We start from the raw sequence: 229057 nt of genomic DNA on the forward strand, positions 1-229057 counted from the left end.
CGGGTCGTCCGCCCAGCACAGTGAGTCCGCATGACCGACACCGCCCGCATTCCCGAAGCCTGTGACCTGTTGATCGAAGCCGGTTACGTGGTCCCGATCGAACCGCATGCGGTGGTGCTGGAAGACCATGCCGTGGCGGTGCGGGGGAGCGAGATCATCGCGATCCTGCCGCGTGCCGAAGCACGCGAGCGCTTTGCGCCGAAGCAGACCGTCTCGCGCCCGGAGGCGGCGCTGATGCCGGGCCTGGTCAACGCGCATACCCACAATCCCATGACCCTGCTGCGGGGCGTCGCCGACGACCTGCCGCTGATGGTCTGGCTGCAGCAGCACATCTGGCCGGTGGAAGCGGCGGTGATCGGGCCGGAGTTCGTGGCCGATGGCACCACGCTGGCGATCGCCGAGATGCTGCGCGGCGGTACCACCTGCGCCAACGAAAACTATTTCTTCTCCGACGTCCAGGCCGCCGTCTACAAGCAGCACGGATTCCGCGCGCTGGTCGGCGCGGTGATCATCGATTTCCCGACGGCCTGGGCCAAGACCGATGACGAGTACTTCGCCAAGGCCGGCGAACTGCACGACCAGTGGCGCAACGACCCGCTGATCGGCACCTCGTTCGCGCCGCACGCGCCGTACACCGTCAACGACGCCAATTTCGAACGCGTACGCATGCTGTCCGACCAGCTGGACATGCAGGTGCACCTGCACACGCATGAAACCGCGCAGGAAATCAGCGATTCGATCAAGCTGCACGGCCAGCGCCCGCTGGCGCGGCTGGACCGCCTGGGCCTGGTCAACGACCGCCTGATCGCGGTGCACATGACCCAGCTGACCGAGGCGGAAATCCACCTGTGCGCCGAGCGCGGCGTCAGCGTGGTGCACTGCCCGGAATCCAACCTCAAGCTCGCCTCCGGGTTCTGCCCGGCCTGCGCCCTGCAGCGTGCCGGCGTGAACCTGGCGATCGGCACCGACGGCTGCGCCAGCAACAACGACCTGGACATGTTCAGCGAGAACCGCACCGCGGCGATCCTGGCCAAGGCCGTGGCCAACGATGCCACCGCGCTGGACGCGGCCACCACGCTGCGCGCGGCCACCCTGGGCGGGGCCCGCGCGCTCGGCTTCGGCGACCGCATCGGCTCGATCGAAGTCGGCAAGCAGGCCGATCTGGTCTGCGTGGACCTGTCCGCGCTGGAAACCCAGCCGCTGCACCATGTGCTCTCGCAGCTTGTCTACGCCGCCGGTCGCCATCAGGTCAGCGATGTCTGGATCGCCGGCCAGCCCAAGCTGGTCCAGCGCGAACTGGTCGGCATGGACACCGCCGCGATCGTCGCCAACGCCCGCCAGTGGCGCGAGCGTATCCGACACATCCGTGCTTGATGCACCAAGGATCCCCATGAATACCCCCCATGCGTCCACCAATTTCGATCAGGCCGAACTGGACAAGTTCGCCGCGCTCGCCAACCGCTGGTGGGACGTCGATGGCCCGCAGAAACCGCTGCATGCGTTGAACCCGGTGCGCCTGCAGTACGTCGCCCAGCGCGTCACCCTGCGCGGCGCCCGCGTGCTCGATATCGGCTGCGGTGGCGGCCTGCTCAGCGAAGCACTGGCCAAGGAAGGCGCGGATGTCACCGCGATCGACCTGGCCCCGGAGCTGGTCAAGGTCGCGCGCCTGCACGGGCTGGAGTCCGGCGTCACCGTCGACTACCGCGTGCAGGCTGCTGAAGACCTGGCCGCCGAACAGCCGGGCAGCTTCGACGTGGTCACCTGCATGGAAATGCTCGAGCACGTACCGGACCCCGGCGCGATCATCGCTGCCTGCCACCGCCTGCTCAAGCCCGGCGGCCAGCTGTTCCTGTCCACCGTCAACCGCACCCCGGCCGCCTTCGCCGTGGCGATCGTCGGTGCCGAGTACGTGGCGCGGCTGCTGCCCAAGGGCACGCACCACTACCAGGATTTCATCAAGCCGGCCGAGCTGGGCAAGTGGCTGCGCGAGGCCGATTTCAACCTGCGCGATGTCAGTGGCATGGCCTATGAGCCGTGGCGCAACCGTGCCCGCCTGAGCTCGCGCACCGACATCAATTACCTGGCCCACGCGGTCAAGCCGGGCGACGCCGCACGTGGCTGAGTCCGGTTTCCCGCCGGCGGTGCTGTTCGATCTGGACGGCACTTTGCTGGACAGCGCACCGGACATGCTGGCCACCGCCAATGCGATGCTGGCCGCCCGTGGGCGTGCGCCGATCACCCTCGGTGCGCTGCGTCCCGTAGTCTCGAAAGGCTCGCGCGCGATGGTCTCGGTGGCGTTTCCCGAACTGGGGCAGGTCGAGCGCGATGCGTTGGTGCCGGAATTCCTGGAACGCTACGAAGGCCTGATCGGCCAGGATGCGGTGCTGTTCGACGGTATCGCCGGCATGCTCGATGCGCTCGACGCCGCTGGTTGTGCCTGGGGCATCGTCACCAACAAGCCCGAATACCTGGCCCGGCTGATCGTGCCGCAGCTGGGCTGGGAACAGCGTTGCCAGGTGCTGATCGGTGGCGACACCCTGGCCCAGCGCAAGCCGCATCCGCTGCCGCTGCTGGCCGCCGCCGAACGCATGGGCATCGCACCGGGTACCTGTGTCTACGTCGGCGATGACGAGCGCGACATCGTCGCCGCCAACGCCGCCGGGATGGCCTCGGTCGGCGCGCTGTGGGGCTACCGGCTGGACGCCGACGATCCGCTGGCGTGGGGTGCCGACACCCTCGTCGCAGTGCCCGAACATCTGCAACATGCCAAGGCGTGGCCGCTTCCGCGCACGCTCTAGCCTTTCAAGGAATACACCGTGAGTACTTCCAGCGCCCTGGACAGTTTCCTGGACAAGTGGCGGACCCGCTGGCCCGAGTGGCAGGTGGCCGAACGCTTCGTTCCCGAGCGCCAGCGCACCCTGGTGGTGGCGTGGTTCTCGCTGCTGCAGGAGTTCGACGACATGCTCAACACCGCCGGCGACCCGATGCCGTCCGACGCCAAGCTGGCGTGGTGGGGCGAGGAGCTGCGCAGCTGGTCCGTGCAGCGTTCGCGGCATCCGCTGGGGCGGGTGCTCGAGCCGGTGCGCGCACCGTGGGCGCAGCTGGCCGAGACGCTGCCGGATCTGATCGAAGCGCGTGCGGTGCCGGTCGATCCGGCGCAGGCGCTACGCTCGTTGCAGGCCTATGCGACGGCCGTGGCTGCGGTGGAGGCCGTGATGTTCGACACCCCGACGCGTGGCGATGTCGCGACCCCGGTGCTGGTCCAGACCTTGGCCCAGCGCCTGCACGAGAGTGGCGTCGCGGCCATTCCGCGTTCGCTGCTGGCCGAGGATGACACCACCGCGCCGCGCAAGTGGGCGCAGCAGTTGCTGGCGAAGTGGCCGGCGCGGGTCGTCGGTCCGCGCCCGCGTCGCCTGTACGCCGCACTGGCCCGTGCCCGTCAGCAGACCTGGGTGCAGGACCGCCAGTACCAGGCCACGCCGATGCGTACGCTGTGGCTGACCTGGTGGGCCGCGCGCGGTTGATCACCGGTGCCGGCCAGTGGCCGGCATGGGCCTATTTCCCGCGTTCCAGCACCAGCAGCGGGTCGATGCGGGTATCGAACCAGTTCATGCCCCAATGCAGGTGCGGGCCGGTCGCGCGACCGGTGGCGCCGACCGCCGCGATCACCTGACCCTGCTCGACGCGATCACCGACCTTCACATCGATACGCGACAGGTGCAGGAAGTTCGAGCTGATCCCGAAGCCGTGATCCAGCAGCAGCGTGCCGCCGGTCAAGTACAGGTCCGGGCCGGCGAAGGTCACCACGCCCGCCGCCGGTGCCTTGACCGGCGTGCCGGTGGGTACCGCGATGTCCATGCCGGAGTGACCGGAACCGGGTTGGCCGTTGTAGACGCGCGCGTTGCCGAAGCGCCCGCTGATGCGGCCCTGCACCGGCCAGATGAAGGCCTGCGCGAAGTCGGCGCGGTTGTCATCGCGGGCACGCGCGGCGGTGACCTGGGCCTGCTCACGCTTGATCCGCTCGGCGATCGCCGGGGGCGGATTGACCGTCTTCGGCGGCACGCCGTTGACGCGCTCGGTCGGCCAGTCACGCGGGGTCACCGCGATGCTGACCGTTTCGCTGCCGCCGTCCGGTCGTTTCACCTGGACCTGCAGCGGACCCTTCTCATCCCGGCCGATGCCGAACACCACGCTGCCGTACCCGCTCACGCGCAGGGTGCGGTCGCCGTACTGCACGACACTGCCGGCCGGCACCTTGCCGATCACCATCGCGCCCTGCGAGGCGCTGGCCGGAAACACCACGCGTGCATCGGCCTGCGCCGCAGCGGGCGAGGGCAGCAGGCTGCCCATCGCCGCGACGCCGGCGGCCGCCAGGGCCGCACTCAACAACCGTGCCCGCATCAGCGGTCGAAGCTCATGCGCTGGCCGTTCGGCGAACCCACCAGCTTCTCGCCATCCCACGCCAGCTGCCCGTTGACCCAGGTCGAGGCGATGCGCGAGCGGAAGGTGGTGCCTTCAAACGGCGACCAGCCACACTTGGAGAGCACGTCTTCGCGCTTGACGGTGAAGGGCACGTCTTCGACCAGCACCAGATCGGCGAAATAGCCTTCGCGCAGGTAGCCGCGCTGGCTGACGTCGAACAGCTGCGCCGGCGCATGCGCGAACTTCTGCACGACCTGGGTGATCTCCAGCTTGCCTTCGTGCACCAGCTCCAGTGCGGCGACCAGTGCGTACTGCACCAGTGGCAGGCCGGACGGCGCCTGCGCATAGGGCTTCTGCTTCTCTTCCCAGGTGTGCGGCGCATGATCGGTGGCGAGCACGTCGATCACGTCATCGGCCACGGCGCGGGTCAGCGCTTCGCGGTCGCTGGCTTCCTTGATCGCCGGGTTGCACTTGATCAGGTTGCCCAGCCGCGCGTAATCGCTGCGGTCGAAACGCAGGAAGTGGATGCAGGTTTCGGCGGTGATCTGCTTGCGGCTGCCATCGGCGCGGATCAACGGGCCACGTTCGAACAGGGCCAGTTCATCGGCGGTGGAGATGTGCAGCACATGCAGGCGGGTGCCATGCTTTCTGGCCAGCGACACCGCCAGCTCGGAGGATTTCAGGCAGGCCTCGCGCGAGCGGATGTCCGGGTGCTGCTCGGCACTCAGTGCATCGCCGTACTTCTCGGCGTACTCCTTGGCCTTGGCGTCGATCATCGGGGTGTCTTCGCAGTGCGTGATGATCGGCGTGGGTGCATCGCGGAAGATCGCGTCGAGGGTTTCCGGGTTGTCCACCAGCATGTTGCCGGTGGAGGCACCCATGAACACCTTGATGCCCGGCGCGGTCTTGGGGTCCAGCGACTGGATGTGGGCCAGGTTGTCGTTGCTGGCGCCCATGTAGAAGCCGTAGTTGGCGCGCGCACGGCCGGCGGCGGCATCGTACTTGGCCTGCAGGATCTCGGCGTTGAGCGTGGGCGGATTGGTGTTGGGCATGTCCATGAAGCTGGTCAGCCCCCCGGCGACGGCGGCGGCCGATTCGGTCGCGATGTCGCCCTTGTGGGTCAGGCCGGGCTCACGGAAATGGACCTGGTCGTCGATCATGCCCGGCAGCAGCCAGCGGCCGCCGGCATCGATCACGGTTTCGCCCGGACGGGCATCCAGGCCGGGACCGATCTGCGCGATGCGGCCATCTTCGATGCGCAGGTCGCCCTGGGTGATGGTGCCTTCATTGACCAGGCGGGCGTTGACGATGAGCGTGGAGGACATTCAGTGTTTTCCTGTGCAGCGGCAGGGGGCGTCGTGCGTGGCGCGCGGTGGCACCTCGTCGATGCCACCGGGATGGAAGGGATGGCAGCGGCCCAGCCGGCGCGCGGCCAGCCAGCTGCCGCGCGCGGGGCCATGGGTGGCGATGGCTTGCATGGCGTATTCAGAACAGCTGGGCATGAAGCGGCAACGCGGCCCCAGCAGCGGGCTGATGAAGCGCTTGTAGAAGCGCAGCAGGGCGATGAGCAGGCGTGAGATCACCCCCCAATCTTATTCCAGTTGGCATGAAGGCCGCATTTGTCGCAGGATGGGGCGTTGGACCCGTCCGCACCCACGCGCGTGACGGGCCGCCCCGGCGGTGTCGCCGGGTCAGGTGCCGAACTGCGCACGTCGGCCCGCCTGCCAGGCGGACCGGTCGCACGCCTTGCGACTCCGGGGCTGAACGGAGTAGGCGGTGTGGTTGCTGCTGCTGGTCGGGTAGGCTATAAAGGCCCGCTTTCCCGGGCCCCGGGGAATCCAAGGAAGAGCGTTTCGTGGCTGCTAAAAAAACTGCAAAGAAGGCCGTCAAGGCCGCCAAGAAAACCGCCAAGCCTGTTGTAAAGAAGTTGGCGGCCAAGTCCGTTGCCAAGAAGCCGGTCGCCAAGCCGGCCGGCAAGCCTGCATCCAAACAACCGGCGGCCAGGACGGCACCCGTTAAGAAGGCGGCCACCAAGTCGCCGGCCAAGGCCGTCAAGAAGGCGGTCGCCAAGAAGCCGGCTGCCAAGCCGGTGGTGGCCAAGAAGACCGTCGCCAAGAAGGTCGTTGCCAAGAAGGTCGTTGCCAAGAAGTCGACGGTCGCCAAGCCGGTTGCCACGCCCGCCAAGCGCGCGGCCGGCAAGCCTGTGAGCAAGGCGCCCGCCAAGAAAGCCGCCGCCAGCAAGACGGTGGCGAAGAAGACCGTGACGCCTGCTGCCGCCAAACCGGCCTCCAAGCCGGCACCGGCGAAGAAGACCGCGGTCAAGCCGGTACCGGCCAAGCCGGTGAAGGCGAGCAAGACCGCCAGCAAGTCCGTGGCACCCAAGCCGGCCGCCAAGCCGGTTGCAGCACCCGTAGTGAAGTCCGCACCGAAGCCGGCATCGCCGGCGCCGGCCAAGTCTGTCCCGGCCAAGAGTGCGGCCAAACCTGTTACCCCTCCGGCCTCCGCGCCGGCGCCGGTCGCAGCCGCCCCCGCCTCCAAGGCCCCGCAAAACAAGAATCCCGTGCCCGTTTCGAAATCGCCTGCAAAAACCCCCGCCAAGTCCGAGTCCGCCCCCAAGCCCGTGTCGCGTCCGGTCGGCAAGGTCGCCGTTGCCGTGGCAGCGCGCTCGTCCGCCCCGGCACCGCGCACCAAGGTCAAGGTGGTGGAGTACAAGACTGACGAAGCCACCGGTCGTCCGATCCTGCCCGACGGTTACAAGCCGAGCGCGGAAGAGGAATACATGAGCCCGCTGCAGCTGGAGTATTTCCGCCAGCGCCTGCAGCACTGGCGCAATGATCTGGTCGAGGAATCCAAGCAGACCATCGCGAATCTGCAGGAAGAAGTGCGTGATATCGGCGATGAGGCCGAGCGCGCTACCCGCGAGACCGAGAATTCGCTGGAACTGCGTACCCGTGATCGTTACCGGAAGCTGATCGGCAAGATCAACAGCACGCTGAAGCGTCTGGAAGACGGTGACTACGGTTTCTGCGTGGATACCGGCGAAGAGATCGGTCTGGATCGTCTGGAAGCCCGCTTGACCGCCGAGCGCACGATCGATGCGCAGGAGCGTTGGGAGCATCTGCAGAAGCAGCAGGGCGACTGATCGCGCTGTCGGCTTTGGTGCTCTACGAAAAACCCGGCTTCGGCCGGGTTTTTTTTGGCTGATTGCCTTAGGTTTGGTTTTGGGTTTGGATTGGTCGCCTGGTGTGTCGGCGCCTTGGTTGATCCGTGTTTGGAGTGGGTCGGGTAGCCCTGGCCGGGACCCGCCGTGAACCCATCCATGGGGGCTCGTAGTGCGCCATCCATGGCGCCCTACGGTCCCGCCCAGGGCTACCCGACCCACTCCCGACAGGTTCATGGGCGGGCGGTTGGAAGGGCTGGCACTCCGGCTTCTGACATTGTTCCGGCAGGCTGCCAGTGCTGGCTAGACCGTCGGGAAGTGGCGGGTGCTGGTCCGGAGGTTTGTCCCGCGCTTCGCGCGGCATCCACGCATGGCGTGGATCTACAGGCGTGGCGGGCACGCCACAAATTGTGCGGACCGCAGTCCGCGCTCCACTTTCAGCCGAAGCCGTAAGCCGACACTGACGCCGTAGCAGTGCCGAAGTCATAAACGGCAAGCGGTACGCCGTAAGCCACCGGCCAGAAGCCAACAGCCGTCAACCGGCGCCGTAGGCCCTGAGTGATAAGCCGTGAGACGTCAGCTATCTGCTGTTCGCCGTTCGCTTTTTTGCCCTTTGCTCTTCGCCGTTAATCCCGCGCAAGCAACCCACTGTCCATGGGCGGCGGGCAGCGCAGTGCAGGACCGTGTGCGGCATGGATGCCGCACTACGAGCCCCCATGGGTGAGGGCGCTCTGCTTGCGAAGCACTGCTTCGCGATCGGCCGAACGCACAGCCGCCAGCGGCTGGGCCGGACCGCGGAGCGGGGTTCACGGCGGGTTCTGCACTGCGCTGCCCGGCCGCGCAACCCCAGACATAAGCAGGCGCCGACTCACAGCCCTGGCAACCCAACCGCGCTGCGCCAGCCAATCGCCCAACCGACCAAGCGGCCAAACGGCCAAACGGCCAACCAACCGGGCAGCCGATCAGCCGATCAGCCAGGCAGGAAATTCATCAATGCAGATCGCGCAGATTCAACCGCCGCAGCGTCGGATTCTTCCAGGCCGTAATGCCCGCCACACTCAACACCGCAAAGCCACCCAGCACCACCGCCGGGACCAGCCCCAACAGCTTCGCCATCGTGCCCGCATAGAACGCGCCCAGCTCATTGGACGAACTGATGAAAATGCCATTGATTGACGACACCCGACCGCGCATCTCCTCCGGTGTCGCCAACTGCAGAATCGTCGAACGCACCACCACGGAGACACCATCGAACGCACCGTAGAACAGCAGGATCGCCGCCGACAGCCAGAAACTGGACGACAGTCCGAACCCGATCACGCACAGCCCGAAACCGGCCACCGCGAACAACAGCACCCGCCCTGCATTGCGCTGCAGCGGTCGGCGCGCCAGCCACAGGCCCACGCAGACCGAGCCCAGCGCCGGCGCCGCACGCAGCACGCCCAGCCCCTCCGGGCCGTGGTGCAGGATCTCGTGCAGGAAGGCCGGCAGCATCGCCACCACCCCGCCGAGCAGGACCGAGAACATGTCCAGCGCCATCGCGCCGACCATGATCCTGTTGCCGAGCACGAAGCGACCGCCTTCGGCGATGCTCTTGAAGATCGGGGCCGCCGGACCTGTGTGCACCGGCTCGGAGACGCGCAGCGCCGCCAGGCAGCCCAGCGCGAGCAGCGACACGCCGACCGCCACACCATAGGCCACGCCCTTGCCGCCCCAGGCCACCAGCACGCCGCCCAGCGCCGGGCCGGCCACCATGCCTGCCTGGAAGACCACCGCGCCCAGGCCGGCGCCGCGGGCATACTGCGTACGCTCCAGCACGCGGGCGAACAGTGCGTTGTAGATCGGCGAGAGGAACGCGCGGACCATGCCGGTCAGTGCGATCGCCGCGTAGATCGGCCACACCCCGTGGAACGGCAGCCAACCCTGGGCCACCGCGGTGAGCACCAGCGCGGTCATCACCAGCCCGCTGCAGGCGACCATGCCCAGCCGGCGGCGGGGCAGGTGATCGACCAGGTAGCCGGCAAATGGCGCCACGCAGAAGAAGGGCAGCACCTCGGCCAGGCCGATCAGGCCCAGCGAGAACGGATTGCGGGTGACTTCGTAGATATGCCAACCGACCGTCACCGCGACGATCTGGTAGGACAGCATCGCGAAGATGCGATACGCCAGCACCAGCGAGAATCCCGGGCGGGCCAGCAGTTGCAGGGCGCTGTCGGGCTCCTGCGGATCGGCGGAGAGCGTCACGACTGCGCTTGCGCGGTGTCGCGGATGAAGGCCAGCATCGCCGCCACGCCGTTGCTGCGGGTCGGCGAGAGGTGACGCGACAGCCCGATGTCCTGGATGTAGCTTGGCTCGGTGGCCAGGATCTCGGCAGCGGAGCGGCCCGAGTACACGCGCAGGGCCAGGTAGATCAGCCCGGAGACGATCGCCGAATCACTGATCGCGTGGAAGCGCAGCGCCTCGGCGTTGCCCTCCGGCACGATCCAGACCATGGACTGGCAACCGAGCAGGCGGTGCTCTTCGGTTTTCCATTCTTCCGGGAAGGTGGGCAGCTTGCGACCCAGGTCGATCAGGTACTGGTAGCGCTCGGACCAGTCACCGAAGAAGGCGAACTCCTCGGCGATGGCAGCCTGGGCTTCGGCGGCGGTGGGTTCTAGCGGGAACGGGGAGGTGGGGGTCATGGGGGCTCCGGGTCGGTGTTCGCCGTCCGTGGGTGACCGTGCGTTTGCGGGGGAAGCAGCCTGGCCGTCCGTGGCCGGGCCTGTGTCGTGGCAACGCCCAGCGGATCGGGCAGTGTCTGGTAGCGCCCGACGGTCACGCCGGGCGGTCGTTCAGCGTTTGCGCGACCAACGCACACCCTGGGCGGTGTCTTCCAGCACGATGCCCTCGGCGGCCAGCTGGTCACGGATCGCATCGGCACGGGCGAAGTCGCGCGCCTGCTTGGCGGCGGCGCGTTCGTCGATCAGGGCCTGGATGGCGGCATCGTCATCGGTGCCGCCTGCAGTGCCGAACCAGGCGGCCGGCGCCTGCTGCAGCAGGCCCAGCGCCAGACCGGCGCCGAGCAGGGCGGATTTCCAGTGGGCCTTGTCGGCGTCGGCGGCCCTGCGCGCCTCGCCGGCGATGCGGGCCAGCTCGGCCAGTGCCTGCGGCGTATTGAGGTCGTCATCCAGCGCGGCCTCGATTTCGGCCGGAATCACCGCAGCGGCGTCCACCTCGACCAGGTCGCGCAGGGTGCCGTACAGGCGGTCCAGGGTGCGCACGGACTGCTCGATCAGCGCGTCGGACCAGTCCAGCGGCTGGCGGTAGTGGGCCGACAGCAGCGCATAGCGCAGCGCCTCGGGAGCATGCTGGCGGACCAGATCGTGCACGCGCTCGATGTTGCCGATCGACTTGCTCATCTTGGCGCCGCCGAAGTTGAGCATGCCGTTGTGCAGCCAGAACCGGGCGAACGTCTGCCCGCCGTGCGCGCACTCGCTCTGTGCGATCTCGTTCTCGTGATGCGGGAACTGCAGGTCCACGCCGCCGGCATGGATGTCGATGGTCGGCCCCAGGTGCGCGGCGGCCATCGCCGAGCACTCGATGTGCCAGCCCGGGCGGCCACGGCCCCAGGGCGATGCCCAGCCCGGCAGGTCGTCGCTGGAGGGCTTCCACAGCACGAAGTCGCCCGGGTCGCGCTTGTACGGCGCCACGTCGACGCGGGCGCCGGCCAGCATCTCGTCCGGGTCGCGGCGCGAAAGCTTGCCGTAGTCGGCATAGGAGCCCACCGAGAACAGCACGTGGCCCTCCGCGGCGTACGCGTGGCCGTTGGCGATCAGCTGCTCGATCATCGTGACGATCTGCGGGATGTGCGCGGTGGCTTCCGGCTCGATGTCCGGCGGGACCACGCCCAGCGCCGCCATGTCCTCGCGGTAGGCGGCGGCGAAGCGGTCGGTGATCGTGCTGATCGGGACCTGCTGCTCGCGCGCGGCCGTGTTGATCTTGTCATCCACGTCGGTGATGTTGCGGGCATAGCGCAGGCCGCCGAAACGGCGCCGCAGCAGGTCGGCCAGCACCCCGAACACCACCGGGCCGCGGGCGTTGCCGATGTGGACGTAGTTGTAGACCGTGGGGCCACACACATACAGGGTCGGACAGGTCGGATCGAGCGGGGTGAACGGTTCGAGCTGGCGTGTCAGGTTGTTGTGCAGGCGCAGGGTCATGAGGGTCGGGAGCGGGGGTAAGCGGTCGATTTTAGAACGTGTCGGGCTCTTTGGGGGGATGCGGGGCAGGGCCGGCAGGCGACCCGGGTCGGCTGAAGGCTTCAGCCGATCGGCCCTGTGGCGGCGGGTTCGGGCACCACCGGTGGCCCTGGCTATGGGCAGGAGCGTCACGGAAGGGTAATGTTCAGCCCCTTGTGCCTGGCACTGCCTAAACTATCCCCCTTGTCCTTTTCCTTGTTGCCAATGAAATCCGCTTCGTTGTTGACGCTGGTCTGCCTGCTCGGAAGTGCCGCCTTCGGGGCGCGCGCCCAGGAGGGTGAGGTGCGCAACCGGGTGGTGATCGTGGAGAACGTCAAGTTCGACTACGCCCAGGTGCTCAACGTCGAGCCGGTCTTCCAGACCCTGCGCGCCACCCGTACCGAGGAGCACTGCGAGCCGGTGTCGACCCGCACGCTGGCCCCGGTCAACGTGACCGGCGAGGAGCCGCAGGAAGACAAGGGCCGCTTCGGCCGCTTCATGGATTCGGTGCGCTCGATCTTCCGCCGCGAAGATGGCAGCACCGACGAAAACGGCTATTCGGAAACCGTGGTGGTGGAGACCGCGCCGGCCAATACCGGCCCGCTGCTGACCCGGGACTGCAAGATCATTCCGGTCGGTCGTGAGTTCCGCCGCCCGATCGCCTATGACGTGGACTATGTCTACAAGGGCACCAAGTACCGCTCCCGCCTGCCGGAAGATCCCGGCAACCGGCTCAAGATCCGGGTCTCGATCACCCCCTGGGTGGGCAACGAGCAGGCTGGCGGCGCCAACCCCTGACCCGCGTGCCCGCCGAGGTGGACATCTGCCAGCTGAATTTCCATTCAGGCCTTGCACCCACCCCGGGTGCATGCAAAGATGGGCGGCCATGAAACTCACCGACTTCCAGCACGACACCAGCGCCGCCCGTATGGCCACGGGCATGACGTCGCGTGCCCGCCGACCGGAACCCCACATTTTCGCTGGGTAACCGGAGCTTCGTGCTGTCTGTTCGGAAAACCCAGCCCCCGCGCTGGGTTTTTTCGTTTCTACGATCTGAAAAGTTTCATCTGTATACGTTTTGTTGAGCCCTGAACGCGCCCCGGCGCCCCCAACCTCCGCCGGAAACGGTGGAAAACCAGCCGCAAAGGATCGATCGATGTCCCTGAAGCACTTCCTGAACACCCAGGATTGGAGCCGCACCGACCTGGATGCCCTGTTGACCCAGGCCGCGTTGTTCAAGCGCAACAAACTGGGCGACGAGCTCAAGGGCAAGTCGATTGCCCTGGTGTTCTTCAACCCCTCCATGCGTACCCGCACCAGCTTCGAGCTGGGCGCGTTCCAGCTGGGCGGCCACGCGATCGTGCTGCAGCCGGGCAAAGACGCCTGGCCGATCGAATTCAATCTGGGCTCGGTGATGGACGGGGACACCGAGGAACACATCGCCGAAGTGGCCAAGGTGCTGGGCCGCTACGTCGACCTGATCGGCGTGCGCGCGTTCCCGAAGTTCATCGACTGGACCAAGGACCGCGAGGACGAAGTGCTCAAGAGCTTCGCCAAGTACTCGCCGGTGCCGGTGATCAACATGGAAACCATCACCCACCCGTGCCAGGAACTGGCGCACGTGATGGCGCTGCAGGAACACTTCGGCACGCAGGACCTGCGCGGCAAGAAGTACGTGCTGACCTGGACCTACCACCCCAAGCCGCTGAACACCGCCGTGGCCAACTCGGCGCTGACCATCGCCACCCGCATGGGCATGGACGTGACCCTGCTGTGCCCGACCCCGGATTACATCCTGGATGAGCGCTACATGGGCTGGGCCGAGCAGAACGTGGCCGAGAGCGGCGGTTCGCTGCAGGTCAGCCATGACATCGCCAGCGCCTACGCCGGCGCTGATGTCGTCTACGCCAAGAGCTGGGGCGCGCTGCCGTTCTTCGGCAACTGGGAACCGGAAAAGCCGATCCGCGACCAGTACAAGCACTTCATCGTGGACGAAGCCAAGATGGCGCTGACCAACAACGGTGTCTTCAGCCACTGCCTGCCGCTGCGTCGCAACGTGAAGGCGACCGACGGCGTGATGGATTCGGCGCAGTGCATCGCGATCAACGAAGCCGAGAACCGACTGCATGTGCAGAAAGCGATCATGTCGGCATTGATCGGCCGCTAGTGCCGACGGGGTAGAGCCGACCGTTGGTCGGCCGCTCCCCAACCAGCGCACTGAACCTTCCAGCCGACCAACGGTCGGCTCTACCAAGTTTCCATCCCCCTATTGGACCTGACCCCCATGAGCAAGAAAGACATCGTCCTGGCCTTCTCCGGCGGACTCGACACCAGCTTCTGCGTGCCCTACCTGCAGGAGCGCGGCTACAACGTGCACACCGTGTTCGCCGATACCGGTGGCGTGGATGACGAAGAGCGCGATTTCATCGAGAAGCGTGCCGCCGAACTGGGCGTCACCAGCCACGTCACCGTCGATGGTGGCCCGGCGATCTGGAGCGGCTTCGTCAAGCCGTTCGTGTGGGCCGGTGAGGGCTACCAGGGCCAGTACCCGCTGCTGGTCTCGGATCGTTACCTGATCGTGGACGCCGCGCTCAAGCGCGCCGCCGAACTGGGCACCAACATCATCGCCCACGGCTGCACCGGCATGGGCAACGACCAGGTCCGCTTCGACCTGGCCGTGAAGGCACTCGGCGACTACCAGATCGTCGCGCCGATCCGCGAGATCCAGAAGGAACACACCCAGACCCGCGCCTACGAGCAGAAGTACCTGGAAGAGCGCGGTTTCGGCGTGCGCGCCAAGCAGCAGGCCTATACCATCAACGAGAACCTGCTCGGCCTGACCATGTCCGGCGGCGAAATCGACCGTTGGGAAGCCCCGGGCGAGGGTGCCCGCGGCTGGTGCGCACCGCGCAGCGAATGGCCGGAACAGGCACTGACGGTCACCCTGAAGTTCGTCGAAGGCGAAGCGGTCGAGTTGGACGGCAAGGCGCTGCCGGGTGAGCAGATCCTGGCCAGGCTCAACAAGCTGTTCGCCCCGTACGGCGTCGGCCGTGGCGTGTACACCGGCGACACCGTGATCGGCCTGAAGGGTCGCATCGTGTTCGAAGCGCCGGGCTTGGTCTCGCTGCTGGCCGCGCACCGCGCGCTGGAAGATGCGGTGCTGACCAAGCAGCAGAACCGCTTCAAGCCGGACGTGGCGCGCAAGTGGGTGGAGCTGGTGTACGAAGGCTTCTACCACGACCCGCTCAAGACCGACATCGAGGCCTTCCTGAAGTCCTCCCAGGCCAGGGTCAACGGCGAAGTGGTGCTGGAAACCCGTGGCGGCCGCGTCGATGCCGTGGCCGTGAAGTCGCCGCACCTGCTCAACGCCAAGGGCGCTACCTATGCGCAGTCGGCCGACTGGGGCGTGGAAGAGGCGGAAGGCTTCATCAAGCTGTTCGGCATGAGCTCGACCTTGTACGCGCAGGTGAATCGCTAAGGCGATTCACCGGGGTGCCGGCCGCTGGCCGGCGCCTCCCAAGGCCGATTTTGAACCCTACGGATACTCAGACACATGCTTGAACAGACGCTCGACCACCTGCAGCAGCTCGTGTCGTTCGACACGCGCAATCCACCGCGTGCGATCACCACTGGCGGCATCTTCGATTACCTGCGTGCGAACCTGCCCGGATTCAACGTGGAGGTGATCGACCATGGCGACGGTGCGGTCAGCCTGTACGCCGTGCGCGGGACGCCGAAGTATCTGTTCAATGTGCACCTGGATACCGTGCCGGACTCGCCGCACTGGAGTGCGGATCCGCACGTGATGCGGCGTGCGGACGATCGCGTGATCGGGCTGGGCGTGTGCGACATCAAGGGCGCTGCGGCGGCGTTGGTGGCCGCGGCCAATGCCAGCGATGGCGATGCCGCGTTCCTGTTCTCCAGCGACGAGGAGGCCAACGACCCGCGTTGCATCGCCGCCTTCCTCGCCCGGGGCATTCCGTATGAAGCGGTGCTGGTCGCCGAGCCCACGATGAGCGAAGCGGTGCTCGCGCACCGTGGCATCAGCTCGGTGCTGATGCAGTTCAAAGGTCGCGCCGGGCATGCCTCGGGCAAGCAGGATGCGGCCGCCAGTGCACTGCATCAGGCGATGCGCTGGGGCAACCGCGCGCTGGACCACGTGGAGTCGCTGTCGCATGCGCGCTTTGGCGGGCTGACCGGCCTGCGCTTCAACATCGGGCGCGTGGAAGGTGGCATCAAGGCCAACATGATCGCGCCCGCCGCCGAAGTGCGTTTCGGCTTCCGCCCGCTGCCGTCGATGGACATCGATGCGCTGCTGGCCACCTTCGCCGGGTTCGCCGAGCCGGAGGCCGCGGTGTTCACCGAGACGTTCCGTGGGCCGAGCTTCCCGGCCGGCGATATTGCCGAAGCAGAAAACCGCCGTCTGGCCGCGCGGGACGTGGCCGATGCGCTGGATATCCCGATCGGCAACGCGGTGGATTTCTGGACCGAGGCCTCGCTGTTCTCGGCCGGGGGTTACACCACGCTGGTGTACGGCCCGGGCGACATCGCCCAGGCGCACACTGCCGATGAGTTCGTGACGCTGGAGCAGCTGCAGCGTTACGCCGAGTCCGTGCACCGCATCATCGCGCACGGCGCCTGATCGAATGACGCCGTCGTGGTCCCCCACTGACGGAACTCCCATCGCGGCTGCGGCCGCCTGCGACGATATCGAAATGCCTTCTTCCCAGCCCCACCGCCAGACCCGTCAGACCATCGTGCGCCTGCTCTCGAGCATGGCCAGCGCGAAGGAGATCAGCCAGTACCTCAAGCGTTTCTCGCAGCTGGACGCCAAACGCTTCGCCGTGGTCAAGGTCGGCGGCGCGGTGCTGCGCGATGACCTGGATGCGCTGACCTCCTCGCTGTCGTTCCTGCAGGAAGTCGGCCTGACCCCGATCGTGCTGCACGGCGCCGGCCCGCAGCTGGACGCCGAACTGTCGGCGGCCGGCATCGAGAAGCAGACCGTGAACGGCCTGCGCGTGACCTCGGCCGAAGGCCTGGCGATCGTGCGCCGGGTGTTCCAGGCCTCCAACCTACAGCTGGTCGAAGCGTTGCAGCAGAACGGCGCGCGCGCGACCTCGATCACCGGCGGCGTGTTCGAGGCCGAGTACCTGGACCAGGACACCTACGGCCTGGTCGGTGAGGTCAAGAAGGTCAACCTGGCCCCGATCGAAGCCAGCCTGCGCGCCGGCTCGATCCCGGTGATCACCAGCCTGGGCGAAACCCGCTGCGGGCAGATCCTCAACGTCAACGCCGACTTCGCCGCCAATGAACTGGTGCAGGAACTGCAGCCGTACAAGATCATCTTCCTGACCGGCACCGGCGGCCTGCTCGATGAAGAGGGCAAGGTGATCGACTCGATCAACCTCTCCACCGAGTACGACCAGTTGATGCAGCAGCCGTGGATCCATGGCGGCATGCGGGTCAAGATCGAACAGATCAAGGACCTGCTGGATCGGCTGCCGCTGGAGTCCTCGGTGTCGATCACGCGCCCGGCGGACCTGGCCAAGGAACTGTTCACCCACAAGGGCTCGGGCACGCTGGTGCGCAGGGGCGAGAAAGTGCTGCGTGCCACCGCGTGGGACGAGCTCGATCTGCCGCGCCTGAAGCAGCTGATCGAATCCAGCTTCGGCCGTACCCTGGTGCCGGACTACTTCCAGAAAACCAAGCTGCTGCGCGCTTACGTGAGCGAGAACTATCGCACCGCGGTGATCCTCACCGACGAGGCCGAGGGCGTCTACCTGGACAAGTTCGCGGTGCTGGATGACGCGCAGGGCGAGGGCCTCGGCCGTGCGGTCTGGAATGTCATGCTGGACGAAACCCCCCAGTTGTTCTGGCGCTCGCGCAACGGCAACCTGATCAATCACTTCTACTACGCCGAATCCGATGGCTGCTACAAGCAGGGCCACTGGAAGGTGTTCTGGTTCGGCGCCGACGGCTTCGACCGCATCAAAGCGTACGTCGAGCATTGCGCCGCACGCACCCCCAGCCTGGAGGGCTGAACCCGATGAATCTTGCCGATTGGACCAAGGTCCCCACACTGGCCGGCACCCATGCCCGGCTCGAGCCGCTGCAGATGGCGCATATCGATGGCCTGCGCGGCGCACTGGGGGATGGCACCTTGTCCAGGCTCTGGTACACCCAGGTGCCGAGCGCGAAGACCATGACCGCCTATGTCCAGGCCGCGCTGCAGGCGCAGGCCGAGGGCAAGGTGCTGCCGTTCGTGGTCCTCAACGACGCCGATGAAGTGGTCGGCACCACCCGCTACTACGATCTCGACGCCGAGGTGCCGCGCCTGAGCATCGGCTACACCTGGTATGGCGAAGCCGCCCAGCGCACCGGCATCAATACCGAAACCAAGCTGATGCTGCTCACCCATGCCTTCGAGCGGCTGGAATGCCTGAGCGTGGTGTTCGAGACCAGCTGGTTCAACTTCACCTCGCGCGCCGCGATCGCGCGGCTCGGCGCCAAGCAGGATGGCGTGCTGCGCAACCACAAGCGCCACCCGGACGGCACCCCGCGCGATACCGTCATCTTCTCCATCATCGATGCGGAATGGCAGGGGGTGAAACGCCACCTGCAGCACCGCCTGGACGCACACGCATGAGCACCAGGATCTTCACCGTCGGTATCGTCGGCGCCCGTGGCCACACCGGCGCCGAGCTGATCAAACTGATCGCCGCCCACCCGAGCCTGCAGCTGGGCTTCGTCTCCTCGCGCGAGCTGGCCGGCCAGCGCGTGAGCGATCACCACGGCGACTGGCAGGGTGAACTGCAGTTCGAGAACCTGGATGCCGATGCCGTCGCCGCCAAGGGCATGGATGCGGTGATCCTGGCCCTGCCCAATGGCCTGTCCGCGCCGTTCGTCACCGCGCTGGATGCGGCCCGGCCGGAGACGGTGATCGTCGACCTGTCGGCCGATCACCGTTTCGAGCCGAGCTGGTATTACGGCCTGCCGGAGCTGACCCGCGGCGATTACCTGGGCCAGAAGCACATCAGCAACCCGGGCTGCTACGCCACCGCGATGCAGCTGGCGATCAGCCCGCTGCTGCAGCAACTGGCCGGCCCGCCGCAGTGCTTCGGGGTCTCCGGTTACTCCGGCGCGGGCACCACGCCCTCGGACAAGAACAACCCCGAACTGTTGCGTGACAACCTGATGCCGTATGCGCTGACCAACCATGTGCACGAGCGCGAAGTCACCGCGCACCTGCGCGTGCCGGTCGAGTTCATGCCGCACGTGGCGCCGCATTTCCGTGGCATCACCATGACCGTGAACCTGTGGCTCAATACGGTGGTCAAGCGCGAGGACGTGATCGCGCTCTACCAGAAGTACTACGCCGATGAGGCGCTGATCGAGGTGCTCGACGAAGCGCCGTGGGTCAGCCAGATCGCCGGCCGCCATGGCGTGCAGATCGGCGGTTTCGACGTGGCCCCGGGTGGCAAGCGCGTGGTGGTGGTAGCGACCCTGGACAACCTGCTCAAGGGCGCGGCCACCCAGGCGATGCAGAACCTCAACCTGGCGCTGGGCCTGGACGAACTGGCCTCGATCCCGCACTGAATTCCCACGGCGCCGCGCGGTCCGCTGCGCGCGCCCTGACAACCCGGCGGAGCGATTCCGCCTACGGAGCAAGACATGGCAGACCTTCTGTGGCAGAAGCCCGGCGTGGCGGTAGACGCCAAGATCCAGACCTTCCTGGCCGGCGATGACGTGATCCTGGACCGCGAGTTCTTCCTCTACGACGTGGCGGCCAGCAAGGCGCACGCGCAGGGCCTGGAGCACATCGGCATCCTCGGCAATGACGAACGCGTCGGCCTGCAGCGCGAACTGGACGTGCTGGCCGAGGATTTCCGCAGCGGCGCATTCGTGCTGGATGAGCGTTTCGAGGATTGCCACTCGGCGATCGAAGCGCGCCTGACCGAGCGCCTCGGCGATGCCGGCCGCAAGATCCACACCGGCCGCAGCCGCAACGACCAGATCCTGGTTGCGACCCGGCTGTGGTTGAAGGACAAGCTGCTGCGCGTGGCCGAGCTGAGCCGCGAGATCGCCAAGGTCGCGCTGGACCGCGCCGAGGCCGAGAAAGACCTGCCCGTGCCGGGATATACCCACATCCAGCGCGCCGTAGTGTCCTCGGCGGGCATGTGGTGGGCCGGCTGGGCCGAGGCCTTCATCGACAACGCGATCCGCGCGCACGATACCTTCAACCTGGTCGATGCCAATCCGCTCGGCACCGCCGCCGGCTATGGCGTCAACCTGCCGCTGGACCGTGCGCACACCACCGAAGCGCTCGGCTTCGCGCGCATGCAGATCTCGCCGATCTACGCGCAGCTCTCGCGCGGCAAGTTCGAACTGGCCGCACTGGAAGCGCTCGGCGGCGCGACTCTGGATCTGCGCCGCATCGCCTGGGATCTGTCGCTGTTCACCAGCGGCGAGTTCGGCTTCGTCGCGCTGCCGGCGCAGTACACCACCGGCAGCTCGATCATGCCGAACAAGCGCAACCCGGACGTGATCGAACTGATGCGCGCCACCCATGCCAGCGTGGCCGCGGCCCGCACCGAGATCGAGCAGCTGCTGTCGCTGCCCTCGGGTTACCACCGCGATCTGCAGAGCAGCAAGGGCGCGATCTTCCATGGTTTCGGCCGCGGCCTGGCCGCGCTGGAGCTGCTGCCGGCGCTGCTGGCCAACCTGGAGTGGCGCGACGACAAGCTGCGTGCGGCGATCGACTCGGGTATGTACGCCACCGACGTGGCCGTGGAAGCGGCAGTGGCCGGCGTGCCGTTCCGCGAGGCCTACAAGGCCGCCGCCGCAGCGGCGGATACGGCCGGGCAAGGGCGTACCCCCGAAGGCAGCCTGGCCGCGCGCGTGTCGCCCGGCGCGGCCGCCGACCTGCGGCTGGATGAGCTGCGCGCCCGCTGGGCAGCACTGGTGTGATCACGACGGCGGCCGCAGGGCCGCCGTTTTTGCAACGTCTCTCCGGGTGATGCCCGGGAAAGGGAGTCCCATGAAAACCTGTTACCTGGTGATGGTCGCCCGCACGCCGGACTTCCGCGATGAGGTCGGTGCCGAACACGTGCGTTTTCTCGATGAGGTACGCGCGCGCGGGCAACTGCTGCTGACCGGTGGTTTCACCGACAAGAGCGGCGGTGCCTACGTGCTGCAGGACATCGCCGATCTGGCCGCCGCGCAGGCACTGGTCGACACCGATCCGCTGCTGGTGCACGGCAGTGCCACGGCCCGTATCCACGAATGGAGCACGCGCTGAGCGCGCCGACCACATGAACCAGCCCGTGCCTTCGCCGTTCACCGAACAGGCCGTTCCGCAGTGGAAGCGCGCCGTGCTCAAAGTGGGCAGCAGCCTGCTCGCCGCCGATGGTGGCGGCCTCTCGCCACGCCACGCGCTGGGCCTGGCCCAGTTCGTCTCGGCCAATGTGTTGGCTGGGCGCGAGGTGGTCATCGTGTCCTCCGGTGCGGTCGCGGCTGGCCGGGCGATCGTGCCGCGCGCGCTGGAAGCCGGGGCGGCGATGGCGGCGCGGCAGGCGTTGGCCGCGCTTGGCCAGGCACAGCTGATCGGGTTGTGGCAGCGCTTCTTCGAACGCCCGGTGGCGCAGGTGCTGCTGACCCACGACGACCTGCGCAACCGCCGCCGCTACCTCAACGCCCGTGCCACGCTCAACGAACTGCTGCGCCTGGGTGCGCTGCCGGTGGTCAACGAGAACGACACGGTCTCGGTGGATGAGCTCAAGCTCGGCGACAACGACAACCTGGCCGCGACCGTGGCCGCGCTGATCGATGCCGATGTGTTGTTCATCGCTACCGACATCGATGGCCTGTACAGCGCCGATCCGCGTCGCGATCCGCAGGCACGCCCGATCCACGATGTGCCGGAGTTGACCGTCGAGGTGCTGGCGATGGCCGGTGGCGCCGGCAGTGGCGCCGGCACCGGCGGCATGCATACCAAGCTGGAGGCCGCGGCCAAGGCCGGGCGCGTGGGCATCGAGACCTGCCTGTTCAACGGGCGCAGCGCCGAGGTGGTGCGTGCGCTCAGCCAGGGTCGGTTGTTCGGCACCCGCATCCATGCCGCGCAGACCCGCGTGGCGGCGCGCAAGTACTGGCTGCGGCACGCGCCGCTGGAGCCGGGCGCGATCCTGGTCGATGCCGGCGCGGCCGATGCGCTGCGTGGCAAGGGCGCATCGTTGCTGCCCGGCGGCGTGCTCGATGCGCAGGGTGACTTCCGCCGCGGCGACATGATCGAGATCCGGCAACGGACCGAGACCGGCGAGGTCTGCCTGGCCCGTGGCGTCAGCCAGTACTCGGCCAGCGACATCCGCCGCGTCGCCGGGCGCCACTCACGCGACATCGAAAGCGTGCTCGGCTACAACTACGGTGGCAACGTGATCCACCGCGACGATCTGGTGCTGTTGTGATCGCGTCCCTCCCGGGTTTTTCCAAGGATACTGAGATGGCCGCCACCTCCACTTCCGACATCCGCAGCCAGGCGCTGGCCTGCCGTGATGCTGCCCGGCAGCTCGCGCAGCTGTCTTCTTCGGCCAAGGCCGATCTGCTGGAGGCGATGGCCGCCGCGCTGGAGGCCGATACCGATGCGATCCTCGCGGCCAATGCGCGCGATCTCGCCGCCGCCACGGAGAAGGGCGTCGGCACCGCGATGCTGGACCGCCTGGCGCTGAACCCGCAGCGCCTGGGCGGTATCGCCGCCGCGCTGCGCGAGGTCGCCGCGTTGCCCGATCCGGTCGGCCAGGTGACCCGCGATGACGTGCGCCCCAATGGCATCCGCGTGCAGAAGGTGCGGGTGCCGCTGGGTGTCATCGCGATGATCTACGAAGCGCGCCCGAACGTGACCGCCGATGCGGCCGCGCTGTGCATCAAGGCGGGCAACGGGGTGATCCTGCGTGGCGGCTCGGAGGCGATCCATTCCAACACCGCGATCGCCGCCTCGCTCAAGCGTGCGCTGCGCACGGCGGGGGTGGCTGATGCCGCGCTGACCCTGGTCGAGGACCTGCGCCGCGAGACCATGCTTGCCCTGCTGCAGCTCAACGACCTGATCGACCTGGCGATTCCGCGCGGCGGGGAAGGGTTGATCCGGTTCGTGGCCGAACATGCCCGCGTACCGGTGATCAAGCACTACAAAGGGGTCTGCCATCTGTACGTTGATCGTGCCGCGGATACCGCGTTGGCGCTGGACCTTCTGGTGGATGGCAAGTGCAGTCGGCCCTCGGCCTGCAACTCGCTGGAGACGCTGCTGGTCCATGCCGACCTTGCGCCCACCTTCCTGCCGCTGGCCGCGCAGGCACTGGCCGAGCGGGGCGTGCGGGTGCGCGCCGATACGGTGGCACGCCAGTGGTTGCCCGACGCCGAGCCGGCCAGCGACGAGGATTACGCGGCCGAGTATCTGGATCTGATCATCGCGGTGCGCGTGGTCGATGACCTCGACCAGGCACTGGCGCATATCCAGCAGTACAGCTCGGACCACACCGAAGTGATCGCCACCGGCGATGCCGCGGCCGCCGAACGCTTCGTGCATGCGTTGCGCTCGGCGGTGGTGATGGTCAATGCCTCCTCGCGCTTCTCCGATGGGGGCGAGCTCGGTCTGGGCGCGGAGATCGGTATCTCCACCACCCGTCTGCACGCCTATGGCCCGATGGGGCTGGAGGCGCTCACCGTGGAGCGCTTCGTCGTCCGCGGCGAAGGGCAGACGCGCGTCTGACCGGGCAGCGCCGGCCGTGGGCTGCTGCCTACGGCCAGCGCGAGGGACGTGCCTGGACGCTTACCACTGGTCTTCAAGCTTCTGCGGTTTGCAGGCAATCCACGAGGCGCACAACAGCACCACCGCGCACAGCGCCAGGAAGGCGAACGGCAGGTGCCAACCGCCGCTCACCGAATGCAGCCAGCCGAACAGGAACGGGCCCAGGCAGCTGAAGGCGTAACCCACGCCCTGCATGAAGCCGGACAATGCGGCCGAGCCGGCGGGGGTGCGGGTGCGCAGGTTGATCAGGGTCAGGGCCAGCGGGAAGGTCGACGGCCCGATCCCGAGCAGGACCGCCCACAGCCACGGGGCCTTCATCGGGGCGAACAGCAGGCCGGCGAAGGCGATCAGGAACGCGCTGAAGCCGATCAGCACCAGCCCGAAGGGATTGCGCAGGCGCACCGCGAGGGCCGGCATGGTCAGCGACGGCAGCAGGCCGCAGGCGGCGAAGATGGCCACCATGATGCCGCCGAAGGCCGGCGTCGCACCGGCTTCGACCACGATCCGCGGCAACCAGGTGAACATCGAATACGTCATCAGCGAGGTCATACCGAACATCAGGGTCATGCCCCATGCCAACGGGGTCTTCCAGACCTTGCCGTGCGGCGCGCTGGAGGGATCGTTGGCAGCGCTGATCGTGTCCGGATGCGGACGCGCCCGTGCGAGCATCAGCCACGGCAGCGCCGCGGCCAGCGACATCAGCGCCCAGATGCCCAACGACACGCGCCAGCCAGCCTGCTGCGCGACCGGTACTGCCAGCAGCGCCGGCATCATCGTGCCGATCTGCAGCACCGTGATGTAGAGCGTGCTCATGGTGCCTACGCGGTTGGCGAAGTAACGCTTCACCAGCGGCGGCACGACCACGTTGCCGATGCCCATGCCAGCCAGTGCCACGATGGAGCCGAACAGCAGGCTGCCCACGCCGCCGGCCATCGAGCGCAGCAGCAGGCCCACGGTGGCCAGGCTCATGGCCAGCAGCGCGGTCCGCTCCAGGCCCAGGCGACGGGCCACGGCCGGGGTGGTCACGCCGAACAGGGCGAATGCCGCGGTCGGCAGCATGCCCAGTACGCCGGTCATGGTGGTGCCGAAGCCGAAGGTCTGGCCGAGTACATCCAGCAGCGGGGTCAACGAGGTGACCGCGGTGCGCAGGTTCAAGGCGGCCAGCAGGATGGCGGCGAAGGCGAGCAGGCGTCCGTGCAGCAGGGCGTGGGACGGTGGGGTGGGGTGGGTCATCAGCAGGGGTCCTGACAGGTGGCGCACCGCGGCCAGGCCGGCGCGCGGGTGCAACGGCAGAGACCGGCCAACGGCCGGCATCTGCAGGGTAGGGGACTGGGCCGCCGCCCGAGGCGGGGCCAGGACCGGCCATTGTACGGGTTCAACGCCCGGCCGGTCCCGCCGGAGGCGGCACCCCCGCCGCAACAGTGCGATTCGTCGCGGCCCCGGTGGTGCACACATCATCGGCGGGCAACGCGCGGGGCTGTACGATTCACTGGGGTCATGCAGCCTCGCTCCACGTTGGTGCCGGTCGATGGAATACGCCTTTTTTCTCCTCAAGAAGAGGTACGCCAACACGCAAATGGCGAGACGGGGTCGTTCTGGACTCCGGCTGCTGATCGCGGCCATCTTGCTGACCGGCTGCACGGCAGGTAACGGGCGCTTGTGCGGCCCGCAGACGCCGCGTGCCTACTGTGACAAGAAGACCTACGACGTGTTGGCCCATCCGCCTTCGCAGCGCGACAGTTGGGTAGCGGGTAGGGCAGATGCCACGCAACGGGAGGCTGCATGGGTGGCGTGTGGCGGCATGGAGAACGGCAATATCGGCATCGATCAACAGGGGGCCGATGGCCGTGAGACCGTGCAGCGCCTCAGCCGGAAGCATGGCGACGTCCAACGCTGCATGATGGACAAGGGATACCGCTACACGGGAACTTGCTCAGGCGATGTCGCCGGTCGATTCCCTGCGTGCCAGCCGCGATGAACGCGCTGCGTTTCCGGCCGGATCCGGTCAGGTGGCGGCGACCGACATCGGTGGGCTTCTCAAAGAGCGCGCGGTGATCACCACGATCTGCATGCCGAATGCGCGCACAAAAAAACCCGGAGGACAGTGCTGTCTTCCAGGCTTGATTGTGACCATCAGATGGTCGGGGAGACAGGATTCGAACCTGCGACCTCTACGTCCCGAACGTAGCGCTCTACCAGACTGAGCTACACCCCGTAAGGAGCCGCCTATTGTATCGATCCCGCCGGTCGGCGGCAAGGGGGGATCGCGTTGTTCACCTTCGGTGCCCTGTTGCCACGGCCCTTGATAAAGAAGCCTGGAAACGTGTTCCCAGGCTTCAATACGACCACCGGAGTGGTCGGGGAGACAGGATTCGAACCTGCGACCTCTACGTCCCGAACGTAGCGCTCTACCAGACTGAGCTACACCCCGAAGGAGCCGACAAGGATACGGTGTGAAGACCCGATCGGCAACCTTTTTTTAGCCTTTTTCGTGATCCGTACGGCTCTGCTCGCGGGCTTCGAACCACATGCCGTTGAGAATGGCCACGACCGAGGCCAGCCCTGCACCCAGAATCCAAGCGAAGTACCACATGGTAAGTCTCCTATGGCGCCGTGGGGCGCGTCAGTAAGCGTTGGGGTTGTCGCCCATGTCTTCGGCCGTGGTCTTGCCCTTCATCACGCGATAGACCCAGGAGGTGTAGGCGATGATGATCGGCAGGAAAATGGCCGTGGCGATCAGCATGATCCCCAGGGTCAGGTGGCTGGAGGAGCTGTCCCACACCGTCAGGCTGGAACCCGGCTGGCTGGAGGAGGGCAGCAGGAACGGGAAGATCGCAAAGCCGACGGTCAGGATGATGCCGGTGATCGAGGCACCCGAGGCCAGGAAGGCCAGGCCGCCACGACGGGCCCGCAGCAGGACCGCGCTGGCCAGCGCACCGACCAGCCCAAGGAGCGGGGCCAGCAGGGTCAGCGGCATGGTCTGGTAGTTGCGCAGCCAGCCACCGGCCACCGCACCGACGGCAGCGGTCTTGAGCAGCGGGTTGGTCGGGCCATCGGTGACCACCTGCGAGGTGATCTGGTAGCCCGGCAGGCCGAAGGCCACCCAGACGCCGGCCAGGGCAAACAGCACGAAGGTCAGCACTGCCGCGACGCTGCCGTAGCGGGCCGAGCGCTCCGCGACCGGTCCGTCGGTCTTGAGCACCAGCATTGCGGCACCGTGCGAGACCACCATCGCCACGCTGACCAGGCCGGCCACCAGGGCGAACGGGTTGAGCAGGCCGATGAGCGTGCCGGTGTAGAAGATGCGCATGCTGTCATCGAAGTGGAACGGCACGCCGACCAGCACGTTGCCCACCGCCACGCCGGCGATCAGTGCCGGCAGCAGACCGCCGACGAACAGCGCACGGTCCCAGTTCTCACGCCAGCGCTTGCTGGGCATCTTGCTGCGGTACTTGAAGGCGACCGGGCGCAGGATCAGCCCGAACAACATCAGGAACACCGCCAGGTAGAAGCCGGAGAAGCTGACCGCATACAGCGGTGGCCACGCGGCGAAGATCGCACCGCCGCCGAGCACCAGCCACACCTGGTTGCCTTCCCACACCGGGCCGACGGTGTTGATCACCAACCGACGTTCGTCATCGGTGCGGGCCACGAACGGCAGCAACGTGCCGACGCCGAGGTCGAAACCGTCCATCACCGCCCAGGCGATCAGCAGGATGCCGAGCAGCAGCCACCAGATCACGCGGAGCGTGGTGTAATCGAGTCCAATGAATTCCATCTGGGTTCTCCTGCCTTACGCCCGACCGTGGGTCGGCGCAGCGGCATTGGGGGAAAGGGGCGTGGCGGCAGCCTGCAGCGACGGCAGGATGTCGTCCGGACCCTTGCGGATCGCCTTGAGCATCAGCTTCACTTCGATGACCAGCAGCACCGTGTACAGGCCGGTGAATACCGCCAGCGTGGTCAGGATTTCATGCAGGGCCAGGCCCGAAGCGGCGTAGAAGGTCGGCAGCACGCCGTCCACCGCCCATGGCTGGCGGCCATACTCGGCCACGAACCAACCACATTCGATCGCGATCCACGGCGCCGGCAGCGTCCACACGGCGAGCTTGAGGAACCAGCGCTTGTCCTGGAAGTTGTGGCGGCACGAGTAGTAGAACGCCAGTGCGAAGAAGGCGATCAGGTAGAAGCCCAGCCCGGCCATGATGCGGAAGGTCCAGAACAGCGGGGCGACCCGCGGCACGGTGTCCATCGCCGCCTTGGAGATTTCTTCCGGGGTGGCGTTGAGGATGTCCTCGCGGTAGCGCTTGAGCAGCAGGCCGTGGCCCAGATCCTGCCAATGGCGGTCGAACATCTCGCGCGCTTCGACGTCGTTCTTGTCCTTGCGCACGCGCTCCAGCGCACCGTAGGCCAACTGGCCGCCGCGGACGCGGTGCTCGGCACGTTCCACCAGCTCCAGGATGCCCGGGATCGGCTGGTTCAGCGAACGCGTGGCGATCAGGCCCATCAGGTAGGGGATCTTGATCGCGTAGTCGTTCTGCTGGGTGGTCTGGTTCGGGATGCCGAAGGCGGTGAAGTCGGCCGGGGCACGCTCGGTTTCCCACATCGCTTCGATCGCGGCCAGCTTCATCTTCTGGTGTTCGCTGGCGGCGTAACCGCTCTCGTCACCGAGCACCACCACCGACAGCGAGGACAGCAGGCCGAAGGCGGCCGCCACCGCGAAGGAGCGACGCGCCATGTCCCGGTGCTTGTTGCGCAGCAGGAACAGCGCGCTGATCGACATCACGAACACCGCGCCGGTCACGTAGCCCGCGCTGACCGTGTGCACGAACTTGGCCTGCGCCACCGGGTTGAACAGCACGGCGGCGAAATCCACCACCTCCATGCGCATCGTCTCCGGGTTGAAGATCGCGCCGGTCGGGTTCTGCATCCAGCCGTTGGCGATCAGGATCCACACCGCCGAGAGGTTGGTGCCCAGGGCCATCAGCCAGGTCACGGTGAGGTGCTTGACCGGGCTCAGGCGCTTCCAGCCGAAGAAGAACAGACCGATGAAGGTCGCTTCCAGGAAGAACGCCATCAGGCCTTCGATCGCCAGCGGTGCGCCGAAGATGTCGCCGACGTAGTGGCTGTAGTACGACCAGTTCATGCCGAACTGGAACTCCATCACGATGCCGGTGGCGACGCCGATGGCGAAGTTGATGCCGAACAGCGTGCCCCAGAACAGCGTCATCTGGCGCCAGACCTGTTTGCGGGTCATGACGTAGACGCTCTCCATGATGGCCACCATGAAGGACAGGCCAAGCGTGAGGGGAACGAAAAGGAAGTGGTACATCGCGGTCAGAGCGAATTGCAGCCGCGACAGTTCTACGACTGTCTGATCAATCATGGCCTGGCTACCTCGTTGGGTTTTGCCGTTTCAGGTGGCGGGAAGGGGGGTCTACGGGGTGAATTCTGTGACCAGCAACTTCAAACAGCCTTGATTCAGATCAATGTACAAACGCACTCGCACGGGGATCGTATGCCATCCCATCCCCTGCGACCGCTGGCCGCACGGGGGCGGGGCCAGCACCTACTACAATCGACGGAACCTCCCTGTGGCCGCCAGTGACTTGTTTTGAGCATACCCCCCGACGCGTCGATTGTTGAGACAACCGCCCTGCGCCGGCAGCGGCTGCACTGGCTGGGCGGGCTGGCGGCTGCCGCGCGCGGCAAGCAGCGCCTGGCGGCAGTCTGCATCTGCCTGTCCGGTGCGCTGCTGATCGGGCAGGCGGCCGCCATCGCGTGGCTGATCCAGGCGGTGCTGGTCGATCATCGCCCGCTGGCCAAGGCAACGCCGGTCCTGCTGGGGCTGCTGGCGGTGCTCGGCATCCGCACCCTGTTGGGCAGCGCGACCCAGGCTGCCGCTGGCGATGTTGCCGATGCCGCGCGGCTGGCCCTGCGTGAACGGGTGTATCAACGGCTGCTTGGCCGCGGCCCGCTGTGGCTGCGCCAGCAGCGCACCGGTGAGCTGGGCGAGCTGATGCTGGCCCACGCCGATGCGATTGAGAATTATTACTCGGGGTACCAGCCGGTCCGCATCGAAGTGGTGGTGGTGCCGCTGCTGATCGCCATCGCGGTGGCATGGACCGATTGGGTGATCGCGCTGATCCTGCTGTTCACCGCGCCGCTGGTGCCGTTCTTCATGATGCTGGTCGGCTGGGGCGCTGAAGCGGCCGGGCGGGCCCAGCTGGGCGAACTGGCTCGGATGAGCGGCCATTTCGCCGATCGCATCAAGGGGTTGGGCCTGCTGCGCCTGTACGGGCGGGGCGAGGCCGAGCTGGACGGCGTGGCCACCGCCGCTGAAGGCGTGCGCGAGCGCACCCTGAAAGTGCTGCGCATCGCCTTCCTGTCCTCCACCGTGCTGGAGTTCTTCGCGTCGGTCAGCGTGGCCATGGTCGCGCTGTATCTGGGCCTGAGCTATCTCGGCCTGATGACGCTGCACGCGCATGTGCCGAGCTTGGGCGTGGGCATGTTCTGCCTGCTGCTGGCGCCGGAATTCTATGCGCCGCTGCGGCGGTTGGCAGCGCACTATCACGACCGCGCCAACGCGCTGGCTGCCGCGGCCGAAGTGGAACGCCTGCTTGGCGAGCTGCCGGCGGCCACCGGGGCCGAGGAGGCATCGCCGGCTACCGCGCGTGCTCCGGAACTGCTGGAACAGCATGCGCCACCGGTGCTGGTGCGCGGGGTGAGCCTGCGCCCGCTCGGTGCGCATCGCGATGTGGTGCAGCAGCTCTCGTTCCAGATCGAGCCGGGGCAGCGCGTGGCACTGGTCGGCCCCAGCGGCAGCGGCAAGAGCACCTTGCTCGAAGCGCTGGCCGGGTGGCTGCCACCGCGCGAAGGCAGCATCGTGCTGCGCCCTGGGCTGGAGGTAGGTTATGCCGGGCAGCGCCCGTATCTGTTCCACGGCACCATCGCCGACAACCTGCGCCTGGCGGCACCGGGCGCGACCGATGCGCACCTGCGCGCCGTGGCCGAGGCCGCCCAGGTGATGCGCTTCGCCGCCGCGTTGCCGCAGGGGCTGGACACGGTGATCGGTGAACGCGGCTTCGGCCTGTCCGGCGGCGAAGCGCGCCGGATCGGACTGGCGCGGCTGCTGCTGCGCGATCCGCAGCTGCTGCTGCTCGATGAGCCGACCGCATTTCTTGATCCGGAGACCGAAGCCGACCTGCTGCGCACCCTGGCCGCCTTCGCACGCGGGCGCAGCGTGGTGATCGCCACCCATAGCGAGATCGCGATGCGCTGGGCCGATACCCGCCTGACCCTGACCGCCAACGGTGCACGCCTGGCTTCGGAGGTGTCGGCATGAAGGCCGTCCGGATCGATTCGCTGAAGGGCGTGTTCACCCGGCATCGCGGTCGGCTGCTGCTGACCGTGCTGCTGCTGTGGACCACGATGCTGGCCGGCACCGCCCTGCTGGGGTTGTCCGGTGGCTTCCTCACCGCGGCCGCGCTGGCCGGAGCGGCCGGGCTCGGCAATGGCTTCAACTTCTTCTCGCCTTCCGCAGGCATCCGCGGGCTGACCATGGCGCGGATCGTGTCGCGCTACTTCGAAAAGCTGGTCGGCCACGACGTCACCCTGCGCATCGCACGCGATCTGCGCGTGTGGTTCTTCCGGCGCGCGCTGCCGCTGGCGCCAGCCCGTCTGGCGGGTGTACGCACCGGTGAACTGCTGGCGCGGTTGATGTCGGATATCGGCGAGGTCGATGGCCTGCTGGTGCGTGCGATCGGTCCGCTGCTGGCGCTGGGCGGTATCTCGTTGGTAGCGGTGGTCTCGGCCGGCCTCATCTACCTGCCGGCGGCTGGCCTGCTGGCGGTGCTCGCCTTGCTGATCGGCGTGGGGGTGCCGTGGCTGACCGTGCGCGGTGCGGCCGACCAGGAACGTGATCGCGCGCTGCACCGCGCGCAACTGCGCACCCAATCCTTCGAAGGGCTGGAAGGCGCGGCTGACCTTGCCGCGCTGCAGGCGCGCGAGCATTGGAACCAGCGCGTGCTGGTCGCTGCAAAGCAGCTGAAGTCGCGCGACAAGCGTCGCCGCTGGCGCCTGATCAGCGGTAATGGGCTGCATGGGTTGTGTGGTGCGGTCGGGCTGGTCGCGATGCTGTGGCTGGCCCTGCACGCCTTCGAACGCGGCAGCGTGGATGCGGCAATGGCGGCCGCGCTGGTGTTCCTGACCGTCGCACTGCTGGAGCTGTGGGCCGGTATCGGCCTGGCCTGGCAATCCTGGTTGTCCGGCCGGGTCGCCGCGGTGCGGCTGGAGGCGATCGTGGAGCAGGCGCCGGGTGTGGTTGAGGCGCAGCTGCCGGTGGCCGTGCCATCCGTGCCCGCGACGCTGCGGTTCGATCAGGTGGTGTTCCGCTGGCCCGGCCAGACGCGCGTTCTGCTCGACCAGGTGCAGCTGCAGCTCGCGCCGGGCGAACGGATCGCGATCCGCGGTGACAGCGGCAGCGGCAAGACCACGCTGTCCTCGTTGTTGCTGCGGCTATGGGATCCGGACACTGGCAGCGTGCGTTACGGTGATGCCGATATCCGCGGTTTCGCGCAGGCCGACTGGCATCGGCAGATCGCCTGGTTGCCGCAGAATGCGCCGGTGTTTGCCGGCACCGTGGCGGACAACCTGCGGCTCGGCGATGTTCAGGCCAGCGACGCGCGCCTGTGGCAGGTGCTGGCAGAGGTGCGGCTGCAGACGTGGGCCGAACAGATCGGCGGGCTCTCGGCATGGGTCAGCGAGAACGGCGCGACCATGTCGGCCGGGCAGGCGCGGCGCCTGGCGCTGGCGCGCGCGCTGCTGCGTGACGCGCCGATCCTGTTGCTGGACGAACCGACCGAAGGCCTGGATGTGGATACCGCGCATGCGTTGTTGCACGACATGGTCGCGGCGCTGGGCGATCGCAGTCTGTTGATGATCACCCACGACGAGCTGCCGGCGGGCATCGTGCATCGCAGTTATCGTTTGCGGGATGGTCGGTTTGAAGGGTAGCGGCGAAGGCGATCCGCACACAGCGTGGAACGTCATCCACGCATGGCGTGGATCTACCCGAGGAACCTGCCGTCGCGGATCAACCATCCCAGCGCCACGATGTTGATCACCACCGCCACCCAGAACACCTGCTGGAATGACGCTTTGCGGTTCTTGTGCCGCAGCATGGCCTGCGCCATCAACGCCCCCGGCCAGCCGCCCAGGAGAGCCAGCCCCTGTAAGGTGCTTTCCGGCGTTCGCTGGCGATCACGCTGCGCGGCGGATTTGTCATGCCAGTACCAGGCAAACGTGACCACGCTCAGGACAAGATAGATGCCCGGCACCCACATCGGCCAGTGCTGCCACAGCGCCACGGCAATGAGGCCTGCGAGGAACACCAGCGCAATGGCCGTACGTGGCAATCGATCCGGCCCCGCACCCCGCGCCGCTGCGCGAGCAGCAGGGCGGCGACCATCGCGGCCCGGCGCAAACCGTATCGCCGCGGCATTACGGCGCCCCTGTGCATCGGTCTGCACGTCATAGGTGATCACATCGCCCAACACCGGGCGTCGATCACGTGCGGCGAACGCGCGGATATGCACGAAGCACCGCTCGCCACCGCCATTGGGCTGCACGAAGCCGAAGCCGCGCGCATCGTTCCACTCGCTGATCTTTCCTTGAAGGCGCATCTGATTATATTTGTAACATTTACAGTGAATGGCACCGAAGCCAGCAATCATTAGGCCGATCTGGGGTGTTCTGTTGTTAGGCTGGCTGCGGCAACAGATACTCCTGTCGTTCGATGAATGTTTCAATTTGAGATTTTAAGATGTCATGCCCTGCGATGACCGAGTCGATGTACTTGTTGATGTTGTCCATATTGGGGATGATGCTGTTCTCGCCATGAGCAATTGCATTTCTAATGTTCACCAATCGATTTATGTCATTTGTGATCGGTGCGAAACTTGAGAAGCAAAACCCATAGTTGCTGCAAAGCTCTTCGAGAACTTCTGATTTAAGGTTTGATTTTGTATTTATTTTTTTTTGGAAAATTATTGTTGTGTTTAGAAGGTCCTTGAATTTCTCAGTGAACGCAATGCGCTGCGTAAATGATTGCTTTCCGCTCAATGTTCTATAGGTGTCGCCAAGTCCTAGCACAACAAGCTTTGTGGGCATTCGCTCTGCTCGCAGCTGAAGCTCGTTCAAATGGTCAATCAGAACTTTTAGGGATGCTACGATGTAGCCTTCCCAATGCGCATAGATCATTGGGATGCACATTCTGCACCAGAGCGCTTCCTCGACGCAGTGTGAGTTCATCCGCATCTTGGCAAATTCGCCCAGTCTCCATTCGTTAACTGCGATTATCTCTTCGATGATGTTACGCTGCATTGAATATTTCAGACGCTCTGGTCATGCGGTTGCGGATTCGGGTGTTCGAGAATGTGCTAGTTCCAATTGAATTGTAATTTTTGTCTTTGAGGAGGATGTCGATCTTCTTTTTGATCTTAATCTCATTCCCTTTTATCTTTTTAAACTTTTTGGGCAATGCAAAAGCAATGGAGTCAAACAGGTGTAGGGCGAAATTGCCCTTGGGCCTGAACAGGGACTTTCCATATGCGCCGTTGAGGAATTCAATTACCTCCAAGAAGTAACTCTCTTCCTTGGCCAGGTCAAATGGCGTTGAGCCCATTGAAACCGATTTCATGAATTCGGTCAGATACTGAGGAACGGTGGTTCTGAAATCTCCATCAAGATGCTTGAATGCGAAGAATCGAAGAGTGAGTTCCTCAAGGTACATCGCCTCCTTCTTTGCATCACTGGGGCAGATAAGCTTCTGGAAGAGGTCTGCTTTTGCAGTTTTCCTTAGGATGTCATTAAGGTCCACTGGGTAAGCCCTGAAGATACAGTTTCGGATTTCTTGATCCGAAAGGGGGCTCGCACCTGTATTCAAGCGGTTGAACAGCTCGTACCGGATATCTTCTACGCTATCCCACCGTACAATCTCCACCCGACATACGGACCTCTTGAGTGTCGTCTTGAGCTTGAGTGGAAGTGTCTTGCTGGTGAGGCCGTCGAGTTGGGTCACCATCTCGCCCTCTGTCAGCGTTGAATTATTCTTCTCAGGAACGGAACTTAGGAGTCCAAAGAACGAAAAAATCGTAGAGATTCTTTGAAGGCCATCAACAACCTCCCACTTCCCCGCGCCGTCCTCTGCAACAAAGATCGGGGGGATCGGTATGCCGAGGAGGACTGATTCAATGAATCGCGTCTGCTGGAATGCAGACCAGCGAAACACCCGTTGATACTCGGGAGCGATAAAGAGGTCGCCATCTTCATAGATGCTCATGAGTTCGCCAAATGACATGTCAAGGCGATCGGTTTTTAGCGAATTCCGCTTCTCTGAAACGACTTCTTCGAGGCTTTTCAAGCTGTTCTTCCGTGATTTTTCAAGCATCTATTATCCCTCCATTTGATCGAGGAAGTGAAGGACCGCCGGCCCGAACCGTGCGAAGTCCACCAGGAACGCATCGTGGCCCTGCGGCGAATCCAGCCCGATGAACTGCGCATCGGCACCGCCGGCGCGCAGGCCATCGGCGATCTGCTGTTGCTGCTGCACGGGGAACAGGATGTCGGTGTTGGCCCCGATCGCCAGCGCCTTGCCCACCTGGATGCGGGCCAGCCCGGCCATCACATCGCCATCGGCGTATTCGGCCAGGTCGAACCAGTCCATCGAGCGGCTCAGGTACAGATAGCAGTTGGGATCGAAGAAGCGCACGAAACGGCGGGCATGACCTTCCAGGTAGCTTTCGACCTGGAACTCCAGGCCGAACGGATCGTCGTCGGCCTGGTCCGAATCCAGCCGCACGCGGCCGAAACGGCCGTCCCACTCCAGGGCGGAGCGGTAGGTGATCACGCCGAGCTTGCGTGCCATGCGCATGCCCGATTCCGGGTAAGCCTGGTCCGTATAGCGACCGCCATTCCACTGCGGATCGAGCCGGATCGCCTCGCGCTGCAGCGAGCGGATCGCGATGGAGAACGGCAGTGCCTGGGCACTGCCGGAAATGTTGATATGGCTGCGCGCGATGCCCGGATGCAGCAACAGCAGCGCCAGTGCGGTCATCCCGCCCATCGAGTTGCCGATCACGCACGCCAGTTCGGTGACGCCCAGCGCGCGCACCACGTCGACCGCTGCACGCGCGCCATCTTCGATCGACAGCTCGGGGAAGTGCAGTCCGTACAGCTCGCCGGTGGCCGGGTCGATGCTGGCCGGGCCGGTCGAACCCTTGCAGCTGCCCAGCGAGTTCACGCAGATCACGAACCAGCGGTCGGTATCGATCGGCTTGCCGGGGCCGACCATCGCCTCCCACCAGCCGGCGGCCGGGTTGTCGGCGTTGGCTGCGGCATGCGCATCGGGCGAGAGCCCGGTGACGATCAACACCGCATTGCCGGCATCCGCGTCGAGCGTACCCCAGGTTTCGTAAGCGAGGTGGGCATCGCGCAGTTCACCGCCGCGCTTGAACGCGAATGGCGAGGGCAGGGCGTGGTAGCGGGTGCCGGGGGGAATGAATTCAGTCATGCGCGCATTCTAGCCGGGCGCCGCGATGGCACCGTGGTGGTGGGCGGCACGCTGCGTCGCGGCCGCGCACGGATCAGAAGCGCTCGAAGACCAGGGGGACCGGCCCGGCATGCGGCAGGCGCACCCGTACCGGTGCGGTTTCCACATCGTCCGGCTGGCGGTTGGCCTGGCCCGAACGCGACAGCCGCGCGAAGATCTCCACCTCCTGCACCTGCGACAGCGTGCTGGTCGGCATCGGGCTGTCGCCATCGCCGAGCGTGACCAGCAGTGGCAACCGGCTGGCCGGGTGTTTCTGCACGGCGATTGGCATCGGCGGGCCATCCGGTACGCGCGCGATCACGAACACGGTCGCGTTTGCCCACGCGGGATCCATTCCGGTTCCCGGCGCGAAGCGCACCTGCACTGCGAGCGCATGGTTGCCGGCCGGCGCAGGGGCGGGGGTGTCGGGCAGGGGCGGCAGCGCGGCATTGCGGCGCGCGATGTCGATCTGCTCGCGCAGTGCGCGCGCCACGCCCGGCTCCAGGCGTGGCAGCAGGGCTTCCCAGGCCGCCGCAGCCTCGGCGTCCTGCCCGCGCTGGCGCAGCGCGATGCCGATTAGCCAGCCGGCGCGTTCGCTCTCCGGCGCGAGCGCGTTGGCGTGGCGCAGCCACTGCAGGGCCTGGTCATCGAATTGTTTTCCCGGCGCGGCCTGGGCGCGTGCCTGGGCCGCCTCGACCAGCACGCCGGGGTCGTCCGGCGCGAGCCGCACGGCCCGGTCGAACGCCGCCGTAGCCTCGTCCAGCTTGCCCAGTGCCAGTTGCGAGCGGCCGAGCAGCGCCCAGCCATCGGCGCGTTGCGGATCTTTCGCCAGGGCCTGTTGCAGCGCCTGTACGCCATCCTCCAGCGTGGCGGGCGTATCTCTGGCGGCGGTGCGCTCGGCGGCGTCCGGGGTGCCGACCAGCAGGTACAGTGCCCCGCCGGCCAACCCAAGGGCCAGCATGGCGATTACGAAGGGGCGGCGTTGGCCGCCTGTACGCAGCGGCCACAGTACGAGTGCCGCCACGGCAGCGGCGACGATCGCGGCACTCAGGGCCATCCAGAGACTCACCAGCGCTCCTCGCTCTTGTCCATCGGTTCGATCCCACGGCTGCGACGGCGCACCACCCAGATCAGCACGCCCGCGCCGATCAGCAGCGCCACCGGCGGGCCGAACCAGAGCAGCGCGTTGCGCGCCTCCATCGGTGGCCGGTACAGGACGAACTCGCCGTAGCGGTCGACCAGGAACTGCTTGATCTGTGCATCGCTGTTGCCCTGCTGCATCAGCACCAGCACTTCGCGACGCAGGTCGTGCGCGATCTGCGCATTGGAGTCGGCCAGCGACTGGTTCTGGCACTGCACGCAGCGCAGCTCGGCGGCCAGCGCATGGAAGCGGGCTTCCTCGGCGGCATCGCGGTATTGCAACGGGGTCGGGTCGGAGACGGCCTGCGCCATCACAGGCGCGGCCAAAGGCAGGGCCAAGGCCAGCGCGATCAGCGCCATGCCGATCCGGCAGGACAGCCGCTTACGGCGACGCGGGCAGCTGCGGCTTGGCATCGGCATGGGCACGTTCCACTTTTTCCAGCGCCGGGATCAGCCGGGTATCGATCACGCGCTGGCTGAGCGCGCCGCTGTACTTCCAGCGCACCACGCCGCTGGCGTCGACCAGGAAGGTCTCCGGCGCGGCGGTGACGCCCCAGTCGATCGCGGTGCGGCCTTCGATGTCGCTCAGCACCAGCACGAACGGATTGCCGAGCTGTTCCAGCCAGCGCAGCGCATCGGCCGGTTCGTCCTTCCAGTTGTAGCCGATCACGCGCACGCGCTTGGTTTCGGCGAACCGGGTCAGGATCGGATGTTCATCACGGCAGGCCGCGCACCAGCTGCCCCAGACATTGAGCACATAGGGAGCGCCACGCAGTTCAGTGCTGCTGACCTTGATGTGCGGATCGTGCAGCACCGGCAGTTCGAAGGCGGGCGCCGGCTTGCCGATCAGCGCCGAGGGCAGCACGTCGCGGTCCGGGGCGCCGGATTTCATTACCCCGTAGATCATCAGCCCCAGCAGCCCGAAGAAGAACAGCACCCCGATGACGATGGCCACGGGGGGCAGCGGACGGGAGGCAGGGCGGGGATCGGACACGGGGAACTCCTAGGGACGACGGAAACGACGATCGGCGGCGGTGACGAAGCCACCCAGTGCCATCAGCAGCGCGCCCAGCCAGATCCAGCGGACGAACGGCTTGATGTGCACGCGCACGGCCCATGCATTGTTGCCCAGTGACTCGCCGAGTGCCACGTAAACATCGCCATTGAGGCGGGCGTGGATGCCGGCCTCGGTCATCACCTGCCCGCCACTGGCGTACAGGCGTTTTTCCGGATGCAGCAGGGCCAGCTGACGGTCGTGCTGGAACACGCGCAGGTGGCCGCGATCGGCGACATAGTTCGGTCCCTGCTGGTGGTCGACGCCTTCGAAGCGCACCTCGTACGTGCCCACGACCAGCGACTGGCCAGGAGCGAGCGCGACTTCGCGCTGCACGTTCAAGGCCTCCACCAGCAGTGCGCCGGCCAGGAACACCGCCACCCCGGCATGGGCGAGCAGCATGCCGACCATCTCGGCGGTGAACCTGCCGTTGCCGCGCAGGCGGGTCCAGACGAAGCGCCCGGTACCCAGCGCCACCCAGGCCGCACCGGTCACGCCGGCCGCGGTCTTCAACGCGCCCTGCGGCGCCATGAAGTACGCGATCACGCCCAGCAGCAGCGCCAGCCCGGCCCACGGGGCCAGCATCGCCAACCGGCGCGACGCCTGGTCGCGCTGCCAGTTCACCAGCGGCCCGAACGGCAGCAGCGCCACCAGTGGTGCCATCAGCACCACGAACAGCGTGCCGAAGTAGGGCGGGCCGACCGAGACCTTGCCCAGGCCCAGCGCATCGGCCAGAAGGGGGTACAGCGTGCCGAGCAGGACCATGCCGCAGGCGGCGGCGAGCAGCAGGTTGTTGGCCAGCAGCAGCGTCTCGCGCGAGGTCGGCAGGAAGCCGCGGCGCGGATCGTCACTGCTCAGCGCGCCGGCCCGCAATGCATACAGCAGCAGCGCGCCGCCGATCACCAGCGCGAGGAAGATCAGGATGAAGGTGCCGCGAGAAGGATCGGCAGCGAACGAATGCACGCTGGTCAGCACACCCGAACGCACCAGGAAGGTGCCGAGCAGCGACAGTGCGAACGCGGCGATCGCCAGCAGCAGCGTCCAGCTGGCGAAACTGCCGCGCTTTTCAGTGACTGCCTGCGAATGGATCAGCGCCGCACCGGCCAGCCACGGCATGAAGCTGGCGTTCTCGACCGGATCCCAGAACCACCAGCCGCCCCAGCCCAGTTCGTAATATGCCCACCAGCTGCCAAGTGCGATGCCGATGGTCAGGAAGCCCCAGGCCACGTTGGTCCACGGCCGGGTCCAGCGCAGCCAACGCGCGTCCACGCGGCCTTCCAGCAGCGCGGCGATCGCGAACGCGAACGGCACCGAGAAGCCCACGTAACCGATGTACAGCATCGGCGGGTGGATGATCAGCCCCGGGTCCTGCAGCAGCGGGTTGAGGTCGCGCCCTTCCAGTGGCGCCGGGATCAGCCGCGCGAACGGATTGGACGTGAAGATCAGGAAGGCGAGGAAGCCGATGCTGATGATGCCGAGCACCCCGAGCACGCGCGCGGCGACCTCGGCCGGCAGGCGCTTGGACCACAGTGCGACTGCACCACACCACAGCGCCAGCACCAGCGCCCACAGCAGCAGGGAGCCTTCATGCGCGCCCCAGACCGCCGAGTAACGGTAGGCCAGCGGCAGCAGCGAGTTGGAATTCTCCGCCACATAGCGCACCGAGAAGTCCTGTGTGACGAAGGCGGCGGTCAGGACGCCGAAGGCGCCCAGCAGCAGCGCCAGCTGTGCATACGCGGCTGGTCGCGCCACCGCCATCCACGTGGCGCGGCCGCGATGCGCGCCCCACAATGGCAGCACGGTCTGCAGCACGGCCATCAACAGCGCGATGACCAGCAGGATCTGCCCCAGTTCCGGCAGCACTCAGTACGTCTCCGCTGCCGGCACGGGCACATCGTGTTTGGTGTGCGCCTGGCCCATCTTGTCGGCCACTTCCTTGGGCATGTAGGTTTCGTCGTGCTTGGCCAGCACTTCTTCGGCGATGAAGCGGCCGTCCTGCAGGCGTCCGGTGGCGACCACGGCGGTGCCCTCGGCGAACAGGTCCGGCAGGATCCGCGAGGTGACCACCGGCAGCGTGGCATCGCCGTCGGTGACCACGAAGTGCGCATCCAGCGAACCGGGCGCGCGCTGCAGCGAGCCTTTGACCACCATGCCGCCGAGGCGGAACCGGGCGTGGTCGCCGGCATCGCCGCGCAGCACTTCGGAGGGCGTGTAGAGGTAGGCGATATTGCGTTGCAGGGCCATCGCCACCAGCGTGGTCGCCAGGCCGGAGGCCAGCACCAGCAGCATCACCCAGAGCAGGCGGCGACGCCGGACCGGATTCATCGGGTCAGCTCCGGGGCCAGCGGCGGGGTGCTGCCGGCCGCGGTGCGGGCCTGTTGGCGCTGCTGGCGGCGCGCGGCCAGGCGGCGCGCCCAGCGCAGGCGCAGCCAGGAGCCGATGGCATCGCTGCCGAGCACCAGCACGAACACCGCATAGGCGGCAACGACATAGGGCAGGTGGGTCATGGGTGGCGGTCCTCCAGCGGTGCGCGAGTGCCGGCGGCGACCCAGGCTTTGCCGGCCTCGCGCAGTAGATTGTCGGCGCGGGCCTTGGCCAGCAGCGAACCAGCGAACCACAGCTTGGTGCCGATCACCATCAGCCACAATGGCAGCGCCATGCTGGCATCCAGCGTGGACTCGCCGAACAGGCGGATGGTCTGGCCCTGGTGCAGGCTGCCCCACCATTCCACGGAGTAGCGGATCACCGGCAGCAGGCTCACTCCGACGATGGACAGCAGGCCCGCCGCGCGCGCGGCGCTGCGACGGTCCTCGATGGCGTGGTACAGGCCGATCACGCCCAGATACAGGAACAGCAGGATCAACTCGGTGGTCATGCGCGGGTCCCAGTCCCACCAGGTGCCCCAGGTCGGCTTGCCCCAGATGCTGCCGGTGAGCAGGGTGATCAGGGTGAAGCCGGCGCCGAGCGGGGCGCAGGCCATCGCCAGGATCTCGCAGGTCTTGATCCGCCAGATCAGCGCGATCGCCGCATACAGCGCCATCAGCGCGAACACGAACAGGCTCATCCACGCGCTGGGCACGTGGATGTACAGAATGCGGAAGCTGTCCAGCTGTTTGGAATCGGCCGGCACGACGGCCAGTGCCTGCCAGATGCCGACCAGCAGCACCGGCACCGCCGCCAGGTAGAACACCCGCGACCAGCGCGCGGCGAAGCGGTCGAAGGTGGGCGGCGAACCGAGTTGGTGGAACCAGCGGACGATCGGGTGCATGCGGCAGTGGCTATCCAACGAAGGGCGACGATGGAACGGACGTGGAGTGGCTCGGCAACGGACGACGCGGAGGCAGGTGACGCTCACAACACAGCTCACGCCACCGACAGTACGCCATACCGCTCAACTCAGCGAGATGCGGATGGCCGCGGCCGTGGCCAGCGGCGCCAGCACCAGCGCCACCACCAGCCCGGCGCCCAGCATCAGCAACGCACCGACCGGGTCCTGGCCGCGGGCGACCGCCGCCACGCTGCCCGCGCCGAACACCAGCACCGGCACATACAGCGGCAGGGCCAGCAGCGCCACGAGAATACCAGAGCGCCGGATGCCGACCGTCAGCGCGGCGACCACCCCGCCGATCAGGCTCAACAACGGCGTTCCCAGCAGCAACGATGCCAGCAACATCGGCAGCTGGTCATGCGGCAGATGCAGCATTTCAGCCAGCAGTGGCGACATCACGATCAACGGCAGGGCGGTGGTGACCCAGTGCACCAGCACCCGCACCAGCACCAGCCAGGCCAGCGGGACGGGGGCCAGCAGCCATTGCTCCAGCGAGCCATCTTCGGCATCGCTGCGGAACAGAGAATCCAGCGCCAGCTGGCCGGCCAGCAGCACCGCCAGCCACATCACCGCCGCGGCCACGCGCGCCATCGCCTCCGGGTCGCGGCCCAGCGCCAGGGCGAACAGCACCACTACCAGCAGTGCGAACAGCAAGGGCTGCAGCGCATCGCCGCGGCGCCGCCAGAGCAGGCGCATGTCGCGGGCGATCAGCGCCCGCGCGGTCTGCCACAGACCCGGTTCGGTGCCTGGCGCGATCATGCCGCCGCTCCCAGGGTCAGCAGGCGCGTGCGCACCGGCGGCGCGGCATACGCGCCGTGGGTGGTGACCAAGGCGGCGCCGCCGCTGCGCAGGTGCGCGGAGATCATGCGGTTTACCAGGTTGATGCCGTCCAGGTCGAGATTGGCGTAAGGCTCATCGAGCAGCCACAGCGGTGCGGGCGAAAGCCAGATGCGGGCCAGCGCCAGGCGCCGCTTCTGCCCGGCCGACAGCTGCCGGACCAGGGTGTCTTCATAGCCGGCCAGGCCCACGATCGCCAGCGCGTTGCCGGGCATCTGGCGGGCGCGGCGGCCGTGCAGCCCACACAGGAAATGCAGGTTCTCCAGCGTGTCCAGGTCCGGCTTCAGCGCGGGCAGGTGGCTCAGGTAGGCCACATAGTTCGCGCGCTCCTTGTGCCCGGCGCGCTTGCCGTCGATCTCGACCTGGCCGCTGCCGGCGCGCAGCAGGCCGGCCAGCACCCGCAGCAGGGTGGTCTTGCCGGCGCCGTTGTCGCCCTGCACCAGCAGGGCTTCGCCGGCATCCACGTGCAGGTCCAGCGGGCCGAAGACGGGTTCGTCGTTGCGACTGAAGCCAAGGCCATGCGCGGCCAGCAACGGAGGGGCGTTCAAGGGGCGGGATCTTTGCACCGGAATGGGCCGCCATTGTATCGGGGGAACGGTCCGGATGATTTGCGTACACTGGGAGTTCCCCCGGTTCTTTCCCTGCTGCCGATGCAACCGCAAACCAAGCTGCCCAAGGTGGGCACCACCATCTTCACCGTGATGTCCCAGCTCGCCGCCGAACACGGCGCGGTCAACCTTGGCCAGGGGTTCCCGGATTTTTCCGCGCCGCAGCGGCTGATCGATGAAACCATCGCCGCGATGCAGGGTGGACTCAACCAGTACCCGCCGATGACCGGGGTGGCGCCGCTGCGCCAGGCCATCGCGCAGAAGTCGCTGGATCTGTATGGCGCCCAGGTCGATCCGGACACCGAGATCACCGTCACCAGTGGCGCCACCGAGGCGATCTTCAACGCCATCCACGCCGTGGTTCGGCCGGGCGAGGAAGTGATCGTGCTCGACCCGGCCTACGACTGCTATGAACCGGCCATCGACCTGGCCGGCGCGCGCGCCGTGCACGTACCGCTCGACCCGCAGACCTTCGCGGTCGACTGGGACCGCGTGCGTGCCGCGATCACCCCGCGCACCCGCCTGCTGATGGTCAACACCCCGCACAACCCATCCGGCGCGATGCTGACGGCCGAGGACATGCAGGCCCTGGCCGATGTGCTGCGCGGCACCGACATCTACCTGATCTCCGATGAGGTGTACGAGCACATCATCTACGACGGCCGCCGCCACGAATCCTCGCTGCGTCATCCGGAGCTGCGCGAGCGCGCGTTCGTGATTTCCAGCTTCGGCAAGACCTACCACTGCACCGGCTGGAAGATCGGCTATGCGATCGCGCCGCCGGCGATGACCGCCGAGTTCCGCAAGGTGCACCAGTACAACACCTTCACCAGCTTCGGCCCGGCGCAGTACGGCTTCGCCGCGATGATCCGCGACAAGCCCGAACATCATCTGGAACTGGGCGCGTTCTACCAGGCCAAGCGCGACCGTTTCCGCGAGCAACTGCTGACCACGCGCCTGGCGCCGCTGCCGGTGCCGGGTGGCTACTTCCAGCTGGTGGATTATTCGGCGATCAGCGATCTGCCGGACCACGCGTTCGTGAAGTGGCTGACCATCGAGAAGGGCGTGGCGGCGATCCCGCTGTCGCCGTTCTATGAGACCGCACCGGCCGGCCAGCGCCTGGTCCGCCTGTGCTTTGCCAAGAACGACGCCACGATGGACGCGGCGATCGAACGTCTGCGGGCCCTGTGATGAGCACCGTGACCGAGCTGCAGGACCTGCGCATTTCCCTGGTCCAGGGCGACACCCGCTGGCACGACCCGGCCGGCAACCGCGCGCATTACGGCGCGCTGCTGGCACCGCTGGCCGGGCAGACCGATCTGGTGATCCTGCCGGAAACCTTCACCAGTGGCTTCTCCAACGACGCCATCGACAAGGCCGAAGGCATGGACGGCCCGACGGTGGCGTGGATCCGCGAGCAGGCGGTGCGGCTGGGCGCGGCGGTCACCGGCAGCGTGCAGCTGCGGGTGGGCGAGGGCGTCTACAACCGGTTGCTGTGGGCCACCCCGGACGGCGGGCTGCAGTACTACGACAAGCGCCATCTGTTCCGTTACGGCGGCGAGCACGAGCGCTATGCCGCCGGCAGCGAGCGCCTGTGCGTGGAATGGAAGGGGTGGCGGATCAATCCGCAGGTCTGCTATGACCTGCGTTTCCCGGTGTTCTGCCGCAACCGCTACAACGTGGAGCGCACCGACCAGCTGGATTTCGATCTGCAGATTTTCGTGGCCAACTGGCCCTCGGCACGCGCCTACGCCTGGAAGACGCTGCTGCGCGCGCGCGCGATCGAGAACCTCTGCTATGTGGCGGCGGTCAACCGGATCGGTGTCGACGGCAATGAGCTGCATTACGCCGGCGACAGTGCGGTGATCGATTTCCTCGGCCAGCCGCAGGTGGAAGTGCGCGAACGCGAGCAGGTGGTCACCACCTCCATTTCGGCAGCAGCCCTGGCCGCGCACCGCGCGCGCTTCCCGGCGATGCTTGACGCGGACAGCTTCAGCCTCAAGGAACATCGCTGAAGCAGCACTACCCGATGGTCTTGATGCGTATCCGGCTGAACGGATGCCGGATGCGCGCGAAGTGCATCATCCGCGCCACACGCGCGCGCTGCTAGATTCGCCTCGTTCCCACTGCGTACGAGCGGACCCGCATGAAGACGTTTTCCCTGGCACTGATCGCACTGGCTGGTATCTCGGCCGTCCCGGCCGCACAAGCGGCCGGCAACATCGATTGCGAGCTGCACTACAACCTGGCCGGCTGGTCGGTGCTGTACAAGACGGCCTCCGGCACGGGCACGATCCAGTGCGACAACGGCGCGCGCATCCCGGTCAAGATCACCGCCAAGGGCGGCGGCCTCACCGTCGGCAAATCCAAGATCGTCGACGGCAAGGGCAGGTTCTCCGGCGCCTACTCGGTCAACGACCTGATCGGCTCCTATGCCGCCGTTGAAGCGCATGCCGGTGCGGACAAATCCAGCAATGCCCAGGTCATGACCAAGGGCGATATCTCGCTCGCGCTGGCGGGCACCGGCAAGGGCTGGGATCTGGGCGTCGGCGTGGGTCGGTTCACCATCGAGCGCCGTTAAGGGGTATCGCCACCGGCGCCGGCCCAACAAAAAACCCCGGCCGAGGCCGGGGTTTTTTTGTGTCGCTGATCAGCCGCCGCGCGGGCCACCACCACGGTGACCGCCGCCGCCCGGGCCACGGTTGCCGCCGGGACGACCGCCCGGGCCGCCCGGACCGCGACCACCCGGGCCACCCGGACCCCGGTTGCCGCCCGGACCACCGGGGCCGCGATTGCCACCCGGACCGCGCGCATTGGCGCCACCCGGACCGCGATTGCCGCCCGGACCACCCGGACCGCGGTTGCCCGCCGGACGCGCGCTGCCATACGGGCTGGCGCCCGGATTGGCGTGGTCGGACGGGAAGCTCGGGGCATTGCCCGGATGGCCGTACGGATGGCGGGAGGGACCCTGGCCACCCTGGGCGCCGCGGTTGCCACCGCCGCCGGCACCGGCCGGACGGCCCTGACCGCCGTAGCCGCCACGGCTTTCGCCACCGCCGGCATAACCGCCGCGGCCTTCAGCGCCGCCGCCGTAGCTGCCGCGACCCGGGCCGCCTGCGCCGCCCGGACCCTTCGGCTTGCCATACGGACGGCCCTGGCCACCGGCACCTGTGCCGGCACCCGGACCGCGTGCACCCGGACCACGGGCAGCGCCCGGGCCGGCATTGCGGTGGTCGCTCGGGCCGGTGCTGACACCGTCCGGCACGTACCAGCTGCGGAATGCGGCCGGGTTGCCTTCCGGCAGGGCACGGTTGCCCTTGTCCGGGCGCGCCTTGAACGGGCGCTGCGACTGCTTGGCCGCCGCTTCGCCGCTGACCGTCAGGCCACCCTTGAAGCCACCGCCCTTGCCACCGCGGCCACGGCCACGCTCTTCGCGGACGTTGTCGAAACGACGCAGTTCGCGGCCTTCATCGGCCGAGTTGTGGCCGTTGACGTAGGCGTTGCCACGGCCGCCCTCGCGCGAGACGCGCACGGTGGTCTTGGCGGCGCGGCGCTGGCCGATCACCGGTTGCAGGGTCAGCGCCGACGGCGCGCCTTCTTCCAGCTTCAGTTCGGCGCGCAGGGCTTCGACCTGCTTGGCCGGCAGCTCGACCGACTGGCCGCGCAGCAGTTCGCGCGGCAGGCTGACCTTGCCGTAGCGGGTGCGCTTCAGGCGGCTGACCTGGCAGCCCTGCGATTCCCACAGGCGGCGCACTTCGCGGTTGCGGCCTTCCTTGACGACCACGCGGAACCAGTCGTGCGAGTCGGTGCCGCCGATGCGTTCGATCTCGTCGAACTTGGCCGGGCCGTCTTCCAGCGCGACGCCACGGGCCAGGCGGTCAACGATGTTGTCCGGCACCTTCTCTTCGCCTTCCGGGGCGCGTACGCGCACCACGTACTCGCGCTCGACCTCGTAGGAGGGGTGCATCATCGCGTTGGCCAGCTCACCATCGGTGGTCGCCAGCAGCAGGCCGGTGGTGTTGATGTCCAGGCGGCCGATCGCGATCCAGCGCGCGCCCTTGAGGGCAGGCAGCGCTTCGAACACGGTCGGGCGACCTTCGGGATCTTCGCGCGTGGTCACTTCGCCTTCCGGCTTGTTGTAGGCCAGCACGCGGGAGGTTTCGGTCAGCGCGGTGGCCACGAAGCCACGGCCGTCCAGCTCGACTTTGTCGCCGCTCTTGATCGACTGACCGGTCTGCGCGACCTCGCCATTGACCTTGACCAGGCCATCGGCGATGCGCTGTTCCAGCGCGCGGCGCGAACCCAGCCCGGCCTGCGCCAGCACTTTGTGCAGGCGCTCTTCGAGCTTGGGCTGTTCGGAGGCGGTTTCGCGCTTGAGCGAAAGCTTGTTCAACGACGGCTTGCGGGGGGTGTCACTCATTTACTTGGCTCCGGCCGGCAACGGATGCGTCGGCCTCTGGTTCGGGATCGGCTTCGTCAACAGCCACGGTCGTCTTCGCGACGGCGTTGTTTTCGGTTTCGTTCTGGGGCGCCGCGCGCTCTCCCGGCGCGGTATCGGGTTCGCCATCGCTGGCGGTCGTATCCGCGTCGTCGTCGGCGAGCGACAACGGCGCATGGGATGGGGTATCGGAGGCGCCCGCGTCGGCGGAGGCCTCGCTATTGTCCGGATCTGCCGGCTGCTCCGCCAGCCGCGCCGAGGCCCGCGCCACGCGGGCGGCCAGTCGGGCGGCGACCGGGTCCACCGGATCCGTCGGCGCCGGGGCGTCGTCGTCGTTGGCCGCGTCGCTGTCCAGCTCCGCATCCGGTGTCGCAGCGCCAGCGGGCAGGCGACCCGCCGGCTGGCCTTCGCTGTCCAGCGGCAGCTGCGGTTCCAGTTCGCCCAGGTCGCGCAGTTCGGACAGCGGCGGCAGTTCGTCCAGGCGCTTGAGCCCGAAATAATCCAGGAAGCCCTTGGTGGTACCAAACAGCGCCGGCTTGCCGGGCACGTCGCGGTGGCCGATCACGCGGATCCATTCGCGCTCTTCCAGGGCCTGGATGATGTTGCTGCTGACCGCCACGCCGCGGACCTGTTCGATCTCGCCGCGGGTGATCGGCTGGCGGTAGGCGATCAGGGCCAGCGTTTCCAGGGTGGCACGGGTGTAACGGGTCTTGCGTTCGGTCCACAGCCGGGTGATGTAGCCATGCACCTCGCTGGTGACCTGGAAGCGGAAGCCGGAGGCCACCTCGACCAGTTCCACGCCGCGGTCCTGGCAGCCCTCGCGCAGCAGTTCCAGCGCGCGTTCGATGCTGCCCGGCGGGGCCGGTTCCTCTTCCGGGAACAGACCCTGCAGCTGCGCCAGCGTCAACGGCTCGCTGGCGGCCAGCAGGGCGCCTTCGACAATACGGTTGATCAGCGGTTGATCCATACGTGGGTCGGGTGCTCAGTCGGATTCGTTGGCGGCGTCGTTGTCGTCGAACTCGCTGTTGAACTGCAGCGGTTCGTTGGTATTGCCGGCGGCCAGGGACTTGACGTAGATCGGCGCCAGCGGAGCTTCCTGGACGATGTCCAGCAGCTGTTCCTTGGCCAGTTCGAGCAGGGCCAGGAAGGTGACCAGCACCCCCAGCTTGCCTTCTTCGGCGGTGAACAGCGTTTCAAACCGGTAGAACCTGCCGTCTTCCAGACGACCCAGCACGTCGCCCATCCGCTGGCGCACGCTCAGTGCCTCGCGTTTGATCGCGTGGCCGGTGAACAGCTCGGCGCGCTTGAGCACGTCGTGCAGTGCCATCAGCATTTCCTTCAGATCCACCGGCGGCGGCAGCTTGACGGCCGCGCGGTCGGGGACGAAGGCGTGGACCACCGTGGTATCGCGGTCCTGGCGCGGCAGGCTGTCGATGTCCTCGGCGGCCTGCTTGAAACGTTCGTACTCCTGCAGCCGGCGCACCAGCTCGGCGCGCGGATCGGCTTCCTCGCCCTCGATGCTGGGCGGCCGCGGCAGCAGCATCCGCGACTTCACTTCGGCCAGGATCGCCGCCATCACCAGGTACTCGGCCGCCAGTTCGAAGCGCAGCTCCTGCATGACGTTGATGTACTCGACGTACTGCCGGGTGATCTCGGCGACCGGGATGTCCAGGATGTCCAGGTTCTGCCGGCGGATCAGGTACAGCAGCAGGTCCAGCGGACCCTCGAAGGCATCCAGGATGACTTCCAGCGCGTCCGGTGGGATGTACAGGTCCTGCGGAATCTGCAGGACCGGCTGTCCATGCACCACGGCCAGCGGCATTTCCTGCTGCTGTGGGGCGGGCACTCGGGTTGGCGGGTTCGCGTCGGGCGCGAGTTCGGCAGTCATCAAATAGACGTCAGTATTGCAACGGACCGGTCGCCGCACCATGCCAGCGTCCGGATCGGTCCCGGGCGGCAGGATGGCAAGCCATGACACGCCTGGGTCGGCGCGGTTCCACACTTCAAACAGCAAGGCGCGCCGCGATGGGCAGCGACAGAACTACGGGGAGGTCGTCTACGTGTGCTGGTGTGGGGCAGTGGGTCGGTCGTCGACTGGCGGTGGAGCCGGGTGCCGACGGGGCGCTGCGTCCAGCCACGTGCAATGGAGCTAAGACTACGGGGTTGGCGCGCCAGTGTCCAGCCAGCCCCGCTAGAATGCCCGGGATTGATTCAACAAGACCTCGGAGTTGCCCGTGTGGTATGTGATTGAAGGCTATGACGGCACCGATGTGCTGGCCGCCCGCCTGGCATCGCGCCCGGCCCATCTGGCCCGGCTGCAGGCCCTGCAGGACGAAGGGCGGCTGCTGCTGGCCGGTCCGTGCCCGGCCATCGACAGCGAAGATCCCGGCCCGGCCGGCTTCAGCGGCAGCGTGGTCATCGCCGCGTTCGATTCGTTGACCCATGCCCAGGACTGGGCCGCCGCCGATCCCTATGTGGAGGCCGGCGTGTATGTCCGTGTCCAGGTCCGTCCGTTCCGCAAGGTGCTGCCGTGAACCGGGTCGAGCGCATCCGCGAGGCGCTGCAGCAGGCGCTGGACCCCGAACTGCTGGAGGTCAAGGACGACAGTCACCGCCATGCCGGCCATGAGGGCGCACGCGACGGCCGGGGGCACTTCAAGGTGCACGTGGTCAGCGCGGCGTTCGAAGGACAACTGCCGCTGGCGCGCCACCGGGCCGTCTATGCGGCCCTGGGCACCATGATGGAGACCGATATCCACGCGTTGTCCATCCGCGCCGAGACACCGGTCAAAAACCGCTGAAACCCTTGTCCCGCCTTGTCCTGGTCAGTCCCGGACGGGGCGGCCATGGACAGCTTTTGGTTACCGCCGTACGACATGAGGCTAACGTAGTGTTTACATCCGGGTTTGAAAACGCTTACATTCCGCGCCAAGCCCAGATCTCTAAGCCGTGGAGGGCGGCGAAGTGAACAAGGCAGCGATCACTATCAAAGATGTCGCCCGTGAGGCCCGTGTCTCTGTTGCCACGGTCTCGCGCGCACTCAATGGCCATGAAAATGTTGCCGAGCCCGTGCGCAAGCTGGTGCTGGAGGTGGCGGCGCGACTGCGCTACACCCCGCATGCAGCGGCCCGGAGCCTGAGCAGCCGACGGACCAACACCATTGGCGTGGTGTTGCCCGATCTGTATGGCGAATTCTTCTCGGAACTGATGCGCGGCATCGATGGGGTGGCCCGCGAGCGCCGCCAGCACCTGCTCGTGTCCAGTTACCACGGTGACCAGGAGCAGCAGGGCGCCGCCCTGCGTGCCATGCGCGGGCGTGTCGATGGATTGCTGGTGCTCTCGCCGTATGCCGAGAGCCCGGGCTTCCTCACCGACAACCTGCCGCAGTCGTTGCCCACGGTGCTGATCAATACGTATCTGCCCGAGCAGGATCATCCGGTGCTGAGCATCGATGACCATGCCGGCGCGATGGCCATGACCCGTCACCTGCTGGACGTCGGGCATCGCCGCATCGCCTTCATTTCCGGTCCGGACCTCAACTACGACGCCCGTGAGCGCCTGCGCGGTTTCCGCGATGCGCTGGCGGCCTTCGGCGATGCTGCCGAGGGGATCGAGTTGCCCGGTGACTTTGACGAAGCTTCCGGCCATCGCGCCGGACAGGAGTTGCTGGCAGCCGGCACGCTGCCCGATGCGGTGTTCGCCGCCAACGACATGATGGCGCTGGGGTGTCTGTATGCGTTCGCGCAGGCAGGCATCCGTGTCCCGTTCGATGTCGCCCTGGCGGGGTTCGATGACATTCCGCTGGCACGTTTCGTTCACCCGTCGTTGACGACGATGCAGGTGAGTATCGCCGACCTCGGCGATAAGGCCGCGACGCGCCTGTTGCAGTTGATGGATGGCAACAACACAGAAGGGGCCGGCGACAAGCAGACGCTCGTGCCGACCCTGATCGTGCGTGATTCGAGCAGAGCCAGAACCGAGCAGTAGGTCGCGACCGTTGGTCGTGACGCCCTAAAACAACGCACCACATAAAACGACAGGGGCCGCAAAGACGGCCACCACCACCCGGAGAGTTACATGACGTATTCCAATCACCGCAACCGCGCGCCCGCACGCAGTCTGTTGACCAGCGCGCTGGTCACCTGCCTGATGCTGGGCGCCGCCCCGAGCGTGATGGCGCAGTCGGCCACCTCGTCGCTGCGCGGCCAGGTCGCCGAGGCTGCCGCCGGCACCGAAGTCACCGCCACCAACGTCGCCAGCGGCACCGTGCGCCGCGCCACCACCCGTGCCGATGGCAGCTACTCGCTGATGGGCCTGGACCCGGGCACCTACAACGTCGTGGCCAATGGCCAGACCCAGAAGGTGACGGTCACCGTGGCCTCCACCGCGACCCTGAACTTCAGCGGCGCGCCGGCCAACGGCAGCACCGCCAACGCCACCAACCTGGACACGGTCAACGTCATTGCACCGACCCTGCTGCAGGAAGTGCGTACCTCCGAAGTGGGCAAGACGGTCAGCCTGCAGCAGATCCAGACCACCCCGCAGGTGTCGCGCAACTTCCTGGAATTCGCCGACGCGGTGCCGGGCCTGATCTTCACCCGTGATGCCAAGGGCAACACCTCGCTGCGCGGCGGTGCCACCAACTCCGACGGCACCAACGTCTACATCGATGGCGTGGGCCAGAAGAGCTACGTCAAGGGCGGCGGCGTGGCCGGCCAGTCCGGCAGCGCCGGCAACCCGTTCCCGCAGCTGGCGATCGGCGAATACAAGGTCATCAGCGGCAACTACAAGGCCGAATATGGCCAGGTGTCGAGCGCGGCCGTGACCGCGGCGACCAAGTCCGGTACCAACGAGTTCAAGGGTGAAACCTTCTACCGTTACACCAACGAAGACATGCGCGCCAAGACCCCGGCCGAGCGTCAGGCTGGCCAGACCAAAGAGGCATCGGCCGAGAAGGAATACGGGTTTGCATTGGGTGGTCCGATCATCCAGGACAAGGCCCACTTCTTCGTGACCTACGAAGCCAAGCGCTTCGATCTGCCGGTCACCATCGCGCCGGACGGCGCGGTCACCGGTGCTGCCGGCCTGCTGCCGCCCGCAGGCGCCGCCGGCTTGGGCCCGGCCAGCCAGCCGTTCCAGCAGGATCTGATCTTCGGCAAGATCGACTTCGAGCCGACCGACAACGATCGCATCGAGCTGACCTTCCAGGACCGCGATGAAACCCAGTCGCAGTTCAGTGGCCAGACCTCGCCGGAAGCCGGTCGTGAAGTGGTCAACACCGACCGTCGTTACGCCCTGCGCTGGAACCACAGCGGCGAGCGTTACTACAACGAAATGATGGTCACCCATGAAGATTCGTTCAACAACCCGACCCCGCTGACCCTGGCCAACGGCATCACCTACACCGCACCGGACGGCACCGAAGACCGCACCGTGGTGAAGATCGGTGGCGCATCGGCACTGGATTCGCAGGTGAAGGGCCAGAAGGGCTGGTCGATCGAAGACAACCTGACCCTGGATGGCATCCAGTGGGCCGGCGACCACACCATCAAGATGGGCGTGAAGTACAAGGCGATCGACCTGTACGCCTCCGATGCGGCGCAGATCAACCCGACCTTCACCTACAGCCTGGGCGATCCGGACTTCCCCGACTCCATTCCGTACAAGGCGCAGTTCGTCAAGCCGGTGACCGGCGTGGACGGCGTGTCCGGTGAAGTGCGTTCGAAGTCCAAACAGTACGGCGTTTTCATCCAGGACGACTGGCAGGTCAACGACCACCTGCAGCTCAACCTCGGCCTGCGCTGGGATTACGAAAAGACCCCGTCCTACCTGGACTTCGTCACCCCGCAGGCCGTGGTCGACGCGATCTATTCGCAGGATCCGCGCGCCGCCGCCGGCCAGACCTACGCCGATTCGCTGGCGCTGGGCGGCCTGGACATCAGCGACTACATCAGCAACGGCCACAACCGCAAGGCATTCAAGGATGCCTGGCAGCCGCGCCTGGGCTTCTCGTATGACATCAACGCCGACGAGCAGCACGTGATCCACGGTGGTGCCGGCCGTTCGTACGACCGCGACCTGTTCGACAACCTGCAGTTGGAAACCACCAAGCTGGCCCTGCCGCAGCCGACCATCTACTTCCGCAACCCGGCCACCGGCACCTGCATCAACGGCCAGGCCGCCTGCTATGACTGGGACCCGAACCTGCTCAACGGCATCGGCAACCTGCAGGCGCTGGTCGGTGCAACCAGCAATGCCGGCCTGGAAGTGGATCTGCTGAACAACAAGCTGAAGGCTCCGTACTCGGATCAGTTCAGCCTGGGCATGAGCAACCAGATCGGTGACTGGCTGACCGACGCCACCATCGCCCGTACCCTGAGCTACGACGGCTTCGCCTTCACCCTGGGCAACCGTTACCCGACCGGCCAGTTCTTCGATGACCCGCGCCTGTGCGGTGGCACCGACCCGGGCCTGAGCCAGGCCTGGAGCTGCAACGTGCCGGGCTTCGGCAGCCTGATCATCGGCCAGCAGGGCATCAAGACCCGTGCGACCCAGGTCCTGCTGTCGGCGCAGAAGCCGTTCACCCAGGAAAGCGGCTGGGGCACCTCGGTGGCCTACACCTGGACCACCGCGCGCCACAACCGTGACATCAACGAGAAGTACGCGTTCGACCGCGGCCTGATCGAAGATTATCCGACCATCCGTTCCAACGGCGCGCCGCGCCACCGCCTGGTGGTCACCGGTTCGTACGCGGGCTTCTGGGGCATCACCTTCGGTGGCAAGGTCACTCTGGCCACCCCGACCGCCGTCAACGACTGGTACCCGGTGCCGCAGGCCAGTGGCTACAACCTGCCGACTCCGCAGGCGGCGGTGCCCAACGCCAATGGCAAGTTCCTGCTGGGCGGCAAGATCTTCGGCTACCGTTCGGTCGATCTGCAGGCGACGAAGACGTTCAAGATGCCGGGCGAGACCGAGCTGTACGCGCGCATCGACATCATCAACGTGTTCAACTTCGACAACTTCTCCACCTACAACTACGTCAAGACCAACGGCAAGCTGCAGGCCAGCTACAACGAGACCGGCGAGATCATCGGTACGCCGCGTCAGGTCAAGGCAGAAGTCGGCTTCCGCTTCTGATGCAACAACGGCCCCGTTCTCGGACGGGGCCGGTTTCATGGCAATGGCTGGCCCTCGGGCCAGTCCATTGTCCAGGCCGGTGCCACGGAGGGTGGCAGCGGCCTGGGCAATGACCCGCTTTCCCGGACCACGCACGCGTGGTTTTTTAAGGCGGCGTTCTGTAAACGATTTCAGGTCATTGGACGTTATGCTTCCCAGTCACGAACACCGTAGAAGGAGTTGGCCCATGCAGGCACGCCACCTGTTGACCGCCGCGGCGATCAGCGTCGCCGCCGCTGCCTGTCAGCCGCAGGCCCAGCAGGAGCCGGCCAAGCCCAAGCCGCCCGTGATCCTGGTCGAGGCGGATGTGCCGCCACGGCCGATGAAGCCGGAACTGCCGCCGCTGTTCGACGATATCGAGCGCCGCACCTTCCAGTTCTTCTGGGATACCACCAACGAGGTCAACGGGCTCAGCCCGGACCGCTACCCGTCGCGTCCGTTCGCCAGCATCGCGTCGGTGGGCTACGCGTTGACCGCCTATCCGATCGGCATCGAGAACGGTTGGGTCAGCCGCACCCAGGCGATCGACCGCACGCTGCTGACGCTGAAGTATTTCCGCGATCTGCCGATGGGGCCGCAGCGCACCGGCAAGGCCGGTTACAAGGGCTTCTACTACCACTTCCTGGACATGCAGGAAGGCCGCCGCTACGACTCCTGGGTGGAGCTCTCCAGCGTGGATACCGCGCTGCTGATGATGGGCGTGCTGTTCGCACAGTCCTATTACAGCGGTGACGACCCGCGCGAGAAGGAGATCCGCGAGATCGCCGATACGCTCTACAAACGCGTGGACTGGCCGTGGCTGCAGCAGCGCGCGCCGCTGATCTCGATGGGCTGGTTCCCGGAGAGCGGCTTCATCGACCATGACTGGATGGGCTACAACGAAGCGATGATGGTCTACATCCTCGCGCTCGGCTCGCCGACCCACCCGGTCAGCCCGGACGCCTGGACGGTCTGGACGCGGACCTACGACAACGACTGGGGCGTCTACCAGGGCCAGGAATACCTGTCCTTCGGCCCGCTGTTTGGCCACCAGTACACGCATGTGTGGGTGGACTTCCGCGACATCCAGGACGCCTACATGCGCGAGCGGGGCAGCACCTACTTCCTCAACAGCCGTTCGGCCGCCCTGGCGCAGCGCGAGTATGCGATCGCCAACCCGATGAACTGGAAGGATTACGGCCAGAACGTATGGGGCCTGACCGCCAGCGACGGGCCGCAGAACACGACCCAGGAGTACCGCGGCGAGCAGCGCCAGTTCCGCCATTACTCCTCGCGCGGCGCTGGCCTGCGCGAGAATTTCGATGACGGCACCATCGCGCCGACCGCCGCGATCGCCTCGATCGTGTTCGCCCCGGAAGAAGTCATCCCGGCCGCGGTGGAGATGCACAAGCGCTACGGCGATTACATCTACTCCAGCTACGGCTTCCTGGATTCGTTCAACCCGAGCTTCAACTACGACATCCCGATCAAGACCGGTCGCCTGGTGCCCGATCGCGGCTGGGTGGCCAGCGATTACATCGGCATCGACCAGGGCCCGATCCTGACCATGATCGCCAACTACCGGAACGATTTCGTCTGGGACGTGATGAAGAAGAACGCGCATATCCGCAAGGGTCTGGAGCGCGCCGGCTTCAGTGGTGGCTGGTTGACGCCGGAAGGCGAGGACCAGCCGATGGAGCTGCAGAAGGATGAAAAGGCGGCCTCGGCCCGCTCGGTCGGCATCGCCGAATCGCGCGCGGCGGCCGCCCAGGAACAGAAGAACAATTCCAATTCGAACCGCAACCAGCAGCAGGGGAAGTAAGCAGTGCCATCGTCGTCGCGCCCGAAGCTGGGGTTGAGTCTGTTGCTGCTGCTGGTCGGCAGCCTGTTGTTGAGTGCCTGCCGGAAAGAACCGGAAGGCGTGACCGTGCGTTTCTGGGCGATGGGCCGCGAGGCCGAAGTGGTCACCGGCCTGATCCGCGAGTTCGAGGCGGAAAATCCCGGCATCCATGTCGATGTGCAGAACATCCCGTGGACGGCCGCGCATGAAAAACTGTTGACCGCGTTCGCGGCCGACGGCCTGCCGGATGTGTGCCAGCTTGGCAACACCTGGATTCCCGAGTTCGCCGAGCTCAACACCCTGACCCCGCTGCAGCCCTACGTGGCGCAGTCCAAGGTGGTGGACCCGGCCGACTACTTCCAGGGCATCTGGGACACCAACGTCATCCATGACGAACTGGTCGGCGTGCCGTGGTACGTCGATACGCGCCTGCTGTATTACCGCAAGGACATGCTGGCCAAGGCCGGCTATGACCATCCGCCCCGCACCTGGGACGAGTGGAACGCGATGATGGCGGCGATCAAGAAGATGCAGGGCGCGAACCGCTATGCGGTGTTGATGCCGATCAACGAGTTCGAGCAGCAGCTGTCCTTCGCATTGCAGCAGCCGGATCCGCTGCTGCGTGACGACGACACCCGCGGCAATTTCAGCAGCCCCGGCTTCCGCAGGACGCTGGGTTTCTACGAGAACATGTTCGCGCAGGGCTGGGCCCCGCGCATGTCCGAGACGCAGATCTCCAATGTCTGGGATGAGTTCTTCCGTGGCTTCAACGTGTTCTACGTGTCCGGCCCCTGGAACATCCGCGAATTCAAGAAGCTGCAGCCCAAGGCACTGGAAGGGCAGTGGGGCACCGCCGCGCTGCCGGGTCCGGATGGCCCGGGCGCCGGCATCGCCGGCGGCACCAGCCTGGTGATCTTCCGCTCCTCGCAGCAGAAGGAAGCCTCGTGGAAGCTGATCGAGTTCCTGTCGCGCCCGGCGATCCAGGAACGCTTCCATTCGATCATCGGTGACCTGCCGCCGCGGCGCAGCACCTGGGAGTACCCCTCGCTGGCCAACGATCCGTTGGCGCAGCCGTTCCGCGATCAGCTCGAGCGGGTCAAGCCGACCCCGAAGGTGCTGGAGTGGGAGCGCATCGTGCAGGAAATGCGGATCATCACCGAACAGGTGGTGCGTGGTGGCATGGATCAGGACGTGGCAGTGAAAGAGCTGGACAAGCGCGTGGACAAAGTCCTCGCCAAACGCCGTTGGATGCATGAGCAGCATCGGCAGGACGCGTCGGGCGTGAGTGACAAGCAGCACTCCAGCGCGGTCGCCACGGAGGCAGCACCATGAAGCAGCGTTCGCTTGCCGGCTGGATGTTCGCCGGCCCGGCCATCCTGGTCATTGCGGTGTTCTTCGGCCTGCCGGTGTTCTCGGCGCTGGCGCTGAGCATCACCGATTTCGACCTGTACGCACTTGCCGATGGCGAGAACCTGCGCTTCGTCGGCCTGGGCAACTACATCGATCTGCTGCAGACCCCGATGTTCTGGAAGTCGTTGTGGAACACCACCTACTTCGTGATCGTCGGCGTGCCGATGTCGATCGCGGTGTCGCTGGGCGCAGCGATCCTGCTCAATGCGCCGGCGGCGCGCTTCAAGGCGCTGTTCCGCACTGCGCTGTTCGCCCCGGTGGTGACCACCCTGGTGGCGGTGGCGGTGATCTGGCGTTACCTGTTCCACACCAGCTACGGGCTGGTGAACTACGGCCTGGGCCATCTGGGCATCAGCCCGATCGATTGGCTCGGGGACCCGAACTGGGCGATGCCGACCATCATGCTGTTCGCGGTGTGGAAGAACTTCGGCTACAACATGGTGATCTTCCTGGCCGGCCTGCAGGCGATCCCGCACGACCTGTACGAGGCCGCCCGCATCGACGGTGCCTCGCGCTGGAAACAGTTCCTGCACATCACCCTGCCGATGCTCGGCCCGGTGCTGCTGGTGGTTGGCGTGATCACCGTGTCCGGCTATTTCCAGCTGTTTGCCGAGCCTTACGTGATGACCCGTGGCGACCCACTGCAGAGCACCGTCAGCGTGCTGTATTTCATGTTTGAAGAAGGCTTCAAGTGGTGGAACCTCGGTCGCGCCTCCGCGGTTGCGTTCCTGTTGTTCCTGATCATCCTGGGCGTGACCAGCATCATGCTGCGTTTCGGCCGCAAGAGGCAGTTGGTATGAGTCGTGAAATCGGTCAATCGCGCTGGCATGCCTGGTGGGTCAATGGTGGCCTGCTGGTGCTGGCCGCGCTGAGCCTGGCGCCGCTGTTGTGGATGCTGTCCGTCTCGTTCATGCCGACCGGCGAGGCGGCGCATTTCCCGCCGCCGCTGCTGCCCTCGTCGCTGACCACCGCGAACTACCATGAGTTGTTCTCGCGCACCGGCATGGCCAACAACTTCGTCAACAGCCTGATGGTGTCGCTGGCGATCACCTTCGGCTCGCTGCTGCTCAACACCATGGCCGGCTATGCCTTCGCCAAGCTGCGCTTCGCCGGCCGCGAGCGCATCTTCCAGTTGCTGCTGGCCGCGCTGGTGATCCCGGCGCAGGTGGCGATGCTGCCGCTGTTCCTGCTGATGAAGCAGCTGGGCCTGGTCAACAACTTCGGCGGCGTGATCGTGCCGGCGCTGGCGACCGTGTTCGGCATCTTCCTGGTCCGCCAGTACGCCCGTTCGATCCCGGACGAGCTGCTCGAAGCAGCGCGCATCGACGGGGCAGGGGAGCTTCGGATCTTCTTCCAGATCGTGCTGCCGATGCTCAAGCCGGTGCTGGTGACGCTGTCGATCTTCACCTTCATGGCCGCCTGGAACGATTTCATGTGGCCCTTGATCGTGCTGACCGACCAGGAGCACTACACTCTCCCGGTGGCGCTGGCCACGCTCTCGCGCGAGCACATCATGGACGTTGAAATGATGATGGCCGGCGCGGTGGTCACGGTGGTTCCGGTGCTGCTGCTGTTCCTGGCATTGCAGCGTTATTACATCCAAGGTCTGTTGCTGGGGAGTGTCAAAGGGTGAAGCATGCCGTCGTCGCGGTGGGTCTGGGTCTGGTCTGGTCACTGGCGGCCTCGGCCGCACCGCCGGCGACGCCGGTGCTCCCGGCACCCAAGGTGCTGGACAGCTTCGACGACATGACCCCATGGAAGCTGGTCGTCTCCGACCAGGTCAGTGGTTCGCTGCGCAACGTCGCCGGCAATGGCGGCGGCCGCGCGCTCTGCCTGGACTACGACTTCCACAACGTCTCAGGCTACGTCGGCATCCGCCGCGAACTGGGCATCCAGTACCCGGAGAATTACCAGTTCGGCTTCCAGCTGCGCGGTGATTCGCCGGCCAACGATCTGCAGTTCAAGCTGATCGATGCCAGCGGCGACAACGTGTGGTGGGTCAACCGGCCCGGCTATGCCTTTCCCAAGGCGTGGACGTCGGTGCAGTACCGCAAGCGCCAGATCGACAAGGCTTGGGGCCCGGCCACGGACAGCACGCTCAAGCGCAGCGCTGCGATGGAGTTCACCATCTACAGCAAGGTCGGTGGCAAGGGCACGGTCTGCTTCGACCGGCTCACGCTGCAGGGCCTGCCGCCTGCCGATACTTCCTCGCTGAGCCCGTCGGTGATCGCCGATACCGCCACCGCATTGCAGAACCGCATCGTCGATGGCAAGCCGGACACGGTGTGGATCAGCGGCGGCGTCGCCGAACAGACCATCAGCCTGGACCTGCACAAGGTGCGTGAATTCGGCGGGGCGGTGATCGAGTGGTTGCCCGGGCTGGAGGCGACGCGCTACGCGGTGCGCTCCTCGGCCGACGGGCGCAGCTGGGCCACCCTGCGCGAGGTGACCGCCGGCGGCGGTGGCCGCGACTGGCTGGCCCTGCCGGATACGGAAGCACGCTACCTGCGTTTCGACCTCAAGGGCGGTCCGAACTGGCGCTACGGCATCCGTGACATCACGCTCAAGCCACTCGATTTCGCCGACACCCCGAATGATTTCGTCCGCTCGGTCGGCGCCGACCTGCCGCGCGGTTCGGTGCCGCGTGGCTTCACCGGCGAACAGCCGTACTGGACCCTGCTGGGGCTGGACGGTGGCCGCGAACAGGCGTTGATCGGCGAGGACGGTGCGCTGGAGGTGGCCAAGTCCAGCTTCAGCGTCGAGCCGTTCGTGCTGGTCGACAACAAGCTGCTGACCTGGGCCGACGTCAAGACCAGCCAGTCGCTGCAGGATGATTACCTGCCGATCGCCAATGTCGGCTGGACCCATGACAAGGCCGGCCTGCAGGTCACCGGCTTCGTCCAGGGCACGCCTGATAACGCGCAGCTGGTCGGGCGCTATACCCTGCGCAACCCGGACAAGGTGGCGCACGAGTACACCCTGGCCCTGGCCGTACGCCCGTGGCAGGTGAACCCGCCGACCCAGTTCCTCAACACCGTGGGCGGCGTCAGCCGGATCGACAACCTGTCGGTCGACCCGAGCCATGTGGACGTCAACGGCAAGCCGCGCCTGTACCCCGCGCAGGCGCCGGATGCCGCGTTCGCGACCGCGTTCGACAGCAAGCTGGACGTGGTCCACCTGGCCAGCGGCAAGCTGCCGGGCACCACGGAAGTGAAGGACGTTACCGGACTGGCCTCGGGCGCACTGCTGTATCGCTGGAAGCTGGAGCCCGGCCAGAGCCGCGAGGTCGCCATCGTGTTGCCGCAGACCGGCAACTGGACGATGCCCACGGCCTTCGATGCGGCCAAGGCGCAGCAGCAGGTCGCCTCGATGTGGCGGACCAAGCTGGACCAGGTGACGCTGCAGGTGCCCGCCGCCGGCAAGCCGCTGGCCGATACGCTGCGCACCGCGCTGGCGCACATGCTGATCTCGCGGATCGGGCCGAGTCTGCAGCCGGGCACGCGCTCGTACTCGCGCAGCTGGATCCGCGATGGCGCGATGATTTCCGAAGGCCTGCTGCGCATGGGCCGCAGCGATGCCGTGCGCCAGTACGTAAACTGGTACGCGCCGTACCAGTTCGATAACGGCAAAGTGCCGTGCTGCGTGGACTCGCGCGGCAGCGACCCGGTGCCGGAGAACGACAGCCATGGCGAGTTGATCTTCAACATCGCCGAGTACTGGCGCTACACCGGCGACACCACCTTCCTGGAGGTGATGTGGCCGCACGTGCAGGGCGCCTACCAGTACATGGAACAGCTGCGCCTGAGCGAGCGTACGGAAGAAAACCGCGCGCGCAACCCGGCCTTCTACGGGATGATGCCGGTCTCGATCAGCCATGAAGGCTATTCGGCCAAACCGATGCATTCGTACTGGGACAATTTCTGGGCGCTGCGTGGCTACAAGGACGCCGCGATCATCGCCGGCACCCTGGGCAAGGCCGAGGCGATGCAGATCAGCGAGTCGCGCGATCAGTTCCGTGACGACCTGCAGGCCTCGCTGCTGGCGGCGACCGCACAGCACAAGATCGACTATCTGCCGGGATCGGCCGAGCTGGGCGATTTCGATGCGACCTCGACCACCATCGCGCTGGCACCGGCCGGTGAGCAGGGGCGCCTCCCGCAGCCGTACTTGAACAACACCTTCGAGCGCTACTGGAGTGAGTTCGAAGCGCGCCGCGACGGCAAGCGCGAGTGGAAGGACTACACCCCGTACGAGTGGCGCAACGTCGCCGCGTTCGTACGCCTGGGCTGGCGTGATCGCGCCTGGCAGGCGACCGAATTCTTCTTCAGGGACCGCGCGCCGCAGCCCTGGAACCAGTGGGCCGAAGTGGTCTCGCACACGCCGCGCAAGCCATTCTTCCTCGGCGACCTGCCGCATGCATGGGTGGCCTCGGACTTCGTGCGCTCGGCCTTGGACATGTTCGCCTACAGCCGCGACATCGATGACAGCCTGGTGCTGGCCGCCGGCGTGCCGTCACGCTGGCTGGAAGGCAAGGGCATCGGCGTGCAGGGCCTGCGCACCCCGAACGGGCAGCTCAACTACGCGCTGGTCCGCAACGACAAGCAGCTCACCCTGAACGTGTCGGCCGGCTTGATTCCGCCAGCGGGCGGCGTGGTGCTGCCGTGGCCGTACAGCGGCGAGCCGGGCGCCACCACCATCAACGGTGAGCCGGCGCAATGGGTGGGCGGTGAGCTGCGTGTGATGCAGGTGCCGGCCAAGGTCGAGATCGAGATTCCGGCGTCGGTACGCCGGGCGGAACGCAAGGCACCGTAATGCAGCAGATGACGAAAGGGATGCGCGGCCTGTTGGCCGCCGTGCTGGCGTTCGCGCCGTTGATGGCGCTGGCGCAGGACGCCGGGGCAGGGGCGCCGCAGGAGATGACCATGGTCACCTTCAACCTGCACCATGACCGCGAAAACTGGCCGGCACGCCGCCAGGTGATCCTGCGCGAGCTGCAGGCGCTGCAGCCCGATGCGATCGCGTTGCAGGAAGTGATCCAGAAGCCCCACGTGCGCAACCAGGCCGCGTGGCTGGCACGCAGGCTTGGCTATGAGTACCAGTTCGTCTCCACCGATCCGCCGGGGCGACTCAAGCGCTATGGCAATGCGCTGCTGACCCGGCGCCCGGTGCTGTCGCGCAACGACCACCTGCTGGCGCCGATCAATGATTACCGCACCGTGGCGCATCTGCGCATCGATGTGGACGGCCATCCGGTCAATGTCTATGCCACGCACTTGAACGAACGTTCGGACGAAGCGGGCAGCCGCATCCGCGGCGAGCAGGTGGCGGATCTGTTGACGTTCATCGCACAGACCGCGGGCGACGCGCCGGTGGTCGTGGCAGGCGACTTCAATGCGCTGGTGGATGCGGGCGACCTGAGCGAGCTGCGCAACCACTACGGCGACAGCTACGGCAGCGTGCACGTCAACAACGAGCTGGCCCAGGTCAGCACGCTCAACCGGCACTACTACGATGCGCCGTCGCGCATCGACCACATCTTCTTCCAGCAGGATCGCCTGCTTGCCCGCGAGGCGAAGCTCCTGTTCGACCAGCCGTACGCCGATGGCCGCTGGGCCTCGGACCATTACGGCGTGTGGACCCGGCTGCAGTTCGCGCCGGGCACCGGGAATACCGGGGCGACGACGCCCTGAGGTGCGCGTCGCGTCGTCGGTGACGGCGCAGCACGCAAACGGCCGCATCCACGCATGGCGTGGATCTGCCTGTGATGCGTCCCTTGCACGATCCGCGCATGACGGTGATGCACCCTTGATGCATCCGCGATGCGTGGATGCTCTCAGCGCCGCCACCATGACCGCCTGACGCACGCCGTCTGCTGCGCCATCCAACCCCCCAAACGCAGACAGCGGCCCGAAGGCCGCTGTCTGTTTGTTGCATCACTTACCCAGGATCAGAGCGTGTCGTGCTTTTCCTGGTCCGCCTTGTTGCCTTTCTCGGCCTGCGCGGCATCGGTCGGGATGTCCTCGCGGGCTTCGGCCTGCGCGGCCTGTTCGGCGGCGTCGGTCGCGGCCGGGGTCTCGCTGGCGGCCGAACCGAACAGCTGCCCGTTATGCACGACCGGGCCGGCCGGGGCCGATTCGGTGCGGGCCTGCGGGGCGGCCGCCTGGGCCGGGGCCTGGGTCGCATCGACGGCATCCAGCATGCTGGTCTGCACCGGCGCGGCGGTCGGCTCCTTCACTTCCTCCGCGGCGGTCTGAACAACCGGGGCCGCCGGAGCAGCGGCCGGAGCCGGAGCTGCCGGAGCAGCCGCCGGAGCCGAAGCCGCCGAAGCCGCCGGAGCCGCGACCGGAGCCGGAGCCGCTGGAGCCGCTACCGGAGCCGGAGCTGCCGGAGCAGCCACTGGAGCCGGAGCCACCGGAGCAGCGACCGGGGCCGGAGCCACCGGAGCCACCGGAGCCACCGGAGCCGCGACCGGAGCCGCCACCGGTTCAACCGGACGCGATGCTTCCACCGGTGCGGCCGGCTGGGCAGCGGCCGGGGTCGGCTTCGGGCTTTCCACGAACGGCACCGGGTCGTTGTACGAGGCCGGGGCCTTCTCGGCGACCGGCTCGGCTGCCGGGGCGGCGGCCTTTTCAACGACCGGGGTCGATGCCTGTTCGGCGACCGGTGCAGCCACCACCGTTGCCGGGGTCGGCTCGGTGTGGCCGGCGGTCACCACCGGGCTGCTGACCACTGCGACCGGCGCCGCGGCAGCGACGGCCGCCACCGGGGCCGGGCGCGGTGCCTGGACCGGTGCGGGTGCGGCGGCCGGCGCGTTGCCGGATTCGTCATCGAACTCGAACTCCGGCTGCGGCTGACCGTTGTTGGCGACCTGACGCTCGGCCGGGGCGGCGGTGTCGCCGTCCTGATCGCCATCCTGGTCGTCGCCCTCGTCATCCAGGCCGTTGTCATCACCATTCAGACCATCGCTGCCGGCAGCCTGCTCACCGTTGCCACGGCGGCGGCGACGGCCACCACGACGACCGCGACGACGACGCGAAGCGCCTTCACCGGTACCGTCTTCGGCGTTGGCCGGGGCATCACCCTGTTCGCCAGCGTCGCTCACTGCAGCCTGCGCGTCCTCGGCCACGGCGGCCTTGGTCGCGTCCTGCGCGTGGGCAGCCGATGCCGTGGCATCGGTGGCGACCACGGCAGCGGCGGCGATCACCGCGGCATCGGCGGCGACCGGTGCCGCGGGGGTCGGCTTGGCGGCCTCGGCCTGCGGCTGGCGCGCGGGCTTTTCGCTCACGGCCGGCTTGTCGCCGTCATTCTGCTGCGGCTTGGCCTGGCCGTTCTGGCCCTGCTTCTGCTTCAGCTTCGGCTGCTGCTGGTCATTACGCGCTTCATTGCGCGGCTTGGCCGGCTGCTGCTCGTTGCGCGGCTTGCCCTGGCCGGGCGCCTGCACCTGGGCGGCGTTGCCGTTGGCCGGTGCGGCGGCGTCCTGGCGGCGCTCGTCGCGACGCTCACCCTTCGGGCCACGCTCGCCACGGTCCTTGCCACGGCCCTGCGCCTGCGCATTGCCGTTACCGCCACGCTCGCCACGCTCATCGCGGCGACCATTGCGATCCTTGCCGTTGCGGTCCTTGTTGCGACCATTGCGGTTGCCATCCTGGCCCGGACGGCTGCTCGGCTGCGGCGTGGCGGCCGGGGCCGGCTCACCGCCGAAGATGCGCTTCAACCAACCCACCACGCCGGTCGCGGCCGGAGCCGCCACCGGGGCGGCGACCGGGGCCGGTGCGGCTTCGGGTTCCGGCACGTCGCGAACCGGGGCCGGCTGGCTGTGCTTGACCTGGGTCACCACCGGGGCGACCGGGATGTTCAGCTGGGCCTTGGTCAGGGCGTGCACCGGCAGCTTGCGCGGGGTGCCGCGCTGGTAGCTCGGCTTGCCGCTCTCTTCGCCCAGCTCGTTCTCGCGCAGGCGGGTGACTTCGTAATGCGGGGTGTGCAGCTGCTCATCGGCGACGATCACGATCGGCGCGTCATGGCGCTGTTCGATCTCACGCAGCGCGCTGCGCTTTTCGTTGAGCAGGTAGTTGGCGATCTCGACCGGCGCCTGGACCAGCACCTGCCCGGTGTTCTCCTTCATCGCATGCTCTTCAGCCACGCGGATGATCGACAGCGACAGCGACTCGACGCTGCGCATGCGGCCATGGCCGTCGCAGCGCGGGCAGACGATCTGGCTGGATTCGCCCAGGCTCGGGCGCAGGCGCTGGCGGCTCATTTCCATCAGGCCGAAGCGCGAGATGCGACCCAGCTGCACGCGTGCACGGTCGTACTTGAGCGCGTTCTGCAGGCGGTTCTCGACTTCGCGCTGGTGCTTGTTGGAGGCCATGTCGATGAAATCGATGACCACCAGGCCGCCCAGGTCGCGCAGGCGCAGCTGGCGGGCCACTTCTTCAGCCGCTTCCAGGTTGGTCTGGAAGGCGGTGTCCTCGATGTCGCTGCCCTTGGTGGCGCGCGAGGAGTTCACGTCGATGGCGGTCAGCGCTTCGGTCTGGTCGACCACGATCGAGCCGCCGGACGGCAGGCGGACGTTGCGTTCATAGGCGCCTTCGATCTGCGATTCGATCTGGAAGCGGTTGAACAGCGGGATGTCGTCCTTGTAATGCTTGAGCTTGCGCAGGGTCTGCGGCATCACCTGCTGCATGAACTCCTGGGCGGTTTCGTACAGCTCCTCGGTGTCCACCAGGATCTCGCCGACATCGGCGCGCAGGTAGTCACGCAGGGCGCGCACGATCAGGCGCGATTCCTGGTAGATCAGGAACGAGGCCGGCTTGGTCAGCGCCGCCTCGGCGATCGACTTCCAGACCTGCAGCAGGTAGTCCAGATCCCACTGCAGCTCTTCGGCATCGCGGCCGACGCCGGCGGTGCGGATGATCACGCCCATGTCGTCGGGGATGTTCAGCTTGTCCAGCGCGTCCTTCAGCGCGGCACGGTCTTCGCCCTCGATGCGACGCGAGACGCCACCGGCGCTCGGCGAATTCGGCATCAGGACCATGTAACGGCCGGCCAGCGAGATGAACGTGGTCAGGGCGGCGCCCTTGTTGCCACGCTCTTCCTTGTCCACCTGGACCACGACTTCCTGGCCCTCGCGCAGCAGCTCGCGGATGCCGGCCTTGTTGTGGTCGACGCCAGCCTGGAAGTAATCGCGGGAGATTTCCTTCAGCGGCAGGAAGCCATGGCGCTCACCGCCGTATTCGACGAAGGCCGCTTCCAGGGAAGGCTCAAGGCGCGTGATGCGGCCTTTGTAGATGTTCGACTTCTTCTGTTCCTTGGACGGCTGTTCGATGTCGATGTCGTACAGCGTCTGGCCATCCACGATGGCTACCCGCAGCTCTTCAGCCTGCGTGGCATTGATCAGCATTCGCTTCATTCTTGCGTTCCTCGCGCGCTGCTACCGCGCGGAACGCCATGGGGTTTCGCTTCTGGTCACGCTTCACCGCCCATCGCGCATGCGCGGGGAGGGCGGTTTGGGTTTCCAGCGCTACGACACCACGGCAGGCCGCGGGAGCGCTTCATTTGTTTTGGTTTGGGTGTAACTGGGCCGGAGGCAGCTTTCAGCCAGGCTGGAGCGCCACAGGGACATGTTCAGCGCGAATGCGTGTCAGACATCCGGCGATGGCCGGGACCGCCGGTGAGCCGCTAACATGGCCGCCCCGGGGGCGGTGGCTGCGCACTGTGCCGGAATCGCGGGAAGTCGGGCTTCTGGCCCAGAGCAACTTCCAACGAAATCAATCCCTTATCTCGCCCGCCGAGTGTAACAGAATAAAAGGCCAATGACCGTTACCGAGCCCACCCCCAAAGCCGCTGAAGCCATGACCAGCGTACGTATCATCACTGTCCCGGCCGACCGCGCCGGGCAACGCCTGGACAACTTCCTGCTCGGCCAGCTCAAGGGTGCACCGCGCAGCCTGATCTACAAGCTCGTGCGCAGTGGCCAGGTCCGCGTCAACGGCGGCCGCGCCAAGGCCGAGCGCAAGCTCGAAGGCGGCGACGAAGTCCGGGTGCCGCCGGTCCGTCTCAACGAGGAGGGCGACAAAGCCGGTCCGCCCGCTGCGTTCATGAAAAGGCTGGAAGATGCCATCGTGTTCGAAGACGATCGGCTGCTGGCGTTGAACAAGCCGTCGGGCGTGGCGAGCCACGGCGGCAGCGGTATCAGTTTCGGCGCCATCGAAACCCTGCGCGCGCTGCGCCCGGGCAAGACCCTGGAGCTGGTCCATCGGCTGGACCGGGATACCTCCGGCCTGCTGATCGTGGCCAAGAAGCGTTCGGCCCTGAGCGAATTGCAGGCGCTGCTGCGTGAAGACCATGGCGCCGGCATCCGCAAGCGTTACCTGACCCTGCTGGCCGGCCGCATGCCCGACGGCACCATGACCGTCGATGCCCCGCTGCACGTGGGACTGCGCCAGGGCGGCGAGCGCCACGTGCAGGTCAATCCGATCGGCAAGGAGTCGATCAGCCACTTCAAGGTGCTGGAGCGCAAGGGCGGCCATTCGTACTGCGAAGTGCGGATTGAGACCGGCCGCACCCATCAGATCCGCGTGCATGCCCAGCACCTGGGGCACCCGGTGGCTGGTGACGACAAGTACGGCGATCCGGACGTCAACAAGCGGCTTCGTGAGCAGATCGGACTCAAACGGCTGTTCCTGCACGCGGCCTCGCTGGAGTTCGCGCTGGACGCGGGCAAGACGCCTTACCTGATCAATGCACCGCTGGCCGAGGAGCTGGTGGAGGTGTTGAACCGGTTGAAATGAACCGGCGGGCGCCCCGGCCCATCACCACTTGAACAGCACCAGGCTGATCGCCAGGCTGCCCATGCCGGCCACCAGGCCGTACACGGTCTCGTGGCCCTTGGCATAGCGCTTGGCCGCCGGCAGCAGTTCGTCCAGGGCCAGGAACACCATGACGCCCGAGATGATCCCGAACACCCAGCCGAAGGTAGCGTGGTTGAGCACCCCGGACAGGGCGACATAGCCGATCGCCGCGCCGATCGGTTCGGCCAGCCCGGACAGCAGGCTGGCGCCGAACGCATAGAACTTGTTCTGCGTGGCGAAATACACCGGCACCGCGATCGCGATGCCCTCGGGAATGTTGTGGATGGCGATGGCGAAGGCCAGCGGCATGCCGACCGAGGGGCTCTCCAGGGTGGCGAAGAAGGTCGCCAGGCCCTCGGGGAAGTTGTGCGCGGTGATCGCCACGGCGGTCAGCAGGCCGACCCGCTTGATGTAGGCCTTGTTGTTGTCGCGGAACAGCGGGTCCTGCTTGTCCAGACTCTCGTGGGGGTTCGGGATCAGGTGGTCGATGACCACGATCAGCAGTACGCCGACCAGGAAGGCCGCGGTGCCATAGGCGAAGCCCAGCCGGGCGTCATAGGCCTGCGTGAATGAATCGATCGCCTTGTTGAGGATCTCCGTCAACGAGACGAACACCATCGCGCCGCCGGCAAAGGCCAGTCCGAACGCCAGCAGGCGTGGGTTGGGGCGGCGCGAGAACAGCACCATCAGGCTGCCCAGCGCGGTGGCCAGGCCGGCGGCCAGGGTCACCGCCAGGGCGATCCATACGTTTTCACTGGAAATATCTGGCATCCGCCAACGCGTCCTTGTACGAGAAAAGTACGCCCCGTGATCCGCGCGCTTCCCGGCCGGCCCGCTGCAGGGCGGTGCTCGGCGGAAAGCGGTGATCACCGGGCGCGTGGCGACGCGTCGATCCGACCGGCGCCTTGACGATTCTTGATGCGCGGCTTGCGGCGGCTGACCTCACAACAAGGCGGCGATCAGCCGCCGCGACGCAGCCGCTCTTCGACCGCGAAGCACTGGTCCGGCTTGGGCTGCGGCGGATTGAAGCTCACCGGGACCTGGATCGTGGTCGAGACGGTCTGCCCGGCGCGGGTCGCGGCCTTGAACTGCCAAGCCTGCACGGCCTTTTGTGCCTGCTCGTCGAGCTGGGCGTTGCCACTGCCACTGGCGAGCTGGACCTGGCTGGGCTGGCCGTCGCTGGCGATGGTCACCTTGAAGGTGCTGGTGCCGCCGATGCCCTGGCAGGCCAGTTCGATCGGGTACTCCGGTGGCGGCGTCTTGACCGCGGCGACCTCGGTGGGGGCAGTGACCGGAGCGGCTGGTTCGGCAGGCGTCTTGTTGCAGCCGGCCAGGATGGCCAGGGCAAGGCTGGGCAGCGCGATGTACTGCAGTTTCATGGGGTTACTCCGTCAGGGCCGAGGCTTTTGCCGCGCAGATGAAGTCGTTTTCGCTCAGGCCACCCACGTCATGGGTGGAGAAGCGCACCACGGCGCGGTCGTAATGCACGCCCAGGTCCGGGTGGTGGTCTTCGCGGTGGGCGGTCCAGGCCAGGGCGTTCACGAAGGCCATGGTGCCGTGGTAGTTGTCGAAGCGGAAGGTACGGGTCAGCGCCTGGCCGGCCTCGGCCAGTTCCCAGCCGGGAATCTGGGCCAGCAGCTCGGTGACCCGGGCGGTGCCGAGCTTGTGGTCGCTGCCTTTGCGCGGCACGCAATGGGCTTGCGCCAGCGGAATCAGGTCGGCCATGGGTTCCTCCACATCTGGATGACTGAACAATGCGCGGTCCGGTGTATAAACCGAATGAGCGCATAACAAGGGATTGGCTAGAATAGCCCGATGATCCAGATATCCGACACTGCCCAATCCTATTTCCGCAAGCTGATCGAACGTGAGGCCGTGCCCGGCATGGGCGTGCGCCTGACCGCCGTCGATCCGGGTACCCCGCGCGCCGATGCCCGCCTGGAGTTTGCCGACCCCGGCGAACTGCTCGGTGATGAGTGGGCGGTGGACTGCGATGGCTTCACCCTCTATGTGGCCGCGACCAGCGTGGCCTGGCTCGATGGCGCCGAGATCGATTTCGTCACCAACGCCACCGGCAGCCAGCAGCTGACCATCAAAGCGCCCAAGATCAAGGGCGAGGCGCCGACCGAAGGCTCGTCCCTGGTCGAGCGCGTGCGCTGGGTGGTGGAAAACGAAGTCAATCCGCAGCTGGCCTCGCATGGTGGCAAGGTCGCCGTGCAGGAGGTCTCGGCCGAGGGCGTGGTGCTGCTGCGCTTCGGCGGCGGCTGCCAGGGCTGTGGCATGGCCGATGTCACGCTCAAGCAGGGCATTGAAAAGACCCTGATGGGACGCGTGCCCGGGATCACCGCGGTGCGCGACGCGACCGACCACGAGAGTGGCGACGCGCCGTATATTCCCCGCGGCACGGCTGCCTGATCCCGCTGCGTGCCACTGCGCCGGGCTGACGACATCCTCGATTGGCTGCTGGCTCGCCAGCCGGACAATCGCATTCTCGAAAAAACCACCGGCCTCCCCTATGGGTGGGGCCTGTGGCTGCGCGCGTTGTCGCCGTTGCCGCGGCCGTTCCGCGCCAGCGAAGTATTGGCCGAACTGGTCCAGCGTGAGCCGATGCCTCCCGGTGGGCGCCTGCCCGAACTGAGTTTCGTCCAGGCGATGCGGCGGCTGCTCTGGCAGGGCTGGGATCCCGCGCCGCGCGACCAGCGCTGGATGCGCTGGACCTCGGCGCTGATCAGCGCGCTGCTGCATCTGCTGTTCGCGCTGTTGTTGCTGTGGGTGGCCTTGATCCGGCCGCCGAGCGAGCCGGAACAGGGTGGCGAGAGCGGGCGCATGCAGGTGGAGCTGGTCGGCCGGGGCACGCCGCAGCAGGACGACGGCGGGCAAGCTGCCGTTGCCGAACCGGTCGCCGCTCAAGCTGCTGTTGCTGCGGCGATGGACAGCGCGCAGGCGAAGACGCAGGCCGAAGCCGATGCGCGCACGGCATCCGCCCCGCCGCCGACCGCGGCACCGACGCCGCCGAGCGAGTCGCAACCGGCCCCGCCCGCCACCCCGGCGGTGGAACAGCCGGTCCAGGCGACGGAAGTAGCCCAGGCCACGACGGATTTCGTGGTGCCGCCAACCAGCGTGCCGCGTACCGAAGTGCGGGTGCTCACGCGCGAACCGCAGGACATTGCGGTTCGCGAACGCACCGTGGTCACCGTGGAGGCGCCGACACCGCGCGCCACCGTACCCGCGCCACGCCCGGCCGAGCCGCAATTGCGCACGCCCGAGCTGAGCGTGCAGGAGCGGCAGATCACCGTGGTCGAAGCCCCGACACCGACCGTGGCCATTCCCGGGCCGCGCGTGGACGCCGCCGTGCCGCAACGCGACGTACAGGTGCGCGAGCGCGAGGTCCGGCCGGTGACCGCGCCGGCGGTAAACGTGGCCACAGTGCCCACGCGCGAGGTGGCCGTACCCGGCCGATCGCCCGAGGTCGCCGTGCGCGAACGCGCGGTGCCCAACGCCGCACCGCGTCCGGCACCGCCATCACCGGCCGCGCCAACCCGAACGGCGACGGCCCCGGCCGCAGCCGCGGCCAGCGCGGCGGCCAGTTCGGCGACGGCAGCCGCTGCGACGCGGTCGTCGCCGAGCCCGTCGAAGGCGCCGCCGGGCAGTTGGACCACGCCCAATCGTTCCGACGACTGGGGCGCGGCCAATCATCCGCAGGATGCCGACCTCAACGGCCGGGCCGTGAGCGCGACCCAGGGCAATGGCAGCAGTCTGTTCAAGGCCGATGGCAGCGTGCGCGTGCCTGGCCAGGATGGCCATGGCACTACCGAGCGCGGCGCGCCGGGTGGCGAGAAGGATGGCTGGAGCAAGGAGCGCATCGCGCAGTCCGGCACCTGGCTCAAGCGCCCGCCCTACGACTACACGCCGACCTCGTTCGACAAATACTGGGCACCCAACGAATCGCTGCTGGCCGAATGGGTCCGCAAGGGCATCAAGGCGGTCGAGATCCCGATCCCGGGCACGAGCTCATCGATTTCCTGCGTGATCTCCGTCCTGCAGTTTGGTGGCGGCTGCGGCCTGAGCGATCCGAACATGCAGGACCAACCTGCCATCGCGCGTCCACCGCCGGACATCCCGTTCAAGAAAGAACTGCAGGAAGACAACGGCAGCCGATGAGGCTGCGCCTCATCGGCGGGTAGAGCCACCCATGGGGGGCTGCCCTCGGTTACGGCGTCGCGGCGTCCTCGTCCAGGTCCACGTCTGCATCGCGCAGGGCCACGAATGCCCAGAATGGCACGTTGCTGTCGCCCCAGTAGCGGCTGGCTTCGTCCAGCACATCCAGCAGCGTGTCGAAATCCGCGCCCGCATCGGTGCGCAGCGCATCGGCATCGTTGAAGAACAGCGCATAGCCATTGGCCGGCAGCCAGGCCAGGTCACGCAGGTTGTCGGTCAGCGCATCCCAGTTGCCGCCGAACCCGGTCGGGAAGTCCAGGCGGGCGGCCAGCCGCATCAGCAGCATTCGCTTGTCGTGGCAACCGGCCAGGTCGACCTGGATCACGCGCAGGCCGGCATCGCGCATCGCCGCTGACAAAGGGGCGACATCATCGTTGCCGATCGCATAGATGCCGGCGTTGTTGATGTCGTGCAGGCCCAGCTCGAATCCGTCATGCGTCATTGCCAGCTCCCGGCAGGTGGAACGTCGAAACTGCGGAACGTTTCATAGTGATCATCGGTATAGAACCAGCCGGTAGGGGGTGTGCCGCCGGTGACGATGCGTCGTGCGCCGCGGTTGCCGGCACCGGGCGTGTCCACCGTGTATTCGTGGTAATAGCCGCGCGGCCGCTGTGGCAGCCGCTGTTCGCGGTTGCTGAAGATGCTGCCGTCCTGGCGGTGCGGGAACGGGCCGCCACGCTGGATCAGCGCGATGGTGTCGCGCGCTTCGGCCGGCAGGAACGGGGGCAGGGGATCGTGCGTCGTCCGGCTCGATGGCGTCGGTCCAGGGGTGGCCGGCGCGCTGTCCGGCTGGGTCAGCGATGGCGCGAACTGCGGCGCGGGCGGGCGCTGGGCCAGCTTGATGGCGGCCAAGCCACCGACCAGCAGCACGATGGCGATCAACAACAGCAGCGGCTTGCGCATGAGGGGCCGGGAGCGATGGGCGAGGGCACTACTCTACTGCGATCATCGCCCTGCACGGTGAGGCCCAGCCGAACAGGCATGCCGCACCGCGACGCGCCCGCTGCGGCGGCGGACACCGTCACTGTCGCGTAACGATCCCGACACGCCATCGACCGCGCGGGACGAAGTTTCCTTTACATGACCCTTGGTAAGCTTGTCGGCCATCCCCATCATCGACTCCGCAACGCCCGGTCTTTGCCGGGTGAGTGAGCTACCAGGAGAACCACATGGCCTATACCCTCCCCAAGCTGTCCTACGCCTACGACGCGCTCGAGCCGCATATCGACGCAGCGACGATGGAAATCCACCACACCAAGCATCACCAGACGTACATCAACAACGTCAACGCTGCGCTGGAAGGCACCGAATATGCCGACCTGCCGGTGGAAGAGCTGGTCAAGAAGACCAAGTCGCTGCCGGAAAACCTGCAGGGCGTCGTGCGCAACAACGGCGGCGGCCATGCCAACCACACCCTGTTCTGGACCGTGATGTCGCCCAACGGCGGCGGCGCTCCGGTCGGTGACGTCGCCAAGGCGATCGATTCGCAGCTGGGCGGCGTGGAGAAGTTCAAGGAAGCCTTCACCAAGGCCGCGCTGACCCGCTTCGGCAGCGGCTGGGCCTGGCTGAGCGTCACCCCGGACAAGAAGGTCGTGGTCGAAAGCAGCGCCAACCAGGACAGTCCGCTGATGGACGGCAACACGCCGATCCTGGCCCTGGACGTGTGGGAACACGCGTACTACCTGAAGTACCAGAACCGTCGCCCGGAATACATCGGCGCGTTCTTCAACGTCGTCGACTGGAACGAAGTCGAGCGTCGTTACCAGGAAGCCATTGCCTGATCGGCACGGTCAGCTGATGCGCGAACGGCCAGGCAGTGATGCCTGGCCGTTTTTGGTTGGGCCGACGAGCGCAGCGCGGCGACTCAGGGTGCGCCGGTACTTTCCGGCGTCTGCAGGCGCAGGGTGGCCATGGTGCCCAGCCGCATCGCCGCCGCCTCGCCTTCGCTGGCCGGCAGCTTGATGCTGTCCTGGCGGATGCCGCCGAAGTGCTTGACCTGGAACAACACGTCCAGGCCGTGGCCCCGCGCCGCGCCGGCCAACGACGGCGGGTCCACGCGGTCGCCCGGATTCTTGCGGGCTGGCTGGAACCCCGGGGTGCTGCCCACCAGCTCGGTGATCTCGGCCGAGAAGTCGCCGGCGATCAGCGAGGGCAGGCCGTCGGCAGTCGCGCCGATCCAGGTCATCAGGTCGCTGGTCTGGTGGCGGCGGAGCTCGGCATCGTCCGGTTCCGGCCGCAGCCGGGCCACGTAGATGTTGATCAGTTCTTCGCGCAGCTTGACCCGCAGCATGCCGGCGGCGCTGAACTGCCCGGGCGGATGCAGCAGGGTGACGGCGTCATCGGTCACCGGCAGCCGGGTCAGCATGGCGCTTCCGTGGCGCAGGGGCTGGCTGGGCGGATCGGCGGTGACGAAATCGCAGCTGTAGCGCAACCGGCTGGCCAGCCAGCAGGCCGGGTTGCGGCCCTGGGTCTGCAGCACGCGCTGTACCGCGATCACGTCCGGCTGCATCGACTCCAGCAGCTGCAGCACCTGGTCCCGTCGCTGCTGCCACTGCGCATCGTCCTGGGTCGGCAGCTCCAGCGTGGCGATCTTCAGCGAGGGCAGTGCGTCATCCGCCTGGCGGGCATGGGCCCAGGCGGCGGGGGCCGCCAGCAACAGCAGCAGGATCCAGCCTGTCCAACCTCGGGTCCCGCCGGTGATGTGCGTGCGCATAACGATAAGTTTACGCTTCTGCCGTCGACGATCCGTGACATGCATGCCATCCCGCGAGGTCGTTTTCGCCCCGCCTGGCATGTACGGCGTCCCCTGTCATGCAGCTGTGCAGCGTGCGCTGGGGTGGGGGCTTCCGGTAATCTTGGTCCTTTCGTGTTCGCAGGACAGCCCCACAGGATGAGCAATATCGCAGCCGCCAGCGCAGGCAAAGGAAAGATGCCGCGCCAGATTCCCTACATCATCGGCAATGAGGCCTGCGAACGCTTCAGCTTCTATGGGATGCGCAACATCCTGGTGCAGTTCCTGATCACCTCGCTGCTGCTGCAGGAGATCACCGCCGATGGCCGCGCCGGCGAGGCCAAGGACATCATGCACAGCTTCATGATCGGCGTGTATTTCTTCCCGCTGCTCGGTGGCTGGCTGGCCGACAAATTCTTCGGCAAGTACCACACCATCCTGTGGTTCAGCCTGATCTACTGCGCCGGCCATGCCTGTCTGGCCATCTTCGAGGACAGCCGCCAGGGCTTCTTCGTCGGCCTGGGCCTGATCGCGCTCGGCGCCGGTGGCATCAAGCCGCTCGTGGCCTCGTTCATGGGCGATCAGTTCGACCAGAGCAACAAGCATCTGGCGAAGGTGGTGTTCGACGCCTTCTACTGGATCATCAATTTCGGTTCGCTGTTCGCCTCGCTGCTGATTCCGCTGGCGCTGAAGAACCTGGGTCCGTCATGGGCCTTCGGTATCCCGGGCATCCTGATGTTCGTGGCCACTTTCGTGTTCTGGATGGGCCGCAAGCGCTATGTGCTGGTCCCGCTGCCGCCGAAGGACCCGCATTCGTTCGGCAATGTCGTGCGTACCGCGCTGTCGGCGCAGGTGCCGGGCAAGGGGCGTCCGGGTCGTACCCTGGCGATCCTCGGTGCCGTGCTGGCGGTGGCCTCGATGGGCCTGGTCGGCAGCCTGGGCATCGTGATCTGCCTGTGCATCGCCCTGGTCCTGCTGCTGGCCGGCATCGGCGGCGGCACCTGGATGCAGCTGGACCGCGCCCGCGCGGTGCATCCGGCCGAGGCGGTGGAGGGCGTGCGCTCGGTGCTGCGCGTGCTGGTGATCTTCGCCCTGACCACCCCGTTCTTCTCGCTGTTCGACCAGAAGGCCTCGACCTGGGTCCTGCAGGGCCAGCAGATGGCCATGCCGAGCTGGTTCACCGCCTCGCAGATGCAGGCGCTGAACCCGTTGCTGGTGATGATCCTGATCCCGTTCAACAACCTGGTGTTGTACCCGATGCTGCGCCGTTTCGGCTTCGAGCCGACCGCGCTGCGCCGGATGACCGCTGGCATCGCCTTCAGCGGCCTGGCCTGGATCGTGGTCGGCGGCATCCAGGTGATGATGGATGGCGGCAACGTCATGTCGATCTTCTGGCAGATGCTGCCGTACGCGCTGCTGACCTTCGGTGAGGTGCTGGTCTCGGCCACCGGCCTGGAGTTCGCCTACAGCCAGGCGCCGCAGGCGATGAAGGGCGTGGTGATGAGCTTCTGGAACCTGACCACCACCATCGGCAACCTGTGGGTGCTGCTGTCCAACGCGGCGGTGCGCAACGACACGGTGACCCACCAGATCGCCAGTACCGGGTTGAGCGAGGCGGCGTTCCTGATGTTCTTCTTCGCCGGCTTCGCGTTCCTGGCGGCGTTGGCCTTCGGTTGGTATGCCAAGCGCTATCGTATGGTCGACAACTACCGCACCGCCTGAGCCTGACATGACCCCAGTCAACCTGCTGCTGATCGCCATCACCGTCATCGTGTCGTGGATGGCGTTCAAGAACCGCGCGCTGGCCGACCGCCTGATCCTGTGGCCGCCGGCAGTGGATCGCAACCGTCAGTACGATCGCCTGATCACCTACGGGTTCATCCACGCCGATCTGTCCCACCTGGCGTTCAACATGATCACGCTGTTCTTCTTCGGCGGCTTCATCGAACAGGTGATGCTGCAGTTGAGCGGCAGCTACCTGACCTATCCGGCGTTCTACTTGGGCGCGTTGCTGGTCTCGATCCTGCCCAGCTACCTGAAGAACCAGAAAAATCCGAACTACCTCAGCCTGGGGGCATCGGGCGCGGTGTCGGCGGTGCTGTTCGCCTTCATCCTGATCAAGCCGTGGTCGATCATCCTGGTGCTGTTCATCCCGGCCCCGGCGATCATCTATGCGGTGTTCTACGTGGGCTACAGCATCTGGATGGACCGCCGCGGTGGCGATCGCATCAACCACAGCGCGCACCTGGCCGGTGCGGCGTTCGGCGTGTTGTTCATGCTGGCCATGCAGCCGAGCATCTTCAGCCACTTCCTGGGTGAGCTGAGCAACCCGACCTTCCGCCTGGGCGGTTGAGCCGGGCGTACCGACCGTCGGTCGGTACGCATCGAAGGACCCTGGAAGGCCGCGGTTTACGCGGCCTTCTTGCCGTCCACGCCATAGGTGCTGAGCAACCGGGCATAGACCTCGTTGTCGATCTGGTCGAATTCCCAGCCCTGGGTCTGGCCGTTCACGGCCAGCTGGAACAGGCCTTCGAGCAGGGAGCTGTCGGCATCGCCGTGGGCGGCGGGGGCAGGTGTGGTGTTGTCCATGCGGACCTCCGGAAGCGCGGGTACGTACAGGCAGGTCTTCGCAAAAGCCATGCCAGCTTTCACGCCCTGTCCGGATCCGGTATCGGCTTGAACGCGCCAGGCTTTAGGGCTGGATGTGACGCAATACGTCGCTGCTTGCCCCTGTTCAGGCTTCACGCGATCATGGCGGCCAGCTGCGCACTATCGCTGCAGTCGCCGCAGGAGACACCGCTCATGGCTTCGGTCACGCCGCCCGGACTGGCTTACGAGGTGGAGCACGATCTGGCCAATCACCGGTTCCAGGCCCGGGTCAAAGGGCATCTGGCACTGCTGGATTACCAGATCAAGCGCAAGCGGATGATCATCACCCACACCGAGGTGCCCGAGCCGATCGCCGGCCGTGGTGTCGCGGGTGAGTTGACCAAGGTGGCGCTGCGCTACGCGCGCGAACAGAAATTCAAGGTAGTGCCGGCCTGTGCTTACGCCGAAGCGTTCCTGCAGCGGCACGAGGAGTACGACGACCTGCTGGTCCGGTGAGGACAGCGGGTCATGCTTCAGGGATGGCCGATCATGATGGTGGGTTACAACAAGGGGATTTCAGGATGAGCATCGCAGGAAACCGGCGCGCGCTGCGCACCAGCGCGTTGGCCTTGGCTATGGGCCTGGTGATGGTGGCAGGCTGCAAGCGCGACGGTGACACGCCGGCGCCGGTGGCGCCGACGGAGACGGCTGCAGAACCGACCGCACCGGCGGTGGCGGCGGACGCGCCGGTCGAGCTGCGCGACGTGATCGAGACCTCGCCGCAGGCGGTGGTCGGGATCACTTATCCGCCGGACATCGCCCGGTACCCCGGCCTGGCCAAGGCGCTGGGCGGCTATGCCGACAGTGCGCGGGCAGAGCTGCAGCAGGCGCTGGACGGGCTGGGCAACGACAAGCCGACCATGCCCTACGAGCTCTCGCTGACCTTCGAGAAGGTACTGGAGACGCCGCAGCTGGTGGTGGTCACGGCCGATGGCAGCCGCTACACCGGCGGTGCCCACGGTGAGCCGCTGGTGGCGCGCTTCGTGTGGCTGCCGGCGCAGCAGCAGATGCTGACCGCCGACAAGCTGGTGGCCGACGACAAGGGCTGGAAGGCGATCAGCGATTACGTGGCCGACCAGCTGCGCGAGCGCGTGGCGACGCGCCTGAGCGGCGATGAGCTGGAGCCGGCGCAGATGCAGGAATCCCTGCGCAACGCCAGCCGGCTGATCGCCGATGGCACCGGGCCCAGCGCGGACAACTTCAGCCAGTTCCAGCCGCTGACCGGTTCCGACGGGCGTATCTCTGCGATACGCTTCGTGTTCCCGCCCTACCAGGTAGGGCCGTACTCGGACGGCACGCAGACCGTGGACGTCCCGGCCGCCGTGCTGGTGCCGCACGTGGGTCAGGATGTCGCGGAGTTGTTCGCCCGGGGCTGATCGACGGAGGCGACGTGGACGCTGGGCTGCAACGACGGGTCACAGGGTTGCTGCATGAAGCGGGGGTCACCGTTGATGGTGACCAGCCGCAGGACATCACGGTGCACGACCCGCGCTTCCATGCGCGGGTCATGGCCCAGGGCTCGCTGGGCCTGGGCGAGAGCTACATGGACGGGCAGTGGGACGCCCACTCGCTGGACGACTTCCTCTTCCATCTGATGCAGGCGCATCTGGACGAGCGCGTGCACGGCTGGCGCGACCTCGCTGATGCGCTCAAGGCGCGGGTGTTCAATCTGCAGGCCGGCGCCGGCAGTTTCGAGGTCGGACGCCGCCATTACGATCTGGGCAATGATCTGTACGAGGCGATGCTTGGCCAACGGCTGGTCTACAGCTGTGGTTACTGGCGCGAGGCCACGGACCTGGATGCGGCGCAGGAGGCCAAGCTCGACCTGATCTGCCGCAAACTGGGCCTGCGCCCTGGACAGCGCATCCTGGATATCGGCTGTGGGTGGGGCGAGGCGCTGAAGTTCGCCGCCGAGCGCTATGGCGTGTCCGGCGTCGGCGTGACGATCTCGCGGGAGCAGGCAGAGTATGCGCGGCAGTTGTGCGCGGGGCTGCCGATCGAGATACGGCTGCAGGATTACCATGACGTGCAGGAGTCCTTCGACGCGATCCTGTCGGTGGGCATGTTCGAGCACGTGGGCGACAAGAACTATCGCGGGTATTTCGAGATGGCGCGGCGCTGCCTGCGGCCCGAAGGATTGTTCCTGCTGCATTCGATCGGCAGCAATCTGTCGCGGCATCGCACCGATCCGTGGATCGCGAAGTACATCTTCCCGAACTCGATGCTGCCCTCGGCAGCGCAGATGACCGAGGCGTTCGAGGGTTTGTTCGTGCTGGAGGACTGGCACAATTTCGGCACCGATTACGACCGCACGCTGCAGGCGTGGCGGGCCAACATCGAGGCGGCGTGGCCGCGGTTGGATGCGCAGCGCTATGACGAGCGGTTCCGCCGGATGTGGCGGTTCTATCTGGCCGGCTCGATGGCGAGCTTCCGCTGCCGGCATGCGCAGTTGTGGCAACTGGTGCTGTCGCCCAATGGGGTGCCCGGCGGATATGTGGCGCCGCGGTGAGATGAGATGGCCGCACAAAAAACGCCCGGCAGTGCCGGGCGTTTTTTGTCTTGCACGTCGTTGAAGCGGACGCTTACTTCTTGCCGTCGCCCGAGGTCAGGCCGCGCTTCTCGAGCAGCGGCTCGATCTGCGGGGCATGCCCGGCGAAGTTCTGGAACAGTTCCATCGCATCGACGCTGCCGCCCTTGGAGAGCAGGGTCTGGCGGAAGTGGTCGCCGTTCTTGCGGCTCAGGCCGCCGTTTTCGCGGAACCACTTCTGGGTGTTGGCATCGAGCACTTCGGACCAGATGTAGGCGTAGTAGCCGGCCGAGTAGCCGCCCATGATGTGGCTGAAGTACGGGGTCTTGTAGCGCGGCGGGACCGGCGCGTAGAAGATGCCGTCCTTGGCCAGGGCCTCGGCTTCGAACTTCATGACGTCCTTGGCGGCCGGGACCTGGTCCGGGCCGATCTGGTGCCAGCGCTGGTCGAGCATGGCCGCACCGAGGTATTCGGTGGTGGCGAAGCCCTGGTTGAACTTGGCGGCGGCGACGACCTTGTCGAGCAGGGCCTGCGGCATGGCCGTGCCGTTCTGGTAGTGCTTGGCGTAGTTCTTCAGGATGACCGGGTCATCGGCCCACATCTCGTTGACCTGCGAGGGGAACTCGACGAAGTCGCGCGGCACCGAGGTGCCCGAGAAGTAGGGGTACTTCACGTTCGAGAACATGCCGTGCAGGGCGTGGCCGAATTCGTGGAAGGTGGTGGTCACTTCATCCCAGGTCAACAGGGTCGGCTTGCCGGCCGGCGGCTTGGGGATGTTGAGGTGGTTGGCGACCACCGGCTTGAAGCCGGTCAGTGCCGACTGCGAGACGTAGGAGTTCATCCACGCACCGCCGCGCTTGGAGGCGCGTGCATACGGGTCGAAGATGAAGATCGCCAGCTGGCTGCCGTCGGCATCGAACACGTCGTAGACGGTGACGTCTTCGTGGTAGACCGGCAGGTCGGTGCGCTGCTTGAAGGTCAGGCCGAATTCGAGCTGGGCGGCGTGGAAGACGCCGTTTTCGAGCACGTTCTTCATTTCGAAGTACGGCTTGAGCTGGGATTCGTCGAAGTTGTACTTGGCCTGGCGCACCTTCTCGCTGTAGAACGCCCAGTCCCATGCTTCGAGCTTGAAGGTCGGCTTGCCGGCGGCCTTCTGTTCCTTGTCGATCATGGCCTGCAGGTCGGCGGCTTCGCGCTTGGCGTTGGCGACGGCGGCCGGGGCGAGCTGGCCGAGCATGGCGTTGACGGCTTCGGGGGTCTTGGCGGTCTGGTTGGTCAGGTTGTAGGCGGCGAAGTTCGCAAAGCCCATCAGCTTGGCCTTGTCCGCACGCAGCTGCATGATGCGCGAGACCAGGGCGGTGTTGTCGTACTCGCCGCCGCGGCTGCCGCGGGTGACCGAGGCTTCGTAGATCTTCTGGCGCAGGGCGCGGTTGGCCAGGTTGGTCAGCGGCGGCTGGCCGGTGGTGTTGAGCAGGGTGATGACGTACTTGCCGTCCTGGCCACGGGCCTTGGCGGCTTCGGCGGCGGCGGAGATCTGCTCCTGCGAGAGACCGGCCAGTTCCTTGACGTCATCGACGGTGATCGCCGAGGCGTTCACTTCGGCCAGCACGTTCTGGCTGAACTTGGTGCCCAGGTTGGCCAGCTCGGCGTTCATTTCCTTGAGCTTGGTCTTGTCCGCTTCGGACAGCTTGGCACCGGCGCGCACGTAGCTCTCGTAGTACTTCTCGACCAGGCGCACGCCTTCGGCGTCGAGGCCGAGCTGGGCGCGGGTGTCGTACAGGGTCTGGATGCGGGCGAACAGCTTGCCGTTCAGCGCGATGGCGTCGCTGTGCGCGGCGAAGCGGGCGGAGTAGTCGGCCTGCAGCTTCTTGCGTGCGTCGTTGGTGTCGGCACCGACCAGGCTGAAGAACACGGTGGTGGCGCGGTCCAGGGTGTCACCGCTCTTTTCCAGGGCGATGAGGGTGTTGTCGAAGGTCGGCTTGGCCTTGTTGTTGGCGATCGCCTCGACTTCCTTGAGCTGCTGGGCCATGCCGGCGTCGAAGGCGGGGGCGAAGTCGCTGTCCTTGATCTTGTCGAACTGCGGGAAATGCAGCGGCAGCGGGCTGTCGGCGAAGAACGGGTTGGCCTGCTGGGCGGCGGTCGCGGCCGGGGTGGCAGCGGTGGCGGAATAGGCGGGCAGGGCCAGGCCGAGGGTCACGGCGACGGCGAGGGCAAGACGGGTGGTCAAGGGGAATTCTCCGGTCAGACAAGTCTTTGAGGGTAACCCGAGCCGTCGGAAGGAGGCTTGTGTCGAAAGGCATGTTTTGGCCAGGCCAGGGCATTGCGAGCGGCGCGGCCACGTGGACAGCGGCGTTTGATAGGTGCGAAGGCGCTGGCCGGCACCTCAGCTCACCAAGCCGAATGCGCTGGGCGAGCTAAGATCAGGTCTTTCCCACGGAGCTCCCTGCCATGACCACTGCCTTCGATTTTCCGTTCGTGGACCTGTCGGGCCAGCCGCAGGCGTTGGCGCAGTACCGGGGCAAGGTGTTGTTGCTGGTCAATGTGGCCAGCAAGTGTGGCTTCACGCCGCAGTACGAGGGGCTGGAGGCGCTGTGGCGGGAGTTCGGGCCGCGGGGGCTGGTGGTGATCGGGTTTCCCTGCGATCAGTTCGGGCACCAGGAGCCGGGCGATGCGGCGCAGATCGGGGAGTTCTGTTCGCTGACCTATGGGGTCAGTTTCCCGATGTCGGACAAGGTGGAGGTCAACGGCGACGGGGCCGATCCGCTGTGGCAGTGGCTCAAGGCCGAGAAGGCCGGGGTGCTGGGTACGCGGGGGATCAAGTGGAACTTCAGCAAGTTCCTGGTGGGCCGCGATGGGCAGGTGCTGGCGCGCTATGCGCCGACCGACACGCCGGCGTCGCTGCGCGGGGATATCGAGGCCGCGCTGGGCTGATCCGCCCCTGGTCAGGGCGCGGCCAGAGGGAGTGCCGGCCGCTGGCCGGCTGCTCGTGTTGCATGACCTCGGTGGGGTTCAGCCACGCATGGCGTGGCTGGTCCTCATTTTTCGACGAAGGCGCGCTCGAACACGTAGTGGCCCGGCGTGCCGATGCGCGGGGAGGTCTGGAAGCCGCGGCTGTCCAGCACGGTGCGCAGGTCGGCCAGCATCTGCGGGCTGCCGCAGATCATGGCGCGATCGTTTTCCGGATCCAGCGGCGGCAGGCCGAGGGTCTTCTGCATCTCGCCGCTTTCCATCAGCGAGGTCAGGCGGCCCTGGTTGGGGAAGGCTTCGCGGGTCACGGCCGGGTAGTAGAGCAGCTTGTCGCCGATCATCTCGCCAAGGAATTCGTGCTCGCGCAGTTCCTTCTCGAACAGGTCGCGGTAGGCCAGGTCCTTTTCATAGCGCACGCCGTGGGTGAGGATCACCTTGTCGAAGCGCTCGTAGGTTTCCGGGTCCTTGATCACCGACAGCCACGGCGCCAGGCCGGTGCCGGTGCCGAGCAGGTACAGGTGCTTGCCCGGATGCAGGTCGCTGATCAACAGGGTGCCGGTAGGCTTCTTGCCGACCAGCACCTTGTCGCCCGGCTTGATGTGCTGCAGGCGCGAGGTCAGCGGGCCGTCCTGCACCTTGATGCTGAAGAACTCCAGGTTTTCTTCCCAGTTGGCACTGGCGATGGAGTACGCGCGCAGCAACGGGCGCGCTTCGGTTTCCAGACCGATCATCACGAACTGGCCGTTCTCGAAGCGGAAGCCGCTGTCGCGGGTCGTGGTGAAGCTGAAGTAGGCGTCGGTCCAGTGGCGGACCTCAAGCACCGTTTCGGCGCCAAAAGCGGAAGACATGGGGGTGGGGTTCTGGTCGGTTTCGTCGGGTCTAGTTTATCTCAAATGAGATAAATTCTCATTGACTGGCTGGGCAGGCCTGTCGTACCTGGGTTTCAGCGGTAGCCGGCGGCCTGCAGTTCGAACAGTTCAGCATAGCGGCCGCCTTGCGCCATCAGTTCGGCATGGGTGCCGCTGGCCTCGATCCGGCCGCCGGCCAGCACCAGGATGCGGTCAGCCATGCGCACCGAAGAGAAGCGGTGCGAGATCAGCACCGCAGTGCGGTTGTCGGACAGTTCCTTGAACCGCTGGAACACCTCGAACTCGCTGCGGGCATCCAGCGCCGCGGTCGGTTCATCGAGGATCATGACCTGCGCATCGCGCATGTAGGCCCGCGCGATCGCGATCTTCTGCCACTGGCCACCGGACAGGTCCACGCCCATCTTGAAACGGCGGCCGATCAGCTGGTCGTAGCCGCCGGGCAGGCCGGCGATCACCTCATCGGCCATGCCGCGCCGGGCGGCGTCGCGGATGCGGGCGTCGTCGCCCATCGCCTCGACCAGGCCGACGCCGATGTTCTCGCCGGCACTGAGGTTGTAACGCACGAAATCCTGGAAGATCACGCCCATGTTGGCGCGCAGGTCATCCAGGTCGTAGTCGCGCAGGTCGCGGCCATCGAGCAGGATGCGGCCTTCGTCGGGGTCGTACAGGCGGGCCAGTAGCTTGACCAGGGTGGTCTTGCCAGCACCGTTCTCACCGACCAGTGCCAGCACTTCGCCGGCACGCAGTTCGAAATCCAGGTGGCGCACCGCCCAGCTTTCGGCATCCGGATAGCGGAAGCCGACGTTCTCGAACACGAAGCCCTGGGTGATCGGTTGCGGAATGGCGATGGCGTCCGGGCGCGAGTGGATTTCCGGTTCGATCTGGAAGAACGAGAACAGGTCGTCCAGGTACAAGGCCTGGCCGGCAACCTGCGAAAAGCCGATCAGCAGGCCTTCCAGCAACTGGCGCAGGCGCAGGAAGCTGCCGGCCAGGAAGGTGAGGTCGCCGATCGAGAAATCGCCGCGCACGGTGCGCCAGGCGATGTAGGCGTAGGCGGCGTAGTAGCCCAGCGTACCGAGCGCGGCCAGCAGCGTGCCCCAGATAGCGCGCTTGCGCGCCAGCGTACGGTTGGCGAGATAGAACTTCTCGGCGAGCAGCTTGTAGCGATCGATCAGGAAGCGATGGAGGTTGAAGATCTTCACCTCCTTGGCGGTTTCCACGCTGGCCCCGATCTGGCGCAGGTACTCCAGTTGGCGGCGCTCGGGCGTCCACTGGAAGTTGAGGCTGTAGCCGGCAGCGTTGAAATGCGATTCGCCGATGAACGCCGGGATCAGTGCCACTGCCAGCAACAGGATCAACCATGGCGCGTACACGATCAGGCCGACCGCGAGGCTGGCCACCGTGATGCTGTCCTGCACCTGGCCGAACAGCTGGCTCATCAGGTTCATCCGCCCCATGGTCTGGCGCCGTGCGCGGTCCAGCTTGTCCTGCAGGTCGGGGTCTTCGAAATCCTCCAGGTCCAGCTCGGCCGCGTGTTCCATCAGCCGCACGCTGGTGACGTTGGTGAACAGCTCCGACAGCAGCGTATCGGCGTAACTGACCATCCGGCCAAGCAGGTCCGAGGCCATCGCCAGGCCGAACTCGAGCGCGAGCAGGCCGAGCAGCGGGTTGAGCAGGCCGCTGGAAAGTGCCTCGCCGAACGGCGGGAAGCCGGCGTCATGCTGGCTGAGCTGCACGGCGGCATCGATGATCAATTTGCCGACGTACAACATCGCCACCGGCAGCAACGCGCGGATCACGCGCAGGCCGAGGCTGGCCAGGGTCAGCCCCTGGCTGGTCTGCCAGACCTGGCGCAGGAACGGGGGCAGGTTGCGCATCGCATTGACGCGCTCACGCAGGCTGGGATTCTTCTGGCCGGGTGCACCGGCAGCGGGGGAGGCGGGCATGGGCGGTATTGTGCGCGTCGCCCGTGTGGTTTGCAGATGAAGCCTGCCGCGTGCGGCGCCGGTGCATGCCATGACGGCCCATCGGTCCGTGTCGCCAACGCGCTAGGGCGACGGCCTGCTGATGGGTTGGAGCAGCTGCATCTGGTCGACGATGGCGGCGGTGATGGCGGCCGTTGAGGTGGTATCCGGGATCTGACGATAGTCGGCGTCGCGTACCTCGATGCCATAGGGCCGCACGAGCAGCGCCCGAGGGCCGACGCGTACCGCGCGCTGGGTCCATGACTCCACCAGCAGCGGGCGCATCGGTGGCAGCGGGCCGAACAGGTCCAGCCCCGCCGAATGGTCCGACGGCGGATTGCTGCAGGCCAGCAGGTGGCGCAGCAGCGTCGGTGCAATGTCCATGTGGCTGGTGATGGCCGGCTCCGAGGCGGCTGCCCGGCCCGGCCAGCGGATCGCCATCGGCACACGGGTCTGCACATCGCTGAAATTTCCGTTGTGCCCCCAGTCGTTCTGGCCGAGATCGTTGAAGGACTCGCCGTGGTCGCTGGTGATGATCACTACGGTATCGTCGCGGCGGCCGCTGTCATCCAGGGCCTGCAGCAACTGGCCGATCAGGGTGTCGGCATTGAGCACGGCATTGCGGTAGCGGTTGAACAACGGTGCCGGGTCCGTGCCGCGATGGGTTTTGAAGTGATCACCTGATCTGGCCTGGGGCAGGAACCGGTGGTCGGCATCGGCCGGAACAGCATAGGGCACATGGGCGCTGTCCAGCAGCATGAACCCGAAGAACGGTGTCTCGGCGGGCTGCTTGCGCAGCGCAGCGGACAGCTGATTGACGACGTAACGATCACGCAGATCCTGGGCGACATCACTCGGCGCGGTATGCAGCGGCGCGGTGACCTGCGCGAACACGGCCCGGTCCATGCGGGCGCCCTGCAACGACGCGCCACCATACAGATGGAACTGGTAGCCACGCTGGTCCAGCTGGCGCAGCAGCTCCGGCCCGCGGCGGTGGTGGATCATGGTGTTGGTATGCAGGGCCGGCAGGCCGTAGAACAGCCCGAACAAGCCATGCATGGTGTTGTTGCCGGTGCTGTAGTGCTGCTCTGCCTGCCATCCCTGCGCAGCGAAGCGGCTGGCATTGGGCATCTGCGCAGGCGTGAGCATGTCATGACGCAGCGAATCGACCACGATCATCAGCACGTTCATAGGCCGCTCCGCGCGGCACTGCAAAGGTTGGTGCGGGTACTGCAGGGCGGTTTTGCTGGGCTGCCCGGCCAGCTGGCGTTCCATGCCGTCTTCCTGGGCCCAGCCCAGCTTGGCCAAGTGGCGCCGCGCAGTCGCGGTGTGCAGCCAGGGAATGGGGCGCAGTCCGGTCATGGCATCGGCTCGGCTGCGCGCGTCGTACCAGATCGCCACCCCTTGGGTGATCGGTAGCAGGGGTAGCAGCACCAACAGCCAACGGGCGCGCGGCAGCGCGGCAATGCCCCGGCGTTTAAGCCGGCGCGCCAACAGCAGCTGCAGCGTGGCCATGCCGACCAGCGCGACGCCGGCAACCAGACAGGACAGGGTGTTCAGGCCGAGCTGGTCCAGCAGCTGACCGCTGAGCAGCAGGCCGATGACCAGACCATTGAGATGAAAACCGAACTGGTGGAACACCCGGGCATCAATGAGCAGCGCTACCCACCACAGCGTGGTCAGCGTGACCACGCTGGGCAATGCCAGCGCACGCAGCGGCTTGATGCTGCCCAGTAACCAGCCGGGCAGGCAGCACACCGCCAGTGCGAGCGTCAGTTGGCTGGCCAGTGCCACGGTGAGAAACAGCCGCGCGTCGATGGCAGCGGGCCAGGTAACGTTCAGCAGCACGGGTAGGGCAGACCCGACCGCGTTGATGAGCAGATACGCGGTCAACCATGCAGTCGGGTGTGGATGAAGCATTGCGCTGCGCGAGTGTGTCATGCAGTCCGGTCCTGCCCAATAAAGAGGCGGACCGTACTGCGAACCGTGGCGTGGCTGAGGTGTTATTTGAACAAAAAATCAGCGAGGCGTCTTGGATATACGCACTCATCGCTTTCTGTCGTGAAAGACCGAATTCCTTGTCAGAAATACCTCTGCATTACGCTCACGCGCTGCGTGCGCTCATGCAGGTGCGATTCAGTCACTCAGTGGAATGCGCACACGGGTAACTCAGCGCGTTCCCGCGGCCGAATCACGGCAGCGGCGGCAACAGCCCGGCGCCGAGGCGGTTCCAGGCATTGATCACCGCGATGCCCATGCTGAGGTCACTGATGCCCTTTTCATCGAAGTGCGGCAACAGCGTCTCGTACGCGGCATCCGAAGGCGCGGAGCTGCTCAGGCGGGTCAATGCCTCGGCCCAGCCCAGCGCGGCGCGCTCGCGCGCATCGAAGAAGCGGCTCTCGTGCCAGGCCGGCAGCGTATCGAGCTTGCGCGGTTCGATGCCGCCCTTGCGCAGGGTGGTGCCATGCATGTCCATGCAGTAGCCGCAGCCGTTGATCTGCGACACACGCAGGAACACCAGTTCCATCAGCACCGGATCGATCGAGCTGTCGTGCACGGCCTTGCTGGTGGCGAGCAGGCCCTTGAATGCCTCGGCGGCGAGGCGGGTATACGGAACGCGGGGTGAGGTGGACATCGGGGACTCCATGACGGCCGCAATGGCCGTCTTCATCGGGAGGACGCGCCAGCGTGGCGCGCTGTGACAAGCGCGGTGAGTTTTTCCGGATTGAGTACGCTGAGCACGCGCACGATGCGTCCGGCATCGACCGTGATCATCGTGACCGAGTGCAGCTGGTCGCCGGCGAAACGCAGGATCGCCGGCTCGCCATTGACCTGGCCGAGCTGCGCCGGATGCTGGCCGTTGCGGCGCGCGATCGCCCAGTACAGCTGCGCGATGCGCTCGGCGCCCAGCAGGGGACGGATCGCCGCGGTCACGCGGCCGCCGCCATCGGAGATCATCTCGGCATTGGCGTCGAGCAGCGAACGGATGGCCGCCAGGTCGCCCTGCTGCGAGGCGTCCATGAAGCGTGCCAGCAGGTCGCGGTGCTGCGCGGCCGAGACCGTGAAGCGTGGCGCGCCGGTCTGCAGGCGCTGCCGCGCCCGGTGCACCAGCTGCCGGCAGTTGGCCGGGGAGTGCTGCAGCAGCGGAGCGATGTCCGGGTAGTCGTAATCGAACACATCCTTGAGCAGGAAGGCCGCGCGCTCGTCCGGCTTGAGCTGCTCCAGCAGCGCCAGGAAGGCTACCGAGACCTCGTCGGCGAGGGCATGACGCTGGGCCGGGTCCTGCAGCGGGTCCGGGTCCAGGGCGATCTCCAGCGGCTCGGGCAGCCATGGGCCGACGTAGTCCACGCGCGCGCTGCACATGGCGCGCAGGCGGTCCAGGCCGAGCCGGGTGGTGGCCGTGACCAGCCAGCCCTCCGGATCGCGGATCACGGCGGTGTCGGCGCCCTGCCAGCGCAGCCAGGCGTCCTGGACGATGTCCTCGGCGTCGCTGCGGCTGCCCAGCAGGCGGTAGGCCAGGGCGAACAGGCGGGGGCGGTGGGTCTGGAAGGTATCGGTCGGGGTCATGCCGGAAGGACGCGGCAGGGCGGGCCGCTGTGACAAGGCTGGGCGATCACTGTGCACCAAAAGCCGCGGCCGCGAGCGATTCTCAACGCCGCCGGGCGGTAGTTGTTAAAATCTGGGTTCAACCCCCGCCAGCCTCCAGCAAGCGAGCAAGTCGTGACATCGATCAAGCAGGAAGACCTCATCCAGTCCATCGCCGACGCGCTGCAGTACATCTCGTACTACCACCCGGTCGATTACATCAAGAGCCTCAACGCTGCTTACGAGCGCGAAGAGTCGCCGGCCGCGAAGGAGGCGATGGCCCAGATCCTGATCAATTCCCGCATGTGCGCCGAAGGCCACCGACCGATCTGCCAGGACACCGGCATCGTCACCGTATTCCTGGAAATCGGCATGAACGTGCGTTGGGACGACGCCACGATGGGCGTGGAAGACATGGCCAACGAGGGCGTGCGCCGGGCCTACAACTATCCGGACAACAAGCTGCGCGCCTCGGTGCTGGCCGACCCGGCCGGCAAGCGCATCAACACCAAGGACAACACCCCCGGCGTGGTCAACGTCAAGGTCGTCCCGGGTGACACCGTGGAGGTGATCGTCGCGGCCAAGGGCGGTGGCTCCGAAGCCAAGTCCAAGTTCGCCATGCTCAACCCGTCCGACTCGATCGTGGACTGGGTGCTCAAGACCGTGCCGACCATGGGCGCCGGCTGGTGCCCGCCGGGCATGCTCGGCATCGGCATCGGTGGCACCGCCGAGAAGGCAATGCTGCTGGCCAAGGAATCGCTGATGGAGCCGATCGACATCAACGAGCTCAAGGCCCGCGGCGCCTCCAACCGTGCCGAAGAGCTGCGCCTGGAACTGTTCGACAAGGTCAACGCGCTCGGCATCGGCGCGCAGGGCCTGGGCGGCCTGACCACGGTGCTGGACATCAAGGTCAAGGACTTCCCGACCCACGCGGCCAACCTGCCGGTGGCGATGATCCCCAACTGCGCGGCCACCCGCCATGCGCACTTCACCCTGGACGGCAGCGGCCCGGTGATGCTGGATCCGCCGTCGCTGGAAGACTGGCCGCAGATCACCTACGACGCCTCCAAGGGCACCCGTGTCGACCTCGACACGATCACCCCCGAAGACGTGGCCAGCTGGAAGCCGGGCCAGACCCTGCTGCTCAACGGCAAGCTGCTCACCGGCCGCGATGCCGCGCACAAGCGCATGGTGGAAATGCTGGACAAGGGCGAGCCGCTGCCGGTGGACCTCAAGGGCCGCTTCATCTATTACGTCGGCCCGGTCGATCCGGTGCGCGACGAAGTGGTGGGTCCGGCCGGCCCGACCACCGCCACCCGCATGGACAAGTTCACCCGCCAGGTGCTGGAACAGACCGGCCTGCTGGGCATGGTCGGCAAGGCCGAGCGCGGCCCGGCGGCGATCGAGGCGATCCGTGACAACAAGTCGGCGTACCTGATGGCGGTGGGCGGCTCGGCGTACCTGGTCTCCAAGGCGATCAAGGCGGCCAAGGTGGTCGGCTTCGCCGATCTGGGCATGGAAGCGATCTACGAGTTCACCGTGCAGGACATGCCGGTCACCGTGGCGGTGGATTCCACCGGTGAGTCCGTGCACCAGACCGGCCCGCGCGAATGGCAGGCCCGTATCGGCAAGATTCCGGTCGTGGTTGCCTGAGGCTCCCGGTAGCGGCAACGCTGGAAACGAAAACGGCGCCCCAGGGCGCCGTTTTCGTGACTGACGCCGGCAGGCACCGACCGTTGGCCGGCGCTTCCCCTCAGCGACGCGCGTCCACCAGCATGCGCACCGCCAGCGCGCCGAGCACCGTGCCCATCAGGCCGCGCTGCACCGTCTGCCAGCGCGGGCGCCCGGCCAGGAAAGTGGCGATACTGCCGGCGGCCAAGACGATCAGTGCGTTGACACTGACGCTGGTCGCGATCTGCACCAGCCCGAGCACCACCGATTGCACCATCACGCTGCCATGCCCATGGGGCTGGATGAACTGCGGCAGCAGCGAGAGATACATCACCGCGATCTTCGGATTGAGCAGCGCGGTGAACAGGCCCATGCCGAACAATCTGCGCGGGCGGTCGTGGTCCAGCGTGCGCAGCTGGAACGGCGAGCGTCCGCCTGGGCGCAGCGCCTGCCAGGCCAGGTACAGCAGATACGCCGCGCCGGCGAGACGCAACACGTCGTAGGCGTGCGGCACTGCCATCAACAACCCGGTGATTCCCAGTGCAGCGCACACCAGATACACCAGAAAACCCAGCGCGACACCGCTCAGGGAGACCAGCCCGGCAGTGCGTCCCTGGCAGATCGAGCGTGAGATCAGATAGATCATGTTCGGCCCGGGCGTCAGCACCATGCCCAGCGAAATCAGGCCGAAGGCAAGCAGGGCGGACACATCGGGCATGGAAGGATCCTGGGCGCGCGGCGGGGCAGAGGAGGCATTCTGCGAGCGTCCGCGCCGCAGTGGCAGGGACAGAATGCGCCCCCATCGCCGGTGCTCTGTACCCATGCGATGGCAGGGGGGCGCGGGCGCATACTGTGCGCCTCCCTCAAGAGGCCCTGAGCATGCGCACCACGCTGTATGGATCGCCGAGTACGGCCGCCCTGGTCGTCCATTGGCTCTTGCTGGAACTGCAGGTCGAGCACGATCTGGTGCTGTTGGATTTCGACAAGCGCGAGCACAAGGATGCCGCGTATCTCGCCTTGAATCCCGCAGGCCTGGTGCCGACGCTGGTGCTGGACGGGCAGGTATTGACCGAAGCGGCAGCGATCGCGCTGCACCTGGCGGACCGTCATCCGGACGCGGCCCTGCTGCCAGTACCGGGGACTGCCGATCGCGCCGAGGCCTACCGCTGGATGTTCTGGTGCGCCAACACCGTGCAGCCGGCGTACCGGGCGTGGTTCTACCCGCAGGAAATGGCCGGCCCCGAACACGTGGACGCGACCCGGCAGCGGGCGCGCGAGCGCATGGAAGGCGCGTGGCAGCACTTGGCCGAGCACCTGTCCACGCATCATCCGTACGTGCTGGGCGAGTCGTTGAGCGTGGTCGATTTCATGCTGGTGATGCTGATGCGCTGGTCACGCAACATGCCCACGCCCAGCGACACGTGGCCGGCCTTGAAGGCCTATGCGGATCGCTTGAAGGCGCGCCCGGCGTTTGCCGAGGTCTACCGGCGCGAGGGCATCACCGACTGGCGCTGAGTGACGTCAGTCGACGTATTCGTCGAGGGTGCGGCGCGCACGGAATGGCATCCGGTGCTGGTCGAGCAGGCCCTTGGGCACGGTCTCCAGTTTCATGACGCGGTGTTCCCGCGGCCATGCGCAGCGGAAGAGGCGATCAGGACAGCAGGTCGAGCACCGTCTCCGGCGGCCGGCACAGGCGAGCCCCCTGCGCGGTCTCCACGATCGGCCGGTTGATCAGTTCGGGGTGGGCGACCATCGCATCGATCAGTGCCGCATCGGCCAGCGCCGGGTCGTCCAGTCCAAGCGAGCCGTAGGCCGCTTCCTTGGTGCGCAGCAGCTCACGCGGGGGGATGCCCATGCGCGTGACGAGGGCGGCCAGGGTGGCACGGTCCGGCGGCGTCCGGAGGTAGTCGATCACCACCGGCTCGATGCCGTGCTCACGCAGGATCTGCAACGCCCCGCGCGAATTGCTGCAGCGCGGGTTGTGCCAGATCGTCACCGCCATCAATACCACTCCAGCAGAGACACACCCAGGCCAACGTACGTGGCCTTGTGGTTGTAGTCGATCATGCTCTCGCCGTAGCCGTCGAAGATCTGCACGTGGCCGCGCAGCAGGTTGCTGATCGGGAAGCCGTAATCGAGCTGCAACGCGCCGTGCGAGCGGTCACCGCCGCGCAGCGAGTGCCGCGCCATCAGCGAGACCTCGTGACCGTTCTTGTTCCAGGTCAGGGTCGCGTCGCCGCGGCCCATGTAATCGGAGATGTCCGGGTTGTTGTCGTCCTTGCGGTCCTCCGGAATGCGATACCACGGGCGCAGGACCAGTGCCCAGTTCTCACGGTCCAGGCCGACCGTGGCGATCACCCGGTTCCAGCTGCGCGAGAGCGGGTCGGCGCGGCCGTTGGACTGGTGGGTCAGGCTGATGCCGCTCATGCGCCCGCGCCAGCCACCGATCGAGTAGCCGTTGCGGAACATCATCATCACTTCCGGCTCGTAGTTCGTTTCACGGAATGGCCGCGAGTTGTCGGCGTTGTAGGCCTGCCAGCGCGAACTCTGGGTATAGCCGGCCCAGATATCGCCGTTGTCGCCGAACAGGTTCTCCACGACCTTGGTCTTGAAGCTGAGCTGGAACTTCAGTTCGGTGCTGTCCAGCTGCTGTGAGGTGGTGACGGTGTTGGCCGGATTGGGCGACTGCGGCATCTGGTTCTTGTCGCTGGTCCAGAACGCGGGCAGCAGGTAGACCGGCTTGTAGGCACGCAGCTGGAAGGCGCCCAGCTTGGAGTCCTGGGCCAGCTCCCAGCGGCTGTCCAGCAGCGAGCCCTTGCCCGCGTTGGCCAGCGCATCTTGATGCCCGTCATTCTTGAACACCTCGCCGAGACGCTGCTTGACCCGCTGTGCGGCCGGCGCACCGGCTTCGGCGCTGCGTGCCGCCTGACGCTCCTCGCGGCGCTCCTGCTTGGCCGCCGTGGCGGCGGCATCCGCTGCCAGGGTGACGTCGGGGGTACGGCCGAACAGCTTGTCGTAGCAGGCCAGGCGTGCCACGTCCGTGTCCACCAGCGCGCAGGCCTCCGGCGTCGCCGGGGTCGGCGCGGCTTCCTGGGCGGCGGCAGGCAGGGCAGTGCCGGCCAGGGCCAGTGCGGTGAACAGGGCGGAACGGGGGCGGGGGAGGGTCATGGGAAGGCCACGCGACAAGAATGAATGGGTCAACCGGCACAGTGTGGCCGCTGGGGGATATTCCCGCCAGCACACGACACGGTCGATCTGATCGGGTTTATGCCGGTCAGTGGTGTGGTCAGGGCGTGAAGCTGCGGCGCGGCGCGGCGCTCAGACGAACCAGGCGAAGGCGAACACCCCCAGCATCGCGATCACCAGCGCCAGCTTCAGGGCGAACCCGAGCAGGATGCCCAGCCACGTCGCCAGGCCCACCTTGGTGGAGCGCCCCAGTTCACGGGTGTGCCAGTACTCGCCCAGCAGGGCGCCGGCCAACGGCCCGACGAACAGCCCGATCGGCATGAAGAAGACCCCGGCGATGCTGCCCAGGAACGTGCCCCACAACGCCTTGCGGCTGGCGCCCACGCGTTGCGCGCCGACCACGGTGGCCAGGATGTCCACCGCGAAGGACAGCAGCGTCAACAGGCCGAGCAGCGTCAGCGGCAGCCAGCCCACATGCACGAAGCCGTCCGCCCACGCGGCCAGCAGCAATCCGGCGAAGACCAGGGGGATTCCGGGCAACGCCGGCAGGATGATGCCGGCGATGCCGACCAGCACCAGGAGGACGGCTAGCAGATGGAAGATGAATGAAGGGTCCATGCTGTCGAGTATGGTTTCTGAAATGGGGTTGACATCGAGGTGTTTTCGCTAGTTGCTTTTTCGTTTTGCGCGGGTTAAGTTGCAGTCGCTGAGCTTGGCAAGGTCACCGTGGATCGTGGCCTGATGATGGTAGATCTTCCAGATCCGCTGCATCGTTGCACCTCGCTTCCCCCTTGCTGTCAGCCGCCTGTACGGGTGTATCCAACAACAAGACAGTTAGGGAGTAGCTGAGATGGCTGAGAAGGGCACCGTCAAGTGGTTCAACGACGCGAAGGGTTTCGGGTTCATCAGCCGTGAGAGCGGCGAAGATGTGTTCGTGCACTTCCGCGCGATCGAATCCCAGGGCTTCAAGAGCCTGAAGGAAGGTCAAGCGGTGGAGTTCGAAGTGGTGACCGGCCAGAAGGGCCTGCAGGCCGACAAGGTCAAGCCGCTCTGAGCGCACGCCGGGTCCTGCCTGGTTGAGACATGAAAAGGGCCCGCGCAAGCGGGCCCTTTTCATTGCATGCACTCTGCGCGGCGGATCAGCGCAGGATCACCTTGCCGTTGACCACGCGGACATAGGTGTTTTCGCGGATGCCGCCCAGATCGCGCTGGTTGACCACGACGGTGCGGCCGTCATCCATGCGCACCGTGATGTCGAAGGTATCGCTGGTGACGTTCTTCTGGATCTGGTTGCCGGCCAGTGCACCACCCACCGCGCCTGCGGCGGCGGCGATGTTCTTGTTGCCGCGGCTGCCGCCGGTGTGGTCGGAGATTTCATGGCCGGCGACCGCGCCGACGATGCCGCCCAGGACCGCGCCGGTCGCGCTCGGCGCGCTGCGGCCCGAAGCGACCTGGTTGATGCGGGTCACGATGCCGCAGTCGGCGCAACGGTTGGTGTTGTAGTTGCCGCCGGAATTGCCGTAGCCGTTGTTGTAGCCACTGCTGCCGTAGCCGGGCGAGGTGGTGGCACAGCCAGCCAGGGCGACGGTGGCAACAGCAGCGGCGGCGATCAGTTGAATCTTCATGGTGTATCTCCTGGCCAGAAGGGTGGTCGAATGCGTCTGGTGCGCATGGGGCAGATCGTGTCCTGTGCTGCGTGAACAGCGTGCCAATCCCGGTCCGCCAGCGTGGATGGAAGATGAATCAGCGGAAATCCTGGTGGCAGGCCTTGCAGTCGTTCTGGATCTTCTCGACCAGCGTGGCCATGCCCGGGCAGTCGGTCGGCGGTGCCGCCAATGCCTCGTTGAGCGTAGCGCGCAGTGTGCTGGCGTGCTGTTGGAAGCCTTGGCTGTCCTTCAATCCGGGAAAGGCAAGGTCCAGATCGTTGGACAGTGAGCGCAGGGTCTGCAGGCGTGGCACGGTATCGGCCAGGCTGCAGCGGTTCTGCGCCTGCGCCGCCTGCAGCAGCTCGACCTGGCGGTTCATGACGTGCATCAGCGAGTCCGGGAAAGGATCCTGGCGGGCCTGGATCGCGCGCGAGACCATCACCGTGGCGATCAGGCCGATGACCAGCCCGAGCAGGCCGACGAACAGGTAGCGGTATGCCGCGGAGGGGCGGCGGGACGGGGTCACGGGGTCGTTCATGGTGAGGGCTTCCTTGAGGGTGGCTGCGGCGATGGTACGACGCGTCCTGTCCACGGCGCGTACCGGGGCCGGCCCGCGCGCATTAAAATGGGCGGATGAACGACGTACTGCGCGAACGATTTGCCGGCATCGACCGGTTGTATGGGGTAGGCACCGTGGATCTGCTCGCCACCCGCCGGGTGGCGGTGGTGGGCATGGGCGGCGTTGGCTCGTGGGTGGTGGAAGCGCTGGCGCGCACGGCCGTCGGGCATCTGACCCTGATCGATGCCGATGACATCTGCGTGTCCAACACCAACCGCCAGTTGCCCGCGCTGGCCGGCCAGTACGGCCGCAACAAGGCCGAGGCGATGGCCGAGCGCTGCCGGGCGATCAACCCGGACATCAGCGTCGATGCGATCGCCTCGTTCCTGACCGTGTCCAACATGGTCGAGCTGCTGGACCGCGATTTCGATCTGGTGATCGATGCGTGCGACAGCTTCCGGGTCAAGGTGGAAACCATCGCCTGGTGCCGCCGCCGCAAGCTGCCGATCCTGACCGTGGGCGCCGCCGGTGGCCGTACCGACCCCACCCTGGTACGGATCCGGGACGTGTCGCGCACCGAGCACGACGCGATGATGGCGCTGATCCGCAAAAAACTGCGCAGCGACTTCAATTTCCCCAAGAACGCCTCGCGTTACTTCGGCGTGCCGGCGGTGTACTCGCTGGAGAACGTGAAGTACCCGCAGGCTGACGGCAGCGTGTGTGGCATCCGTCCGAACCTCGGCGCGGATGCGGCGCTGAAGCTGGACTGCGGCGCCGGTCTGGGCGCGGCGACCCACATCACCGGAGCGTTCGCCTTCGCGGCGGTTGGCAAGGCGCTGGAGATGCTGATGAAGAAGCCGGCCAAGGCGGTCACGGCCGACTGAGCCGCTGCGGTCACGGCAGTGGACCGGCTTACGCGTCCAACCCGAGGCCGGGCCGGTCCGCGACGACCTTCGCCACAAAGTCCATGACCGTGCGTACCGAGGGTGACCGCCGGAGGTCACGGTGCACCACCAGCCAGATGTCACGCCAGAACGGCGCTCCGTCATGCTCCAGCTGCGTCAGTCCGGGCGCGGCATCACCGAGAAAGCGCGGCAACGCGGCCACGCCCGCTCCGGCCAGAGCGGCTGCACGATGACTGCTGATGTCGCTCAGTTCGCACGCCACGGCACGGCTTCCCGCGATCTGCAGCATCCACTGCTGCTGGGGCATGTCAGCAAACTGCGTGTCATAGGCAATGAAGGCCCAGTCTTCGGGCCGACGGGTGGCGACGTAATGGTGGCTGGCATAGAGCGCGAACGACATTCGTCCGATTCTGCGCACAACGCTGCTGGCTTCCTTGGGACGGACCAGCCGCAGGGCCACATCCGCCTCGCGGCGGGCGAGTGATACCTGCTGGGCCTGCGCCGACACGGCAAGTTGAATGCCGGGCTGCGCTGCCCGGAAGTCGGCAACGCGCTCCGCCAACACGTGCGCCACCAGCACTGGCGGTGCACTCAGGGTCACCCTGGCATTGATGGCATCCTGGCTGGCCCGGCTCACGCGCGCGACAGCAAATGCCGAGGCGTCCATGGCCTTGGCGTGCTCGTAAATCTGGACGCCCATCGCGGTAAGGCGGACGGAGCGTGGCAAGCGCTCGACCAGCGCAACCTGCAGTTCGACCTCCAGGGCCGCAACACGACGGCTGACGGTTGCATGGTCGACATGCAGCGCCCGAGCCGCGCCTGACAAGGTGCCGTCGCGCGCAACCGCCAGGAAATGACGGAGATTCTCCCAGTCGAACATCTGTGCGTTTTCGCAGGTATGGAGTGTGATTTCGGGGAATTTTCGAGGGTGCCCGCCAAGCCTAGCATGGACGGTCTCTTCTTCTTGTGGGACCCCAATGACAGCTTTTCCTGCTTCCGCGCGCGGTACGCTCTGGGCCGCCGCGCTCGGCTTCGTGGTGGTGCTGCTGGACATCAGTGTGGTCAACGTCGCACTGGATGCCCTGCAGCATGAATTTTCAACCGATGTGGCCGGTCTGCAGTGGGTGGTCAATGCCTACACCTTGGCTTTCGCCGCACTGCTGCTTACCAGCGGGGCGCTGGGCGACCGCTTCGGCGCGCGCCGGCTCTATCTCTGGGGCTTGGTGGTGTTCACTCTGGCGTCGGCTGCCTGCGGGCTTGCGGGCAGCCTGCCCGTGATGGTCGGGGCCAGGCTGATCCAGGGCATGGGCGCGGCGCTGCTGGTACCCAACTCGCTGGTCATGGTGCAGCAGGCATTTCCGGACAGCCAGGCGCGTAGTCGTGCCGTCGGGTGGTGGGGCGCTCTCGGGGGAGCGGCTCTGGCTGCCGGTCCCGTGCTGGGCGGAGTGCTGGTAGCGCATGCAGGCTGGCGCAGCGTGTTTCTGATCAATCTTCCGATTGGTTTGATCGGAATCTGCCTGACGCTCCGGCATGCGGCGCCGTACGGCGGCGGACAGCGGCGTGGCCTCGACTGGCGTGGGCAGGTGGCTGCCATGGTCGCGCTGGCAGCGACCACCATGACCTTGATCGAGGCAGGCCAGCTGGGTTGGCAGCATGTCGTGGTGCGCGGAGGGGCGCTGTTGGCGCTCATGTCCCTCGCGGCCTTCCTCTGGATTGAAGCGCGCAGCACCTCACCCATGCTGCCATTGAATCTGTTTCGGAATCACACGTTCTCCATCGTTTCGTTGACAGGCGTCGCGGTGAATTTCGCCTACTACGGTCTGATCTTCGTGTTCAGTCTGTTTTTTCAGATGCAGCAGCATCTGTCGCCGCAACAGACCGGGCTGGCCTTTCTGCCGATGACCCTCGTTCTGGTCGCACTCAATGTGGTGGCGGGGCGCCTGATTACGCGTCTCGGTCCCAGGTTGCTGATGTTCATGGGCCTTGCGCTGGCGGGATCGGGTTACCTGTTGTTGATGCGGGTGAGCATCGGGGGCCAGTACGCGCTGTTGATCGTGCCGATGCTGATGGCGGCAAGCGGGGTCGCTTTGGTGGTGCCGACCATGACCAACGCGACACTTGCATCGGTCGACCGGTCGCGGGCGGGCATTGCCTCCAGCGTACTCAACTGTGCACGACAGGTCGGCGGCATGCTGGGCGTCGCCCTGTTTGGCAGCCTGATCGGCGATGGTGCGCCGGATGCGTTCATGCATGGCATGCGCATGTCGATCGGCATGGCGGCGGGAGCGCTACTGCTGGCGAGCGTCCTGTGCTGGTTTGGCATGCGCCCGGGGCCGCTCCACCCGTTGCGCGCTTCAGGAGAAACCGTGAAGCCCGAATAGGGTGCGCGCATTGGCCGTGGTCTGCGCGGCAATCGCCTCGGCCGGTTCCCCGCGCAGGCGCGCCACCGCCGCCAGGATCACCGGCAACCGCGCCGGCTCATTGCGCTGGCCGCGGATGCCCGCATCCGGCTGGTCCGGCGCGTCGGTTTCCAGCAGCAGCTGCTCCAGGGGCATGTTGGCCACCAGGCGGTGCAGGCGCTGGGCGCGGTCATAGGTCAACGGGCCGCCCAGCCCGATCAGGAAGCCCAGCTGGTGCAGCTGGCGCGCCTGCTCGGGGCTGCCGGAGAAGCTGTGGACCACGCCGCGCAGCCCGCCGATCTGCTTGATCGCCGCGATCACCGCATCCACCGCACGGCGCGCATGCACGATCACCGGCAGTTCGAAGTCGCGCGCCAGCCGCAGCTGGCCCAGGAAGTAGTGCAGCTGGGCGTCCGCATCCAGACCCTGCACGAAGAAGTCCAGCCCGCACTCCCCAACCGCGCAGGGGCGCTCGCATTCGAGCCACGCACGCAGTTCCTCCAGGTGTTCGGGGCGATGCTGGTCCAGGAACATGGGGTGCAGCCCGTAGGCGGGGTGCAGCCCGTCGGCCAGCAGGCAGGCGTCGCGCAGCCCGGGCCAACTGGCGGCAGTGACCGCCGGCACCACCTGCGCCCGCACCCCGGCCTCGCGGGCGCGCGCGATCACTTCAGGGCGATCCGCATCGAACTCGCCCGCATCCAGGTGGCAGTGGCTGTCGATCAACCTCACGCGCGGCGCTTGGCCGGCAGCGGGGGCAGCGTTTTGTCGCCACGTCGTTTCCAGTTGGCCAGCAGCAGCGTGCCCAGGCCGAACAGGATTTCATCGACGAACGGCAGCGGGTCCGGAATCACCAGGGTCACGGCGAACAGCGCGGCGGTGATCTTGAACAGGGTGGGGTAGCGCAGCCGACGCGCCCATTCCAGCACCGGCAACAGTATGGGATTGGACATGAGGCACTCCTGGGCAGATGCTGTAAACGCTATCACGAGCCCAAGGCTCACCGAACCTGAATGGGCGGCAGGATGTTCACGATCCGTGGAGATTCCGTTCAGGCTGGCCGTGCTGGAATTCACTCAAGAACGTTGCGGATCGTCCGCAAGGAGCCGGTTATGAAAAGTACAACTACTACTGCTTTGGTCGCTGCTGGTGCGCTGCTTGTCGGCGGTATCGCCACCGCTGCTTTCATGAAGGGTGGCAGTGCCGCGCCCGAGGCGGTGACCGCTGCGCAGACCCGGCCCACCCTGGACACCACGCCGCTGGCCGACGACGGCGCGCGCACCGATCAGCTGGCGATCGAAGACAAGGCCGGCAAGCTGGAATACGCCGACATCGTCAAGGTCGATCCGCTGACCAGGAAAGAAAAGGCCTACGCCACCGTGATCGGCACCGAGCCGGTCCGTGAAACCTCCAGCACCCAGACTCCGCATGAAGTCTGCGAAGACGTGGTGGTGCAGGAGCGTCTGCCCGAGCGCGATGGCAATGTCGGCGGTACCGTTGCCGGCGCCGTGATCGGCGGCCTGCTCGGCAACCAGGTCGGTGGTGGCAATGGCCGCAAGGCCGCGACCGCTGCCGGTGCCGTGGCCGGTGGCCTGATCGGCAACCAGGTGGACAAGCGTCATGTGGGTGGCCGCGTGGTCAACCGCACCGAACGCCAGTGCCATACCGAAACCGCGACCTCCGAGTCGACCCGGGTGACCGGTTACAACGTCACCTACCGCAATGAAGACGGCACCACCGGCACCATGCGCATGGCCAGCAAGCCGGGCAACCGCATCCCGATGGGCACCACCAATGCGGTGACCGGCTACAACGTGACCTACCGTTACGACGGCGCCGAAAAGACCGTGAAGATGGACAACAAGCCGAGCAGCGATCGCCTGCCGGTGATCGACGGTCAGCTGGTCACCCAGACCGCCGCGCTGAGTGCGGACAAGCAGTAATCCCGAACCGTTCGAACGGATCACCAGCACGCCGGCAATTGCCGGCGTGTTGCGTTGTGGGGTGAGGTGCACGGCGTGTCGGTCCCTGGGTCTGCGATCATGACCGCACACCCGCACCACACGAGGACGCCATGAGCATTTTCGACCTCCAGCTGGAGACCGACCGCCTGATCCTGCGCCCACCGCGCGCCGAAGATTTCAATGCCTTCCTGCGCTTCTGCTCGGACCCGGAGGTGATGCAGCACCTTGGTGGGGTGCAGGCACCTTCCCAGGCATGGCGCAGCTTCAGTTGCCTGGTGGGCAGCTGGCATCTGTACGGGTTTTCGATGTTTTCGGTGATCGAGAAAAGCAGCGGTGAGTGGGTCGGTCGGATGGGCCCCTGGCAGCCGCTGGACTGGCCGGGCACCGAGGTCGGCTGGAGCATCCGCCGCGAGAGCTGGGGCAAGGGCTATGCGCCCGAGGCAGCAGTGGCCAGCATGGACTGGGCATTCGACACGCTGGGCTGGGAAGAGATCATCCACACCATCGACGCGGCCAACGAAAACTCCAAGGTGGTCGCGCGCAAGCTGGGCAGTTCGCTGCTGCGCATGGGCGAGCTGCCGCCGCCGCACGCCGGCAAACCGATCGAGATCTGGGGCCAGTCGCGCCAGCAGTGGCAGCAGCGCCGCGCCGGGCAGCGCTGATGCTGCACCCGCGCTTGGCAAACACGCTGCGGTGAGGCCAGACTCGGCATCGCGGGCAGACCGCCCGCGGTGCACGAGCAAGAGGGTAGCGATGACGTCGTTGCGGGCTCCATTGACGGTGTACGGCATGTCCGTCTCGGGCAACTGCCACAAGGTGCGGCTGCTGCTGGAGCAGCTGGGCACGCGCTATCACTGGGTGGAGGTCGACAGCGCGCACGGCCAGACCCATACGCCGGATTTCCTGAAGATGAACCCCAACGCCAAGGTGCCGCTGGTGCAGCGCGATGACGGGCGTGTGCTGCCCGAATCCAACGCGATCCTGTTCTGGCTGGCCGAAGGGACGCCGTACCTCTCCAGCGATGGCTGGGAGCGGGCGCAGACGCTGCGCTGGATGTTCTTCGAACAGTACAGCCACGAACCGTGCCTGGCCGTCGCGCGTTTCATCAGTGGCTGGACAGCGCTGGACTCCCCGCGCCGGGCCGAACTGCCGCGCCTGCGTGAGCGCTCGGCACAGGCGCTGGCGGTGATGGACGAGCATCTGGCCCACGCACCGTGGTTCAGCGGCCGCGGCTACGGCATCGCCGACATCGCGCTGTTCGCTTACACCGATGTCGCGGCGGACGGCGGCGTCGCCTTGGCACCGTATCCGGCCGTCCAGGCCTGGCTGCAGCGCGTGCGCGAGCAGCCGCGGTTCGTTCCGATGCCCGCACCGCTGCCGGAGGTGCAGGCCCTGTTCGCGCAGTCCCACTGAGTCCATCCGGTTGTCCACACCCGCAACACGTCACGGAGGGTGATGCATGTTTGCCGTGGTTCCCGATCCGATTCCCGCGCGCATGAAAGGCCTCAACCGGGCCGAAATCTGCGACGCCAACTTCATCGCGTTCGTGCAGCAGTGGCGCGGCGACTCCGCGCCGACGCCGGCGCCCGATGCGCCGATCCTGCCGGGTAGCACGCTGGATGCGCAGGGCTTTGCCGAGCTGTTCGAATCGCAGCTGATCAGCCGCCACCTGGACCTGATGGCGCGCGTGCTGCGCGTGCAGAACAAGGTCTTCTATACGATCGGATCGTCCGGCCACGAGGGCAATGCGCTGGTGGCGCGGCTGGCCCGGCACACCGATCCGGCGTTCCTGCACTACCGCTCCGGCGGTTTCATGGCCGAGCGCTTCCGCAAGCTGCCGGGCATGGACCCGGTGATGGATGCGGCGCTGTCGTTCGCGGCCAGCCGGGACGATCCAGCCAGCGGCGGTCGTCACAAGGTGTGGGGCAGCAAACCGCTGTGGGTACTGCCGCAGACCTCCACCATCGCCTCGCACCTGCCCAAGGCCCTGGGTACCGCACTGGCCATCGAAAGCGGGCGGCGCATCGGCCACACGCTGCCGATTCCCGAGGACAGCGTGGTGATCTGCTCCTTCGGCGATGCCTCGGCCAACCATGCCACCGCGCAGACCGCGTTCAACACGGCGGCGTGGGCGGCGTACCAGCGACTTCCCGCACCGATCCTGTTCGTCTGCGAGGACAACGGCATCGGCATCTCGGTCAAGACGCCGGATGGCTGGATCGCGCAGAGCTTCGCGCACCGCCCGGGCCTGGACTACTTCGCCGCCGACGGGCTGGATCTGGTCGAGGGCCATGCGCAGGTCGAGCGCGCGCTGGCGCATTGCCGCCAGACCCGCCGGCCGACCTTCCTGCATCTCCGCACCACGCGCTTGATGGGCCATGCAGGCACCGATTTCGAAATCGAATGGCGCCCATTGCCGGACCTGTGCGCGGCCGAAGCCAGCGATCCGCTGCTGCGTTCGGCGGCGATCGCGATGCAGTCCGGGTGGATGACCGCCGCGCAGGTGCTCGATCTGTACGAGCGTGTGCGCGTGCGCTGCTTCGCCGCCGCCGCCGAGGCGGACCGGCGGCCGAAGCTGAGCGAGCTGGCCGAGGTCATGGCACCGCTGGCGCCGTATTCGCCGGCAGCGGTGCAGGCTGAAGCGACGCGCGTAGCTGGCGCCGAGGCGCGCTTCGCTGCGTTTGGCGGTGCGGCGCAGGTGCCGGAAGGACAACCGCCGCGCCATCTGGCGATCCAGATCAACCAGGCGCTGCACGATCTGATGGCCAAATACCCGGCCACGCTGCTGTTCGGCGAGGACGTCGCGCAGAAGGGTGGGGTCTATACGGTCAGCAAGGGGCTGCTCAAGGCGTTCGGCCCGCGCCGGGTGTTCAATACCCTGCTGGATGAAACCATGATCCTGGGCATGGCGCAGGGCCTGGCCAACCTGGGCATGTTGCCGATCCCCGAGATCCAGTACCTGGCGTACCTGCACAACGCGGCCGACCAGCTGCGCGGTGAGGCGTGCTCGCTGCAGTTCTTCTCCAACGATCAGTACCGCAACCCGATGCTGGTGCGGATCGCGGGTCTCGGCTACCAGAAGGGCTTCGGCGGGCATTTCCACAACGACAATTCGATCGCGGCATTGCGCGACATCCCCGGCCTGGTGGTCGGCTGTCCCTCGCGCGGCGACGATGCGGCGATGATGCTGCGCACGTTGGCGGCGCTGGCCACGGTCGATGGCCGCGTCGCGGTGTTCCTCGAGCCGATCGCGCTGTACATGACCAAGGATCTGCACGCGCCGGGCGACGGCCAGTGGCTGTTTCCGTATCCCGCACCGGACCAGGCACTGGTGCTCGGCGAGGGCCGGGTCTACGCGCCGGAGGCCAGTGACCTGGTCATCTTCACCTACGGCAACGGCGTGCCGATGAGCCTGCGCGCGGCGCGCGCCATCGAGCAGCGCCTGGGCTGGCAGGTGCGGGTGGTCGACCTGCGCTGGCTGGTGCCGCTCAATGCGGGCTTCATCACCGCCCAGGCCGCCGATGCCCAGCGCGTGCTGGTGGTTGACGAGGGGCGGCACAGCGCCGGGGTGGGCGAGGGCGTCATCACCGCGCTGGTCGAGGCCGGGCTGGGACATCTGCCGATCCAGCGGGTGTGCGGCGCCGATACCTACACGCCGCTGGCGGGGGCAGCATTGTGCGTGCTTCCAAGCGACAATGCGGTATTGAACGCCGCCCTCGCGCTGGCGCAGGACCATTGATACATGTGTGGATTGGCAGGCATGCTGCTGCCCGCTCCGGCAAGGGAGCAGGCGGCACTGGAAGAACAGGCGCGGCGCATGGGCGACGCATTGGTGCACCGCGGCCCGGATGACAGCGGGGTGTGGGCCGATGCGCCGGCCGGCATCGCGTTGGCACATCGCCGGCTGAGCATCCTGGATCTGTCGCCGCTGGGCCACCAGCCGATGACCTCGGTCGATGGCCGCTACGTGCTGGCCTACAACGGCGAGGTCTACAACTTCGCCGCGCTGCGCGCCGAACTGGAAACACTCGGGCATGGCTTCCGTGGCCATTCGGACACTGAAGTGCTGCTCGCCGCGGTCACCCAGTGGGGCTTCGAGGAAACCCTGCAGCGCAGCAACGGCATGTTCGCCATCGCGCTGTGGGACCGCGCCGAGCGCTGCCTGTGGCTGGCCCGCGACCGGGTCGGCAAGAAACCGCTGTACTACGGCTGGGCCGGTGAAACGCTGGTGTTCGGCTCCGAGCTCAAGGCCCTGTGGCAGCACCCGGCCTTCGACAACCAGGTCGACCGCGATGCACTGACCCTGCTGCTGCGGCTGGACTATATCCCCGCGCCGCACTGCATCCACGAGCGCTGCTTCAAGTTGATGCCCGGCCGCGTGCTGCGGCTGGACGCCGAGGCGGTGGCCGCCGGCGCAGCCGCGCACCGGCCGGACCAGCTGCAGCAGCCGTTCTGGAATGCCCGTGAGCGCATGCAGCAGGCACTGGCCGCGCCGTTCACCGGCAACGATGCCGAGGCCGAAGAGCGCCTGGATGCCGTGCTGCGCGATGCGGTGGCGCTGCGCATGGTGGCCGATGTGCCGGTCGGCGTGTTCCTCTCCGGCGGCACCGATTCGTCGGTGGTGGCGGCGTTGATGCAGGCGCAATCGAGCCAGCCGGTGCACAGTTTCAGCATCGGCTTCACCGGTTCGGACCATGACGAGGCGCCGCTGGCCAAGGCGCTGGCCCAGCACCTCGGGTGCGATCACACCGAGCTGTATGTCAGCGGTGCCGATGCGCTGGCGGTGGTGCCCAGCCTGCCGGCGATGTTCGATGAGCCCTTCGCCGATGCCTCGCAGGTGCCCACCGCCCTGGTCGCCAGGCTGGCGCGGCAGGGCGTGACGGTGGCGCTGTCCGGTGACGGTGGCGATGAACTGTTCTTCGGTTACACCCGCTACCAGCGGGCGATGCGCAACTGGCGCTTGCTGGGCAAGGTGCCGGCGCCGCTGCGGCGCTGGATGGCCAGCCACGCGCACACCCAGGGCGAAGCCTCGCGCACCGGCGGGCTGGCGGCCTTGCTGGCCGAGTCGGGTGCGCGCGGCATCGGCGATGTCTACCGCAACCGGATCTCCCGCTGGCGCGACCCGGTCGCCGCCGTTCGTGGCGCGCAGGCGGCCGGGAGTTTCTATGACCTGGCTGATCCGCTGCACGGGGCCGGCTCGCCGGCCGACGCGATGATGCTGGCTGATTTCAGCACCTATCTGCCCGATGACCTGCTGTGCAAAGTGGACCGCACCAGCATGGCCGTCAGCCTGGAAGCCCGCGCGCCGCTGCTGGACTGGCGGGTGGCCGAGTTTGCCTGGTCGCTGCCGATGGCGATGAAACAGCGCGATGGCGTCAGCAAGTACCTGCTCAAGCGGGTGCTTGGCCGCTACGTGCCGCAGGACATGGTGCACCGCCCGAAGCGTGGTTTCGGTGCCCCGGTCAGCGCGTGGCTCAAGGGCGACCTGCGTGGCTGGGCCGATGAACTGCTGGATCCGGCGCGGCTGGCCGAGGAGGGCGTGTTCAATGTCGAGGCGGTTGCCCCGTTGTGGCAGCAGTTCAAGCAGGGCGAACGCAAATGGCACACGCACCTGTGGAACGTGCTGATGTTCCAGGCCTGGCAGGCGCATTGGCGCAACGCACGCGCCGACGTGACGCGCGCATAGCGCCACGCGTGCGGGTATGTCTGGGCGGAAGTCAGCCACCATGGGTGGCTGACGTCGCCTTCACCGTTGCCGAAGGTGGGCCCGCCTAGGCTGGGTTTTTCCCCGACGGAGATGACGTGATGGCCGGATACAAGATCGCCGTACTGGTGGGCAGCCTGCGCAAGGGCTCCCACAACAGGGTGCTGGCCCGCGCGCTGGAGAAGCTGGCCGCCGGCAAGGCGGAGTTCTCCTACGTGGAGATCGGCGACCTGCCGCTGTACAACCAGGATTTCGACAAGGACTACCCAAGTCAGGGGGTGCGCCTGAAGCAGCAGATCCGTGACGCCGATGCGGTGCTGTTCGTCACCCCGGAATACAATCGCTCGGTGCCGGGCGTGCTCAAGAACGCCATCGACCTCGGCTCGCGCCCGTATGGCGACAGTGCCTTCGCCGGCAAGCCGGCGGCGGTGATCGGTGCCTCGATCGGGGTGATCGGCACCGCCCTGGCCCAGCAGCACCTGCGCAACATCCTGGCCTATCTGGACATGCCGGTGCTGGGCCAGCCCGAGGCCTTCCTGCATTTCAAGGAAGGGCTGATCGACGAGCACGGCACGATCAGCAACGAAGGCACCAAGGACTTCCTGCAGGGCTTCGTGGACACGTTCATCGCCTGGGTGGGCACCCACGGCGGCACGCACTGATCCACCGCGAGCGGGTGGCGCTTCTGCGATAATGGCGTGGACGGACGTCGCAAGGGCGTCCGTCGCACGCGATGCGACGGCCCCGGCCGATCGTACCGGCAGGCGCCGGTATCCCCAGCTCATCCACTGTTTATCCACAGGTTTGTGCATGGCTGCGGGGCTCCCCGCGTGCCTACCATGTCCCACGCCTCACACTGCAGGAAGTACGCCCCCCATGTCCGCCCGTTCTGGCTTCCGTTCCGACCGCAAAGACCGCGGTGACCGCTTTGATCGCGATGAGATGCGCATCGACGCCCTGCGCGTGCCGCCGCATTCGATCGAGGCCGAGCAGGCGGTGCTGGGCGGGCTGATGCTGGCCCCGGAAAGCTATGACCGGGTCAACGACCAGCTGACCGAAACCGACTTCTACCGCCGCGATCACCAGATGATCTACCGCGCGATCCGCGAGCTGTCCGAGCGCGACCGCCCGTTCGATGCGGTCACCCTGGGCGAGTGGTTCGAATCGCAGGGCAAGATGGAGCTGGTCGGCGATGGCGCCTACCTGATCGAACTGGCCAGCACCACGCCGTCGGCCGCCAACATCGCCGCCTATGCGGAGATCGTGCGCGACAAGGCGGTGCTGCGCCAGCTGATCCAGGTCGGCACCGACATCGTCAACGATGGCTTCCAGCCCGAAGGGCGCGAGAGCAGCGAGCTGCTCTCGGCCGCGGAAAAGTCCGTGTTCGCGATCGCCGAGCAGGGCGCGCGCGGCCGCACCGATTTCGTGGCGATGCCCGGCGCGCTGAAGGATGCCTTCGAAGAGCTGCGCATCCGCTTCGAGAACGGCGGCAACATCACCGGCCTGCCGACCGGCTATGCCGACTTCGATGCGATGACCGCCGGCCTGCAGCCGACCGACCTGATCATCCTGGCCGCGCGTCCGGCCATGGGCAAGACCACCTTCGCGCTGAACATCGCCGAGTACGCCGCGATCAAGTCCAAGAAAGGCGTGGCGGTGTTCTCGATGGAAATGTCGGCCTCGCAGCTGGCGATGCGCCTGATTTCCTCCAACGGCCGCATCAACGCCCAGCGCCTGCGTACCGGCCAGCTGGAAGACGAGGACTGGAGCCGCGTCACCGGCGCGATCCGGATGCTGAAGGAAACCAAGATCTTCATCGACGATACGCCGGGCGTGTCGCCGGAAATCCTGCGCTCCAAGTGCCGCCGCCTCAAGCGCGAGCACGACCTGGGCCTGATCGTGATTGACTACCTGCAGCTGATGAGCGTGCCGGGTAACAGCGAAAACCGCGCGACCGAAATCTCGGAAATCTCGCGTTCGTTGAAGGGCCTGGCCAAGGAACTCAACGTGCCGGTGATCGCGCTGTCCCAGCTCAACCGCTCGCTGGAAACGCGTACCGACAAGCGCCCGGTGATGGCCGATCTTCGTGAATCCGGCGCTATCGAGCAGGATGCGGACATGATCGTCTTCATCTACCGCGACGACTACTACAACAAGGAAAATTCCCCGGACAAGGGCCTGGCCGAGATCATCATCGGCAAGCACCGAGGCGGCCCGACCGGCTCGTGCAAGCTCAAGTTCTTCGGTGAATACACCCGCTTCGACAATCTGTCGCACGACTCGGTGGGTTCGTTCGAATGATCTGGGGCACACGACCGACGGTCGTGTGCTACCGGCGCTTGGCCCCGGGATAGAGCCGACCGTTGGTCGGCTGCTCCTGCAGCCAGCGATCCTGCGGTTCAGCCGGCCAACGCCCGGCCCCACCGCCGCGGCGGTTACTCATCGGCGTATGCCCGGTTTCGTCGGCCGAGGTCGGCATTCGTCGCATCCCGCTTGCCGCGCGGGCGGTGCAACGGCACCGTGAGCCTGCGGGCATTGCCGCCCGGTGCCGGTGGAGACCGACGATGAAGACGCTGTTCGCGCTGGGCGTGTGGTGCCTGCTGTTCGTGCTGTGCTGGCCGCTGGCGATCCTGGCGTTGGTCGCCTGGCCATTCGTGTGGCTGCTGAGCCTGCCGTTCCGCCTGGTCGGCATCACCTTCTCGGCCGTGTTCGCCTTCCTGCGCGCGCTGTTCATGCTGCCGGCACGGCTGCTGGGCGGCGGACCGGTGGCGGCATGAGCCGACTGTGCGCTGGACTGGTCGCGCTGTGGTTGGCGGCGCCTGCGTTCGCCGCCGAACCGCCCAAGGCGTGGGTGGAACGGCAGCATCCTGGTCAGCTGGGTGCCGAGCCTGCGGCTGGCAAAGATGCGCCGAAGCAACACTGCCGGGTGGTGAAGGAATGGAAAGTGGGCGAGGTGGTCGCGCAGCATCGGGTCTGCGAGGACGCGCCGAAGGCGCCGGCTGCGGCGGTGCCGGAGAAGATCCCCACGCGCACGTGATGTCGGTTGGCGTGGCCGGTGGTCGGCTCGTGGGCAGTGCGTGGAGCCGACCAACGGTCGGCTCTACCGGGTTTGTCGGTGCTGCGCCTAGACTGCTGTCTTCTTTCAGACAGGGAGGTGGTCATGACGCTGACCCAACAGGAATTCACCGCGCTCTGCGCATCGCATGGGTTCGGTGCGCATGCCGGCGTGCTGCTGCCGTGGCTGCGGCCCCGCGTGGGGTTCAGCCGCCGGGCGGAGGTGGATGCACCGATCGGCGCCTCACGGATCGGCGGCGGGCCGGATGTGCCCGCCGGCTTTGCATGGCCTACCCACAAGGGCAGGGCGCTGGACTTCCTGCTGCAGATCAACCTGGCCGACGTGCAGGGTCTGCAGTGCGGGCTGGATCTGCCCGCACAGGGCGTGCTGTCGTTCTTCTACGACACCGACACACAACCGCGGGGCTATGACCCGGTCGATCGCAGTGGGCATGGCATCCGCCTGTTCGACGCGGACGGGTTGCAGCGCCTGCCTGCACCGGATGCGGAGGCCGCGTTGGCACCGTCCGCGTTGGCGTTCCATCAGGCCTGGAGCCTGCCGCATCCGTTCTCGTCCAAGGGCGAGGACGTGGCGCAGGCGCTGCGTGACGCCGGACTGGGCTGGGACGACGCGGCCGAGGAGGGTTACTACGCGCTGGTGGAGGATATCGCCGACCTGGGCTCTCCGACGCCGGGCGAGCGGCACGGCCTGGGCGGCTGGTCGCATAACGTGCAGGGCGACATGGCACTGGAAGCGCAGCTGGTCAGCCATGGCCTGTATTGCGGCGACCCGAGCGGATATGTCGATCCCCGCGCCGCTGCGCTGGCGGCCGGTGTGGCCGACTGGACGCTGCTGCTGCAGCTGGATTCGGACGACGAGGCGATGTGGGGCGATTCGGGAATGCTGTACGCTTGGGTCCGCCGGCAGGACCCAAGCGCGGGATCTGTCGCAGACCTGGCTGGGCTTGCAGTGTTGCTGAAAAAAATCCGCGCCGGCACTACCAGAGGGTCGACGCGCCCGCCAGCGACCCGGACCACCAGAGAGGGTCGACGCGCCCGCCGGCTGTGGTTGCCACCGGGCAAGCACGCACAAAAAAACCCCGCCGAAGCGGGGTTTTTCGTTACGCCACCAACAGGGCTCAGTTGGCCTTGTGGATCGCGCGCTTGCTCACGGCCATCGCGGCGTCATGTACTACTTCCGACAGCGACGGGTGGGCGTGGCAGATCCGCGCCAGATCGTCGGCCGAACCACTGAACTCCATGGTCAGCACGCCTTCGTGCACCAGCTCGGAGACGTTCGCGCCGACCAGGTGCATGCCCAGGATGCGGTCGGTCTCGGCATGCGCCAGGACCTTCACGAAGCCCGCCGGCTCGATCATCGCCACGGCGCGGCCGTTGGCGGCGAACGGGAAGCTGCCGGCCTTGTACGGGATGCCTTCGTCCTTGAGCTGCTGCTCGGTCTTGCCGACCCAGGCCAGCTCCGGCTCGGTGTAGATGACCCACGGGATGGTGTCGAAGTTGACGTGGCCCGGCAGGCCCGCGATCAGCTCGGCCACGGCGATGCCTTCCTCGAAGCCCTTGTGCGCCAGCATCGGGCCGCGCACGCAGTCACCCACCGCCCACACGCCAGCGACGCCGGTGTGGCAGTGCGCGTCCACTTCGATCTGGCCGCGCTCGTTGATCTTGACCCCGGTGCCTTCGGCCAGCAGGCCCTTGGTGGCGGCGCGACGGCCAACGGCCACCAGCAGCTTGTCCACGATCAGGCTCTTCTCGCCTTCACCATCGGTGTAGGTCAGGGCGACTTCCTTCTTCTTGCCCTTGCCGGTCACGTCGGCCTTGGAGACCTTGGCGCCCAGGCGGATGTCCAGGCCCTGCTTCTTGAATTCCTTCAAGGCGGTCTTGGCCACTTCGGCATCGGCCGCGGCCAGGAAGTCCGGCAGCGCTTCCAGGATGGTCACTTCCGAACCCAGGCGCTTCCACACGCTGCCCAGTTCCAGGCCGATCACGCCGGCGCCGATCACGGCCAGGCGGGCGGGGACTTCAGTGAAGTCCAGGCCGCCGACGTTGTCGACGATGGTTTCGCCATCGAACTTGGCGAATGGCAGTTCGATCGAATCCGAACCGGCGGCGATGATGACGTTGGTGCCCTTCAGCTCGACTTCCGAACCGTCGTGCTGCTTGACCTTGACGATGTTGCCCGGCTGCAGCTCACCGAAACCGTAGTACGCGGTGACCTTGTTCGCCTTGAACAGCATGGCGATGCCGCCGGTGAACTGCTTGACGATCTTGTCCTTGCGGCCAACCATCGCCTCGACGTCCATCTTGGCGTCCTTGAAGCTGATGCCGTGGTCGCCAAAGATGTGGCCCATGTTCCAGAACTGGCGCGAGGAATCCAGCAGCGCCTTGGACGGAATGCAGCCCACGCGCAGGCAGGTGCCGCCCAGGGCCGGCTTGCCGTCCTTGCCCAGCGCAGCGTCGATGCAGGCGGTCTTCAGACCCAGCTGCGCGGCGCGGATGGCGGCATGGTAGCCGGCCGGACCGGCACCGATGACGACGACGTCGAATTGTTCAGCCATTGATAGTTCCTTGTTGCATTCCCGAGCTTCGCTTGAAGCCGGTGGCGCGCAGGCGCCGGGGGAGAGAGCAGGGCAGTGCGGTGCAGTGCCGTAAAACCAGAACCCCTCCGCGCGGGCGCGGAGGGGCGGGAGGTCTTACAGGCCGAACAGCATGCGGCCCGGGTTTTCCAGCTGGTTCTTGATGTCCACCAGGAACTGGACCGAGTCCTTGCCGTCGATGATGCGGTGATCGTAGGACAGCGCCAGGTACATCATCGGCGCGATCACGACCTGGCCGTTCTGGGCGATCGGACGCTCCTTGATGGCATGCATGCCCAGGATGGCGCTCTGCGGCGGGTTGATGATCGGGGTCGAGAGCAGCGAGCCGAAGGTGCCGCCGTTGGTCACGGTGAAGGTGCCGCCCTGCAGTTCTTCCAGGCTCAGCTTGCCGTCGCGGGCCTTCTTGGCGTAGTCGGCGATGGTCTTTTCGATGTCCGCGAAGGACATGCGCTCGACGTTGCGCAGCACCGGGGTCACCAGGCCCTTCTCGGTCGACACGGCGATCGAGATGTCTGAGTAGCCGTGATAGATGATGTCGTCACCATCGATCGAGGCATTGACCAGCGGGAAGCGCTGCAGCGCGTTGGCGGCGGCCTTCACGAAGAAGCTCATGAAGCCCAGCTTGATGCCGTGCGCCTTGACGAACTCGTCCTGCAGATCCTTGCGCGCGGCCGAGACCTTGGACAGGTCGACCTCGTTGAAGGTGGTCAGCATCGCGGTGCCGTTCTTGGACTGCATCAGGCGCTCGGCGATGCGCTTGCGGATGCGGGTCATCGGCACGCGTTCTTCCGGACGTGCGCCACCGGACTTGCCGGCGCCGCCGTTGCGGGCGAAGTTGACGATGTCTTCCTTGGTCACCGCGCCGCGGCGGCCGGTGCCGTCCACGTCGGCCGGGTTCACGCCTTCGGTGATGGCGGTGAAACGGGCGCCCGGGGGCAGCGAATCGGCAGCGGACTTGGCGGCCGGGGCCGGCGCGGCAGCGGCCGCCGGTGCAGCCGCCTTGGCCGGTGCGGCCTCGGCCTTCTTCTCTTCAGCAGCCGGTGCCGGAGCATCGGCCACGGCGCCTTCTTCGATGATGGCCACGATCTGGCTGGAGGTCACGGTGGCGCCCACCTCGAACTTGATCTCCTTCAGCACGCCATCGACCGGCGACGGCACTTCCAGGACGACCTTGTCGGTTTCCAGATCAAGCAGGTTTTCATCGCGCTTGACGGCATCGCCGACCTTCTTGTGCCAGGTGGCGATGGTGCCGTCGGCGACGGATTCGGGGAGTACCGGGGCTTTGACTTCGGTGGCCATGCGGGAGCTTCCTGGTTTGTCTTTTCTAGAATGAGGGGGAGAGTTATTCAGCGACCGAGTCGTTGAACGGGTTGACCAGGGCATCGGCGATCAGCTTCTGCTGTTCGATGATGTGGTCCGCCATGTGTCCAGCGGCCGGCGATGCCGAACGGGCGCGACCTGCGTAATGGATGCTCTGGCCATCGGCCAGGCAGGCCTGCAGGTGGTGGCGGATCTGGTACCAGGCACCCTGGTTCTGCGGTTCTTCCTGACACCACACCACATCGGCCGCCTTGCCGTACTTCTTCAGCTCAGCTGCCAGCGCCACGCGCGGGAACGGATACAGCTGCTCGACGCGGATGATGGCGACATCGTCCTGGCCACGCTTGGTCTGGTCTTCCAGCAGGTCGTAATAGACCTTGCCCGAGCACAGCACCACGCGCTTGACCTTCTTGGCGTCTGCGTTGGCGTCGCCGATCAGGTGCTGGAACTCGCCGTTGGCCAGTTCGTCCAGGGTCGACACGGCCAGCTTGTGGCGCAGCAGCGACTTCGGCGACATCACGATCAGCGGCTTGCGGGTGGTCATGCGCATCTGGCGACGCAGCATGTGGTACGCCTGCGCCGGGGTCGACGGCACGCACACCAGCATGTTCTCCAGCGCGCACAGCTGCAGGAAACGCTCCAGGCGTGCGGAGCTGTGCTCCGGGCCCTGGCCTTCGTAACCGTGCGGCAGCAGCAGGGTCAGGCCGGTGATGCGGCCCCACTTGGCTTCGCCGGCAGCGATGAACTGATCGATCACGACCTGGGCGCCGTTGGCGAAGTCGCCGAACTGGCCTTCCCAGATGCACAGGGTGTTCGGATCGGTGGTGGAGAAGCCGTACTCATAGGCCATCACCGCTTCTTCGCTGAGCAGCGAATCGATGATGGTGGCCTGTTCCGGCGACTCGACCAGCTGACGCAGCGGCAGGTAGTAGTTGTCGGTCTTCTGGTCGTGCAGGATCGCGTGGCGGTGCGTGAAGGTACCGCGGCCGACGTCCTGGCCGACCAGGCGCAGGTTGTTGCCTTCGTCGAGGATGGTGGCGTAGGCCAGGTTCTCGGCGAAGCCCCAGTCGCCCGGGATCTCGCCGGCGGCCATCTTGCGGCGGTCGTCATAGACCTTGGCGACGCGCGAGTGCAGTTCCACGCCTTCCGGCACGGTGTTGATCATCTGCGCCAGCTGCTTGACCTTCTCCATGCCCACGGCGGTGGAGACGGCATCGGACAGCTTGCCGTTGAGCAGCCTGGGCCAGTCGACGTACATCTTGCTGGTCGCCGGGGTCTTCTCGACCTGGGCCAGCTCGGTGGTGACTTCGCCGGCATCGAGCTTGTTGCGGTAGGCATCAACCAGCGCCTTGCCGCCACCGGCTTCGATCACGCCGGCCGCTTCCAGCGTCGCGGCGTACAGCTCGCGGGTCGTCTGGTGCTTGCGGATGACCTGGTACATCAGCGGCTGGGTGATCGCCGGTTCATCGGCTTCGTTGTGGCCCCAGCGGCGGTAGCACATCAGGTCGATGACCACGTCCTTGCTGAACTTCTGGCGGAACTCGAAGGCCAGCTTGGCGGCGAACACGACCGCTTCCGGATCGTCGCCGTTCACGTGCAGCACGGGCGCGGCGATCATCTTGGCCACGTCGGTGCAGTACAGCGTGGAGCGCGAATCTTCCGGGTTGGAGGTGGTGAAACCGACCTGGTTGTTGACCACGATGTGCACCGTGCCACCGACGGCGAAGCCGCGGGCCTGGGACATCTGGAACAGTTCCATCACCACGCCCTGGCCGGCGAAGGCCGCGTCACCGTGGATCAGGATCGGCATCACCTGCTTGCGTGCGGTGTCGCCCCGGCGTTCCTGGCGCGAACGGACGCTGCCGGCCACGACCGGGTCGGCGATTTCCAGGTGCGACGGGTTGAACGCCAGCGCCAGGTGGACGGCACCACCGGCGGTGGCGACGTCGGCCGAGAAGCCCATGTGGTACTTCACGTCGCCGGCGGAGGCGTGGTCGTCATGCTCGAACTTGCCTTCGAACTCGTCGAACAGCTTGCGCGGGCTCTTGCCGAGGGTATTGACCAGCACGTTCAGGCGGCCGCGGTGGGCCATGCCGATCACTACGTCCTTGACGCCATCCTTGCCGGCGTCACGGATGATGGTGTCCATCATCGGGATCAGCGAATCGCCGCCTTCCAGCGAGAAACGCTTCTGGCCCACGTACTTGGTGTGCAGGTAGCGCTCCAGACCCTCGGCAGCCGTCAGGCGCTCCAGGGTGCGGCGCTGGGTATCGGCGTCCAGGTTGTAGTTGCCACCGGCCATTTCCAGGCGCTGGTACAGCCACTGGCGCTGCTCGACCTCGGAGATGTGCATGAATTCCGCACCGATCGAGCCGGTGTAGGTCTTCTTCAGGCGCTCCAGCAGGTCACGCAGTTTCATGCGCGGCTGGCCGGCCACACCGCCGGTGCTGAACTCACTGCCCAGGTCGCTTTCCGACAGGCTGTGGAACGGCAGGCCCAGATCCGGCGGATTGGTCGGCGCGGTCAGGCTCAGCGGGTCCAGGCGGGCACCGAGGTGGCCGCGCGAACGATAGGCGGTGATCAGGCGACCGACATTGCGCTCGCGCTCGTCACCGGCGCCATCGGCGGTGCCGCTCTTGATGGCGTTCCTGGCGGCGTCGGCAATGTGGGCGATGACGGCCGAATGCGGAATATCACCGGCTTCGCGGCCCTGGAAGCCGTCGAAGTAGGTCTTCCATTTGGGATCGACACTGTCCGGAGAAACGAGGTACTGCTCGTACAGATCCTCGATATAGGAGGCGTTGCCGCCGGCGAGCTGCGAAGATTGCGCAAACTGCTTCAGTTGATTGTCCACGATGGAGAGTCGGATTCGCTTGTGGGGTAAGGCTTCGATGATCCGGCAGGGAAAAGTGAATAGCCTGCGCGGGCGGTATCTAACGCCCCAAATTGTACCCCCAACGCGACAGGAAGGGGCACCGTACGGTCCGGTGCGGGAACCGCGGTGTCATTCCCAGACAGGTTCGGGACGGCGGGGTGGGCTACAGGCCGAGCGCGCGCAGTTCGCTGCAATCACGCGAACGTTCCCATACGCGCTGCAAACCTTCCTGCAACGGTCGTGAACGTGCCGGTTGGGACAACCCGGCCTCGCCATCGAAGCGGTGGCCGCTCAGACGAAAGTAGTAGTCCCCCGCATCATTGAGCAGGCAGGCCGATGCCGTCGCGCGGTCGATCGGATCGCTCACTTCGCGCAGGCGGAAGTCGCTGGGCAAGCGCTGGATCAGGCCCAGCAGCGGGGAACCCGACCGGCCGATGGCGGCACTGTCATGGACGATCAGCACGGCCTGTTTGTCGTGACGGGCGGTGGCGAAGCGGCGCAGCGCCTCCAGCACCGGCGCGGCATCGAGCAGGCCGGGGTCGAGCTGGCGGCTGTGGATCCAGAGCTGGCGGCGGGCGCGGTGGATCAGCGCCGTGGTGATCGCCACGGCCTCTTCGGCGCGCTCGATCGCGACCGCACTGGACAGGGCCAGCCGCATGTGCTGGTGGGCGATGCCGGCCTCTTCGAAGATCTCGCCTTCCGGCAGAAAGCCCTGCCGGGTATAGAACACACGGGCTGGCAGCTGGGCGTGCAGGCCGACCTCGCGCCAGCCGCGCGCGCGGGCCTGGTCGAGCAGCGCCAGCAGCAGGGCGTCGCCGACGCCTTTGCCACGCCAGGCGGCCAGCACGGCCATGCGGCCGATCCGGCCGTCCGGGGTGAGCCGACCGGCCCCGATCGGGGTGCCGGCGGCGTCACGGGCCAGGACATGCACGCTCAGGGGATCGAGCGGGTCGATCTCCAGTTCGGCAGGGACCTGCTGTTCGTCGACGAACACGGTGAACCGGACCCGGTGCAGCGCAGTGTGCTGCGCCGGGTAGTCGACCACATCAACGTGGAAGCCGGGGCCGGTCATGGCGGGGGCGATCAGCCGCGCTGGGGCTCGTCCTTGCCGTCGGTCTCGTCGCTGTCGTCGAAATCGACGATCACTTCGATACCGTCGTCATGGATGGTCACTTCGTGCACGTCGGCCTCGACGGCCTCGTCATCGACCACGTCGACCGCCTCGGTGCCGTCGACGATGTCGTACTCGGCAACGTAGTCGTCTTCGTCCTCCAGGCCGGTGTCTTCCACCAGCTGGTAGAAGCCGCCGGCGACCAGCGCCTGTACGGCATCACGGCCCTTGGCCGAGAGCTTCTGGTACAGCGCTGCGCCGATCTGCTCGGCGCCGGCCAGCACCTGCGCATCCTTGACCGGCAGGGCGAAGTCCAGGCCGCTGCAGTACAGGCTGGCGCCACGCTTGGCACGGCGCCAGGCCAGGCGGGCCCAGGGATGGCGATGCAGTTCCACGCCGGCACCGAGGGCAGCTTCGATCTCTTCGCGCGGCAGCGGTTCGCCGTGCGCCATCACGTCCCCGGCGGCGCGGTAGGTGGTGATGAAGCGGCCGAACCAGTCACCGAGCTTGTCCGGATCGTTCATGCGGATGGCATTGAGCGCTTCGACCACGCGGTTCATCGAGACCACGTCGATCTCGTTCGGGTCCTGCGGCACCTTCAGGTCCGGATCCTGGTAGCGGATGGACTCGTCGGCGCCCTCGATCAGGGTATCGAGGTAATCGCTGATCAGCTCGGCCGAGGCCGGGGCGCGCATGCCGAAGGAGAACGTCAGGCAGGGGTCTTCGGCGACGCCGTTGTGCGGTACGTTCGGCGGCAGGTACAGCATGTCGCCCGGGGCCAGCACCCAGTCGTGGGTCGGCTTGAAGCGGCGCAGCAGCTTGAGCTCGACGTCGTCGCGGAAATCCAGCGGCGGGCGCTTGCCCTTGATCGATTCGCTGGCGTCGATCTGCCAGCGGCGGTGGCCGTGGGCCTGCAGCAGGAAGACGTCGTACTGGTCCACATGGGCGCCGACCGAGCCGCCGGTGGCGGCGAAGCTGATCATCACGTCGTCCATGCGCCAGCGCGGCAGGAAATCGAAGTGGCGGATCAGGGCGCGTACGTCGGCGTCCCACTTGTCCACGTCCTGGGCCAGCAGGGTCCAGTCGTGGTCGGGCATGCCGGGGAACTCTTCTTCCTGGAACGGGCCGGTGCGCACGCTCCAGCCGTCGGTGGCGCGGTCGTGGGTGATCAGGCGCGAGAGCGCGCCTTCTTCACACGCCAGGCCGGCGAGGTCTTCGGGCTGCACCGGGGTGTCAAAATCCGGGAAGGCGGCGCGGATGAGCAGCGGGCGCTTCTGCCAGTAGTCGCGCAGGAAGGTGGCGGCGGGCATGCCCAGCGGCAGGCCGGGACGGGCCTGGATCTCGATGACGGGGGTTTTGATCTTGCGTGCGGCCATGGGGGAGGTCCTTGCAGCGTGTAGACGGGAATTCGGGGCGCGGTGGTGCCGCGCCCATGCCTTCAGATCGCCTTGGCCAGGTCCGCTGCCAGGCCGATGTAGCCGCCCGGGGTCAGGGCGCGCAGGCTCTGCTTGGCGTCGGCCGGCAGGTCCAGGGATTCAACGAAGGCCTGCATCGATTCGGTGGTGATGCCCTGGCCGCGGGTGAGCGCCTTGAGCTGTTCGTAGGGGTTGGGCAGGCCGTGGCGGCGCATGACGGTCTGCACGGCTTCGGCCAGTACTTCCCACGCGGCGTCCAGGTCGGCGTCCAGGCGTTCCGGATTGACGGTCAGCTTGCCCAGGCCCTTGGCCAGCGAGTCCAGGGCGACCTGGGTATGGCCGAAGGCGGTGCCGACCGCGCGCAGCACGGTGGAGTCGGTCAGGTCGCGCTGCCAGCGGCTGATCGGCAGCTTGGCGCTGAAATGCTCGAACAGGGCGTTGGCGATGCCGAAGTTGCCTTCGGCGTTTTCGAAATCGATCGGGTTGACCTTGTGCGGCATGGTCGAGGAACCGACTTCGCCTTCCTTGAGCTTCTGCTTGAAGTAGCCCAGCGAGATGTAGCCCCAGACGTCGCGGGCCAGGTCGATCAGGATGATGTTGGCGCGGCGCGCGGCATCGCCGATTTCGGCGACGTTGTCGTGCGGTTCGATCTGGGTGGTGTACGGGTTGAACACCAGGCCGAGGCTTTCCACGAAGCGCTGGGCGAAGGCCGGCCAGTCCACGTCCGGGTAGGCGATCACATGGGCGTTGTAGTTGCCCACCGCGCCGTTGATCTTGCCGGTCAGTTCCACCGCGGCGATCTGGCGGCGCTGGCGCTCCAGGCGGGCCACGACGTTGGCCACTTCCTTGCCCAGGGTGGTCGGCGAGGCGGTCTGGCCATGGGTGCGCGAGAGCATCGGCTGGGCGGCCTGGGCGTGGGCGAGAGCGCGCAGCACGCCGGCGATGTTGTCCAGCGAGGGCAGCAGCACCTCGCGGCGGGCCTGCTCGAGCATGAGCCCGTAGCTGAGGTTGTTGATGTCTTCGCTGGTGCAGGCGAAATGCACGAACTCCAGCGCGGGGCCCAGTTCCGCATCGGCGGTGAGCTGCTCCTTGATGAAGTACTCCACGGCCTTGACGTCGTGGTTGGTGGTGCGCTCGATCTCCTTCACCCGTGCGGCATGGGCCGGGGCGAAATCGTCGGCCAGCGCGCGCAGGCGCGCGGTGGCGGCGGCCGAGAACGGCGCCAGTTCGACGATGCCCGGCTCATTGGCCAGTGCCAGCAGCCATTCCACTTCCACCTTCACGCGGGCCTTGATCAGGCCGTATTCGGAGAAGATCGGGCGCAGGGCGTCGACCTTGCCGGCGTAGCGGCCATCGAGCGGGGACAGGGCGAGCAGGGCGAATTCGGACATGGCAGGGCGCAGATCGGTGGCAGCGGGGGCCGTCATTCTACGCTGCCCCGGCGTCCTCGGCCTGTGCCATGCGCACCGTCACCGCCTGGATCCGGTGCCCGGCCATGCGCTTGATGGTGAACTGGTGCCCGTTGATCTCCAGCTGCTCGCCTTCCTCCGGCAGCCGCTGCAGCTGGTGCACGATCAGCCCGCCGACCGAATTGAGGTGGTCCGGCGCGCTCAGGTCATGCCCCAGCAGCCGCTCCAGCCGGAAGATCGAGGTCGAGCCGGCCACCAGCAGGGTGCCGTCGGCGCCACGGGTGGGGGCGTCCTTGACGATATGCGGATGTTCGTCCTCGATATCGCCGACCACCACTTCCAGCAGGTCTTCCAGGGTGAAATAGCCCAGGATGCGGCCGTGCTCCTCCACGCACAGCGCCAGGTGGGTGGTGCCGGTGCGGAAGCGCTCCAGCACCAGCGGCACCGGGGTTTCCAGCGCGATCAGGTTGGCCGAGCGCAGCAGCGGGCGCAGGTCATCGGTCGGGTTGCCGCGGGCGATCTCGACCAGCAGGTCCTTCATGTGCAGGATGCCGAGCACTTCCTCGCCATCGCGGTCGAACCACGGGTAGCGGCTGTAGCGGCTCTCGGCGAACTCGGCCATCACATCGGCCAGGCGCATGCCCTCGCGGAACGAGCGCATGTGGTCGCGCGAGCGCATCAGGTCGCCGGCGACCAGCTCGGGCAGCTCCAGCGCGTGGCTCATCAGGGTGAGGCCCTGGTCCGGCGCACTGCCGGCCGGTTGCTGGCGACCCACGATCAGCTTGAGTTCCTCGCGCGAGTAGCGGTGCGAGGTGTGTTCCACATCGCCCCAGCCGGCCAGGCGCAGCAGCGCGTTGGCGCTGTTGTTGAGCAGCCAGATCGCCGGGTACATCGCCCAGTAGAACAGGTACAGCGGCGCGGCCGTCCACAGCGACATCGCCTCGGGGCGACGGATCGCCATCGATTTCGGGGCCAGCTCGCCCAGCACGATGTGCAGGAACGAAATCAGGCTGAAGGCGATGATGAACGACGTCAGGCGCGAGGCATCCGGGGTCAGCCCCAAGGTGTCGAACAACGGCTGCAGCAGGTGTGCGAAGGCCGGCTCGCCGACCCAGCCCAGGCCCAGCGAGGACAACGTGATGCCCAGCTGGCAGGCTGAGAGGTACGCATCCAGGTGCGAGTGCACGTTGAGCAGCAGGCGGCCTCGCCAGCCGTGGTTTTCGGCCAAGCCGACGGCCTGGGTGTGGCGCAGCTTGACCAGCGCGAACTCGGCGGCCACGAAGAAGCCGTTGAGCACCACCAGCAGCAGGGCCAGCAGCAGAAGCAGGAGGTTGCCGATCATCCGCGGCCCCGCAGCGCTGCTGCCAGAGGCGGAACGGCACCCGCGGTCGCCGGGGTGGCGAGGGCGGTCATCGGTGCGTGCGCGCTCGCACGCCCGATACTACTGTCGGGATCGTCACCCATGGGGGCGGCAGTCTGTCTGAATGTAAACGAATCCCGAGTCTAGCCGATCCACTGCGTGGTTGGGTTTCTGCGGGGCTTGGGAGTATCGTGACCAGAGCCGCCAGCCAGGGAATCAGGCCCGTTGCCAGCCGCAGGTTCCCTTTCATCCACGAAAGATGTGCGGAGTTGAAGCAATGAGCAAGGGTTTCAGGATTGAACACGACAGCATGGGCGAGTTGCAGGTGCCCGCCGATGCGTTGTGGGGCGCGCAGACCCAGCGCGCCGTCGATAATTTCCCGGTGTCGGGCCAGCGCATGCCGCGCGGATTCATCCGCGCGCTCGGCCTGGTCAAGGGTGCCGCCGCGAACGTCAATGTCGAGCTGGGCCATCTGCCGCGCACCATCGGCAAGGCCATCGAAGCGGCGGCTGCCGAAGTCGCCGACGGGCGCCATGACGCGCACTTCCCGATCGATGTGTACCAGACCGGTTCGGGCACCTCCTCGAACATGAATGCCAACGAGGTCATCGCCACGCTGGCCAACCGTGCCGGCAAGGCGGGCAAGACCGCGGTGCATCCCAATGATCACGTCAACCAGGGGCAGAGCTCCAACGACGTGATCCCGACCGCGCTGCGCGTTTCGGCGCTGCTGGGCGTGCATGAGCAGCTGCTGCCTTCGCTGGTGCACCTGCGCAAGACCATCGACAAGCGTGGCCGCGCGCTGCGCAAGGTGGTCAAGACCGGCCGCACCCATCTGATGGATGCGATGCCGCTGACCTTCGAACAGGAATTCGGTGCGTGGTCGGCGCAGTTGTCCTCTGCCCAGGAGCGCATCGAAGACAGCCTCAAGCGCCTGCGTCGGCTGCCGCTGGGCGGCACCGCGATCGGCACCGGCATCAATGCCGACCCGCGTTTCGGCGCGCAGGTGGCCAAGCAGCTCAAGCAGCAGACCGGCATCAAGTTCGACAGTGCCGAGAACAAGTTCGAAGGGCTGGCCGCGCAGGACGATGCGGTTGAACTGTCCGGCCAGCTCAACGCGTTGGCGGTGGCACTGATCAAGATCGCCAACGACCTGCGCTGGATGAATGCCGGTCCGCTGGCCGGCCTGGGCGAGATCGAACTGCCGGCGCTGCAGCCGGGCAGCTCGATCATGCCGGGCAAGGTCAACCCGGTGATTCCCGAAGCCACCGTGATGGTGTGCGCGCAGGTGATCGGCCACCACACCGCGATCACCGTGGCCGGCCAGACCGGCAACTTCCAGTTGAACGTGACGCTGCCGTTGATCGCCGCGAACCTGCTGGATGGCATCAATCTGCTGGCCAGCATCACCCGCCTGCTCGCCGATACCGCGATCGCCGGGTTGAAGGTGCGCGAGGATCGCGTCCGCGAGGCACTGGATCGCAACCCGATCCTGGTGACCGCGTTGAACCCGATCATCGGCTATGAGAAGGCCGCTGCGATCGCCAAGCGTGCCTACAAGGAACAGCGCCCGGTGCTGGAGGTGGCCAAGGAAGACAGTGGTCTGTCCGAAGCAGAACTGCGCAAGCTGCTCGATCCGGCCGCGCTGACCGCCGGTGGCATCCACGCCGGAGGTGGTGGGGGCGGTTGACCGCTCGCACCACCTGAAACGGAAAACGGGCCGAACGGCCCGTTTTTTTGTGGTGAGCCCCGTAGCGGCCGGCGGGCCCCAGGGCAACATCAAGGAGCAGGCCGTCGCCGCCCGGCGGGCGGGGGACATCTGCCCTGGGGCCTGCCGGTTACTGCCGGGGGGGCGCACAACCTCAGTGGCGATCGGCCTGCAGATTGCCGAAGGTCTCGGTGTAATCCTTGAATTCCGGAATTTTCGTGATCAGGTCCGGCGGGATCGGCTGCATGCCGTCCGGCACCTGGATCTTCACCGAACGCTTGGCCGGGTCCGGTGGGGCGTCGGTCAAGGTGTTCTGGCGCAGCACCTGCAGCTGGCCGAACATGCCCTGCAGCATCGCCTGCTGCTCGTCATTGAGCGGGATCTCGATCTCATCGATCTTCATGTGCCCGTTGGGCAGGATGATGATGTTGGGTGCGGGTGCGCGGCGCACGGTGACCATGCCGTCGCTGACGGTGATCTTCGGCTTGCTGCGCTCGGCGCGGTGATTGCGGTACTCCTGATCGCAACCGGTGGCGACCAGGCAGAACAGGGCGAACAGCAACAGACTCAGCTTCTTCATGAGCAGGCAACGCATGCGGCGGGAACCCGGATTGTAGTCCTCCGACGCCGGGAAGGGCCTGCCTGCGACGCATCGTCGCAGGCAGGGCCGGTTTACTTGCCGCAATCGTCGATGTCGCTCTGGTCCATGGTCGCGTAGGGCTGGAAGGCCGGCAGCGCGGCCGCCAGCGCCTGCTGTCTGGCCATCATGCCGGGCAGCAGGCTGCACAGCTTCTGGGCCTGGCCTTCGATCTTCCTGGCCTCCTCGTTCACCCGTGCTTCGATGCCCTGGGTGTCGCCGGAGAACATGCCCTTGATCGCCTCACCGGCCGCCTTCACACCCAGATTGGCACCGGCCACGCCGATCTCCATGCCGGCACTGGCCAGCGATTCGACCTGCTTGCGGTAGTCCTGCAACAGGGCACGCTGGTGGGCGTCCACGGGCACCGCTTTGCCATCGATGAGCAGGTCGCCCTGGGGGCTGATCTCGGCCTTCGGCGATTTGCCGTTGGAGATGGAGATGTTGCCCTGGGCGATTTCCCTGCGCGCCTTGTCGGTGGCTTCCTGCACGGTCTTGCCGATGCTGTCGGTATCCAGCGCGCTGGTGGCCGGGGCGGCGGCGCTCTGGTCGGCGGGGGCTTTGCCTTTGCCACTGTCGGGAGCGGTACAGGCGGCGATGGGTAGGCACAACAGCAGGGCAGGCAGCAGCAGTCGAGTCGTCATGATGCGTATCCGTTGTGAGATGAAGGGCTTACTTGCCGCGCGGCAGTTCAACCCGGCCGCGTACATTGCTGTGGCGGATATCGCCGCTGCCGCTGTTGGCCACGCGCAGGTCGCCACCGACATCACGGGCGGTGACGTCGCCTGAGCCGTGGCGGTCCACCGTGACGCTGCCGCCGATATCGCGCACCTCGGTATCGCCGGAGCCCACGGTGCCGACCCGCACGTTGCCCTTGGCCTGGCGCACATCGGTGTCACCGGAGCCGACCACGCCGATCTCGACGTTGCCACCTACCGTGTCCAGCTCGAAGTCGCCCGAGCCGATCGTGCCGACCCTGGCATCGCCGCGGACGTTGCGGGCCTTGAAGTCGCCCGAGCCGACCGACAGCACGTTCAGCGCCCCGGCGCCGTCGAGCGTGACATCGCCCGAGCCGACCGCTGCGGTCACCAGCCCTTTGATGTTCACCAGCTTGATATCACCGGAGCCGACATCCGCGCTGAGCGAATGGGCGCCGGTGACGCTGGCGTCGCCGGAGCCGACCTTCATCTGGACCAGGATCGTGTCCGGCACCGTGCCGCGCAGGTCCAGGTAGGCATAGCTGCCGCCGCTCAGGGTGAGGCTGCGGCCTTCGCGTTGCAGGCGCACGACGAGCTTGTCGCCGATCTTCTGCTGGGTCACGGTCAGCTGGCGCAGCCAGTCCGCGTTGGAGGCGCAGGCACGACCGCCGAGCTGGGCGGCACCCGGCCCTGCCTGCAGCACCAGGTCGTGCTGGTTTACTTCGAACACCACGGCCTTGGCACCGGCCAGGTCGAGCTTGAGGTCGCGCGGTTCGTTGAACTTGCACTGCGGTTCATTGGCGAGCGCGGTCAGCGGCAGCAGCAACAGGGAAGCAACGGCGAGCTTGCGGATCATGGGTGGCTCCTCGAAGAAGGGCAGGGATCAGATTTCGCCGGCGCGGCGGCGCAGGCGGATGGCCAGGAACAGGAACACCACGCCGACGGCGGCACCAATCCACAGTTCCGGCATGGCGAAGGCGGCCAGTTGGTGGCTCGGGCCCAGTTCGTTGACCAGGTTGTCCATGTTGCCGTTGCCGCTGAACATCGACTCGCCGCGGTAGAACTGGTCGGTGGCCGGGACCGCACTGAGCAGCAGGCGGCCGACGATGTGCTTCCAGAACCAGCCACCGGTCAGGTCGAACAGGGTCATCACCTTGGTGGTGCTGACGATGATGCCGGCAAACAGCGGCAGCATCACCGCCCACAGGAACGGCTTGGTCTTGGCCCAGGCCGAGCACAGCAGCAGCCAGCCGACGGTCGGCAACGCCCAGAGCAGATAGACCGGGATCCAGGACAGGTGGCCGGCGATGATGGTGAGCGGGCTGGCCGGCCCCCAGATCAGCATCATCGGATCACCGCCATGGGCGATCACCACGATCGAGATCATCACCAGGAAGCCGAGCATGGTCAGGGCCGAGGCGATCACCGCGATGAGCGGGGCGATCAGCAATGCGCTCAGCGCCTTGGACAGGACGGTGGACGTATCCGACAGCGGCAGCGACTTCCAGAACAGGATGCTGCGGTCGCGACGGTCGTCGTACAGGGCGCCCAGGCAGTAGAAGAACACCACGAAGGCGAGCACGATCAGCGGCCAGCCCGAGCTCAGGATCAGGGTCAGGTCCAGGCCGTTGGCGAGGTCGTGCAGATCCTTGGCATCGAGCTTGCTGGTCAGCAGGCTCAGGTCCAGGCCGTTGATGTTGACGCTTTCGTTGTCGATGTGGATGCCGCCGCTCTTGACCGCACGGTGCATGGCCACCAGGCCGAACACGATGCCGAGCAGGCTCATCACCAGCGAGATGCCACCGGCGATCACCGGCGCATACAGGAAGCCGCCGCGGTTTTCCCAGTACTCACGCTTGAGCAGCCACTTGAACGCGCTGGCCTTGCTGATGGGATGGTTGACGGTGTTCATGCGTAGGTTCCCTTCATGATGGCCACGAACAGATCCGCCAGCCCCGGGCTGCGGATTTCGCCCAAGGGCGTGAGCTGGGCGCGTGGCACCCCGTCGAACAGGAGCACGGTCTTGCCGAAGGGCAGCGCGCGGTCGTCGATCGGCTTGAGCGCGCGTGCGGCGGCCACGGTGTCGGCCGAGACCAGCAGCTCGGTGTAGCGCTCGCCGATGTCCTCCATGTCGGTGGTCAGCACGATACGGCCATCGCGGATGAACATCACATCGGTGAGGATGTGCTCGATCTCTTCCACCTGGTGGGTGGTGACGATGATCGTCTTCTGCTCGTCGAAATAGTCTTCCAGCAGGCGCTGGTAGAACTCCTTGCGGTACAGGATGTCCAGGCCCAGGGTCGGCTCGTCCAGTACCAGCACCTTGGCATCGATGGCCATCACCAGCGCCAGGTGCAGTTGCACGATCATGCCCTTGGACAGTTCGCGCACGCGCTGCTTGGGATGCAGTTTGGTCGAGGCCAGGAAGCGCTCGCAGCGGGCCCGGTCGAAGCGCGGGTGGGTGCCGGCGACGAAATCGATCGCCTCGCGCACCTTCATCCAGCGCGGCAGCACCGCCACGTCGGCGATGAAGCACACATCGTTCATCAGCGCGTTGCGCTGCGTGGTGGGGTCCAGCCCGAGCACGCGCAGTTCCCCTTCCACCGAGGTCAGGCCGAGCAGCGCCTTGAGCAGGGTGGTCTTGCCGGCGCCGTTCGGGCCGATCAGGCCGGTGATGCGGCCGGGGGCGATGGTGAAGCTGGTGTTGTCCAGCGCCACGGTCTGTTTATAGGCCTTGCGCAGGCCTCGAGCGGAAATGACGACATCACTTGCAACGGCATTCATGAGGATTTCCCCTGGGGCAGCAATTCGTCGAGGTTCAGGCCCAGGCGCTGGATGCGCTCCAGCACCAGCGGCCATTCTTCATTGAGGAACCGGTCGCGCTCGCTGCTGCGCAGCTGCGTGGCCGCTTCTTCGGTCATGAACATGCCCAGGCCGCGGCGCTTCTCGACCAGGCCTTCATCAGCCAGTTCCTGGTAGGCGCGCGAAACGGTGATGGGGTTGAGCTGGTACTCGGCGGCCACCTGCCGGACCGAAGGCAGCGCATCGCCCGGCTTGATGATGCCGTCAAGCATCATGGCAATCACGCGCTCCTTCAGCTGGCGGTAGATCGGAGCACCATCGCTCCATTGAATATCGCTCATGGTCAGCTCCGTGGGTTCAGCGACTGCGCGAATGAGAAGTAAGGCATGGACAGGGAGCTGTGCAGCCGGCGGGGGGGCGTGGGGGCGCCGTCGGCGGTCCCTGCCTCGATGACGCCTGCATCCTGCGGGCCTTCAAACACATTGGCGCTGGCAGGGCTGCCAGCGTCACCGGAGGGGATGCCGAACCAGCCAAGCAGGAGCAACGCCGAGGCGGCGGTGACGGCTTTGGCGGTGTGGTGGTGGCGCATGCGGTTCATGGGCTTCCCCTGTCTAGGTGACTGGTGTTGTATGCAACTATAACACCGGCACGCCGAAGATCAACTGGGTGATTGCCCCAACTGATGGCAGGGGGTGTATGACAGTAGATGAAATTCCTCAACTCATTGAATGATAAGGGTTATGTGGGAATGCCTGAGGCTGATATCTGCCAGCAGGCATTCATTGATGTCAATGGTATGGCAATCAGGGGGCGCATTCAGACCGTGGCGTGCCGATGCCAGGCCGCCGCCGGACACCGCCAGAAGCGGCACAGCAGCCGCTGAATGCGCCGGACCTGCGCCGCGCCCGTGGCGCCTCCACCGCCTCGGTGGTCTGCGCGCAACACCGATGGACCCGCGGCGTCCGACGGCAAAAACGCCGGTGATATAGTGCCGCCGCAGCCTTGGCCGCCCCCGCCAGGCGGTTCTTCCCCTTGTTGTTCCCCACTTTGGAGTGTCGCGATGCACCACGTGTCTTTGATGTCGCCCGTCCGTCGCGACCGCGTTCCGCGCCGGGCGCAGGGGTCTGCGCTGATGCTGGCGGTCGGTCTGCTGGCCGGCGTGTCGGCCCAGGCGGCCGATCTGCTGGATGTGAGCTACCGCCCGCTGGCCGGCAAGGGCGAGGTCAATCTGGCCAGGCAGTACGGCGGCAAGGTGCTGCTGGTGGTCAACACCGCCAGCAAGTGCGGCTTCACCCCGCAGTACGAAGGCCTGGAAGCCCTGCAGCGCAAGTACGCCGCGCGGGGGTTCTCGGTGCTGGGTTTCCCGTCCAATGACTTCAAGGGCCAGGAGCCGGGTGACGAGGCCCAGATCCAGGAATTCTGCACGCTGACCTACGGCGTGAAGTTCCCGATGTTCCAGAAGGTCGTCGTCACCGGGCCGGATGCGACGCCGCTGTATCGGAGTCTGGCCACCGCCACGGGCGTGTTGCCCGGCTGGAATTTCCACAAGTACCTGATCAGCCGCGACGGCCGGGTAGTGGCACAGTTCCCGAGCAAGGTCACGCCGGACGACCCGAAGCTGGTCGCGGCCATCGAACGTGAACTGTCTGTCACGGTAAACAAGCACTGACGATATCGACATCTCGGACGCGCGTGCGACAATGGTTGCTTTCGCGCCGACGTCGGCGTCCAGTCACTTCCAGGAATGCAGCGAATGAAGATGGGAATGCGCGGCGCCGCGGCGTCGGTTCTGATTCTGGCGATGGGTGCCACCGGTACCGCGATGTCGCAACAACCAGCCGCCCGCGCGGCTGTCAAGGAGACTTCCACTTTGAACACCCAACGCGAAAAGCTGGGCTACGCCATCGGTATCGATGTCGCCAATTCGTTCGGCCCGATTTCCAGCGAGATCGACCTGGCCGCCCTGCGCCGCGGTGTGACCAATGCCTTTGAAGGTAAGCAGCCGCTGATCAGCCAGGAAGAGGCGCAGAAGACCGACGCCGCCCTGCGCCAGGCCGTGATGGCCAAGAGCGGCCAGCCGGTTCCGGGCGTTGCGCCGGGCACCGCGCCGCCGAAGGTGGACCGCGAGAAGGTCGGCCTGATGCTGGGCAGCTTCGCCGTGGGCCCGTCGCTGGCGCCGCTGAAGGACGATCTGGACCTGGATGCGCTGTTCGACGCGGTCAGCACCACGTTCAACAACGGCACCCCGAAGATGACCGCCGAGCAGGCCAAGGCCACGCTGGAAGGCTTCATGAAGGGCAAGCAGGCCGAGATGGACGCCAAGTCCGCGGCCCAGGCCGGTACCAACCGCGTGGAAGGCAACAACTTCCTGGCCAAGAACAAGACTGCGCCGGGCGTGGTGACCACCGCCTCGGGCCTGCAGTACCAGGTGCTGCGTCCGGGTTCGGGCGAACGCCCGATGCCGACCAGCAAGGTCCGCGTGAACTACGAAGGCAAGCTGCTCGACGGCACCGTGTTCGACAGCAGCTACCAGCGTGGCCAGCCGATCGAGTTCGGCCTGGACCAGGTGATCAAGGGCTGGTCCGAAGGTGTCTCGCTGATGCCGACCGGTTCCAAGTACCGCTTCTGGATCCCGGGCGAGCTGGCCTATGGCGAGCAGGGCACCCCGGGTGGCCCGATCGGCCCGAACGCCACGCTGACGTTCGACGTCGAGCTGCTGAACGTCCTGCCGTAACGGATCTGGAGCCCCACCGCCCATGCGCGTTGCGATTTTCGGTACCGGCTACGTCGGTCTTGTCACGGGTACCTGCCTGGCCGAGGTTGGCCACCAGGTGATCTGTGTCGATATCGACCAGGCCAAGGTCGACGGCCTCAACGGCGGGATCATCCCGATCTTCGAGCCCGGCCTGGAACCGATGGTCAAGGCCAACCACGCTGCGTCGCGGTTGACCTTCACCTCCGACGCCGCCGCTGCCATCGCGCATGGCCAGGTGATCTTCATCGCCGTGGGCACGCCACCGGACGAGGACGGCAGTGCCGACCTGCAGTACGTGCTGGCCGTGGCCCGCACCATCGGCCGGCACATCACCGCGCCGGTGGTGGTGGTGAACAAATCGACCGTGCCGGTAGGCACGGCCGACAAAGTCCGCGAGGCCATCGCCCAGGCGCTGGCCGAGCGCGGCGTGGAGATCGCGTTCGACGTGGTCTCCAACCCTGAATTCCTCAAGGAAGGTGACGCGGTCGCCGACTGCATGCGGCCGGACCGCATCGTGGTGGGCGCGTCCAACGCTGAATCGATCGCGCTGATGCGTCGCCTGTATGCGCCGTTCAACCGCAACCACGACCGCGTGGTGGAGATGGACGTGCGCTCGGCGGAGCTGACCAAGTACGCGGCCAATGCGATGCTGGCGACCAAGATTTCGTTCATGAATGAAATCGCCAACATCGCCGAAAAGGTCGGTGCCGACATCGAGCAGGTCCGTCAGGGCATCGGCTCGGATCCGCGCATCGGCTGGCACTTCATCTATCCCGGTGCCGGCTACGGCGGCTCGTGCTTCCCCAAGGATGTGCAGGCCCTGGCCCGCACCGCGCAGCAGCATGGCCATGAGCCCAAGCTGTTGAATGCGGTGGAAGCCGTCAACGAGCATCAGAAGGGCCATCTGTACGCCCTGATCCAGCGCCACTACGACCGTGGCGAGGACGAAGGCGTGCGCGGCAAGACGTTCGCGGTGTGGGGCCTGGCGTTCAAGCCGAATACCGATGACATGCGCGAGGCTTCCAGTCGCCGCCTGCTGGCGCAGCTGTGGGAAGCAGGTGCGCAGGTGCGTGCCTACGATCCGGAAGCCACCGAAGAAGCGCGCCGGATCTTTGGCGAGCGCGCTGACCTGGTGTTCTGCGACAACGCCTACGATGCCCTCGAGGGCGCCGACGCGCTGGTCGTGGTGACCGAATGGAAGCAGTTCCGCAGCCCGGATCTGCTCCGCCTGCGCGAGATGCTCAACGATGCGGTCGTGTTTGACGGCCGCAATCTGTACGACCCGCAGGATATCGAAGCCGCGGGCCTGGCTTACTACGGCATTGGCCGAGGACGTTCGTTGAATGCATGAGTCCACACCCTCCGAGCGCGAACAGGCATTGGAAGCACGCCTGATCGAGCTGGAAATGCGCGTGTCCTTCCAGGAACAGGCGCTGGCCGAACTGAGCGAGGCCCTGGCCGATGCACGCATGGAAGGCAACCGCAATGCCGACCTGACCCGCATCCTGCTTGAAGACCTTGGCAAGGTCCGCACCGCGCTGTACTCCGACTCGGCCGAAGAGCCGCCGCCTCCGCATTACTGATCTGACGTCATGAGCGATACTCTCCGCGACCAGCTGCTGGGCCTTGGCTTCAAAGCCGCGCCCAAACCCGAACGAACCAACGAGCGCAAGCCGGATCGTCGACCCGATGCGCGCCGCGATGGCCGCCCGGCCGGCAAGCCGCAGGGCGCGCGCCCGCCCGGCAAGCCCGGCGAAGGCCAACGCCCCGCGCGTGACGGCGACCGACGCCCGCCGGGCAAGGGCCGTCCCGCCGGCGCCCGCCCGCCACAGGGCGCGCCCGGCAAGCCGCGCTCGCGCGAGGACATCGACCTCGCCAAGGCCTACGCGATCCGTGCGCAGAAGGAAAAAGACGATCGCATCGAGGCCGAGCGCCTGAAGCAGGAAGAAGCACGCCTGCGTCGCGAAGCCAAGGCCAAGCTGGAGGTGCTGCTGGAAGGCAAGTCCCTCAACGCCGAAGCGGCCGACATCGCGCGCCACTTCCCGTATGGCGGCAAGATCAAGCGCATCTACGTGACGGCCGACCAGCTCAAGGCACTCAATGCCGGCGAGCTCGGCGTGCTGCAGCAGAACGGGCGCTACGTGCTGGTGACTGCAGCGGTGCTGGCCGAAGCCGAAGCAGTGTTCGCACCGTCGGTGGCGTTGAAGGTCGACCCGGATGCGCCGGCTGGCGACGATCCGTATGCCGATCCGCAGTACCAGGTGCCCGACGACCTGGTCTGGTAAGCCGACGCCATCATTGTTGAATGCACTGGGCGCCGTCAGGCGCCCGTTGCATGTCCGGAGCAGGGTCATGCAGCAACGTAGTCCCGGGTACGTCCCGCATATCGACGGCCTGCGCGCGATCGCGGTGCTGGCGGTCATCCTCTATCACCTCAAGGCCAGCTGGCTGCCCGGTGGTTTCACCGGCGTGGACGTGTTCTTCGTCATCTCCGGCTTCGTGGTCAGTGCATCGGTGGATCGCCTGCCGGCGGTCGGCGGCTGGGCCGGGCTGGCCCGCTTCTATGCGCGTCGCATGCGTCGCATCGCGCCGGCGCTGGTGGTGTGCCTGTTGGTCACGGCGATGCTCAGCGCGTTGCTGATTCCGGAATCATGGCTCAGCGAGACCAGCGACAGGACCGGTCGCATGGCCTTCGTCGGGCTGAGCAACTGGGTGCTGGCCAGAACCGGCAACGATTACTTCTCACCGCGCACGGACTTCAACCCGTACACGCACACCTGGTCGCTGGGTGTGGAGGAGCAGTTCTACCTGCTGTTCCCCCTGCTGTTCCTGGCCTGGACCAAAGGCCCGCGCGGGCGCTGGCTGTCGCTGGGTCTGTTCGGCGTGGCGACCGTGGCGTCGCTGGCCTATGCGGTATTCCGCGCGCGCCAGGGCGGCCATGAGATCGACGCCTTCTACCTGACCACCACGCGGTTCTGGCAGCTGGGTGCGGGCGTGCTGCTGTTCCAGCTGTTGTCGCTGAGCGGTCGATTCACCCCACCACTGGCGTCGCCACGTGGCATGAGCTGGCGCTCACCGTTGTTGCTGCTGAGTCTGGGAGCACTCGGCTATGGGCTCTGGTCCGCGCGCCCGGGGCATTCGCCGTGGGTGGACGGACTGTGGCCGGTGGTGGGCACGCTGGGCCTGCTCGGCCTGCTGCAGCGCTCGGCGGGTGGCTGGGTGGGCCGCGCGCTGGCGTCCACCCTGATGGTCAGTGTCGGTCGGGTGTCCTACTCGCTGTACCTGTGGCACTGGCCGGTGTTCGTGCTGTTCCGCTGGACGGTGGGCCTGGAGACCGTTGCCACCGGAGGCGCAGCCGTGCTGTGCACGCTGCTGCTGTCGTGGCTTTCATGGCGCTGGGTGGAGCAACCGCTGCGGCATGGCGCGCGCTGGCGCATCAGCAACGCGCGCTGGGTCGGGCTCGGGCTGGGAGCGCTGGTGCTCGGGGCCGGGCTGCAGTCGGCCTTGGTCAAGACCCAGCAGTACACCTCGCTCAGCGTGGTCAGCCGTACGCCGCTGGACTGGTACCCCTATGCCAAGGGGCTGAAGAAGGAAATCCCGGACTGCCGGCTGCGGGTGGGCAACGTGCCGGTGGTGGGAGGACAGGCCCGCCTGTACCAGCGTGGCGACTGCCCGGGCCGGGCCACGTCCACCCACCAGCTGTTCGTGGCCGGTGACTCGCACGCGCTGGCCTACCACGAGATGCTGCAGCGCCTGGCCGTGCTCGATGGCGTGCCGATCCGGCTGTACGGCAGTGGCGGTTGCGCGTTGGTCGGGCTGCGCGCCTGGCAGGGTCCCAATCCGGCCTGCGCGGCGTATGCGCGCAACGTGCTGGAGGACATCCAGGCGCGCGCGCAGCCAGGCGATGTGGTCCTGCTGGCCGGGCTGCGGCTGCCACGCCTGTCCGAACAGTACACCTTGTTCGACGTCGCGCAGGTGCGTGCCGAACATCTGAGCGAGGCGGCCGATGCCGGTCGCAGGGCCGAGATCGCACACTGGATCGAGCAGCTCAGGCCCCTGGCCGATCGTGGCGTGCACATCGTCCTGGAAGCCCCCAAGCCGGTGCTGCCGGCACCGCCCTACCGCTGCTCGGATCTGTTCAACCGGCACAACCCGATCTGCGCCAACGGCATGACCGTGCCGCGCCGCGAGATCGACCAGCTGCGTGCGCCGGTGCTGGCCGGCCTGCAGCAGATGGCGGCCGGGCTGCCCGGCGCATCGATCTGGGATCCGATGCCGGTGCTGTGCCCCGGCGAGCAATGCCTGCCGACCCGCGAGGGCAGGCCGTTGTACTTCGATGGTGACCACCTCAGCGGCTACGGCAATCGCCTGCTGCTGCCTGACTTCCAGGCACAGTTGCAGCGGGTGGAGGGGACGGCGCCGGGCGCCGCCCCCTGAACTGACCGGCTGCGATCAATCCCGTGTGGCGGTGTCTGCTGCGGCCTGGATCGGGCCGGCGACCTGCTGGCCCGCCTGCCACACCGCATCGATGCGGCGGCTGTTGCGGATGTCCTCGAGCGGATTGGCCCCCAGCACCAGCAGGTCCGCGCGGCGCCCCACTGCAATGCGGCCGCGATCCTCCAGGCCGAGCACGCGCGCCGCATCGGCGGTGGCCACCTGGAGCGCCTGCGCCGGCGTGAAGCCCGCTTGGGTCATCAACTCCAGCTCACGGTGTTCGGCGAAGCCGATCACCCGCTGCGGCATCGCGCCGGCATCGGTACCGAAGCCGATGTTCACGCCGGCCTCGTGCAGCGTCTTCAGATTGCGCAGGTTCATGGCCACCGACGCGCGCGCCTTGGGGATCCCATCGCCCGCCAGCTGCGCCTGCTGCCACTGCGGTTGCTGCCAGCGCTCACGCACGGCCGGCGGCAGCGCGTTGGCCAGGAACGGTTGCTGCAGCCATTGCGGATTCTCGGCGTACAGATAGTTCGCCTCGTCGATGTTGACCGTCGGGATGTACCAGACGCCCTTGTCGCGCATCGCGCTGACCAGTGCCGGGGCGACCGGCGTATCGCGGATGCCGTGCGCGATGATGTCCACGCCGGCCGCGACCAGGTCCGCCGCCGGGGCCTGGTCATGGATGTGTGCGGCGACTTTGAGCTGGTGCTGGTGCGCTTCGTCGATCGCGGCGCGGTAAATCGGCGGGGCCATCATCGGGAAGCGGCCGCCGAGGTCGTCCACCCACAGCTTGATCACGTCCACCCCGGCCTGTTGCTGCGCGCGGACCGCGGCGCGGGCCTGTTCGGGTGTGGTCGGGCGGGCGACGGGATCGTGCTCGAGCCCCATCGTTCTGGCCGGCGGTGCGCCCGCGGCCGCACCGATGCCGCCACCGGCACCATACAGCTGTGCACCGAGCGTGGGTTGGTCACGGACCTCGGCGCGGATCGTGGTGAACGCAGCCCCGTTCATGCCCAGCGCGGTCACCGTGGTGATGCCGTAGCGCTGGAACTGCTGCAGATCGCGGACCACATGATCGCGGGTGTAGAAGCGGTCGCCATGCTCCAGGCCGTCGGTGTTGCCGACGTGGATGTGGTTGCTGACCAGCCCGGGCAGGATCACCTTGCCCTGGTAGTCGATGCGTTTGGCAGACGTGGCGAGTGCGGCTGGCGGAGGGCCGATGTGGGCGATGCGGTCATCGCGCAGGGTGAGCGTGGTGACGCCGAGATCGCGTTCGCCGTCGAACACGCGGGCGTTGTCCAGAATGATCGGGGTAGCCGCATTCGCGGTGGTGCAGGCCGCCACGAAGGCGGTGAACAGGGTCGGCAGGCGCAGGGAACGTCGCATGGGGACTCCGGTGGTGGGGAGTCCCGAGCGTACCGGCACCAACGTGACGGCAGGGCCACGCGAGGCGTGGCGCTACAGGACCCCGGGCTTCCGGCGGCCGGCACGCAGCAGCGGCAGGCTGATCGCGAAGAAGCACAGCAGGGCGCCGGCCAGCGCGAAACCGCTGGCCGCCAGGAAGGCGGTCCGGCCTTGGTCGATCGGCCACAGCTGGCCTGCGATCAGCGCGCCGAGCACGCCGCCCACGCCGGATGAGAAGCCGTACAGCAGGCCCTGGCCGTGCCCATTGAGGCGTCCGGGGAAGTAAGTGGCCAGCATCTGCATCGCAGCGGCGAAGAACGCGGCAAAGCCAAGCGCGTGCGCGGTCTGGGCGATCAGCATCACCGGCAGGTTTTCCGGGTACAGCGCGGTGATCGCCCAGCGCACGGTGGAGCTGAGCAGGGCGATCAGCAGCATCCAGCTGGCGTCATAGCGGCGGAAGAAGCGCCCGATGGTGAAGAATACGCCCACTTCGAACACCACGCCCACCGTCCACAACACGCCCAGCGTCGAGGTCGCATAGCCGTGGTGATCCATGTAGACCGAGAAGAAGGTGTAGTAGGGGCCGAACGACAGCTGCTCCATGAACGCGGCCAGGAAGAACGCCAGCACCTGCGGCTTGCGCACGATCTGCCAGAAGCCGCTGGCATCGCCATCGCGGCGCTGCAGGTTGCGCGCGTAGCGGTTGGCAAAGCCCGAGGCGGTGAGCAGGCCGAACAGCGGCAGCATCAGCCACGGCAGCAGGTGGGCGTTGCCGGCACCGCCATCGCCTTCGATGATCCAGCCGAACAGCATCACCACGGCGATGAAGCCCAGCGAGCCCCAGACCCGGATCAGGCCGTAGCGGTGGCTGTCGCTGCCCAGGTGGGTCAGCGTGATCGATTCGAACTGCGGCATCACCGCGTTGTAGAAGAAGCAGAACGCGATCATCGCCGGGTACAGCCACGGCTGCGGCAACGGCAGCAGGAACGCGCAGAAGGTGAGCAGCGTGAGCACACAGCCCAGCCGCAGCCAGAAGATCGGGCGCGGCGAGGCGGCGGCGATGGACGTCCACGTCGTCGGCGCGATGATGCGGGTGGCGTACCACAGGCCCATCATCACGCTGATCGCGGTGACACTCATGCCACGCGAGGTCAGGAACAACGACCAGTAGGGCGTGAACGCACCGAGGGCGGCGTAGTAGAACAGGTAGAACGAGGACAGGCGGACGGCCGGAACGGCGTCACGGGGGAGGGCGGTCATGCGGGGTCTCGGTGCGCGCGCACCCATCAACGGTGGGTACCAACCGCGACATTATGCCGGTAGCACCCGACCGTCGGTCGGGTGACGCCGTTATTCCGGATCGTAATCCAGGTTCGAAGCCAGCCAGCGTTCGGCCTGTACGCGGTCAACGCCCTTGCGCTTGGCATAGTCGACGACCTGCTCGCGGGTAACCCGGCCGACCACGAAATACTGGCTCTGCGGATGGCTGAAGTAATAGCCGGATACCGCCGCGGTGGGCAGCATCGCGAAACTCTCGGTCAGCTGCATGTCCGCATTGCGCTCGGCATCGAGCAGCTTGAACAGCGTGGCCTTCTCGCTGTGCTCCGGGCAGGCTGGGTAGCCCGGCGCGGGACGGATGCCGGCGTACTTCTCGGCGATCAGCGCTTCGTTGTCCAGCTGCTCATCGGGCTGGTAGCCCCAGTAATCCATGCGCACGTGCTGGTGCAGGCGCTCGGCCAGGGCTTCAGCCAGACGGTCGGCCAGGGCCTTGAGCAGGATCGCGTTGTAGTCGTCGTGGTCGGCCTCGAAGCGGGCCACATGCGGGTCGATGCCGATGCCGGCGGTCACTGCGAACGCCCCGATCCAGTCCTGCTTGCCCGTGTCGGCCGGGGCGATGAAATCGGCCAGGCAGAAATCCGGGCGTTCGACCGGCTTGTCCACCTGCTGACGCAGGAAGTGCAGCACGGCCGGACCATCGTCGGTGCGCAGGTGCACGTCATCGCCGACGCTGTTGGCCGGCCACAGGCCGAACACGGCCTTGGCGGTCAGCCACTTTTCCTCGACGATGCGGGTGAGCATCGCGCGGGCGTCCTTGTACAGGTCGGTCGCCTGCGGCCCGACGATCTCATCGATCAGGATCGCCGGGAACTTGCCGGCCAGTTCCCAGGCCTGGAAGAACGGCGTCCAGTCGATCACCTCGACCAGGTCGGCGAGCGGGTAATCGTCGAGCACATGCAGGCCCGGCCTGCGCGGTGCCGGCGGGGTGTAGTTGGCCCAGTCACCCACGAAGCGCTGGGCGCGGGCCTTGGCCAGGGGCACCAGGCGCTTGGCGTCGCCACGGTTGCGGTGGCGCTGACGGATGTCGGCGTAGTCGGCTTCGTTGGCGGCCACGAACGCATCGCGCAGCTCGCGCGAGATCAGCGACTGCGCCACGCCGACCGCGCGCGAGGCATCCTTCACCCACACGGTGGGCGCCTTGTAATGGGGGTCGATCTTCAGCGCGGTATGCGCGCGCGAGGTGGTGGCACCGCCGATCATCAGCGGCATCGTGAAGCCCTGCCGCTCCATCTCGCGGGCGACGTGGCTCATTTCTTCCAGCGAGGGCGTGATCAGGCCGGACAGGCCGATGATGTCGGCATTCTCGGCGCGTGCGGCATCTAGGATCTTCTGCGCCGGCACCATCACACCCAGATCGACCACGTCGAAGTTGTTGCAGGCCAGGACCACGCCGACGATGTTCTTGCCGATGTCGTGCACGTCGCCCTTGACCGTGGCCATGATGATCTTGCCGTTGCTCTTGGCGGTGTCGCCGCTGCGTGCCTTCTCCGCCTCGATGTAGGGCAGCAGGTAGGCCACCGCCTTCTTCATCACGCGCGCGGACTTGACCACCTGCGGCAGGAACATCTTGCCGGCCCCGAACAGGTCGCCGACGATGTTCATGCCGTCCATCAGCGGCCCTTCGATCACATCCAGCGGGCGGGTCGAGCGCGCACGCGCTTCCTCGGTGTCCTGCTCGACCCAGGCGTCCATGCCGTGCACCAGCGCATGCGCAAGGCGGTCGTTGACCGGTTTCTCGCGCCAGGCAAGGTCTTCGCCGCGGACGTCGCCTTTCTTGCCCTTGTAGCGCTCGGCGATGTCCAGCAGGCGCTCGGTGCCGTCGCTGCGCCGGTTGAGGATCACATCCTCCACGCGCTCGCGCAGTTCCGGGTCCAGATCGTCATAGATCGGCATGGCGCCGGCGTTGACGATGCCCATGTCCATGCCGGCGCCGATGGCGTGGAACAGGAACACGGAGTGGATCGCCTGGCGTACGGTTTCATTGCCGCGGAAGGAGAACGACACGTTGGAGACACCGCCGGATACATGGCAATGCGGCAGGGTGCGCTTGATGATGCGGGTGGCTTCGATGAAGTCGACCGCGTAGTTGTCGTGCTCTTCGATGCCGGTGGCGACAGCGAAGATGTTCGGGTCGAAGATGATGTCCTGCGGCGGGAAGCCGACCTGTTCGGTCAGGATCCGGTAGGCGCGGGTACAGATCTCGACCTTGCGCGCGCAGGTATCGGCCTGGCCGTCTTCGTCGAAGGCCATCACCACCGCCGCCGCGCCGTAGCGCAGCACTTTGCGCGCCTGCTCGATGAACGCCGCTTCGCCTTCCTTGAGCGAGATCGAGTTGACCACGCTCTTGCCCTGCAGGCACTTCAGCCCGGCCTCGATCACGCTCCACTTGGAGGAATCGACCATCACCGGAATGCGCGCGATGTCCGGCTCGGACATGATCAGATTCAGATAGCGCGTCATCGCCTTTTCGGAATCGATCAGGCCCTCGTCCATGTTCACGTCGAGGATCTGCGCGCCGTTGGCGACCTGCTGGCGCGCCACTTCCACCGCCTCCTCGTAGCGCTCTTCCTTCACCAGCTTGCGGAACTGCGCGCTGCCGGTGACGTTGGTGCGCTCTCCGATGTTGACGAACAGCAGGTCCGGGGTGATGACCAGCGGCTCGAGACCGGACAGGCGGGTGTGGCGGGAAGACGTCATGGGCAGGCGGGCACGGGCTGGCGGAGGAGGGTCAACGACAACGGGAACGTGGGACGGAAGCGGTCATGCCGCGTCTTCCAGCGGTGGCGCCGGCAGGCGGCGTGGGGGCAGATCGGCCACGGCCTCGGCAATCGCGCGGATGTGCGCCGGGGTGGTGCCGCAGCAGCCGCCGACCAGATTGAGCAGGCCGGCGCTGGCGAACTCGCGCAGCGTGGTGGCCATTTCTTCCGGGGTTTCGTCGTACTCGCCGAACGCATTGGGCAGGCCGGCATTGGGATGCGCACTGACCAGGCACTCGGCCACCGTGGACAGGGTTTCCACGTGGGGCCGCATGTCGCTGGCACCGAGCGCGCAGTTCAGCCCGATCGACAATGGCCGTCCGTGCGCGACCGAGGCGTAGAACGCCTCGGCCGTCTGCCCGGACAAGGTGCGACCGGAGGCATCGGTGATGGTGCCGGAGATCATCACCGGCAACCGCCCGCCGCGGGCATCGAACACTTCTTCGATGGCGAACAGCGCGGCTTTGGCGTTGAGCGTGTCGAAGATGGTTTCCACCATCAAGGTGTCGGCGCCGCCGTCGATCAGGCCATCGATGGCCTCGCGATAGGTCTCGCGCAGTGCATCGAAGCTGGTGTTGCGGAAGCCGGGATCGTTGACATCCGGGCTGATCGAGGCGGTACGGCTGGTGGGGCCGAGCACGCCGATCACGAAGCGAGGCTTGCCCGGTGTGGTTGCCGCGACCGCATCGCAGCAGGCGCGCGCCACTGCGGCGCCGGCCTTGTTGAGCTCGTAGACCAGGTGTTCAAGGTGATAGTCGGCCTGGCTGACCGAGGTCGCGTTGAAGGTGTTGGTCTCGACCAGATCGGCACCCGCCTCCAGGTACGCGGTGTGGATGCCGCCGATCACCTCCGGGCGGGTCAACAGCAGCAGGTCGTTGTTGCCCTTGAGGTCATGCCCCTGTGGCACGTCGGCGGGCGCGGCATGGTCGCAGCCGGGCCCGTGCTGGTGGTCGTAGCCGCCGGCAAAGCGCTCGCCCCGGTAATCGTCCTCCTCCAGCCCATGCCGCTGGATCATCGTGCCCATGGCCCCATCGATGATCAGGATGCGCTGGGCCAGCGCCGTTTCCAGCGCATGCACGCGGTCGGGGTGGAGCCAGGGCAGGGATGGCATGGACAGACCTCAGGGCTTGCTGGCAATCAGCGAAATGACTTCGAAATGCGGCGGGCGCTTCTCGCGGGTCACCGTTTCCAGGCTGGAGACGACCAGGCCGGCCTTCTCCACGAACCTGCGCAGCTCCTTGTCGCTGAAGCCGAGGTTGACGTGGCCATAGGCATCCACCGCCGCGCGGTGCTCGTGACGGGCCAGGCTGCACAGCAGCAGGCGCCCACCGGGACGCAGCACGCGCGCGCCTTCGGCGACGGCCTGGGCGGGCTTGGCGGCGTAGGTCAGCGCGTGCATCAGCACCACCAGGTCGAAGCTCTGGTCGGGGAAGGGCAGGGCGTGCATATCGCCTTCGCGCACTTCCACGTTGGCCAGCCGGCGCAGGCGCTCGCTGGCGGCGGCGACCACGCGCGCGCTGGTATCGATGCAGACATAGCGCTTGGCATGCGGGGCGACCAGCTCGGCCAATACGCCGTCACCGGAGGCGATATCGAGCACGTCACCGGTTTCCAGCAGCGGCAGGGCCGTGCGCGCCAGCGCCTCCCAGGTGCGGCCCGGCGAGTAATGGCGTTCCATGTCGCCGGCGACGCTGTCGGCCCAGTTCTGATCGGCGGCGCGGCTGGCCATCACCGCGGCCACGCGTTCAGCATCCTGGCGCAGCAGCGGGTCATCGCTGCCGGTGCTCAGGGCATGCCACAATGCACGCTGCGCCGGGTCCAGCGCAGCGTCATCGAAGCGGTAATACGCCGAGACGCCGGAGCGGCGGTCACGGACCAGGCCGGCTTCCTTGAGCCGGGCCAGATGCGTGGACACCCGCGGCTGGGCCAGCGTAGTGATGGCCGACAGCTCGGCCACGGTGAGTTCTTCCTGTTCCAGCAGCGCCAGCAGGCGCACCCGGGTGGCGTCGGCGAACACTTTCAGCCGGACGGACCAGTCCTCGAGATCCATAAATATCTACCTATCGCGATATAGAGATATTTTCGTCCTTTGGCGGCGGCGCGGTCAAGTCAGGCGTCCTTCCCCGCCCCCCGGTACAATCGCCCGACCTGGCCGCGCACTGCGCGGCCATATCACTATGTCCCCGGGAGGGTGTTGTGGATTTCAGCTTTACCGAAGAGCAGTTGATGCTGCAGGACGTTGCGCGCCGCATCGCGCAGGAAAAAATCGCGCCCAGCGCCGAGCACCATGATCGTACCGGCGAATTCCCGCTGGACAACATCCGCCTGCTGGGCGAGAACGGTCTGATGGGCATCGAAGTGCCCGAAGCATACGGCGGTGCGGGCATGGACCCGATCGCCTACGTCCTGGCGATGGTGGAGGTCGCCGCCGGAGACGCCGCGCATTCGACGATCATGTCGGTCAACAACTCGCTGTTCTGCAACGGGATCCTGACCCATGGCAGTGAAGCGCAGAAGCAGAAGTACGTGCGCGCCATCGCCGAGGGCGAGGCCATCGGTGCGTTCGCGCTGACCGAGCCGCAGTCCGGGTCGGATGCGACAGCCATGCGGTGCCGCGCGGTCAAGCAGGCCGACGGCACCTACGTCATCAACGGCAAGAAGAGCTGGATCACCTCCGGCCCGGTCGCCAAGTACATCGTGCTGTTTGCGATGACCGATCCGGAACAGGGCGCGCGTGGCATCACCGCGTTCATGATCGACACCGACAAGGCCGGCTTCCACCGCGGCAAGACCGAGCCGAAGCTGGGCATCCGCGCCTCGGCGACCTGCGAAATCGAGTTCCAGGATTACGCGGCGGCCGCCGACGATGTGGTCGGCAAGGAAGGCGAGGGCTTCAAGATCGCCATGGGCGTGCTCGACGCGGGCCGGATCGGCATCGCCTCGCAGGCGATCGGCATCGCGCGTGCCGCGTATGAAGCGACGATCGAATACGTGAAGGACCGCAAGGCCTTTGGCGCGGCGATCGGCACCTTCCAGATGACCCAGGCCAAGATCGCCGACATGAAGTGCAAGCTGGACGCCGCCCTGCTGCTGACGCTGCGCGCAGCATGGGTGAAAGGCCAGGGCAAGCGCTTCAGCAATGAAGCGGCGATCGCCAAGCTGACCGCTTCTGAAGCAGCGATGTGGATCACCCACCAAGCCGTTCAGATCCACGGTGGCATGGGGTATTCCAAGGAAATGCCGCTGGAACGTTACTTCCGTGATGCCAAGATCACCGAGATCTACGAGGGCACCTCGGAAATCCAGCGGCTGGTGATCGCGCGCAACGAGACCGGTCTGCGCTGATCAACGCGACAGCGGCGCCACCAGGGCGCCGCTGTACGATCCGGCCCGAGGTCACTGCAGTGCCCGGGCCGACGCCGACGCCGACGCCGACGCGTTCATTCCTGCGCCGGCGCGGCGGGTTACGGCGCTGCTTCCAGGCGGCACAGCACGTTGTAGAGGGGGCGACCGGTGAGATCGGCATACACGGCCCGCGCGTGCTGCAGCGAGGTAGCCCACACGTAGTGCTGGGTGTTCGGCGCCGCCCACCAGCAGAGGTAGGACGGTTGTTCCGCCTACGGTGACGGGGTGGCCTGCGCCGGCGTGCTCGTGGCGACCGTGGCACTCACGGCGAGGGCAAGCAGGAGGGGCGTAATCAGTGTTTTCATGACGGTCCTGGATGAACGTCCGGTCTGGACGGGGATGAGCGCGCGCAGGGCACGATAGCCGACGCTGGACGACGTGCCGCGGCGCTGCGCCGTCAATCGACGGTTCTGTGCGAGGCGACCGTTTCAATGTGCGAAACGGTGCTCGGATTCCAGTGTCCATGGCGTCCCCGCGCAGACGATGCGGTGACGTAATCGCCGCGCTCACGGGAGCCGGTCCTTTTCCTGCTGCCGATGCAGTGGCCGTCGCTGGCCGGCAGCACACAAAAAAGCCCCGGCTCGCGCCGGGGCTTCTTCATTTCAGCGTGACCATCCACGGTGGTCATCTACCGGTGGGGCAGCCGTGGCTGCCCCTGTCCATCAGCGATCCGGACGGTGCGCCGTGTTGGCTTCGCCCTGGCGCTCCAGGAACTCCTTGGACGGTTCGTCCAGCTTGTCGCCCAGCATGCGGCGGACCACCACGAAGAACACCGGGATCATCAGCAGGCCGAGGAAGGTGGCGAACACCATGCCGCCGATCACGCCGGTACCGATCGCGTGACGCGCGTTGGCGCCGGCACCGGTGGAGATGGCCATCGGCACCACGCCCATGATGAAGGCGAACGAGGTCATCAGGATCGGGCGGAAACGCAGGCGGGACGCCTCGATGGTCGCCTCGCGCAGGTTCTTGCCCGCGGCCCGCTGTTCCACCGCGAACTCCACGATCAGGATCGCGTTCTTCGCGGCCAGGCCGATCACGGTGATCAGGCCGATCTTGAAGTACAGATCGTTCGGCAGGCCACGTGCGAGCGAGAAGGCCAGCGCGCCGAGGACACCCAGCGGCACCACCAGCAGCACCGCCACCGGGATCGACCAGCTCTCATACAGCGCGGCCAGGCAGAGGAACACCACCACGATGGACAGCACCAGCAGCAGGGTCGCGGCGTTGCCGGCCAGGATTTCCTGGTAGGACATGCCCGACCAGTCGTAGCCGAAGCCGGCCGGCAGGTCATCGTTGACGATCCGTTCCATCGCCTGCATCGCCTCGCCCGAGCTGCGCCCGGCCGCCTGCGAACCGACGATGTTGACCGCCGAGTAGCCGTTGTAGCGGCTCAGCGACGGCGGTGCGGACACCCATTCGGACTTCACCACGGTGCTCAGCGGAATCATCGCCTGCGTGCCGTCGGGATTGGTCTGCAGCACGCTGGGCGTGTAGAAGCTGTTCAACGACTCCGCGCCGGTGCGGTACGGTCCATCGGCCTGCAGGGTCACGCGCTTGATGCGGCCTTCATAGAAGAAGTCGTTGACGTACACCGGGGCCAGCATCAGCTGGATGGTGCTGTACACGTCCGAGACCGACAGCCCCATCGTCTGTGCCTGCACGCGGTCCACGTGCAGCTGCAGCTGCGGAGCGTTTTCCAGCCCGTTCGGACGCACGCCGGTCAGCAGATCGCTCTCCTGCGCGGCCTTGCCGAGCAGGATGTTGCGGGCCTGCGTCAACTGGTCATAACCCACGCCGCCACGGTCCTGCAGCCACATGTCGAAACCGCCGAACTGGCCCAGGCCCTGCACGGTCGGCAGGTTGACCACGAAGATCTGCGCTTCCTTGATGCCGAAGAACGCGCCGTTCATGTTGTTGATGAACTCGGGCACCGTGATGTCGCGGTCCGCCCAGGGCTTGAGGCGGATGAAGCCCATGCCCACGTTCTCACCGGAACCGACGAAGCTGAAACCGGCCACCTGCAGCATGCCTTCGAAGCCATCCTGCTTTTCCAGGATGCCGCGCATCTGGGCAAACGCGTGGTTGGTCTGCGACTTGGTCGAGCCCGGCGGCAGCTGCACGATCGCCAGTGCATAGCCCTGGTCTTCTTCCGGCAGGAAGCTGCCCGGCATGCGCGTGAACAGGAAACCGCACAGCACGGTCAGCACCACGAACAGGATCATCCAGCGCGGGGCGTGCTTCACCGCCGAGGTGATGTGGCCCACGTAGGTGTTGCTGACCTTGTCGTAGTACTTGTTGAAGGTGCGGTAGACGATGTTCGGGTTGTCGTTGTGCGTCGGCTTGAGGAACGTCGCGCACAGCGCCGGGGTGAAGCCCAGTGCCAGGAATGCCGAGAACGCCATCGCGATGGCGATCGTCAGCGCGAACTGCTTGTAGATCTCACCGGCGGCACCGCCCTGCAGCGCCGACGGAATGAACACCGCGGCCAGCACGACGGTGATGGCCACCACCGCGCCGGTGATCTGGGTCATGGCCTTCTGGGTCGCGGCCTTGGGCGGCAGCTTCTCCTCGGTCATGATGCGTTCGACGTTCTCGATGACCACGATGGCGTCATCGACCACGATGCCGATCGCCAGCACCATCGCGAACAGCGTCAACTGGTTGATGGTGAAGCCGATGATGCTCATGCCCAGGAACGTGCCCAGCAGCGCGACCGGGATGACCAGGGTCGGGATCAGCGTGGCGCGGAAGTTCTGCAGGAAGATCAGCATCACCAGGAAGACCAGCGCGACCGCTTCGATCAGGGTCTTGACCACTTCCTCGATCGAGATCTTCACGAAGGTGGTGCTGTCGTACGGCGAGAACCAGCTGACACCGGACGGGAAGCTGGGGGCCAGCTCGTCCATCTTGGCGGTGACCGCATTGGCCACGTTTAGTGCGTTGGCGCCCGGCAGCAGCTGGATCGCGAAGGCACCGGTCGGCTTGCCGTTGTACTGGGTGTCAAAGCCGTAGTTGTTCGCACCGAAGGCGATCCGGGCGATGTCCTTGAGCAGCACGCGCGAACCGTCGGCATTGGCGCGCAGGATGATGTTCTCGAACTCTTCCGGCGAACTGAAGCGACCTTCGGCCGAGACCGTCGCGGTGAAGTAGTGACCTTCAGGCGAGGGGTCCGAGCCCAGCGAACCGGCCGCGAACTGCACGTTCTGGTCCTTGATCGCGGCCAGCACCTGGCTGGCCGACAGGCCGTAACCCTGCATCTTTTCCGGGTTGAGCCAGATGTTCATGGCGTACTCGGAACCGAACTGCTGGGTGCTGCCGACGCCGGGGATGCGCGAGATCTGGTCGAGCACGCGCGAGCCGACGATGTCGTTCAGCGCATCGCGGTTGATCGAGGCGTTGTCGGACTGCAGGGCCACCACCATCAGGAAGCCGGCGTTGGCCTTGGCCACCACCACGCCCTGCTGGGTCACCTCGGTGGGCAGGCGAGGAGTCGCCAGGGACACCTTGTTCTGCACCTGGACCTGGGCGATGTCGGCGTCGGTGCCGGTTTCGAAGGTCAGGGTGATGGTGACGCGGCCGTTGGAGGCCGAAGAGGAGCTGAAGTACAGCAGGTGATCGATACCGGTCAGCTGCTGCTCGATCACCTGGGTGACCGACTTTTCGGCGGTGTCGGCGCTGGCGCCGGGGTAGGTGGCGCTCACCGTCACCTGGGGCGGTGCGATGCTCGGGTAGGACTCCACGCCCAGACCCAGGATCGAGATCACGCCCGCAAGCGAGATCAGGATCGCGACCACCCAGGCGAATACCGGGTGTTCAATGAAAAATTTAGGCATGACGGAGGATTCCCGTTATTGCTTGTTCGGTTCGGCAGCCGGAGCGGCGTCGGACTTTGCGGCGGCGGCATCGGCCGGGGCGGCAGCGGCATCAGGCTTGGCCGCAGGTGCGGCGCCTGCCGGGGCAGCACCCGCCGGGGCCTGGCCATTGCCGTTGCCGGCGGCCGGGTTCCACGGTGCGGCCTTGGCCGGAGCGCCTTCCTTGACCTTCTGGACGCCCGCCACGATCACCTGATCGCCAGCATCCAGGCCACCGCTGACCAGCCAGTTGCTGCCCTGCTGGCCTTCGCTCTTCACGTTCTTGCGGACCACCTTGCCGTCCTTGCCGACCACCAGCACATAGCCGCCGGTGGTGTCGCGCTGCAGGGCCTGCAGCGGGACCAGGTACGCGTTGTTGCGCTCGCCCAGGGTCGCCTGGAAGCTGACGAAGGCGCCCGGCAGCAGGATCTGCTGCGGGTTCGGCAGCACCGCGCGCAGCGAGACCGCGCCGGTGGCCGGGTCGACCGTGGTCGAAGAGAAGTCCAGGGTGCCCGGCTGGTCGTAGACCGTACCGTCGGCCAGCTTCACCTGCACGGTGGACTTGCCGTCCCCGCTCAGGGCCAGCGCGCCCTTGGCCTGCGCGGCGCGCATCTGGGTCAGCTCATCGACGCTCATCGAGAAGTTCACGTACAGCGGATCGAGCTGGTCCACGGTGGTCAGCAGGGTCACATCACCTTGGCCGACCAGCGCACCTTCGGTGACCTGCTGCTTGCCGGCGCGGCCGCTGATCGGCGAGCGCACTTCGGCGTAGCCGAGGTTGATCTGCGCGCTGGCCAGCGAGGCCTGGGCCTGCTGCACGGCGGCCGCGGCGGTGCGCTCGGTGGCTTCGGCTGCGTCCAGATCGGACTTGGACACATAGGCCTGCGGGGCCAGCGAGCGGGCGCGGTTGGCGGCGGCCTTGGCGTTCGCCGCCGAGGCCTGGGCCGAGGCCAGTTCGGCCTGCGAGGCATTGAGGGCGGCGCGCAGCGGTGCCGGATCGATCAGGAACAGCACCTGGCCTTCCTTCACATCCGAGCCCTCCTGATAGACGCGCTTGAGCAGCACGCCCGGCACGCGGGCGCGGACGTCGGCGCTGCGGAACGGCGACAGGCGGCCGACCAGCTCGCGCTGCAGCGGCAGGGTCTGTGGCTTGGCCTCGATGACGCCCACTTCCGGAGGCGGCGGGGCCTGCTGCTCTTCCTTTTTGCAGGCGGTCAACGCAAGGGCGACTGCGCACGTCAGGGCAAGGGTGCGGAGTGGGGCGATCATCAGGAGAAGCTCCGGTGTTGGTTTGAATGCGAAGCCGTGGCGGCTTCGGGCGCGGCGAACGCGCGCAGGAAGCTGTCGACGGAGAATTCTGCCCAGCGGCGGCGCACGGCGGCGTCAGCGCGATGGGAAATATGGAAGCGCTGTTTCTCGAAATCCAAGCCGGCGATCATGCTCAATAGCAGTTCAGCCATGAAGTGCGGGTCGTCATGCCTCAATTGGCCTTGCGCGGACCGGGTTGCCATCCATTCAGAAACATGAAGCGCCAATGCCCCGGCGCCGTCCTGGTACAGGGTGCGGGCTTCCTGGGGGAACTGGCTGGATTCTGTCGCGATCAACCTTCGAGCCTGGACCACGTGCGGCTGATTGAAGTGATCCAGGTAATCGTTGGCGAACTGCAGCAGGCTGCCACGCAGGTCATCACCGTCCAGTGAGCGCAGCCCGGCGGTGGCGCGGCAGACATGCCGCTGCATCACCCGGCGCAGCAGTTCCTGCTTGCTGCCATAGCGGCTGTAGAGCGTCTGCTTGGAGCAGCCGGCGTGCTGGGCCACCGCGTCCATGCTCAGTTGCATCCCCTGGCTGGCCAGCAGCTCGCGCACAGCATCGAACACGCGATGATCGCGCGCGTCCATCGTGCTGGCGGCGGGGTGTGGGGGAGTCACGCGGTGGACTATACCGTCCAGTTCAGAATTGTAGAAGCCTTGTCTTTCCATGGCGTTTGATGACCAACGTCAAGTTGCAACGGATGCGGCCGATGCTGGGGCGGATGCAACATCGATGCGCTGATCCGTACCCGGCCGAATTGACACGGCCGATGTAAACGGCACCCAACCCGAATCACCTTATTCCGTCCTGCAGCAAGGTATTTCTGTGCGGTAGGCCTACAATTTCATTTTCCCAACTGAGCAACACGCACCGCTCCGTCATGAAACCGCAAAAACCAGCAGCCAAGACCGTGAAAAACAAATCCAAACCAGCCGATACGCAGACTGTTTCGCCAGTGGGCTTCTCGCTGGAGCCGGTGTACACGGCCTTGCGCAAGCGCTACCCGTCGGCCGGGCAGGCCGAGGCAGTGGCTTTTGCCGCCGACTTCTACAAGCGCATGGAGGCGGACGAGTTCCCGCACCACAGCGCCGAGGAGTGGGCCGCACTGGCAGCGGACACGCTGGAATTCGCGCGTGTGCGCAAGTCCGGCAAGGCCAACGTCCGCGTGTTCAACCCGACGCTGAAGAGCAACGGGTGGGAGTCGCCGCATACGGTGCTGCAGATCGTCAACGACGATATGCCGTTCCTGGTCGACACCGTCACCATGTCGCTGGCCGAGCATGGCGTCGGCGTGCACGTGCTGGGTCACCCGGTGATCCGCTTCGCGCGTGACAAGGCCGGCAAGCTGACCGCGGTCAGCGAGGGCACCGCCGAATCGGTGATGCTGCTGGAGATCGATCGCCAGCCGGCCGAGGCCATGGCCGAGGTGGAGCAGGCGATCATCAAGGCGCTGGACGAGGTGCGTGCCATCGTCCGCGATTGGGAGGCAATGCGTGCCAAGGCGCAGAGCCTGGCCGACGACCTCGGCACCCGCCAGCTGCCCGTCGACGCTGCCTCGCGCGCGGAAGCACAGGAATTCCTGCGCTGGGCCGCCGACAATCACTTCACCTTCTTCGGCTACCGCGAATACCGCGTCGAGAAGCAGGGCAAGGAAGAGGTGCTGGCGCCGCTCAACGATACCGGCCTGGGCCTGATGCGCGGGCAGGACAAATCCGCCGCACGTCCGGTCAAGACGCTCGCCGCGCAGGGCCTCAATGCCACCACCGGGTTGAAGGACGCGCTGATCCTGACCAAGACCAACGCCCGTTCGCGCGTGCATCGCTCGGGCTACATGGATTACATCGGCGTGCTGGAATTCGACGCCAAGGGCAAGATCATCGGCGAACAGCGCTTCCTGGGCCTGTTCACCTCCAGCGCCTACAACCGCCGCCCGTGGGAAATCCCGCTGGTGCGCCAGCGCCACGAATACGTGATGAGCAACTCCGGCCTGGCGCCGAGCAGTCACAGCGGCAAGGCGCTGCGCCACATCCTGGAGACCCTGCCGCGCGAAGAGCTGTTCCAGTCCAGCGAGGACGAACTGTTCCGCACCGCCATGGGCGTGCTGGGCCTGCAGGAGCGCGTGCGCAGCCGCCTGTTCCTGCGCCGTGACAAGTACAGCCGTTTCATTTCCGCGCTGGTGTACCTGCCGCGCGAACGTTTCAACACCGATGTGCGCCTGCGCATCGAAGCCATGCTCAAGGACGCCCTGCAGGGCGAGTACGTGGACAGCTCGGTCGTGCTCGGCGAATCGCCGCTGGCCCAGGTGCATCTGATCGTCCGTCCGAAGGCTGGCCAGACCCTGGAAGTGGACACCAGCGAACTGGAGCAGAAGCTTGCCCAGGTGCTGCGCAACTGGCAGGACGATCTGCGCGAAGCGCTGGTCGCCCGTCACGGTGAAAGCGAAGGCCTGCGCATCGCCGCGCGCATCGGCAAGGCGCTGCCGGCCGGTTACATCGAAGACTCCAGCACCGAGATCGCCGCCAACGACGTCAGCCAGCTCGACGCACTGACCGGCCCGGACGATCTGCGCCTGAGCCTGCAGGCCGTGCAGCGCGAAGGCGGCGATGGCCTGCGCCTGAAGCTGTATCGCCAGCTGGATGACATCCCGCTGTCCGATGCGCTGCCGATGATGGAGAACATGGGCCTGCGCGTGATCGCCGAGCGTCCGTACCGTCTGACGGTCGACAATGCGCCGGTGTACGTGCAGGACTTCGAAGTCGAATCGGTGGCCGGTGCGATCGATGCGCCGAGCGTCGATGAAGCCTTCGGCGAGACCTTCGCCCGCGTGTGGCATGGCGATGCCGAGAACGACGGCTTCAACCGCCTGGTGCTCGCCGCCGGCCTGCACTGGCGCCAGGTCGCGATGCTGCGGGGCTACTGCAAGTACCTGCTGCAGACCGGCGTGCCGTTCTCGCAGGCCTATGTGGAAGGCACCTTCACCCGCTACCCGCTGCTGGCCCGCCTGCTGGTGGAGCTGTTCGAAGCCCGCTTCGATCCGGCCACCGGCAACGAGAGCAAGGACGCGATCGCCGAGGGCCAGGCCCAGCTGCGCGCGCACCTGACCGTGCTCGCCGGCGGCGACGAAGCCACCCTGAAAGTGCTCAAGACCGTGGTCGACGCACGCAAGGGTGACCGCGCCGTGCAGATGGACGCGGCCCGCGATGCGCTGCTGAAGCTGATGGACCGCGTCTCCAGCCTGGACGAGGACCGCATCCTGCGCAGCTTCATGGGCGTGATCGATGCGACCCTGCGCACCAGCTACTACCAGACCGATGCCGAGGGCCGTCCGGGCCACGTCATCAGCTTCAAGTTCGATTCGGCACTGGTGCCGGACCTGCCCAAGCCGCGCCCGTACCGCGAAATCTTCGTGTATGGCCCGCGCGTGGAAGGTACCCACCTGCGCTTCGGTGCCGTGGCCCGTGGCGGCCTGCGCTGGTCGGACCGTCGCGAAGACTTCCGTACCGAGGTGCTGGGCCTGGTCAAGGCACAGATGGTCAAGAACACCGTGATCGTGCCGGTCGGCGCGAAGGGCGGCTTCTTCGCCAAGATGCCGCCGGTCAACGGCGACCGTGATGCGGTGTTCGCCAACGGCGTGGCCTGCTACAAGCTGTTCATCCAGGGCTTGCTGGACATCACCGACAACATCGTCAACAACAAGATCGTGCCGCCGGTGGACGTGGTCCGCCACGACATGGACGACCCGTACCTGGTGGTGGCGGCCGACAAGGGCACCGCGACCTTCTCCGACATCGCCAACGGCCTGGCCGTGGCGCACGGCTTCTGGATGGGCGACGCGTTCGCTTCCGGCGGCTCGGTCGGTTACGACCACAAGGGCATGGGCATCACCGCACGCGGTGCATGGGAGTCGGTCAAGCGCCACTTCCGTGCGCTGGGCCGTGACAGCCAGAGCCAGGACTTCACCGCGGTCGGCGTGGGCGACATGTCCGGCGACGTGTTCGGCAACGGCATGCTGTTGTCGCGCCATATCCGCCTGGTCGCCGCGTTCGATCACCGCCACATCTTCCTGGACCCGAACCCGGATGCGGCCACGACCTTCGTCGAGCGCGAGCGTCTGTTCACCGTGCCGCGCTCCAGCTGGGCCGATTACGATGCCAAGCTGATCAGCAAGGGCGGCGGCGTGTACCCGCGTACGCTGAAGTCGATCGAGATCACCCCGCAGGTACGTGAGGTACTCGGCCTGGACGAGGGCATCAAGTCGATGACCCCGAACGATCTGATGAGCGCCATCCTGAAGTCGCCGGTCGACCTGCTGTGGAACGGTGGCATCGGTACCTACATCAAGGCGGCCAGCGAGCAGCACAGCGATGTCGGCGACCGCGCCAACAACGCGCTGCGCGTCAATGGCGGCGAGCTGCGCTGCAAGGTGGTGGGCGAGGGCGGCAACCTGGGCATGACCCAGCTGGGCCGTATCGAAGCCGCCCAGGCCGGCGTGCTGCTCAACACCGACTTCATCGACAACTCGGCCGGTGTGGACACCTCCGATCACGAAGTCAACATCAAGATCCTGCTCAACGATGTGGTGCGGGCCAAGAAGTTGACCGTCGAACAGCGCAACAAGCTGCTGGCCTCGATGACCGACGAAGTAGCCGCGCTGGTGCTGATGGACAACTACCGTCAGAACCAGGCACTGAGCCTGATGGAACGCATGGCGGTCAAGCGCCTGGGTTCCAAGCAGCACTTCATCCGCACGCTGGAACAGCAGGGCCTGCTGGATCGCCAGATCGAGTACCTGCCCTCGGATGCGGAACTGTCCGCACGCAAGGCGCGTGGCCAGGGCCTGACCCGTCCGGAACTGTCGGTGCTGCTGTCCTACTCCAAGCTGGTGGCCTTCCAGCAGCTGCTCGAGTCGGACATTCCGGAAGATCCGTACCTGTCCAAGGAGCTGCAGCGCTACTTCCCGACGCCGCTGCAGAAGAAGTACGCCGACGCGATGGAGCGTCACCGCCTGAAGCGCGAAATCATCGCCACGGCCGTGACCAACCAGACCATCAACCGCATGGGCGCCACCTTCCTGATGCGCATGCAGGAAGACACCGGCCGCACCGTGGCCGAGGTCGCCAAGGCGTACACGATCAGCCGTGAAACGCTGGACGCACGCGCGCTGTGGGCTCAGATCGACGCCCTCGACGGCACCCTGCCGGAGTCGGTGCAGATCGATGCGCTGGAAGTGATCTGGAAGCTGCAGCGTTCGTTCGTGCGCTGGCTGCTGTCGCGCCCGGGCGCCATGCCGGGCATCACCGAAGCGGTCAACCGCTACCAGGCCGCGTTCAACGACATCCGCGACGCTTCGGGCGTGCTGCCGGATTCGCAGCGCCCGGCCTATGAGGCCAGCGTGCAGGAGTGGAAGGACAAGGGCCTGCCGCCGGCGTTGTCGCAGCAGCTCTCGGAACTGCAGTTCCTGGAGCCGGCATTCGACATCATCGAACTGGCCCGCACCCGCAAGCTGAAGCCGGTGGATGTCTCCAAGGTCCACTTCCGCCTGGGCGATGCCCTGCAGCTGCCGTGGCTGTTCGAGCAGATCGACGCGCTGGAGGTCAACGGCCGCTGGCACGCCGTGGCCCGTGGCGTGCTGCGCGACGAGCTGGCCGCCCACCATCGCAACCTGGCCGCCCAGGTCCTGTCGATGAAGGGCAGCAGCGCCGAAGCCAAGGTCGCCGCCTGGATGGGCCGCGATGACAGCAGCCTGCGCTTCACCCTGGCGATGCTGGCCGAGCTGGCCGAGCAGAAGACCCTGGACTACCCGACCGTTTCGGTCGCGGTCCAGCGCCTGGGCCAGCTGGCGTCGCATGGGGCGTAAGCGCATTCGCGCTGACGCCCCACGGTTTGCTCTGCAAACCGTGGGCCCCATGCAAACCATGCGTCCAGACCCCCGCGCCTTCGGCGCGCCCCCCTGACTCAGGGGGGCTCTGCTCCAGAGGGATGGGCGGGGTCTGGTAACGGCATTGCATGAGAAACACACGGCTCCGCTTCGGCGGGGCCGTTTTCGTTTCCGGTCGTGCCGGCCCGCGACCGGCACGACCGGTTATGCTCTTGCCGGCATACACCACCCGGATTCACCGATGAGCGACACCCCCCGTATCGCCTTCCTGGCCAGCTCCACCGAAGCGGCGCAGCTCGCCCTGGCGCAGATGCGGGCCCGCTACGGCGACTACGCGCCCGAGCAGGCCGAGGTGCTGTGCCCGTTGGGCGGTGATGGCTTCCTGCTGCAGACCCTGCATCGCTACGGCGCGCTGGATCGGCCCGTGTTCGGCATGAAGCTGGGCACGGTCGGGTTCCTGATGAACCAGTTCCGTGATGACGACCTGCCGGCGCGCCTGGCGGCTGCCGAGCCGGCCAACCTGCGGCCGCTGGAGATGCTGGCGCTGACCGAGTCCGGCACCACCACCGGTTCGCTGGCTTACAACGATGTATCGCTGCTGCGCCAGACCCGCCAGGCCGCGCACATCGGCATCGACCTCAATGGCCAGGAGCGCGTGGCCGAGCTGATCGGCGACGGCGTGCTGGTGGCCACCCCGGCCGGCAGCACCGCCTACAACTATTCCGCGCACGGCCCGATCCTGCCGCTGGGCTCGCACACCATCGCACTCACGCCATTGGCGCCGTATCGTCCGCGCCGCTGGCGGGGCGCGATCCTCAAGGCCGATACCGAAGTGCGGTTCCGCGTGCTTGATCCGTACAAGCGCCCGGTCAGCGTCACCGCCGATTCGCACGAAACCCGTGATGTCGTGGAAGTCACCATCCGTGAATCGCGCGAGCGCCGCGTCACCATGCTGTTCGACCCGGAACACAATCTGGAAGACCGGATCCTGAGCGAGCAGTTCATGTTCTGAAGGCGCACGGCCGAGGCGGCCGTGCTCTGTGGGAGAATGGCTGGCCGGCCGCTGCGGCCGCATTGGATTGCTGATTGCCATGGGCGACAACACCCCCCGTTTGCTGACCGTTGCCGTGACCTCGCGGGCCCTGTTCGATCTGGAGGAGGGCCACGCGCTGTTCGAGGCCGAAGGCGTGGATGCCTACGCCGAGTACCAGCGCAAGCACGAGGATGATGTGCTGCGCCCCGGCGTGGCCTTCCCGGTGGTGCGCAAGCTGCTGGCGCTCAACCAGGGCCAGTCACCGGAACAGCCGCGGGTGGAAGTGATCCTGCTCTCGCGCAACTCGGCCGATACCGGCCTGCGCATCTTCAATTCGATCCAGCACTACGACCTGGGCATCATCCGCGCGACCTTCACCGCGGGCGAGCCGACCTGGCCGTATGTGAAGCCGTTCGGCACCGATCTGTTCCTGTCGGCCAACCCGGAATCGGTGCGGCGTGCGCTGCTGCACGGGATCGCCGCGGCGACCATCCTGCCCAAGCCGCCGGGCGAGACGATCGCCGCGGCCGAGCAGGTCGATCTGGGCCGTCCGCTGGGCCAGCTGCGCATCGCCTTCGATGGCGATGCGGTGATCTTCGGCGATGAAAGCGAGCGCATCTCGCGCGAGCAGGGCGTGGAAGCGTTCGGCCGCCATGAGCGCGAGAACGCCCGCGAGCCGCTCAGCGGCGGCCCGTTCCGCAATTTCCTCTCGGCCCTGCACACGCTGCAGGCCGTGTTCCCGTCGGGCGAGGATGCACCGATCCGTACCGCCCTGGTGACGGCGCGCTCGGCGCCGGCGCACGAGCGGGTGATCCGCACCCTGCGCGAGTGGGGGGTGCGTCTGGACGAAGCGCTGTTCCTCGGCGGCCGCCACAAGGGCCCGTTCCTGGAAGCGTTTGGCGCGGACATCTTCTTCGACGATTCCCAGCACAACATCGACAGCGCGCTGCAGCACCAGAGCGTGGCGGCCGGTCATGTGCCGCACGGGGTCGCCAACGACGGTTGATGCACCGCTTGGATGTACGTGGGCCCATGTATCCGCCAACGGTGGCGCCCATGTACCCACCAACGGTGGGTACCTACCGGATCGGCAGGACCGACGGCGCGGTGGTGTCGGGATTGAGCGGCAGGCGGATGTCGACCAGCCGCCAGCGCAGGCCCGAGCGCTGCAGCACGAACACCACCGGCGCGCCCTGCGGCGTGTAGGTGGTGGCGGTGAAGCGTGACAGCGATTCGAAATGATGGGTGGCACCTTTCAGCGGCCGCGCCGGCCGTGGCGCGGCGTAGGCGTCGTTGCTGGGGCTGTCCAGGTCGTTGCTGGCCCGCTTCCACAGGGTATGGCCCTCCAGCAGCGCGCCGATGCCGGTCGGGGTCACCAGCGCATCCACGGCGGTCGCGCTGAGCCGGTCGCCGGCCGAGAGCAGCAACGCGCCAAACAGACTGGACTGCATGTCCGGGCCGGCGCGGCGCACCACGTAGTCACTCAGCTGGGCGCGCAGGTTGGCGCGCAGCATCGGGAAGTCCACGTAACGGTCGAGCATGGCGGTGTCGCGCTGTTCGATCGCGCGGCTGAGGCCATGCACGGTCACATAGGGGCCGCTGAACACGACGCCAGCCAGGACCAGCAACAGCGCAACCAGCAACCAGAGCAGCTTCTTCATCGGGTCTGCCTTGTCGTCATGCTGCCCAGCTTGCCGCAGGCGGTGTCAATGCACGTGAAACTCAGAACTCCAGGTCCAGCGCCGCGCACAGGTAGTCCACGAACGGGGCCAGCGTGACCAGATCGGCCGCGATGGTCTGACGCAGGCGAGGGCCGGTCATCGTGGCGTCGTCCAGCGAGCGCCAGAACACCCAGTTGCGGTGCTTGAGATCGTCGATGAACTCGAAATCCGGCTCGAACCCCCGCGGGGCGCGCACCAGCTTTTCGCTTTCCTCGAAATCGAACTTCCTGCGCAGCACCGGCGAATGCGCGGCGGCCTTCCAGCTGCCAGGGTTGTCGACGATGAAGTGCCGCACCTTGCGCTGCGTGGCCGGCTCGGGATGCCACAGGCCCGCGCCGACGAAGCTCTCGCCCGGTTGCAGATGGATGTAGAACGACGGGGCCGGCACCTGCTTGCGGCGCTCATGGAACAGGCGTGCGCCCTGCCAGCTCTTGTACGGTGATTTGTCGTTGGAGAAGCGCGCATCACGGTAGATGCGGAACAGCGAGCCGCCCACGGTGCGTGGGTCGGCGCGGAAGTGTTCGCTGACCGCGGCCAGGTCCGGCTGCAGATCGGTGATCAGGCGCAGGAACGGCTGGCGGACGTGTTCTTCGTACTTCGGCTTGTGCTCGTTGAACCAGGTCTTGTCGTTGTTGCGGGCCAGGCCACGCAGGAACGTGAAGGTCGCCGGGCTGAAATAGGTGCTCATAGGCTGCTCTGCAGGTGGACGCCCCAGTCGCGCAGCTGCTGCAGCAGTGCGAGCTTGCCGACATCGTCGGCGTGCTCTGCGGCCAGTGCATCCAGCTGCGCGGTGAACTGCGGCAGGGTCTGTTCGCCCAGCGACGCATCGCCGAGCAGGCGCTGGCGACGATAATCGTTCCAGCGTGAGCGCTCGGTGGTGTCCAGGCTGTCCAGGTGATTCCGGGCGCGATATCGGAACAGCAGTTCGGGCATGCGCGGGTCGCGCAGGCGCTCGGCGAAGCTGGCCAGTTCGGACGGCGGGCTGGTGCGGATGCGTGCCATCAGGGATTTGTCGCCGTCGGCCAGGAAGCCGTCATACAGCGACGCATCGACATCGCTGGGCGCCAGGGTGCGCTCGCCCGAATACACCTGGCGGACCTTCTCGGCCAGCGCCGGGCCGATCTGGCGTAGGCGCTCGGCCTTGGCTTCGATCGCGGCCGGGTCGATCCCCAGGCGTGCGTGGTCGGCCGGGCGGAGGTGATTCCACGCGACCAGTGCCGGCACCTTGTTGAGGTGCACTTCCTTGAGCGGCACGCGCTGCTCGCCCTCGGCCATGTCGGCGACACGGGTATACAGGCGCGCGGCGATGGTTTCCGGTGGCAGCTCGAGCAGCGGTTCGATATCGCCGTCCAGATCGAGCGCGATGATGCGGTTGTTGATGAAGGGATGGCGCGCCAGCGGCAGCACCGGTGCGGCGCACATGCGCTGGGCCGGGTAGCGCATGGAGATGTGCAGCACCGGCTGCATCGCGTCCACATCCAGCAGGCTGCCGACAAAGCGTTTGTCGCGCAGCTTCAGCGCGTAATCCCACAGCCGCGGTTGCGCCTGCTTGAACAGCTTGGCCAGCCCGATCGTCGCGTACACATCGGACAGGGCTTCGTGCGCATCGCCCTGGCGGACGTTGTTGGCGATGGCCAGATGCTCGAGCTTGAACGAGGTCGCGCCATCTTCGCGCTGTGGCCAGACGATGCCCTCCGGGCGCAGCGCATGCAGCAGGCGCATCATGTCCAGCAGGTCCCAGCGCGAATTGCCGCTGCGCCACTCGCGCTCGTAGGGATCGTAGAAGTTGCGGAACAGCCCGTAACGAATGAACTCATCGTCGAAGCGCAGCGTGTTGTAACCCAGCGAGCAGGTGCCCGGCTGCGCCATCAGATCGTTGATCCGCGCGAACGCTTCGGCTTCGGTGACCCCGGCATCCAGCGCGTGCTGCGGGGTGATGCCGGTGATCAGGGTGGCGATCGGGGAGGGCAGCAGATCGTCAGCCGGCTTGACGTAGAAGCTCACCGGCGCATCGATGATGTTCAGGTCGGTATCGGTGCGGATACCGGCGAACTGCGCGATGCGCGTGCGGCGCGGGTCCTGGCCAAAGGTTTCCAGGTCATAGAACAGGAAGCTGTCGGCCATCAGTGCGCGCCCTCCAGGATGGGCAGTTGTTCGTGGATCAGCCGCTCCAATGCGGCCCAGTCGATATGCGCCAGGCTGTCGTGCCCGGCGGTAGCGTCTTCGAGCATGCGCCGCTGCAGGTCGGTGCGCGCCAGCGCAACGGCATACGGCGTACGCAGGAAGGTGACCATCGTGTAATGCGGCACGAAGCGGGTCGGCCAGCGCGCCTGCAGCGCCTGTTCCAGTTCGCGCTGCAGCAGGAACTGCGGATCGGCCACGCGGTCGCGCATCTCCAGGTAGTTCTCCAGCGCCATCTGCTGGATCGCTTCGGCATTCGGTTTGCGGTCGGTTTCGAAGGCGGCGAAGGCCTCGGCCAGCGAGTCCTGCTCCAGCAGGTGCGCGGCCAGCGCGATGCAGTCTTCGAAGGCGCAGTTCATGCCTTGGCCGTGGAACGGGACCATCGCGTGCGCGGCATCGCCGATCAGCACCGCGCGACCCTTCATGTGCCAATGCTTGAGGTGCAGCGTGCCGAGCAGGCCGGGCGGATGCTGTTCCCAATCGCGGCGCAGGTTCGGGATCAGCGCCAGCGCATCGGGGAAGTCGCGTGCGAACAGCGCTTCGGCCTCGGCCCCGCTGTTGGTGGTGGCAAAGCTCGGGTCGCCCTCATTGGGCAGGAACAGCGTGACCGTGAACGTGCCTTCGTCATTCGGCAGGGCGATGCACATGTAATGCCCGCGTGGCCAGATGTGCAGCGCGTTGGCCTCGATCCGGAAACCGCCGTCGCCGGTTGGCGGGATCTCCAGCTCCTTGTAGGAGTGATCCAGGAAGGCGATGCGCTCTTCCAGTGGCTGCTTGCGGTTCATCGCCGCACGCAGCGCCGAGCCGGCACCGTCGGCACCGATCAGGGTATCGAAGCGGATGTCGTGCGGCTGGTCGTCGCGGTCATCGATGAAGCGCGCGTAGCCGGCATCGAAATCCACCGTATGCAGGCGACGGTGGAAATGCACGGTTGCGCCTGCATCCTCGGCCAGCTGCAGCAGGGTGGTGTTGAGGTCCTTGCGGTGGATCGACCAGATCACTTCGCTGTCATCGCGCCCGTAGCGCTGCAGCTGCGGCTCGCCTTCGCGTGGATGGATCATGCGCCCGCGCATCATCACCGCCTTGGCCATGACCGCGTCTTCGACACCGGCCTGGCGCAGCGCGTGGCGTCCACGCTCGGCCAAGGCCAGGTTGATCGAACGGCCGGACTCGTAATCGCTCACGCGCGGATCGCCGCGGCGCTCATACAAGGTGATCTGCCAGCCCTGGCGGGACAGCAGGATGGCGAGCAGCGAACCGGCCAGACCTGCGCCGATGATGCTCAGCGAGCGGGAGGGGGTAGCGATCAAGACGATATCCGTGGGGGCGGGGAGGGCCGGCTTAGAGGCCGGCCCAGGCTTCCACTTCCTCGACGAAGTGGTGCAGGTCGAGGTAGCGGTTGTAGAGCGGGGTCGGCGAGATACGGATCACGTCGGGTTCGCGCCAGTCACCGAGCACGCCCACGGTCTGCAGGTACTCGAACAGGCTGCGACCGCGCTCGCGGCCACCGGCCACGCGCAGCGACAGCTGGCAGCCGCGGCGATCGGGTTCGGACGGGGTCAGCACCTCGAGCACGCCGGACAGGCGGGCGCGAACGAGCGCATCCAGCATGCCGGTCAGACGCAGCGACTTCGTCCGCAGGGCGTCGATGCCCCCAGCCTTGTCGACCAGGTCCAGCGCGGCGCGCAGCGGGGCCAGGCCGAGCACCGGCGGGTTGCTGAGCTGCCAGCCTTCGGCGCCGACGGCGGGCACGAACTGTGGCGCCATCTTGAAGCGCGTGGCCTCTTCATGGCCCCACCAACCGGCAAGCCGTGGCAGGGTGGCGTCGCGGTGGTGGCGCTCGTGCACGAAGCAGCCGGCGACGGCACCGGGACCCGCGTTGAGATACTTGTAATGGCACCACACGGCGAAATCCGGCGCGATGTCGTGCAGCCGCAGCGGCACGTTGCCGACCGAGTGGGCCAGGTCGAAGCCGATGCGGGCGCCCTGCAGGCGTGCCATGCGGGTGATGGCTTCCAGATCGAACACCTGGCCGCTGCGGTACTGCAAGCCGGGCCACAGCACCAGCGCCAGGCGCGGGCCATGCTCGGTGATGGCGCGTTCGATGGCTTGCAGCGAGATGGTGCCATTCGGCTCATCGGGCTGCACTTCGACCAGATCGGTTTCCGGGTTGAAGCCATGGAAGCGGAGCTGCGATTCCACCGCGTGCCGGTCGGTCGGGAAGGCGCCGGCCTCCATGAGGATGACGGGCCGCTCGGCGGTGGGCCGGTAGAAGCTGACCATCATCAGGTGCAGGTTGACGCTGAGGGTGTTCATCGCCACGACTTCGCTGGGCAGTGCGCCCACGACGCGGGCGAGCTGTTCGCTGACCAAGCGGTGGTAGCGCAGCCACTGGGTGTCGCCGGTGAAGTGGCCTTCGACGGCGAGCGAGGCCCATTTGTCCATGACTTCCTGCACGGCGCCACGTGCGCCGCGCGGCTGCAGGCCCAGCGAGTTGCCGACGAAGTAGGTCTGGTCGCGGTGGTTGTGCTGGGGGAAGACGAATTCGTTGCGCAGGGCGCGCAGCGGATCGGCGGCGTCCAGGGTAACGGCATGGGTGCGGCTGAGGATCTCGGACATGGTGCAACCGGCGGTGTCAGTGAGCCGACAGTTTATCCGGGTGGTGGGGGTGTGGGCTGAATCTGGCTTGCTGTGCTGCTTCAGCCGAGGCCCGAGCCGAAGCCGAAGCCGAAGCCGAAGCCGAAGCCAGGGCGACTGGAGTTCCAGTGGGCGGGCCGGTGTGGGTGGGTCTGCTGGACCCGCCGCAAGTACGTCCATGTAGGCTCGTAGTGCGGCATCCATGCCGCACACGGTCCTGCAGACCCACCCACACCGACCCGCTGACAGTTGGCTGGGGCGCGTGGGAAAGGCGGGGGCTATGCCTTGGGCTGTGCTTTGGTGCAGCTGGTGGGCTGAGGGTAGGCGGGCCAACAGCGGTGGACGATGCGTTCACTCGCCGCAGCCTGGTGTTGCCGGCCGTGATCGAACACGAAAACGGTCGCTTGCTCACCCATTGGCCGGTGTTCGCTTCAACTTTTGGAGCGGACCCACACCAGATGCAAATGAAGCGCAAACGAAGACGAAATCAAAGAGGCAATCAAAGACGCAGACGCAGACGCGGTCATTAGTACCTGCGCCGCAGTTGGCTCCGTTTGGACCAGCGCATTTTGATCTGCCTCTGTGGTTGCGCTGTAACTGGGGCGCAGAAGCACCAGAAGCACCAGAAGCAGCAGAAGCAGCAGAAGCGGCAGAAGCGGCAAAAGCAGCAAAAGCAGCAAAAGCAGCAGCCTGCAGTTGACCCTGCTCTTTACGTGCACGCCGACGAAGTGTGGATGGGTTGGTGGGGGTGGGTTTCCGGGACCGTGTGCGGCATGGATGCCGCACTACGAGCCTACATGGACGTACTTGCGGCGGGTCCCGGAAACCCACCCCCGCCGGCCCACCCCAAGTAATTCAAGCACCGCCTTGGCTTTCAATCTGTCAAGCATTCAAGCATTCAAGCATTCAAGCTTTCCAGCTTCAGGACAACCAGGCGTTCAATTTGCAAAGCTCTCAAGCAGGAGAACCATCACCCCTCGACAGCCACCTTCGCAGGCAGCGGATCCACATGCCCGCACGCACCGCACGTGCGCAACGCCAGCGACGAGTGATAGCGATCGAACACCTTCGGCAGATCCGTCTCGATGTTCTCCAGCGCGAAAAACTCCTCGTACAACTTGTGATTGCACCGCTCGCAGAACCACATCAACCCATCGCGCTCATGCGCCAGCCGCTTGCGCTCCACCACCAGACCCACACCGCCCGGCGGACGGCGCGGCGAATGCGGCACGCCGCCCGGCAACAGGAAAATCTCGCCCGCGCGGATCGGAATGTCGCGCACCGCGCCATCCTCCTGCACCTTCAGCGTCATCTCCCCTTCGAGCTGATAGAACCACTCCGGACCCTCGTCGTAATGGAAGTCGGTCCGGCTGTTCGGGCCGCCGACCACCATCACGATGAAGTCGCCGTTCTCGATCATCTTGTTGCCGACCGGCGGCTTCAGTAGATGCCGGTGTTCCTCGATCCAGCCGAGCAGGTTGATGGGGGAGGCAAGCATGGGCGATGTCCGTAAAAGGAAAAGTCAGTCGCGGCGACCGTGGCGCGGAACGTAGGACAGGGCCTTTTCGTATGCCGCCTGCAGCTCTTCCGGTGCGCCTACGTCGATGCCCATCTCGCGCACCCGGCCATCCTTCAGGCTGTACACCCAGCCGTGCACCATCAGCTTCTGGCCGCGTGCCCAGGCGTCCTGCACGATCGTCGAGCGGCAGGCGTTGACCACCTGCTCGATCACGTTCAACTCGCACAGGCGCGCATGCTTCAACTCGGGATCGTCGATTGCATCCATGATCACGGCGTGCTTCTGCGCAACATCGCCCACGTGCCGCAGCCAGTTGTCGGCCAGGCCCACGCGCGTGTTGTTCAAGCTGGCGTGCACGCCGCCGCAGCCGTAATGGCCGACGATCAGGATGTGCTTCACCTTCAGCTGATCCACGGCGTACTGGATCACGCTCAGGCAGTTCAGGTCGGTGTGCACCACCACGTTGGCCACGTTGCGGTGGACGAATACTTCGCCCGGTGCCATGCCGATGATCTGGTTGGCCGGCACGCGCGAATCGGAACAGCCGATCCACAGGTACTCCGGGTGCTGCTGCTTGGCCAGCTGGTGGAAGAATTCCGGGTCTTCTTTCTCGATCCGGTCCGCCCATTCGCGGTTGTTCTGCAGCAGCTTGTGGATGTCTTTCATCGTGCGGGGTCCCTGACGTCGGGGGGGGGGGGCAAGGCGCGGCCGGCGTGGCCGCGTCGTCGCGGGAAACGTGTAAGGTCAGTCGGCGGTCGTGCCGCCCTCGCGGCGCCAGCGCATCCACTGCGCCAGCTCGCGCGGGGCCGGCGCCTCCAGGGCGGACAACGCGTCGATCACGCTGGTCTGGTTGGCCTCGGGATGGTTCTGGCTGAGTTTGAGCTTGATCTGCACCTGCGCCGGGCGGAAGCGGAAGCCGACGATGCCGCCGAGCATGCGCTGTTGGCGCGGCTCGATCGGCAGCAGGTCCCAGTCGCCGCCAACCTGCGCTTCGTAGTGCGCGCTCAGGCCGTCCAGCATTGCGATCAGTGCATCGGCCTCGGTGACCGGCTCGAGCACGCCACGCAGTTCCGCGGCGGCGTAGTTCCAGGTCGGTACACGTGCCTGCGCGGCTTTATCCGGATACCAGCCGGGCGATACGTACGCATGCGGGCCGTGCACCAGCATCAGGGCCGGGCCGGCGTGGCCCGCCTGCGGATTCGGTCTGGCCCAGTGGCCTTCGATCAGGATGCCATCGGCATCGCGCCGGTACAGCACCGGCAGGCGGGTGGCCTGCGGCAGACCGTCGGCCCCGGTGGTGACCAGGGTGACGAATGCATCGCGCGCCAGCAGCCGGTCCAGCCAGATCAGGTCGGTCTCGACGAAAGCGGACGGGATGAACATCGTCGGTTACGCGCGGGCGCCCAGGTTCTGGATCATGCGCCCGTGCAGGGCATCGTCGCTGTCGGCCTGCGGCGGCTGCACTTCATGCAGCGAGAAGCCGCGCACCAGGGCATCTTCTTCATCGAGGCCGTCGTAGGCGACGAACTCGGCGTCGAACAGCTGCGAGCGTGCGGTGTCTTCACTATCGTAGCTCAGCGTGTTGCCATCGCTGTCCAGCACCTCGGCGGTACCGGCCGGGCGGACCCGCAGGCGGGCCCAGATCAGCATGTTGCCGAGGCTGGCCAGGAACCACTCGTCGCGGTGGGAGGTGTCGTCGTTCATGTCATTACCATCGAAAGCAGCCAGAGCAGGGCAGCCATGCCCAGTCCGGCAAGAAGGGTGAGCAGCGAAAGCCAGGCCGGCGTGGCCAGGCCGGTCAGCGAGCGGTCGCTGCTCTGCCGATAATCGCGGCCGAGCAGCCAGCGCAGCGCATCCGGGCGCAGGAACGCGCCCGTACCGAAGCGATCCGCCAGCACCGGGTGGCGGTCGCGGATGTGAACCAGGGTCAGCGGCCAGAAGATCACGAAGGCACTGAACCCGGCGATCGCCACGCCGACGAAACACAGCGCGAAGAACAGGGTCATGGTTCAGTGCCTCCGTAGGTCGATCAGAATTCGGCGCTGCCCGGTGCGCGCGGGTAGGGGATCGCGTCGCGGATGTTGCTCAGCCCGCAGACGTAGACCACCAGGCGCTCGAAGCCCAGGCCGAAGCCGGCGTGCGGCACCGAGCCGTAGCGGCGGAAATCGCGGTACCAGCCGTAGTGCGCCGGGTCCAGGCCGAACTGCGCCATGCGTGCATCGAGCACATCCAGGCGTTCTTCGCGCTGGCTGCCGCCGATGATCTCGCCGATGCCCGGGGCCAGCACGTCCATCGCTGCGACGGTCTTGCCGTCGTCGTTCAGGCGCATGTAGAACGCCTTGATGTGCTCGGGGTAGTTGGTCACCACCACCGGGCGGCCGATGTGTTCCTCGGTCAGCCAGCGCTCGTGTTCGGTCTGCAGGTCCAGGCCCCATTCGACCGGGAAGTCGAACTTCTTGTCGGCCTTCTGCAGCAGCTTCACAGCTTCGGTGTAGTCGATCTGCTCGAACGGGGCGTTGATGAAGCCTTCCAGCTTGGTGATCGCGTTCTTGTCGACGCGCTCGGCCAGGAAGGCCAGGTCGTCGCCACGCTCATCGAGCACCGCACGGAACAGGTACTTCAGGAACTGCTCGGCCAGGCGCGCATCTTCGGCCAGGTCGGCGAAGGCGATTTCCGGCTCGATCATCCAGAATTCCGCCAGGTGGCGGGTGGTGTTGGAGTTCTCGGCGCGGAAGGTCGGGCCGAAGGTGTAGACCTTGCTCAGCGCCAGGCAATAGGCCTCGACGTTCAGCTGGCCGGACACGGTCAGGAAGGTTTCCTTGCCGAAGAAGTCGCGGCTGAAATCCACCTCGCCCTTTTCGTTGCGCGGCAGGTTGGCCATGTCCAGGGTCGAGACCCGGAACATCTGGCCGGCGCCCTCGGCATCGGACGTGGTCACGATCGGGGTGCTGATCCAGTTGAAGCCGTTCTGGTGGAAGAAGCGGTGGACGGCCTGGGCCAGGCAGTTGCGGATGCGGGTGACCGCACCGAACAGGTTCGTGCGCGGGCGCAGGTGCGCCACTTCCCGCAGGAACTCCGGGCTCATCGGCTTGGGCTGGATCGGATAGGTCAGCGGGTCTTCGACCAGGCCGACGATCTCGATGTCGCTGGCCTGGATCTCGAAGGACTGGCCCTTGCCCTGGGACTTGACCAGGGTGCCGCGGGCGATCACCGAGCAGCCCGGGGTCAGGCTCTTGATGTCGTCGAAATTGGCCAGGGTGTCATTGGCCACCACCTGGATGGGGGCGAAGCAGGAGCCATCGGTGACATTGACGAAGGCAAGCGCCGCAGAGCCGCGCACCGTGCGGACCCATCCGCGTACTGTTGCCTCGCCGCCTTCCGGGATCTTCCCGGCAAGCGCATGTTCAACGCTGACCACCGTCATGACTTGAATCCTCTGTTGATCGACTCGATCTCTGAACGCGGAGTTTAACGGGTGCGGTGTTCGGCTTGCGAGGCATTTCGCGCGCGCCGGGGCTGCGCACCGTGTGAACCGCAGATGCGGCCGTCAAGGCCAGGTCGCGCCGTACCCTCTATAATGATCACGATCCGCTGGAGTTGCCTGTCATGGCCGTAAGCCTTACCCCTGTTGCCTTTGCCCGTGTGCAGAAGTTCGTCGAGCAGACCCCCGGCGCGCTGGGCCTGCGTTTCGGCGTGACCCGCACCGGCTGTTCCGGCTGGGGCCACATCACCGATCTGGCCCGCGATGAACGCGAAGGCGACACGGTCTTCGAGCAGGACGGGGTCCGCATCTATGTGGATGCCACCAGCCTGGGCCTGGTCGACGGCACCGAAATCGACTTCGGCAAGCACGGCCTGAGCGAGACCTTCACGTTCAGGAACCCGAACGCGACCGCCGAATGCGGTTGCGGGGAGAGCTTCACGACCGAGGCCGACAAGGCCTGATCGCCCGCCAGGTGGGCTGTTCCGCCCGCTTGGCTTGCCTGGAACCCCTTCTGCTGCCACAATGCGCGGCTTCCTGCCTGATTCCGGGCAGGACCCTTGCCCCACCGCGTTCACCTGCGGGGGGCTGTCCGGCCCTCAAAGGGCCACATCCGAAAGGTAAAAACACATGAGTCGTCATTACGAAGTCGTGTTCCTGGTCCATCCGGACCAGAGCGAACAGGTCCCGGCCATGATCGAGCGCTACAAGGCGCTGGTCGAGAACGGCAACGGCACCATCCACCGTCTGGAAGATTGGGGCCGTCGTCAGCTGGCCTACCCGATCCAGAACCTGGTGAAGGCCCACTACGTCATGCTCAACATCGAGTGCGACCAGGCCGTGCTGAGCGAGCTGGTGGAAAGCTTCCGCTTCAACGACGCCGTGCTGCGCAACCTCGTCATCAAGCGTGACGAAGCTGACACCGAGCAGTCGCTGATCATGAAGAGCAAGGACGAGAAGGGTGACAAGCCCGAGCGTGGCGAGCGTCGTCGTCGTGATGACGAAGAAGGTGAAACCACCCCCGCCGCCGCTGACACCGATGCCGGCGAAGACGCCGCTTCGGCCGCTTAAGGAGCACTGACATGTCCAAGTTCTTCCGTCGTCGCAAGTTCTGCAAGTTCACGGCCGAAGGTGTGAAGGAGATCGATTACAAGGATCTCAACACCCTGCGCCAGTACCTCACCGAGAACGGCAAGATCGTGCCGAGCCGCGTGACCGGTACCAAGTCGAAGTACCAGCGCCAGCTGGCAACGGCCGTCAAGCGCGCCCGTTTCCTGGCCCTGATTCCGTACACCGACAACCACGACGTCTGATGAAGGCTGGCGGCCTTCTGGTCGCCGCTTTCGCGGATCTGGCCGCCCGCGCTGTCCAGCGTCGGGCGGTTTCCAGGTCTGCCGTTCGGATATTCGGACAGCCATCCGCTGCGGGGCCTGCGCCTCGCTAACGAATACATATTTGGAGCTACATCATGAAGCTGATTCTTCTTCAGAAGGTCACCAACCTCGGCGGTCTGGGCGATCTGGTCGACGTGAAGCCGGGCTACGGCCGCAACTTCCTCGTTCCGACCGGCAAGGCCGTTCCGGCCACCGCGACCAACGTGGCTGAGTTCGAAGCCAAGCGCGCTGATTACGAAGCCAAGGCTCAGTCGATCCACGCTGATGCCGAAGCCCGCAAGGCGCAGCTGGAAGGCAAGAGCGTCACCATCGCTGCCAACGCTTCGACGGAAGGCAAGCTGTACGGTTCGGTCGGCCCGCGCGATATCGCCGAAGCCTTCACCGCTGCCGGCCTGCCGCTGGAAAAGAGCGAAGTGATCCTGGGCGAAGGCGCGTTCCGCAACGTGGGCGAGTACGAGGTGACTGTTCACCTGCACGCCGACGTGGAAACCACCGTCAAGGTGGTTGTGGAAGCCGAAAAGGCCTGATCCCTGCCGAAAGGCGGGTGTCACTGAAACGGGTACCCGCGAGGGTGCCCGTTTTTGTTTTTGTCGCTTGCTGGTGTCCTTGCGGCAACGGCAACAGCAATGGCAACAGCAAACGCAACGGCTTGGCGCCTTGAAGGTGCGGGTGGGAGGGCGCCGGGTAGCCCGGGCCGGGACCCGCCGTGAACCCGTCCATGGGGGCTCGTAATGCGCCATCCATGGCGCCTTACGGTCCCGGCCCGGGCTACCCGGCGCCCTCCAGCCAGGTGGCCGGTGCGGGCGGTTGGAAGAGCGGGTATCCGCCGTGTGTGGCTGGTAGCGCCGGTGATGGACATATCCCGCTCTACTCCCCTGGGCAGGCCCACGCCATGCGTGGAGCTCTTGCTTTCCCGTCCCCGTCCTCCGTCGCCCAGCCACGCATGGCGTGGCTCCCCCATTCCGACGCGCAGATAATGGCGGCCCGGCTCGACTTGAGTCGTTCTGCTCGAATCCAGATCAGGTCCGTTCCGGTCAGACTGCTCTGCCTCGGTTGTTAGCCTGCACACCAGCCATGTGTGTACGGGATGGCGTGGGTGGGGTAGCGGGACCGTAAGGCGCCATGGATGGCGCATTACGAGCCCCCATGGACGGGTTTACGGCGGGTCCCGCTACCCCACCCACGGCGTCCCGCCTCGCATCAAGCTGAAATGAGGACTTTGCCTTTGCCTTTGCCTTTGCCTCTGCCTTCGGCTTCGGCTTCGGCTTCAGCTTGGCGCAGGTCGAGGCCGCCCCGGCATCCGCCCCCCGCAGCCCGCTGAACACCCGCCCCGTTATACTCAGGCTAACGCGTCGCCCCTGGGGCCATTGAAACCCTGCAACATCAATGGCTTGAAGCGTAAATCCGCCCCGTAATCCACCATGGTGGGGGTCCGCCCAGACCTTTGCCCGGAAAACCATCACGCCATGCGTCTGTCCACGATCAAGCTGTCCGGATTCAAATCCTTCGTCGATCCGACCACGCTGCACCTGCCGACCAACATGACCGGCGTGGTGGGCCCCAATGGCTGTGGCAAATCGAACATCATCGACGCCGTGCGCTGGGTCATGGGCGAAAGCTCCGCCAGCCGACTCCGTGGCGACTCGCTGACCGACGTCATCTTCTCCGGCTCCTCCGCCCGCAAACCCGTCTCGCAGGCCGCCGTCGAACTGATCTTCGACAACACCGACCACACCATCACCGGCGAGTACGCCTCGTTCAACGAGATCTCGGTCAAGCGCACCGTCAGCCGTGACGGCAGCAGCAACTACTACCTCAACGGCACCAAGTGCCGCCGCCGCGACATCACTGATCTGTTCCTCGGCACCGGCCTGGGGCCGCGCAGCTACTCGATCATCGAGCAGGGCATGATCAGCAAGATCATCGAAGCCCGGCCCGAAGACCTGCGCGTGTATCTGGAAGAAGCCGCTGGCATCTCCAAGTACAAGGAACGCCGCAAGGAAACCGAGACCCGCATCCGGCATACCCGCGAAAACCTGGACCGCCTCAACGACCTGCGCGAGGAGATCGGCAAACAGCTCGAACACCTCAAGCGCCAGGCGCGGCAGGCAGAGCAGTACCAGGGGCTGCAGGAAGAGCGCAAGGTCAAGGACGCCGAGTGGAAGGCGCTGGAATACCGTGGGCTGGATGGCCGCCTGGGCGGCCTGCGCGAAGCGCTGTCGCGCGAGGAAACGCGCCTGCAGCAGTTGATCGCCGAACAGCGTGACGCTGAAGCCCGCATCGAAACCAGCCGCCTGCGCCGCGAAGAGGCGTCCGATGCGCTCAACACCGCGCAGGCCGAGGTCTACCAGGTCGGCAGCACGCTGGCCCGCCTGGAGCAGCAGATCCAGCATCAGCGCGAGATGTCGCAGCGCTTGAACAAGGCGCGCGATGAAGCGCAGCAGGCGCTGGCCGATCTGGGCCAGCACATCAGTGGCGACGAGGCGAAGCTGATGGTGTTGCGCGAGGCGGTGGACGATGCCGAGCCGCGCCTGGAGCAGCTGCAGGAAGAGAACGAGATCAAGCAGGAAGCCCTGCGCGATGCCGAGGCCCGGCTGGCCGATTGGCAGCAGCGTTGGGAAAGCCATACCCGCAGCACGTCGGAGGCCTCGCGCGCCGGCGAAGTCGAGCGCACCCGTGTCGATTACCTGGATCGCCAGGTGCTGGAAGCCGACCGCCGCCGCGAGTCGCTGCAGGCCGAGCGCGCCGGGCTGGATCTGGACGCCCTGGCCGAGATGTTCGAAGAACTGCACCTCCAGCACGAGACCCAGAAGGCCTCGCTGGATACGCTCAATGAGCAGGTGGAAGAACGCAAGCACGCCGTGGCCGGGCTGCAGGACCGCCAGCGCACCGGGCAGACCGAGTTGGCCGAGATCCGCAAGCAGGCCCAGGCCGCCCGCGGCCGGCTGTCGTCGCTGGAGACCCTGCAGCAGGCCGCACTGGGCCAGGAACAGGGCGCGGCGGTGGCATGGCTGAAGGCGCGTGGGCTGGATTCCGGCGCGCGCGTTGGTGAGCGCCTGACGGTGGAGAGCGGTTGGGAAAATGCAGTGGAAAGCGCGCTCGGTCAGCTGATCGAGGGTGTGCTGGTGGATGCGCCGGAGTCGCTGGTGGACGCGCTGGGCGAGCTTGGCGAAGGCCGCATCGCGCTGGTGTCGGCCGAGCAGGAGGCGCTGGACGTCGCGCCGACCTCGCTGGCCGCGAAAGTGCAGGGCCCGACCGCGATCCGGCGATTGCTGGCACGCCTGCATGCCGCCGAGGATCTCGAGACCGCGCGCGCACTGCAGGCCACGCTGGGCGAGGGCGACTCGGTCATCACCCGTGGTGGCGAGCGGCTGGGCGAGGGCTGGGTGCGCGTGTCGCGCTCGGGTGCGGCCAAGCAGGGTGCGCTGCTGCGTGAGCGCGAGATCGTCACCCTGCGCGAGCAGATCGAAACGTTGCAGGACCGCGAAGCAGCGCTGGAACAGCAGCTGGCCGGCTTCCGTGACCAGCTGCTGGCCGGGGAGCAGCAGCGCGAAGACGCACAGCGCCAGCTGTACCTGGCCCATCGCAGTGTCTCCGAGCTCGGTGGCCAGCTGCAGAGCCAGCAGGGCAAGGTGGAAGCCGCGCGCACCCGCATCGACCGCATCGAAGGCGAGCTGGTGCAGCTGCTGGAGACGCTGGACGCCGGTCGCGAGCAGGTGCGCGAAGCCCGCTCGCGGCTGGACGATGCGGTCACCAGCATGGGCGACCTGGAATCGGTCCGCGCCGCGCTGGAAGGCGAGCGCCGCCAGCTGACCGATGCGCGCGACCAGGCCCGCGACCAAGCCCGCAACGTGCGCGAAGCGGCGCATTCGCTGGCGCTGACCCTGGAGTCGCAACGCGCGCAGATCGCCTCGCTGAGCCAGGCGCTGGAACGCATGAGCACGCAGCGTGGGCAGCTGGATACGCGCCTGGGCGAGCTGCATTCGCAGCTGGACGAGGGCGATTCACCGGTCAAGACGCTTGAAGCCGAGCACCAGAACGCATTGGGTGAGCGCGTGCGCGCCGACCGTGTGCTGGGTGAGGCGCGTACGTTGCTGGACGGCATCGATGCCGAGCTGCGCACGTTCGAACAGACCCGCCACCAGCGCGACGAACAGGCGCTGGCGCAGCGCGAGCGCATTTCCCAGCGCAAGCTCGACCAGCAGGCGCTGGTGCTCAGTGCCGATCAGCTGTCGGCCTCGGTGGAGAAGGCCGGCTTCGTGCTGCAGGACGTGATCAATGGCCTGCCCGAGGATGCGCGGGTCACCGACTGGGAGCAGGCCGTGCACCAGATCGATGGCCGCATGCGTCGCCTGGAGCCGGTCAACCTGGCCGCCATCCAGGAATATGGCGAGGCCTCGCAGCGTTCGGAGTATCTGGACGCGCAGAACACCGACCTCACCACCGCGCTGGAGACCCTGGAAGACGCCATCCGCAAGATCGACCGCGAGACCCGCGGCCGCTTCAAGGACACCTTCGACCGCGTCAACGCCGGCGTGCAGCAGCTGTATCCACGCCTGTTCGGTGGCGGCCATGCCTATCTGGAGCTGACAGGTGAAGACCTGCTCGACACCGGTGTTGCGATCATGGCGCGGCCGCCGGGCAAGCGGGTGTCGAGCATCTCGCTGCTGTCCGGTGGCGAGAAGGCGATGACCGCGGTGGCGCTGGTGTTCGCGATCTTCCAGCTCAACCCGGCACCGTTCTGCCTGCTGGACGAGGTGGACGCGCCACTGGACGAAGCCAACGTCGGCCGCCTGGCCAACATGGTCAAGGAGATGAGCGAGAAGGTTCAGTTCCTGTTGGTGAGCCACAACAAGGCCACGATGGAAGCCGCCCACCAGCTCTCCGGCGTGACCATGCGCGAACCGGGCGTCAGCCGACTGGTCAGTGTCGACCTGGAGGAAGCCGCACGATTGGCGGGCGCGGCCTGACGTGCCATCCTTAAGTACCTGAATGATTTAGCCGGAGACCCCCGAATGTCCGACATGGCACTGCTCCGCATCGGCATCCTGGCCGCCGGCCTGCTGTTGATCGCTGCGATCTTCCTGTTTGGCCGTCCAAAAAAGAAAGTGCAGGGCCGCCGCGTCGAGGGTGCCGAAGGCACCAGCGGCCAGCGCCGCGAGCCCGTGCTGGGCGAGGGCGAAGGCCCGGCCGAGGGCGCTGCGCCCGTGGTGGGCGAAGACGGCGTGACCCAGCCCGAGCTGGGCCTGCCGGACGTGGACGCCGCGCCGGCGAGCGACCTGGGCAAGCGTGCTACCCAGGATTTCGACAAGATCGTCTCGTTGTTCGTCGCCGCGCGTGCGGGTGAGCAGCTGCGTGGCGAAGACATCGTCGTGGCGGCGGAAAAGACGGGCCTGGTGTTTGGCCACATGAATGTCTTCCATCGCCTGGTCGAAGGCCACCCCGAGCGCGGCCCGATCTTTTCGATGGCCAGCATCATGAAGCCGGGCAGTTTCGACATGGGGAACATCCGCGAGATGGAAACCCCGGCAATCGCCTTCTTCCTGACCCTGCCGGCGCCGCTGACCGCGCTGGACGCCTGGGAAAAGATGCTGCCGACGGTACAGCGCATGGGCGAGCTGCTCGACGGCGTGGTGCTGGACGACAGCCGCAACGCGCTGGGCCGCCAACGCATCGCGCACATCCGTGACGAGCTGCGTGCTTACGACCGCCAGCACCAGGCCCCGCCGCTGACCAAGGCACCGCGCTGGTGATTGCCGTAGAGCCGACCGACGGTCGGCTCTACCTGTTCGGGCTGACCACCGCGTCGAATGCCGCACGGAACCGCGCCATCTCGGCCTCGGTGCCGACCGTCACGCGCACCCGCTGCGGCCAGATCGGCCAGCTGCGCCCAATGACCACGCCGTGCTCGGCCATCGACGCGGAAAACGCCGCGCCGTCGCGCTGCACATCGACCACGAAACAGTTTGCTTCCGACGGCACGCAGGCAAAGCCGCGCTTGCCCAGCCAGCCGATCGTGGCCTGCCGCACCCCTGCGTTGTCCGCCTTGCGCTGCGCGATCAATCCCGGATCACGCAGGCTCGCCAGTCCCGCCGCCATCGCGGTGACCGGCAGCGGGTTGTCGCCCAGGCTGGCGAGTTCCTTCAGCCGGTCCGGATGCGCGGCCGCCACCCCCAGGCGCAGCCCGGCCATGCCGTAGAGCTTGGAGAAGGTGCGCAGCACGATCACATCGTCGCGCTGCACCACCTGCGCGATCACCGAGCGCTGCTCGCTGTACTGCAGGTAGGCCTCGTCGACCAGTACGCGGGTCTGCGCCGGCTTGTTGGCCAGCAGCCAGGCGATGTCGGCCGCCGGCGTGATCGAGCCGGTGGGATTGTTCGGGTTGCACAGATACAGCAGGCCCGCCTTGATCCGTGCGGCGGCCTCGGCCATCGCGCGAACGTCGTGTGCCCCATCCGCGCCTAGCGGCACTTTGGCCACCGTCGCCCCGCGCGCCGCGGCGAGGTCGCCCAGCGCTTCGAAGGTGGGGTCGGCCACGACCAGCCCGGCGCTCGCCGAGGTCCACAGCACGGCAGCCCGGTTCAGGGGCTCGCTCGAGCCGGGGTAGAACCGCACGTGCTCCTTGCCGATGCCTTCCTGCTGCACGAACAGGTCGCGCAGCTCGCCGGCCAGGCCGAACAGATAGCGTCCGCTGCTGGCGATGATGTCGCGTGCCGCCTGCTGCGCGGCCGGTGACGGTCCATACGGGCATTCGTTGAAGTTGAGCAGCACCGGTCCGGTGCTTGCCGGAAGCGCACGCGTCGGCGTGGCCGATGCAGGCAGGACGCCCAGGCCGGACAGTGCCAGGCCGGTACCGGCCAGCTGCAGGAACGAGCGACGGGAAGCGGCGAGGGCAGGGGTCACGGGGCACCGGAAACGGGAGGGTCGGCGCACGCTAGCGCCCCTGCAGATCGGCGGCAAGTGTTCTTCACTGCGCGCAGGAGCGGGGGGAGGGGTAAAATTGAACGCCCCACCTGGATCGCCTCCCGCATGACCCCCAGTCCCGCCGCACGTGCCGACGTCCTGCGCCGCCAGATCGAGGATGCCGGCAAGGCATACCACGAGCGCGATGAGCAGCTGATCCCCGACGTCGAGTACGACCTGCTGGTGCGCGAGCTGGAGGCCATCGAGCAGGCCCACCCGGAGCTGGCCGCGGCCGATTCGCCGACCCGGCAGGTCGGTGGCAAGGCGTCCTCGCGGTTCGCCGAGGTCCGCCATGCGGTGCCGATGCTGTCGCTCGGCAATGCCTTCAGTGATGAAGAGGTCCAGGATTTCGTGCGCCGCATCGGCGAGCGCCTGCGTCGCAGCACACTGCACTTCTCTGCCGAGCCGAAACTCGATGGCCTGGCGATCAGCCTGCGGTACGAGAATGGCCGCTTCGTGCAGGGCGCAACCCGTGGCGATGGCGCCACCGGCGAGGATGTCAGTGCCAACCTGCGCCAGATCAGCGTGATCCCGCAGACGCTCAAGGGCGAAGGGTGGCCGGCGGTGCTGGAAGTACGCGGTGAGGTCTACATGGCCCGCGCCGACTTCGAGGCCTACAACGCCGATGCCCGGCTGCATGACGGCAAGGCGCTGGCCAATCCGCGCAACGCCGCCGCCGGCTCGCTGCGCCAGCTTGATCCGAAGATGAGCGCCAAGCGCAAGCTCAGCTTCTACGCCTATGGCATTGGCCAGGTCGACGGCGGCGAGCTGCCGCCCACCCACTCGGCCACGCTTGCCCAGCTGCGCGGGTGGGGTTTTCCGGTCAGTGACCTGTGCCAGGTGGTGGACGGTGCCGAGGGGCTGCTTGCCTATTATCGCGACATCGGCGAGCGCCGTGATGGCCTGGCCTTCGATATCGACGGTGTGGTCTACAAGCTTGACGACCGTGCCGGGCAGGAACAGATGGGCTTCGTCGCGCGCGCACCGCGCTGGGCGATCGCGCACAAGTTCCCGGCGCAGGAACAGACCACCACGGTGGAAGCGATCGAAATCCAGATCGGCCGCACCGGCGCGGCGACGCCGGTGGCGCGTCTGGCGCCGGTCGCCGTGGCCGGCGTGATCGTGTCCAACGCGACGCTGCACAATGCCGATCAGATCGCACGCCTGGATGTGCGCGTGGGCGATACGGTGATCGTGCGCCGTGCCGGTGATGTGATCCCGGAAGTGGTCAGCGTCATCGCCGACCGCCGTCCCGCCGGTACCACGCCGTGGCAGATGCCCTCGCAGTGCCCTGTGTGCGGCTCGGAGATCGTCCGCGAAGAGGGCGAGGCGGCCTGGCGCTGCTCAGGTGAGCTGAGCTGCCCGGCGCAGCGCAAGGAAGCGATCGCGCACTTCGCCTCGCGCCGTGCCATGGATATCGACGGTCTGGGCGGCAAGTACATCGAAACCCTGGTTGACGCCGGCATCGTGCGCGGGGTCGCCGACCTGTACCGCCTGCAGCGTGATCAATTGCTGCAGCTCAAGCTGGTGCTGGATGCCGAATCGCCCGAGGCGCTGGCCAGCCAGATCGGCCTGCACCTGCCGCCGGAAGGCAGCGGCGACTATCTGAGGGCCATCCTCAAGCTTGATGGCAGCGACGAGGCGTGGCGCGCGCAGGCGCTGGCGATGCCGGCCACGTTCGCCTGGAACACGAAGAAGATCGCGACCAAGTGGGCCGACAACCTGATCGCCGCGATCGACGCCAGCCGCACCACCACGCTGGAGCGCCTGTTGTTCGCGCTGGGCATCGAGCATGTCGGCGAGAGCACGGCCAAGGCCCTGGCGACCTGGTTCGGCGATCTCGAACTGATCCGTCATCTGCCATGGCCGCTGTTCAAGCGCGTGCCCGATATCGGCGGTGAGGTCGCGCGCTCGCTGGGCCACTTCTTCGAGCAGGCCGGCAACCAGGACGCGATCGATGCGTTGCTGCAGGTCGGCCAGGTGCGCATCAGCGATGTGCATCCACCGATCGCCAAATTGCGCGAGGGGCTGGATTTCGCGCAGCTGCTGGTCGAGGCCGAGATTCCGGGCATCACCCGGCTGCGCGCGGAGAAGCTGGTGGCGATGCTGCCGGATGCGGCCTCGGTGCTGGATGCCGAGCCGGTGCGTTTCGTGGCCGCCGGCCTGCCCAACGAGGTAGCCCTCGGGCTGGCCGACTGGCTCGACAGCGAGGGCCACGGCCCGATGCTGCTCAAGGCCGAGGAATACCGCCAGAAGCTGCTGGCACTGGCGCCGGAGCAGGCCGACCAGGTCGCAGGGCCTTTGGACGGCCAGACCGCCGTGCTGACCGGCACGCTGACGCAGATGAACCGCGACGAGGCCAAGGCGCGGCTGGAGGCGCTGGGCGCCAAGGTGGCCGGCAGCGTCTCCAAGAAGACGTCCTTCGTGGTCGCCGGTGCGGAAGCCGGTTCCAAACTGACCAAGGCCCAGGAACTCGGTGTGCCGGTCTGGGACGAAGACCAGCTGGTCGCCTTCCTCGCGCAGCACTGAATCCGTAGCGGGGCTGCCGCGCCCCGCCGCCTGACCCCCAAGAGAGACCGCATGCAGACCGTTCCCCTCGATTTCCGCCTGGCCACCGTGGCCGACACCGAGTTGCTGATCGGGTTGATGCGCGATTTCTACGCCGAAGACAAACTCGATTTTGAAGACACCCGCGTGCGCCATGCGCTGGCGGCGCTGCTGGACGATCCGCGCAACGGCGAAGTGCTGCTGTGGCTGGACGAGGCCGGCGCCGTGGTGGGCTATGGCGCACTGGCGATGGGCTTCAGTCTGGAGCAGGGCGGTCATTTCGCGCTGCTTGACGAGCTGTACCTGAGCCATGCCGCGCGTGGCCGCGGCCGCGGCAAGCAGGCATTGGCCATCCTCGAACAACGCGCCAATGCGCGGGGCGTCCAGCGCATGCGCCTGGAAGTGAACCATCACAACGAACTGGCACGGCGTCTGTACCTGGCTACCGGCTATGTGGATGACACCCGCGATCTGCTGACCCTGCCGCTGGCCCAGCGGCTGAAGGACGCGCGCGCATGATCGGCGCGCTGCGCCAGCGTGCCGCGCTCAATGCGCTGATCCGCCGCTTCTTCGCCGCACGCGACGTGCTCGAAGTCGAAACACCGATCCTGTCTGCGGCGGGCAACACCGAGCCGAACATCGACAGCTTCCATACCCGCTTCAGCGGGCACGTCGATGCGGGCACGCCGCAACGCTGGCTGCGCACCTCCCCGGAGTTTCCGCTCAAACGGCTGCTCGCGGCCGGAGTGGGGGACTGCTATGAGCTGGGCCGTGTGTTCCGCAACGGTGAAGCCGGTGGCCGCCACAATCCCGAGTTCACCATGCTGGAGTGGTACCGGGTCGGCTGGGACCACCGTCGCTTGATCGAGGAGACGGCTGCACTGGTGCGCGACGCGCTGCATCTGGTCCAGCGCGAGGCGACCTTGGAGGTCATCGATTACCGTGGTCTTTACCGGCGACATGTCGGGCTGGATCCATTCGCGGCCCGTTTGGAGGAGCTGCAGGCGCCGCTGGCCGGGGTCCGCATCGATGCCGATGGACTGACCCGCGACGACTGGCTGGATCTGCTGATGACCCACTGCATCCAACCGCACTTCCGTGACGACACCATGACGGTGGTGCATGACTGGCCGGCCACCCAGGCGGCATTGGCCAGGATCCGGCGGGGCACGCCGCCGCTGGCCGAACGCTTCGAGCTGTATCTGGGCAGTGTGGAGCTGGCCAACGGCTATCACGAACTGAACGATGCGGCTGAACAACGCGCGCGGTTCGAGCGTGACCATGCCCTGCGCACCTCGCGCGGCGCTGTCCTTCCGCCACTGGATGAACACCTGCTCGCGGCCCTCCCGGCCCTCCCCGATTGCGCCGGTGTCGCGGTGGGTGTCGACCGCCTGTTGATGGCGATGAACCGCACCGGCCGCATCGCCGACGTACTGGCCTTTGATTTCGCCCACGCCTGAGTCGTTTTGACGCATTCGCGTCTTGCACGGGCTGCATGATGATGCTCTGATCACACCGGATGTCCGAAGGTGGGTCATGTGATTGTTCAGGCGTGGCGGGGATCGTGTTGATGAAGCTGTTGGTAGGCGTGGGCATGCCCTTGTGGCCGATGTTGCTGTGGACTGCACTGATGCCTGAAACGGCGTTCGCGCAGGCGGGCGGCTATGCCGGCCAGGTAGTGCGTTGTGAATCGCGCGACATGGAATGGGTGCATTGCGATGTGCCGACCGAGGGCGGGGTGGATCTGATCCGCCAGCTCTCCGACAACAGCTGCGTGCGTGGCTCGGAGTGGGGCACCGATCGCTCCGGCGTCTGGGTCACCCTGGGCTGTCGTGCCGAATTCCGCGCACGCACCGTGGCCGCGGTGCCCCGTGCCGAGGGCGAGCGACGTACCCGCCGGGTGGTGCGCTGTGAATCCAGCGGACGCCCGCAGAACTGCCCGGTCGTGCTGCAGGGCGCACCGGTCCGCCTGCTGCGCCAGCTCACTGCGTTGCCGTGTCGCGAAGGCCACAGCTGGGGCTATCGCCGCAATGAGATCTGGGTGACCCGTGGCTGCCAGGGCGAGTTTGAAGTCGGTGCGGCCGACGGCAGCGGGTTCCTCAACGTGCCGCGCCTGCTGGTCTGTGAATCCAAGTCCCGCCAGCGCCGGTTCTGTGGTGCAGGCATCACCCACGGCGTCACTCTGTCCAAGCAGCTCTCCGGCACCCCCTGCGAGCAGGGCAGCAGCTGGGGCTGGGACAGCCGCGGGGTGTGGGTCGACAAGGGCTGCCGCGCTGAGTTCGCGGTCAACTGAGCACGCGATTCCGCCTGCATCGGCGCGCCGCTACAATGGCCCGATGAACGCATCCACCGACATCGATTACGCCCGTTACGACCACATCCGCCCGATCCTGTGGACCGGCGAGAGCCTGCAGTTGCTCGATCAGCGCAAACTGCCGTTCATCGTCGAGCACGTGGAGTGCCGCGACAGCGATGCCGTCGCCGAGGCCATCCACGCGCTGACCGTGCGCGGCGCACCGGCGATCGGCATTGCCGCCGCCTGGGGCGTGGTGCTGGCGGCCAACGAGGTCCAGGCCGACGATGGCGCGCAGGCGCTGTTGAAGCTGGAACCGGCCCTGCAGCGCCTCAACGCCTCGCGTCCGACTGCCGTGAACCTGGCCTGGGCGCTGGCGCGCATGCGTCGCGCGCTGGCTCCGGCTGGTGCCGACTGGAAGCAGGCACTGGCTGACGAGGCCCAGGCGATCGCCGAGGAAGACCTGGCCGCCAACCGCCACATGGGCGCGCTGGGTGCCGGCCTGATCGAGGCGGGCAGCGGCGTGCTCACCCATTGCAATACCGGTTCGCTGGCGACCGCCGGCTTCGGTACCGCACTGGGCGTGATCCGCGCAGGCATGGCCCAGCACCGCATCGCCCGCGTGTTCGCCGGCGAGACCCGGCCGTGGCTGCAGGGTGCCCGCCTGACCGTGTGGGAGCTGCAGCAGGACGGCATCGATGCCACCCTGATCGCCGACTCGGCCGCCTCGCACCTGATGAAGACCGGCGCGGTGCAGTGGGTGATCGTGGGCGCGGACCGGATCTGCGCCAACGGCGATACCGCCAACAAGATCGGCACCTACCAGCTGGCCATCGCGGCCCGCCACCACGGCGTGAAGTTCATGGTCGTGGCGCCGTCCTCCACGGTGGACATGGACACTGCCGACGGCGAGCAGATCGAGATCGAACAGCGCGATCCGGGCGAGCTGTATGGCGTGGATGGCACCCGCACCGTGGCCGAGGGCATCGCCGCCTGGAACCCGGTGTTCGACGTCACCCCGGGCAGCCTGATCGATGCCATCGTGACCGAGCGCGGGGTGATCCTGAGCCCGACGGTGGCCAATATGCAGGCCGCATTCGGCTGAGGCCTGCGCGGGGGTGGTTGGTAATGCCGGCCGCTGGCCGGCTGCTGGCCATCCTTGCTGGGACAGCACCGATGCCGGATAGGTCCGGGGCCGGCCAGCGGCCGGCACTACCGGGGGTGCGTCGCGCGGGTTGCCTCCCGGCAACGCCCCCGTAAGTTCCTGATTCTTGCCGGTAAAACCCCCGTAAAAGCGGGCGGAAAACGGCCCGCTGTGGTAGAATCCAACGGTTAATCGAGATTCCGGCGCAACCGCCCCGAAAGGGCGGTCGTGACGGACTGGACCGCTACCAGACAACGGAACCCGAATGGCAGAAACCGCCAAGGAAATCATCCAGGTCAACCTGGAAGACGAGATGCGCAAGAGTTACCTCGATTACGCGATGAGCGTGATCGTGGGGCGCGCACTCCCGGATGCGCGCGATGGCCTCAAGCCGGTGCATCGCCGCGTGCTGTTCGCGATGAGTGAGCTCAACGCGCACGCCAACAAGCCTTACTTCAAGTCGGCGCGTATCGTCGGTGACGTCATCGGTAAGTACCACCCGCATGGCGATCAGTCGGTGTACGACACGCTGGTGCGTCTGGCACAGCCGTTCTCGCTGCGTTACATGCTGGTCGACGGCCAGGGCAACTTCGGTTCGGTCGACGGCGACTCCGCCGCAGCGATGCGATACACCGAAGCCCGCATGTCCAGGCTCACCCATGAGCTGATGGCGGACATCGACAAGGAAACGGTCGATTTCCAGCCCAACTACGACGAAAAGGAACTGGAGCCGACGGTCATGCCGACCCGGTTCCCGAACCTGCTGGTCAACGGTTCGGCCGGTATCGCGGTGGGCATGGCGACCAACATCCCGCCGCACAACCTGACCGAGTCGATCAATGCCTGCATCGCGCTGATCGACAATCCCGAGATCGACGTCGACGGCCTGATGGAGTTCATCCCCGGTCCGGACTTCCCGACCGCGGGCATCATCAACGGCACCGCCGGCATCGTCGCCGGGTACCGGACCGGTCGCGGCCGTGTGCGCATCCGCGCCAAGGCCGAGGTCGAAGTGGCGGATAACGGCCGCGAATCGATCATCGTCACCGAGATCCCGTATCAGGTGAACAAGGCCCGGTTGATCGAGAAGATCGCCGAGCTGGTCAAGGAAAAGAAGCTCGAAGGCATCAGCGAACTGCGCGATGAGTCCGACAAGGACGGCATGCGCATCTTCATCGAGATCAAGCGCGGCGAGTCGGCGGAAGTTGTGTTGAACAACCTCTACCAGCAGACCCAGATGGAGTCGGTGTTCGGCATCAACATGGTGGCGCTGGTCGATGGCCGCCCGCAGTTGATGAACCTCAAGCAGATGCTCGAGGCCTTCGTGCGCCACCGCCGCGAAGTGGTCACCCGCCGCACCGTGTTCGAGCTGCGCAAGGCGCGTGCGCGTGCGCACGTGCTGGAAGGCCTGACCGTTGCGCTGGCCAACATCGACGAGATGATCGAACTGATCAAGACCTCGCCGAACCCCACCGAAGCGCGCGAACGCATGCTCGCCCGCCTGTGGGAGCCGGGCCTGGTCGGTTCGATGCTGGGCGCCGCCGGCGCCGAAGCCTCGCGTCCGGATGATCTGCCCAAGGGCGTGGGCCTGCTCGCGGGCGGCTACCAGCTGACCGAGATCCAGGCGACCCAGATCCTGGAAATGCGCCTGCATCGCCTGACCGGGCTGGAGCAGGACCGCCTGACCGACGAGTACAAGCTGCTGCTGGAAACGATCGCCGGGCTGATCCACATCCTGGAAGATCCGGACCGTCTGCTGCAGGTCATCCGCGAAGAGCTGATCAACGTGCGTACCGAGTTCGGCGACGAGCGCCGCACCGAGATCCGCCACAGCGAAGAAGACCTGGACATCCTCGACCTGATCGCCCCGGAAGACGTGGTGGTCACGTTGTCGCATGCCGGCTATGCCAAGCGCCAGCCGGTCAGCGCCTACCGGGCCCAGCGCCGCGGTGGCCGTGGCCGCAGCGCCGCGTCGACCAAGGAAGAGGATTTCATCGAGCAGTTGTGGCTGGTCAACACCCACGACACGCTGTTGACCTTCACCAGCGCGGGCAAGGTGTTCTGGCTGCCGGTGCACCAGTTGCCGGAAGCTGGCTCCAATGCCCGTGGCCGCCCGATCATCAACTGGATTCCGCTGGAAGCCGGTGAGCGGGTCCAGGCTGTGCTGCCGGTACGCGAGTATGCCGAAGGCCAGTTCGTGTTCTTCGCCACCCGCAACGGCACGGTCAAGAAGACCCCGCTCAGCGAGTTCGCCTTCCGCCTGGCGCGTGGCAAGATCGCGATCAACCTCGATGAGGGCGATGCGCTGGTCGGCGTCGGCCTGACCGACGGCGAGCGCGACATCCTGTTGTTCGCCTCCAACGGCAAGACGGTGCGCTTCGGGGAGGACAAGGTCCGCTCGATGGGGCGTACCGCCACCGGTGTGCGCGGCATCAAGATGCCCAAGGGCGAGGAAGTGGTCAGCCTGATCGTGGCCGAGAGTGCCGGCGGCAGCGAGGACGAGAACGAGGATGAGAGCCAGGTCGACGAGACCGTGATCGACGGCGGCGATGCCGTGATCGAGAACGGTGCCGACGATGACAACGCGCTGTACATCCTGACCGCGACCGAGAACGGCTACGGCAAGCGCACCCCGCTGCCGGATTACCCGCGCAAGGGCCGTGGGACGCAGGGCGTGATCGGCATCCAGACCACCGAACGCAACGGCAAGCTGGTGCGTGCGGTGCTGATGGGGCCGCGCGACGAAGTGCTGCTGATTTCCGATGGTGGCACCTTGGTGCGCACCCGTGGTTCGGAGATCTCGCGCGTCGGCCGCAACACCCAGGGCGTGACCCTGATCCGTCTGTCCAAGGAAGAGAAGCTCCAGGCGGTTGAACGCATGGATGCCTCGCTGGACGAGGGTGTGGAAGAAGAGGCGCCGGCGGCCGTCGAGGCCAGCCCGGTGGTGGCACCACCGGAGGCGTAAGCCCTGCGGTAGTGACACGAAGAACGCCGGCATATGCCGGCGTTTTTCGTTGTGGGGCAGGGGCAGTGCACGCTTTCATCGTCGGCTGTGCCAACGTTGGCGGCTGTAGCAAAGAACGCGCAACGTTCACGACCCCGGTGGGATAAGAGCCGCGGGGCCGGCGGCAACGTCGGCGATCTTCGCGCTTCAGGAGAAACCGATGTCCACCACGACGCAGACCCGCCGCCCCCGCCATTGGCTGGTGGCTGTGCTGGCAATTGTCATTCTGTTGCTGGGCGTTGTATTCACCGCAGGCGGCGCCTGGCTCGCCAGCCTCGGGGGTTCCTGGTACTACGTGCTGGCCGGGGTCGGCCTGGTGATCTCCGGCGTGCAGCTGTGGCGGGGCCGCTACAGCGGCGCGCTGTGGTTCGCGCTGGTGTTCGTCGGCACGCTGCTGTGGACGTGGTGGGAGTCGGGCAGCAACTACTGGCGCTGGGTGCCGCGGCTGGGCCTGATCGTGGCCATCGGCTTCGTGCTGTCGCTGCTGCTGCCGACCTTGGATCGCCCGGTGTCGCGCAAGGTCTCGCGCGGCATCGCCGGGGTTCTGGCGCTGGTGTTCGTGGCCGCCTTTACCCTGGCCTTCGTGCCGCACGGCGTCACCGAGGCACAGGGCGCGTTCCCCGAGCCGATGACCAGCACCGGCTTGGCGCCCACGGCCGACGCCCCGCTGCAGCCGGCCGACCGCCCGGTGGATGGCGACTGGGCCGCCTACGGCCGCAACAACGCGGCGACGCGCTTCTCGCCGCTGCAGCAGATCACCCCGGACAACGTGGCCAAGCTTGAGCAGGCCTGGCTGTTCCGCACCGGCGACCTGCCGGAGAAGCGCTGGGGGGCGGAAACCACGCCGCTGAAAGTCGGCGACAGCCTGTACCTGTGCACCGCGCGCAATCAACTGGTCGCGCTCAACGCGGCCGATGGCACCGAGCGCTGGCGCTACGACCCGAAGATCAAGGACAAGTCCATTCCGTATACGGCCGCCTGCCGTGGCGTTTCTTACTACGAAGTGCCCGCGACCGCGCAGGACGTGGCGTTGAACGATGTGGCCGCGGACCTGGCCGTGCCCAGTGGCGTGCCGGTGCTGACCCAGGTGCCGCGTGGTGCCTGTGCCGCCCGCATCATCGAAGGCACCCTGGATGGTCGGCTGATCGCGGTCGACGCCGCCACCGGCAAGCCGTGCATGGGCTTCGGCAACAACGGCCAGGTCGATATCACTGTCGGCATGGGCGACAGCCCGGCCGGCTATGTCTCCATCACCTCGCCGCCGGCGATCGTGCAGGGCGTGATCGTGACCGGCCACCAGGTGCTGGATGGCCAGCGCCGCGACGCCCCTTCGGGCGTGATCCAGGCCTACGATGCCGTCACCGGCAAGCTGCGCTGGGCCTGGGACATGGTGCGACCCGAGCGCAATGGCGCGCCGCCGCCGGGTGAGACCTATACCCGCGGCACCCCGAACATGTGGACCACCGCGACCGGCGACGACGAGCTGGGGCTGGTCTACCTGCCGATGGGCAACTCGGCCGGCGACTACTGGAGTGGTTCGCGTACCGAGAACGAAAACACCTATGCCACCTCGCTGGTCGCCATCGATGTCAATACCGGCAAGCCAGCCTGGCACTTCCAGGCGGTGCGCAAGGATGTCTGGGATTACGACATGGGCTCGCAGGCGACCCTGATCGATTATCCGACCGCCGCCGGCAAGGTGCCGGCGCTGCTGCTGCCGACCAAACAGGGCGACATGTACGTCCTCGACCGTCGCACTGGCCAACTGCTGACCCCGGCCGAGGAGCGCAAGGTGCCCACTGGCGGGGTGGAGCCGGAACAGCGCTCACCGACCCAGTTGTTCTCGCTGTATCACACGCTGCGCAAGCCGGACCTGACCGAGCGCGACATGTGGGGCATGACCCCGATCGACCAGCTGGTCTGCCGCATCCAATTCCGCAAGGCCAGCTACGAAGGCTTCTACACACCGCCGACCGCGGACCGTCATTCCATCGAGTATCCCGGCTACAACGGGGGCTCGGACTGGGGCAGCGTGGCGGTGGATCCGCGCCGCGGCGTGATCGTGGCCAACTACAACGACATGCCCAACTACAACCGGCTGGTGCCGCGCGAGAAGGCGGACAAGCTGGGCTGGCTGCCGCGCGAAGAGGTGACCGCCGACAAGGGCGGCGCCGAAGGGGCGGGCGATCCGCAGGTGGGCACGCCGTACGCCATCGACGTCAACGCTGGCTGGCGCCTGCCGTTCACCAAGCTGCTGTGCAAGGAGCCGCCGTACGGTGGCATCCGTGCGGTCGACCTGCGTACCGGTAAGACGCTGTGGGACCGCCCGTTCGGCAGCGCCCGCGGCAACGGCCCGTTCGGCATCCGCTCTGGCCTGCCGATCGAGATCGGTACGCCCAACAACGGCGGCTCGGTGGTGACGGCCAGTGGCTTGATCTTCATCGCGGCGGCAACCGATGATCTGCTGCGCGCGATCGACCTGAAGACCGGCAAGGAACTCTGGCATGCCAAGCTGCCGGCCGGCGGCCAGGCCAACCCGATGATCTATGAGTTCGGCGGGCGCCAGTACGTGGTCATCATGGCCGGCGGGCATCACTTCATGGAAACCCCGGCCGGCGATTACGTGATCGCCTATGCGTTGCCGAAGGGGTGAGGCCAGGGCCCGGCGCTACGTCGGAACGCGCACCATCTTCCGCATCAGATGCTCGACCACGCCTGCCGGCTCGGCTGTACGGCCGACATGCGTGCTCGACATCTGCACCACCGAGCTGCGCTTGGCGGTGAGGAAATGGAAACGGGCACGGGCCGGCAGCTGCGCGATCGGTCCGGCGTTCGCGTCGCCGCGGCAGATCGCGACGATCGCGTCCAGCCATGGCTGCAGGCCTTCGATGTCCAGTGACGGGGCGAAGGCACGCAGCCGCTCCAGGTCCAGCTCGATCGCCGCTTCCAGATGGGTGGCGCCCGGGCAGGACACGATCACCCCGACGTTGATGAACTCCTCGCGTTCGACGCGGGGCACCACGCGGATCACCGCATAGTCATACGTATGCAGCGTGGGCACGGACGGCCTCCTGGACAAAGGCCGCGCGTGCGCGAAGGCGGTGTTGCAGGTAATCGATGTAGGCCTGGCGGTAGGCGGCCGGGCTGTCGAATGCGGGTTCGTCGACTAGCCAGCTCTCCGGCACCAGGCCGACGATGCGCTCGATCTCCTGATCGGGCAGCATCAGCGCGAGAGGGGCATCGACCTCGGCGATCTGCGTGGCGAACGGCAGCAGCACATGATCGCGGATCAGCACGAACGGCTTCCTGCAGGCCTCGCCGGCACTGGCCCAGTCGTGATGGAAGTACATCGCCGCACCATGGTCGATCAGGTACAGCCTGCGATGCCAGACCATCAGGTTGGGATTGCGCGCGGTGCGGTCCACGTTGCTGGTGAACGCATCGAACCACACGATCTTCGAGGCAAGCTCGGCATCCGGCTGCATTGCGGCCGGGTCGTAGTTGATCGCGCCGGGCAGGTAATCACTGCCCAGGTTCAGGCCTTCGCTGGCACGGATCAGGTCCTGGATCTCCGGGTCCGGCTCGGTCCGGGCGAACTCGCGGTCCAGCTCGACGAACACGATCTCCGGAATCGGCAGGCCCAGCGTACGCGCGATCTCACCCGCGATCAGTTCGGCGATCAGCGCCTTCGGTCCTTGGCCGGCACCACGGAATTTGAGCACCACCATGCCGTCGTCGTCGGTCTCGACCACGGCCGGCAGGGAGCCTCCTTCGCGCAGCGGGGTGACATAGCGGAGGGCGTGCACGGTTCGCATGCGGCATTCTAGCCGGCCATCGTGCGGTGCGTCTTGACCCGCTGCCTGACGGCGTCTAGAAGGCAGGAAATCTTCTTGCCCCCCCAATGGAGGCCGTATGAACAAGCTCGTCGCTGCAACATTCGCGCTGTTGCTGTTGCCTGCGTCCTCTACGTTTGCCGCCTCGCCGCTGGCAGGGCGCTGGACCCTCGATGTGGCCTCGCTGCCGATGCCACCCGAGGCCCGGCCGCAGAGCGTCAGCCTGGCGTTCGCCGAGCTGCCCGGCGACCGGTGGTCCTCGCAGGTGGCCATCGTCGAGCACGGCGGCAACCGCTTGGAGGCCACCTCGACCATGCGGCTGGATGGCACGCCCGCGCCGGCCACCGGCAGCTACCCGGTGGATCGGGTGGCCGGCAAGATGCCCGCCCCCGGGGTACTGGTGATGCAGTTCATCTACCAGGACATTCCGCGCTCCACCCGTGTGTACACCGTCAGCGCCGACGGCACGGTGCTGACCGAAACCGAGGCCTACTTCCGCGACGGCCAGCCGGTGCTGCGCACGGCGCATTTCGCTCGCGCCAGGGAATGATCGGGCACGGCCCAGCCACGGGCTCGAACCGGGGCTGCGTACGCGCAGGAGTGGAGCCGGGTGATCCGGCGCCTTCGAAGTCCTCGCTTTGCGGTGTCGGGCGGTTGGTCCTTCCGGCCCATTCACATCGGGCCCAGCGGTGCTAGATTCGGGCCATGCCCCTGAGCGGGCACTCGTTGACACTGCAAGGGGATAAGGATGCTGATCCGTCGTACTTCGTTGGCTGCGGCCGTGGCCGTTGCCACCCTCGGCCTGCTGTTTGCCACACCCGCCGTTGCCGGCTACGCCACGCCGCCGGAGAGCCTGCTCAAGGTGCTCAAGGCACCGCCGCCGCCGACGCCCAGCGTCGACCCGACCGGCCAGCGCCTGTTGCTGACCACGACGCAGACCTACCCGTCGATTACCCGCGTTGCCCAGCCGTATCTGAAGCTGGCCGGCGTGCGCCTGGAGCCGAAGAACCGCAGCCGCCACGACACGCCCGGCGGCTACGGCATACCGCCGTGCGTGGGCGACTTCACCGTGGTCGATACCGCCAGCGGTCGCTCCACCAAGGTGGCGTTGCCCAGCGGGTGCGCCGGCATGGCGCAGTGGTCGGCCGACGGCCAGCGCTTTGCGTTCCAGAACGTGGTGGCCGACAGCGTGCAGTTGTGGATCGGCGATGCGGCCACCGGCCAGATCCGCCAGGTGCCCAACGTGGCCCTCAATCCGATCTTCGGCAGCACCGTGCAGTGGCTGGGCGGCAGCCAGCAGTTGCTGGTCAAGCTGGTACCGTCAAAGCAGGGTCCGGCGCCGAGCGCCGAGGGTGCGATCGGCCCGGACATCCAGGAGTCGCTGGGCACTGCCGGTGAGAGCAGCACCTATGAAGCCCGCGATACGCTGACCAGTGCCTACGACGAAGCGCTGTTCGCCTATTACGGCCAATCGCAGCTGGCGGTGGTGGATACCGCCTCCAACACCGTGCGTACCGTCGGCGCCCCGGCGCTGCTGGACAGCGTCGGAGCTGCCCCGGATGGCGTGCATGTGCTCACCAGGACACTCAAGGCGCCGTTCTCGCATGCAGTGACCTACCAGCGTTTCGCCAATGACGTGGCCGTGCTGGATATCACCAGCGGCCGCAGCACGCCGATCGCCAGCCTGCCGCTGGCCGACCGCGTGCCGGTGCATGGCGTGCCGGAGGGCCCGCGCGATTTCGATTGGCGCGCCACCGATCCGGCCACGCTGGTCTATGCCGAAGCCCTGGACAAGGGCGACTGGAAAGTCACCGTTCCGCATCGCGACCGCGTGCTGATGCTCAAGGCGCCGTTCACCGCCAAGCCGACCGAAATCGCCCGCACCGCGCAGCGTTTCGAAGGCCTGGCCTGGACCGCGCAGCCGGACGTTGCCTTCCTGGATGAGAACGACGAGAACCGCCACTGGCGCCAGACCCGCATCGTCAACGTCGACAACCCGAAGCAGGAAGGTCGCCTGCTGTGGGATCTCTCCAGCGATGAGCTGTACGAGGACCCGGGCAACTTTGTGTACCAGCGCCTGCCCAACGGCGCCTACGTGGTGCGTCAGGAAGGCAACACGGTCTTCCTGCGTGGGCAGGGTGCTTCGCCGCAGGGCGATCGTCCCTTCCTGGACGCGCTCAACCTCGGCAGCCTGAAAACCGAGCGCTTGTTCCGCAGCGATGCCGATGCCTACGAGCAGTTCATCGGCTTCAGCGCCATCCCAGGCCACCTCCTCACGTGGCACCAGTCGGTGACCGATGCGCCGAATGCGTTCGTGCGCCTGCTTGGCGAGGACGTCCCAGACGCCAAGCCGGGCGAAGCGCAGGTCGTGTCCAAGCCGGCCGCGTTGACCCACCTGGTGGATCCGACCCCGGAAGTGCGCCAGATCAAGAAGCGCCTGGTCACCTACAAGCGCGCCGACGGGGTGGATCTGTCGTTCACCCTGTACACCCCGCCGGGCTACACGGAAGGCCAGCGCGTGCCGGCAATCCTGTATGCCTACCCGGCGGACTTCGCCAACGCCGCACAGGCAGGACAGGTGTCGGGCTCGCAGCAGACCTTCACTCGCCTGGCGCCGTACCGGCTGATGCTGCTGGCCGGTTACGCGATCATCGACAATGCCTCGTTCCCGATCGTCGGCGACCCGAAAACCGCCTACAACACCTACCTGGAACAGCTGGAGGCCGATGCCAAGGCCGCGGTGGACAAGGCGGTGGACCTGGGCGTGGTCGACCGCAACCGGATCGGCGTGACCGGTCACAGCCATGGTGGCCTGATGACCGCCAACCTGATCGCGCATACCGATCTGTTCAAGGCCGGCGTCGCCACCAGTGGCTCGTACAACAAGACCTTCACCCCGTTCGGCTTCCAGAACGAACGCCGCTCGGTGTGGCAGGCGCAGGACGTGTATCTCAAGGCCTCGCCGTTCTTCTACGCCGACAAGATCAAGCTGCCGCTGCTGCTGGTCCACGGCGAAGACGATGCCAACCCGGGCACCGAGCCGTTCCAGTCGCGCAAGCTGTTCCAGGCGATCCGCGGCAATGGCGGCACCACCCGCCTGGTGATGCTGCCGCACGAACCGCACTGGTATACCGCGCTGGAATCCAATGAGCAGCTGGTGTCGGAAATGCTCAACTGGTTCGATACCTATGTGAAGAATGCGCCATCAGCGAAACGCTGAAGAAGCACCGCCAGCGCCGTCTGTCATTCGACAGCGCCTGGCATCAGATCAACGGCCGCCCGCGATGGGCGGCCGTTTTGCATTCGCGGCCGCGGCTTTACACTGCTGGAACAGCACAAGGATGTCAGCATGGATATACCACCCTGGGGACCGGCGGTCAGCGGTGTCGTCGGCGGCACCCTCGCAGCGTGGCTGGTGGCGTACTGGGCGAGGGGATTGCAGGTGCACTACCGAGGCTGGTCCCGGGCCGCGCTGCGGCGCCGCCACCGCACCACGATCTGGGCCGCCAACATCCTGCTCTTCGTCGGATTGCTGGCTGGCTTGGCTCTGTACCCGCTGGGGGGATTTGCCAGCAATGATCATCGCCCGGCATTGATCGGTTTCGGGCTCGCATCGTTGCTGCCCCTGCTGGCGCTGGTCATCATCCCGTTCCTGACCGGCCGAAGCGTACGGGAGGCATTCCTCGCCTTCGCGGTTGGCCAGGGGGCACCGGTGTGGGCAACGTATCTGCCGTTCGCTGGCGGGCTGGTCTGCCTGGTCGTGGCGCTGCTGGGGTTTGTTCCCAACGGCAGTTGAGATACAGGAGCCAGGCACAGCGGGTGGACCTCGCCGGGCCCGGCAGGCAAAGTGCGCTCCAAGGGGATGACGGGTACCGGGGAGCGAGGGATCGAATGCAGCAGACACCGACACACGCCACCAGCACCGCCATGCGGCGTGATCTCAGCGGCTGGCTGTCCGCCTTGGCGGCACTGATGTGTGCCCCACTGCTGGCGGTCGCGCAGAGCGCTTCAGCGCATCCTGCTCCTTTGGTGCAGGATCCCGAGCGCCCCCGCACCTGCCTGGTGCTCGGCGGCGGCGGTGCGCGCGGCGCCGCCCACATCGGCGTGCTCAAGGTACTGGAGCGCGAGCGCGTACCCATCGACTGCATCGTCGGCACCTCGATGGGCGCGGTGGTCGGCGGGCTGTATGCCTCGGGCTATACCGCCGACGAGATCGAGGCGGTGCTGGACCGGATCGACTGGGCCGAGGTGCTGCGCGACAAGCCGCCGCGCGACGAGCGCAGCATGCGCCGCAAGGAAGATGACCTGCGCCTGCTGGGCGGTGTGGAGGTCGGCCTGAGCAACGGCAGGATCGCCTTCCCACAGGGCCTGATCCAGGGCCAGAAACTGGAAATGCTGCTGCGTCGCCTGTTGCTGCCGACCTGGCAGGTGCGCGACTTCGATGCCTTGCCGATTCCCTTCAGGGCGATCGCCACCGACATCGTCAGCGGCGAGAAGGTGGTGTTCGCGCAGGGCGACCTGGCCTTGGCGATCCGCGCGAGCATGTCGGTGCCAGGCGTGTTCGCGCCGGTCCGCTACGAGGACCATCTGCTGGTCGATGGCGGCGTGGTCGACAACGTACCGATCGATGAGGCCCGTCGCTTGGGGGCGCAGCGGCTGATCGTCTCGCGGGTCGGCTCGCCGCTGATGACCGAGGCGCAACTGGATTCGCCGCTGGCGATCAGCCACCAGATGGCCAGCGTGCTGATGCAGCGCGAAGTACTCGCGCAGCTGGCCACGCTGGGGCCGCAGGATCTGCTGATCACGCCGCCGCTGGGCGACATGGGCAGCCAGGATTTCAACCGCTCACCGAAGGCGGTGGGAGTGGGAGAGCAGGCCGCACAAGCCGAGGTGGTCTCCGTCCGGCGCTTCCAGGTGGACCAGACCCGCTACGCCGCGTTCCAGCGCCAGCATCGCCCGCCGGCCTACGAGACGCCGATCGTGGCCTTCATCGATGTGCTGCACGACAGGACGCGCACCGCGCGCTACATCGAGCAGCGCCTGCAGCCGGAAGTGGGCCAGCCGCTGGAGCCGGACCGCGTGGAGCAGAAGGTCGCCACCGCTTACGGAGAAGGCCGCTACGAGCAGGTGCAATGGCGGCTCGATGAGCGCGACGGGCAACAGGGCCTGGTCCTGGCACCGCAGGACAAACGCTGGGGGCCGGACTTCCTGCACTTCGCGCTGCGCCTGTCCGATGATTTCGATGGCAGCAGCAACTACCAGCTCATCACCGAGCTGACCCGCACCGGGCTCAGCGAGCAGGGCGCCGAGCTTAAACTGCGCCTGGGGCTGGGCGAAGTCGAGGAGGCGTTTGCCGAGTATTACCGGCCATTCGGCGGCAGCGGCCGGCATGCGCTGTCCACCTATGCCAAGTACCGTGCCACCGATCTGGACCTGGCGCTGATGCGCGGCGGCGCACTGGCCGAGTTCCGTTACAGCCAGTGGCTGGGCGGATTGCGCTGGGCCTACTCGCCGCACCCGGACTGGGAGCTGGCGCTGTTCGGTGAGCGGGGACGCGAGCGGTTGCGGCTGGATGTCGGCAACCCCAGCGAACTGGGCAACTACCGCGCCGACATGGGCAGCGTCGGCTGGCAGCTGCGCCACGATTCGATCGACAGCTCCGCCTTCCCGAGTCGCGGGCAACGCTTGTCACTGACCCGCCAGCATTACCTGGATGCGCTGGGCACCGATAACTCGGCCGCAGTCACGCGGGTGCAGTGGGATGGGGCATGGGCGCACGGGCACAACCGCTGGCTCGGCGGGCTGCGCGCCTCTTCGGCGCACGGCGGCGATGATCTGCTGGCCACCTACGGCTTTCTGGGCGGGTTGGGAAATCTGTCCGGCTACCCGGAAGAATCCATCTTCGCGCCGCAGACCGCACTGGCCCGTGTGGTGTATTACCGCCGCGTCGCGCACGCCGATTCCCTGCTGACGATTCCGCTGTACGTCGGCGGCAGCGTGGAGTGGGGCGGTTACTGGCAGCGACGCGAGGACGTCAACATCGATGGCATGCAGACGGCCGGCAGTCTGTTCGTCGGCGCCGATACGTTCCTCGGGCCGGTGTTCCTCGGCTACGGGCGCGCACAGGGCGGGCACAGCTCGTTCTATCTGACCTTTGGTTCCTTGCTGCGGACGCTGGACGGATTCTGACGTGGCGGCGCGATACGTGCCCGCGGATCATCCTGCGCTTTATCCTGTGCAGCCCCGTCCCGCGATGTGATGCTGATGAAATCGATGTTCCTGGCGCTGTTGTTTCTGTTCTCTGCCGGCCACGTGCACGCCGCGGATGCTCCCGCGCTGCCCCCTGCCTGGACAGAGATCGGCGTTACTGTCGGCATGCCCTATGCACAGGCCAAAGCGCTGTTGCTCAAGGCCGGGTGGGTCGCCGCAGCGCCCGACAACGCGGGCGAACCCACCTTCGCCGTGCATCCCGAGGTGGATTGCGGGCAAGGCTGGGACGCGATCTGCTCGGCAGGATTCAGCCGCAAGAACGAGGCTTACGGGCTGGTACTGACGCCCACCAATGATGGCAACCTGCAGGTGCAGGGCGTCTTCTGAACGGAGTGACACGGATGTCCGAACGTACTGTGGTGGTCTTCGATTTCGATCTGACGCTGACCCGCTGGGAGACCGCCAGCCGGTTCTTCAAAACGCTGCTGCGACGCCAGCCATGGCGGATCGCCGGGGTGCTGCTGGCACTGCCGGTGCTGGTGCCGCTCTGGGCACTGCCGCGCACGCGCCGGCTGCCGGTGCGCTTCGCGGTCTGGATGGCCACGTTCGGCCGCCGCCGTGAGGCGCTGGTGGCGCTCGCGGTCGCGCATGCCGATGAGGTGTTTGCCGGACCGGAGCCGGTGTTCCTGGTGCAGGGCGTGGAACGCCTGCGTCACCATCTCGCGCAGGGCGACGAGGTCGTCATCGCCACCGGCTGCTGGGAACCCTTGGCACGGGCGCTGCTCGAACGCGAAGGGCTGCAGGACGTGCCGCTGGTCGCCTCGACATTGCGGCCGTTCCTGGGTGGGTGGATCAGCGAGCACCATTGTCTTGGCGAGAACAAGATTCCGATGCTTGCCGAGCGCGGTTACCCGCCGCCGTGGCGCATGGCCTACACCGATCATCGCGCTGACCTGCCACTGCTGCGCAACAGCGAGCAATGGTTCCTGGTCAGTCCGAATGAGACGTGCGTGCGCCTGATCGAACAGACGATGATGACCAAGGCGGAGATCCTGCCTTGGCGCACAGGCTGAGCGCTGCGGTCAGCGTGCAACCGGCACGAGCCTCAGTCCTCCTTCATCGCCACTTCCGCCGCGAGCAGTGCCTGCGCCGCCTTGCTCAGTTCCGGCGACGGCACGCTGGGGGCACCGATGGCCTCCATCATCTGCTCGGTGGAGACGAAGCGGCGGTGGCGACGGTCGTAGATGCCGGTGATGAGCAGGGCGCGCGTGGCGACCTTTTCCTCGTCGCCGACCAGCACCCGCTGCTCCATGATGATGCGGGTGCCGACCCAGCCGGCCAACCGGGTTTCCAGCACGAAACGCTGGAACGGCTTGAGCTCGCGCCGGAACTGGATGCTGCCCCCACTGACGATCGGGGCCCACTTGGAGCGCCATGCCACCCGGCCCAGGCCCATCCGGAACACCAGATCCAGCCGGCCCAGATCGAAGATCGTCCAGTAGCGACCGTTGGTCATGTGCAGATTGCTGTCGATGTCATTGGGCAGCACCCGGAAGTTCAGTCGCGACACTGCAAACGGAGCGGTCAGCTTGGAGCGGAACGGCGAGGACAGCAGCAGGAACAGCAGGCGGAACCAGAGATTCATGGGCGGAGGCGCTCTTCTATAACAGTTGTCATAACGCAAATACGCTAATCTATGACATCCGTCTTAGCAAGGAGTCCGGCCATGAGTGCACGCCATTCCGATGCCCCGCAGCGCGTAGTCGCTGCGGCAGCGGAGATGCTCGCCACTTATGGCCTCAATGCCTCCAGCGTGCGTGAAGTAGCCAAGCGTGCGCAGGCGCCATTTGGTTCGACCTACCACCACTTCCCGGGCGGCAAGCAGCAGGTGCTGGCCGAGGCCACCACGCTGGCAGGCGCGAAAGTCGATGCGCTGCTCGATACCTGCCTGCAGGGAGCAGCGCCGGACGGGCTGTCCTTGTTCCTGGCGGCGTGGCGCGAGCGCCTGATCCGTTCGGACTTCCATATGGGCTGTCCGGTGCTCGCCGCGGCCGTCGAAGAACCGATCGACGATGCCCCCGATGATGCGCAGCGTGCAGCAGCCGATGTCTTCGCGCGTTGGGAGGCGCGGCTGACGGAGGCGCTGAGTCGCGGCGGCCGCCCGTCCGACCAGGCCAAGGGCATTGCCACCATGATCATCGCCAGCATCGAAGGTGCAGTGGCGATGAGCCGGGCAACGCGTGATATCGGTCCCTTCGACCGCGTCGCAGCGCAGCTTGAATCCCTGGTCGCCGATCGCTGAGACTATCGGCGTGCCGCAACCGGAGTGCCGCGCTTTGACCGCCTTGATCCGTTCCGCCGTGCTTGCCGCGACCTTCGCTGCGTGTGCCCTGCATGCGAGCGCACACGCACAGGAGTCACCTGCGACCAACCCGCTGTATCAGGTGCCCGCCGACAAGGCGACCCCTGCGCAGATCACGGAGATGCAGCAGCGCCTGCTCGACTGGCCGCAGCTGCAGCGCTACCGCGCCGAGAACGCGGCGCTGGCGCCCGTCGCGCCCGGGACCAGGCGCGTGGTGTTCTACGGCGATTCCATCACCGAAGGTTGGGGGCCAACCGGCGGTGACGGTTTCTTCCCCGGCAAGCCCTACGTCAACCGCGGCATCTCCGGGCAGACCACGGCGCAGATGCTGGTGCGCTTCCAGCAGGATGTCATTGCGCTGAAGCCGGCCGTGGTGGTGATCCTGGCCGGCACCAACGATATCGCCGGCAACACCGGACCTGCCACGCAGGCGATGATCGAAGACAACCTGCGCGCGATGGTGGAACTGGCGCAGGCGCACAACATCCGCATCGTGCTGGCCTCGGTGCTGCCGGTCAGCGACTACCCGTGGCAACCCGGCGCGCAGCCTGCCGGCAAGGTGACGGCGCTCAACAGGGCACTGCGCGCCTATGCGGAGCAGCAGGGGCTGGTCTATCTGGATTACCACACGGCCATGACCAACAAGGATGGAGGGCTCGATCCGGAACTGGCCGCCGATGGCGTGCATCCGACGCCGGCAGGCTATGCGCGGATGGTGCCGTTGGCCGAAGCGGCGATCGCGCGGGCACAGGCGCGCTGACCATGCTGGTCGGTGCGCTTGTCACCTTGTTCGGTTTGTATCTGCAAACGTTCCAGCTCGATGCGGTGGTATGAGGCACCGCACCGCCTGAGGGCTCAGTCGAAGCGCCAGCGCACCCCGGCATACACACCGCGCCCGTCACCCGGCGTCGAACGCGCGACATCCTTGCCGGCATCGTCGTAGCCCGGCGTGACCGTCGCGGCGTAGTGGCGGTCGGTCAGGTTGCGCAGCTCCGCCCACGCCTGCCAGCGGCCGCCGGGTGCGTCGTAGCCGATGCGGGTGCCGAAGATCACGTGGCTGTCGGCGCTGTAGCTGTTGGCATAGTCGACGAACATCTTCGAGGCGTACTCGGTGTTCACCCCGGCGTAGAAGCCGGCCGGATGGTCATAGCGCAGCTCGGCCTGGTAGTAGTGGCGCGGCAGGCCGGGCAGGCGGTTGCTGCCGAAGCGTGCATCATCGCGGTAGCGGAAGTCGCTGAAGGTGTAAGCCTGGCGCAATGACAGCCGCCCGCCGACGCCCTGCCACAGCGCACTGTCCAGGCCCGCTTCGATGCCACGGTGCACGGTCGGGCTGGCGTTGGATTCGGCGATGAACAGGTTCGGCACCGGCTGCACTTCCACGGTGAGCAGTTCGTGGTTGAGGCGCGCGTAGTAGCCGGTCAGCTCCCAGCGGCCGAGCGCGCTATCGCCGCGTGCACCGAGTTCAAGCGTGGTGGCGGTCTGGTTGTCCAGTTCCACCGGCGCGCGCTGGCGGCCGGTGGAGGCGCCATTGCCGGCGGCGAAGTACTGGTTCGAACCCCAGATCATCGACCACGGATGCGCCGGCTCCACCGAACGGCTCAGGTTGCCGAACCACTGCGTCTGCGGCGTCTGCTGCCAGGTGAAGCCCAGCCGCGGTGCATAGTCCCATTGGCGCTCGGACAGCCGTTCCGGCGTGGCCGGCCAGGTCACCTGCACATCGCGGCGGGTGTGGATCAACGCCATGCCGGTCTGCAGGCGCAGCGTCTCACTCAGCGCCAGATCATTGCCGATATGCAGCACGCTGTCGGTGCCGTCATGCTGGAAATCGCGGGTGTGCGTGCCAGCGGGATAGCCGTTGCTGGCGAAGCGCAGGGTCTCGCGCACGTTCGCGTCCAGATCGTGGGTCACGCGCAGGCCGATCGTGGTCACGCTGTCATGCCCGAACAGCGCGTGCCGGCGGCGGTAGTCCAGGGTGCCGTTGAGGTTGGCGTAGTCCAGCTGCTGGCGGTAGAGGCTTTCGTTCAAGTCCATCGGGTACTTGTGGTACACGAGGCCGGCCTGCAGCGACGAACTTTCATCGATGGTGTAGGTCGTGGTATTGCCGATCCAGGTGCTGCCCGGCTGCGGGCGGCGCGCGTCGATCGCCAGGTTGGCTGGATTCGCCGCGCGCGGATCGTTGCGGATCTGCGCGCGGGTCAGGCGCCCCGGGGTTTCATGATCGGTCTCGCGGTAGCGCAGGAAGAAGCGCGTTTCCAGCTCCGGGGTGAGTTGCCAGCCGATGTTGGCCACCGCGCCCTTGCCCTTGCCGGCGGCGTGCTGCTGATAGCCGTCGTACTCGGTGTCGGTGTAGGCCAGGAAGTAGTCGACGGCATCGTGCACCCCGCCCAGGCTGATCCCGCGCTTCTGGTAACCGCGCGCGCCGGCTTCGTAGTGCAGCTCCAGTCCGGGTGTGTCGCGGCCGCTGCGGGTGATGTAGTTGATTGCACCACCCAGGGCCAGCGCGCCGCGCTCGAACCCGTTGGCGCCGCGCAGGACCTCGACGCGGCTCAGCCACAGCGGTTCCAGCAGTTCGTACGGCGTACCGCCCGGGCCGGTCAGCGGCAGGCCATCCAGCGAGACCGACAGGCCGGAGGCATGCGCGCCCGGCGCACGGTTGAGGCCCGAGCCGCGGATGGAGACCTTGACGCCTTCGTTGCCGGCGCTCTGCGCGCTGATGCCGGGCTGGTAGGCCAGCACATCGGCGGTGCCGGCCACGCGGCCCTGACCGACCTGGGTCATATCGACGACGTTGCCTGCACCGGGCACCCGATCAAGCGCGCGGCGCGCAGCCTCGGTGGCATCGGCGGCGGTGACGTTCACCGCGTCCAGGGTGACGGCCTGTCCGGCAGGCGCGGCGTGGGCGGTGCCGGTGGTGGCAAGGCTGGCCAGCAGGGCGGCGGCGAGCAGCGACAGGGCAGGGGCGGTGGAGCGATTCGGGAGGGCAGTCATTCGTGCGCGGTATCAGTGCGGACACGGCCCGCGTCGCCGCGGCACCCTGTCAACTTCATGTGGGGCGCGCAAGTTAACAGGATGAGGGGGTGTTCGTCACCCTTGTGGGGCGTATGGGAATACTCAACGAAGGTGTCGCGACGCTCCCAAGCCCGGATAGCGGTGGTGCCGCACGCGGTTCGTAAGGTTGCAGACCTGCTCGGCGGTAAATGCGGGACGCGCTTGAAAGGGGGGGATGTACCCCGCTTGCTCAAGATTCCGTCTCTGCTGCCGATAGGATCGTGGAACTGCATGTAAATGCGCTTGGCGAATGTGGCTTTACAAGGCTCGCATCGCTTGGGGAACCCAGGGAGCAATAGACATGGACGATTTGCCAGAGTACCCATACATCGACAGCCGTTACGACGATCCGCGGGAGATGGATGAGTTGCGGAACTTCGTCGGGGCGCTGAAAGACTGGCGGTTGAAGTACCACGTAGAGCGCGTCTTCTACGATACGAAATCGAACGTATGTGATATTTCGATCGCTCCGCATGTGGACGAACGCACAGCAGACTTCATTTATGCGCTTGCTGACGACCATATCGGCCAGTACGTTCGTAACGGCTTCGTTTACCACGGCAAGCCCATGGCGGATTGGCACGCTGCAGAGTGGGGCATGGAGAGCGATGAAGCCACGATCGACCATGCCGCGAACCTGGACGAGTACCTGCAGCCGGAGAATGGCAATGAGGACGCCGATGCCAATGAGCAGGCAACGGCGCCTGGCTTCGATATGCGGGAGGCGGCGCTGCGCTGGGATAGACAATGGCGGACCACCGCGGAGCAGCGTGCGCTTGCTGGCCTGGAAGGTGAGACTGCCCTGGCCGAGTGGTTCGAGCGAGAGGGACTGCCCTACGTAGCGATTTGCCAGCAGCCGGATACGTTCGCCAGCCTGTTCACCGGAGCGGTCAAACGCCCGGACTTCCTGTTGTTGTTCGATGCATTGGGCATGATCGGTGTAGACGCCAAGAATCTCTCGCCGAAAGAGTGGAAAGGACGCTTGTTTTACTCACTGACCTTGGATGACGAGCTCAAGAAGGCTATTGCTTTCGAGCGCGTGTTTCGGATGCCGGTATGGTATGCCATCAAGGGCAGGGACGAGTGGCTGTGGATCAGTGCCCTGAAGGCAGTGGAGGTTGGAAGGACTTTCCAGAACAGCTCCACTAAAGCCAACTTCGTCAGCATCGGCAAGCAGCACTTCGTCCACGTCCGTACGGGGAATGACCTTGCCGGTCTGTACGCCCAGCGGATGCCAACGTACCAGCGGGTCGGGGCGTTGGCTGGCTGAATTCCCCGGCGGTGGCCAAGGGCGTGGCGCCATGGATCACATGCAGTTTCCACTCACAAGGCTTGCGCTTGCCTGCATCACCCAGAACGTCCGGGTAGTCTGACGTTCCCTGCGAAACGAGCGCTCGCTTGCCCGGAAGCATTGAGCATCTGGTGGGTGGAATCAGGTCTATGTGGAAGGCCCCGACCGTCGGCCGGGGCCCTCCCGCATCAGCCCAGAATCCCCGGCAGATCCAGCCCCTTCTCCTTCGCACACTCCACCGCGATCCCATAGCCCGCATCGGCATGCCGCATCACGCCCGTGGCCGGGTCGTTCCACAGCACGCGCGCGATGCGCTTGGCCGCCGCTTCAGTGCCATCGCAGACGATGACCATGCCGGCGTGCTGCGAGAAGCCCATGCCGACGCCGCCGCCGTGGTGCAGCGAGACCCAGGTGGCGCCGCTGGCGGTGTTGAGCAGGGCATTGAGCAGCGGCCAGTCGGAGACGGCATCGGAGCCGTCCTGCATGGCTTCGGTTTCGCGGTTCGGCGAGGCGACGCTGCCCGAATCCAGGTGATCGCGGCCGATCACCACCGGTGCCTTCAGTTCACCATTGGCGACCATCTCGTTGAAGGCAAGACCGAGCCGATCACGGTCGCCCAGGCCGACCCAGCAGATGCGCGCGGGCAGGCCCTGGAACTTGATCTTCTCGGCGGCCATGTCCAGCCAGCGGTGCAGGTGCGGGTTGTCCGGGATCAGCTCCTTGACCTTGGCGTCGGTCTTGGCGATGTCTTCCGGGTCGCCGCTCAGCGCGGCCCAGCGGAACGGGCCGATGCCGCGGCAGAACAGCGGGCGGATGTAGGCGGGCACGAAGCCGGGGAAGTCGAATGCATCCTCCACGCCTTCTTCCAACGCCATCTGGCGCAGGTTGTTGCCGTAGTCCACTGTCGGCACGCCAAGCGAGTGGAAGCCGAGCATCGCGCGGATGTGGTTGGCCATCGACGCGCGCGCGGCGGCTTCCACTTCCTTCGGTGCACTGACGCGCTTGTCGTCCCATTCTTCCACCGTCCAGCCCTGCGGCAGGTAGCCGTTGACCGGGTCGTGCGCGGAGGTCTGGTCGGTCAGCAGGTCCGGCTTCACACCGCGGATCAGCAGCTCGTCCAGCACGTCGGCGACGTTGCCGAGCAGGCCGACCGAGAGCGGCTTCTTCGCCGTGCAGGATTCCTCGATCAGGCGCAGCGCTTCGTCGAGGTCGTCGGTCCAGGTGTCCAGATAGCCAGTGCGCAGGCGCATCTCGATGCTGCTCCTGCGGCATTCCACCGCCAGGCACGAGGCACCGGCCATCACTGCAGCCAGCGGCTGCGCGCCGCCCATGCCGCCCAGCCCACCGGTGAACAGCCACTTGCCGGCCAGGCTGCCGTTGTAGTGCTGGCGGCCCATTTCCACGAAGGTCTCGTAGGTGCCCTGCACGATGCCCTGCGCGCCGATGTAGATCCAGCTGCCGGCGGTCATCTGGCCGTACATGGCCAGGCCCTTTTTATCGAGTTCGTTGAAGTGGTCCCAGTTGGCCCAGCGCGGCACCAGGTTGGAGTTTGCGATCAGCACCCGCGGGGCGTCCACATGGGTGCGGAATACGCCGACCGGCTTGCCGGACTGCACCAGCAGGGTCTGGTCATCCTCCAGCCGCTGCAGGGTCTGGATGATCGTGTCGTAGCTTTCCCAGTCGCGCGCGGCGCGGCCGATGCCGCCATAGACCACCAGCTCCTGCGGGCGCTCGGCCACGTCAGGGTGCAGGTTGTTCATCAGCATGCGCAGCGGCGCTTCGGTCAGCCAGCTCTTGCAGGTCAGCGTGGTGCCGGTCGGGGCGAGGATGGTGCGGGTGGAATCGAGACGGGTCATGCAGCACTCCGGGACGTAGCGAAGTCGAGACAGGCATCGAGCACCTGCTGCAGCGTGGCGCGCAGCGGGGCGGCGTGATCGGGATCCAGCGGGGTGGGCCAGCTGTGCTCATCCACGGCCTCGGGCTCGTGCATGTAGCCGCGGCAGGCCAGCTCCATCTGCAGCGTGTGCACGCCGCCGGGGATGTCACTGTAATGGCGGGTGATGTAGCCGCCCTTGAAGCGGCCATTGCGCACATGGCTCATGCCGCTCATCGCGCAGAGGTTGTCGACCACATCGGTCAGCGCGTTGTCGCAGGTGGTGTCGCCATTGGTGCCCAGGTTGAACTGCGGCAGCTGGCCATCGAACAGGTGCGGAATGTGCGAGCGGATCGAGTGCGCGTCGTACACCACCACGGTGCCGTGCTGCGCACGCAGGCGCGCGATCTCCGCAGCGAGGGCGTCGTGGTAGGGCATGAACCAGGTATCGCGGCGGTGCGCGATCTCCGCGTCGTCCGGGCCGTGGCCATCACGGTACAGCGGCTGGTTGTCGAAGGTGGTCAGCGGACACAGGCCGGTGGTGTTCTGGCCCGGGTACAGCGAGGTGCCGCTGGGATCGCGGTTGAGATCGATGACCGAGCGCGACACCGCCGAGCGGATCGTGGTGGCGCCCATCTGCTGGGCGAACGCATACAGATCGTGCACCCACCAGTCGGCGTCGCGGCGGGCCAGCCACGGTGAGATGAACTGCGCGGCCAGCGCATCGGGCAGCTCGGTGCCGGTATGCGGAAAGCTGACGATCAACGGTGCATCGCCGCGGTGGATCTGCAGCCAGTCCGGATGTGCGGTCATGACAGCGGCTCCAGCGGTGGGAGGATGTCGGCCAGTCCCTCAGCCAGCACGCCGCTGCGGACCAGATCGGTCGCGGCGACCATGTCCGGATGGAAGTAGCGGTCGTCTTCCAGCGTCGGTACCTGCGCGCGCAGGCGCAGGCGCACGGCTTCCAGCGCATCACTGGAGCGCAGCGGTGCATGGAAATCGCAGCCCTGCGCGGCGGCGAGCAGCTCGATGCCGATCACGTTGGCCGCGTTCTCGGCCATCGCGATCAGGCGGCGCGCACCATGGGCGGCCATCGAGACGTGGTCTTCCTGGTTGGCCGAGGTCGGGATCGAATCGACGCTGGCCGGGTACGCGCGCTGCTTGTTTTCCGAGACCAGCGCTGCGGCGGTGACCTGCGGGATCATGAAGCCGGAGTTGAGGCCGGGCTTCGGGGTGAGGAAGGCCGGCAGGCCGGACAGCGCCGGGTCGACCAGCATCGCGGTGCGGCGCTCACTGATCGAGCCGATCTCGCACACCGCCATGGCCAGCATGTCGGCTGCGAAGGCGACCGGCTCGGCGTGGAAATTGCCCCCGCTCAGCGCCTCGTTGGTATCGGTGAACACCAGTGGATTGTCGGACACGCCGTTGGCTTCGATCGCCAGCGTGGTGGCGGCCTGGCGCATCACGTCGAAGGCCGCGCCCATCACCTGCGGCTGGCAACGCAGGCAGTACGGGTCCTGCACGCGCACGTCGTTGTCGCGGTGCGATTCGCGGATCGCCGAGCCCTGCATCAGCGTGCGCAGCGCGGCAGCGGTGGCGATCTGCCCGCGCTGGCCACGGATGCTGTGGATGCGGGGGTCGAACGGCGTGTCCGAGCCCTTGGCCGCTTCCACCGAGAGCGCGCCGGTGACCAGCGCCGCGCGGAACACGGTATCGATCGCGAACAGCCCGGCCAGGGCATAGGCGGTGGAGTACTGCGTGCCGTTGAGCAGGGCCAGGCCTTCCTTCGCGCCCAGCACCAGCGGGGCGAGGCCGACCTTGGCCAGTGCCTCGGCCGCGGGCAGGCGCTGACCATCGACGAACGCTTCGCCGACGCCGATCATCACGCTGGCCAGGTGCGAGAGCGGGGCCAGATCGCCGGAGGCGCCGACCGAGCCCTGGCACGGAATCACCGGAATGACGTCGTGCTGCAGGAAGGCTTCCAGCAGCGCCAGCGTCTGCGGGCGGATACCCGAGGCGCCCTGGGCCAGGCTGGCAAGCTTCAATGCCATCATCAGGCGCACCACCGGTGCGGGCATCGGCTCGCCGACGCCGGCGGCGTGCGAGAGCACGATGTTGCGCTGCAGGGTTTCCAGATCGTCGCGCTCGATGCGCACACTGGCCAGCTTGCCGAAGCCGGTGTTGATGCCGTACACCGGCGCGCCCTTGGCGACGATGTCGGCCACGGTCTGCGCACTGCGCAGCACGGCCGCGGCCGAGGCCGGGTCAAGCCGCACCCGCGCGCCGTCATGGATCGCGCGCCATTGCGCCAGCGTGACGGCGCCGGGGTGCAGGGTCAGGGTAGTACTCATGGAATCTCCAGGCATCACAGGGTTCATGCGGGTTGGCCGCGCATCACGCGGGCGTGCAGGGGGTTGAAGCCCATGCGGTAGACAAGGTCGGCGGGTGCCTCGATGTCCCACAGGGCGAGATTGCAGTCCAGGCCGACCGCCAGTCGGCCGATCCGGTCATGGCGGCCCAGCGCACGCGCCGCTTCACGGGTGAAGCCGGCGATGCATTCGTCCACGGTCATGCGGAACAGGGTGGCGGCCATGTTCATCGCCAGCAGCGGGCTGGTCAGCGGCGAGGTGCCGGGGTTGGAATCGGTGGCCAGCGCCAGCGGTACGCCGGCCGCGCGCAGTTCCGCGATCGGGGGCAGGGTGGTATCGCGGGTGAAGTAGAACGCGCCCGGCAGCAGCACCGCCACGGTGCCGGCGCTGCGCATCGCGGCGATGCCGTCGGTGTCGAGGTGCTCGATGTGGTCGGCCGACAGCGCACCGTGGCGCGCCGCCAGGGCGGCGCCGTGCTGGTTGCTGAGCTGCTCGGCATGGATCTTGATCGCCAGCCCGTGCTGCTGCGCGGCGATGAAGACCTGCTCGGCCTGGGCGGCACTGAAGGCGATGTTCTCGCAGAACACGTCCACCGCTTCGGCCAGCCCAGCGGCGGCAACCGCCGGAATCATGACGTCGCAGACCTCGTCGATGTAGTCCTGCGCGTCGCGGCCCGGCGGAATCGCATGCGCGCCGAGGAAGGTCGGCACGATCTCGACCGCGCGCTGGCGGCCCAGCTCGCGCGCGACCTGCAGTTGCTTGGTCTCGTCGGCCAGGGTCAGCCCGTAGCCGGATTTGATCTCGAGCGTGGTGATGCCCTCGGCCAGCATGGCGTCCAGCCGGGGCAGGCTGGCGGCCAGCAGCTCGGCCGCGCTGGCGGCGCGGGTGGCGCGCACGGTGGAGACGATGCCGCCGCCAGCACGGGCGATGTCGGCATAGCTCACGCCCTGCAGGCGCTGCTCGAACTCGCCGGCACGGTTGCCGGCATAGACCAGGTGGGTATGGCAGTCGATCAGGCCGGGGCTGATCCAGCGCCCGCCGCCGTCGATCCGCTGGGCCGGCTGCAGATGGTCCGCCGAGCCGGCCGCGCCGACATGCACGATGCGCCCATCGGTGGCGGCAATGACGCCGTTCTCGATCACGCCCAGGCCCGGGCCATCGACGGTGATCAGGTTGGCGTGGTACCAGAGGGTGTCACAGTGCATGGCAGCAACCACATCGGTGTATATGTCTATACAATATAGGCGCCTCTTCCGGGATGTCCAGTGATGCCAGCCAACCCCGCACCGATCCTTCGTTTCCATGCCGCCCACGCGCTGCTGCCGCAGGGCTGGGCGCGCGATGTGCGCATCGTCAGCCAGGGCGGCACGCTCGTCGAGGTGACCCCGGAGGTGCCGGCCGAGCCGGGCGATGCCGCGTTGGCGATCGCACTGCCGGGCCTGGGCAACCTGCACAGCCACGCCTTCCAGCGCGGCATGGCCGGGCTGACCGAGCTCGGCGGCAACAGCGGCGACAGCTTCTGGAGCTGGCGCGAACTGATGTACCGCTTCCTGGCGCATCTGCAGCCCGAGGCCATGCAGGCGATCGCCGAGCAGGCCTATGTGGAGATGCTGGAATCCGGCTTTACCCGGGTCGGCGAGTTCCACTATCTGCATCACGGCCCGGACGGCGCGCGCTATGCCAACCGCGCCGAAATGGCCGAGCGCATCGCCGCCGCGGCCCACTCCAGCGGGATCGGCCTGACCCTGCTGCCGGTGTTCTACGCGCACGCCGATTTCGGCGGCGCCGCGCCGAACCCGGCCCAGCGCCGGCTGATCCACGATGTCGACGGCTTCGCTGAGCTGCTGCAGGGCTGCACCCGCGCGCTACAGGGTCAGGACGATGCAGTGCTCGGTTTCGCCCCGCACAGCCTGCGCGCGGTGACCGGCGAGGAATTGTCCGCGCTGCTGCCACTCAACCCCGGCCCGGTCCACATCCACATCGCCGAGCAGACCCGCGAGGTCGATGCCTGCGTGGCGTGGAGCGGGATGCGCCCGGTGCAGTGGCTGTATGAACATCTTCCGGTGGATGCGCGCTGGTGCCTGGTGCATGCCACCCACATCACCGAGCCGGAGCTGCGGCAGATCGTGGCCAGCCGCGCGGTGGCCGGGCTGTGCCCGATCACCGAAGCGAACCTGGGCGACGGCCTGTTCCCGATGCAGGCGTTCGCGCGCGCAGGTGGCCGGTTCGGCGTCGGTTCGGATTCCAACGTGCTGATCGACGCGGCCGAAGAGCTGCGCCTGCTCGAGTACGGCCAACGCCTGCAGCTGCGCGGGCGCAATGTGCTGGCCCCGGGCGATGGCCAGTCCACCGGCCGCTGGCTGTACGAGCAGTCATTGAGTGGTGCCGCGCAGGCGCTGGGTGTGGCCGCCGGCCTGCAGGCGGGCGCACCGGCCGATCTTGTCGAACTCGATCCCGACCACCCGGCGCTGATCGCCCGCGACGGCGATGCCTTGCTTGACAGCTGGGTGTTCGCCGCACGTAATGGCGCCGTGCGATCGGTGTGGCGCCAAGGGCGCCAGTTGGTGCGTGACGGTCGCCACCCGCAACGCGAGGCGGTGGCCGCACGGTTTGCCGCGGCACTTCGACCGTTGTTGGGGGTCTGATCAGGCCCTCCCATGCAGGAATCCAGAGTGACGGGCAAGAAAGCAGCAACCCTCAATCAGCGCATCCGCGCCGATCTGGAAAGCCGCATCCTCAGTGGACAGTGGGAGCCTGGCTTCCGCATCCCGTACGAACACGAGCTGATGGAGCAGTACGGCTGCTCGCGGATGACCGTGAACAAGGTGCTGACCGCGCTGGCCGAGAGCGGCATGATCGAGCGCCGCCGCCGCGCGGGCTCGTTCGTCGCCCGGCAGCCGCCGCACCTGGAGCAGGTGGCGCTGGAGATCCCCGACATCGCGATGGCGGTGGAAGCGCGCGGGCATGTCTATGGCTACCAGTTGCTGGAGCGCGCCTATCGGCGCCCGCGCGAGCAGGTAGCGGAGGAAACCACCCTGGCCGGCGGCGAAAAGCTGCTGGCGATCCGCTGCCTGCATCTGGCCGATGGCCGGCCGCTGGCGCTGGAGCATCGCCTGATCAGCCCGGTCGGGGTGCCGGAGGTGCTGGAGGTGGATTTCGAGACGACCGCCCCGGGCAGTTGGCTGTTGCAGAACGTGTCATGGACGCGCGCCCAGCACCGGATCAGCGCCTGGGGTGCCGATGACGCGGCCGCCACGCTGCTGCAGGTCAAGCCAGGCACCGCCTGCCTGGTCATCGACCGCCTCACCTGGCGCGGCGAGCAGCCGATCACCTGCGTGCGGCAGATGTTCCTGGGCGATGCCTACGATCTGGTCGCCCGGTTCTCGCCGGGCGCGCGCTGAGCCTTACAGCGTCGTGCATTGCCGCCAGCGCACCGGCTCATCCACGCCGGGGCGCGGGTTGAGCTGGATGCGCACGGTGCGCAGCGCCGGGTAACGGGTCACTTCCGCGCAGATCAGCGGCCAGATCGCCTCGATCTCGCCGGTGCGGTTGATCGCCAGCGTCTGCCGGGTCAGCCAGATCCCGCTGGCCACGCCGGGGTGGGTGGCGACTTTGCGGGACAGCTCCTGCTGATAGCGGTCCAGCGTGGCGTTGTCCGGGTTGGCGTCCATCGCGGGCAGGGCGGCATCGGCGGCCGGCGTTGCCGGCGCCTGCGCTGTCGCAGATGCGGGTGCGGCACCGGTGGGTGCCATGGCTGCTGCCGTCGCAGCAGTTGGCGAGGCCACCGCCGGTGGGGTCGCGGCCGGCGCGTCGGCCCACTCCTTTTCCAGCCCGGCGGTCAGCGAGCCCAGCCCGACCATCAGGCCCAGCGTCGCCGCGCCCAGCGCCGCGATCGAGATGCGACGGATCGCCTCGCGGCGGGCACCGGCCTGCACGCGTGCTTCCATGTCGCCGGGCAGATAGGGCTGCAGCAACGGCCACAGCAGCGGGCCGTCAAGCACCTCGACGTTCTGCTTTTCAGCCGCGATGCGACCATCGCGCTCGACCTTGCCCTCGGTGATCAGGATCCCGCCACGGGCGCCGGCCAGGCGCGCGGCGGCGCCCAGCTCGTTCACCGCCGCCGTGCCGATCCGGTAGGCGCGCCCGTGCTTGCACGACAGCAGCCAGCGTTGCGGGCCGTCGTGCATCAGGAAATCACTACGGGGCTCGCGGCTGTCGACCGCCTCATCGGGGACGTCCTGCAGGCCGCGCTGCTCGTGCATCGCGCGGCGCACGATCAGGGAGAATTCGCGCCAGTGCATGCCGGCCAACGCATTCAGGCCGAGCTGGGTCTCCTTGCGCTTCCGTTTGATCAGCCAGAAGTAGGCCGTGGCCAGGAACCAGACGATGAGGGCCAACAGCAGGGCCAGAATCCAGGAGAGCATGCAGGGGGATATGAACAGGGAAGTGCGATAGACAGTTTATATGCGCCTTTGCACGTCTGCGGCGCGTGGATGTCGCGCCGCCCGGCATCCGGCGATCACGTCGGTGACGGCCGTCTCACTTTGTGGCGTTGCGGCGGATCGAACGCCCACAAAAAACCCGCCAATCCAGAGCCGTGAGGGGAGGGAACAAACGGCGGTGGAAGCGATTGGCGGGTCGATTTCGATTGTCAACAAAGTCGTGCTGCTTTGCAACAATCAAGGGAGCAGTCAGGCGTCGGAGGTCGGCGACTGGTGCGTGCCCGGGGACGGATCGGCCGATGGCGAGGCATTGCGGGCCTCGGCGCGGTTGACCCGGGTGTTGAGCGCGTCGATCCGGGCATTGAGCGCGGCCACGTCCTCGGCAGTCGGGATGTGCAGGCGCTTGAGCACGCCCTGGACCCGGTCATCGAAGGCCTTCTCGACCTTGTCCCAGGTGCCGCTGGCCTTCTCGCGGGCTTCGCCGAGGTGTTCCTCGACATTGTCGCGCCAGCGTGGCGCGTCGCCAGACTGCTCGCGGTTGCGCGCCTCGATGTTCTCGCCTTCCTTGACCAGGTTGTCGAACACCCGGCTGCCTTCGGCCTGTGCGCGCCCGAAGGCGCCCAGGCCGGCCAGCCAGATCTGCTGGGCCGAGTCGGTCAGCTTGCGCGAGAAACGCTCGGCCTGGTCCTGCAGCGAGGGCTTCTCGCCGGGGATGCGATCGTCGAAGTCGTTGGGTGAAGTCATGGGGCGATCCCTGTGGGTGGACACCCTTGGATCGTATGCATCGCCGGCTTCAAGCGATGTGATGGCCGGCGCCTGCGCAGCGCCGGGCCGGGCGTCGGTTCAGCCGAGCTTTTCCTGCAGCACGCGCTGGATCTCGCTTTCCACCATGCCCTTCATGGCCGAGAGCAGGAAGCCGAGCTTGGCGGTGACCTGCACCTGGCCGGGCTGCAGCGCGATCGCGCCATCCACGCCGGAACCGCTGAAGTTCAGCACGTCGCCCACCCAGTTGGACTGCAGGCCGAAACGCTCGGACAGTTTGGCAGCGACTTCTTCGATGGCCTTGCGCGCGTTTTCGGCGGGCAGGGAGTGGGCGTGACGGATATCGATGGTGGACATACAGCCTCCTGGCGGACAACGGCGCGGATTCGGGCGTGCATTGTGCGCATCCTCAGGCACAACTCCAAGGTCTGCGTCACACTTCTTCTTCCCTGACATTCAACCTGCTAGGCTGCGCCGCGTGCAGAACCTGCTAGTCCACTTTACTCAACGCCAACATCCCGACCAGCCCCTGCGGCCCGGGGTGCAGCGCATCGTGCGCCATGCTTCCGGCACCGTCCGGCTTGGCGATGACACTCCCGGCACCCTGTTGCTGGCCCAGTTCTGCCTGGATGACCGCGGCCTGTGGCTGCAGGTCGCCAGCGGCATCCGCGGCATCCACGTCAATGGTCGCCCGGTGCGCCGGATGGCGTTGCTGCGTGCCGGTGACGCTGTCTATGCCGATGGCGTGGAAATGGTGGTGCAGGGCGGCTGCGAGGCGGTCGTGCATGCGCCGCCGCGTAGTGATGACGGCAGCGATGACCAGCGCCTGCTGCGCGGGGTCGGCGGCCAGCACCACGGGCGCAGCTTCACCCTGGATCGTCCACGCGTGATCGGACGGGGGCCGGAGGCGGACATCGTCATCGACGATCCGGCCTTCGCCGAGCAGCACGCCCGCCTGGAGCAGCACGGCGAGCGTCTGTTGCTGCGCGACCTGGGCGCCGGCGAGTCCACCCGGGTCAATGGCGTCACTGTTCGCCACTGCTGGCTGCAGCCCGGTGACCAGCTGGTCTTCGACGCCCAGCACCGCTTCGTGCTCGAGGTGCCGCATGACGGCCGCAAGCGCATCGTGGTCGAGGAAGAAGACGACGGCTTCGAAGCGCGCCAGCGCCCGGAACCGGTGGCTGCGCCGAAGCGGGTGAGCCGCTGGCCGTGGTTGCTGGTCAGTGCGCTGCTGCTCGCGGCAGCGATCAGCGGCCTGCTCTGGTTCGGGGCGAGGTAGTGCCGGCCGCTGGCCGGCAACCAAGCACGCCTGGCGTGGGCCATTAGATTCGTTTGCAACCAAATTCGCCTTGTCCTGCAAGGCCTAAAGGCTGGTGCGCTGCGGCATACTAGGGGTCTTGCCCCATAGGTGTGACATGACGCGCGCGTTCAATTTCAGTGCCGGCCCTGCAACCCTGCCGGAATCGGTCCTGCGCCAGGCGCAGGAAGAGATGTTGGAGTGGAACGGCGCGGGCGCCTCCATTGTTGAAATGAGCCACCGCGGCCCGGAGTTCATGGCTGTCGCCGCCCAGGCCGAGGCCGATCTGCGCCGCCTGATCGGCATCCCGGACGAGTACGCGGTGCTGTTCCTGGCCGGCGGTGCGACCACCCAGCAGGCCCTGCTCGCGCTCAACTTCGCCCAGCCCGGCCAGAGGGTGGATTACGTGCTCACCGGGCACTGGGGCAAGACCGCGATCAAGCAGGTCAGCCCGTATGTCCCGGTCAACGTCGCTGCCAGCAGCGAAGCCAACGGCTTCCACGACATCCCGGCACGCGCCAGCTGGCAGCTCTCCGATGATGCCGCGTACGTGCACATCACCGCCAACGAAACCATCCACGGGGTCGAGTTCCGTGACACCCCGGACGTGGGCGATGTGCCGTTGTTCGCCGATTTCAGCTCGTCGATTGCCAGCGAGCCGCTGGATGTCAGCCGGTACGGCCTGATCTACGCCGGCGCGCAGAAGAACCTCGGCCCGGTCGGTGTATCGGTGGTGATCGTGCGCCGGGACCTGCTCGAGCGCAGCGGCCAGCCGCGCGCGGACATTTTCGATTACCGCTCGCACGTCGCCCGCGATTCCATGCTCAACACCCCGCCGACCTGGAACTGGTACCTGGCCGGCCTGGTGTTCCAGTGGATGCTCGCCGAAGGTGGCGTGGAAGAATTCGCGCGCCGCAACGCGGTCAAGTCGGGCCTGGTGTACGAGGCGATCGACCAGTCCGGCGGCTTTTACCGCAATGAGGTCGTAGCGGCCGCGCGCTCGCGCATGAACATCCCGTTCTTCCTGCCGGATGACGCGCTCAACGCACGTTTCGTCAGTGAATCCAAAGCGGCCGGCCTGCTGGCGCTGAAGGGGCACAAGGCGGTCGGCGGCATCCGTGCTTCGCTGTACAACGCCATGCCGGTGGAAGGCGCGCAGGCGCTGGCCGCCTTCATGCGCGATTTCCAGCAGCGCAACGGCTGACGCATTCGTTTTTCCCGGGGCGCTCGCCGCCCCACTGCAATTGGAACCCAGATGGCCACCAAACCCGCCAAGCCCAAGGCCGCCAAGCCGGCGCCGACCCCGCCCAAGGCTGCTGCCCCCGCGAAGAAGGCCAAGGCCGCCAAGCGCGATGCCGCACCGGCCGTTGCCGCGCCCGTGCTGTCGGACGTGCGCGCCAAGATCGACCACATCGACCGCAGCATCCAGGCGCTGATCGCCGAGCGCGCCAACTTCGCCCACCAGGTGGGCAAGGCCAAGGGCAAGCTCGCCGCTGCCGTGGATTATTACCGCCCCGAGCGCGAGGCACAGGTGCTGCGCATGGTGGTGGACCGCAACGAGGGCCCGCTCAGCGATGAAGTGCTGGTCCACGTCTACCGCGAAATCATGTCCGCCTGCCTGGCCCAGCAGGAGCCGTTGAAGATCGGATACCTCGGCCCGGAAGGCACCTTCAGCCAGCAGGCCGTGCTCAAGCATTTCGGCCGCTCGGCGCTGGGCCTGCCGCTGGCCAGCATCGAAGAAGTGTTCCAGGAAGTGGAAGCGGGCAACGCCGATTTCGGCGTGGTGCCGGTGGAAAACTCGGGGCAGGGCACCATCCAGATCACCCTGGACATGTTCCTGACCTCCAACCTGAAAATCTGCGGCGAAGTGGAACTGCGCGTGCAGCAGTACCTGATGTCGCGCAGTGGCCGGCTGGAGGATGTCGAACGCGTCTACGGCCACCCGCAATCGTTCATGCAGACCTCCTCGTGGCTGCGCGCCAACCTGCCCAAGGCCGAGAAGATCCCGGTCTCGAGCAATGCCGAAGGCGCACGCCGCGCCCGCAACGCCGACGACGCCGCCGCGATCGGTGGCGAGAGCGCCGGGCATGTGTACGGGCTGAAGAAGGTGGTGACCAAGCCGATCCAGAACGATGCGGACAACACCACGCGCTTCCTGGTCATCGGCCGCAACATCTTCCCGACCTCCGGCCACGACCGCACCTCGGTGCTGGTGTTCATCCACGACAAGCCCGGCGCACTGTTCGACGTGCTCAGCCCGTTCGCGCGGCATGGCATCAGCATGAACCGGATCGAGTCGCGGCCCTCGCACAACGCCAAGTGGGAGTACGGCTTCTTCATCGACCTGGCCGGCCACGTCGAGGACGAGGCGATGCAGGCGGCGCTGGCCGAACTCAAAGCCCACTCGGCGCAGATCAAGATCCTCGGCTCCTATCCGGTCGCCGTGCCCTGATCCGACGGCGCAGCGCCCCGCGCGCTGCGTCCGGCCCGGCGCCCCGGCGGGCGCTGCAGCCCCTCCCGCATACCGTTGCATCGCCGCCGCGGCGGCCCGCCCCATAGGATTTCCGATGACCGCATCTCCGTACTGGATCGCCCACAAGGGCCAGCCCCTGCAGGGCAGCCTGACCATTCCCGGCGACAAGTCCGTTTCGCATCGCTCGGTGATGTTCGCCGCGCTGGCCGATGGCGTCTCGCGCATCGATGGCTTCCTGGAAGGCGAAGACACCCGCGCGACGGCGGCGATCTTTTCGCAGATGGGCGTGCGCATCGACACCCCGTCGCCCTCGCAGCGCATCGTGCATGGCGTGGGCGTGGATGGCCTGAAGGCGCCGAGCGCACCACTGGACTGCGGCAATGCCGGTACCGGCATGCGCCTGCTGGCCGGTCTGCTGGCCGCACAGCCGTTCGATTCGGTGATGGTTGGCGATGAATCGCTGTCGCGCCGTCCGATGCGTCGCGTGACCGGTCCGCTGGCCCAGATGGGCGCGAAGATCGATACCGAGGCCGACGGCACCCCGCCCTTGCGCGTGCACGGTGGCCAGAGCCTGCAGGGCATTGCGTTCGCCTCGCCGGTGGCCAGCGCGCAGGTGAAGTCCGCTGTGCTGCTGGCCGGACTGTATGCCGATGGCGAAACCTCGGTCACCGAGCCGCACCCGACCCGCGACTACAGCGAGCGCATGCTGCGCGCATTCGGCGTGGATATCGAGTTCTCACCGGGCCGGGCTCGCCTGCGCGGCGGCCAGCGGCTGCGCCCGACCGACATCGTGGTGCCGGCTGACTTCTCCTCGGCCGCCTTCTTCCTGGTGGCCGCCAGCATCATTCCGGGTTCCGAACTGCGCCTGCGCGCGGTCGGTCTCAACCCGCGCCGCACTGGCCTGCTGGCCGCATTGCGCCTGATGGGCGCGGACATCACCGAAGAGAACCATGCCGAGCAGGGGGGCGAAGCGGTGGCCGATCTGGTGGTGCGTTACGCGCCCCTGCACGGCGCCGAGATTCCCGAAGCGCTGGTGCCGGACATGATCGATGAATTCCCCGCCTTGTTCGTCGCCGCAGCCGCCGCGCAGGGCAACACCGTGGTGCGCGGCGCGGCCGAACTGCGGGTCAAGGAATCGGACCGCCTGGCCGCGATGGCGACCGGCCTGCGCACCCTGGGCGTGCAGGTCGACGAGACCGAGGACGGTGCGACGATCCATGGCGGCGCGGCGCTGGGCAGCGGCACCATCGAAAGCCATGGCGATCACCGCATCGCGATGGCCTTCGCCATTGCCGGCCAGCTCAGCACGGGCGAGGTGCGGGTCAATGACATCGCCAACGTGGCGACCTCGTTCCCGGATTTCGATGGTCTGGCAACCGGCGCAGGCTTCGGTCTGAAGGCCGCTTGACGCAGCGCCCGGGTCTGTCCGGGCGCTGCGTCGAGATATGCGGTTGCCGGGCAGCGCCCGGTACCATCCCGCTCCGTCGCTTCGACATGCGGGACGAAAAAGGGAGGCCATTGGCCTCCCTGTTCGTTTCCGCCTCAGCGCATCCGATCAGCGCTCGGTACGGAAGTCCACCGGAACGCGTACGACGCTCGCTACGGCACGCCCGTTGTGCATCGCCGGCTCGAACTTCCAGTCGCGCACGGTGGTCAGCACTGCACGATCCAGATCGCGGTCACGCGTGCCACTGCGCTGCACGATGTTCGCCTCGGTCACCTGGCCGCGGGGATCTACGTTGAGGCTGGCCACCACGCTGCCCTGCACGCCGCTGCGCAGGGCAGTGCGCGGGTAGGCCGGCTTGGCGTTGCTGGCCAGCGGGCGGGCCTCACGATTGCGTACCGCCGGCGTCGCCTTGCGCTGCTCGGTGGCCGGAGCCGCCTGGCGGTCCGTCGGGGCGGGCGTGGTCGCCACGGGCGCGGTCTCGGTGGCGGGCAGCATGCGCTGGCCCACCGGTGCGTCGTTGGTATCGCCCGGGGTGGCATAACGCAGCCACACCAGCGCGGCGGCGAACATCGCCACGATCAGAGCCACCCACAACCAAGGTGACGTGCGGCGATTGTGCGGCTCATCGATCACGTCGCGCTGGTGCTGCGGCGAGCGGGGCATGTCCGGGGCATGGGTAACACTCATGGCTGACTCCTGGTGTCGATGTGACGCCCGCAGTCTTGCCCGTATGCAGTTGCGGATGTGTCAGCGCAACGTCAACGCGACGACTGCATTGCCATCAAGGTTCAGTTTGCTGAGCCGTTGCGAAATCGCGGGGGTGACGCCGCAACGAATCACTGCGGCGTGAAGTCGAACGGCACCTCCAGGCTGCCAGGCACTGGTACGCCGTTGTTCTGTGCCGGCTGGAAGCGCCAGCGACGCACCGCATCGGACGCGGCACGATCAAGGTCGCGTGAACCACTGCGCTGGATCAACGTCACGGCCGAGGGATAGCCGGTGGCATCCACATCCACGCGCACGACTACCGTGCCGCGGTCACCGCGGCGCAATGCGGCGGGCGGATAACTGGGCGGCGGCGACTGGTCGGCAATCGGCTGCGGGCGGTCGCTCGGCGCCATCGCGGTAGAAGCCGGTGGTGCCGCAGGCGCAGCCGGGGCGGCTGGCGGTGGCGGCGGGGCGGTCTCCACCAACTGCGGCTTTTCTTCGTTCGCGGGCGGTGCCTTGGCGTCGGGCATGTCGCTGGAACCGGCGGCAGCGGCCAACGGCTCGGGCAGCGGTTCAACCTCCGCCACCTGGGCAGGGGTCTGCGCGGCCGGGTCGGCCTTGTAGAAGCCGTCATTGCGGCTGCTCAGCCACACCACCAGGAACAGCAGTATCCCCACGCCGAAGGCGATCGCGGCGATCTTGAGGCTGCGGCGGGGCAGCTGGAACGTGATGTTCTTGCCAGGAGTCGAGCGGGAAGCAGACATGGGGCATACCGTATGGATCACCGCGATTCTGCCACGCCGGCGATGAACCGGCGGCAGAAAAACGCATAACAGGCGATAATCCCCCTCCGAACCCGTAGACCCCTCTGCCGCCATGCTCGATCCAGCCCTGCTCCGCCAACAGCCCGCCGACCTCGCCGAACGCCTGCGCTCCTCGCGCGGTTTCGAGCTGGATGTCTCCGGGCTGGAGTCGCTGGAAGCCGATCGCAAGCGGATCCAGGTGCGTACCCAGGAGCTGCAGAGCCTGCGCAACAGCCGTTCCAAGGCGATCGGCCAGGCCAAGGCCAAGGGTGAGGACGTCTCGGCGATCATGGCCGAGGTGGCTGCCTTCGCCGATGAACTGAAGGCCTCGGAAGTGGCCCTGGATGTGCTGCGCGAGAAGATCGAAGCGATCGCGCTGGGCATCCCGAACCTGCCGGCCGAGGACGTGCCGGCCGGCCAGGATGAATCGGAGAATGTCGAGCAGAAGCGCTGGGGCACCCCGCGCGCGTTCGACTTCCCGGTGCTCGATCACGTCGAGTTGGGCGCCCGCAACCGCTGGCTGGATGGCGAGACCGCGGCCAAGCTGTCCGGCTCGCGTTTCACCGTGCTGCGCGGCCCGATCGCGCGCCTGCACCGTGCGCTGGCGCAGTTCATGCTCGACCTGCACACGGGCGAGCATGGCTATGAAGAAACCAACGTCCCGACCCTGGTCAACGCCGAGTCGCTGCGTGGCACCAGCCAGCTGCCGAAGTTCGAGGACGACCTGTTCAAGACGGCCGTCGGCGAGTCCACGCGCTACCTGATCCCGACCTCGGAAGTGCCGCTGACCAACATCGTGCGCGATGAAATCGTCGACGCCGAGCAGCTGCCGCTGCGCATGACCGCCCATTCGCTGTGCTTCCGCGCCGAAGCCGGCAGTGGCGGCCGCGACGTGCGCGGCATGATCCGCCAGCACCAGTTCGAGAAGGTGGAGCTGGTGGCTGCCTGCACCCCGGCGCAGAGTGATGAAGAGCACCAGCGCATGACCCGCTGTGCCGAAGTCGTGCTGGAGAAGCTCGGCCTGCCGTACCGCAAGGTGCTGCTGTGCACCGGCGACATGGGCTTTGCCGCCATCAAGACCTACGACCTGGAAGTGTGGCTGCCCTCGCAGGACACCTACCGGGAGATCTCTTCGTGCTCCAACTGCGGGGACTTCCAGGCGCGCCGCATGCAGGCGCGCTGGCGCAACCCGGAAACCAGCAAGCCCGAACTGCTGCACACGCTCAACGGTTCGGGCGTGGCAGTGGGCCGCGCGATGATCGCGGTGATGGAGAACTACCAGAACGCCGACGGCAGCATCACCGTGCCGGACGCGCTCAAGCCCTACATGGGCGGCCTGGACGTCATCGGCTGATCCAGGAGAAACCCGCCGCAAGGCGGGTTTTTTGTTGCCGTCCGCGGCATCACCTGGCCTGCAGCACCCGCAGCGGTACCCAGCCCTCGGCGCCGCGCTCAGCGGCGACGCACCACACCCAGCCGTTGACCACGCGCGCCCCGACCAGCTCCTGCTCCGGGTCCACATCGAGCTCGCATGCGGAGTAGTCCTCCTGGGCGAACGCGTCACCTTGTGCATCGCGCACGATCATCTGCGCCGGCACCCAGCCCGGCTCCTGCCCAGGCACCTCGCACAGATACCAGTCGTCCCAGCCTTCATCGCCCTGGTAGCGGCGCCCGACCTGCAATGCCTGGCCGCGCTCAACAACCAGCGGGTGCGGAAAGGCGCTGCGGTGCGGGGCAATCACGAGGTAGCGCATGCAGCGCCTCCGACAAGGTGGGTCACCAGCCTAGAGGCGCCTGTCGGCATCGCCCAGTACGGGTGTCGCAGTTGCGTCATCGAAAAAAAAGATGGCCCCGGGAGGGGCCATCAGGCGCAACGCCGGCAGGGGAGAGAAAACCGGCGCCGCGCACCACGCCACCACGACGAGGGGGAGGGAGTGGCGTGGGGGTGCAGCTCAGGCCGCAGCCAGCTCACGCGGCTGCGGCAGCGTTGCCAGCGCCTGGGCAATCGCATCGGTGCGGTGCTGCGGCGAGTAGGCGATACCTTCGGCGCGCACGAACTCGACAGTGTCGATGCCGAAGAAGGCGAAGACCTGGCGCAGATACGGGTCCTGGAAATCGGTCGGGGCACCGGTATGCAGGCCGCCGCGGCTGCTGGCCACGATCACGCGCTTGCCGCCGGCCAGGCCCACCGGGCCATTCTCGGTGTACTTGAAGGTGCGGCCGGCCACGGCCAGGCGGTCGATCCACGCCTTGAGGGTGGAAGCGACGCTGAAGTTGTACATTGGGGAGCCGATGACGACCACGTCGGCGGCCAGGAACTGCTCCAGCACCTGCTCGGCATCGGCCACTTCGGCCGGGTCCGACTGGGCCAGGGAGGAGCTGCGCAGGTGCGGGACCGGCTGGGCGTCGAGGTCGCGATAGCTCACCTCCAGGCCCGGCACCTGGTCGCGCCACTGCTGGACCACGGCGGCGGAGAGCTGGCGGGAAACCGAGTTGTCGCCAAGCACGCTGGCGTCGATGTGAAGAAGCTTCATGGCAATCACCTGATTCTGGGGAGGGGCGGGGGACGCCGCCGACGGAGAACAGGTTAGGTTGTTGCCAGTTTGGAATAAAGGTGATTGAATACCACGTATTGTTCTATATCTGGAACTTCGGTATGCAAGACCTCAACGACCTCTACTACTTCGCCATGGTGGTGGATCATGGTGGCTTCGCCGCAGCAGAACGCGCGCTCGGCATCCCCAAATCCCGCCTGAGCCGCCGTATCAGCCAGTTGGAAACCGACCTCGGCGTGCGCCTGCTGCAGCGCTCCACGCGCCGCTTCGCAGTGACCGACGTCGGCACCAGCGTGCATCGCCACGCACAGACCATGCTCGCCGAGGCCCAGGCCGCGCGCGAAGTGGTCGACCGCCTCAGTGCCGAGCCGCGTGGCCTGGTGCGCGCCAGCGTGCCGGTGTCGCTGGCGCAGATGCAGTTGCCCAAGCTGCTGCCGATTTTCCTCGCGCAGTACCCCAAGGTGCGGCTGCAGCTGAACATCAGCAATCGCCGCGTGGACATCATCAACGAAGGCTACGACGTCGCCCTGCGCGTCCGCTCGCGCCTGGATGACGACGGCAGCCTGGTGATGCGCAGCTTCGGCCAGGTGCAGGAACTGCTGGTGGCCAGCCCGAAGTACCTGGATCGCGCTGGCCGCCCGAAGGACCCGGACGAGCTGACCAACCACGTCACCCTGAGCATCAGCGAAGACGAAGCCCGTCAGCGCTGGGAACTGCACGGCCCCGAAGGCGCGGTCCGCCGCGTGGACCTGCAGCCACGCGTGGCCGGCTTCGACTTCCCGCTGCTGCAGAGCATGGTCAAGGACGGCTTCGGCATCACCATGCTGCCGGAGACCGTCTGCGCCGACGCCGTGCGCAACGGCGAGCTGGAAGTGGTGCTGCCGGACTGGTCGCTGCCGCAGGGCATCTGCCATGCCGTCTTCGCCTCCCGCCGCGGCCTGCTGCCGGCGGTGCGCGTGTTCATCGACTTCCTGGCCGAACACCTGCCGCCGCAGCTGGAGGCCTCGCGCCTGGATTGCGGCGGGGCGTGCGAACGGGCCAAGGAGAAGATCAAGGCGAGTGCCTTGGGTGCGTTGGCGGTGGATGCGGGCTGAGCCCGGCAGGCAGCGGGTGGGCAAATCCCACCTGAAATGCGAGAATGCGACCCCCGGCCCATGCCGGGGAGCCATGCCGGACGGGGACGCTGCCCCGACCGGTTGCCCGGGTTGCAATGACCCGGGCACGCGGGGCGCGTAAGGCGTTACCGATACGGAGAGATGGCCGAGCGGTTTAAGGCACCGGTCTTGAAAACCGGCGAAGGGTCATTCCTTCCGTGGGTTCGAATCCCACTCTCTCCGCCAATCACGCATAAGTCACTGAATATGAATTGTGTTGTGCCTTGGCTGTTAGGCGGAAAGCATGCAGGAGACAATTGCATTGTAAGCCCTCACTATTTGAGTCGGTCCAAGACTGTTGCTGGTCTTTCGCGATACGGGCAAGGGGATCGGATGCACGACAATGAGAGCATGGCCAAGATGGCGGAAGCGCTTGAGCTGCCCGTGGTCCATTTTCATGCCGTCAGTGAAACCTGTGACAGAGGCAAATTTGGTGATGTCCAATTGCGCATGAACGAGCAGGAGAGGCTGTTGGCTCAGATGCGCGAGTTCGCCGAACAAAGAGCTAAAACGAGTTCCACACGCGGAGTTAGATAGCAAGGCCGTGGTTCGTGCTGTCCGGGGCGGTCTGTCGAACCCAATGGTCAGCAAGCTAGCGCGCAGTCGTCGGGTCTAGGAGTCTTGTGACATCCAGCCCCATTCTTCAAACGGCGCTTGTGCACTAAATGCTCGGGTAGTTGCATGGCTCATAAGACGGATTCGCTGTGTGGCCGCTTTTTGCTGCGCGCGCCCGGTTGGCACATGCAGGAATGTGCAAACCGGGCGAGAGCGCGGACGTAGTTCACATCCGCCTCGTTGCGAGTGACGCATATTTCCAACTTCACCGCGTTCGTGAAGGGTCTTAAGCTAAGGGGACGAAAACGCAGCAGGGTCGACTCTTTTTGGGGCTGTCGTGCCGCGCTATTGGCCTATTTTCTCTGCGTTCTACCGTCTAGATATTGGATAATGCTGCGCGTCAAGTTGACGACAAGTAATGCCTCATCTCGCTCGACCAGTTGATCGTTGGCATGAGCCAGGCTTCCGCGGTTACGTAGTGGGTTGAGCGCGTCAAGGATGTTTCCAATGGAGAAGACGATTTTGCGCATCGCATCGTCTTGGACGCCCATATCGCGCAGAGCGGGATGGTTCTCACGCATCAACTTAAAAATCTGAGTGACTCCTGGATCCGTTGGCAGCGTAGACATGTCCAATCCTGCCGACCGACACATCGTTTTCAAGTAGCCGTGGAGAGCGGTGTGAACGCGATCCAGGGCGCTCACTGGTCCCTGTGCCTCCAACAGCGATCCCGCGTCGGCCAATGCTTGGTGCACTAGCTCGCTGGCCAGCTTCGGGGACGTCGGCTCTACGGCGGCAATTTGGCTGCATCGCTTCGCCATTGCAAGCAACTTGGCGCGCGCCTCCGGGGTTCGCTGGACCTCCGAGCCGACCGGGAAGCGCCGGGCAACGCCTCGGACGATCGCTGCCTGAGACCGAGGCTCAGCGGAAGACAGTACCGCCAAGAAGCGTTGGCGCGTCGTGCCCGGGTATTCCTCGGGATCGACTTTTAAGTCGCAATAGGCGGCGTAGAACTCACGGTGGGACGGATAGGTGAAATCGCCCAGGTAACCGCCTGACACGCCAATGTAGTGGTTGGCGATCCAGTGGATCTCAGTAGGACGCAGGCCATCCATGGAGCCCCTCGCTCGCCGGGTGGAAGGCCGGCCCAGATAGGGGCACTATAGCTCTGGCGCCCAGTTTCGGGCCATAGGGGGAAGACATGGAAAGGTCGTTTCAGGAGGGGACAGTCGACGCCCCGGAGAGCGGGTCGGTGCTCCGGGAGCGAGGCTCGCTGATTGACAAGGTCAATCGGGCCCGCCTGGAGCTGCTCGACCTATCGACCCGTAACCGGTTGCTTAACGTTCCCCGTTCCGGCCACGCCAAGACGGTTGAAGTGGTCAATGAGCTCGCACGAGCGATGTATCAGACGCTCGTCATCGACGGAAAGCGCTTCACCTTCGTTGCTGGTAGGGCTGATCCAAAGACGGCCGTAGACGATACCGTTGGCGAGGAAAGCGGACAGTCCGACTTAACCAGCCTCGTCCAGGTCAACGCTGTTGATGCGGAAGCCGACCTCGCGCTTCTCGAGGATGAGCCGGACGACCTTGAGCTTTTGGCGCAGCCCAACCTAGAGCTGGACGAACAGGGACGCCGTGTCAGCCACTGGGACGCCCAGTTGATGACGCGCTTGACGCCGACCGGCCTCCAGAAGCGGCTTTTAGACCTCTACGTCGACGCCCGCACGCTTCAGGAAGAGCAGGGCATCAACGTGCTCTACCTCGGTATTGGCTACCTTAAATGGCGAGCGCCGACCACGCCTAAGATCGACCGATATGCTCCCCTCGTGCTGGTGCCAGTTGCCTTGGAGCGCAGCAATGCGGGCGAAAAATTTCACCTTCGATGGCAGGGTGACGAGATCGTCGCCAATCTGTCGCTCCAGCTCTTCTTGCAACGTCAGTTCGAGATGAAGCTGCCCGAGATCGATGAGTTCGAAAGCCTTGACATCGATGACTACCTGTCCAAGGTGGCCGCCCTGATTGAGGGCAAGCCCGACTGGTCAGTTGTGCCGGACGATGCGGTCCTGGGCTTATTCTCGTTTGCTAAGTTCATGATGTATCGGGATCTGGATCCCGTGAGTTGGGAGCAGTCTGGTGGCCTGGAAGCGCTCCCCGCACTTCGTGGCGTAGTTTCGGACGGCTTCCCCGGCGCGGCTATTTCCACCAACGATGAGGACATTGACGCTACTGTTAGCCCGGAGCATATGCGCCATGTCGTCGACAGCGACAGCTCCCAGTCCCTCGTCGTCCATGATGTGCTTAAGGGGCGGAGCATCGTGGTCCAAGGGCCGCCGGGCACCGGCAAGTCCCAGACCATCGCCAACATTATTGCTGGGGCGATTGCCGAGAAGAAGCGCGTGTTGTTCGTGGCGGAGAAGCTGGCGGCACTGGAAGTTGTGAAGAGGCGCTTGGACCAAGTTCGCCTTGGCGCCGCGTGTCTTGAGCTTCACAGCAACAAGGCGAACAAGCGAGCCCTGCTCGAAGAACTGCGACTGACATGGAATTTGAGCCCACTGGCCGATGAGGACAGCGGCCCGATCGTTCGTCAGCTCACTGAGCGACGCGATTTGCTTAACGCCCATGCCTTGCGCCTACACCAAGAACTGCTGCCGTCGAAACTGACGCCCTACGAAGTGTTCGGCAACCTTGTTCGGCTGCGCCGGGAGGGGCATGTCACGGCACGCATCCGGCTCGATTCGCCGCTCGAGTGGGCGTGGGACAGAGTGGGAGAAAACCAGAAGCTGCTTCAGGATCTGTGTGACCGTGTCCTCACCATGGGCATCCCCGACCAGCACGCCTGGGCCGGTGTGGAGAATGAGGCGCTCCTGCCGAACGATCGGGATCGGTTGATTCGGGAGATCGCTGACCTTGCCAATAAACTGAAGGACTGGAGGCAACGCGCCGTTGAGCTGACCGGCATGCTCGAACTTCAGTTCTCCGACCGCCTCGACGCGCCCCAAGCCGCAATCGAGCGAGCCAAGATTCTGCTGACGGCACCGCCCCTCGGGTCCGACGCACTCGCAGACGCCTCGTGGGAGGCGCCTGCAGGCCCCGAAAGCCTCATCGAAGACGTCCGGCGGGCGCAGGAGCTGCGCCAAACTTGTAACGAGTTTGCATGCGAATCCGCACTTGAGCAGGAGTGGGGGCAGACGAGGCAAGACTTGTCGAATGTTCCTGGAGACTTCGTCGTAGGCAAGGAACTGTCTGCGATGCGCGATGCGCACCAGAAGCTGTCGGGCATGGCTTCTGACCTAGCCCGGCTAGCCCAATTGGTAGGGGAGCAGCGACCGCTGACATTTGAGGTAACGGCTCATGTCTGCGCGCTTGCGGAGCGCGCTAGCTCAGCGCCGCAGATCGATCGCGATGCTCTAGTTGCCCGTATTTGGGAGCGAGGCGTTGACTCGGTCCAGAACCTGGTTGATTGGGTGCAGCAAGTCCAGACGGCCCGCCGTGAACTCAGCGGGGTGTTCCGCGAGTCTGCCTGGTCCGCTGACCTTGAGGACGCCCGGCTGCAAATCGCAAGCCGCACTGGCAGTTTCTTCCGCTTTGTAAGCGGCGAGTGGCGCGCCGCGAATCGGCTGGTCCGCGCGCAGCTTCGAAATCCCAAGCTGCCGGTTGATCAGTTGCTTCCAGAATTGGACAAACTCCTTGACGCACAGGCAGCGCTTCGTCGTGTCGAGGAGGGCAATGCTCAGGGCGAGGAGGCATTCGGTGCTAACTGGGAGCGTGATCGCTCTGATACTGCTTTCTTGAGGGGCGTAGTAGCTTGGATGCGCGGCATGCGCCCGCTCGGGCTGGGCGCTCGCGAGCAAGTCGCTGCTATTGGTGACAGGGGGTTAGCGGCTGAGTTGGCGGCTCGTTTGGCGCCGGGGCTGGCCGAAGTCCAGGCCCTTTTGTCTCCCATACACGAATCACTGTTCAGCAGCGCGCAGATGCTGTGGAGCGCGGTAGAGTCCTCGCTTCCGAAGGTTCCGCTGCTTCGATTGTTGGACGACACGGCCCCGTTCGCGCAGGCCATTTTGGTGTGCGATTCGCTGAATGACGCCAAGGCGTTGACCGTGACACTGGCCCTCGAGCGCATCGACGCTCTGACCAGCACTCAGGCAGCCCTTGCCGCACTTGTTCAAATCGACCCGCAGGGCGAAGCCACGTTCGGTGACCTGTGGCTAGGCCTCGCTTCGGACGCTGCCGCGCTCCAAGAAGCCTGTCTCTGGATGACTACCAATACTGACTTGAGGGTGCTTGCCTCGCGCACTGCCGACCCCCAGCAGAAGCTCGAGCAGGCGGCAAGTCAGCTTGAAGAGGCTGAAAGGCTGGGCATCAAGCTTTCTGAGCTATTCACTGCCCTGCGATTTGCGGGCAACGACGAGGTCGCATCGGATTCCGCTGACGTCTCCGTAAATGCCGCGATAGTCCAGCTCAAAGCGTGGGAAGCAGATCCGGAAGGCCTCCCGCAATGGGTTGCTTATATCGCTCAAGCAAATGTGGCCGAACGACGTGGACTGAAGAACTTCGTCGATGCGCTGGCGACCGGCTCGCTGGCTCCCGATGAGGCTCGCGGCACGTTCGATCTAGCCTATTATGAGGCGGTTCTGTCGGCAATGGTGGGCCGGGACCCGGAGCTGGCGACGTTCGACGGCAAAAAGCAGGCCGAGATTGTCGAGTCGTTCTGCGAGCTGGACCGAAACCGCATTGACCTGGCTCGGCGGCAGGTTTCGCGCTCGCATCGCGAACGAATCCCATCGAAGAGCGGGGCCGCGGGCCCTGTGGCGGTGATTCTCGGCGAGATGGCGAAGAAGAGAAGCCACCTCCCTATTCGCCAACTGATGGTGTCGGCGGCGCCTGCCATCCAGGCACTCAAGCCAGTCTTCATGATGAGTCCGCTGTCGGTGGCGCAGTTTTTACCGCCCGGCGCGGTGGAATTCGATCTTTTGGTCATTGACGAGGCAAGTCAGGTCCAGCCAATCGATGCCTTGGGTGCTATTGCCCGTGCGAAGCAACTGGTCATCGTGGGGGACGAGCGTCAGTTGCCCCCCACGCGGTTCTTCTCAAGAGCTCTAGGCGATTCGTCCACACCGTTGGATGACTCCGCAGCGCCTGCCGACGTGGAGAGTATCTTGGGCCTCTGCTTGGCGCGTGGATTGCCGGACCGAATGCTCCAGTGGCACTACCGAAGCCGCCACCAGTCTCTAATCGCGGTTTCTAACAGTCAGTTCTACGAGAACAAGCTGCTGATCGTGCCAAGCCCCTACACGAGTGAGGCGGGAGTGGGTCTGCGGTTTCACCACTTGCCAGACGCCGTTTATGACCGGGGCGGGACCAGCACCAACGCGCGTGAAGCTAGGACGGTTGCCATGGCCGTTATTGCTCACGCACAAGCGACACCGCATCTTACC

199 protein-coding genes, 3 tRNA genes and 2 pseudogenes (1 of these 204 cut by a window edge) are annotated in these 229057 nt (G+C 66.6%); 101 read left to right on the plus strand and 103 right to left on the minus strand.

The window, feature by feature from the left end:
* Window positions 1–30 precede the first annotated feature (30 nt).
* From AC07WC_RS12975 to AC07WC_RS12990, 4 genes are read left to right on the plus strand one after another with little or no spacing between them, the layout of a single operon-like run.
* Window positions 31–1374, plus strand: coding sequence for a TRZ/ATZ family hydrolase (locus tag AC07WC_RS12975; protein WP_046273209.1), 1344 nt, complete (start codon window positions 31–33; stop codon window positions 1372–1374).
* Between the two features lie 16 nt (window positions 1375–1390).
* Window positions 1391–2122, plus strand: coding sequence for a bifunctional 2-polyprenyl-6-hydroxyphenol methylase/3-demethylubiquinol 3-O-methyltransferase UbiG (ubiG, locus tag AC07WC_RS12980; protein ID WP_495210364.1), 732 nt, complete (start codon window positions 1391–1393; stop codon window positions 2120–2122).
* The gene (locus AC07WC_RS12985) at window positions 2115–2798 is read left to right on the plus strand and encodes a phosphoglycolate phosphatase (RefSeq protein WP_495210365.1); all 684 of its coding nucleotides are present in this window, start codon (window positions 2115–2117) and stop codon (window positions 2796–2798) included. The genes ubiG and AC07WC_RS12985 overlap by 8 nt, the downstream gene beginning before the upstream one ends.
* A gap of 18 nt (window positions 2799–2816) precedes the next feature.
* Window positions 2817–3524, plus strand: coding sequence for a squalene/phytoene synthase family protein (locus AC07WC_RS12990; RefSeq protein WP_495210366.1), 708 nt, complete (start codon window positions 2817–2819; stop codon window positions 3522–3524).
* 31 nt (window positions 3525–3555) lie between these two features.
* Here AC07WC_RS12990 and AC07WC_RS12995 read toward each other — a convergent pair whose 3' ends face one another.
* From AC07WC_RS12995 to yidD, 3 genes are read right to left on the minus strand one after another with little or no spacing between them, the layout of a single operon-like run.
* Window positions 3556–4401 (minus strand): M23 family metallopeptidase, encoded by an 846-nt coding sequence (locus AC07WC_RS12995; protein WP_495210367.1) that lies wholly within the window; start codon window positions 4399–4401, stop codon window positions 3556–3558.
* Window positions 4401–5747 (minus strand): dihydroorotase, encoded by a 1347-nt coding sequence (locus AC07WC_RS13000; RefSeq protein ID WP_495210368.1) that lies wholly within the window; start codon window positions 5745–5747, stop codon window positions 4401–4403. The genes AC07WC_RS12995 and AC07WC_RS13000 overlap by 1 nt, the downstream gene beginning before the upstream one ends.
* Entirely contained in the window at window positions 5748–6005 is a 258-nt protein-coding gene (gene yidD / locus AC07WC_RS13005) for a membrane protein insertion efficiency factor YidD (RefSeq protein WP_495210369.1), read from the minus strand. It abuts the gene before it with no gap.
* Window positions 6006–6277: 272 nt separating this feature from the next.
* Here yidD and dksA point away from each other — a divergent pair, with 272 nt between their 5' ends.
* Window positions 6278–7564, plus strand: a complete 1287-nt coding sequence (gene dksA, locus AC07WC_RS13010) for an RNA polymerase-binding protein DksA (RefSeq protein WP_495210370.1) — start codon at window positions 6278–6280, stop codon at window positions 7562–7564.
* A 1008-nt stretch (window positions 7565–8572) separates the two neighbouring features.
* Here dksA and AC07WC_RS13015 read toward each other — a convergent pair.
* The 3 genes from AC07WC_RS13015 to cysS form a co-directional block, all read right to left on the minus strand.
* Window positions 8573–9826: an MFS transporter gene (locus AC07WC_RS13015; RefSeq protein WP_495210371.1), complete on the minus strand. Its 1254-nt coding sequence runs from the start codon at window positions 9824–9826 to the stop codon at window positions 8573–8575.
* Entirely contained in the window at window positions 9823–10263 is a 441-nt protein-coding gene (locus tag AC07WC_RS13020) for a SufE family protein (RefSeq protein ID WP_495210372.1), read from the minus strand. Before AC07WC_RS13020 ends, AC07WC_RS13015 begins: the two co-directional genes overlap by 4 nt.
* Before the next feature lie 150 nt (window positions 10264–10413).
* Entirely contained in the window at window positions 10414–11781 is a 1368-nt protein-coding gene (gene cysS / locus AC07WC_RS13025; protein WP_495210373.1) for a cysteine--tRNA ligase, read from the minus strand.
* A 243-nt stretch (window positions 11782–12024) separates the two neighbouring features.
* Between cysS and AC07WC_RS13030 the strand changes: the two genes are divergently transcribed.
* The 11 genes from AC07WC_RS13030 to AC07WC_RS13080 all read left to right on the plus strand — a co-directional run bounded on the left by AC07WC_RS13030 (window position 12025) and on the right by AC07WC_RS13080 (window position 23557).
* A complete protein-coding gene (locus AC07WC_RS13030; RefSeq protein WP_495210374.1) occupies window positions 12025–12597 on the plus strand; it encodes a hypothetical protein in 573 nt (190 codons plus the stop codon).
* A gap of 358 nt (window positions 12598–12955) precedes the next feature.
* Window positions 12956–13966: an N-acetylornithine carbamoyltransferase gene (locus tag AC07WC_RS13035; RefSeq protein ID WP_346472005.1), complete on the plus strand. Its 1011-nt coding sequence runs from the start codon at window positions 12956–12958 to the stop codon at window positions 13964–13966.
* A gap of 117 nt (window positions 13967–14083) precedes the next feature.
* Window positions 14084–15277 carry an argininosuccinate synthase gene (locus AC07WC_RS13040; protein ID WP_495210375.1) on the plus strand — a complete coding sequence of 398 codons (1194 nt, stop codon included), beginning with the start codon at window positions 14084–14086 and terminating at the stop codon, window positions 15275–15277.
* A 75-nt stretch (window positions 15278–15352) separates the two neighbouring features.
* A complete protein-coding gene (locus AC07WC_RS13045) occupies window positions 15353–16441 on the plus strand; it encodes an acetylornithine deacetylase (protein ID WP_495210376.1) in 1089 nt (362 codons plus the stop codon).
* 73 nt (window positions 16442–16514) lie between these two features.
* Window positions 16515–17840: an acetylglutamate kinase gene (locus AC07WC_RS13050; RefSeq protein ID WP_495210377.1), complete on the plus strand. Its 1326-nt coding sequence runs from the start codon at window positions 16515–16517 to the stop codon at window positions 17838–17840.
* A 5-nt stretch (window positions 17841–17845) separates the two neighbouring features.
* Window positions 17846–18445, plus strand: a complete 600-nt coding sequence (locus AC07WC_RS13055; RefSeq protein WP_495210378.1) for a GNAT family N-acetyltransferase — start codon at window positions 17846–17848, stop codon at window positions 18443–18445.
* Window positions 18442–19395, plus strand: coding sequence for an N-acetyl-gamma-glutamyl-phosphate reductase (gene argC / locus AC07WC_RS13060; protein WP_495210379.1), 954 nt, complete (start codon window positions 18442–18444; stop codon window positions 19393–19395). Before AC07WC_RS13055 ends, argC begins: the two co-directional genes overlap by 4 nt.
* A 75-nt stretch (window positions 19396–19470) precedes the next feature.
* On the plus strand, window positions 19471–20766 hold the full coding sequence (gene argH, locus AC07WC_RS13065) for an argininosuccinate lyase (protein ID WP_495210380.1): 1296 nt from the start codon (window positions 19471–19473) through the stop codon (window positions 20764–20766).
* 70 nt (window positions 20767–20836) lie between these two features.
* Window positions 20837–21097 carry a YciI family protein gene (locus tag AC07WC_RS13070; RefSeq protein ID WP_495210381.1) on the plus strand — a complete coding sequence of 87 codons (261 nt, stop codon included), beginning with the start codon at window positions 20837–20839 and terminating at the stop codon, window positions 21095–21097.
* A gap of 13 nt (window positions 21098–21110) precedes the next feature.
* Complete coding sequence (gene proB / locus AC07WC_RS13075; protein ID WP_495210382.1) at window positions 21111–22259, plus strand: glutamate 5-kinase; 1149 nt, start codon at window positions 21111–21113, stop codon at window positions 22257–22259.
* A gap of 35 nt (window positions 22260–22294) precedes the next feature.
* The gene (locus AC07WC_RS13080; protein ID WP_495210383.1) at window positions 22295–23557 is read left to right on the plus strand and encodes a glutamate-5-semialdehyde dehydrogenase; all 1263 of its coding nucleotides are present in this window, start codon (window positions 22295–22297) and stop codon (window positions 23555–23557) included.
* A gap of 60 nt (window positions 23558–23617) precedes the next feature.
* Here AC07WC_RS13080 and AC07WC_RS13085 read toward each other — a convergent pair whose 3' ends face one another.
* Complete coding sequence (locus tag AC07WC_RS13085) at window positions 23618–24829, minus strand: CynX/NimT family MFS transporter (protein ID WP_495210384.1); 1212 nt, start codon at window positions 24827–24829, stop codon at window positions 23618–23620.
* Between the two features lie 295 nt (window positions 24830–25124).
* Here AC07WC_RS13085 and AC07WC_RS13090 point away from each other — a divergent pair, with 295 nt between their 5' ends.
* Entirely contained in the window at window positions 25125–25574 is a 450-nt protein-coding gene (locus AC07WC_RS13090) for a hypothetical protein (RefSeq protein ID WP_495210385.1), read from the plus strand.
* Between the two features lie 160 nt (window positions 25575–25734).
* Here AC07WC_RS13090 and AC07WC_RS13095 read toward each other — a convergent pair.
* From AC07WC_RS13095 to AC07WC_RS13115, 5 genes are all read right to left on the minus strand, one after another.
* Window positions 25735–25811, minus strand: a tRNA-Pro gene (locus AC07WC_RS13095).
* Between the two features lie 139 nt (window positions 25812–25950).
* Window positions 25951–26027: transfer RNA gene (locus tag AC07WC_RS13100), tRNA-Pro, on the minus strand.
* 48 nt (window positions 26028–26075) lie between these two features.
* The gene (gene cydX, locus AC07WC_RS13105) at window positions 26076–26189 is read right to left on the minus strand and encodes a cytochrome bd-I oxidase subunit CydX (protein WP_495210386.1); all 114 of its coding nucleotides are present in this window, start codon (window positions 26187–26189) and stop codon (window positions 26076–26078) included.
* A gap of 30 nt (window positions 26190–26219) precedes the next feature.
* Window positions 26220–27374 carry a cytochrome d ubiquinol oxidase subunit II gene (cydB, locus tag AC07WC_RS13110; protein ID WP_495210387.1) on the minus strand — a complete coding sequence of 385 codons (1155 nt, stop codon included), beginning with the start codon at window positions 27372–27374 and terminating at the stop codon, window positions 26220–26222.
* 15 nt (window positions 27375–27389) lie between these two features.
* Window positions 27390–28979 (minus strand): cytochrome ubiquinol oxidase subunit I, encoded by a 1590-nt coding sequence (locus AC07WC_RS13115; RefSeq protein WP_495210388.1) that lies wholly within the window; start codon window positions 28977–28979, stop codon window positions 27390–27392.
* 228 nt (window positions 28980–29207) lie between these two features.
* On the opposite strand from AC07WC_RS13115, the gene cydD reads away from it, so the two are divergent.
* Together cydD and cydC are read left to right on the plus strand one after the other, a co-directional pair.
* On the plus strand, window positions 29208–30938 hold the full coding sequence (gene cydD / locus AC07WC_RS13120) for a thiol reductant ABC exporter subunit CydD (RefSeq protein WP_495210389.1): 1731 nt from the start codon (window positions 29208–29210) through the stop codon (window positions 30936–30938).
* On the plus strand, window positions 30935–32608 hold the full coding sequence (gene cydC, locus AC07WC_RS13125) for a thiol reductant ABC exporter subunit CydC (protein ID WP_495210390.1): 1674 nt from the start codon (window positions 30935–30937) through the stop codon (window positions 32606–32608). Before cydD ends, cydC begins: the two co-directional genes overlap by 4 nt.
* Window positions 32609–32661: 53 nt before the next feature.
* Here cydC and AC07WC_RS13130 read toward each other — a convergent pair whose 3' ends face one another.
* The 13 genes from AC07WC_RS13130 to ccmA form a co-directional block, all read right to left on the minus strand.
* On the minus strand, window positions 32662–33276 hold the full coding sequence (locus tag AC07WC_RS13130; RefSeq protein WP_495210523.1) for a DUF1294 domain-containing protein: 615 nt from the start codon (window positions 33274–33276) through the stop codon (window positions 32662–32664).
* Window positions 33277–33352: 76 nt separating this feature from the next.
* Window positions 33353–33976 carry an MAE_28990/MAE_18760 family HEPN-like nuclease gene (locus AC07WC_RS13135; RefSeq protein WP_495210391.1) on the minus strand — a complete coding sequence of 208 codons (624 nt, stop codon included), beginning with the start codon at window positions 33974–33976 and terminating at the stop codon, window positions 33353–33355.
* Entirely contained in the window at window positions 33966–35015 is a 1050-nt protein-coding gene (locus AC07WC_RS13140; RefSeq protein ID WP_495210392.1) for a DUF262 domain-containing protein, read from the minus strand. The genes AC07WC_RS13135 and AC07WC_RS13140 overlap by 11 nt, the downstream gene beginning before the upstream one ends.
* A gap of 30 nt (window positions 35016–35045) precedes the next feature.
* Window positions 35046–36164 carry a homoserine O-acetyltransferase MetX gene (gene metX / locus AC07WC_RS13145; RefSeq protein ID WP_495210393.1) on the minus strand — a complete coding sequence of 373 codons (1119 nt, stop codon included), beginning with the start codon at window positions 36162–36164 and terminating at the stop codon, window positions 35046–35048.
* 73 nt (window positions 36165–36237) lie between these two features.
* The gene (locus AC07WC_RS13150; RefSeq protein ID WP_495210524.1) at window positions 36238–37254 is read right to left on the minus strand and encodes a tetratricopeptide repeat protein; all 1017 of its coding nucleotides are present in this window, start codon (window positions 37252–37254) and stop codon (window positions 36238–36240) included.
* Window positions 37248–37688, minus strand: coding sequence for a cytochrome c-type biogenesis protein (locus AC07WC_RS13155; RefSeq protein ID WP_495210525.1), 441 nt, complete (start codon window positions 37686–37688; stop codon window positions 37248–37250). Before AC07WC_RS13155 ends, AC07WC_RS13150 begins: the two co-directional genes overlap by 7 nt.
* Before the next feature lie 16 nt (window positions 37689–37704).
* Complete coding sequence (locus AC07WC_RS13160) at window positions 37705–38316, minus strand: DsbE family thiol:disulfide interchange protein (RefSeq protein ID WP_495210394.1); 612 nt, start codon at window positions 38314–38316, stop codon at window positions 37705–37707.
* 9 nt (window positions 38317–38325) lie between these two features.
* Window positions 38326–40239, minus strand: a complete 1914-nt coding sequence (locus tag AC07WC_RS13165; RefSeq protein WP_495210395.1) for a heme lyase CcmF/NrfE family subunit — start codon at window positions 40237–40239, stop codon at window positions 38326–38328.
* A complete protein-coding gene (gene ccmE, locus AC07WC_RS13170; protein ID WP_495210396.1) occupies window positions 40240–40701 on the minus strand; it encodes a cytochrome c maturation protein CcmE in 462 nt (153 codons plus the stop codon).
* Complete coding sequence (gene ccmD / locus AC07WC_RS13175; protein WP_495210397.1) at window positions 40698–40883, minus strand: heme exporter protein CcmD; 186 nt, start codon at window positions 40881–40883, stop codon at window positions 40698–40700. Before ccmD ends, ccmE begins: the two co-directional genes overlap by 4 nt.
* Window positions 40880–41644: a heme ABC transporter permease CcmC gene (gene ccmC, locus AC07WC_RS13180; protein ID WP_495210398.1), complete on the minus strand. Its 765-nt coding sequence runs from the start codon at window positions 41642–41644 to the stop codon at window positions 40880–40882. The genes ccmD and ccmC overlap by 4 nt, the downstream gene beginning before the upstream one ends.
* Window positions 41645–41767: 123 nt before the next feature.
* The gene (ccmB, locus tag AC07WC_RS13185) at window positions 41768–42463 is read right to left on the minus strand and encodes a heme exporter protein CcmB (RefSeq protein WP_495210399.1); all 696 of its coding nucleotides are present in this window, start codon (window positions 42461–42463) and stop codon (window positions 41768–41770) included.
* A complete protein-coding gene (gene ccmA / locus AC07WC_RS13190) occupies window positions 42460–43089 on the minus strand; it encodes a heme ABC exporter ATP-binding protein CcmA (protein ID WP_088434712.1) in 630 nt (209 codons plus the stop codon). The genes ccmB and ccmA overlap by 4 nt, the downstream gene beginning before the upstream one ends.
* 102 nt (window positions 43090–43191) lie before the next feature.
* Here ccmA and AC07WC_RS13195 point away from each other — a divergent pair, with 102 nt between their 5' ends.
* The 3 genes from AC07WC_RS13195 (at window position 43192) to AC07WC_RS13205 (ending at window position 45730) form a co-directional block, all read left to right on the plus strand.
* Window positions 43192–44340: a pyridoxal phosphate-dependent aminotransferase gene (locus AC07WC_RS13195; RefSeq protein WP_495210400.1), complete on the plus strand. Its 1149-nt coding sequence runs from the start codon at window positions 43192–43194 to the stop codon at window positions 44338–44340.
* Between the two features lie 17 nt (window positions 44341–44357).
* Entirely contained in the window at window positions 44358–45164 is an 807-nt protein-coding gene (locus AC07WC_RS13200) for an amidohydrolase (protein ID WP_495210526.1), read from the plus strand.
* 131 nt (window positions 45165–45295) lie between these two features.
* Entirely contained in the window at window positions 45296–45730 is a 435-nt protein-coding gene (locus AC07WC_RS13205; RefSeq protein WP_495210401.1) for a hypothetical protein, read from the plus strand.
* Between the two features lie 69 nt (window positions 45731–45799).
* On the opposite strand, the gene AC07WC_RS13210 is transcribed toward AC07WC_RS13205, so the two are convergent.
* Genes AC07WC_RS13210 through AC07WC_RS13220 form a run of 3 tightly spaced genes read right to left on the minus strand, consistent with a single transcriptional unit; the run spans window position 45800 to window position 49475 of the window.
* A complete protein-coding gene (locus tag AC07WC_RS13210) occupies window positions 45800–47569 on the minus strand; it encodes a pseudouridine synthase (protein WP_495210402.1) in 1770 nt (589 codons plus the stop codon).
* On the minus strand, window positions 47562–48554 hold the full coding sequence (gene scpB, locus AC07WC_RS13215; protein ID WP_495210403.1) for an SMC-Scp complex subunit ScpB: 993 nt from the start codon (window positions 48552–48554) through the stop codon (window positions 47562–47564). The genes AC07WC_RS13210 and scpB overlap by 8 nt, the downstream gene beginning before the upstream one ends.
* Window positions 48555–48569: 15 nt before the next feature.
* A complete protein-coding gene (locus tag AC07WC_RS13220) occupies window positions 48570–49475 on the minus strand; it encodes a segregation and condensation protein A (protein WP_088434707.1) in 906 nt (301 codons plus the stop codon).
* Window positions 49476–49821: 346 nt separating this feature from the next.
* On the opposite strand from AC07WC_RS13220, the gene AC07WC_RS13225 reads away from it, so the two are divergent.
* The 10 genes from AC07WC_RS13225 (at window position 49822) to AC07WC_RS13270 (ending at window position 63681) form a co-directional block, all read left to right on the plus strand.
* Window positions 49822–50121, plus strand: coding sequence for a YciI family protein (locus AC07WC_RS13225; RefSeq protein ID WP_019182875.1), 300 nt, complete (start codon window positions 49822–49824; stop codon window positions 50119–50121).
* Window positions 50118–50387, plus strand: coding sequence for a BolA family protein (locus AC07WC_RS13230; RefSeq protein ID WP_495210404.1), 270 nt, complete (start codon window positions 50118–50120; stop codon window positions 50385–50387). Before AC07WC_RS13225 ends, AC07WC_RS13230 begins: the two co-directional genes overlap by 4 nt.
* 148 nt (window positions 50388–50535) lie before the next feature.
* Entirely contained in the window at window positions 50536–51573 is a 1038-nt protein-coding gene (locus tag AC07WC_RS13235; protein WP_495210405.1) for a LacI family DNA-binding transcriptional regulator, read from the plus strand.
* Between the two features lie 90 nt (window positions 51574–51663).
* Window positions 51664–54723, plus strand: a complete 3060-nt coding sequence (locus AC07WC_RS13240) for a TonB-dependent receptor (RefSeq protein ID WP_495210406.1) — start codon at window positions 51664–51666, stop codon at window positions 54721–54723.
* A gap of 226 nt (window positions 54724–54949) precedes the next feature.
* Window positions 54950–56563 carry a glucoamylase family protein gene (locus AC07WC_RS13245; protein ID WP_495210407.1) on the plus strand — a complete coding sequence of 538 codons (1614 nt, stop codon included), beginning with the start codon at window positions 54950–54952 and terminating at the stop codon, window positions 56561–56563.
* A 33-nt stretch (window positions 56564–56596) separates the two neighbouring features.
* A complete protein-coding gene (locus AC07WC_RS13250; RefSeq protein WP_495210408.1) occupies window positions 56597–57913 on the plus strand; it encodes a sugar ABC transporter substrate-binding protein in 1317 nt (438 codons plus the stop codon).
* Entirely contained in the window at window positions 57910–58791 is an 882-nt protein-coding gene (locus tag AC07WC_RS13255; protein WP_019182881.1) for a carbohydrate ABC transporter permease, read from the plus strand. The genes AC07WC_RS13250 and AC07WC_RS13255 overlap by 4 nt, the downstream gene beginning before the upstream one ends.
* On the plus strand, window positions 58788–59624 hold the full coding sequence (locus tag AC07WC_RS13260; protein ID WP_495210409.1) for a carbohydrate ABC transporter permease: 837 nt from the start codon (window positions 58788–58790) through the stop codon (window positions 59622–59624). The genes AC07WC_RS13255 and AC07WC_RS13260 overlap by 4 nt, the downstream gene beginning before the upstream one ends.
* Window positions 59621–62803: a discoidin domain-containing protein gene (locus tag AC07WC_RS13265; RefSeq protein WP_495210410.1), complete on the plus strand. Its 3183-nt coding sequence runs from the start codon at window positions 59621–59623 to the stop codon at window positions 62801–62803. Before AC07WC_RS13260 ends, AC07WC_RS13265 begins: the two co-directional genes overlap by 4 nt.
* Window positions 62803–63681, plus strand: coding sequence for an endonuclease/exonuclease/phosphatase family protein (locus AC07WC_RS13270; protein WP_495210411.1), 879 nt, complete (start codon window positions 62803–62805; stop codon window positions 63679–63681). The genes AC07WC_RS13265 and AC07WC_RS13270 overlap by 1 nt, the downstream gene beginning before the upstream one ends.
* Before the next feature lie 257 nt (window positions 63682–63938).
* Here AC07WC_RS13270 and AC07WC_RS13275 read toward each other — a convergent pair whose 3' ends face one another.
* Window positions 63939–67400: an Rne/Rng family ribonuclease gene (locus AC07WC_RS13275; protein WP_495210412.1), complete on the minus strand. Its 3462-nt coding sequence runs from the start codon at window positions 67398–67400 to the stop codon at window positions 63939–63941.
* Between the two features lie 403 nt (window positions 67401–67803).
* Here AC07WC_RS13275 and AC07WC_RS13280 point away from each other — a divergent pair, with 403 nt between their 5' ends.
* Window positions 67804–68781: an RluA family pseudouridine synthase gene (locus tag AC07WC_RS13280; RefSeq protein WP_026069733.1), complete on the plus strand. Its 978-nt coding sequence runs from the start codon at window positions 67804–67806 to the stop codon at window positions 68779–68781.
* A 21-nt stretch (window positions 68782–68802) separates the two neighbouring features.
* On the opposite strand, the gene zupT is transcribed toward AC07WC_RS13280, so the two are convergent.
* The 3 genes from zupT to AC07WC_RS13295 form a co-directional block, all read right to left on the minus strand.
* Window positions 68803–69612, minus strand: coding sequence for a zinc transporter ZupT (zupT, locus tag AC07WC_RS13285; RefSeq protein ID WP_019182887.1), 810 nt, complete (start codon window positions 69610–69612; stop codon window positions 68803–68805).
* Between the two features lie 188 nt (window positions 69613–69800).
* Window positions 69801–70220: an energy transducer TonB gene (locus tag AC07WC_RS13290; RefSeq protein WP_495210413.1), complete on the minus strand. Its 420-nt coding sequence runs from the start codon at window positions 70218–70220 to the stop codon at window positions 69801–69803.
* Between the two features lie 4 nt (window positions 70221–70224).
* Window positions 70225–70566 carry a 4a-hydroxytetrahydrobiopterin dehydratase gene (locus AC07WC_RS13295; protein WP_495210414.1) on the minus strand — a complete coding sequence of 114 codons (342 nt, stop codon included), beginning with the start codon at window positions 70564–70566 and terminating at the stop codon, window positions 70225–70227.
* 90 nt (window positions 70567–70656) lie between these two features.
* Here AC07WC_RS13295 and AC07WC_RS13300 point away from each other — a divergent pair, with 90 nt between their 5' ends.
* Window positions 70657–71256 carry an NfuA family Fe-S biogenesis protein gene (locus AC07WC_RS13300; RefSeq protein ID WP_495210415.1) on the plus strand — a complete coding sequence of 200 codons (600 nt, stop codon included), beginning with the start codon at window positions 70657–70659 and terminating at the stop codon, window positions 71254–71256.
* Between the two features lie 9 nt (window positions 71257–71265).
* Window positions 71266–73002, plus strand: a complete 1737-nt coding sequence (locus AC07WC_RS13305; RefSeq protein ID WP_495210416.1) for a hypothetical protein — start codon at window positions 71266–71268, stop codon at window positions 73000–73002.
* Between the two features lie 49 nt (window positions 73003–73051).
* Here AC07WC_RS13305 and AC07WC_RS13310 read toward each other — a convergent pair whose 3' ends face one another.
* Window positions 73052–73501, minus strand: coding sequence for a barstar family protein (locus AC07WC_RS13310; protein ID WP_495210417.1), 450 nt, complete (start codon window positions 73499–73501; stop codon window positions 73052–73054).
* A complete protein-coding gene (locus AC07WC_RS13315; protein ID WP_495210418.1) occupies window positions 73498–73962 on the minus strand; it encodes a guanyl-specific ribonuclease in 465 nt (154 codons plus the stop codon). Before AC07WC_RS13315 ends, AC07WC_RS13310 begins: the two co-directional genes overlap by 4 nt.
* 266 nt (window positions 73963–74228) lie before the next feature.
* Here AC07WC_RS13315 and AC07WC_RS13320 point away from each other — a divergent pair, with 266 nt between their 5' ends.
* Entirely contained in the window at window positions 74229–74840 is a 612-nt protein-coding gene (locus tag AC07WC_RS13320; protein WP_019182895.1) for a superoxide dismutase, read from the plus strand.
* An 83-nt stretch (window positions 74841–74923) separates the two neighbouring features.
* On the opposite strand, the gene AC07WC_RS13325 is transcribed toward AC07WC_RS13320, so the two are convergent.
* Window positions 74924–75772: an endonuclease/exonuclease/phosphatase family protein gene (locus AC07WC_RS13325; RefSeq protein ID WP_495210419.1), complete on the minus strand. Its 849-nt coding sequence runs from the start codon at window positions 75770–75772 to the stop codon at window positions 74924–74926.
* Window positions 75773–75949: 177 nt separating this feature from the next.
* Here AC07WC_RS13325 and AC07WC_RS13330 point away from each other — a divergent pair, with 177 nt between their 5' ends.
* Both AC07WC_RS13330 and AC07WC_RS13335 read left to right on the plus strand, forming a co-directional pair.
* Window positions 75950–77512, plus strand: a complete 1563-nt coding sequence (locus AC07WC_RS13330) for a POT-type proton-dependent oligopeptide transporter (RefSeq protein ID WP_495210420.1) — start codon at window positions 75950–75952, stop codon at window positions 77510–77512.
* 7 nt (window positions 77513–77519) lie between these two features.
* On the plus strand, window positions 77520–78143 hold the full coding sequence (locus AC07WC_RS13335) for a rhomboid family intramembrane serine protease (protein ID WP_495210421.1): 624 nt from the start codon (window positions 77520–77522) through the stop codon (window positions 78141–78143).
* A gap of 56 nt (window positions 78144–78199) precedes the next feature.
* Here the strand turns inward: AC07WC_RS13335 and AC07WC_RS13340 are convergent, their stop codons facing one another.
* On the minus strand, window positions 78200–78379 hold the full coding sequence (locus AC07WC_RS13340; RefSeq protein ID WP_495210422.1) for a hypothetical protein: 180 nt from the start codon (window positions 78377–78379) through the stop codon (window positions 78200–78202).
* Between the two features lie 213 nt (window positions 78380–78592).
* On the opposite strand from AC07WC_RS13340, the gene AC07WC_RS13345 reads away from it, so the two are divergent.
* From AC07WC_RS13345 to cfa, 3 genes are all read left to right on the plus strand, one after another.
* Complete coding sequence (locus AC07WC_RS13345; protein ID WP_121041132.1) at window positions 78593–78895, plus strand: GNAT family N-acetyltransferase; 303 nt, start codon at window positions 78593–78595, stop codon at window positions 78893–78895.
* 65 nt (window positions 78896–78960) lie between these two features.
* Window positions 78961–79815 carry a DUF3298 and DUF4163 domain-containing protein gene (locus AC07WC_RS13350; protein WP_495210423.1) on the plus strand — a complete coding sequence of 285 codons (855 nt, stop codon included), beginning with the start codon at window positions 78961–78963 and terminating at the stop codon, window positions 79813–79815.
* Between the two features lie 14 nt (window positions 79816–79829).
* Entirely contained in the window at window positions 79830–80948 is a 1119-nt protein-coding gene (cfa, locus tag AC07WC_RS13355) for a cyclopropane fatty acyl phospholipid synthase (protein ID WP_495210424.1), read from the plus strand.
* Between the two features lie 73 nt (window positions 80949–81021).
* Here cfa and AC07WC_RS13360 read toward each other — a convergent pair whose 3' ends face one another.
* Window positions 81022–83193, minus strand: coding sequence for a M3 family metallopeptidase (locus AC07WC_RS13360; protein WP_495210425.1), 2172 nt, complete (start codon window positions 83191–83193; stop codon window positions 81022–81024).
* A 221-nt stretch (window positions 83194–83414) separates the two neighbouring features.
* On the opposite strand from AC07WC_RS13360, the gene AC07WC_RS13365 reads away from it, so the two are divergent.
* Window positions 83415–83897, plus strand: a complete 483-nt coding sequence (locus AC07WC_RS13365) for a glutathione peroxidase (protein WP_495210426.1) — start codon at window positions 83415–83417, stop codon at window positions 83895–83897.
* A gap of 104 nt (window positions 83898–84001) precedes the next feature.
* On the opposite strand, the gene AC07WC_RS13370 is transcribed toward AC07WC_RS13365, so the two are convergent.
* The 5 genes from AC07WC_RS13370 to sigJ form a co-directional block, all read right to left on the minus strand.
* A complete protein-coding gene (locus AC07WC_RS13370) occupies window positions 84002–84781 on the minus strand; it encodes a ferredoxin--NADP reductase (RefSeq protein ID WP_019185907.1) in 780 nt (259 codons plus the stop codon).
* A gap of 95 nt (window positions 84782–84876) precedes the next feature.
* A complete protein-coding gene (locus tag AC07WC_RS13375; protein ID WP_495210427.1) occupies window positions 84877–86748 on the minus strand; it encodes an ABC transporter ATP-binding protein in 1872 nt (623 codons plus the stop codon).
* A gap of 102 nt (window positions 86749–86850) precedes the next feature.
* Window positions 86851–88707 (minus strand): sulfatase-like hydrolase/transferase, encoded by a 1857-nt coding sequence (locus AC07WC_RS13380; protein WP_495210428.1) that lies wholly within the window; start codon window positions 88705–88707, stop codon window positions 86851–86853.
* A gap of 250 nt (window positions 88708–88957) precedes the next feature.
* Window positions 88958–89401, minus strand: coding sequence for a carboxymuconolactone decarboxylase family protein (locus tag AC07WC_RS13385; protein WP_495210429.1), 444 nt, complete (start codon window positions 89399–89401; stop codon window positions 88958–88960).
* A gap of 32 nt (window positions 89402–89433) precedes the next feature.
* On the minus strand, window positions 89434–90333 hold the full coding sequence (gene sigJ, locus AC07WC_RS13390) for an RNA polymerase sigma factor SigJ (RefSeq protein WP_495210430.1): 900 nt from the start codon (window positions 90331–90333) through the stop codon (window positions 89434–89436).
* A 153-nt stretch (window positions 90334–90486) separates the two neighbouring features.
* On the opposite strand from sigJ, the gene AC07WC_RS13395 reads away from it, so the two are divergent.
* On the plus strand, window positions 90487–92004 hold the full coding sequence (locus tag AC07WC_RS13395) for a fumarate hydratase (RefSeq protein WP_019185911.1): 1518 nt from the start codon (window positions 90487–90489) through the stop codon (window positions 92002–92004).
* Between the two features lie 100 nt (window positions 92005–92104).
* Here AC07WC_RS13395 and AC07WC_RS13400 read toward each other — a convergent pair whose 3' ends face one another.
* Complete coding sequence (locus AC07WC_RS13400; RefSeq protein ID WP_495210431.1) at window positions 92105–92740, minus strand: LysE family translocator; 636 nt, start codon at window positions 92738–92740, stop codon at window positions 92105–92107.
* Window positions 92741–92901: 161 nt separating this feature from the next.
* Here AC07WC_RS13400 and AC07WC_RS13405 point away from each other — a divergent pair, with 161 nt between their 5' ends.
* The gene (locus AC07WC_RS13405) at window positions 92902–93537 is read left to right on the plus strand and encodes a glutathione S-transferase family protein (RefSeq protein WP_495210432.1); all 636 of its coding nucleotides are present in this window, start codon (window positions 92902–92904) and stop codon (window positions 93535–93537) included.
* Window positions 93538–93673: 136 nt separating this feature from the next.
* On the opposite strand, the gene arsC is transcribed toward AC07WC_RS13405, so the two are convergent.
* The 3 genes from arsC to AC07WC_RS13420 form a co-directional block, all read right to left on the minus strand.
* Window positions 93674–94024 (minus strand): arsenate reductase (glutaredoxin), encoded by a 351-nt coding sequence (arsC, locus tag AC07WC_RS13410; protein WP_495210433.1) that lies wholly within the window; start codon window positions 94022–94024, stop codon window positions 93674–93676.
* On the minus strand, window positions 94024–95190 hold the full coding sequence (locus AC07WC_RS13415; RefSeq protein WP_495210434.1) for a phospholipase A: 1167 nt from the start codon (window positions 95188–95190) through the stop codon (window positions 94024–94026). Before AC07WC_RS13415 ends, arsC begins: the two co-directional genes overlap by 1 nt.
* Window positions 95191–95340: 150 nt before the next feature.
* On the minus strand, window positions 95341–95826 hold the full coding sequence (locus AC07WC_RS13420; RefSeq protein WP_495210435.1) for a DUF456 domain-containing protein: 486 nt from the start codon (window positions 95824–95826) through the stop codon (window positions 95341–95343).
* A 232-nt stretch (window positions 95827–96058) separates the two neighbouring features.
* Between AC07WC_RS13420 and AC07WC_RS13425 the strand changes: the two genes are divergently transcribed.
* On the plus strand, window positions 96059–96262 hold the full coding sequence (locus AC07WC_RS13425) for a cold-shock protein (RefSeq protein ID WP_019185917.1): 204 nt from the start codon (window positions 96059–96061) through the stop codon (window positions 96260–96262).
* An 85-nt stretch (window positions 96263–96347) separates the two neighbouring features.
* On the opposite strand, the gene AC07WC_RS13430 is transcribed toward AC07WC_RS13425, so the two are convergent.
* Window positions 96348–96833: a glycine zipper 2TM domain-containing protein gene (locus AC07WC_RS13430; RefSeq protein WP_019185918.1), complete on the minus strand. Its 486-nt coding sequence runs from the start codon at window positions 96831–96833 to the stop codon at window positions 96348–96350.
* 118 nt (window positions 96834–96951) lie between these two features.
* Window positions 96952–97392 (minus strand): hypothetical protein, encoded by a 441-nt coding sequence (locus AC07WC_RS13435; protein ID WP_495210436.1) that lies wholly within the window; start codon window positions 97390–97392, stop codon window positions 96952–96954.
* 95 nt (window positions 97393–97487) lie between these two features.
* Between AC07WC_RS13435 and AC07WC_RS13440 the strand changes: the two genes are divergently transcribed.
* Window positions 97488–98297 carry a tRNA threonylcarbamoyladenosine dehydratase gene (locus AC07WC_RS13440; protein ID WP_495210437.1) on the plus strand — a complete coding sequence of 270 codons (810 nt, stop codon included), beginning with the start codon at window positions 97488–97490 and terminating at the stop codon, window positions 98295–98297.
* A 28-nt stretch (window positions 98298–98325) separates the two neighbouring features.
* Here AC07WC_RS13440 and AC07WC_RS13445 read toward each other — a convergent pair whose 3' ends face one another.
* The gene (locus tag AC07WC_RS13445) at window positions 98326–99198 is read right to left on the minus strand and encodes a LysR family transcriptional regulator (RefSeq protein WP_495210438.1); all 873 of its coding nucleotides are present in this window, start codon (window positions 99196–99198) and stop codon (window positions 98326–98328) included.
* 97 nt (window positions 99199–99295) lie between these two features.
* Here AC07WC_RS13445 and AC07WC_RS13450 point away from each other — a divergent pair, with 97 nt between their 5' ends.
* Complete coding sequence (locus tag AC07WC_RS13450; RefSeq protein WP_495210439.1) at window positions 99296–100699, plus strand: MFS transporter; 1404 nt, start codon at window positions 99296–99298, stop codon at window positions 100697–100699.
* On the opposite strand, the gene AC07WC_RS13455 is transcribed toward AC07WC_RS13450, so the two are convergent.
* The gene (locus AC07WC_RS13455; protein ID WP_495210440.1) at window positions 100673–101446 is read right to left on the minus strand and encodes a TatD family hydrolase; all 774 of its coding nucleotides are present in this window, start codon (window positions 101444–101446) and stop codon (window positions 100673–100675) included. The genes AC07WC_RS13450 and AC07WC_RS13455 overlap by 27 nt on opposite strands.
* Window positions 101443–101667: a DUF6116 family protein gene (locus AC07WC_RS13460; RefSeq protein ID WP_495210441.1), complete on the minus strand. Its 225-nt coding sequence runs from the start codon at window positions 101665–101667 to the stop codon at window positions 101443–101445. Before AC07WC_RS13460 ends, AC07WC_RS13455 begins: the two co-directional genes overlap by 4 nt.
* A gap of 159 nt (window positions 101668–101826) precedes the next feature.
* Here AC07WC_RS13460 and AC07WC_RS13465 point away from each other — a divergent pair, with 159 nt between their 5' ends.
* From AC07WC_RS13465 to AC07WC_RS13510, 10 genes are all read left to right on the plus strand, one after another.
* The gene (locus AC07WC_RS13465; protein WP_495210442.1) at window positions 101827–102657 is read left to right on the plus strand and encodes a glycine zipper 2TM domain-containing protein; all 831 of its coding nucleotides are present in this window, start codon (window positions 101827–101829) and stop codon (window positions 102655–102657) included.
* Between the two features lie 131 nt (window positions 102658–102788).
* Window positions 102789–103340: a GNAT family N-acetyltransferase gene (locus AC07WC_RS13470; protein ID WP_495210443.1), complete on the plus strand. Its 552-nt coding sequence runs from the start codon at window positions 102789–102791 to the stop codon at window positions 103338–103340.
* A 91-nt stretch (window positions 103341–103431) separates the two neighbouring features.
* A complete protein-coding gene (locus AC07WC_RS13475) occupies window positions 103432–104091 on the plus strand; it encodes a glutathione S-transferase family protein (RefSeq protein WP_495210444.1) in 660 nt (219 codons plus the stop codon).
* A gap of 46 nt (window positions 104092–104137) precedes the next feature.
* The gene (locus AC07WC_RS13480; RefSeq protein WP_495210445.1) at window positions 104138–106417 is read left to right on the plus strand and encodes a thiamine pyrophosphate-dependent enzyme; all 2280 of its coding nucleotides are present in this window, start codon (window positions 104138–104140) and stop codon (window positions 106415–106417) included.
* A 3-nt stretch (window positions 106418–106420) separates the two neighbouring features.
* Window positions 106421–108364, plus strand: coding sequence for an asparagine synthase (glutamine-hydrolyzing) (gene asnB / locus AC07WC_RS13485; RefSeq protein WP_495210446.1), 1944 nt, complete (start codon window positions 106421–106423; stop codon window positions 108362–108364).
* Window positions 108365–108483: 119 nt separating this feature from the next.
* The gene (locus tag AC07WC_RS13490) at window positions 108484–109044 is read left to right on the plus strand and encodes an NADPH-dependent FMN reductase (RefSeq protein WP_495210447.1); all 561 of its coding nucleotides are present in this window, start codon (window positions 108484–108486) and stop codon (window positions 109042–109044) included.
* A gap of 214 nt (window positions 109045–109258) precedes the next feature.
* A complete protein-coding gene (locus AC07WC_RS13495) occupies window positions 109259–110683 on the plus strand; it encodes a replicative DNA helicase (RefSeq protein WP_019185928.1) in 1425 nt (474 codons plus the stop codon).
* Between the two features lie 263 nt (window positions 110684–110946).
* Window positions 110947–111159 carry a hypothetical protein gene (locus AC07WC_RS13500; RefSeq protein ID WP_128097259.1) on the plus strand — a complete coding sequence of 71 codons (213 nt, stop codon included), beginning with the start codon at window positions 110947–110949 and terminating at the stop codon, window positions 111157–111159.
* Window positions 111156–111419: a hypothetical protein gene (locus AC07WC_RS13505; RefSeq protein WP_495210448.1), complete on the plus strand. Its 264-nt coding sequence runs from the start codon at window positions 111156–111158 to the stop codon at window positions 111417–111419. The genes AC07WC_RS13500 and AC07WC_RS13505 overlap by 4 nt, the downstream gene beginning before the upstream one ends.
* A 123-nt stretch (window positions 111420–111542) precedes the next feature.
* Window positions 111543–112691 carry a YwqG family protein gene (locus AC07WC_RS13510; RefSeq protein WP_495210449.1) on the plus strand — a complete coding sequence of 383 codons (1149 nt, stop codon included), beginning with the start codon at window positions 111543–111545 and terminating at the stop codon, window positions 112689–112691.
* On the opposite strand, the gene lpdA is transcribed toward AC07WC_RS13510, so the two are convergent.
* The 7 genes from lpdA to AC07WC_RS13545 form a co-directional block, all read right to left on the minus strand.
* Window positions 112576–114012 (minus strand): dihydrolipoyl dehydrogenase, encoded by a 1437-nt coding sequence (lpdA, locus tag AC07WC_RS13515; protein WP_495210450.1) that lies wholly within the window; start codon window positions 114010–114012, stop codon window positions 112576–112578. The two genes, AC07WC_RS13510 and lpdA, sit on opposite strands and share 116 nt — an antisense overlap.
* A 135-nt stretch (window positions 114013–114147) precedes the next feature.
* Entirely contained in the window at window positions 114148–115350 is a 1203-nt protein-coding gene (sucB, locus tag AC07WC_RS13520; RefSeq protein ID WP_088434664.1) for a dihydrolipoyllysine-residue succinyltransferase, read from the minus strand.
* Window positions 115351–115393: 43 nt separating this feature from the next.
* Entirely contained in the window at window positions 115394–118225 is a 2832-nt protein-coding gene (locus tag AC07WC_RS13525) for a 2-oxoglutarate dehydrogenase E1 component (RefSeq protein WP_495210451.1), read from the minus strand.
* A 184-nt stretch (window positions 118226–118409) separates the two neighbouring features.
* Complete coding sequence (locus tag AC07WC_RS13530) at window positions 118410–119318, minus strand: GNAT family N-acetyltransferase (RefSeq protein WP_495210452.1); 909 nt, start codon at window positions 119316–119318, stop codon at window positions 118410–118412.
* An 11-nt stretch (window positions 119319–119329) separates the two neighbouring features.
* Window positions 119330–120733, minus strand: a complete 1404-nt coding sequence (locus AC07WC_RS13535; protein ID WP_495210453.1) for a ribosomal protein uL16 3-hydroxylase — start codon at window positions 120731–120733, stop codon at window positions 119330–119332.
* Window positions 120734–120795: 62 nt separating this feature from the next.
* On the minus strand, window positions 120796–122163 hold the full coding sequence (gene purB / locus AC07WC_RS13540; RefSeq protein WP_026070207.1) for an adenylosuccinate lyase: 1368 nt from the start codon (window positions 122161–122163) through the stop codon (window positions 120796–120798).
* A gap of 37 nt (window positions 122164–122200) precedes the next feature.
* Complete coding sequence (locus AC07WC_RS13545) at window positions 122201–123523, minus strand: hemolysin family protein (protein ID WP_495210454.1); 1323 nt, start codon at window positions 123521–123523, stop codon at window positions 122201–122203.
* A gap of 295 nt (window positions 123524–123818) precedes the next feature.
* On the opposite strand from AC07WC_RS13545, the gene AC07WC_RS13550 reads away from it, so the two are divergent.
* The gene (locus AC07WC_RS13550; RefSeq protein WP_495210455.1) at window positions 123819–125231 is read left to right on the plus strand and encodes a class II fumarate hydratase; all 1413 of its coding nucleotides are present in this window, start codon (window positions 123819–123821) and stop codon (window positions 125229–125231) included.
* A gap of 172 nt (window positions 125232–125403) precedes the next feature.
* On the opposite strand, the gene AC07WC_RS13555 is transcribed toward AC07WC_RS13550, so the two are convergent.
* The 7 genes from AC07WC_RS13555 to AC07WC_RS13585 form a co-directional block, all read right to left on the minus strand.
* Window positions 125404–125829 carry a hypothetical protein gene (locus tag AC07WC_RS13555; protein WP_088434658.1) on the minus strand — a complete coding sequence of 142 codons (426 nt, stop codon included), beginning with the start codon at window positions 125827–125829 and terminating at the stop codon, window positions 125404–125406.
* Between the two features lie 92 nt (window positions 125830–125921).
* Complete coding sequence (locus AC07WC_RS13560; protein WP_495210456.1) at window positions 125922–126530, minus strand: DUF2884 family protein; 609 nt, start codon at window positions 126528–126530, stop codon at window positions 125922–125924.
* A gap of 28 nt (window positions 126531–126558) precedes the next feature.
* Complete coding sequence (locus AC07WC_RS13565) at window positions 126559–127440, minus strand: DUF4097 family beta strand repeat-containing protein (RefSeq protein ID WP_495210457.1); 882 nt, start codon at window positions 127438–127440, stop codon at window positions 126559–126561.
* A 27-nt stretch (window positions 127441–127467) separates the two neighbouring features.
* Window positions 127468–128496 (minus strand): hypothetical protein, encoded by a 1029-nt coding sequence (locus AC07WC_RS13570; protein ID WP_293982207.1) that lies wholly within the window; start codon window positions 128494–128496, stop codon window positions 127468–127470.
* Window positions 128493–129368, minus strand: coding sequence for an ABC transporter ATP-binding protein (locus tag AC07WC_RS13575; RefSeq protein WP_495210458.1), 876 nt, complete (start codon window positions 129366–129368; stop codon window positions 128493–128495). Before AC07WC_RS13575 ends, AC07WC_RS13570 begins: the two co-directional genes overlap by 4 nt.
* Window positions 129365–129727: a GntR family transcriptional regulator gene (locus AC07WC_RS13580; RefSeq protein ID WP_019185943.1), complete on the minus strand. Its 363-nt coding sequence runs from the start codon at window positions 129725–129727 to the stop codon at window positions 129365–129367. Before AC07WC_RS13580 ends, AC07WC_RS13575 begins: the two co-directional genes overlap by 4 nt.
* Window positions 129728–129729: 2 nt before the next feature.
* The gene (locus tag AC07WC_RS13585; protein WP_495210459.1) at window positions 129730–129984 is read right to left on the minus strand and encodes a hypothetical protein; all 255 of its coding nucleotides are present in this window, start codon (window positions 129982–129984) and stop codon (window positions 129730–129732) included.
* A gap of 108 nt (window positions 129985–130092) precedes the next feature.
* Here AC07WC_RS13585 and AC07WC_RS13590 point away from each other — a divergent pair, with 108 nt between their 5' ends.
* From AC07WC_RS13590 to AC07WC_RS13620, 7 genes are all read left to right on the plus strand, one after another.
* Complete coding sequence (locus tag AC07WC_RS13590) at window positions 130093–130269, plus strand: hypothetical protein (protein WP_495210460.1); 177 nt, start codon at window positions 130093–130095, stop codon at window positions 130267–130269.
* A gap of 249 nt (window positions 130270–130518) precedes the next feature.
* A complete protein-coding gene (locus tag AC07WC_RS13595) occupies window positions 130519–131055 on the plus strand; it encodes a glutathione peroxidase (protein ID WP_495210527.1) in 537 nt (178 codons plus the stop codon).
* 84 nt (window positions 131056–131139) lie between these two features.
* The gene (locus tag AC07WC_RS13600) at window positions 131140–132120 is read left to right on the plus strand and encodes an FKBP-type peptidyl-prolyl cis-trans isomerase (protein ID WP_495210461.1); all 981 of its coding nucleotides are present in this window, start codon (window positions 131140–131142) and stop codon (window positions 132118–132120) included.
* A 22-nt stretch (window positions 132121–132142) separates the two neighbouring features.
* Window positions 132143–133492: a UDP-glucose dehydrogenase family protein gene (locus AC07WC_RS13605; RefSeq protein WP_495210462.1), complete on the plus strand. Its 1350-nt coding sequence runs from the start codon at window positions 132143–132145 to the stop codon at window positions 133490–133492.
* Window positions 133485–133724: a SlyX family protein gene (locus AC07WC_RS13610; protein WP_019185948.1), complete on the plus strand. Its 240-nt coding sequence runs from the start codon at window positions 133485–133487 to the stop codon at window positions 133722–133724. The genes AC07WC_RS13605 and AC07WC_RS13610 overlap by 8 nt, the downstream gene beginning before the upstream one ends.
* A 9-nt stretch (window positions 133725–133733) precedes the next feature.
* Window positions 133734–134426: a DUF2058 domain-containing protein gene (locus AC07WC_RS13615; protein WP_495210463.1), complete on the plus strand. Its 693-nt coding sequence runs from the start codon at window positions 133734–133736 to the stop codon at window positions 134424–134426.
* 67 nt (window positions 134427–134493) lie between these two features.
* The gene (locus tag AC07WC_RS13620) at window positions 134494–136578 is read left to right on the plus strand and encodes an acyltransferase family protein (protein WP_495210464.1); all 2085 of its coding nucleotides are present in this window, start codon (window positions 134494–134496) and stop codon (window positions 136576–136578) included.
* Between the two features lie 15 nt (window positions 136579–136593).
* On the opposite strand, the gene AC07WC_RS13625 is transcribed toward AC07WC_RS13620, so the two are convergent.
* The 5 genes and pseudogenes from AC07WC_RS13625 to AC07WC_RS13645 all read right to left on the minus strand — a co-directional run bounded on the left by AC07WC_RS13625 (window position 136594) and on the right by AC07WC_RS13645 (window position 144126).
* On the minus strand, window positions 136594–137964 hold the full coding sequence (locus AC07WC_RS13625; protein WP_495210465.1) for an amidohydrolase family protein: 1371 nt from the start codon (window positions 137962–137964) through the stop codon (window positions 136594–136596).
* A 72-nt stretch (window positions 137965–138036) separates the two neighbouring features.
* Window positions 138037–139242, minus strand: coding sequence for an MFS transporter (locus AC07WC_RS13630; protein ID WP_495210466.1), 1206 nt, complete (start codon window positions 139240–139242; stop codon window positions 138037–138039).
* Between the two features lie 90 nt (window positions 139243–139332).
* Window positions 139333–142056, minus strand: a pseudogene (gene metH, locus AC07WC_RS13635) (methionine synthase); the annotation flags it as partial.
* A 24-nt stretch (window positions 142057–142080) separates the two neighbouring features.
* Window positions 142081–143187 (minus strand): homocysteine S-methyltransferase family protein, encoded by a 1107-nt coding sequence (locus tag AC07WC_RS13640; RefSeq protein WP_495210467.1) that lies wholly within the window; start codon window positions 143185–143187, stop codon window positions 142081–142083.
* 9 nt (window positions 143188–143196) lie between these two features.
* Entirely contained in the window at window positions 143197–144126 is a 930-nt protein-coding gene (locus AC07WC_RS13645; protein ID WP_481485244.1) for an ArsR/SmtB family transcription factor, read from the minus strand.
* A 146-nt stretch (window positions 144127–144272) separates the two neighbouring features.
* Between AC07WC_RS13645 and AC07WC_RS13650 the strand changes: the two genes are divergently transcribed.
* Window positions 144273–145421, plus strand: a complete 1149-nt coding sequence (locus AC07WC_RS13650; RefSeq protein ID WP_495210468.1) for an acyl-CoA dehydrogenase family protein — start codon at window positions 144273–144275, stop codon at window positions 145419–145421.
* A 457-nt stretch (window positions 145422–145878) separates the two neighbouring features.
* On the opposite strand, the gene AC07WC_RS13655 is transcribed toward AC07WC_RS13650, so the two are convergent.
* Genes AC07WC_RS13655 through AC07WC_RS13670 form a run of 4 tightly spaced genes read right to left on the minus strand, consistent with a single transcriptional unit; the run spans window position 145879 to window position 151233 of the window.
* Window positions 145879–146109 (minus strand): hypothetical protein, encoded by a 231-nt coding sequence (locus AC07WC_RS13655; protein ID WP_495210469.1) that lies wholly within the window; start codon window positions 146107–146109, stop codon window positions 145879–145881.
* A gap of 34 nt (window positions 146110–146143) precedes the next feature.
* Window positions 146144–149317: a multidrug efflux RND transporter permease subunit gene (locus AC07WC_RS13660; RefSeq protein ID WP_495210470.1), complete on the minus strand. Its 3174-nt coding sequence runs from the start codon at window positions 149315–149317 to the stop codon at window positions 146144–146146.
* A gap of 15 nt (window positions 149318–149332) precedes the next feature.
* Window positions 149333–150604 carry an efflux RND transporter periplasmic adaptor subunit gene (locus tag AC07WC_RS13665; protein WP_495210471.1) on the minus strand — a complete coding sequence of 424 codons (1272 nt, stop codon included), beginning with the start codon at window positions 150602–150604 and terminating at the stop codon, window positions 149333–149335.
* Window positions 150604–151233 carry a TetR/AcrR family transcriptional regulator gene (locus AC07WC_RS13670; RefSeq protein WP_495210528.1) on the minus strand — a complete coding sequence of 210 codons (630 nt, stop codon included), beginning with the start codon at window positions 151231–151233 and terminating at the stop codon, window positions 150604–150606. The genes AC07WC_RS13665 and AC07WC_RS13670 overlap by 1 nt, the downstream gene beginning before the upstream one ends.
* 374 nt (window positions 151234–151607) lie before the next feature.
* Between AC07WC_RS13670 and AC07WC_RS13675 the strand changes: the two are divergent.
* The 3 genes and pseudogenes from AC07WC_RS13675 to AC07WC_RS13685 form a co-directional block, all read left to right on the plus strand.
* A pseudogene (locus AC07WC_RS13675) lies at window positions 151608–156503 on the plus strand (NAD-glutamate dehydrogenase); the annotation flags it as partial.
* Between the two features lie 262 nt (window positions 156504–156765).
* Window positions 156766–157536, plus strand: a complete 771-nt coding sequence (locus AC07WC_RS13680) for an NAD kinase (protein WP_121037882.1) — start codon at window positions 156766–156768, stop codon at window positions 157534–157536.
* A 79-nt stretch (window positions 157537–157615) separates the two neighbouring features.
* The gene (locus tag AC07WC_RS13685; protein WP_088434636.1) at window positions 157616–158563 is read left to right on the plus strand and encodes a 5'-nucleotidase; all 948 of its coding nucleotides are present in this window, start codon (window positions 157616–157618) and stop codon (window positions 158561–158563) included.
* A 73-nt stretch (window positions 158564–158636) separates the two neighbouring features.
* On the opposite strand, the gene AC07WC_RS13690 is transcribed toward AC07WC_RS13685, so the two are convergent.
* From AC07WC_RS13690 to asnS, 12 genes are all read right to left on the minus strand, one after another.
* On the minus strand, window positions 158637–159218 hold the full coding sequence (locus AC07WC_RS13690; RefSeq protein WP_495210472.1) for a DUF2939 domain-containing protein: 582 nt from the start codon (window positions 159216–159218) through the stop codon (window positions 158637–158639).
* A gap of 61 nt (window positions 159219–159279) precedes the next feature.
* A complete protein-coding gene (locus tag AC07WC_RS13695) occupies window positions 159280–159966 on the minus strand; it encodes a DUF2461 domain-containing protein (RefSeq protein ID WP_495210473.1) in 687 nt (228 codons plus the stop codon).
* On the minus strand, window positions 159963–161402 hold the full coding sequence (gene sbcB / locus AC07WC_RS13700) for an exodeoxyribonuclease I (protein WP_495210474.1): 1440 nt from the start codon (window positions 161400–161402) through the stop codon (window positions 159963–159965). Before sbcB ends, AC07WC_RS13695 begins: the two co-directional genes overlap by 4 nt.
* Window positions 161402–162769 carry an FAD-dependent oxidoreductase gene (locus AC07WC_RS13705; protein ID WP_495210475.1) on the minus strand — a complete coding sequence of 456 codons (1368 nt, stop codon included), beginning with the start codon at window positions 162767–162769 and terminating at the stop codon, window positions 161402–161404. The genes sbcB and AC07WC_RS13705 overlap by 1 nt, the downstream gene beginning before the upstream one ends.
* Before the next feature lie 31 nt (window positions 162770–162800).
* Complete coding sequence (gene kynU / locus AC07WC_RS13710) at window positions 162801–164078, minus strand: kynureninase (RefSeq protein ID WP_495210476.1); 1278 nt, start codon at window positions 164076–164078, stop codon at window positions 162801–162803.
* 449 nt (window positions 164079–164527) lie between these two features.
* Window positions 164528–164776 (minus strand): hypothetical protein, encoded by a 249-nt coding sequence (locus tag AC07WC_RS13715; RefSeq protein WP_495210477.1) that lies wholly within the window; start codon window positions 164774–164776, stop codon window positions 164528–164530.
* A 290-nt stretch (window positions 164777–165066) separates the two neighbouring features.
* Window positions 165067–165594, minus strand: a complete 528-nt coding sequence (locus AC07WC_RS13720) for a 3-hydroxyanthranilate 3,4-dioxygenase (RefSeq protein WP_495210478.1) — start codon at window positions 165592–165594, stop codon at window positions 165067–165069.
* A gap of 24 nt (window positions 165595–165618) precedes the next feature.
* Window positions 165619–166281, minus strand: coding sequence for a carbonate dehydratase (gene can, locus AC07WC_RS13725; RefSeq protein ID WP_495210479.1), 663 nt, complete (start codon window positions 166279–166281; stop codon window positions 165619–165621).
* A gap of 78 nt (window positions 166282–166359) precedes the next feature.
* Window positions 166360–166998, minus strand: coding sequence for an FMN-binding negative transcriptional regulator (locus tag AC07WC_RS13730; RefSeq protein ID WP_495210480.1), 639 nt, complete (start codon window positions 166996–166998; stop codon window positions 166360–166362).
* A 6-nt stretch (window positions 166999–167004) separates the two neighbouring features.
* A complete protein-coding gene (locus AC07WC_RS13735) occupies window positions 167005–167319 on the minus strand; it encodes a hypothetical protein (protein ID WP_495210481.1) in 315 nt (104 codons plus the stop codon).
* The gene (locus AC07WC_RS13740; protein WP_495210482.1) at window positions 167316–167621 is read right to left on the minus strand and encodes a hypothetical protein; all 306 of its coding nucleotides are present in this window, start codon (window positions 167619–167621) and stop codon (window positions 167316–167318) included. Before AC07WC_RS13740 ends, AC07WC_RS13735 begins: the two co-directional genes overlap by 4 nt.
* Before the next feature lie 23 nt (window positions 167622–167644).
* Window positions 167645–169039, minus strand: a complete 1395-nt coding sequence (asnS, locus tag AC07WC_RS13745) for an asparagine--tRNA ligase (protein ID WP_088434174.1) — start codon at window positions 169037–169039, stop codon at window positions 167645–167647.
* A gap of 182 nt (window positions 169040–169221) precedes the next feature.
* Between asnS and AC07WC_RS13750 the strand changes: the two genes are divergently transcribed.
* The 6 genes from AC07WC_RS13750 (at window position 169222) to zipA (ending at window position 176243) form a co-directional block, all read left to right on the plus strand.
* Window positions 169222–169560, plus strand: a complete 339-nt coding sequence (locus AC07WC_RS13750) for a HesB/IscA family protein (RefSeq protein WP_495210483.1) — start codon at window positions 169222–169224, stop codon at window positions 169558–169560.
* 166 nt (window positions 169561–169726) lie between these two features.
* Window positions 169727–170167, plus strand: a complete 441-nt coding sequence (rpsF, locus tag AC07WC_RS13755; RefSeq protein WP_019184348.1) for a 30S ribosomal protein S6 — start codon at window positions 169727–169729, stop codon at window positions 170165–170167.
* An 11-nt stretch (window positions 170168–170178) separates the two neighbouring features.
* A complete protein-coding gene (rpsR, locus tag AC07WC_RS13760; RefSeq protein WP_002804494.1) occupies window positions 170179–170409 on the plus strand; it encodes a 30S ribosomal protein S18 in 231 nt (76 codons plus the stop codon).
* 155 nt (window positions 170410–170564) lie between these two features.
* Complete coding sequence (gene rplI, locus AC07WC_RS13765; RefSeq protein WP_019184347.1) at window positions 170565–171017, plus strand: 50S ribosomal protein L9; 453 nt, start codon at window positions 170565–170567, stop codon at window positions 171015–171017.
* A 939-nt stretch (window positions 171018–171956) separates the two neighbouring features.
* A complete protein-coding gene (smc, locus tag AC07WC_RS13770; RefSeq protein WP_495210484.1) occupies window positions 171957–175460 on the plus strand; it encodes a chromosome segregation protein SMC in 3504 nt (1167 codons plus the stop codon).
* A 45-nt stretch (window positions 175461–175505) separates the two neighbouring features.
* Window positions 175506–176243: a cell division protein ZipA gene (zipA, locus tag AC07WC_RS13775; RefSeq protein WP_495210485.1), complete on the plus strand. Its 738-nt coding sequence runs from the start codon at window positions 175506–175508 to the stop codon at window positions 176241–176243.
* A gap of 28 nt (window positions 176244–176271) precedes the next feature.
* Here the strand turns inward: zipA and AC07WC_RS13780 are convergent, their stop codons facing one another.
* Window positions 176272–177393, minus strand: coding sequence for a pyridoxal phosphate-dependent aminotransferase (locus AC07WC_RS13780; RefSeq protein ID WP_495210486.1), 1122 nt, complete (start codon window positions 177391–177393; stop codon window positions 176272–176274).
* A 126-nt stretch (window positions 177394–177519) separates the two neighbouring features.
* Between AC07WC_RS13780 and ligA the strand changes: the two genes are divergently transcribed.
* From ligA to AC07WC_RS13815, 7 genes are all read left to right on the plus strand, one after another.
* Window positions 177520–179982, plus strand: a complete 2463-nt coding sequence (gene ligA / locus AC07WC_RS13785; RefSeq protein ID WP_495210487.1) for an NAD-dependent DNA ligase LigA — start codon at window positions 177520–177522, stop codon at window positions 179980–179982.
* A 51-nt stretch (window positions 179983–180033) separates the two neighbouring features.
* Entirely contained in the window at window positions 180034–180519 is a 486-nt protein-coding gene (locus AC07WC_RS13790; RefSeq protein WP_495210488.1) for a GNAT family N-acetyltransferase, read from the plus strand.
* A complete protein-coding gene (gene epmA / locus AC07WC_RS13795) occupies window positions 180516–181460 on the plus strand; it encodes an EF-P lysine aminoacylase EpmA (protein WP_495210489.1) in 945 nt (314 codons plus the stop codon). The genes AC07WC_RS13790 and epmA overlap by 4 nt, the downstream gene beginning before the upstream one ends.
* Window positions 181461–181570: 110 nt before the next feature.
* Window positions 181571–182293: a DUF3011 domain-containing protein gene (locus AC07WC_RS13800; RefSeq protein WP_495210490.1), complete on the plus strand. Its 723-nt coding sequence runs from the start codon at window positions 181571–181573 to the stop codon at window positions 182291–182293.
* 43 nt (window positions 182294–182336) lie between these two features.
* The gene (gene mtnA / locus AC07WC_RS13805; RefSeq protein ID WP_495210491.1) at window positions 182337–183398 is read left to right on the plus strand and encodes an S-methyl-5-thioribose-1-phosphate isomerase; all 1062 of its coding nucleotides are present in this window, start codon (window positions 182337–182339) and stop codon (window positions 183396–183398) included.
* A gap of 304 nt (window positions 183399–183702) precedes the next feature.
* Complete coding sequence (gyrA, locus tag AC07WC_RS13810; RefSeq protein ID WP_495210492.1) at window positions 183703–186402, plus strand: DNA gyrase subunit A; 2700 nt, start codon at window positions 183703–183705, stop codon at window positions 186400–186402.
* Window positions 186403–186601: 199 nt separating this feature from the next.
* Entirely contained in the window at window positions 186602–189094 is a 2493-nt protein-coding gene (locus tag AC07WC_RS13815; protein WP_495210493.1) for a membrane-bound PQQ-dependent dehydrogenase, glucose/quinate/shikimate family, read from the plus strand.
* 15 nt (window positions 189095–189109) lie between these two features.
* Here the strand turns inward: AC07WC_RS13815 and AC07WC_RS13820 are convergent, their stop codons facing one another.
* Together AC07WC_RS13820 and AC07WC_RS13825 are read right to left on the minus strand one after the other, a co-directional pair.
* Complete coding sequence (locus AC07WC_RS13820; RefSeq protein WP_495210494.1) at window positions 189110–189502, minus strand: DUF3037 domain-containing protein; 393 nt, start codon at window positions 189500–189502, stop codon at window positions 189110–189112.
* Window positions 189480–190256 carry a HipA family kinase gene (locus tag AC07WC_RS13825; RefSeq protein ID WP_495210495.1) on the minus strand — a complete coding sequence of 259 codons (777 nt, stop codon included), beginning with the start codon at window positions 190254–190256 and terminating at the stop codon, window positions 189480–189482. Before AC07WC_RS13825 ends, AC07WC_RS13820 begins: the two co-directional genes overlap by 23 nt.
* 97 nt (window positions 190257–190353) lie before the next feature.
* On the opposite strand from AC07WC_RS13825, the gene AC07WC_RS13830 reads away from it, so the two are divergent.
* From AC07WC_RS13830 to AC07WC_RS13855, 6 genes are all read left to right on the plus strand, one after another.
* On the plus strand, window positions 190354–190824 hold the full coding sequence (locus AC07WC_RS13830) for a LuxR family transcriptional regulator (RefSeq protein ID WP_495210496.1): 471 nt from the start codon (window positions 190354–190356) through the stop codon (window positions 190822–190824).
* Window positions 190825–191022: 198 nt separating this feature from the next.
* Window positions 191023–193494 carry a S9 family peptidase gene (locus tag AC07WC_RS13835; RefSeq protein ID WP_495210497.1) on the plus strand — a complete coding sequence of 824 codons (2472 nt, stop codon included), beginning with the start codon at window positions 191023–191025 and terminating at the stop codon, window positions 193492–193494.
* A 129-nt stretch (window positions 193495–193623) separates the two neighbouring features.
* A complete protein-coding gene (locus tag AC07WC_RS13840) occupies window positions 193624–194070 on the plus strand; it encodes a hypothetical protein (RefSeq protein ID WP_495210498.1) in 447 nt (148 codons plus the stop codon).
* A 131-nt stretch (window positions 194071–194201) separates the two neighbouring features.
* Window positions 194202–196463, plus strand: a complete 2262-nt coding sequence (locus AC07WC_RS13845) for a patatin-like phospholipase family protein (RefSeq protein WP_495210499.1) — start codon at window positions 194202–194204, stop codon at window positions 196461–196463.
* A gap of 84 nt (window positions 196464–196547) precedes the next feature.
* Window positions 196548–196871 (plus strand): hypothetical protein, encoded by a 324-nt coding sequence (locus AC07WC_RS13850; protein WP_495210500.1) that lies wholly within the window; start codon window positions 196548–196550, stop codon window positions 196869–196871.
* A 14-nt stretch (window positions 196872–196885) separates the two neighbouring features.
* On the plus strand, window positions 196886–197557 hold the full coding sequence (locus AC07WC_RS13855; RefSeq protein ID WP_495210501.1) for an HAD family hydrolase: 672 nt from the start codon (window positions 196886–196888) through the stop codon (window positions 197555–197557).
* 32 nt (window positions 197558–197589) lie between these two features.
* Here the strand turns inward: AC07WC_RS13855 and AC07WC_RS13860 are convergent, their stop codons facing one another.
* Window positions 197590–198129 carry an acyl-CoA thioesterase gene (locus AC07WC_RS13860; protein ID WP_495210502.1) on the minus strand — a complete coding sequence of 180 codons (540 nt, stop codon included), beginning with the start codon at window positions 198127–198129 and terminating at the stop codon, window positions 197590–197592.
* 81 nt (window positions 198130–198210) lie between these two features.
* Between AC07WC_RS13860 and AC07WC_RS13865 the strand changes: the two genes are divergently transcribed.
* Window positions 198211–198786 (plus strand): TetR/AcrR family transcriptional regulator, encoded by a 576-nt coding sequence (locus tag AC07WC_RS13865; protein WP_495210503.1) that lies wholly within the window; start codon window positions 198211–198213, stop codon window positions 198784–198786.
* Between the two features lie 58 nt (window positions 198787–198844).
* Window positions 198845–199606, plus strand: a complete 762-nt coding sequence (locus tag AC07WC_RS13870; RefSeq protein WP_495210529.1) for an SGNH/GDSL hydrolase family protein — start codon at window positions 198845–198847, stop codon at window positions 199604–199606.
* A gap of 95 nt (window positions 199607–199701) precedes the next feature.
* Here the strand turns inward: AC07WC_RS13870 and AC07WC_RS13875 are convergent, their stop codons facing one another.
* Window positions 199702–201834: a TonB-dependent receptor family protein gene (locus AC07WC_RS13875; protein ID WP_495210504.1), complete on the minus strand. Its 2133-nt coding sequence runs from the start codon at window positions 201832–201834 to the stop codon at window positions 199702–199704.
* Window positions 201835–202696: 862 nt separating this feature from the next.
* On the opposite strand from AC07WC_RS13875, the gene AC07WC_RS13880 reads away from it, so the two are divergent.
* A complete protein-coding gene (locus AC07WC_RS13880; RefSeq protein WP_495210530.1) occupies window positions 202697–203164 on the plus strand; it encodes a hypothetical protein in 468 nt (155 codons plus the stop codon).
* A gap of 209 nt (window positions 203165–203373) precedes the next feature.
* Here the strand turns inward: AC07WC_RS13880 and hutU are convergent, their stop codons facing one another.
* From hutU to hutI, 4 genes are read right to left on the minus strand one after another with little or no spacing between them, the layout of a single operon-like run.
* A complete protein-coding gene (gene hutU, locus AC07WC_RS13885) occupies window positions 203374–205041 on the minus strand; it encodes a urocanate hydratase (protein ID WP_495210505.1) in 1668 nt (555 codons plus the stop codon).
* Entirely contained in the window at window positions 205038–205871 is an 834-nt protein-coding gene (gene hutG, locus AC07WC_RS13890; protein ID WP_495210506.1) for an N-formylglutamate deformylase, read from the minus strand. The genes hutU and hutG overlap by 4 nt, the downstream gene beginning before the upstream one ends.
* Window positions 205868–207409, minus strand: a complete 1542-nt coding sequence (gene hutH, locus AC07WC_RS13895) for a histidine ammonia-lyase (protein WP_495210507.1) — start codon at window positions 207407–207409, stop codon at window positions 205868–205870. Before hutH ends, hutG begins: the two co-directional genes overlap by 4 nt.
* 23 nt (window positions 207410–207432) lie before the next feature.
* Window positions 207433–208632 carry an imidazolonepropionase gene (hutI, locus tag AC07WC_RS13900; protein WP_495210508.1) on the minus strand — a complete coding sequence of 400 codons (1200 nt, stop codon included), beginning with the start codon at window positions 208630–208632 and terminating at the stop codon, window positions 207433–207435.
* 63 nt (window positions 208633–208695) lie between these two features.
* On the opposite strand from hutI, the gene AC07WC_RS13905 reads away from it, so the two are divergent.
* Both AC07WC_RS13905 and hutC read left to right on the plus strand, forming a co-directional pair.
* Entirely contained in the window at window positions 208696–210072 is a 1377-nt protein-coding gene (locus AC07WC_RS13905) for a formimidoylglutamate deiminase (RefSeq protein WP_495210509.1), read from the plus strand.
* A gap of 12 nt (window positions 210073–210084) precedes the next feature.
* The gene (gene hutC, locus AC07WC_RS13910) at window positions 210085–210828 is read left to right on the plus strand and encodes a histidine utilization transcriptional repressor HutC (protein ID WP_495210510.1); all 744 of its coding nucleotides are present in this window, start codon (window positions 210085–210087) and stop codon (window positions 210826–210828) included.
* Between the two features lie 3 nt (window positions 210829–210831).
* On the opposite strand, the gene AC07WC_RS13915 is transcribed toward hutC, so the two are convergent.
* The 3 genes from AC07WC_RS13915 to AC07WC_RS13925 form a co-directional block, all read right to left on the minus strand.
* Complete coding sequence (locus AC07WC_RS13915; RefSeq protein ID WP_495210511.1) at window positions 210832–211851, minus strand: restriction endonuclease; 1020 nt, start codon at window positions 211849–211851, stop codon at window positions 210832–210834.
* Window positions 211852–212118: 267 nt separating this feature from the next.
* Window positions 212119–212613 carry a phasin family protein gene (locus tag AC07WC_RS13920; protein WP_495210512.1) on the minus strand — a complete coding sequence of 165 codons (495 nt, stop codon included), beginning with the start codon at window positions 212611–212613 and terminating at the stop codon, window positions 212119–212121.
* Between the two features lie 99 nt (window positions 212614–212712).
* The gene (locus AC07WC_RS13925) at window positions 212713–212988 is read right to left on the minus strand and encodes a polyhydroxyalkanoic acid system family protein (RefSeq protein ID WP_313210757.1); all 276 of its coding nucleotides are present in this window, start codon (window positions 212986–212988) and stop codon (window positions 212713–212715) included.
* 121 nt (window positions 212989–213109) lie between these two features.
* Here AC07WC_RS13925 and AC07WC_RS13930 point away from each other — a divergent pair, with 121 nt between their 5' ends.
* From AC07WC_RS13930 to aroA, 4 genes are all read left to right on the plus strand, one after another.
* Window positions 213110–213910, plus strand: coding sequence for an FHA domain-containing protein (locus AC07WC_RS13930; protein ID WP_495210513.1), 801 nt, complete (start codon window positions 213110–213112; stop codon window positions 213908–213910).
* Window positions 213911–214046: 136 nt separating this feature from the next.
* Window positions 214047–215132, plus strand: a complete 1086-nt coding sequence (gene serC / locus AC07WC_RS13935; RefSeq protein WP_495210514.1) for a 3-phosphoserine/phosphohydroxythreonine transaminase — start codon at window positions 214047–214049, stop codon at window positions 215130–215132.
* A gap of 51 nt (window positions 215133–215183) precedes the next feature.
* Window positions 215184–216380, plus strand: coding sequence for a prephenate dehydratase (pheA, locus tag AC07WC_RS13940; RefSeq protein WP_346462648.1), 1197 nt, complete (start codon window positions 215184–215186; stop codon window positions 216378–216380).
* A 115-nt stretch (window positions 216381–216495) separates the two neighbouring features.
* Window positions 216496–217809 (plus strand): 3-phosphoshikimate 1-carboxyvinyltransferase, encoded by a 1314-nt coding sequence (aroA, locus tag AC07WC_RS13945; protein WP_495210515.1) that lies wholly within the window; start codon window positions 216496–216498, stop codon window positions 217807–217809.
* 147 nt (window positions 217810–217956) lie between these two features.
* Here aroA and AC07WC_RS13950 read toward each other — a convergent pair whose 3' ends face one another.
* The gene (locus AC07WC_RS13950) at window positions 217957–218535 is read right to left on the minus strand and encodes an energy transducer TonB (protein ID WP_495210516.1); all 579 of its coding nucleotides are present in this window, start codon (window positions 218533–218535) and stop codon (window positions 217957–217959) included.
* 149 nt (window positions 218536–218684) lie between these two features.
* Window positions 218685–219320, minus strand: a complete 636-nt coding sequence (locus tag AC07WC_RS13955; RefSeq protein WP_495210517.1) for an energy transducer TonB — start codon at window positions 219318–219320, stop codon at window positions 218685–218687.
* Window positions 219321–219432: 112 nt separating this feature from the next.
* Between AC07WC_RS13955 and serS the strand changes: the two genes are divergently transcribed.
* A complete protein-coding gene (gene serS, locus AC07WC_RS13960) occupies window positions 219433–220713 on the plus strand; it encodes a serine--tRNA ligase (RefSeq protein WP_495210518.1) in 1281 nt (426 codons plus the stop codon).
* A gap of 49 nt (window positions 220714–220762) precedes the next feature.
* On the opposite strand, the gene AC07WC_RS13965 is transcribed toward serS, so the two are convergent.
* On the minus strand, window positions 220763–221113 hold the full coding sequence (locus AC07WC_RS13965) for an SH3 domain-containing protein (protein ID WP_495210519.1): 351 nt from the start codon (window positions 221111–221113) through the stop codon (window positions 220763–220765).
* Window positions 221114–221311: 198 nt separating this feature from the next.
* Window positions 221312–221893: an FMN-dependent NADH-azoreductase gene (locus tag AC07WC_RS13970; RefSeq protein ID WP_495210520.1), complete on the minus strand. Its 582-nt coding sequence runs from the start codon at window positions 221891–221893 to the stop codon at window positions 221312–221314.
* Between the two features lie 122 nt (window positions 221894–222015).
* Here AC07WC_RS13970 and AC07WC_RS13975 point away from each other — a divergent pair, with 122 nt between their 5' ends.
* Both AC07WC_RS13975 and AC07WC_RS13980 read left to right on the plus strand, forming a co-directional pair.
* Window positions 222016–223008: a LysR substrate-binding domain-containing protein gene (locus AC07WC_RS13975; protein WP_019184298.1), complete on the plus strand. Its 993-nt coding sequence runs from the start codon at window positions 222016–222018 to the stop codon at window positions 223006–223008.
* 156 nt (window positions 223009–223164) lie between these two features.
* Window positions 223165–223254, plus strand: a tRNA-Ser gene (locus AC07WC_RS13980).
* Between the two features lie 722 nt (window positions 223255–223976).
* Here AC07WC_RS13980 and AC07WC_RS13985 read toward each other — a convergent pair.
* Window positions 223977–224738, minus strand: coding sequence for an abortive infection family protein (locus tag AC07WC_RS13985; protein ID WP_495210521.1), 762 nt, complete (start codon window positions 224736–224738; stop codon window positions 223977–223979).
* A gap of 86 nt (window positions 224739–224824) precedes the next feature.
* Between AC07WC_RS13985 and AC07WC_RS13990 the strand changes: the two genes are divergently transcribed.
* A protein-coding gene (locus AC07WC_RS13990) for a DUF3320 domain-containing protein (RefSeq protein ID WP_495210522.1) crosses the window boundary here: on the plus strand, window positions 224825–229057 show its 5' portion. 1425 nt of this gene lie beyond the right edge of the window; 4233 of the gene's 5658 nt are visible here — the first part of the coding sequence; it begins with the start codon at window positions 224825–224827; its stop codon lies beyond the right edge, outside the window.

This window comes from Stenotrophomonas sp. GW821-FHT01H02A (genome assembly GCF_059422145.1).

What these genes read in the sequence shown, in the direction of transcription:
- AC07WC_RS12975 (WP_046273209.1), top strand. Translation starts at nt 31, where the DNA reads ATGACCGACACCGCCCGCATTCCCGAAGCCTGTGACCTGTTGATCGAA.
- ubiG (WP_495210364.1), top strand. Translation starts at nt 1,391, where the DNA reads ATGAATACCCCCCATGCGTCCACCAATTTCGATCAGGCCGAACTGGAC.
- AC07WC_RS12995 (WP_495210367.1), bottom strand. Translation starts at nt 4,401, where the DNA reads ATGCGGGCACGGTTGTTGAGTGCGGCCCTGGCGGCCGCCGGCGTCGCG.
- AC07WC_RS13000 (WP_495210368.1), bottom strand. Translation starts at nt 5,747, where the DNA reads ATGTCCTCCACGCTCATCGTCAACGCCCGCCTGGTCAATGAAGGCACC.
- AC07WC_RS13020 (WP_495210372.1), bottom strand. Translation starts at nt 10,263, where the DNA reads ATGACCCCCACCTCCCCGTTCCCGCTAGAACCCACCGCCGCCGAAGCC.
- cysS (WP_495210373.1), bottom strand. Translation starts at nt 11,781, where the DNA reads ATGACCCTGCGCCTGCACAACAACCTGACACGCCAGCTCGAACCGTTC.
- AC07WC_RS13030 (WP_495210374.1), top strand. Translation starts at nt 12,025, where the DNA reads ATGAAATCCGCTTCGTTGTTGACGCTGGTCTGCCTGCTCGGAAGTGCC.
- AC07WC_RS13035 (WP_346472005.1), top strand. Translation starts at nt 12,956, where the DNA reads ATGTCCCTGAAGCACTTCCTGAACACCCAGGATTGGAGCCGCACCGAC.
- AC07WC_RS13040 (WP_495210375.1), top strand. Translation starts at nt 14,084, where the DNA reads ATGAGCAAGAAAGACATCGTCCTGGCCTTCTCCGGCGGACTCGACACC.
- AC07WC_RS13045 (WP_495210376.1), top strand. Translation starts at nt 15,353, where the DNA reads ATGCTTGAACAGACGCTCGACCACCTGCAGCAGCTCGTGTCGTTCGAC.
- AC07WC_RS13050 (WP_495210377.1), top strand. Translation starts at nt 16,515, where the DNA reads ATGCCTTCTTCCCAGCCCCACCGCCAGACCCGTCAGACCATCGTGCGC.
- AC07WC_RS13055 (WP_495210378.1), top strand. Translation starts at nt 17,846, where the DNA reads ATGAATCTTGCCGATTGGACCAAGGTCCCCACACTGGCCGGCACCCAT.
- argC (WP_495210379.1), top strand. Translation starts at nt 18,442, where the DNA reads ATGAGCACCAGGATCTTCACCGTCGGTATCGTCGGCGCCCGTGGCCAC.
- argH (WP_495210380.1), top strand. Translation starts at nt 19,471, where the DNA reads ATGGCAGACCTTCTGTGGCAGAAGCCCGGCGTGGCGGTAGACGCCAAG.
- AC07WC_RS13070 (WP_495210381.1), top strand. Translation starts at nt 20,837, where the DNA reads ATGAAAACCTGTTACCTGGTGATGGTCGCCCGCACGCCGGACTTCCGC.
- proB (WP_495210382.1), top strand. Translation starts at nt 21,111, where the DNA reads ATGAACCAGCCCGTGCCTTCGCCGTTCACCGAACAGGCCGTTCCGCAG.
- AC07WC_RS13080 (WP_495210383.1), top strand. Translation starts at nt 22,295, where the DNA reads ATGGCCGCCACCTCCACTTCCGACATCCGCAGCCAGGCGCTGGCCTGC.
- AC07WC_RS13085 (WP_495210384.1), bottom strand. Translation starts at nt 24,829, where the DNA reads ATGACCCACCCCACCCCACCGTCCCACGCCCTGCTGCACGGACGCCTG.
- AC07WC_RS13090 (WP_495210385.1), top strand. Translation starts at nt 25,125, where the DNA reads ATGGAATACGCCTTTTTTCTCCTCAAGAAGAGGTACGCCAACACGCAA.
- cydX (WP_495210386.1), bottom strand. Translation starts at nt 26,189, where the DNA reads ATGTGGTACTTCGCTTGGATTCTGGGTGCAGGGCTGGCCTCGGTCGTG.
- cydB (WP_495210387.1), bottom strand. Translation starts at nt 27,374, where the DNA reads ATGGAATTCATTGGACTCGATTACACCACGCTCCGCGTGATCTGGTGG.
- AC07WC_RS13115 (WP_495210388.1), bottom strand. Translation starts at nt 28,979, where the DNA reads ATGATTGATCAGACAGTCGTAGAACTGTCGCGGCTGCAATTCGCTCTG.
- cydC (WP_495210390.1), top strand. Translation starts at nt 30,935, where the DNA reads ATGAAGGCCGTCCGGATCGATTCGCTGAAGGGCGTGTTCACCCGGCAT.
- AC07WC_RS13130 (WP_495210523.1), bottom strand. Translation starts at nt 33,276, where the DNA reads ATGCGCCTTCAAGGAAAGATCAGCGAGTGGAACGATGCGCGCGGCTTC.
- AC07WC_RS13135 (WP_495210391.1), bottom strand. Translation starts at nt 33,976, where the DNA reads ATGCAGCGTAACATCATCGAAGAGATAATCGCAGTTAACGAATGGAGA.
- metX (WP_495210393.1), bottom strand. Translation starts at nt 36,164, where the DNA reads ATGACTGAATTCATTCCCCCCGGCACCCGCTACCACGCCCTGCCCTCG.
- ccmE (WP_495210396.1), bottom strand. Translation starts at nt 40,701, where the DNA reads ATGAATCCGGTCCGGCGTCGCCGCCTGCTCTGGGTGATGCTGCTGGTG.
- ccmD (WP_495210397.1), bottom strand. Translation starts at nt 40,883, where the DNA reads ATGACCCACCTGCCCTATGTCGTTGCCGCCTATGCGGTGTTCGTGCTG.
- ccmC (WP_495210398.1), bottom strand. Translation starts at nt 41,644, where the DNA reads ATGCACCCGATCGTCCGCTGGTTCCACCAACTCGGTTCGCCGCCCACC.
- ccmB (WP_495210399.1), bottom strand. Translation starts at nt 42,463, where the DNA reads ATGATCGCGCCAGGCACCGAACCGGGTCTGTGGCAGACCGCGCGGGCG.
- AC07WC_RS13195 (WP_495210400.1), top strand. Translation starts at nt 43,192, where the DNA reads ATGCAACCGCAAACCAAGCTGCCCAAGGTGGGCACCACCATCTTCACC.
- AC07WC_RS13205 (WP_495210401.1), top strand. Translation starts at nt 45,296, where the DNA reads ATGAAGACGTTTTCCCTGGCACTGATCGCACTGGCTGGTATCTCGGCC.
- AC07WC_RS13210 (WP_495210402.1), bottom strand. Translation starts at nt 47,569, where the DNA reads ATGAGTGACACCCCCCGCAAGCCGTCGTTGAACAAGCTTTCGCTCAAG.
- scpB (WP_495210403.1), bottom strand. Translation starts at nt 48,554, where the DNA reads ATGGATCAACCGCTGATCAACCGTATTGTCGAAGGCGCCCTGCTGGCC.
- AC07WC_RS13220 (WP_088434707.1), bottom strand. Translation starts at nt 49,475, where the DNA reads ATGACTGCCGAACTCGCGCCCGACGCGAACCCGCCAACCCGAGTGCCC.
- AC07WC_RS13240 (WP_495210406.1), top strand. Translation starts at nt 51,664, where the DNA reads ATGACGTATTCCAATCACCGCAACCGCGCGCCCGCACGCAGTCTGTTG.
- AC07WC_RS13245 (WP_495210407.1), top strand. Translation starts at nt 54,950, where the DNA reads ATGCAGGCACGCCACCTGTTGACCGCCGCGGCGATCAGCGTCGCCGCC.
- AC07WC_RS13255 (WP_019182881.1), top strand. Translation starts at nt 57,910, where the DNA reads ATGAAGCAGCGTTCGCTTGCCGGCTGGATGTTCGCCGGCCCGGCCATC.
- AC07WC_RS13260 (WP_495210409.1), top strand. Translation starts at nt 58,788, where the DNA reads ATGAGTCGTGAAATCGGTCAATCGCGCTGGCATGCCTGGTGGGTCAAT.
- AC07WC_RS13270 (WP_495210411.1), top strand. Translation starts at nt 62,803, where the DNA reads ATGCAGCAGATGACGAAAGGGATGCGCGGCCTGTTGGCCGCCGTGCTG.
- AC07WC_RS13275 (WP_495210412.1), bottom strand. Translation starts at nt 67,400, where the DNA reads ATGAAGCGAATGCTGATCAATGCCACGCAGGCTGAAGAGCTGCGGGTA.
- AC07WC_RS13280 (WP_026069733.1), top strand. Translation starts at nt 67,804, where the DNA reads ATGACCGTTACCGAGCCCACCCCCAAAGCCGCTGAAGCCATGACCAGC.
- zupT (WP_019182887.1), bottom strand. Translation starts at nt 69,612, where the DNA reads ATGCCAGATATTTCCAGTGAAAACGTATGGATCGCCCTGGCGGTGACC.
- AC07WC_RS13290 (WP_495210413.1), bottom strand. Translation starts at nt 70,220, where the DNA reads ATGAAACTGCAGTACATCGCGCTGCCCAGCCTTGCCCTGGCCATCCTG.
- AC07WC_RS13295 (WP_495210414.1), bottom strand. Translation starts at nt 70,566, where the DNA reads ATGGCCGACCTGATTCCGCTGGCGCAAGCCCATTGCGTGCCGCGCAAA.
- AC07WC_RS13300 (WP_495210415.1), top strand. Translation starts at nt 70,657, where the DNA reads ATGATCCAGATATCCGACACTGCCCAATCCTATTTCCGCAAGCTGATC.
- AC07WC_RS13310 (WP_495210417.1), bottom strand. Translation starts at nt 73,501, where the DNA reads ATGACGCATGACGGATTCGAGCTGGGCCTGCACGACATCAACAACGCC.
- AC07WC_RS13315 (WP_495210418.1), bottom strand. Translation starts at nt 73,962, where the DNA reads ATGCGCAAGCCGCTGCTGTTGTTGATCGCCATCGTGCTGCTGGTCGGT.
- AC07WC_RS13320 (WP_019182895.1), top strand. Translation starts at nt 74,229, where the DNA reads ATGGCCTATACCCTCCCCAAGCTGTCCTACGCCTACGACGCGCTCGAG.
- AC07WC_RS13325 (WP_495210419.1), bottom strand. Translation starts at nt 75,772, where the DNA reads ATGCGCACGCACATCACCGGCGGGACCCGAGGTTGGACAGGCTGGATC.
- AC07WC_RS13330 (WP_495210420.1), top strand. Translation starts at nt 75,950, where the DNA reads ATGAGCAATATCGCAGCCGCCAGCGCAGGCAAAGGAAAGATGCCGCGC.
- AC07WC_RS13335 (WP_495210421.1), top strand. Translation starts at nt 77,520, where the DNA reads ATGACCCCAGTCAACCTGCTGCTGATCGCCATCACCGTCATCGTGTCG.
- AC07WC_RS13340 (WP_495210422.1), bottom strand. Translation starts at nt 78,379, where the DNA reads ATGGACAACACCACACCTGCCCCCGCCGCCCACGGCGATGCCGACAGC.
- AC07WC_RS13345 (WP_121041132.1), top strand. Translation starts at nt 78,593, where the DNA reads ATGGCTTCGGTCACGCCGCCCGGACTGGCTTACGAGGTGGAGCACGAT.
- AC07WC_RS13350 (WP_495210423.1), top strand. Translation starts at nt 78,961, where the DNA reads ATGAGCATCGCAGGAAACCGGCGCGCGCTGCGCACCAGCGCGTTGGCC.
- AC07WC_RS13365 (WP_495210426.1), top strand. Translation starts at nt 83,415, where the DNA reads ATGACCACTGCCTTCGATTTTCCGTTCGTGGACCTGTCGGGCCAGCCG.
- AC07WC_RS13370 (WP_019185907.1), bottom strand. Translation starts at nt 84,781, where the DNA reads ATGTCTTCCGCTTTTGGCGCCGAAACGGTGCTTGAGGTCCGCCACTGG.
- AC07WC_RS13375 (WP_495210427.1), bottom strand. Translation starts at nt 86,748, where the DNA reads ATGCCCGCCTCCCCCGCTGCCGGTGCACCCGGCCAGAAGAATCCCAGC.
- AC07WC_RS13380 (WP_495210428.1), bottom strand. Translation starts at nt 88,707, where the DNA reads ATGACACACTCGCGCAGCGCAATGCTTCATCCACACCCGACTGCATGG.
- AC07WC_RS13385 (WP_495210429.1), bottom strand. Translation starts at nt 89,401, where the DNA reads ATGTCCACCTCACCCCGCGTTCCGTATACCCGCCTCGCCGCCGAGGCA.
- sigJ (WP_495210430.1), bottom strand. Translation starts at nt 90,333, where the DNA reads ATGACCCCGACCGATACCTTCCAGACCCACCGCCCCCGCCTGTTCGCC.
- AC07WC_RS13400 (WP_495210431.1), bottom strand. Translation starts at nt 92,740, where the DNA reads ATGCCCGATGTGTCCGCCCTGCTTGCCTTCGGCCTGATTTCGCTGGGC.
- AC07WC_RS13405 (WP_495210432.1), top strand. Translation starts at nt 92,902, where the DNA reads ATGCGCACCACGCTGTATGGATCGCCGAGTACGGCCGCCCTGGTCGTC.
- arsC (WP_495210433.1), bottom strand. Translation starts at nt 94,024, where the DNA reads ATGGCGGTGACGATCTGGCACAACCCGCGCTGCAGCAATTCGCGCGGG.
- AC07WC_RS13415 (WP_495210434.1), bottom strand. Translation starts at nt 95,190, where the DNA reads ATGACCCTCCCCCGCCCCCGTTCCGCCCTGTTCACCGCACTGGCCCTG.
- AC07WC_RS13420 (WP_495210435.1), bottom strand. Translation starts at nt 95,826, where the DNA reads ATGGACCCTTCATTCATCTTCCATCTGCTAGCCGTCCTCCTGGTGCTG.
- AC07WC_RS13425 (WP_019185917.1), top strand. Translation starts at nt 96,059, where the DNA reads ATGGCTGAGAAGGGCACCGTCAAGTGGTTCAACGACGCGAAGGGTTTC.
- AC07WC_RS13430 (WP_019185918.1), bottom strand. Translation starts at nt 96,833, where the DNA reads ATGAAGATTCAACTGATCGCCGCCGCTGCTGTTGCCACCGTCGCCCTG.
- AC07WC_RS13435 (WP_495210436.1), bottom strand. Translation starts at nt 97,392, where the DNA reads ATGAACGACCCCGTGACCCCGTCCCGCCGCCCCTCCGCGGCATACCGC.
- AC07WC_RS13440 (WP_495210437.1), top strand. Translation starts at nt 97,488, where the DNA reads ATGAACGACGTACTGCGCGAACGATTTGCCGGCATCGACCGGTTGTAT.
- AC07WC_RS13445 (WP_495210438.1), bottom strand. Translation starts at nt 99,198, where the DNA reads ATGTTCGACTGGGAGAATCTCCGTCATTTCCTGGCGGTTGCGCGCGAC.
- AC07WC_RS13450 (WP_495210439.1), top strand. Translation starts at nt 99,296, where the DNA reads ATGACAGCTTTTCCTGCTTCCGCGCGCGGTACGCTCTGGGCCGCCGCG.
- AC07WC_RS13460 (WP_495210441.1), bottom strand. Translation starts at nt 101,667, where the DNA reads ATGTCCAATCCCATACTGTTGCCGGTGCTGGAATGGGCGCGTCGGCTG.
- AC07WC_RS13465 (WP_495210442.1), top strand. Translation starts at nt 101,827, where the DNA reads ATGAAAAGTACAACTACTACTGCTTTGGTCGCTGCTGGTGCGCTGCTT.
- AC07WC_RS13470 (WP_495210443.1), top strand. Translation starts at nt 102,789, where the DNA reads ATGAGCATTTTCGACCTCCAGCTGGAGACCGACCGCCTGATCCTGCGC.
- AC07WC_RS13475 (WP_495210444.1), top strand. Translation starts at nt 103,432, where the DNA reads ATGACGTCGTTGCGGGCTCCATTGACGGTGTACGGCATGTCCGTCTCG.
- AC07WC_RS13480 (WP_495210445.1), top strand. Translation starts at nt 104,138, where the DNA reads ATGTTTGCCGTGGTTCCCGATCCGATTCCCGCGCGCATGAAAGGCCTC.
- asnB (WP_495210446.1), top strand. Translation starts at nt 106,421, where the DNA reads ATGTGTGGATTGGCAGGCATGCTGCTGCCCGCTCCGGCAAGGGAGCAG.
- AC07WC_RS13490 (WP_495210447.1), top strand. Translation starts at nt 108,484, where the DNA reads ATGGCCGGATACAAGATCGCCGTACTGGTGGGCAGCCTGCGCAAGGGC.
- AC07WC_RS13495 (WP_019185928.1), top strand. Translation starts at nt 109,259, where the DNA reads ATGTCCGCCCGTTCTGGCTTCCGTTCCGACCGCAAAGACCGCGGTGAC.
- AC07WC_RS13500 (WP_128097259.1), top strand. Translation starts at nt 110,947, where the DNA reads ATGAAGACGCTGTTCGCGCTGGGCGTGTGGTGCCTGCTGTTCGTGCTG.
- AC07WC_RS13505 (WP_495210448.1), top strand. Translation starts at nt 111,156, where the DNA reads ATGAGCCGACTGTGCGCTGGACTGGTCGCGCTGTGGTTGGCGGCGCCT.
- AC07WC_RS13510 (WP_495210449.1), top strand. Translation starts at nt 111,543, where the DNA reads ATGACGCTGACCCAACAGGAATTCACCGCGCTCTGCGCATCGCATGGG.
- lpdA (WP_495210450.1), bottom strand. Translation starts at nt 114,012, where the DNA reads ATGGCTGAACAATTCGACGTCGTCGTCATCGGTGCCGGTCCGGCCGGC.
- sucB (WP_088434664.1), bottom strand. Translation starts at nt 115,350, where the DNA reads ATGGCCACCGAAGTCAAAGCCCCGGTACTCCCCGAATCCGTCGCCGAC.
- AC07WC_RS13530 (WP_495210452.1), bottom strand. Translation starts at nt 119,318, where the DNA reads ATGACCGGCCCCGGCTTCCACGTTGATGTGGTCGACTACCCGGCGCAG.
- AC07WC_RS13535 (WP_495210453.1), bottom strand. Translation starts at nt 120,733, where the DNA reads ATGGCCGCACGCAAGATCAAAACCCCCGTCATCGAGATCCAGGCCCGT.
- purB (WP_026070207.1), bottom strand. Translation starts at nt 122,163, where the DNA reads ATGTCCGAATTCGCCCTGCTCGCCCTGTCCCCGCTCGATGGCCGCTAC.
- AC07WC_RS13545 (WP_495210454.1), bottom strand. Translation starts at nt 123,523, where the DNA reads ATGATCGGCAACCTCCTGCTTCTGCTGCTGGCCCTGCTGCTGGTGGTG.
- AC07WC_RS13550 (WP_495210455.1), top strand. Translation starts at nt 123,819, where the DNA reads ATGAGCAAGGGTTTCAGGATTGAACACGACAGCATGGGCGAGTTGCAG.
- AC07WC_RS13555 (WP_088434658.1), bottom strand. Translation starts at nt 125,829, where the DNA reads ATGAAGAAGCTGAGTCTGTTGCTGTTCGCCCTGTTCTGCCTGGTCGCC.
- AC07WC_RS13560 (WP_495210456.1), bottom strand. Translation starts at nt 126,530, where the DNA reads ATGACGACTCGACTGCTGCTGCCTGCCCTGCTGTTGTGCCTACCCATC.
- AC07WC_RS13565 (WP_495210457.1), bottom strand. Translation starts at nt 127,440, where the DNA reads ATGATCCGCAAGCTCGCCGTTGCTTCCCTGTTGCTGCTGCCGCTGACC.
- AC07WC_RS13570 (WP_293982207.1), bottom strand. Translation starts at nt 128,496, where the DNA reads ATGAACACCGTCAACCATCCCATCAGCAAGGCCAGCGCGTTCAAGTGG.
- AC07WC_RS13575 (WP_495210458.1), bottom strand. Translation starts at nt 129,368, where the DNA reads ATGAATGCCGTTGCAAGTGATGTCGTCATTTCCGCTCGAGGCCTGCGC.
- AC07WC_RS13580 (WP_019185943.1), bottom strand. Translation starts at nt 129,727, where the DNA reads ATGAGCGATATTCAATGGAGCGATGGTGCTCCGATCTACCGCCAGCTG.
- AC07WC_RS13585 (WP_495210459.1), bottom strand. Translation starts at nt 129,984, where the DNA reads ATGAACCGCATGCGCCACCACCACACCGCCAAAGCCGTCACCGCCGCC.
- AC07WC_RS13590 (WP_495210460.1), top strand. Translation starts at nt 130,093, where the DNA reads ATGAAATTCCTCAACTCATTGAATGATAAGGGTTATGTGGGAATGCCT.
- AC07WC_RS13595 (WP_495210527.1), top strand. Translation starts at nt 130,519, where the DNA reads ATGCTGGCGGTCGGTCTGCTGGCCGGCGTGTCGGCCCAGGCGGCCGAT.
- AC07WC_RS13600 (WP_495210461.1), top strand. Translation starts at nt 131,140, where the DNA reads ATGAAGATGGGAATGCGCGGCGCCGCGGCGTCGGTTCTGATTCTGGCG.
- AC07WC_RS13605 (WP_495210462.1), top strand. Translation starts at nt 132,143, where the DNA reads ATGCGCGTTGCGATTTTCGGTACCGGCTACGTCGGTCTTGTCACGGGT.
- AC07WC_RS13610 (WP_019185948.1), top strand. Translation starts at nt 133,485, where the DNA reads ATGCATGAGTCCACACCCTCCGAGCGCGAACAGGCATTGGAAGCACGC.
- AC07WC_RS13615 (WP_495210463.1), top strand. Translation starts at nt 133,734, where the DNA reads ATGAGCGATACTCTCCGCGACCAGCTGCTGGGCCTTGGCTTCAAAGCC.
- AC07WC_RS13620 (WP_495210464.1), top strand. Translation starts at nt 134,494, where the DNA reads ATGCAGCAACGTAGTCCCGGGTACGTCCCGCATATCGACGGCCTGCGC.
- AC07WC_RS13625 (WP_495210465.1), bottom strand. Translation starts at nt 137,964, where the DNA reads ATGCGACGTTCCCTGCGCCTGCCGACCCTGTTCACCGCCTTCGTGGCG.
- AC07WC_RS13630 (WP_495210466.1), bottom strand. Translation starts at nt 139,242, where the DNA reads ATGACCGCCCTCCCCCGTGACGCCGTTCCGGCCGTCCGCCTGTCCTCG.
- AC07WC_RS13640 (WP_495210467.1), bottom strand. Translation starts at nt 143,187, where the DNA reads ATGCCATCCCTGCCCTGGCTCCACCCCGACCGCGTGCATGCGCTGGAA.
- AC07WC_RS13645 (WP_481485244.1), bottom strand. Translation starts at nt 144,126, where the DNA reads ATGGATCTCGAGGACTGGTCCGTCCGGCTGAAAGTGTTCGCCGACGCC.
- AC07WC_RS13655 (WP_495210469.1), bottom strand. Translation starts at nt 146,109, where the DNA reads ATGACCACCGTGGATGGTCACGCTGAAATGAAGAAGCCCCGGCGCGAG.
- AC07WC_RS13660 (WP_495210470.1), bottom strand. Translation starts at nt 149,317, where the DNA reads ATGCCTAAATTTTTCATTGAACACCCGGTATTCGCCTGGGTGGTCGCG.
- AC07WC_RS13665 (WP_495210471.1), bottom strand. Translation starts at nt 150,604, where the DNA reads ATGATCGCCCCACTCCGCACCCTTGCCCTGACGTGCGCAGTCGCCCTT.
- AC07WC_RS13670 (WP_495210528.1), bottom strand. Translation starts at nt 151,233, where the DNA reads ATGGACGCGCGCGATCATCGCGTGTTCGATGCTGTGCGCGAGCTGCTG.
- AC07WC_RS13680 (WP_121037882.1), top strand. Translation starts at nt 156,766, where the DNA reads ATGAGCGACACCCCCCGTATCGCCTTCCTGGCCAGCTCCACCGAAGCG.
- AC07WC_RS13685 (WP_088434636.1), top strand. Translation starts at nt 157,616, where the DNA reads ATGGGCGACAACACCCCCCGTTTGCTGACCGTTGCCGTGACCTCGCGG.
- AC07WC_RS13690 (WP_495210472.1), bottom strand. Translation starts at nt 159,218, where the DNA reads ATGAAGAAGCTGCTCTGGTTGCTGGTTGCGCTGTTGCTGGTCCTGGCT.
- AC07WC_RS13695 (WP_495210473.1), bottom strand. Translation starts at nt 159,966, where the DNA reads ATGAGCACCTATTTCAGCCCGGCGACCTTCACGTTCCTGCGTGGCCTG.
- sbcB (WP_495210474.1), bottom strand. Translation starts at nt 161,402, where the DNA reads ATGGCCGACAGCTTCCTGTTCTATGACCTGGAAACCTTTGGCCAGGAC.
- kynU (WP_495210476.1), bottom strand. Translation starts at nt 164,078, where the DNA reads ATGTCCGAGATCCTCAGCCGCACCCATGCCGTTACCCTGGACGCCGCC.
- AC07WC_RS13720 (WP_495210478.1), bottom strand. Translation starts at nt 165,594, where the DNA reads ATGCTTGCCTCCCCCATCAACCTGCTCGGCTGGATCGAGGAACACCGG.
- can (WP_495210479.1), bottom strand. Translation starts at nt 166,281, where the DNA reads ATGAAAGACATCCACAAGCTGCTGCAGAACAACCGCGAATGGGCGGAC.
- AC07WC_RS13730 (WP_495210480.1), bottom strand. Translation starts at nt 166,998, where the DNA reads ATGTTCATCCCGTCCGCTTTCGTCGAGACCGACCTGATCTGGCTGGAC.
- AC07WC_RS13735 (WP_495210481.1), bottom strand. Translation starts at nt 167,319, where the DNA reads ATGAACGACGACACCTCCCACCGCGACGAGTGGTTCCTGGCCAGCCTC.
- AC07WC_RS13740 (WP_495210482.1), bottom strand. Translation starts at nt 167,621, where the DNA reads ATGACCCTGTTCTTCGCGCTGTGTTTCGTCGGCGTGGCGATCGCCGGG.
- asnS (WP_088434174.1), bottom strand. Translation starts at nt 169,039, where the DNA reads ATGACGGTGGTCAGCGTTGAACATGCGCTTGCCGGGAAGATCCCGGAA.
- AC07WC_RS13750 (WP_495210483.1), top strand. Translation starts at nt 169,222, where the DNA reads ATGGCCGTAAGCCTTACCCCTGTTGCCTTTGCCCGTGTGCAGAAGTTC.
- rpsF (WP_019184348.1), top strand. Translation starts at nt 169,727, where the DNA reads ATGAGTCGTCATTACGAAGTCGTGTTCCTGGTCCATCCGGACCAGAGC.
- rpsR (WP_002804494.1), top strand. Translation starts at nt 170,179, where the DNA reads ATGTCCAAGTTCTTCCGTCGTCGCAAGTTCTGCAAGTTCACGGCCGAA.
- rplI (WP_019184347.1), top strand. Translation starts at nt 170,565, where the DNA reads ATGAAGCTGATTCTTCTTCAGAAGGTCACCAACCTCGGCGGTCTGGGC.
- smc (WP_495210484.1), top strand. Translation starts at nt 171,957, where the DNA reads ATGCGTCTGTCCACGATCAAGCTGTCCGGATTCAAATCCTTCGTCGAT.
- zipA (WP_495210485.1), top strand. Translation starts at nt 175,506, where the DNA reads ATGTCCGACATGGCACTGCTCCGCATCGGCATCCTGGCCGCCGGCCTG.
- ligA (WP_495210487.1), top strand. Translation starts at nt 177,520, where the DNA reads ATGACCCCCAGTCCCGCCGCACGTGCCGACGTCCTGCGCCGCCAGATC.
- AC07WC_RS13790 (WP_495210488.1), top strand. Translation starts at nt 180,034, where the DNA reads ATGCAGACCGTTCCCCTCGATTTCCGCCTGGCCACCGTGGCCGACACC.
- epmA (WP_495210489.1), top strand. Translation starts at nt 180,516, where the DNA reads ATGATCGGCGCGCTGCGCCAGCGTGCCGCGCTCAATGCGCTGATCCGC.
- AC07WC_RS13800 (WP_495210490.1), top strand. Translation starts at nt 181,571, where the DNA reads ATGAAGCTGTTGGTAGGCGTGGGCATGCCCTTGTGGCCGATGTTGCTG.
- mtnA (WP_495210491.1), top strand. Translation starts at nt 182,337, where the DNA reads ATGAACGCATCCACCGACATCGATTACGCCCGTTACGACCACATCCGC.
- gyrA (WP_495210492.1), top strand. Translation starts at nt 183,703, where the DNA reads ATGGCAGAAACCGCCAAGGAAATCATCCAGGTCAACCTGGAAGACGAG.
- AC07WC_RS13815 (WP_495210493.1), top strand. Translation starts at nt 186,602, where the DNA reads ATGTCCACCACGACGCAGACCCGCCGCCCCCGCCATTGGCTGGTGGCT.
- AC07WC_RS13825 (WP_495210495.1), bottom strand. Translation starts at nt 190,256, where the DNA reads ATGCGAACCGTGCACGCCCTCCGCTATGTCACCCCGCTGCGCGAAGGA.
- AC07WC_RS13830 (WP_495210496.1), top strand. Translation starts at nt 190,354, where the DNA reads ATGAACAAGCTCGTCGCTGCAACATTCGCGCTGTTGCTGTTGCCTGCG.
- AC07WC_RS13835 (WP_495210497.1), top strand. Translation starts at nt 191,023, where the DNA reads ATGCTGATCCGTCGTACTTCGTTGGCTGCGGCCGTGGCCGTTGCCACC.
- AC07WC_RS13840 (WP_495210498.1), top strand. Translation starts at nt 193,624, where the DNA reads ATGGATATACCACCCTGGGGACCGGCGGTCAGCGGTGTCGTCGGCGGC.
- AC07WC_RS13845 (WP_495210499.1), top strand. Translation starts at nt 194,202, where the DNA reads ATGCGGCGTGATCTCAGCGGCTGGCTGTCCGCCTTGGCGGCACTGATG.
- AC07WC_RS13850 (WP_495210500.1), top strand. Translation starts at nt 196,548, where the DNA reads ATGTTCCTGGCGCTGTTGTTTCTGTTCTCTGCCGGCCACGTGCACGCC.
- AC07WC_RS13855 (WP_495210501.1), top strand. Translation starts at nt 196,886, where the DNA reads ATGTCCGAACGTACTGTGGTGGTCTTCGATTTCGATCTGACGCTGACC.
- AC07WC_RS13860 (WP_495210502.1), bottom strand. Translation starts at nt 198,129, where the DNA reads ATGAATCTCTGGTTCCGCCTGCTGTTCCTGCTGCTGTCCTCGCCGTTC.
- AC07WC_RS13865 (WP_495210503.1), top strand. Translation starts at nt 198,211, where the DNA reads ATGAGTGCACGCCATTCCGATGCCCCGCAGCGCGTAGTCGCTGCGGCA.
- AC07WC_RS13875 (WP_495210504.1), bottom strand. Translation starts at nt 201,834, where the DNA reads ATGACTGCCCTCCCGAATCGCTCCACCGCCCCTGCCCTGTCGCTGCTC.
- hutU (WP_495210505.1), bottom strand. Translation starts at nt 205,041, where the DNA reads ATGACCCGTCTCGATTCCACCCGCACCATCCTCGCCCCGACCGGCACC.
- hutG (WP_495210506.1), bottom strand. Translation starts at nt 205,871, where the DNA reads ATGACCGCACATCCGGACTGGCTGCAGATCCACCGCGGCGATGCACCG.
- hutH (WP_495210507.1), bottom strand. Translation starts at nt 207,409, where the DNA reads ATGAGTACTACCCTGACCCTGCACCCCGGCGCCGTCACGCTGGCGCAA.
- hutI (WP_495210508.1), bottom strand. Translation starts at nt 208,632, where the DNA reads ATGCACTGTGACACCCTCTGGTACCACGCCAACCTGATCACCGTCGAT.
- AC07WC_RS13905 (WP_495210509.1), top strand. Translation starts at nt 208,696, where the DNA reads ATGCCAGCCAACCCCGCACCGATCCTTCGTTTCCATGCCGCCCACGCG.
- hutC (WP_495210510.1), top strand. Translation starts at nt 210,085, where the DNA reads ATGCAGGAATCCAGAGTGACGGGCAAGAAAGCAGCAACCCTCAATCAG.
- AC07WC_RS13915 (WP_495210511.1), bottom strand. Translation starts at nt 211,851, where the DNA reads ATGCTCTCCTGGATTCTGGCCCTGCTGTTGGCCCTCATCGTCTGGTTC.
- AC07WC_RS13920 (WP_495210512.1), bottom strand. Translation starts at nt 212,613, where the DNA reads ATGACTTCACCCAACGACTTCGACGATCGCATCCCCGGCGAGAAGCCC.
- AC07WC_RS13925 (WP_313210757.1), bottom strand. Translation starts at nt 212,988, where the DNA reads ATGTCCACCATCGATATCCGTCACGCCCACTCCCTGCCCGCCGAAAAC.
- serC (WP_495210514.1), top strand. Translation starts at nt 214,047, where the DNA reads ATGACGCGCGCGTTCAATTTCAGTGCCGGCCCTGCAACCCTGCCGGAA.
- pheA (WP_346462648.1), top strand. Translation starts at nt 215,184, where the DNA reads ATGGCCACCAAACCCGCCAAGCCCAAGGCCGCCAAGCCGGCGCCGACC.
- aroA (WP_495210515.1), top strand. Translation starts at nt 216,496, where the DNA reads ATGACCGCATCTCCGTACTGGATCGCCCACAAGGGCCAGCCCCTGCAG.
- AC07WC_RS13950 (WP_495210516.1), bottom strand. Translation starts at nt 218,535, where the DNA reads ATGAGTGTTACCCATGCCCCGGACATGCCCCGCTCGCCGCAGCACCAG.
- AC07WC_RS13955 (WP_495210517.1), bottom strand. Translation starts at nt 219,320, where the DNA reads ATGTCTGCTTCCCGCTCGACTCCTGGCAAGAACATCACGTTCCAGCTG.
- serS (WP_495210518.1), top strand. Translation starts at nt 219,433, where the DNA reads ATGCTCGATCCAGCCCTGCTCCGCCAACAGCCCGCCGACCTCGCCGAA.
- AC07WC_RS13965 (WP_495210519.1), bottom strand. Translation starts at nt 221,113, where the DNA reads ATGCGCTACCTCGTGATTGCCCCGCACCGCAGCGCCTTTCCGCACCCG.
- AC07WC_RS13970 (WP_495210520.1), bottom strand. Translation starts at nt 221,893, where the DNA reads ATGAAGCTTCTTCACATCGACGCCAGCGTGCTTGGCGACAACTCGGTT.
- AC07WC_RS13975 (WP_019184298.1), top strand. Translation starts at nt 222,016, where the DNA reads ATGCAAGACCTCAACGACCTCTACTACTTCGCCATGGTGGTGGATCAT.
- AC07WC_RS13985 (WP_495210521.1), bottom strand. Translation starts at nt 224,738, where the DNA reads ATGGATGGCCTGCGTCCTACTGAGATCCACTGGATCGCCAACCACTAC.